Annotated in this window: 211 protein-coding genes, 3 tRNA genes, 8 pseudogenes and 1 other annotated feature (2 of these 223 cut by a window edge); of the genes and pseudogenes, 118 read left to right on the forward strand and 104 right to left on the reverse strand. The window is 68.6% G+C overall.

The window, feature by feature from the left end; genetic code table 11:
• From radA to ESD82_RS04155, 4 genes and pseudogenes are all read right to left on the reverse strand, one after another.
• Positions 1-265: pseudogene (gene radA, locus ESD82_RS04140) on the reverse strand (DNA repair protein RadA) (it extends 1,099 nt beyond the left edge of the window).
• A gap of 147 nt (positions 266-412) precedes the next feature.
• Positions 413-1,603: a UbiH/UbiF family hydroxylase gene (locus ESD82_RS04145; RefSeq protein ID WP_147428920.1), complete on the reverse strand. Its 1,191-nt coding sequence runs from the start codon at positions 1,601-1,603 to the stop codon at positions 413-415.
• A 42-nt stretch (positions 1,604-1,645) separates the two neighbouring features.
• On the reverse strand, positions 1,646-1,843 hold the full coding sequence (locus ESD82_RS04150) for a hypothetical protein (protein ID WP_024845281.1): 198 nt from the start codon (positions 1,841-1,843) through the stop codon (positions 1,646-1,648).
• 40 nt (positions 1,844-1,883) lie between these two features.
• Positions 1,884-2,570 carry a pyrimidine 5'-nucleotidase gene (locus ESD82_RS04155; RefSeq protein ID WP_024845280.1) on the reverse strand — a complete coding sequence of 229 codons (687 nt, stop codon included), beginning with the start codon at positions 2,568-2,570 and terminating at the stop codon, positions 1,884-1,886.
• A gap of 64 nt (positions 2,571-2,634) precedes the next feature.
• On the opposite strand from ESD82_RS04155, the gene ESD82_RS04160 reads away from it, so the two are divergent.
• From ESD82_RS04160 to ESD82_RS04170, 3 genes are read left to right on the forward strand one after another with little or no spacing between them, the layout of a single operon-like run.
• Complete coding sequence (locus ESD82_RS04160) at positions 2,635-3,270, forward strand: GntR family transcriptional regulator (protein ID WP_024845279.1); 636 nt, start codon at positions 2,635-2,637, stop codon at positions 3,268-3,270.
• Positions 3,270-3,893: a DNA-3-methyladenine glycosylase family protein gene (locus ESD82_RS04165; RefSeq protein WP_147428919.1), complete on the forward strand. Its 624-nt coding sequence runs from the start codon at positions 3,270-3,272 to the stop codon at positions 3,891-3,893. Before ESD82_RS04160 ends, ESD82_RS04165 begins: the two co-directional genes overlap by 1 nt.
• A gap of 11 nt (positions 3,894-3,904) precedes the next feature.
• Positions 3,905-4,564 (forward strand): alpha/beta hydrolase, encoded by a 660-nt coding sequence (locus tag ESD82_RS04170; protein ID WP_024845277.1) that lies wholly within the window; start codon positions 3,905-3,907, stop codon positions 4,562-4,564.
• Positions 4,565-4,765: 201 nt separating this feature from the next.
• On the opposite strand, the gene ESD82_RS04175 is transcribed toward ESD82_RS04170, so the two are convergent.
• Positions 4,766-5,200 carry a VOC family protein gene (locus ESD82_RS04175; protein ID WP_147428918.1) on the reverse strand — a complete coding sequence of 145 codons (435 nt, stop codon included), beginning with the start codon at positions 5,198-5,200 and terminating at the stop codon, positions 4,766-4,768.
• A 97-nt stretch (positions 5,201-5,297) separates the two neighbouring features.
• Between ESD82_RS04175 and ESD82_RS04180 the strand changes: the two genes are divergently transcribed.
• The 3 genes from ESD82_RS04180 (at position 5,298) to ESD82_RS04190 (ending at position 6,804) form a co-directional block, all read left to right on the forward strand.
• Positions 5,298-5,618, forward strand: a complete 321-nt coding sequence (locus ESD82_RS04180; RefSeq protein WP_147428917.1) for a DMT family transporter — start codon at positions 5,298-5,300, stop codon at positions 5,616-5,618.
• Between the two features lie 149 nt (positions 5,619-5,767).
• Positions 5,768-6,364, forward strand: a complete 597-nt coding sequence (locus ESD82_RS04185) for an HNH endonuclease (RefSeq protein ID WP_028711093.1) — start codon at positions 5,768-5,770, stop codon at positions 6,362-6,364.
• Positions 6,365-6,567: 203 nt separating this feature from the next.
• The gene (locus tag ESD82_RS04190; RefSeq protein ID WP_028711094.1) at positions 6,568-6,804 is read left to right on the forward strand and encodes a hypothetical protein; all 237 of its coding nucleotides are present in this window, start codon (positions 6,568-6,570) and stop codon (positions 6,802-6,804) included.
• 73 nt (positions 6,805-6,877) lie between these two features.
• On the opposite strand, the gene ESD82_RS21710 is transcribed toward ESD82_RS04190, so the two are convergent.
• Positions 6,878-7,042 carry a hypothetical protein gene (locus tag ESD82_RS21710; RefSeq protein ID WP_166435398.1) on the reverse strand — a complete coding sequence of 55 codons (165 nt, stop codon included), beginning with the start codon at positions 7,040-7,042 and terminating at the stop codon, positions 6,878-6,880.
• A 144-nt stretch (positions 7,043-7,186) separates the two neighbouring features.
• On the opposite strand from ESD82_RS21710, the gene ESD82_RS04195 reads away from it, so the two are divergent.
• On the forward strand, positions 7,187-8,269 hold the full coding sequence (locus ESD82_RS04195) for a PA0069 family radical SAM protein (protein ID WP_024845273.1): 1,083 nt from the start codon (positions 7,187-7,189) through the stop codon (positions 8,267-8,269).
• Here the strand turns inward: ESD82_RS04195 and bmt are convergent, their stop codons facing one another.
• Positions 8,270-9,229 (reverse strand): betaine--homocysteine S-methyltransferase, encoded by a 960-nt coding sequence (gene bmt / locus ESD82_RS04200; protein ID WP_024845272.1) that lies wholly within the window; start codon positions 9,227-9,229, stop codon positions 8,270-8,272.
• Positions 9,230-9,312: 83 nt separating this feature from the next.
• On the reverse strand, positions 9,313-10,332 hold the full coding sequence (trpS, locus tag ESD82_RS04205) for a tryptophan--tRNA ligase (RefSeq protein ID WP_147428916.1): 1,020 nt from the start codon (positions 10,330-10,332) through the stop codon (positions 9,313-9,315).
• Positions 10,333-10,439: 107 nt separating this feature from the next.
• Here trpS and ESD82_RS04210 point away from each other — a divergent pair, with 107 nt between their 5' ends.
• Positions 10,440-11,156: a rhomboid family intramembrane serine protease gene (locus ESD82_RS04210; RefSeq protein ID WP_244314450.1), complete on the forward strand. Its 717-nt coding sequence runs from the start codon at positions 10,440-10,442 to the stop codon at positions 11,154-11,156.
• Here ESD82_RS04210 and murJ read toward each other — a convergent pair.
• The 3 genes from murJ to ESD82_RS04225 are packed head-to-tail and all read right to left on the reverse strand — an operon-like array spanning position 11,147 to position 16,717.
• The gene (gene murJ / locus ESD82_RS04215; RefSeq protein WP_147428915.1) at positions 11,147-12,691 is read right to left on the reverse strand and encodes a murein biosynthesis integral membrane protein MurJ; all 1,545 of its coding nucleotides are present in this window, start codon (positions 12,689-12,691) and stop codon (positions 11,147-11,149) included. The genes ESD82_RS04210 and murJ overlap by 10 nt on opposite strands.
• Positions 12,692-12,701: 10 nt before the next feature.
• Positions 12,702-15,512 carry a [protein-PII] uridylyltransferase gene (locus ESD82_RS04220; protein ID WP_147428914.1) on the reverse strand — a complete coding sequence of 937 codons (2,811 nt, stop codon included), beginning with the start codon at positions 15,510-15,512 and terminating at the stop codon, positions 12,702-12,704.
• Positions 15,513-15,514: 2 nt separating this feature from the next.
• The gene (locus ESD82_RS04225; protein WP_024845267.1) at positions 15,515-16,717 is read right to left on the reverse strand and encodes a penicillin-binding protein activator; all 1,203 of its coding nucleotides are present in this window, start codon (positions 16,715-16,717) and stop codon (positions 15,515-15,517) included.
• 102 nt (positions 16,718-16,819) lie between these two features.
• On the opposite strand from ESD82_RS04225, the gene rsmI reads away from it, so the two are divergent.
• The 3 genes and pseudogenes from rsmI (at position 16,820) to ESD82_RS04240 (ending at position 19,555) form a co-directional block, all read left to right on the forward strand.
• Positions 16,820-17,728 (forward strand): 16S rRNA (cytidine(1402)-2'-O)-methyltransferase, encoded by a 909-nt coding sequence (gene rsmI, locus ESD82_RS04230; protein ID WP_024845266.1) that lies wholly within the window; start codon positions 16,820-16,822, stop codon positions 17,726-17,728.
• Positions 17,729-17,772: 44 nt separating this feature from the next.
• Entirely contained in the window at positions 17,773-18,138 is a 366-nt protein-coding gene (locus ESD82_RS04235) for a YraN family protein (protein WP_028711098.1), read from the forward strand.
• A gap of 151 nt (positions 18,139-18,289) precedes the next feature.
• A pseudogene (locus ESD82_RS04240) lies at positions 18,290-19,555 on the forward strand (IS3 family transposase).
• Positions 18,571-18,687 (forward strand) — a sequence feature (AL1L pseudoknot). Its footprint overlaps the pseudogene before it by 117 nt.
• Positions 19,556-20,107: 552 nt before the next feature.
• On the opposite strand, the gene ESD82_RS04245 reads toward ESD82_RS04240, so the two are convergent.
• Positions 20,108-20,182: transfer RNA gene (locus tag ESD82_RS04245), tRNA-Gln, on the reverse strand.
• A gap of 96 nt (positions 20,183-20,278) precedes the next feature.
• Between ESD82_RS04245 and ESD82_RS04250 the strand changes: the two genes are divergently transcribed.
• Complete coding sequence (locus tag ESD82_RS04250; RefSeq protein WP_024845661.1) at positions 20,279-21,487, forward strand: BaiN/RdsA family NAD(P)/FAD-dependent oxidoreductase; 1,209 nt, start codon at positions 20,279-20,281, stop codon at positions 21,485-21,487.
• On the opposite strand, the gene kdsA is transcribed toward ESD82_RS04250, so the two are convergent.
• From kdsA to ESD82_RS04265, 3 genes are read right to left on the reverse strand one after another with little or no spacing between them, the layout of a single operon-like run.
• Positions 21,488-22,321 (reverse strand): 3-deoxy-8-phosphooctulonate synthase, encoded by an 834-nt coding sequence (gene kdsA / locus ESD82_RS04255; RefSeq protein WP_024845662.1) that lies wholly within the window; start codon positions 22,319-22,321, stop codon positions 21,488-21,490.
• A complete protein-coding gene (locus ESD82_RS04260; RefSeq protein ID WP_024845663.1) occupies positions 22,318-24,072 on the reverse strand; it encodes a capsule biosynthesis protein in 1,755 nt (584 codons plus the stop codon). Before ESD82_RS04260 ends, kdsA begins: the two co-directional genes overlap by 4 nt.
• Positions 24,056-24,709, reverse strand: a complete 654-nt coding sequence (locus ESD82_RS04265; protein WP_024845664.1) for an ABC transporter ATP-binding protein — start codon at positions 24,707-24,709, stop codon at positions 24,056-24,058. The genes ESD82_RS04260 and ESD82_RS04265 overlap by 17 nt, the downstream gene beginning before the upstream one ends.
• 200 nt (positions 24,710-24,909) lie before the next feature.
• Here ESD82_RS04265 and ESD82_RS04270 point away from each other — a divergent pair, with 200 nt between their 5' ends.
• Both ESD82_RS04270 and ESD82_RS04275 read left to right on the forward strand, forming a co-directional pair.
• Positions 24,910-25,527 carry a uracil-DNA glycosylase family protein gene (locus ESD82_RS04270; RefSeq protein ID WP_036748250.1) on the forward strand — a complete coding sequence of 206 codons (618 nt, stop codon included), beginning with the start codon at positions 24,910-24,912 and terminating at the stop codon, positions 25,525-25,527.
• Positions 25,511-26,263: an SseB family protein gene (locus ESD82_RS04275; RefSeq protein WP_147428913.1), complete on the forward strand. Its 753-nt coding sequence runs from the start codon at positions 25,511-25,513 to the stop codon at positions 26,261-26,263. Before ESD82_RS04270 ends, ESD82_RS04275 begins: the two co-directional genes overlap by 17 nt.
• A 69-nt stretch (positions 26,264-26,332) precedes the next feature.
• Here ESD82_RS04275 and ESD82_RS04280 read toward each other — a convergent pair whose 3' ends face one another.
• The gene (locus tag ESD82_RS04280) at positions 26,333-26,893 is read right to left on the reverse strand and encodes a YcbK family protein (RefSeq protein ID WP_024845667.1); all 561 of its coding nucleotides are present in this window, start codon (positions 26,891-26,893) and stop codon (positions 26,333-26,335) included.
• Between the two features lie 333 nt (positions 26,894-27,226).
• On the opposite strand from ESD82_RS04280, the gene ESD82_RS04285 reads away from it, so the two are divergent.
• From ESD82_RS04285 to ESD82_RS04300, 4 genes are all read left to right on the forward strand, one after another.
• Positions 27,227-28,831, forward strand: a complete 1,605-nt coding sequence (locus tag ESD82_RS04285; RefSeq protein ID WP_147428912.1) for a L,D-transpeptidase family protein — start codon at positions 27,227-27,229, stop codon at positions 28,829-28,831.
• A 26-nt stretch (positions 28,832-28,857) separates the two neighbouring features.
• Positions 28,858-29,952 carry a UDP-3-O-(3-hydroxymyristoyl)glucosamine N-acyltransferase gene (locus ESD82_RS04290; RefSeq protein ID WP_024845669.1) on the forward strand — a complete coding sequence of 365 codons (1,095 nt, stop codon included), beginning with the start codon at positions 28,858-28,860 and terminating at the stop codon, positions 29,950-29,952.
• Positions 29,953-29,999: 47 nt separating this feature from the next.
• Entirely contained in the window at positions 30,000-30,260 is a 261-nt protein-coding gene (locus ESD82_RS04295; RefSeq protein WP_024845670.1) for an acyl carrier protein, read from the forward strand.
• 137 nt (positions 30,261-30,397) lie between these two features.
• A complete protein-coding gene (locus ESD82_RS04300; protein ID WP_024845671.1) occupies positions 30,398-31,606 on the forward strand; it encodes a beta-ketoacyl-[acyl-carrier-protein] synthase family protein in 1,209 nt (402 codons plus the stop codon).
• A gap of 91 nt (positions 31,607-31,697) precedes the next feature.
• On the opposite strand, the gene ESD82_RS04305 is transcribed toward ESD82_RS04300, so the two are convergent.
• The 4 genes from ESD82_RS04305 to ESD82_RS04320 all read right to left on the reverse strand — a co-directional run bounded on the left by ESD82_RS04305 (position 31,698) and on the right by ESD82_RS04320 (position 35,596).
• On the reverse strand, positions 31,698-32,924 hold the full coding sequence (locus tag ESD82_RS04305; protein ID WP_147428911.1) for an MFS transporter: 1,227 nt from the start codon (positions 32,922-32,924) through the stop codon (positions 31,698-31,700).
• An 8-nt stretch (positions 32,925-32,932) separates the two neighbouring features.
• The gene (eda, locus tag ESD82_RS04310) at positions 32,933-33,571 is read right to left on the reverse strand and encodes a bifunctional 4-hydroxy-2-oxoglutarate aldolase/2-dehydro-3-deoxy-phosphogluconate aldolase (RefSeq protein ID WP_024845673.1); all 639 of its coding nucleotides are present in this window, start codon (positions 33,569-33,571) and stop codon (positions 32,933-32,935) included.
• A gap of 184 nt (positions 33,572-33,755) precedes the next feature.
• Entirely contained in the window at positions 33,756-34,370 is a 615-nt protein-coding gene (locus tag ESD82_RS04315) for a DUF1190 domain-containing protein (RefSeq protein ID WP_024845674.1), read from the reverse strand.
• A gap of 2 nt (positions 34,371-34,372) precedes the next feature.
• On the reverse strand, positions 34,373-35,596 hold the full coding sequence (locus tag ESD82_RS04320) for a glutathionylspermidine synthase family protein (protein WP_024845675.1): 1,224 nt from the start codon (positions 35,594-35,596) through the stop codon (positions 34,373-34,375).
• A 225-nt stretch (positions 35,597-35,821) separates the two neighbouring features.
• Here ESD82_RS04320 and ESD82_RS04325 point away from each other — a divergent pair, with 225 nt between their 5' ends.
• The 5 genes from ESD82_RS04325 to ESD82_RS04345 all read left to right on the forward strand — a co-directional run bounded on the left by ESD82_RS04325 (position 35,822) and on the right by ESD82_RS04345 (position 41,067).
• On the forward strand, positions 35,822-37,420 hold the full coding sequence (locus ESD82_RS04325; protein WP_147428910.1) for an ABC transporter substrate-binding protein: 1,599 nt from the start codon (positions 35,822-35,824) through the stop codon (positions 37,418-37,420).
• An 81-nt stretch (positions 37,421-37,501) separates the two neighbouring features.
• Positions 37,502-38,512: an ABC transporter permease gene (locus tag ESD82_RS04330; RefSeq protein ID WP_244314500.1), complete on the forward strand. Its 1,011-nt coding sequence runs from the start codon at positions 37,502-37,504 to the stop codon at positions 38,510-38,512.
• Positions 38,509-39,414, forward strand: a complete 906-nt coding sequence (gene nikC, locus ESD82_RS04335) for a nickel transporter permease (RefSeq protein ID WP_024845678.1) — start codon at positions 38,509-38,511, stop codon at positions 39,412-39,414. The genes ESD82_RS04330 and nikC overlap by 4 nt, the downstream gene beginning before the upstream one ends.
• Complete coding sequence (locus ESD82_RS04340) at positions 39,411-40,265, forward strand: ABC transporter ATP-binding protein (protein ID WP_147428909.1); 855 nt, start codon at positions 39,411-39,413, stop codon at positions 40,263-40,265. Before nikC ends, ESD82_RS04340 begins: the two co-directional genes overlap by 4 nt.
• 46 nt (positions 40,266-40,311) lie before the next feature.
• Complete coding sequence (locus ESD82_RS04345; RefSeq protein WP_147428908.1) at positions 40,312-41,067, forward strand: ABC transporter ATP-binding protein; 756 nt, start codon at positions 40,312-40,314, stop codon at positions 41,065-41,067.
• Here the strand turns inward: ESD82_RS04345 and ESD82_RS04350 are convergent.
• Positions 41,064-41,771, reverse strand: a complete 708-nt coding sequence (locus tag ESD82_RS04350) for a VIT1/CCC1 transporter family protein (protein WP_024845681.1) — start codon at positions 41,769-41,771, stop codon at positions 41,064-41,066. The genes ESD82_RS04345 and ESD82_RS04350 overlap by 4 nt on opposite strands.
• Positions 41,772-41,892: 121 nt before the next feature.
• On the opposite strand from ESD82_RS04350, the gene ESD82_RS04355 reads away from it, so the two are divergent.
• Positions 41,893-43,338 (forward strand): aldehyde dehydrogenase family protein, encoded by a 1,446-nt coding sequence (locus ESD82_RS04355; RefSeq protein ID WP_024845682.1) that lies wholly within the window; start codon positions 41,893-41,895, stop codon positions 43,336-43,338.
• Positions 43,339-43,352: 14 nt separating this feature from the next.
• A complete protein-coding gene (locus tag ESD82_RS04360; RefSeq protein WP_024845683.1) occupies positions 43,353-44,096 on the forward strand; it encodes an SDR family oxidoreductase in 744 nt (247 codons plus the stop codon).
• On the opposite strand, the gene ESD82_RS04365 is transcribed toward ESD82_RS04360, so the two are convergent.
• The 5 genes from ESD82_RS04365 to ESD82_RS04385 form a co-directional block, all read right to left on the reverse strand.
• Positions 44,093-44,820 (reverse strand): IS5 family transposase gene (locus tag ESD82_RS04365; protein ID WP_151208809.1). Its coding sequence is split into 2 segments (ribosomal slippage): positions 44,093-44,506 and positions 44,509-44,820, totalling 726 coding nucleotides; the frame shifts between segments, so codons are not numbered across the junction. The genes ESD82_RS04360 and ESD82_RS04365 overlap by 4 nt on opposite strands.
• Before the next feature lie 88 nt (positions 44,821-44,908).
• Positions 44,909-45,754: a metal ABC transporter permease gene (locus ESD82_RS04370; protein ID WP_036747659.1), complete on the reverse strand. Its 846-nt coding sequence runs from the start codon at positions 45,752-45,754 to the stop codon at positions 44,909-44,911.
• On the reverse strand, positions 45,754-46,614 hold the full coding sequence (locus tag ESD82_RS04375) for a metal ABC transporter permease (protein ID WP_024844744.1): 861 nt from the start codon (positions 46,612-46,614) through the stop codon (positions 45,754-45,756). Before ESD82_RS04375 ends, ESD82_RS04370 begins: the two co-directional genes overlap by 1 nt.
• Positions 46,611-47,480 carry a manganese/iron ABC transporter ATP-binding protein gene (locus tag ESD82_RS04380; RefSeq protein WP_024844743.1) on the reverse strand — a complete coding sequence of 290 codons (870 nt, stop codon included), beginning with the start codon at positions 47,478-47,480 and terminating at the stop codon, positions 46,611-46,613. The genes ESD82_RS04375 and ESD82_RS04380 overlap by 4 nt, the downstream gene beginning before the upstream one ends.
• Complete coding sequence (locus ESD82_RS04385) at positions 47,473-48,378, reverse strand: metal ABC transporter substrate-binding protein (RefSeq protein WP_147428907.1); 906 nt, start codon at positions 48,376-48,378, stop codon at positions 47,473-47,475. Before ESD82_RS04385 ends, ESD82_RS04380 begins: the two co-directional genes overlap by 8 nt.
• A gap of 106 nt (positions 48,379-48,484) precedes the next feature.
• Between ESD82_RS04385 and ESD82_RS04390 the strand changes: the two genes are divergently transcribed.
• A complete protein-coding gene (locus ESD82_RS04390) occupies positions 48,485-48,907 on the forward strand; it encodes a Fur family transcriptional regulator (protein ID WP_024844741.1) in 423 nt (140 codons plus the stop codon).
• Positions 48,904-49,263: a YigZ family protein gene (locus ESD82_RS04395; RefSeq protein WP_208852026.1), complete on the forward strand. Its 360-nt coding sequence runs from the start codon at positions 48,904-48,906 to the stop codon at positions 49,261-49,263. Before ESD82_RS04390 ends, ESD82_RS04395 begins: the two co-directional genes overlap by 4 nt.
• Here ESD82_RS04395 and ESD82_RS04400 read toward each other — a convergent pair.
• The 3 genes from ESD82_RS04400 to pth are packed head-to-tail and all read right to left on the reverse strand — an operon-like array spanning position 49,260 to position 51,392.
• Positions 49,260-49,634 (reverse strand): DUF2237 family protein, encoded by a 375-nt coding sequence (locus ESD82_RS04400; RefSeq protein WP_147428906.1) that lies wholly within the window; start codon positions 49,632-49,634, stop codon positions 49,260-49,262. The two genes, ESD82_RS04395 and ESD82_RS04400, sit on opposite strands and share 4 nt — an antisense overlap.
• A 1-nt stretch (position 49,635) precedes the next feature.
• Positions 49,636-50,688 (reverse strand): DUF2332 domain-containing protein, encoded by a 1,053-nt coding sequence (locus ESD82_RS04405; protein ID WP_028709937.1) that lies wholly within the window; start codon positions 50,686-50,688, stop codon positions 49,636-49,638.
• Positions 50,685-51,392: an aminoacyl-tRNA hydrolase gene (gene pth / locus ESD82_RS04410; protein ID WP_147428905.1), complete on the reverse strand. Its 708-nt coding sequence runs from the start codon at positions 51,390-51,392 to the stop codon at positions 50,685-50,687. The genes ESD82_RS04405 and pth overlap by 4 nt, the downstream gene beginning before the upstream one ends.
• Positions 51,393-51,588: 196 nt before the next feature.
• Here pth and ESD82_RS04415 point away from each other — a divergent pair, with 196 nt between their 5' ends.
• The 5 genes from ESD82_RS04415 to ESD82_RS04435 all read left to right on the forward strand — a co-directional run bounded on the left by ESD82_RS04415 (position 51,589) and on the right by ESD82_RS04435 (position 55,671).
• Positions 51,589-52,218: an ATP-dependent Clp protease proteolytic subunit gene (locus tag ESD82_RS04415; RefSeq protein ID WP_147428904.1), complete on the forward strand. Its 630-nt coding sequence runs from the start codon at positions 51,589-51,591 to the stop codon at positions 52,216-52,218.
• Between the two features lie 183 nt (positions 52,219-52,401).
• On the forward strand, positions 52,402-53,667 hold the full coding sequence (gene clpX, locus ESD82_RS04420) for an ATP-dependent Clp protease ATP-binding subunit ClpX (RefSeq protein WP_024844735.1): 1,266 nt from the start codon (positions 52,402-52,404) through the stop codon (positions 53,665-53,667).
• A gap of 666 nt (positions 53,668-54,333) precedes the next feature.
• A complete protein-coding gene (locus ESD82_RS04425; RefSeq protein ID WP_024844734.1) occupies positions 54,334-54,708 on the forward strand; it encodes an NADH:ubiquinone oxidoreductase subunit NDUFA12 in 375 nt (124 codons plus the stop codon).
• 4 nt (positions 54,709-54,712) lie between these two features.
• A complete protein-coding gene (gene mlaD / locus ESD82_RS04430) occupies positions 54,713-55,180 on the forward strand; it encodes an outer membrane lipid asymmetry maintenance protein MlaD (RefSeq protein ID WP_024844733.1) in 468 nt (155 codons plus the stop codon).
• A complete protein-coding gene (locus ESD82_RS04435) occupies positions 55,177-55,671 on the forward strand; it encodes a DUF2155 domain-containing protein (RefSeq protein ID WP_024844732.1) in 495 nt (164 codons plus the stop codon). The genes mlaD and ESD82_RS04435 overlap by 4 nt, the downstream gene beginning before the upstream one ends.
• On the opposite strand, the gene aat is transcribed toward ESD82_RS04435, so the two are convergent.
• The 6 genes from aat to tkt form a co-directional block, all read right to left on the reverse strand.
• Positions 55,635-56,276, reverse strand: coding sequence for a leucyl/phenylalanyl-tRNA--protein transferase (aat, locus tag ESD82_RS04440; RefSeq protein ID WP_024844731.1), 642 nt, complete (start codon positions 56,274-56,276; stop codon positions 55,635-55,637). The genes ESD82_RS04435 and aat overlap by 37 nt on opposite strands.
• 35 nt (positions 56,277-56,311) lie before the next feature.
• Positions 56,312-57,664 (reverse strand): acetyl-CoA carboxylase biotin carboxylase subunit, encoded by a 1,353-nt coding sequence (gene accC, locus ESD82_RS04445; protein ID WP_028709938.1) that lies wholly within the window; start codon positions 57,662-57,664, stop codon positions 56,312-56,314.
• Positions 57,665-57,671: 7 nt separating this feature from the next.
• Positions 57,672-58,184, reverse strand: a complete 513-nt coding sequence (accB, locus tag ESD82_RS04450; RefSeq protein ID WP_147428903.1) for an acetyl-CoA carboxylase biotin carboxyl carrier protein — start codon at positions 58,182-58,184, stop codon at positions 57,672-57,674.
• Positions 58,185-58,287: 103 nt separating this feature from the next.
• The gene (locus tag ESD82_RS04455) at positions 58,288-59,184 is read right to left on the reverse strand and encodes a lysophospholipid acyltransferase family protein (protein WP_024844728.1); all 897 of its coding nucleotides are present in this window, start codon (positions 59,182-59,184) and stop codon (positions 58,288-58,290) included.
• Positions 59,181-60,116 (reverse strand): DMT family transporter, encoded by a 936-nt coding sequence (locus ESD82_RS04460; RefSeq protein ID WP_147428902.1) that lies wholly within the window; start codon positions 60,114-60,116, stop codon positions 59,181-59,183. Before ESD82_RS04460 ends, ESD82_RS04455 begins: the two co-directional genes overlap by 4 nt.
• A 216-nt stretch (positions 60,117-60,332) precedes the next feature.
• Positions 60,333-62,354, reverse strand: a complete 2,022-nt coding sequence (gene tkt / locus ESD82_RS04465; RefSeq protein WP_147428901.1) for a transketolase — start codon at positions 62,352-62,354, stop codon at positions 60,333-60,335.
• 94 nt (positions 62,355-62,448) lie between these two features.
• Between tkt and ESD82_RS04470 the strand changes: the two genes are divergently transcribed.
• Positions 62,449-64,413 (forward strand): hypothetical protein, encoded by a 1,965-nt coding sequence (locus tag ESD82_RS04470; protein WP_147428900.1) that lies wholly within the window; start codon positions 62,449-62,451, stop codon positions 64,411-64,413.
• 92 nt (positions 64,414-64,505) lie between these two features.
• Positions 64,506-65,996, forward strand: a complete 1,491-nt coding sequence (locus ESD82_RS04475; protein ID WP_147428899.1) for a nucleobase:cation symporter-2 family protein — start codon at positions 64,506-64,508, stop codon at positions 65,994-65,996.
• Here the strand turns inward: ESD82_RS04475 and ESD82_RS04480 are convergent.
• Genes ESD82_RS04480 through ESD82_RS04495 form a run of 4 tightly spaced genes read right to left on the reverse strand, consistent with a single transcriptional unit; the run spans position 65,990 to position 70,179 of the window.
• Positions 65,990-67,342, reverse strand: coding sequence for an HlyC/CorC family transporter (locus tag ESD82_RS04480; RefSeq protein WP_147428898.1), 1,353 nt, complete (start codon positions 67,340-67,342; stop codon positions 65,990-65,992). The genes ESD82_RS04475 and ESD82_RS04480 overlap by 7 nt on opposite strands.
• Positions 67,339-68,307, reverse strand: coding sequence for a tyrosine recombinase (locus ESD82_RS04485; RefSeq protein WP_147428897.1), 969 nt, complete (start codon positions 68,305-68,307; stop codon positions 67,339-67,341). Before ESD82_RS04485 ends, ESD82_RS04480 begins: the two co-directional genes overlap by 4 nt.
• Positions 68,304-69,926, reverse strand: coding sequence for a hypothetical protein (locus ESD82_RS04490; RefSeq protein WP_024844721.1), 1,623 nt, complete (start codon positions 69,924-69,926; stop codon positions 68,304-68,306). Before ESD82_RS04490 ends, ESD82_RS04485 begins: the two co-directional genes overlap by 4 nt.
• The gene (locus ESD82_RS04495; RefSeq protein ID WP_147428896.1) at positions 69,913-70,179 is read right to left on the reverse strand and encodes a hypothetical protein; all 267 of its coding nucleotides are present in this window, start codon (positions 70,177-70,179) and stop codon (positions 69,913-69,915) included. Before ESD82_RS04495 ends, ESD82_RS04490 begins: the two co-directional genes overlap by 14 nt.
• 130 nt (positions 70,180-70,309) lie before the next feature.
• Between ESD82_RS04495 and ESD82_RS04500 the strand changes: the two genes are divergently transcribed.
• Positions 70,310-70,846 (forward strand): shikimate kinase, encoded by a 537-nt coding sequence (locus ESD82_RS04500; protein ID WP_024844719.1) that lies wholly within the window; start codon positions 70,310-70,312, stop codon positions 70,844-70,846.
• Positions 70,843-71,946, forward strand: coding sequence for a 3-dehydroquinate synthase (gene aroB, locus ESD82_RS04505; protein WP_147428895.1), 1,104 nt, complete (start codon positions 70,843-70,845; stop codon positions 71,944-71,946). Before ESD82_RS04500 ends, aroB begins: the two co-directional genes overlap by 4 nt.
• Here the strand turns inward: aroB and mnhG are convergent.
• From mnhG to proS, 16 genes are all read right to left on the reverse strand, one after another.
• Positions 71,891-72,358, reverse strand: coding sequence for a monovalent cation/H(+) antiporter subunit G (gene mnhG, locus ESD82_RS04510; protein ID WP_244314451.1), 468 nt, complete (start codon positions 72,356-72,358; stop codon positions 71,891-71,893). The two genes, aroB and mnhG, sit on opposite strands and share 56 nt — an antisense overlap.
• Entirely contained in the window at positions 72,355-72,636 is a 282-nt protein-coding gene (locus tag ESD82_RS04515; RefSeq protein ID WP_024844716.1) for a K+/H+ antiporter subunit F, read from the reverse strand. Before ESD82_RS04515 ends, mnhG begins: the two co-directional genes overlap by 4 nt.
• Positions 72,633-73,121 (reverse strand): Na+/H+ antiporter subunit E, encoded by a 489-nt coding sequence (locus tag ESD82_RS04520; RefSeq protein WP_024844715.1) that lies wholly within the window; start codon positions 73,119-73,121, stop codon positions 72,633-72,635. Before ESD82_RS04520 ends, ESD82_RS04515 begins: the two co-directional genes overlap by 4 nt.
• The gene (locus tag ESD82_RS04525; protein WP_147429183.1) at positions 73,118-74,857 is read right to left on the reverse strand and encodes a monovalent cation/H+ antiporter subunit D; all 1,740 of its coding nucleotides are present in this window, start codon (positions 74,855-74,857) and stop codon (positions 73,118-73,120) included. The genes ESD82_RS04520 and ESD82_RS04525 overlap by 4 nt, the downstream gene beginning before the upstream one ends.
• Positions 74,857-75,201 carry a Na+/H+ antiporter subunit C gene (locus ESD82_RS04530; protein ID WP_024844713.1) on the reverse strand — a complete coding sequence of 115 codons (345 nt, stop codon included), beginning with the start codon at positions 75,199-75,201 and terminating at the stop codon, positions 74,857-74,859. Before ESD82_RS04530 ends, ESD82_RS04525 begins: the two co-directional genes overlap by 1 nt.
• Complete coding sequence (locus ESD82_RS04535; RefSeq protein ID WP_024844712.1) at positions 75,201-78,080, reverse strand: monovalent cation/H+ antiporter subunit A; 2,880 nt, start codon at positions 78,078-78,080, stop codon at positions 75,201-75,203. Before ESD82_RS04535 ends, ESD82_RS04530 begins: the two co-directional genes overlap by 1 nt.
• Before the next feature lie 146 nt (positions 78,081-78,226).
• The gene (locus ESD82_RS04540) at positions 78,227-79,453 is read right to left on the reverse strand and encodes a type III PLP-dependent enzyme (protein ID WP_244314452.1); all 1,227 of its coding nucleotides are present in this window, start codon (positions 79,451-79,453) and stop codon (positions 78,227-78,229) included.
• Positions 79,446-79,682 (reverse strand): acyl carrier protein, encoded by a 237-nt coding sequence (locus ESD82_RS04545; protein WP_024844710.1) that lies wholly within the window; start codon positions 79,680-79,682, stop codon positions 79,446-79,448. Before ESD82_RS04545 ends, ESD82_RS04540 begins: the two co-directional genes overlap by 8 nt.
• A gap of 19 nt (positions 79,683-79,701) precedes the next feature.
• The gene (locus ESD82_RS04550) at positions 79,702-81,273 is read right to left on the reverse strand and encodes an AMP-binding protein (protein ID WP_147428894.1); all 1,572 of its coding nucleotides are present in this window, start codon (positions 81,271-81,273) and stop codon (positions 79,702-79,704) included.
• Positions 81,266-81,802, reverse strand: coding sequence for a serine O-acetyltransferase (locus ESD82_RS04555; RefSeq protein ID WP_231486788.1), 537 nt, complete (start codon positions 81,800-81,802; stop codon positions 81,266-81,268). The genes ESD82_RS04550 and ESD82_RS04555 overlap by 8 nt, the downstream gene beginning before the upstream one ends.
• Before the next feature lie 100 nt (positions 81,803-81,902).
• Positions 81,903-82,955 carry a glycosyltransferase 61 family protein gene (locus tag ESD82_RS04560; RefSeq protein ID WP_028709941.1) on the reverse strand — a complete coding sequence of 351 codons (1,053 nt, stop codon included), beginning with the start codon at positions 82,953-82,955 and terminating at the stop codon, positions 81,903-81,905.
• 73 nt (positions 82,956-83,028) lie between these two features.
• On the reverse strand, positions 83,029-84,195 hold the full coding sequence (locus tag ESD82_RS04565) for an SGNH/GDSL hydrolase family protein (protein WP_147428893.1): 1,167 nt from the start codon (positions 84,193-84,195) through the stop codon (positions 83,029-83,031).
• Between the two features lie 68 nt (positions 84,196-84,263).
• A complete protein-coding gene (locus ESD82_RS04570; RefSeq protein WP_147428892.1) occupies positions 84,264-85,433 on the reverse strand; it encodes a DegT/DnrJ/EryC1/StrS family aminotransferase in 1,170 nt (389 codons plus the stop codon).
• Positions 85,430-86,353 (reverse strand): GDP-L-fucose synthase family protein, encoded by a 924-nt coding sequence (locus ESD82_RS04575; protein ID WP_147428891.1) that lies wholly within the window; start codon positions 86,351-86,353, stop codon positions 85,430-85,432. The genes ESD82_RS04570 and ESD82_RS04575 overlap by 4 nt, the downstream gene beginning before the upstream one ends.
• Entirely contained in the window at positions 86,354-87,478 is a 1,125-nt protein-coding gene (gene gmd / locus ESD82_RS04580) for a GDP-mannose 4,6-dehydratase (RefSeq protein ID WP_208852027.1), read from the reverse strand.
• A 202-nt stretch (positions 87,479-87,680) separates the two neighbouring features.
• A complete protein-coding gene (gene proS / locus ESD82_RS04585) occupies positions 87,681-89,033 on the reverse strand; it encodes a proline--tRNA ligase (RefSeq protein ID WP_024844703.1) in 1,353 nt (450 codons plus the stop codon).
• Positions 89,034-89,173: 140 nt separating this feature from the next.
• On the opposite strand from proS, the gene ESD82_RS04590 reads away from it, so the two are divergent.
• From ESD82_RS04590 to ppx, 4 genes are all read left to right on the forward strand, one after another.
• Positions 89,174-90,466 carry an AI-2E family transporter gene (locus tag ESD82_RS04590; protein WP_244314453.1) on the forward strand — a complete coding sequence of 431 codons (1,293 nt, stop codon included), beginning with the start codon at positions 89,174-89,176 and terminating at the stop codon, positions 90,464-90,466.
• A gap of 3 nt (positions 90,467-90,469) precedes the next feature.
• The gene (locus ESD82_RS04595; protein ID WP_147428889.1) at positions 90,470-91,159 is read left to right on the forward strand and encodes a P-loop NTPase family protein; all 690 of its coding nucleotides are present in this window, start codon (positions 90,470-90,472) and stop codon (positions 91,157-91,159) included.
• A gap of 30 nt (positions 91,160-91,189) precedes the next feature.
• Positions 91,190-93,355, forward strand: a complete 2,166-nt coding sequence (locus ESD82_RS04600; protein WP_147428888.1) for an RNA degradosome polyphosphate kinase — start codon at positions 91,190-91,192, stop codon at positions 93,353-93,355.
• A gap of 67 nt (positions 93,356-93,422) precedes the next feature.
• Positions 93,423-94,964 (forward strand): exopolyphosphatase, encoded by a 1,542-nt coding sequence (gene ppx / locus ESD82_RS04605; RefSeq protein ID WP_024844699.1) that lies wholly within the window; start codon positions 93,423-93,425, stop codon positions 94,962-94,964.
• A gap of 179 nt (positions 94,965-95,143) precedes the next feature.
• Here the strand turns inward: ppx and ESD82_RS04610 are convergent, their stop codons facing one another.
• Positions 95,144-96,193, reverse strand: coding sequence for a dipeptidase (locus ESD82_RS04610; protein WP_028709943.1), 1,050 nt, complete (start codon positions 96,191-96,193; stop codon positions 95,144-95,146).
• A 116-nt stretch (positions 96,194-96,309) separates the two neighbouring features.
• Here ESD82_RS04610 and ESD82_RS04615 point away from each other — a divergent pair, with 116 nt between their 5' ends.
• The 3 genes from ESD82_RS04615 (at position 96,310) to ESD82_RS04625 (ending at position 97,758) form a co-directional block, all read left to right on the forward strand.
• Positions 96,310-96,633, forward strand: coding sequence for an antibiotic biosynthesis monooxygenase family protein (locus ESD82_RS04615; RefSeq protein ID WP_147428887.1), 324 nt, complete (start codon positions 96,310-96,312; stop codon positions 96,631-96,633).
• Positions 96,634-96,735: 102 nt separating this feature from the next.
• Positions 96,736-97,371: a ParA family partition ATPase gene (gene parA / locus ESD82_RS04620; protein ID WP_024844696.1), complete on the forward strand. Its 636-nt coding sequence runs from the start codon at positions 96,736-96,738 to the stop codon at positions 97,369-97,371.
• Positions 97,372-97,470: 99 nt separating this feature from the next.
• Complete coding sequence (locus tag ESD82_RS04625; RefSeq protein ID WP_024844695.1) at positions 97,471-97,758, forward strand: hypothetical protein; 288 nt, start codon at positions 97,471-97,473, stop codon at positions 97,756-97,758.
• Between the two features lie 48 nt (positions 97,759-97,806).
• Here the strand turns inward: ESD82_RS04625 and uvrB are convergent, their stop codons facing one another.
• The gene (gene uvrB / locus ESD82_RS04630) at positions 97,807-99,993 is read right to left on the reverse strand and encodes an excinuclease ABC subunit UvrB (protein ID WP_024844694.1); all 2,187 of its coding nucleotides are present in this window, start codon (positions 99,991-99,993) and stop codon (positions 97,807-97,809) included.
• A gap of 187 nt (positions 99,994-100,180) precedes the next feature.
• Between uvrB and ESD82_RS04635 the strand changes: the two genes are divergently transcribed.
• Positions 100,181-100,492: an ETC complex I subunit gene (locus ESD82_RS04635; protein ID WP_024844693.1), complete on the forward strand. Its 312-nt coding sequence runs from the start codon at positions 100,181-100,183 to the stop codon at positions 100,490-100,492.
• A 68-nt stretch (positions 100,493-100,560) separates the two neighbouring features.
• Here the strand turns inward: ESD82_RS04635 and ESD82_RS04640 are convergent, their stop codons facing one another.
• Together ESD82_RS04640 and ESD82_RS21715 are read right to left on the reverse strand one after the other, a co-directional pair.
• Positions 100,561-101,724, reverse strand: coding sequence for an NnrS family protein (locus ESD82_RS04640; protein WP_147428886.1), 1,164 nt, complete (start codon positions 101,722-101,724; stop codon positions 100,561-100,563).
• 201 nt (positions 101,725-101,925) lie between these two features.
• A complete protein-coding gene (locus ESD82_RS21715; protein ID WP_167521693.1) occupies positions 101,926-102,099 on the reverse strand; it encodes a hypothetical protein in 174 nt (57 codons plus the stop codon).
• Positions 102,100-102,897: 798 nt separating this feature from the next.
• On the opposite strand from ESD82_RS21715, the gene ESD82_RS04645 reads away from it, so the two are divergent.
• The 6 genes from ESD82_RS04645 to ESD82_RS04665 all read left to right on the forward strand — a co-directional run bounded on the left by ESD82_RS04645 (position 102,898) and on the right by ESD82_RS04665 (position 107,467).
• Positions 102,898-103,449, forward strand: coding sequence for a thioredoxin family protein (locus ESD82_RS04645; protein WP_147428885.1), 552 nt, complete (start codon positions 102,898-102,900; stop codon positions 103,447-103,449).
• Complete coding sequence (gene gph, locus ESD82_RS04650) at positions 103,450-104,133, forward strand: phosphoglycolate phosphatase (RefSeq protein WP_024844749.1); 684 nt, start codon at positions 103,450-103,452, stop codon at positions 104,131-104,133.
• A 98-nt stretch (positions 104,134-104,231) separates the two neighbouring features.
• Positions 104,232-104,660: a TIGR01244 family sulfur transferase gene (locus tag ESD82_RS04655; RefSeq protein ID WP_147428884.1), complete on the forward strand. Its 429-nt coding sequence runs from the start codon at positions 104,232-104,234 to the stop codon at positions 104,658-104,660.
• Between the two features lie 42 nt (positions 104,661-104,702).
• Positions 104,703-104,837 (forward strand): hypothetical protein, encoded by a 135-nt coding sequence (locus ESD82_RS22420; protein WP_257154204.1) that lies wholly within the window; start codon positions 104,703-104,705, stop codon positions 104,835-104,837.
• A 77-nt stretch (positions 104,838-104,914) separates the two neighbouring features.
• A complete protein-coding gene (gene typA / locus ESD82_RS04660) occupies positions 104,915-106,735 on the forward strand; it encodes a translational GTPase TypA (RefSeq protein ID WP_147428883.1) in 1,821 nt (606 codons plus the stop codon).
• An 84-nt stretch (positions 106,736-106,819) separates the two neighbouring features.
• Positions 106,820-107,467 (forward strand): TetR/AcrR family transcriptional regulator, encoded by a 648-nt coding sequence (locus tag ESD82_RS04665; RefSeq protein WP_147428882.1) that lies wholly within the window; start codon positions 106,820-106,822, stop codon positions 107,465-107,467.
• Positions 107,468-107,484: 17 nt separating this feature from the next.
• On the opposite strand, the gene ESD82_RS04670 is transcribed toward ESD82_RS04665, so the two are convergent.
• Together ESD82_RS04670 and xseA are read right to left on the reverse strand one after the other, a co-directional pair.
• A complete protein-coding gene (locus ESD82_RS04670; RefSeq protein WP_058096312.1) occupies positions 107,485-107,808 on the reverse strand; it encodes a 2Fe-2S iron-sulfur cluster-binding protein in 324 nt (107 codons plus the stop codon).
• 111 nt (positions 107,809-107,919) lie between these two features.
• Complete coding sequence (gene xseA / locus ESD82_RS04675) at positions 107,920-109,479, reverse strand: exodeoxyribonuclease VII large subunit (RefSeq protein WP_147428881.1); 1,560 nt, start codon at positions 109,477-109,479, stop codon at positions 107,920-107,922.
• 108 nt (positions 109,480-109,587) lie between these two features.
• Between xseA and purD the strand changes: the two genes are divergently transcribed.
• Positions 109,588-110,850, forward strand: coding sequence for a phosphoribosylamine--glycine ligase (gene purD / locus ESD82_RS04680; protein ID WP_024844755.1), 1,263 nt, complete (start codon positions 109,588-109,590; stop codon positions 110,848-110,850).
• 337 nt (positions 110,851-111,187) lie between these two features.
• Entirely contained in the window at positions 111,188-112,750 is a 1,563-nt protein-coding gene (locus tag ESD82_RS04685) for a 2-isopropylmalate synthase (protein ID WP_147428880.1), read from the forward strand.
• Positions 112,751-112,775: 25 nt separating this feature from the next.
• On the opposite strand, the gene ESD82_RS04690 is transcribed toward ESD82_RS04685, so the two are convergent.
• Positions 112,776-113,600, reverse strand: a complete 825-nt coding sequence (locus ESD82_RS04690; protein ID WP_244314454.1) for a putative rhamnosyl transferase — start codon at positions 113,598-113,600, stop codon at positions 112,776-112,778.
• A 274-nt stretch (positions 113,601-113,874) separates the two neighbouring features.
• On the opposite strand from ESD82_RS04690, the gene ESD82_RS04695 reads away from it, so the two are divergent.
• The 9 genes from ESD82_RS04695 to ESD82_RS04735 all read left to right on the forward strand — a co-directional run bounded on the left by ESD82_RS04695 (position 113,875) and on the right by ESD82_RS04735 (position 123,693).
• Positions 113,875-114,909 (forward strand): rod shape-determining protein, encoded by a 1,035-nt coding sequence (locus tag ESD82_RS04695; RefSeq protein ID WP_024844758.1) that lies wholly within the window; start codon positions 113,875-113,877, stop codon positions 114,907-114,909.
• Positions 114,910-114,922: 13 nt separating this feature from the next.
• Complete coding sequence (gene mreC / locus ESD82_RS04700; RefSeq protein ID WP_024844759.1) at positions 114,923-115,867, forward strand: rod shape-determining protein MreC; 945 nt, start codon at positions 114,923-114,925, stop codon at positions 115,865-115,867.
• Positions 115,860-116,390: a rod shape-determining protein MreD gene (locus tag ESD82_RS04705; RefSeq protein WP_024844760.1), complete on the forward strand. Its 531-nt coding sequence runs from the start codon at positions 115,860-115,862 to the stop codon at positions 116,388-116,390. The genes mreC and ESD82_RS04705 overlap by 8 nt, the downstream gene beginning before the upstream one ends.
• Positions 116,391-116,393: 3 nt before the next feature.
• On the forward strand, positions 116,394-118,337 hold the full coding sequence (gene mrdA / locus ESD82_RS04710; RefSeq protein WP_147428878.1) for a penicillin-binding protein 2: 1,944 nt from the start codon (positions 116,394-116,396) through the stop codon (positions 118,335-118,337).
• Positions 118,338-118,340: 3 nt separating this feature from the next.
• On the forward strand, positions 118,341-119,483 hold the full coding sequence (gene rodA, locus ESD82_RS04715) for a rod shape-determining protein RodA (protein WP_024844762.1): 1,143 nt from the start codon (positions 118,341-118,343) through the stop codon (positions 119,481-119,483).
• Positions 119,461-120,408 (forward strand): 2-hydroxyacid dehydrogenase, encoded by a 948-nt coding sequence (locus ESD82_RS04720; RefSeq protein ID WP_231486796.1) that lies wholly within the window; start codon positions 119,461-119,463, stop codon positions 120,406-120,408. The genes rodA and ESD82_RS04720 overlap by 23 nt, the downstream gene beginning before the upstream one ends.
• A gap of 117 nt (positions 120,409-120,525) precedes the next feature.
• Complete coding sequence (locus tag ESD82_RS04725) at positions 120,526-121,959, forward strand: mannose-1-phosphate guanylyltransferase/mannose-6-phosphate isomerase (RefSeq protein ID WP_147428877.1); 1,434 nt, start codon at positions 120,526-120,528, stop codon at positions 121,957-121,959.
• 77 nt (positions 121,960-122,036) lie between these two features.
• Positions 122,037-123,035 (forward strand): ABC transporter substrate-binding protein, encoded by a 999-nt coding sequence (locus tag ESD82_RS04730; protein ID WP_244314455.1) that lies wholly within the window; start codon positions 122,037-122,039, stop codon positions 123,033-123,035.
• Positions 123,036-123,084: 49 nt separating this feature from the next.
• Entirely contained in the window at positions 123,085-123,693 is a 609-nt protein-coding gene (locus ESD82_RS04735; RefSeq protein WP_147428875.1) for a YitT family protein, read from the forward strand.
• Between the two features lie 168 nt (positions 123,694-123,861).
• Here the strand turns inward: ESD82_RS04735 and ESD82_RS04740 are convergent, their stop codons facing one another.
• Positions 123,862-124,206 (reverse strand): arsenate reductase family protein, encoded by a 345-nt coding sequence (locus tag ESD82_RS04740; RefSeq protein ID WP_036747688.1) that lies wholly within the window; start codon positions 124,204-124,206, stop codon positions 123,862-123,864.
• Between the two features lie 85 nt (positions 124,207-124,291).
• On the reverse strand, positions 124,292-125,587 hold the full coding sequence (locus tag ESD82_RS04745; RefSeq protein WP_147428874.1) for a DUF3422 family protein: 1,296 nt from the start codon (positions 125,585-125,587) through the stop codon (positions 124,292-124,294).
• 181 nt (positions 125,588-125,768) lie between these two features.
• Here ESD82_RS04745 and ESD82_RS04750 point away from each other — a divergent pair, with 181 nt between their 5' ends.
• Together ESD82_RS04750 and ESD82_RS04755 are read left to right on the forward strand one after the other, a co-directional pair.
• The gene (locus ESD82_RS04750; RefSeq protein WP_147428873.1) at positions 125,769-126,278 is read left to right on the forward strand and encodes a L,D-transpeptidase family protein; all 510 of its coding nucleotides are present in this window, start codon (positions 125,769-125,771) and stop codon (positions 126,276-126,278) included.
• 265 nt (positions 126,279-126,543) lie between these two features.
• Positions 126,544-126,813 (forward strand): hypothetical protein, encoded by a 270-nt coding sequence (locus ESD82_RS04755; protein WP_024844770.1) that lies wholly within the window; start codon positions 126,544-126,546, stop codon positions 126,811-126,813.
• Between the two features lie 102 nt (positions 126,814-126,915).
• Here ESD82_RS04755 and ESD82_RS04760 read toward each other — a convergent pair whose 3' ends face one another.
• Genes ESD82_RS04760 through gmk form a run of 3 tightly spaced genes read right to left on the reverse strand, consistent with a single transcriptional unit; the run spans position 126,916 to position 129,121 of the window.
• Positions 126,916-127,968, reverse strand: a complete 1,053-nt coding sequence (locus ESD82_RS04760; protein ID WP_147428872.1) for an ATP-binding protein — start codon at positions 127,966-127,968, stop codon at positions 126,916-126,918.
• Complete coding sequence (locus tag ESD82_RS04765; RefSeq protein ID WP_147428871.1) at positions 127,965-128,492, reverse strand: gamma carbonic anhydrase family protein; 528 nt, start codon at positions 128,490-128,492, stop codon at positions 127,965-127,967. The genes ESD82_RS04760 and ESD82_RS04765 overlap by 4 nt, the downstream gene beginning before the upstream one ends.
• Entirely contained in the window at positions 128,489-129,121 is a 633-nt protein-coding gene (gene gmk / locus ESD82_RS04770) for a guanylate kinase (RefSeq protein ID WP_024844773.1), read from the reverse strand. Before gmk ends, ESD82_RS04765 begins: the two co-directional genes overlap by 4 nt.
• 184 nt (positions 129,122-129,305) lie before the next feature.
• On the opposite strand from gmk, the gene ESD82_RS04775 reads away from it, so the two are divergent.
• Positions 129,306-130,082, forward strand: coding sequence for a PAS domain-containing protein (locus ESD82_RS04775; RefSeq protein ID WP_147428870.1), 777 nt, complete (start codon positions 129,306-129,308; stop codon positions 130,080-130,082).
• Between the two features lie 103 nt (positions 130,083-130,185).
• On the opposite strand, the gene ESD82_RS04780 is transcribed toward ESD82_RS04775, so the two are convergent.
• On the reverse strand, positions 130,186-131,595 hold the full coding sequence (locus tag ESD82_RS04780; protein ID WP_036747694.1) for a class II 3-deoxy-7-phosphoheptulonate synthase: 1,410 nt from the start codon (positions 131,593-131,595) through the stop codon (positions 130,186-130,188).
• A 118-nt stretch (positions 131,596-131,713) separates the two neighbouring features.
• Between ESD82_RS04780 and ESD82_RS04785 the strand changes: the two genes are divergently transcribed.
• The 6 genes from ESD82_RS04785 (at position 131,714) to ESD82_RS04810 (ending at position 138,076) form a co-directional block, all read left to right on the forward strand.
• The gene (locus tag ESD82_RS04785) at positions 131,714-132,715 is read left to right on the forward strand and encodes a GlxA family transcriptional regulator (protein WP_147428869.1); all 1,002 of its coding nucleotides are present in this window, start codon (positions 131,714-131,716) and stop codon (positions 132,713-132,715) included.
• Positions 132,716-132,838: 123 nt separating this feature from the next.
• Positions 132,839-134,023 (forward strand): ABC transporter substrate-binding protein, encoded by a 1,185-nt coding sequence (locus ESD82_RS04790; protein WP_024844777.1) that lies wholly within the window; start codon positions 132,839-132,841, stop codon positions 134,021-134,023.
• Positions 134,024-134,127: 104 nt separating this feature from the next.
• Positions 134,128-135,006: an ABC transporter ATP-binding protein gene (locus tag ESD82_RS04795; RefSeq protein WP_024844778.1), complete on the forward strand. Its 879-nt coding sequence runs from the start codon at positions 134,128-134,130 to the stop codon at positions 135,004-135,006.
• On the forward strand, positions 135,006-135,716 hold the full coding sequence (locus ESD82_RS04800) for an ABC transporter ATP-binding protein (protein ID WP_024844779.1): 711 nt from the start codon (positions 135,006-135,008) through the stop codon (positions 135,714-135,716). Before ESD82_RS04795 ends, ESD82_RS04800 begins: the two co-directional genes overlap by 1 nt.
• Positions 135,717-135,718: 2 nt before the next feature.
• Positions 135,719-136,720: a branched-chain amino acid ABC transporter permease gene (locus tag ESD82_RS04805; RefSeq protein WP_024844780.1), complete on the forward strand. Its 1,002-nt coding sequence runs from the start codon at positions 135,719-135,721 to the stop codon at positions 136,718-136,720.
• Between the two features lie 15 nt (positions 136,721-136,735).
• Positions 136,736-138,076 carry a branched-chain amino acid ABC transporter permease gene (locus ESD82_RS04810; RefSeq protein ID WP_147428868.1) on the forward strand — a complete coding sequence of 447 codons (1,341 nt, stop codon included), beginning with the start codon at positions 136,736-136,738 and terminating at the stop codon, positions 138,074-138,076.
• Between the two features lie 81 nt (positions 138,077-138,157).
• Here ESD82_RS04810 and purN read toward each other — a convergent pair whose 3' ends face one another.
• Together purN and purM are read right to left on the reverse strand one after the other, a co-directional pair.
• Entirely contained in the window at positions 138,158-138,754 is a 597-nt protein-coding gene (gene purN / locus ESD82_RS04815) for a phosphoribosylglycinamide formyltransferase (RefSeq protein WP_024844782.1), read from the reverse strand.
• Positions 138,751-139,800 carry a phosphoribosylformylglycinamidine cyclo-ligase gene (gene purM / locus ESD82_RS04820; protein WP_147428867.1) on the reverse strand — a complete coding sequence of 350 codons (1,050 nt, stop codon included), beginning with the start codon at positions 139,798-139,800 and terminating at the stop codon, positions 138,751-138,753. Before purM ends, purN begins: the two co-directional genes overlap by 4 nt.
• Positions 139,801-140,010: 210 nt before the next feature.
• On the opposite strand from purM, the gene ESD82_RS04825 reads away from it, so the two are divergent.
• Positions 140,011-141,594 (forward strand): SARP family transcriptional regulator, encoded by a 1,584-nt coding sequence (locus ESD82_RS04825; RefSeq protein WP_231486797.1) that lies wholly within the window; start codon positions 140,011-140,013, stop codon positions 141,592-141,594.
• 10 nt (positions 141,595-141,604) lie between these two features.
• Here the strand turns inward: ESD82_RS04825 and ESD82_RS04830 are convergent, their stop codons facing one another.
• The 3 genes from ESD82_RS04830 to bhcR all read right to left on the reverse strand — a co-directional run bounded on the left by ESD82_RS04830 (position 141,605) and on the right by bhcR (position 145,116).
• Positions 141,605-142,321: a pentapeptide repeat-containing protein gene (locus ESD82_RS04830; RefSeq protein WP_024844785.1), complete on the reverse strand. Its 717-nt coding sequence runs from the start codon at positions 142,319-142,321 to the stop codon at positions 141,605-141,607.
• An 88-nt stretch (positions 142,322-142,409) separates the two neighbouring features.
• On the reverse strand, positions 142,410-144,008 hold the full coding sequence (locus ESD82_RS04835) for a DUF6345 domain-containing protein (RefSeq protein WP_147428866.1): 1,599 nt from the start codon (positions 144,006-144,008) through the stop codon (positions 142,410-142,412).
• A 268-nt stretch (positions 144,009-144,276) separates the two neighbouring features.
• A complete protein-coding gene (gene bhcR / locus ESD82_RS04840; protein ID WP_147428865.1) occupies positions 144,277-145,116 on the reverse strand; it encodes an HTH-type transcriptional regulator BhcR in 840 nt (279 codons plus the stop codon).
• Positions 145,117-145,300: 184 nt separating this feature from the next.
• Here bhcR and bhcA point away from each other — a divergent pair, with 184 nt between their 5' ends.
• The 9 genes and pseudogenes from bhcA (at position 145,301) to ESD82_RS04885 (ending at position 154,983) form a co-directional block, all read left to right on the forward strand.
• Complete coding sequence (bhcA, locus tag ESD82_RS04845) at positions 145,301-146,491, forward strand: L-aspartate--glyoxylate aminotransferase BhcA (protein WP_147428864.1); 1,191 nt, start codon at positions 145,301-145,303, stop codon at positions 146,489-146,491.
• A gap of 2 nt (positions 146,492-146,493) precedes the next feature.
• Positions 146,494-147,453, forward strand: a complete 960-nt coding sequence (gene bhcB, locus ESD82_RS04850) for a beta-hydroxyaspartate dehydratase BhcB (protein WP_147428863.1) — start codon at positions 146,494-146,496, stop codon at positions 147,451-147,453.
• A 21-nt stretch (positions 147,454-147,474) separates the two neighbouring features.
• Positions 147,475-148,638: a 3-hydroxy-D-aspartate aldolase BhcC gene (gene bhcC, locus ESD82_RS04855; RefSeq protein WP_024844790.1), complete on the forward strand. Its 1,164-nt coding sequence runs from the start codon at positions 147,475-147,477 to the stop codon at positions 148,636-148,638.
• A complete protein-coding gene (gene bhcD / locus ESD82_RS04860) occupies positions 148,638-149,600 on the forward strand; it encodes an iminosuccinate reductase BhcD (protein WP_147428862.1) in 963 nt (320 codons plus the stop codon). Before bhcC ends, bhcD begins: the two co-directional genes overlap by 1 nt.
• 36 nt (positions 149,601-149,636) lie before the next feature.
• On the forward strand, positions 149,637-151,118 hold the full coding sequence (locus ESD82_RS04865; RefSeq protein ID WP_024844792.1) for a nucleobase:cation symporter-2 family protein: 1,482 nt from the start codon (positions 149,637-149,639) through the stop codon (positions 151,116-151,118).
• Positions 151,118-152,460: pseudogene (locus ESD82_RS04870) on the forward strand (8-oxoguanine deaminase). The gene ESD82_RS04865 and the pseudogene ESD82_RS04870 overlap by 1 nt, the downstream one beginning before the upstream one ends.
• Before the next feature lie 16 nt (positions 152,461-152,476).
• Complete coding sequence (gene uraH / locus ESD82_RS04875) at positions 152,477-152,827, forward strand: hydroxyisourate hydrolase (RefSeq protein WP_024844794.1); 351 nt, start codon at positions 152,477-152,479, stop codon at positions 152,825-152,827.
• A 204-nt stretch (positions 152,828-153,031) separates the two neighbouring features.
• Positions 153,032-154,279 (forward strand): urate hydroxylase PuuD, encoded by a 1,248-nt coding sequence (locus ESD82_RS04880; RefSeq protein ID WP_024844795.1) that lies wholly within the window; start codon positions 153,032-153,034, stop codon positions 154,277-154,279.
• 71 nt (positions 154,280-154,350) lie between these two features.
• Entirely contained in the window at positions 154,351-154,983 is a 633-nt protein-coding gene (locus tag ESD82_RS04885; RefSeq protein ID WP_147428861.1) for a LysE family translocator, read from the forward strand.
• 6 nt (positions 154,984-154,989) lie between these two features.
• On the opposite strand, the gene ESD82_RS04890 is transcribed toward ESD82_RS04885, so the two are convergent.
• Positions 154,990-155,886, reverse strand: a complete 897-nt coding sequence (locus ESD82_RS04890) for a LysR family transcriptional regulator (protein WP_024844797.1) — start codon at positions 155,884-155,886, stop codon at positions 154,990-154,992.
• 118 nt (positions 155,887-156,004) lie between these two features.
• On the opposite strand from ESD82_RS04890, the gene xdhA reads away from it, so the two are divergent.
• From xdhA to guaD, 4 genes and pseudogenes are all read left to right on the forward strand, one after another.
• The gene (gene xdhA / locus ESD82_RS04895; protein WP_147428860.1) at positions 156,005-157,450 is read left to right on the forward strand and encodes a xanthine dehydrogenase small subunit; all 1,446 of its coding nucleotides are present in this window, start codon (positions 156,005-156,007) and stop codon (positions 157,448-157,450) included.
• On the forward strand, positions 157,447-159,759 hold the full coding sequence (gene xdhB, locus ESD82_RS04900; RefSeq protein WP_147428859.1) for a xanthine dehydrogenase molybdopterin binding subunit: 2,313 nt from the start codon (positions 157,447-157,449) through the stop codon (positions 159,757-159,759). Before xdhA ends, xdhB begins: the two co-directional genes overlap by 4 nt.
• Positions 159,756-160,499 (forward strand): xanthine dehydrogenase accessory protein XdhC, encoded by a 744-nt coding sequence (gene xdhC, locus ESD82_RS04905; protein ID WP_024844800.1) that lies wholly within the window; start codon positions 159,756-159,758, stop codon positions 160,497-160,499. The genes xdhB and xdhC overlap by 4 nt, the downstream gene beginning before the upstream one ends.
• Positions 160,487-161,763 (forward strand): annotated as a pseudogene (gene guaD, locus ESD82_RS04910) (guanine deaminase). Before xdhC ends, guaD begins: the two are co-directional and overlap by 13 nt.
• 98 nt (positions 161,764-161,861) lie before the next feature.
• On the opposite strand, the gene ESD82_RS04915 reads toward guaD, so the two are convergent.
• Positions 161,862-162,428, reverse strand: a complete 567-nt coding sequence (locus ESD82_RS04915) for a hypothetical protein (RefSeq protein ID WP_147428857.1) — start codon at positions 162,426-162,428, stop codon at positions 161,862-161,864.
• A gap of 306 nt (positions 162,429-162,734) precedes the next feature.
• Here ESD82_RS04915 and ESD82_RS22555 point away from each other — a divergent pair, with 306 nt between their 5' ends.
• Together ESD82_RS22555 and ESD82_RS04925 are read left to right on the forward strand one after the other, a co-directional pair.
• Complete coding sequence (locus ESD82_RS22555; RefSeq protein ID WP_167521694.1) at positions 162,735-162,971, forward strand: HAD family hydrolase; 237 nt, start codon at positions 162,735-162,737, stop codon at positions 162,969-162,971.
• Entirely contained in the window at positions 162,968-163,231 is a 264-nt protein-coding gene (locus ESD82_RS04925; RefSeq protein ID WP_024845929.1) for a hypothetical protein, read from the forward strand. The genes ESD82_RS22555 and ESD82_RS04925 overlap by 4 nt, the downstream gene beginning before the upstream one ends.
• Before the next feature lie 252 nt (positions 163,232-163,483).
• Here ESD82_RS04925 and ESD82_RS04930 read toward each other — a convergent pair whose 3' ends face one another.
• Positions 163,484-164,173, reverse strand: a complete 690-nt coding sequence (locus ESD82_RS04930; protein ID WP_147428855.1) for a type 1 glutamine amidotransferase domain-containing protein — start codon at positions 164,171-164,173, stop codon at positions 163,484-163,486.
• An 11-nt stretch (positions 164,174-164,184) separates the two neighbouring features.
• Entirely contained in the window at positions 164,185-164,652 is a 468-nt protein-coding gene (locus ESD82_RS04935) for a beta/alpha barrel domain-containing protein (RefSeq protein WP_208852028.1), read from the reverse strand.
• Between the two features lie 79 nt (positions 164,653-164,731).
• Here ESD82_RS04935 and ESD82_RS04940 point away from each other — a divergent pair.
• Positions 164,732-165,489 (forward strand): IS5-like element IS1248A family transposase gene (locus ESD82_RS04940; RefSeq protein WP_114669439.1). Its coding sequence is split into 2 segments (ribosomal slippage): positions 164,732-165,053 and positions 165,053-165,489, totalling 759 coding nucleotides; the frame shifts between segments, so codons are not numbered across the junction.
• On the opposite strand, the gene ESD82_RS04945 is transcribed toward ESD82_RS04940, so the two are convergent.
• Together ESD82_RS04945 and ESD82_RS04950 are read right to left on the reverse strand one after the other, a co-directional pair.
• Complete coding sequence (locus ESD82_RS04945; RefSeq protein ID WP_147428854.1) at positions 165,477-166,244, reverse strand: DUF6538 domain-containing protein; 768 nt, start codon at positions 166,242-166,244, stop codon at positions 165,477-165,479. The genes ESD82_RS04940 and ESD82_RS04945 overlap by 13 nt on opposite strands.
• Before the next feature lie 92 nt (positions 166,245-166,336).
• Positions 166,337-166,410, reverse strand: a tRNA-Gly gene (locus tag ESD82_RS04950).
• Positions 166,411-166,596: 186 nt separating this feature from the next.
• Here ESD82_RS04950 and ESD82_RS04955 point away from each other — a divergent pair.
• The 16 genes and pseudogenes from ESD82_RS04955 (at position 166,597) to ESD82_RS05030 (ending at position 182,864) form a co-directional block, all read left to right on the forward strand.
• Complete coding sequence (locus ESD82_RS04955; RefSeq protein ID WP_147428853.1) at positions 166,597-166,935, forward strand: transposase; 339 nt, start codon at positions 166,597-166,599, stop codon at positions 166,933-166,935.
• Positions 166,936-167,125: 190 nt separating this feature from the next.
• Entirely contained in the window at positions 167,126-167,908 is a 783-nt protein-coding gene (locus tag ESD82_RS04960; protein WP_151208810.1) for a hypothetical protein, read from the forward strand.
• Positions 167,872-169,173, forward strand: coding sequence for an efflux RND transporter periplasmic adaptor subunit (locus tag ESD82_RS04965; RefSeq protein ID WP_024845214.1), 1,302 nt, complete (start codon positions 167,872-167,874; stop codon positions 169,171-169,173). Before ESD82_RS04960 ends, ESD82_RS04965 begins: the two co-directional genes overlap by 37 nt.
• A gap of 37 nt (positions 169,174-169,210) precedes the next feature.
• Positions 169,211-172,333 (forward strand): efflux RND transporter permease subunit, encoded by a 3,123-nt coding sequence (locus ESD82_RS04970; RefSeq protein ID WP_024845215.1) that lies wholly within the window; start codon positions 169,211-169,213, stop codon positions 172,331-172,333.
• Positions 172,334-172,477: 144 nt separating this feature from the next.
• Positions 172,478-173,881: a LapD/MoxY N-terminal periplasmic domain-containing protein gene (locus tag ESD82_RS04975; protein ID WP_147428852.1), complete on the forward strand. Its 1,404-nt coding sequence runs from the start codon at positions 172,478-172,480 to the stop codon at positions 173,879-173,881.
• The gene (locus tag ESD82_RS04980) at positions 173,878-174,555 is read left to right on the forward strand and encodes a response regulator transcription factor (RefSeq protein WP_024845217.1); all 678 of its coding nucleotides are present in this window, start codon (positions 173,878-173,880) and stop codon (positions 174,553-174,555) included. Before ESD82_RS04975 ends, ESD82_RS04980 begins: the two co-directional genes overlap by 4 nt.
• A 3-nt stretch (positions 174,556-174,558) precedes the next feature.
• Complete coding sequence (locus ESD82_RS04985) at positions 174,559-175,845, forward strand: helix-turn-helix transcriptional regulator (RefSeq protein WP_024845218.1); 1,287 nt, start codon at positions 174,559-174,561, stop codon at positions 175,843-175,845.
• Positions 175,846-175,951: 106 nt separating this feature from the next.
• Complete coding sequence (locus ESD82_RS04990; RefSeq protein WP_024845219.1) at positions 175,952-176,314, forward strand: response regulator transcription factor; 363 nt, start codon at positions 175,952-175,954, stop codon at positions 176,312-176,314.
• Between the two features lie 8 nt (positions 176,315-176,322).
• On the forward strand, positions 176,323-176,565 hold the full coding sequence (locus tag ESD82_RS04995) for a hypothetical protein (RefSeq protein WP_024845220.1): 243 nt from the start codon (positions 176,323-176,325) through the stop codon (positions 176,563-176,565).
• Positions 176,555-179,220 (forward strand): annotated as a pseudogene (locus ESD82_RS05000) (ATP-binding protein). Before ESD82_RS04995 ends, ESD82_RS05000 begins: the two are co-directional and overlap by 11 nt.
• 59 nt (positions 179,221-179,279) lie before the next feature.
• The gene (locus tag ESD82_RS05005; protein ID WP_147428850.1) at positions 179,280-180,449 is read left to right on the forward strand and encodes a FliM/FliN family flagellar motor switch protein; all 1,170 of its coding nucleotides are present in this window, start codon (positions 179,280-179,282) and stop codon (positions 180,447-180,449) included.
• Positions 180,450-180,631: 182 nt separating this feature from the next.
• Positions 180,632-180,850, forward strand: coding sequence for a translation initiation factor IF-1 (infA, locus tag ESD82_RS05010; protein ID WP_010397442.1), 219 nt, complete (start codon positions 180,632-180,634; stop codon positions 180,848-180,850).
• 26 nt (positions 180,851-180,876) lie between these two features.
• Positions 180,877-181,509 carry a Maf family protein gene (locus ESD82_RS05015; protein WP_244314457.1) on the forward strand — a complete coding sequence of 211 codons (633 nt, stop codon included), beginning with the start codon at positions 180,877-180,879 and terminating at the stop codon, positions 181,507-181,509.
• On the forward strand, positions 181,506-182,567 hold the full coding sequence (locus ESD82_RS05020) for a ribonuclease E/G (protein WP_024845224.1): 1,062 nt from the start codon (positions 181,506-181,508) through the stop codon (positions 182,565-182,567). The genes ESD82_RS05015 and ESD82_RS05020 overlap by 4 nt, the downstream gene beginning before the upstream one ends.
• A complete protein-coding gene (locus ESD82_RS05025; RefSeq protein ID WP_024845225.1) occupies positions 182,564-182,713 on the forward strand; it encodes a DNA gyrase inhibitor YacG in 150 nt (49 codons plus the stop codon). The genes ESD82_RS05020 and ESD82_RS05025 overlap by 4 nt, the downstream gene beginning before the upstream one ends.
• 75 nt (positions 182,714-182,788) lie before the next feature.
• Positions 182,789-182,864 (forward strand) — tRNA-Phe (locus ESD82_RS05030).
• Between the two features lies 1 nt (position 182,865).
• On the opposite strand, the gene ESD82_RS21720 is transcribed toward ESD82_RS05030, so the two are convergent.
• The 8 genes from ESD82_RS21720 to ESD82_RS05070 form a co-directional block, all read right to left on the reverse strand.
• Positions 182,866-183,024, reverse strand: coding sequence for a hypothetical protein (locus ESD82_RS21720; RefSeq protein ID WP_167521695.1), 159 nt, complete (start codon positions 183,022-183,024; stop codon positions 182,866-182,868).
• Positions 183,025-183,319: 295 nt separating this feature from the next.
• On the reverse strand, positions 183,320-183,622 hold the full coding sequence (locus ESD82_RS05040) for a single-stranded DNA-binding protein (protein ID WP_147428849.1): 303 nt from the start codon (positions 183,620-183,622) through the stop codon (positions 183,320-183,322).
• Positions 183,623-184,314: 692 nt separating this feature from the next.
• Entirely contained in the window at positions 184,315-185,241 is a 927-nt protein-coding gene (locus ESD82_RS05045) for a LysR family transcriptional regulator (protein ID WP_024845227.1), read from the reverse strand.
• A gap of 61 nt (positions 185,242-185,302) precedes the next feature.
• A complete protein-coding gene (locus ESD82_RS05050) occupies positions 185,303-186,124 on the reverse strand; it encodes a sugar phosphate isomerase/epimerase family protein (RefSeq protein ID WP_147428848.1) in 822 nt (273 codons plus the stop codon).
• A gap of 7 nt (positions 186,125-186,131) precedes the next feature.
• Positions 186,132-186,743 (reverse strand): NIPSNAP family protein, encoded by a 612-nt coding sequence (locus tag ESD82_RS05055; RefSeq protein ID WP_147428847.1) that lies wholly within the window; start codon positions 186,741-186,743, stop codon positions 186,132-186,134.
• Entirely contained in the window at positions 186,740-188,473 is a 1,734-nt protein-coding gene (locus tag ESD82_RS05060; protein ID WP_147428846.1) for an FAD-dependent oxidoreductase, read from the reverse strand. Before ESD82_RS05060 ends, ESD82_RS05055 begins: the two co-directional genes overlap by 4 nt.
• A gap of 38 nt (positions 188,474-188,511) precedes the next feature.
• Complete coding sequence (locus ESD82_RS05065; RefSeq protein ID WP_024845231.1) at positions 188,512-189,348, reverse strand: IclR family transcriptional regulator; 837 nt, start codon at positions 189,346-189,348, stop codon at positions 188,512-188,514.
• Complete coding sequence (locus ESD82_RS05070) at positions 189,345-190,439, reverse strand: Gfo/Idh/MocA family protein (RefSeq protein ID WP_167521696.1); 1,095 nt, start codon at positions 190,437-190,439, stop codon at positions 189,345-189,347. The genes ESD82_RS05065 and ESD82_RS05070 overlap by 4 nt, the downstream gene beginning before the upstream one ends.
• A gap of 258 nt (positions 190,440-190,697) precedes the next feature.
• Here ESD82_RS05070 and ESD82_RS05075 point away from each other — a divergent pair, with 258 nt between their 5' ends.
• The 6 genes from ESD82_RS05075 to ESD82_RS05100 all read left to right on the forward strand — a co-directional run bounded on the left by ESD82_RS05075 (position 190,698) and on the right by ESD82_RS05100 (position 196,181).
• Complete coding sequence (locus ESD82_RS05075; protein WP_024845233.1) at positions 190,698-191,513, forward strand: shikimate dehydrogenase family protein; 816 nt, start codon at positions 190,698-190,700, stop codon at positions 191,511-191,513.
• 145 nt (positions 191,514-191,658) lie between these two features.
• A complete protein-coding gene (locus ESD82_RS05080; RefSeq protein ID WP_024845234.1) occupies positions 191,659-192,783 on the forward strand; it encodes an ABC transporter substrate-binding protein in 1,125 nt (374 codons plus the stop codon).
• Between the two features lie 84 nt (positions 192,784-192,867).
• Positions 192,868-193,743 (forward strand): branched-chain amino acid ABC transporter permease, encoded by an 876-nt coding sequence (locus ESD82_RS05085; RefSeq protein ID WP_024845235.1) that lies wholly within the window; start codon positions 192,868-192,870, stop codon positions 193,741-193,743.
• On the forward strand, positions 193,740-194,714 hold the full coding sequence (locus ESD82_RS05090; protein ID WP_147428844.1) for a branched-chain amino acid ABC transporter permease: 975 nt from the start codon (positions 193,740-193,742) through the stop codon (positions 194,712-194,714). Before ESD82_RS05085 ends, ESD82_RS05090 begins: the two co-directional genes overlap by 4 nt.
• Entirely contained in the window at positions 194,711-195,457 is a 747-nt protein-coding gene (locus tag ESD82_RS05095; protein WP_024845237.1) for an ABC transporter ATP-binding protein, read from the forward strand. Before ESD82_RS05090 ends, ESD82_RS05095 begins: the two co-directional genes overlap by 4 nt.
• Position 195,458: 1 nt before the next feature.
• Complete coding sequence (locus tag ESD82_RS05100; protein ID WP_147428843.1) at positions 195,459-196,181, forward strand: ABC transporter ATP-binding protein; 723 nt, start codon at positions 195,459-195,461, stop codon at positions 196,179-196,181.
• 12 nt (positions 196,182-196,193) lie between these two features.
• Here ESD82_RS05100 and ESD82_RS05105 read toward each other — a convergent pair whose 3' ends face one another.
• The 4 genes from ESD82_RS05105 to ESD82_RS05120 all read right to left on the reverse strand — a co-directional run bounded on the left by ESD82_RS05105 (position 196,194) and on the right by ESD82_RS05120 (position 199,749).
• A complete protein-coding gene (locus tag ESD82_RS05105; RefSeq protein WP_147428842.1) occupies positions 196,194-196,394 on the reverse strand; it encodes a hypothetical protein in 201 nt (66 codons plus the stop codon).
• 148 nt (positions 196,395-196,542) lie between these two features.
• A complete protein-coding gene (locus tag ESD82_RS05110; RefSeq protein WP_147428841.1) occupies positions 196,543-197,295 on the reverse strand; it encodes an SDR family NAD(P)-dependent oxidoreductase in 753 nt (250 codons plus the stop codon).
• Positions 197,288-198,067 (reverse strand): SDR family NAD(P)-dependent oxidoreductase, encoded by a 780-nt coding sequence (locus ESD82_RS05115; protein WP_147428840.1) that lies wholly within the window; start codon positions 198,065-198,067, stop codon positions 197,288-197,290. Before ESD82_RS05115 ends, ESD82_RS05110 begins: the two co-directional genes overlap by 8 nt.
• A complete protein-coding gene (locus ESD82_RS05120) occupies positions 198,064-199,749 on the reverse strand; it encodes an FAD-dependent oxidoreductase (RefSeq protein ID WP_147428839.1) in 1,686 nt (561 codons plus the stop codon). Before ESD82_RS05120 ends, ESD82_RS05115 begins: the two co-directional genes overlap by 4 nt.
• Positions 199,750-199,863: 114 nt before the next feature.
• Here ESD82_RS05120 and ESD82_RS05125 point away from each other — a divergent pair, with 114 nt between their 5' ends.
• The 3 genes from ESD82_RS05125 (at position 199,864) to ESD82_RS05135 (ending at position 203,371) form a co-directional block, all read left to right on the forward strand.
• Positions 199,864-200,763 (forward strand): helix-turn-helix domain-containing protein, encoded by a 900-nt coding sequence (locus ESD82_RS05125; RefSeq protein WP_147428838.1) that lies wholly within the window; start codon positions 199,864-199,866, stop codon positions 200,761-200,763.
• Between the two features lie 75 nt (positions 200,764-200,838).
• Positions 200,839-201,399 (forward strand): NIPSNAP family protein, encoded by a 561-nt coding sequence (locus ESD82_RS05130; RefSeq protein WP_147428837.1) that lies wholly within the window; start codon positions 200,839-200,841, stop codon positions 201,397-201,399.
• Between the two features lie 91 nt (positions 201,400-201,490).
• Positions 201,491-203,371, forward strand: a complete 1,881-nt coding sequence (locus ESD82_RS05135) for a bifunctional sugar phosphate isomerase/epimerase/4-hydroxyphenylpyruvate dioxygenase family protein (protein ID WP_147428836.1) — start codon at positions 201,491-201,493, stop codon at positions 203,369-203,371.
• Here the strand turns inward: ESD82_RS05135 and ESD82_RS05140 are convergent.
• Positions 203,368-204,261 (reverse strand): NAD-dependent epimerase/dehydratase family protein, encoded by an 894-nt coding sequence (locus ESD82_RS05140; protein ID WP_147428835.1) that lies wholly within the window; start codon positions 204,259-204,261, stop codon positions 203,368-203,370. The two genes, ESD82_RS05135 and ESD82_RS05140, sit on opposite strands and share 4 nt — an antisense overlap.
• Positions 204,262-204,378: 117 nt before the next feature.
• Here ESD82_RS05140 and ESD82_RS05145 point away from each other — a divergent pair, with 117 nt between their 5' ends.
• From ESD82_RS05145 to ESD82_RS22425, 4 genes are all read left to right on the forward strand, one after another.
• Positions 204,379-206,064 (forward strand): FAD-binding protein, encoded by a 1,686-nt coding sequence (locus tag ESD82_RS05145; RefSeq protein ID WP_147428834.1) that lies wholly within the window; start codon positions 204,379-204,381, stop codon positions 206,062-206,064.
• Positions 206,065-206,312: 248 nt separating this feature from the next.
• On the forward strand, positions 206,313-207,701 hold the full coding sequence (locus ESD82_RS05150) for an MFS transporter (protein ID WP_147428833.1): 1,389 nt from the start codon (positions 206,313-206,315) through the stop codon (positions 207,699-207,701).
• Positions 207,702-207,763: 62 nt separating this feature from the next.
• Positions 207,764-208,597, forward strand: coding sequence for a shikimate dehydrogenase family protein (locus ESD82_RS05155; protein WP_147428832.1), 834 nt, complete (start codon positions 207,764-207,766; stop codon positions 208,595-208,597).
• A 27-nt stretch (positions 208,598-208,624) separates the two neighbouring features.
• The gene (locus ESD82_RS22425; RefSeq protein ID WP_276330387.1) at positions 208,625-208,750 is read left to right on the forward strand and encodes a hypothetical protein; all 126 of its coding nucleotides are present in this window, start codon (positions 208,625-208,627) and stop codon (positions 208,748-208,750) included.
• 81 nt (positions 208,751-208,831) lie between these two features.
• On the opposite strand, the pseudogene ESD82_RS05160 reads toward ESD82_RS22425, so the two are convergent.
• The 7 genes and pseudogenes from ESD82_RS05160 to pcaD form a co-directional block, all read right to left on the reverse strand.
• Positions 208,832-209,746 (reverse strand): annotated as a pseudogene (locus tag ESD82_RS05160) (IS630 family transposase); the annotation flags it as partial.
• Between the two features lie 87 nt (positions 209,747-209,833).
• Positions 209,834-211,147 (reverse strand): lyase family protein, encoded by a 1,314-nt coding sequence (locus ESD82_RS05165; protein WP_147428831.1) that lies wholly within the window; start codon positions 211,145-211,147, stop codon positions 209,834-209,836.
• A 102-nt stretch (positions 211,148-211,249) separates the two neighbouring features.
• Complete coding sequence (locus ESD82_RS05170) at positions 211,250-212,098, reverse strand: BKACE family enzyme (RefSeq protein ID WP_147428830.1); 849 nt, start codon at positions 212,096-212,098, stop codon at positions 211,250-211,252.
• 10 nt (positions 212,099-212,108) lie between these two features.
• Entirely contained in the window at positions 212,109-212,720 is a 612-nt protein-coding gene (pcaG, locus tag ESD82_RS05175; RefSeq protein WP_036748373.1) for a protocatechuate 3,4-dioxygenase subunit alpha, read from the reverse strand.
• Positions 212,720-213,457, reverse strand: coding sequence for a protocatechuate 3,4-dioxygenase subunit beta (gene pcaH / locus ESD82_RS05180; protein WP_024845854.1), 738 nt, complete (start codon positions 213,455-213,457; stop codon positions 212,720-212,722). Before pcaH ends, pcaG begins: the two co-directional genes overlap by 1 nt.
• On the reverse strand, positions 213,454-213,837 hold the full coding sequence (gene pcaC / locus ESD82_RS05185; protein ID WP_024845853.1) for a 4-carboxymuconolactone decarboxylase: 384 nt from the start codon (positions 213,835-213,837) through the stop codon (positions 213,454-213,456). Before pcaC ends, pcaH begins: the two co-directional genes overlap by 4 nt.
• Positions 213,834-214,610: a 3-oxoadipate enol-lactonase gene (pcaD, locus tag ESD82_RS05190; RefSeq protein WP_147428829.1), complete on the reverse strand. Its 777-nt coding sequence runs from the start codon at positions 214,608-214,610 to the stop codon at positions 213,834-213,836. The genes pcaC and pcaD overlap by 4 nt, the downstream gene beginning before the upstream one ends.
• A 67-nt stretch (positions 214,611-214,677) precedes the next feature.
• Here pcaD and ESD82_RS05195 point away from each other — a divergent pair, with 67 nt between their 5' ends.
• Positions 214,678-215,598 (forward strand): LysR substrate-binding domain-containing protein, encoded by a 921-nt coding sequence (locus ESD82_RS05195; RefSeq protein WP_147428828.1) that lies wholly within the window; start codon positions 214,678-214,680, stop codon positions 215,596-215,598.
• Between the two features lie 21 nt (positions 215,599-215,619).
• Here ESD82_RS05195 and ESD82_RS05200 read toward each other — a convergent pair whose 3' ends face one another.
• Positions 215,620-216,477, reverse strand: a complete 858-nt coding sequence (locus tag ESD82_RS05200) for a helix-turn-helix domain-containing protein (protein ID WP_147428827.1) — start codon at positions 216,475-216,477, stop codon at positions 215,620-215,622.
• A 93-nt stretch (positions 216,478-216,570) separates the two neighbouring features.
• On the opposite strand from ESD82_RS05200, the gene pobA reads away from it, so the two are divergent.
• Positions 216,571-217,740: a 4-hydroxybenzoate 3-monooxygenase gene (pobA, locus tag ESD82_RS05205; RefSeq protein ID WP_147428826.1), complete on the forward strand. Its 1,170-nt coding sequence runs from the start codon at positions 216,571-216,573 to the stop codon at positions 217,738-217,740.
• Here the strand turns inward: pobA and ESD82_RS22080 are convergent.
• The 4 genes and pseudogenes from ESD82_RS22080 to ESD82_RS05225 form a co-directional block, all read right to left on the reverse strand.
• Complete coding sequence (locus ESD82_RS22080) at positions 217,734-217,958, reverse strand: AmiS/UreI family transporter (RefSeq protein ID WP_244314458.1); 225 nt, start codon at positions 217,956-217,958, stop codon at positions 217,734-217,736. The genes pobA and ESD82_RS22080 overlap by 7 nt on opposite strands.
• 268 nt (positions 217,959-218,226) lie before the next feature.
• A pseudogene (locus tag ESD82_RS22085) lies at positions 218,227-218,343 on the reverse strand (acetamidase/formamidase family protein); the annotation flags it as partial.
• 149 nt (positions 218,344-218,492) lie between these two features.
• Positions 218,493-219,181 (reverse strand): annotated as a pseudogene (locus ESD82_RS05220) (IS5 family transposase); the annotation flags it as partial.
• A 406-nt stretch (positions 219,182-219,587) separates the two neighbouring features.
• A protein-coding gene (locus tag ESD82_RS05225) for a lytic murein transglycosylase (RefSeq protein ID WP_147428825.1) crosses the window boundary here: on the reverse strand, positions 219,588-220,243 show its 3' portion. The gene runs 619 nt beyond the window's last position; 656 of the gene's 1,275 nt are visible here — the last part of the coding sequence; its start codon lies beyond the right edge, outside the window — the gene reads right to left on this strand; the stop codon is at positions 219,588-219,590.

The following is a 220,243-nucleotide window of genomic DNA, read 5'->3' on the forward strand; positions in this document are numbered from 1 at the left end:
AGCCGGGAACCAGCCCGCCGCCCAGCACCCGGTCCAGTTCGGCGATACCCGAGGTGGCGCGCGGCGGCGGCGCCTCTTGCGTGGCGAGGCCGGAAAGCGGGATCGGCTTGCCCTTGAGCGTGCCGAGGCCGCGGCCCGGGCCCTGGGAAAGCGGCGCTTCCTCGATGATGGTGTTCCAGGCACCGCAGGCGTCGCAGCGGCCGGCCCATTTGCGATGGTTGGCGCCGCAGGCGGTGCAGGTGAAGGCGGTGATCGGTTTGGCCATGGCCGTTATCTGGCAGATTGCGCGGGCGCGCGCCAGCCGGGAAGGGCGCTGCCGGCGGCGCGGTCCCCTGGGTATTTGGGGAACGAAGAAGCCGGGTCGCGCCAGGCGGGCGCGGCCGGATGAGTGTTTGGGAACGGTGAAAGCGGCTCAGGTCACGCCCAGGCCGGCGCGCATCATGATGCGGCGCACCGGGGCGACGGCGTAGAGCCCGCCCAGGGCGGCAGCGCGCAGATCGCGCAGGGGACGCGCCGAGATCATGCTGGCGCGGTTCAGCGCGTCGATGCCGATCAGCCGCGCCAGCGCCTCGGGGCGGCGGCGGCGTTCATAGGCGGCGAGCGAGTCCGCACTGCCGGGATCGCCGGCCGAAAGCGCGATCAGGGCGCCGAGATCGGCAAGGCTCATATTCAGCCCCTGCGCGCCGATGGGCGGCACGACATGCGCCGCCTCGGCGATCAGCGCCGTGCGGGGACCGGTGAAGCGGTCGGCGATCTGGCTGATGATCGGCCATTCCGTCAGCCGCGTGGCCTGGGTCAGATGGCCCAGCACCCCGGCCGAGCGGCGGTTCAGCTCGGCCTCGAAATCCTCGGGCGGCAGGGCGCGCAGCCGGGCGGTTTCCGGGCCGCGCTCCATCCAGACCACGGCCGAGGAGGGCTTGCCGTCGCGATCGGGCAGGGGAACCAGGGTGAAGGGGCCGCCCGAGCGGTGGATCTCTGTCGAGACATTGTCGTGCGGGCGGTCATGGGTGACGGCGAAGGCCAGCGCCTTTTGCCCGTAGCGCAGCGTGCGGATGCCGATGCCGAGCGCCTCGCGGGTGGGCGAGTTGCGGCCGTCGGCGCCGATCACCAGCCTGGCCCGGATGCGGCTGCCATCGGTCAGGGTGGCCAGCGCCTCGCTGTCGCGCGCCACCAGCCCCGCGGTGCCGGTGCCGGGCAGGAAGCGGACGTTTTGCAGGCTGGCGAGCCGTGCTGAGATTTCCCGCTTGAGCAGCCAGTTCGGCAGGTTCCAGCCGAAGGGCTGGTCCGAGATCTCGGAGGCGTCGAAATCGCGGGTGAGCCGCGCCTGCGACAATTTCCCGCCCGCGTCGATGATGCGCATGACCTGGAGCGCGGTGGCATGCGGCGCGAGGCGGTCCCAGAGCCCGGCCGCCTGCAGCACCGCGATCGAGGGGTGCAGGAAGGCGGTGCTGCGCAGGTCCGAACCCTGGGCGCCTTCCTCGGTCACGGGCGGGGCGGGGTCCACGCAGGTCACGGAATGCCCGGCGCTGCCGAAGGCGGCCGCGGCGATCAGCCCGGCGATGCCGCCGCCGGAAACGAGGATCTCGGTATCGTCGATCTGCATGGTCTGGCGCCAGGGCTGGTGAGGGGGGCGGTGCGGGCCGGCCTAGAACCCGGCCGCATAGGCGGCGAGCATGGCGAACATCAGCACGGTCGCCGCAAGGGCGAGCATGCCGAGCGCCGGCAGGCCCCAGAGCAGGAGGCCGACAACCGCCAGCACGACGACCAGCAGCGCGAAGGTGAAAAGGAAGGTGGCGGTGCGCGCCTCGGCCTGCGCCTCGGCGGGGGTGAGTGGTTCGGACATGCGCGTTCCCTGTTTTTCTTGGGTTTCCTGTCGGCGAGGGTCAAATCTTAGCCAAGCTTGGGCTTGCGGCAAGCCCGCGCAGGAAGGCAGCCAGATCCCCGGTGCGGTGATGCACATGCGGGCCATGGTCGTGATCCTGGGCCAGTTCGTCGGGGCCGTGGCGGCCTGGACCGACCAGAATCGTCCGCATTCCAAGCGAATGCGGGATGGCGAGGTTCCGGGGGTCGTCCTCGAACATGGCGGCCTGGGCGGGGTCGAATCCCTCGGCGGCCTGGACTGCGGCATAAGCGCGCGGATCGGGCTTGGGGTGAAAATCCGCCTCCTCGACGCCATGGATGGCGTCGAAGACCATCAGCCCGCGATGTTCCAGCACCCGCGCCGCATAGGCGCTGTCGCCGTTGGTGTGCACGATCTTGCGGCCGGGCAGGGCGGCGATCAGCCCGGCCAGTTCCGGGTCGGGGGTCAGCACCGTGAAGTCGATGTCATGGACCTCGCGCAGATAGGGCAGCGGATCGACGCCATGCTCGGCCATCAGCCCGGCCAGGGTGGTGCCGTGGCTGCGCCAGTAATGGCTGCGCAGCCGGTTGGCCTCGGGTTCGGTCACGCGCAGCTCGCGCATGACGAAGGCGGTCATGCGCCGCTCGATCTGGGCGAAAAGCCTGACCTCGGGCGCATAAAGCGTGTTGTCCAGATCGAAGATCCAGGTGGTGACATGCCGAAAATCCATGGCCCCTGCCTAAACCCGCGGCATGGCGCTTGCAATCGCCGTTCCGAGCGCGGATCGTGCGGGCATGAAAGACGCCTATTCCCTGATCCTCTCTGCCATCGACAATGGCATCTATCGCCCCGGCGACAGGCTGGTCGAATCCGAGCTGGCCGAACGCTTCGGCGTCTCGCGCACCCCGGTCCGCGAGGCGCTGCAGCGGCTGGAGACCCAGTCCATGCTCAAGCGCGACGGGCGCAGCCTGATCGTCGCCACGCTGGACCACAACCAGCTGGCCGAGCTTTACACCGTGCGCGCCGAGCTTGAGGCGCTGGCGGCGCGGCTGGCCGCCCGCCACGCCACGCCCGAAGAGGTGCGCGTGCTGGCCGGCATGGTCGAGGACGACCGCGCCATCCTGGGCGATCCGCAGGCGCTGGCACGGGCGAATCGCCGCTTTCACCACCAGATCCACCTGGCCTCGCATAACCGCTACCTGGTGCAGCAGCTGGACCTGGTGCATCGCAGTATGGCCTTGATGGCGCGCACCAGCCTGGCGGCGCAGGGCCGCGACGTGGTCACGCTGGACGAGCATCAGGCCATCGTCGATGCCATCGCCGCCCATGACGGGGCGGCTGCCGAGCAGGCGCTGCGCCACCATATCTCGATGGCCTTCGAGACCCGGCTGAAGGAAGAGGCGCGGCTGGCAGAGGAGGACGAGGGCTGATGCGCGAGATCCGCGCCGCCGCCGATCTGGAGGAAGGCGCGGCGCATCTGATGCGCGCCTGCCCGGTCTGGGCGCGCGAATTGCCGGCGCTGCTGCCCCTGCCGCTGCGGCGCTGGCCCGAGGGCTTTCCGGCGATCCGCGATGCCGTCGTCTCGCAACAGATCTCGGCCCAGGCCGCGAGTGCCATCGGCGCGCGCATGGCCGCGGCCGGCCTGGCCGATGAGGCGGGGATCGCTGCGGCCGATGACGAGGCGCTGCGCGCCGTGGGCCTGTCGCGGCCGAAGATCCGCTATTTGCGCGGCATCGCCGTGGCGCAGCTCGATTGGGACGGCCTGCGGGTGCTGCCCGACGAGGAGGTGATCGCCCGGCTGACCGCGCTGCCGGGCATCGGGCGCTGGACCGCCGACATCTATCTGAAATTCGCGCTTGGCCGGGCGGATGCCTTTGCCGCGGGCGACCTGGCACTGGCCGAGGCGGCGCGGCTGCTCTACGCCCTGCCGGACCGGCCGCGCCCGGCGGCGCTGGCCGAACTGGCCGAGCCCTGGCGGCCCTGGCGGGCGGTTGCGGCGCGCGCCCTCTGGGCCTATTACCGGGTCGCAAAAGGGCGCGAGGGCGTCCGCTGAAGGGGGACGAGATGCCGCGCGAGTTGAAATCCGAACGCAAGGGCCCGCGCAAGGCCGATTCGGCGGTGGTCTTCCTGCACGGCTATGGCGCCGACGGGGCCGACCTGCTGGGCCTGGCCGACCCGCTGGCGCCGCATCTGCCCGGCACCGCCTTCTATGCCCCGAACGCGCCCGAACGCTGCGTGAACAATCCCATGGGCTATCAATGGTTTCCGATCCCCTGGATGGACGGTTCGTCCGAGGCGCAGGCCCAGGCCTCGGCCGCGCAATCCTTCCAGGACATCAATGCCTTCCTGGACAAGGTTCTGGCGGATGAGGGGCTGGGCGCGGATCGGCTGGCGCTGGTCGGCTTTTCGCAGGGCACGATGATGGCGCTGGCCGTCGCCCCGCAGCGCGACGAGGAGATCGCCGGGGTGGTGGGCTTTTCCGGCCGGCTGCTGGATGCCGAGAACCTGACGCCGGCGCGGGTCAAGCCGCCGGTGCTGCTGATCCATGGCGACCAGGATCCGGTCGTGCCCTTCGAAAGCATGGGCATCGCCGGCGAGGCGCTGCAAAAGGCCGGGTTCACCGTCTATGGCCATGTGATGAAGGGCACGGGGCACGGCATCTCGCCCGACGGGCTGTCGGTCGCGCTGGCCTTCCTGAAAGAGCGGTTTGCCGCCGGGTCATAGGGTTTTCGCCCGGTTTCGCACTTGCGAAACGGTCCGCAGCCCCTACCTTTGAAGTAAGGAGCCAAGGAGGACGCATATGACCCTGATCTGGATGACTGCAATCGCCCTGATTCCGGCCGGCATGGTTTCCCTGCGCCTTCTGGCGCCGCAGCCCGCCGCGGTGCGCGCCCGTCGCTGACCTTCCCGGCCGGCCCCGCGGGCTCACGCCCAGATCGCGGGGTCGGCGATCTCGATCGAGTTCCCGGCAGGATCGCGGAAATACAGCGAGCGGCCGCCCTGGGGCCAGGTGAAATCGGCCTCGATCCCTATTCCCGATGCTTCCAGATGCGCGCGCCAGGCGTCGAATGCGCCGGGCGCGGCGCCCATGCAGAAATGCCCCGGTCCCTTGCTGCCATGCGGCGGCACGGGCAGGCGGGCGCCGGGCTTGGGCGGCACCCGCGTTGCGCTGGCGCGAAACACCAGCAGCACCTGCGCCCCGCAGCGAAAGAAGACATGCCGGCCGGGCACGCGGGCAATTTCCTCCAGGCCGATGATGCCGGTCCAGAAACGGGCGGCCTCGTCCAGATCCTCGGCGTAGAGCGCGGATTCCAGCGTGCCGATCAGCTTGGGCGGGGTTGTGGGCGGCGGTGGCGTCATGCCGCCATCTTGCCAGCAATCGGGCTGCCGGGCCAGACCGGCTTGACCTTGGCCGCGCCGCGCGCCAGCCTGCCCCGGGGCAGGACAGGGACGCGGCATGGCGTGGATCTATCTGGGCGTGGCGGGGCTGCTCGAGGTGGTCTGGGCCTTCGCGATGAAGCAGTCCGAGGGCTTTAGCCGGCCCTGGCCCACCACGATCACCCTGGCCGCCATGGTGGCCAGCGTCTGGTTCCTGTCGCTGTCGATGAAGGTGCTGCCGCTGGGGACCGCCTATGTCATCTGGACCGGCATCGGCGCGGTCGGCACCTTCGTCCTGGGCGTGTTGCTGCTGGGCGAATCGGCCGACGCGCTGCGGCTTGTCGCCGCCGTGCTGATCGTCGCGGGGCTGGTGCTGATGAAGATCGCCTCGCCGCAGTAAAGCCGTCGCGGCGGGCCTTGTCACGCGCCTGTCACGCCGCCCGGCTATTTGTGCGCCAGGCATATATTCAGGGACTTGTCAGCCCGGAGCCGCGATATATAGTCGGTGCCATGTTCTGACCCGTCCCGGACAAGGCGAAGCGAGGGCCGATGCTGGACGACCATGGCGACTTTCGAACCCAATTCGTGCGCGAGCCATCCTTCTTGCGCCACCATCCTGCGCTGGTTCTAAATGCCGATTTCAGGCCGCTCAGCTATTATCCGCTGTCGCTATGGCCCTGGCAGGAAGCGGTGAAGGCGGTGTTCCTGGACCGGGTCCAGATCATCGCCGAATATGACGAGGTGGTGCGAAGCCAGCATCACGCGATACGCATCCCCTCGGTCGTCGTGCTGAAAGATTTCGTCAAACCCCAGAAGCGCGTGGCCTTCACGCGCTTCAATCTTTTTCTGCGGGACGAATTCTGCTGCCAGTATTGCGGCGCCAAGGGCGAGCTGACCTTCGACCATGTCGTGCCGCGCTCGCGCGGGGGCGTGACCAGCTGGGAGAATGTCGTCGCCGCCTGTTCGCCCTGCAACCTGAAGAAGGCCAACAAATCGCTGAAACATTCGGGGCTCAGGCTGCGCCGGCCGCCGCGCCGGCCAACGCCCGAAGAAATGCACGCCGTAGGCCGGCGCTTCCCGCCGAATCACCTGCATGAAAGCTGGATGGATTTCCTGTACTGGGATACGGAACTGCTTTCGGACTAGACGCCGCCGCGTCGGAACGCAGCGGATTTATTGCAGCGCCGGAGAATGCCGGTTAAAGAAGCGGTCAGGTTTGCGTGATGACATCAAGCCTGTGACGCGCCGATTCGCATTCGTCCGGCGCTGCGACCATCGTCCGCGCGCATGGCTGCCCGTAACTTGCGGCCATGCAGGGCGATCAACGAAAAGACAAGAAAGGATCTCGTATGTGGACACGTATTCAGACCGTGGTGGACGGCAACCCCGTTTCGGGTGACTGGACCATTTGCCGCAATGAGGAGCCGGTGGGGCGTATCTGTCACGATCCGAAACAGCCTGGCGTGGCCGCCTGGGCCTGGACGGTCCTGCACGATCCGAGTGCGAACGGGCGGGCATGGACGGAGGAGGCCGCGCTTTCCGCGGTCAAGGAAAACGCCGAGAAGCCAAGCGATGCAGCGGCGTAACGCCGCAGAAATGACGGAAAATGGCGCCAGCGGCGCCCTGTTTCCAGCCCGCCCGCCTGGTGCGGCGGGGTGACTAGCTTCGGTGATCGCGCGTCGTCAGATGCGCGATCGCCGCCGCAAGCAGCGCCAGGAACCCCAGCGCGAACAGCGGAATGCCGATGGCGCTTGCAGCCCAGATCGTCAGCCCGGCGGCCAGGATCACGGCAAGGATCAGGATCAGGAAATGCGGCAGCGGCATGGCATCCTCCGTTGCCTTCAATATGGCCCCGCCGGCGCGCGTCGAAAAGCCCCAGATCCGGCTTTGTGCGTTCCGCTGCCGATTCCGGCTGCGCTTTCGCGGCACGATCTGGAAAATGTTCGCGAAATGTTCTAGTCTGGCGGCATGCGCCTGCCACCCCGCAATCCCGACGAGATCCTGCGCGCCCGCGGCGCCGACTCGCGCCCTGCCGGACGCTTCGAGCCCTATCGAACCGAGCGCGAGGATGACGGCTGGGACATTCCCGAAGAGCAGGCCCTGCTGCGCACCGAGGTCACGCAGGAGCGGGCGCGTTCGATCATCGCCCGCAACAGCTCGCCCGACATCCCCTTCGACCGTTCGATCAACCCCTATCGCGGCTGCGAGCATGGCTGTATCTATTGCTTCGCCCGGCCCAGCCACGCCTATCTGGGCCTGTCGCCGGGCCTGGATTTCGAGACGCGGATCGTCGCCAAGCCCAACGCCCCCGAACTGCTGGAGGCCGAGATCGGCCGGCGCGGCTATGCCGTCGCGCCCATCGCCTTTGGCACCAATACCGATCCCTACCAGCCTGTCGAGGCCAGGCTGGGCATCATGCGCAGCTGCCTGCAGGTGCTGCACGACTGGAACCACCCGCTTAGCCTGGTGACGCGGGGCGCCACGGTGATGCGCGACGCTGATCTGCTCGGGGCGATGGCGGCCAAGGGGCAGGCGATGGTCTGCATTTCCCTGACCACGCTGGACGCGGATCTGGCGCGGCAGATGGAGCCGCGGGCGCCCGCGCCCTCGACCCGGCTGCGAATGATCCGGGTGCTTTCGGATGTCGGCGTGCCGGTGCGGGTCATGGTCGCGCCGATCATCCCGGTGCTGACCGAGCATGAGCTGGAGCGCATCATGCAGGCCGCCCGCGACGCCGGGGCGAGTGCTGCCGGCATGATCCCGATCCGCCTGCCGCTGGAGGTGGCGCCGCTGTTCCGCGACTGGCTGGAGCGGCACCATCCTGGCAAGGCCGCGCATGTCATGGCGCGCATCCAGGCGATGCGCGGCGGACGCGACAACGACCCGCGCTTCGGCAGCCGCATGCGCGGCGAGGGGCCCGAGGCCGACCTGCTGCACCAGCGTTTCCGCCTGGCCCGCAAGCGGCTGGGATTGCAGCGCGAATCCGAAGTGCTGGATTGCAGCCGCTTCGCCCCGCCGCCGCGGGCGGGGGACCAGCTGTCGCTGTTCTGACTACTCGCCCGGCCCCATCACCTGCGCGATGCGGGCCGAGATCCGCTCGGGCGAGGGGCGGGGGCCGCGCGGTGCGGCGACCAGCGCGTCGCGCATGGCGGCCAGATGCGCAGGCGTGGTGCCGCAGCAACCGCCGATGATGCGCACGCCCATGTCGCGCGCCAGCACGGCGAACTCGGCCATGACCTCGGGCGTCGCGTCATAGATCAGCCCGCCGTCCTGATAGCGCGGCACCCCGGCATTCGGTTTGGCGATCAGCGGGCGCTCGTTGCCCGAGGCGGCGAACCCGGCCACGGCCAGCAGCAGCTCGGCCGGGCCGGTGCCGCAATTCGCGCCATAGGCCAGGGGCGGATGCGGCAGCCGGTCGATCAGCGAGGCAAGCTGCGGCGGCGTCACCCCCATCATGCTGCGCCCGCCCGGCTCGAAGCTCATCATGCCGCACCAGGGCATGCCGACCGCCTGTGCGGCCTTGGCGGCGGCGCGCATTTCCTCGGCGGCGCTGATCGTCTCAATCCACAGCACGTCGGCGCCGCCCTCCTTCAGCGCCTGCGCCTGCTGGGTGAACATGGCGGTGGCATCGGCCTCGGTCAGCCGGCCCATCGGCGCCATGATCTCGCCGATCGGGCCGACCGAGCCGGCGACAACCACGGCGCGGCCGACCTCGGCCGCCGCTTCGCGCGCCAGCCGGGCGGCGGCGCGGTTCAGCGCGGCCACGCGGTCTTGCGCCTTGGCCAGCCGCAGCCGGCTGGCATTGGCACCGAAACTGTTGGTCAGGATGATGTCGGCGCCCGCGGCGATCATCTGCCGGTGCAGCACGCGCACCTGGTCGGGATGGGTCTCGCACCACAGGTCCGGCGCCTGGCCCGAAGCCAGCCCCATGTTGTAGAGATTGGTTCCGGTGGCCCCATCGGCCAGCAACCATGGGCGCTCGCCGAGCATCCTCGACAATTGATCAGGCATGGTTTTTCCCGTTTTGCGGCAGGATGGGGAATCATAGCCCATCCTGCCGGGAAGTCATTGCAACATTCGTGGACAGCCCGCGCTCAGCGCGAGCGGATCATGCCCATGATGTCCTTGGTGCGCTCGACGATCGGCTCGGCGATGGCCTGCGCCTGGCCGGCGCCATGGCCCAGGATGCGGTCGATCTCGGCCGGGTCGGCCATGAACTCGGTCATCCGCCGGGTGATCGGCGCCAGGGCCTCGACCGCGACCTCGGCCAGGGCCGGCTTGAAGGCGCCGAAGCCCTGGCCCTCGAACCGGGCCAGCACCTGGTCGCCGCTCTCGCCGGTCAGCGCGGCATAGATATTGACCAGGTTCTTGGCCTCGGGCCGGTCCTTCAGGCCGTCCATCGATCCCGGCAGCGGGTCGGCATCGGTGCGCGCCTTGCGGATCTTTTGCGCGATGGCATCGGCATCGTCGGTCAGGTTGATGCGGCTGGCATCCGAGGGATCGGATTTCGACATCTTCTTGGACCCGTCGCGCAGGGACATGACCCGCGTCGCCGCGCCCTCGATCATCGGCTCGGTGATCGGGAAGAAGTCCACGCCGTAATCGTGGTTGAACTTGGCGGCGATGTCGCGGGTCAGCTCCAGGTGCTGCTTCTGATCCTCGCCCACCGGGACGGCGGTGGCGTGATAGGCCAGGATGTCGGCGGCCATCAGCGACGGGTATGCCAGCAGGCCCAGGCTGGAGTTTTCGCTGTTCTTGCCGGCCTTGTCCTTGAACTGGGTCATCCGGTACATCCAGCCTACCCGCGCCACGGTGTTGAAAAGCCAGGCCAGTTCGGCATGCTGCGAAACCTGGCTCTGGTTGAACAGGATCGAGACCTCAGGATCGACGCCCGAGGCCATGAAGGCCGCCGCGACCTCGCGGGTGTTGTGCCTGAGCTTCTCGGGCTCCTGCCAGACGGTGATCGCATGCAGGTCCACGACGCAATAGATCGTCTCGGCTCCCTTGCCCTGATAGTCCGCAAAGCGTTTCAGCGCGCCCAGATAGTTGCCCAGCGTCAGCCCGCCCGAGGGCTGGATGCCGGAGAAGATGCGCTTGGCGAAGCTCGTGGTCATGGCACTACCTGCTTGGAAAATCCCGGTGGCTGGCTTACCTCTTGCCCCGTCCGGGCGCAACCGCCCGCAGGGTGACGGGTTGCGCAACAGCCCGCTGGAAAGGAGCCATGATGCGACCCGGTTACGATGAATCGCCCCTGAACCCCGTGCCCGCCGTGGTGTGGATGATCGCCCTGCCGATGATCGCCTGCGAGGCGGTGTTCGGCCTTGCGCAGATGGGGTTCATCGGCGGCAGCGGGCAGGGCGCCGGCCTTGCCATGCGCCAGATCGCGGTCGAGCGCACCGCCTATATCCCCGAATTCGTGCTGCGGCTGTGGCAGATGAAGGTGCTCCTGCTGGACCAGAGCTGGCGCATCCTGACCTATTCCTTCGTGCATCTGTCGCTGACCCATGCGCTGTTCGTCATCGTCTTCACGCTGGCGCTGGGAAACCTGATCGCGAACCAGTTCCGGCCTTGGGCGGTCGCGGCGCTGTTCTTCGGCTCGGCCGTCGGGGGCGCGCTGGTCTATACGCTGGCGGCGGGGCTTCTGCCGCAGTTCCGCTTCCAGGCGCTGATCGGCGGCTACCCGGCGGTCTACGGCTTCGTCGGCGCCTTCACCTTCCTGCTCTGGACCCGGCTGGGGCAGGAGAACGCGAACCGGCTGCGCGCCTTCACCCTGATCGGCATGCTGCTGGCCTTCCAGCTGGTCTTCGGCATCCTGTTCCAGGCCGGCAGCCTGACCTGGATCGCCGAGATCGCCGGCTTCTGCTGCGGTTTCCTTTTGTCCTTCGTGCTGGTGCCGGGCGGGATCGGGCGCGTGATGCGCCAGATCCGTCAGCGCTGACGCCGCAGGCCCGCGCGGAGGTCCGAGGGCCGGAACGCGCCCAGCACCAGCGCCGCCACGCCATAGGCCGCCATGCCGCCCAGGACCAGCGCGGCCAGCGCCAGATAGCGGGTGCCGGGCTGCTCCAGCGTATCGCCCAGGGCCAGCATCAGGCCCCAGATCACCGCGCCCATGACCGCGGATGCCGCGCAGATGCGGGGCAGGCGGTGGCGGAAGCGGTCGTCGAGCTCGGCCGCCTCGCCAAAGGCTTTCGTGCCGCGCCAGAGCTGCGCCGCCATGGTCCAGCCGGCGACGGTGGTGCCCCAGGCGGCGGCGGAAAAGCCGATGAAGGGCGCAAGCCCCAGCGCCACCACCGCGTTGACCACCATGGACCAGACAGCGAAGCGGAACGGGGTGCGCGTGTCCTCGCGGGCGAAATACAGCGGCTGCAGCACCTTTTGCAGAACAAAGGCCGGCAGGCCCAGGCCATAGATCGCCAGCGCCAGCGCGGTCGGACCGACATCGGCGGTCAGGAAGGCGCCGCGCCGGAACAGCACCGAGATCAGCGGATAGGCCGCGATCACCAGCGCCACCGCGGCCGGGACGGTCAGGAACAGCGCAAATTCGGCGGCGCGGTTATAGGCATGGCGGCCGCCGCCGGTATCGCCGTTCTTCAGCCGGCGCGAGATGTCGGGCAAGAGCACGATGCCGATGGCGATGCCGACGACGCCCAGCGGCAACTGATACAGCCGGTCGGCATTGGTCAGCCAGGCGATGCCGCGGTCGAAGAACGAGCCGACCTGGCGGCCGACCAGCAGGTTGACCTGCACCACGCCCCCGGCCAGCACCGCGGGTGCCGCCACCGCCAGCAGCCTGCGCATGTCCGGTGACAGCCGCGGCCGGCGCAGCCGCAGCGCAAAGCCCATGCGCTTTGCCGCCCACCAGACCGCGGCAAGCTGGGCGATGCCCGAGACCGGGGTGGACCAGGCCATCGCCAGCCCCATGTCCCAGCCCTGCCAGTCAGCCAGCAGCATGGCCGCGATCAGGATGAGGTTCATCAGCACCGGCGCGGCGGCCGCGGCCATGAAGCGCCCGCCCGCGTTCAGCAGCCCCGACAAGAGCGCCGTCAGCGAGATGAACAGGATATAGGGAAAGCAGATGCGGCCATAGATCACCGCCAGCTCGAAACGCTCGTCGCCCTGAAAGCCCGCCGCCTGCATCAGCACCAGCCAGGGCATCGCCAGATGCGCGACCAGCGACACGGCCAGCACCACCGAGAACAGGCCCGAGAAGGCCTCCTCGGCAAAGCCGCGCGGGTTCTCGCCGCTTTCCAGCCGCTTGGCGAACATCGGCACGAAGGCGGTGTTGAAGGCGCCCTCGGCGAAGAAGCGGCGGAACATGTTGGGCAGGGTGAAGGCGACGATATAGGCCTGCGCCACCGGGCCGGTGCCCAGATAGGCGGCAATCATCACGTCGCGCACGAAGCCCACCACGCGGCTGCCCAGAGTCCACGCCCCCACCGAGAGAAAGCCCCGGATTAGCCTGATCGGTTGCATCTTCTGTCCCTCAGAACGTCCCGCCCGGCGGGCGCTCGGCCCGTTCGGCGCGTTCGGTCCCTTCCTTGATCGCCTGGCGCAGCTTCTTTTCCAGCGACTCGCGGCGGCCCGGCTGGTGCAGCTTCAGCCCGAACATGTCCTTGACATAGAAAGTGTCCACCACCTGCGCGCCGAAGGTGGCGATCACGGCGCTGGCGATCTGGATGTGGTTGTCGGCCAGGGTCCGGGTCAGGTCGTAGAGCAGGCCGGGCCGGTCGCGGGTATCGACCTCGATCACCGTATAGACGTCGGAGGCCTCGTTGTCGAAGGTGACATGGGTCGGGAAGCGGAAGGCGGCCTCGCGCTTCTTGGGCTTGTCGCGGCCGGCCAGGGCCTCGCGCGCGACGATCTCGCCGCCCAGGGTGCGCTGGATCATGGTGCGCAGCCGCGGCAGGCGGTCGGCGGCATAGGGATGGCCGTCCGCGTCCTGCAGCCAGAACACCGCGGTCGCGAAACCGTCCTTGGTGGTATAGGTGCGCGCATCGACGATATTGGCGCCCACCAGCGCCAGCGCCCCGGCCATGCGCGAAAAAATGCCGGGATGGTCGGCCAGCACGAAGGCCGCCCGCGTCGCGTCGCGGTCGGTGTCGGGATGCAGGTCGGTGCGGATCTCGTCCTCGCCCAGATCCTTCAGCATCTCGGCAAAGACATATTGCGTCTCGGTCGGCAGGCCCGGCCAATAGTTGTCGTAATGCCGGCCCAGCTCGGCCTTGATCGCCTTGGGCTCCCAGCCCTTGGCGGTCAGCAGGTGGCGCAGCGACCGCTTGGCCTCGCCGATGCGCTTGTCGCGGTTCAGCTCCTCGAGGCCGTTTTCCAGCGCGCGCTTGGTCTCCTCGTGCAGCTTGCGCAGCAGCATCGCCTTCCAGTTGTTCCAGGTGCCGGGGCCGACGCCGCGGATGTCGCAGACGGTCAGCACCAAGAGCATGTCCAGCCGCTTGGTGGTCTTGACCGCCTTGGCGAAGTCGCGCAGCGTGCGCGGATCGGCGATGTCGCGCTTTTGCGCCACGTCCGACATCAGCAGGTGGTTGCGGATCAGCCATTCGATGGTCTCGATCTCGTCCGCCGGCAGGCCGAAGCGGGTGCAGATGCGCCGCGCCAGCCGGGCGCCCAGGATCGAGTGATCCTCGGCCCGGCCCTTGCCGATGTCATGCAGCAGCACCGCCAGGTAGATCACCCGCCGGTTCACCTTGCCCTTCATGATCTTGCTGACCACGGGCAGATCCTCGGCATCCTCGCCGCGCTCGATGGCAGCCAGCGCCGCGACGCATTGGATCAGGTGCTCGTCCACCGTGTAATGGTGATAGACGTTGAACTGCATCATCGCCACGACCGGGGCAAATTCCGGGATGAAGGCCGCCAGCACGCCCAATTCGTTCATCCGCCGCAGCGAGCGTTCCGGGTTGCCGTGCTTCAAGAGCAGGTCGAGGAAGATCCTGACCGCCTCGGGGTCCGAGCGCATGCGGTCGTCTATGCTGTCCAGGTTGGCCGTGACGGCGCGCATGGCGTCGGGGTGGATCAGGATGCCGGTCCGAAGCGCCTCTTCGAAAAGCCGCAGGATGTTCAGCGGGTCGGACAGGAACTGCCGCTCGTCGCCATAGGTCAGCCGCCCGCGGTCCATGCGGAAGCCGGCGCGGACGCGGCGGCGGCGCTGGAACAGGATGTTCATGATCGGCGCGCGATAGAGGTGGCGGGCCTCCAGCGCGACCAGGAAGACCCGCGTCAGTTCGCCCACGCGGGTGGCGTGCAGGAAATAGTCCTGCATGAAGATCTCGACCGCGCGCCGGCCGCCCAGGTCGCGATAGCCCATGCGGCGGGCGACCTCGACCTGCATGTCGAAGGTCAGCTGGTCCTGCGGCCGTCCGGCGATCAGGTGCAGGTGGCAGCGCACGGCCCAGAGAAAATCCTCGGCCTGCCAGAAGGTCAGATGCTCCTCGCGGGTGAAGAAGCCCAGGTCGACCAGCTCGACGGCGCGGTCGACCCGGTGGATGTATTTCGCGATCCAGTAGAGGGTCTGCAGGTCGCGCAAGCCGCCCTTACCCTCCTTGACGTTCGGTTCCAGCACGTAGCGCTGGCCGCCCTGGCGGCGGTGGCGCTCGGCACGCTCGGCCAGCTTGGCCTCGATGAACTGGGGAACGGTCTTGTCGAACAGCTCGGCCCAGAGCCGGTCGCGCAGGGTTTCGGCGGCGGCGGCATGGCCGCAGATCAGCCGGTGTTCCAGCAGGCTGGTGCGGATGGTGATGTCGCCCGCGCCCAGCCGCAGGCAATCGTCGATCGAGCGCGTGGACTGGCCGATCTTCAGCTTCAGATCCCACAACATGTAGAGCATGGATTCGACGACGCTCTCGGCCCAGCCGCTGACCTTCCACGGCGTCAGGAACAGCAGGTCGACGTCGGATTGCGGCGCCATTTCGGCCCGGCCATAGCCGCCGATGGCCAGCACGGCCAGCCGCTCGGCATCGGTCGGGTTGAGCAGGGGATGCAGGATGGTGGTGGCGACGTGATGGACGGCCGCCACCGTGGCATCGGTCAGGCTGGCGATGGCGCGCACCGTCTCGCGCGCGGCGCGGGGATGGGACATGAAGCCCGCCGCGATATCGCTCATGGCGGCGCTGCGGGCCTGGGCCAGGATGGCCACGGTGCGCGCGCGGATCTCGCGCGGCTCGGCGATGTCGCTCAGCGCCTCGGTCAGCGCCGGCAGGAAGCTTTCGGGGCTGAACATGGAATGCGCCCCAGGCAGGGCCGGGGCGCTTTGCGGCAGGCTGTCGGTGTCCTTGGCGCTCAAGATCAGAACCCGAAGCCGCCGAAGCTGCGCGGCGCGGGATCCAGCACCACCACCTGGCCGCCCCGCACGGTGGCCACGGCCAGCGCGCGCTCGTTGGTGCCGTCGCGCCGCAGGCGGAAGGCGCCCGAGACCCCGGCAAAGCCCGAGTTCTGCGTCAGGCCCGAGGTGGTCAGCGCGTTGGATTTGCCCGCCCGCACCAGCGCGGCGATGGCGGATACCCCGTCATAGGCCAGCGAACCCAGCTCATGCGGCGTCTCGCCATAGGCGGCGCGATAGCGCTGGTCGAACTGCGCCTTCATCGTGGTGTCGGGAATGGCGAACCAGCCGCCCTGCACGCCGCGCAGCTGCAGCCGGGCCGAGGGCTGGTCCCAGCGCGTCAGCCCCATCATCTGCACCGTGGCCGAGGTGACGCCGGCATCGGCCAGCCTGTCGGTCAGATAGGGCAGCACCGCGCCCTGGTTCGCGGTCAGGAACACCGCATCGACATTGCCCGAAAGCGCCGCCTGGGCGACGTTCGGGACGATACCGTCGATGCCGGACTGGGACAGGGGATGCACGGCGGTCCCGGCCAGGGTGGCGCCGTTCCGGCGGATCGCCCGCTCGATGGCGTGGGCGCCGACCTGGCCGGCCGTGTCGTCCTCGGCCACCATCAGGATGCGGCGCTTGCCGTTCCGGACCCCGTATTTCACCAGCCTGTCGGCCACGTTGTCGAAGGTGTTGCCCAGCACGAAGACATTGCCGCCGGCGATGTCGGTATTGTTCGAGAAGGACAGCACGTTCACGCCCTGCGGCGCCATGGCATTGCCGACCGCATTGGCGCTGTCGGCGAAAAGCGGACCCAGGATGATCTTGGCGCCCTCGGCCACGGCGCGGTTGGCCATGGCGACGGCGGTGCCCGGCTCGGAGCCCGCATCGTAGATGCGCAGGTCGATGGTGGCGCCGCGCGCATCGGCCGCCGCCATCTTCGCGGAATTGCTCAGCGAGCGCGCCAGCCAGTCCAGATCCGCGCTTCCCGTGCCGCCCGGCACCAGCAGCGCCACCTGCACCGGCTGCGAAGGATCGATGCTCGGGCCGGTCTGCGGGCCCGAGGCTCCCATCTCGATCGGCTGGCAGGCGGCAAGTGCCAGGGCGGAAAGGACAGCGCCGATGCGCGCGAGCGGGCGGCGCAGGTCGAAGGCGCCGCGGATCGTTTTCAGGACGGTCATGGCGTGATTCCCTGTTGGATCGAGGCTGGGGGTTTGATGGGGGCAGGTTATTGGCATATTCGGGACATGGCAACTTGCCCCGGCAGCACGAAAGGGACCGCGATGGAGGATGGCGCCAGCACAACCGGGACGGGCGCGCGGCCGCTTTCCCTGACCGTCTCGGCCGCCTCGCCCGAACCGGGGCTCTACCTGGTTGCGACCCCGATCGGCACAGCGCGCGACATCACCCTGCGCGCGCTCGACGTCCTGAACACCGCGGATGTCCTGGCGGCCGAGGATACGCGCAACCTGCGGCACCTGATGGATATTCACGGCATCCCGCTGCGCGGCCGGCGCATCATCGCCTATCACGACCACAATGCCGACCGGCAGCGTCCGGCGGTGCTTGCCGCCCTGGGCCAGGGACGGTCGGTGGCCTATGCCTCGGATGCCGGCACGCCGCTGGTCGCCGATCCCGGCTACCGGCTTGCGCGGGATGCCGCCGAGGCGGGCTTTGCGGTCCGGGCGCTGCCCGGCCCCTCGGCGGCCCTGGCGGCGCTGTCGGTCTCGGGCCTGCCCAGCGACCGGTTCCTGTTCGTGGGCTTTCCCCCGGCGGCAAGCGGAGCGCGGCGAAGCTGGGTCGAAAGCTGGCGCAAGGTCGATGCGACGGTGATCGTTTTCGAAAGCCCCAGGCGCGTTAAGCAACTGTTGGAGAATTTCTGCGAAACTGAGGCGAATCGGCATACGGTAATCTGCAGGGAACTGACGAAGAAATTCGAAGAGGTGATGCACGGCACGGCCGCAGAGCTGCTGGAACGGATCCCGGCCGAGGGGTTGCGCGGCGAAATCGTGGTGCTGTTCGGGCGCCCCGAGCCGGTCGTCGCCGACGAGGACAGTTTGCGCGCGGCCCTGGCGGGCCTGCTGGGCACGCTTCCGGTAAAGGAAGCAGCTGCGGAAGTGGCGTCCAGGTTCGGGCGTCCCCGGCGCGAAATCTATGCGCTGGCGCTTGAGATGAAGAAGGAGCGGGAATGAGGTTGGAACGGATTTCCGGCGGAACGCCGGTTTCTGCCCTGGGCATGAAGGCCCGGCAAGGTGCCGTCGCCTATTCCTCCGGCCGTTTCGCCGAGGAATCGGTGTCGCGAGAATATCGCCAGCGCGGTTATGAGGTCATGGCCGAACGCTGGCGCGGGCGCGGCGGCGAAATCGACCTGATCCTGCGCAAGGATGACGAATATGCCTTTGTGGAGGTCAAGAAGTCGCGTTTTCACGCCGGGGCGGCGGAACGGATCGGGACGCGGCAGATCGCGCGGATCTGCAATGCCGCGCTGGAATATTGTGGGCGCCTGCCTTCGGGACTGCTGACCGCGATGCGTTTCGATGCCGCCCTTGTCGATCAGTTCGGGCGCGTCGAGATCATCGAGAACGCCTTCGGCTCGAACTGAGCAACGCCTTTGCATCGTTGGTAAGCGGTACAAAGACCGGTGAAGACTGCCGTCCTCAAGCCGGTGGCGCTTGTCTCCGCACCCGAGCTGCGCCCCGGTGAACCGCGCCGGGTTTTCCGGAGGCTCCAACTCCTGAGTAGGATGGAGCATCATGAGCAAGACGACGACCAAGTTTTCCCCTGAAGTGCGCGAACGTGCGGTGCGGCTGGTTCTCGACAACGAGGCTCAGCATCCGTCGCGCTGGCAGGCGATCATGTCGATCGCGGCGAAGATCGGCTGCACCCCGCAGACGTTGAATGACTGGGTCAAGAAGACCGAGGTCGACAGCGGCAGGCGCGCGGGCATACCGACCGAGATGGCCGAGAAGATAAAGGCGCTGGAGCGGGAGAACCGGGAACTGCGCCAGGCGAACGAGATCCTGCGCAAGGCATCAGCGTATTTTGCGATGGCGGAGCTCGACCGCCGGTCGAAGTGATGGTGTCGTTCATTGACGCGCATCGGGATGCACACGGGGTCGAGCCGATCTGCAGCGTGCTGCCGATTGCCCCGTCCACCTATTACGATCATCTGGCGAAGCGGGCCGATCCCACGCGGCAGTCCGACCGGGCGCGCCGGGACGAGGCCTTGCGGCCAGAGATCCTGCGCGTGTTCGAGGAGAACTGGCGCGTCTACGGCGTGCGCAAGGTCTGGCGGCAGCTGGGCCGAGAAGGCTTCGATATTGCCCGATGCACGGTGGCAAGGCTGATGAAGGGCATGGGCGTTCAGGGGATTATTCGCGGCAAGCCGCACCGGACCACGATCCCGGACAAGAAGGCGCCATGCCCGCTGGACAAGGTCAACCGCCAGTTTCGCGTGCCTGCGCCGAACATGCTCTGGGGTCGTCCATTGTGGCGCCATTGGTCCGAGCCCAATGGACGACGACTTCACCTATGTCGCCACCTGGAAAGGCTTCGCTTACGTCGCGTTCGTCATCGATGCCTATGCCCGCAAGATTGTGGGCTGGCGCGTCAGCACTTCCGCCCATGCAGGGTTCGTGCTCGATGCCTTGGAGCAGGCCGTGCATGATCGGCGCCCGTCCAAGGGCATGGGGCTGGTCCACCATAGCGACCGCGGTTCGCAGTACCTGAGCATTCGCTACAGTGAGCGGCTGGCGGAAGCTGGCATCGAACCATCGGTGGGCAGCGTCGGCGACAGCTATGACAACGCCTTGGCCGAGACGATCAATGGCCTCTTCAAGGCTGAGGTTATCCACCGTCGCGGCCCGTGGCGCAGCTTCGAGGCTGTCGAATATGCCACGCTGGAATGGGTCGACTGGTTCAACAACCGCCGTCTGCTCGAACTGATCGGGAACATCCCGCCTTCGGAAGCAGAGGCCAACTTCTACGCCGCTCTGGAAACTGAAGACATGGCCGCGTAACTAACCCAAATCAGCCTCCGGAAAACCCGGCGCGGTTCATCCCGAGCGTGCGGAACAGATCTACCGGGCCAAAGCCTCCGGAGTGCTCAAAGCTGAAGTTCGAGCTATACACGAAAAACTCTTCGAAAAAGTTGAAGATGAGAATGAGAAGGCAATCGCACTTCTGATGGTGGTCGTGGGGTTATGGCTGACGGATCGTGTCTGGAGTTCCACGGCAGAATCCGATTCCCTTCGGCAGTCGCTGGGTCAGACCTACCGGCGGGAGTGTCAGGAAATGCTGTACGAGTTCTTGGTGGAGCAGGCTGGATAGGCTTCCCGTGCCTGAACCATGATGCAGTCTTTGCCCGAGGCTCCGACCGTCTCGGGCGACCTTGCATTTTATCTCGCCAGCAGCCCGACCCTGGGGCATCTCTTGGGGCATAACCCTCTCCGTCGCCCAACCGCCATGACGAAGCAGGTCGCGAGCCAATCTAAGCTATTCCGTCGAAAAGGTCCGGAAAGATCCCGTTCGTGAGAATAGAAAATATCATCTTCTTATTGACTTAGATGAATTGGCTGGGGCGGTAGGATTCGAACCTACGGTACACGGTACCAAAAACCGTTGCCTTACCACTTGGCCACGCCCCAACTTGTGGAGGCGTATCTAGCCAAGCCGACGGGGGGGTGCAAGAGGCAAAAAGGAAAAATCTTGTGGCTTTCGCGCCGGAGTTCTATGGGCCCGCCATGGAACAGGTTGATACAGTCATTCTTGGCGCCGGGGCGGCCGGGCTTTTCTGCGCCGGCTCGATCCTGGGGCAGGCGGACGAGCGGACGCAGCGGATCGTCGTGCTGGATCATGCCCGCGCACCGGGCGAGAAGATCCGCATCTCGGGCGGTGGACGGTGCAATTTCACCAATCTCGCGACCGGGCTCGATCGCTTCGTTTCGGGCAACCCGCGCTTTGCGGCATCGGCCCTGGCCGGCTTCACGCCGGCGGATTTTCTTGCCCTGGTCGAGCAGGCGGGCATCGCCTGGCACGAAAAGACGCTGGGGCAACTGTTTTGCGATGGCAGCGCGCGACAGATCATCGATATGCTGCTGCACCGGATGCGCGGTGCCGAATTGCGGCTTGGGATTGCCGTGGCGGGGGTAGAGCCGGCAGGTGGCGGCTTCGTCGTCGCCACCGCGCGGGGGCCGCTGGCGGCGCGGCGTGTGGTCGTGGCAACGGGCGGCAAATCGATTCCCAAGATGGGGGCGACGGGGATCGGATATGACATCGCCGCCCGTTTCGGGCTTGCGCTGGCCGAGCCAAGGGCCGGGCTGGTGCCGCTGACCTTCGCCCAGCAGGATCTGGACCTTTGCCGGCCGCTGGCCGGATTGTCGGTCGCGGCCGAGGTCAGCCATGGCGCGGGACGGCGGCGCACCCGCTTTCGCGACGGGCTGCTTTTTACCCATCGCGGGCTGTCGGGACCGGCGATCCTGCAAATTTCGAGCTTCTGGCGGCCGGGGGAGGAGATCGCCGTGGATCTGGCGCCGGATACGGATGTCGCGGCGGGCCTGCGAGAGATCCGCGGCCAGGGCGGGCGGCTGGGCGTGGGATCGGCCTTGTCGCGCTGGCTGCCCGCCCGGCTGGCCGAGGCGATCGCCGCCGAGGCGGGGCTGGCGGGCGCGCGGCTGGCCGACCAGGGCAATGCCGCGCTCGAGCGGCTGGGGGCGCGGGTGAATCGCTGGACCCTGCGCCCGGTCGGCAGCGAAGGCTGGCGCACGGCCGAGGTCACGGTGGGCGGCGTCGATACGCGTGCGCTCGATTCGCGGAGCATGCAGGTGAAATCCGTCCCCGGCCTTTACTTCATCGGCGAGGTGGTCGATGTCACCGGCTGGCTCGGCGGCTATAATTTCCAATGGGCCTGGGCCTCGGCCCATGCCGCGGCCCAGGCCATTGCGGCCGGCTGATCAGTCCATCACCGGATCGGATTTGGCCAGCGCGTCGAAGCGCATGAGCGAGGCGATCAGCGCCGGCATCCGCTCCAGCTGGATCATGTTCGGCCCGTCGGAGGGCGCGTTGTCGGGATCCTGATGCGTCTCGATGAAGACGCCGGCCACGCCCAGCGCCACCGCCGCCCGTGCCATGACCGGCGCGAATTCGCGCTGCCCGCCGGACGAGCCGCCCTGACCGCCCGGCTGCTGCACGGAATGGGTCGCATCCATGATCACCGGCCAGCCGGTCCGCGCCATGATCGGCAGGCTGCGCATGTCGGCGACCAGGGTGTTGTAGCCGAAGCTGACGCCGCGCTCGGTCAGCAGGATGCGCTTGTTCCCGGTCGAGGCGACCTTTTCGGCGACATTGGGCATGTCCCAGGGGGCCAGGAACTGACCCTTCTTGATGTTCACCGCCGCCGGTGTCTCGCCCGCCGCCAGCAGCAGGTCGGTCTGGCGCGACAGGAAGGCCGGGATCTGGATCACGTCCACCACCGAGCCGGCCAGCCGGGCCTGTTCGATGTCATGCACGTCGGTCAGCACCGGGCAGCCGATGCGCTTGCGCACCTCCTCGAGCATGCGCAGCCCCCCGTCGATGCCGATGCCGCGCCGGCCCCTGAGCGAGGTGCGGTTGGCCTTGTCGTAGCTGGCCTTGAAGACGAAGCCCGCCCCCGCCTTGGCGCAGGCCTCGGCCACGGTCTCGGCGATCATCAGCGCGTGATCGAGGGTTTCAAGCTGGCAAGGCCCGGCGATCAGCGCCAGGGGCCGATCGTTTCCGAAGGTGACATTGCCGATCTGGACATGATTCATGAGGATACCTGTTCGCGCAGGATCGAAGCGGTGAGCGAGAGCATCAGGTAGATGCCCGAAAACACCAGGAAGGCCACGATCGTGTTCTGGAAAGCCTTTGGATAGGTCGCCTCGTCCGGGGGCACCGGGGCGACGGAAAGCGAAAGATAGCGGACCTGCTTGTTGGCCTCGATCCGCGCAGTTTCCATCTGCGCGGCGGCATTGGCCAGCAGTTCCTGCCGGGTGGCAAGGTCGGATTCGGCGATGCGGATCTCGCCCGAGATGGTCGCCAGCGAGCCGCGGGCGGTATTGCCTTCGGTCAGTTGGCTGCGGGTCTGGTCCAGCATCTCCTCCAGCCGGCCGATGTCGCCCCTGACGCCCGCGACGCGGCTGGCATTGGGGCGCTGGTTGGAGAGCAGCTGACCCAGTTCCAGCTTCTTTTCGGCCAGCTGGCGCTCGAGATCGGCGATGCGGTTCATGATCACGCTGCCTTCGGCCGCAGGGTCCAGCACGCCCAGCCTTTGCTGCAGTTCCTGGACGCGGCGCTGCGCCAGCAGCACCTTGTTCTCGGCATCCTGATAGCTTTCGACCGAGCCCTTCATCTGGTCCTCGCGCAGCCGCGCGGTCATCTGGTCCACCTGTCCCTCGGCATATTTGATCAGCGCCATCGAAAATTCCTGGCTGAGCTCGGGATCGGGGGCGATCACCTCCATGTTGATCACGCCCTCGGTCGGATCGTAGCCGATCTTCACCAGGTTGCGATAGAGCCTGTAGGCCTGTTCGTTGGTCGCATCCGGCAACAGGCGCAGGATCGGGTCCATGGCCGGATCCTGGAAGGCCCGCTTGAAGCCCAGATCCCTGTCGAGCCGCAGCATCGCATCGCGCGAGGTCAGATAGCTTTGCACCGACACCGAATCGGTATTGGTGGCCATCTGCGTGCCGCCGAAAATCCCGCCGATCCCGCTCGAGCTTGATTGCTCGGCCTGCTGGATCTGGAATTGCGAGACGGTGGCGTAAAGCGGCGTGGCGACGAAGAAATAATACCAGCCCGCGATCAGCGTCGGCAGTCCGACAAAGGCCGCCAGGCGCGCAAACAGCATCAGAAGCTTGCGGCGCCTGCGCCGGGCGATGTCCTGCTGGATGCGGATGATCTCGGCCGCGCGCCGGTCCTCGGTCAGTTCCTCGCGCGAGGGCAGGTTGGGCGTGCCGGGGGGCAGGGGCGTGATCTCGGTCCCGCGCCGGCGGGGGCCGGAGCCATCCCCGCGCATCGGCACCGGCATGGTGGTGCCGGCCGCCGAGGCCGCCGCCTGGGCGCGCGCCCCTTCCTCGGACAGAATCTTGCTGACCGAGGCGCGGTGGAACGGGTCGATGCCGCGGTCGCGCAGCAGGACGACCGCCTCGTGATCCGACGCCGCCTCGATCTCATGCATGGCGGCGATGCGGCGCGCCATGCGCAGCTGGCGATCGGTCAGGTTCTCGGCTCGCACGGCGGCGATGCGCTCGGCCAACGGGGGCTGATCCGGCGCCGCCCCGTCCCTGGGCATATCGGCCGGCTGCGGCGCCGCGCCGGGAAAGCGCATGTCGCCGAAGCCGTCATCACCGGTGGCGAAAAGCTGCCCCATGTCCTGCGCAGCGGGCGGGGCTTCGGTGCGTTTCCTGATTTCGACCCTTGCCTTGCCCTTTTCTTCGGCCGCTGCGGGTTCCTGGCCGACGGCCAGCACCGATTCCTCGCGGCGGGTGCGATAGGCGCGCGCCTTAGGCGGTGTAGTCATAATATTGCTTCGCCTCTTCGAGGGTTTCAAAATGGTAGAGCTTGCCGTCGCGCAGGACAGCCGCGGAATTGCAGAACTTTTCAATGGTTTGCGCCTGGTGCGACACCACGACCACTGTCGCCGACCGAAGGCGTTCGTAAAGCACGGTCCCGGCCTTGCGGTTGAACTCCGGGTCGGTGGTGCTGGGCATGCCCTCGTCGATCAGGTAGATGTCGAATTCCAGCGCCAGCATCAGCGAAAAGGTGAAGCGCGCGCGCATGCCGGCACTGTAGGTGCCGACCGGCATGTCGAAATATTCGTCGATGTCGGTCAGCCAGCGGCAGAAGGCCTCGACGTAATCCGGGTCGAGCCCGTAGATGCGGGCAATGAAGCGCGCATTCTCATTGGCGCTGAGCGACGAGGTGATGCCGCCCATGAAGCCCAGCGGAAAGGACACCCGGCATTCGCTGCGGATCGTGCCCTCGTCGGGCTTTTCCAGCCCGCACATCATGTTGATGATCGTGGTCTTGCCGGTACCGTTGGGGGCCAGGATGCCCATCGACCGCCCCAGCTCGATCCGGAACGAGGCGCGGTCCAGGATCACCTTGCGTTGCATGCCGGTCCAGAACGACTTGGAAACATTGTCGAATTCGATCATCTGGCCGTCCTGATCCGCGCGCGGGCGCGGCATGGTAATGGTTACGACATACACAGTCCCGCCGCGCGCCGAATACCCCCGGCCGCGGCAGGCCGGACAATATGCCGGGCGGGTCGCGCTGTCCACCATGGCGATCAATGCTTTATATATCGTGAATGCCGACCCTTTTTTGCCATGGCCGGGGTACCTATCTGCCGGGCATGCCCGCCTTGCCCAGCCTCCTTCGCGAGATTTCCGCCTGCCGCCTCTGTGCGCCGCGCTTTGCGGTGACGGCGACCGCGCATAGCCCGCGCCCCGTCGCCTGGTTCCGCCCCGGCGCGCGCATCCTGGTCGTCGGCCAGGCGCCGGGCATGCGCGTGCATCTGGTCGGGCGGCCCTTTGCCGACCGCTCGGGCGACCGGCTGCGCGACTGGATGGGCCTGTCCGAAACCGAGTTCTATGACCGCTCGCGGATCGCCATCGTGCCGATGGCCTTCTGCTTTCCCGGCTATGACGCCAAGGGCGCCGACCTGCCGCCGCCGCCGATCTGCGCCCGGACCTGGCGCGCGCGCGTCATGGCCGAGCTGCGGCCGCAGCTGACGCTGCTGGTCGGCGGCCATGCGCAGCGTTGGCACCTGGGGGCCGCAGCGCGCGGCGGGGTGACGGCGACCGTCGCCGGCTGGCGCGATCATGCGCCGCACATCTTCCCCTTGCCTCATCCGTCCTGGCGCAATACCGCCTGGCTGCGGCGCAATCCCTGGTTCCAGGCCGAGTTGCTGCCGGAACTGCGCGCCGCCGTTGCCGCCCTGATGAGAGAAGCCGATGACCCCGCTGGATGAGCTTTGCCAGGTTCCCTTTCACGAGGCCGATGCGCCTGCCCGGTCGCGCATCCTGTCGCGCCTGGCCGATACCGAGCTTTTCGTGGCGCTGCTGGCCGAGCCGGCCGACGACCGCGCCGAATTGCGGCTGTTCGACTTGCCCGAGGGGCGCTTTGCCCTGGCTTGCGACCGCGAGGAGCGGCTGGCCGGTTTCGTCGGCGGCCCGGTTGCCTATCTCGCGCTGCCGGGCCGGGTGCTGGCCGCGGCCCTGGCCGAGGAGGGGCGGGGCCTGCTGGTCAATCCCGGCCATGCCTCGCAGCTGATGCTGGATGCGGGCGTGCTGGGCTGGCTGGTCGGGGCGCTTCAGGCGCGGCCCGGCATGGCGCCGGACGAGGCCGCGCGACGGCTGGGCGCGCCTTCGCCCGAGGCGGTGGCGCTGCTGGCCGAGCCCCTGGCGCAGCGGCTGGGCGATATGGCCGGGCTGGTCGGGCGGCTGGCGCTGGTCGCCGCCGAATGGCAGGACGGGCGGCAAGGCCATGCGTTGATCCTGGCCGGCGTCGATCCGGCGTATCAGGCCGCGGTGGCCAAGGCTTTGGCCGAGTTGCTGGCCTTCCTGCCCGAGCTGCCCGGCGGCGTGGATATCGGCTTTGCCGAGCCCGACCTGCCCACCGGGGCGCTGGTCATGGAACCCCCGCCGCCTGCGCCCGCGCCCGAACCGGTGCGGCGCGATCCCTCGGCACCGCCGCGGCTGCGCTGAAAAGGCAAACGAAAACCCGCCCAAAGGGGCGGGTCTTTGCGTGATCACCGAAAATTGATCGGCCGCGAGTCAGGCGCCCCAGTGGCGGATCGGGCCGCAATCCATATGGACGAAGTTCGAGCGCGAATATTTGCCGACCCCGCCAGCATTGCAGGCGGCCGCGGCCTTGTACATCTGCGAGACCGAGCGCGATTTCAGGCGCAGGTCCGCAGCCTTGCCCACCATGTGCAGCGAGTTCTTGGCCACGCCCGAGGACCGCGAGCGCAGCATGGCGTTGGTCTGGGGCGAGCGATAGCCCGACAGCATCATATAGGGTTCATTGGTTTGCAGCAGCCTGTGCGAGGCCGCGGCGATGTCGATCGTGCGCGGGTCGATTCCGATCGCCTGGCCGGTTCGCCAGTCGCGCATGAAGATGTTGATTTCATTCAGGGCATCCCGGATATACTTGCCTTCGACCCAGTAAACCGTGTCGATGCTTTCGCCCGTGCGCCCCGAATACATGCGAATGCGGCGGATGTCGCCGGCACCTCGCAGCAGACCGAAGGCATTGGCCATAACCGGCGCTGCTGCCACCGTGGTCGCCGCGAAGACGCCAAGGATGCCCCGACGCGAGAGAGATTCGAACGTCATGTCAGATCGCCTGTCCTGCTTTCGTTGTTCTTGCCGCCCGTTGAAACGGCGCGCTCCGGTTTAGCCGGAACCGGTTAAGACTATGTCACCAGCGCGCGAGCGGAGGGAAGCTTTTCGTTCCGCAGGCGGCGAAGTTCTGCCATTCTCGGCAAGAATCCGCCGAAATCCGTGTGATTCGGAACCAAAGCGAATGTTTCTGCGCCGCCGTGTTCACGCTGCATCAGTGATGCAACAAAAAACCTGCGTCGCTGGACCGGAATCCGCCCGGATGCGAAGATTTGCCACAGGTGTTGAAGGGAATGTCAGGTGCGCTCTTTCGGGCTGATTCGTGTGATGGTTGTTGCGGCCGTTCTGGCCATGCCGCGTGCCGCCGCCGGCCAGGCGCTGGATGCCGCGCCCATGGCCGCGCTTCCGGCGCCGAGGCTGAGCTTTTCCGAAACGGAAATGCAACTGGCTGAGCGGGTCGCCGACCATCCAGGCCTGGCCGATTTCTATGGCACCAACGGGCTGAAGCCGATCTTCGCGGGTGCCGAGGGGGCCCCGCGCCGGGCCGCGCTGATCGAGGCGCTGGGGCAGGCAGCCTCGCACGGGCTGCCTGCCGCGCGCTATCGCCAGGCCGCGTTGCGCCGGCTGGACGATGCGGGCGCCGATACGGTCGAGGGCGAGATCCGCTTTGCCCGCGCCTTTGCCGACTGGAGCCGCGACGTGACGGGCGGGATCCTCGATCCGCGCAGGGTCGAGCCCGGCATCAAGCGCGAGGTGCAGCGCCCGCGCACCGGCGACCTGCTGCGCGCCTTTGCCGCCGCCGACGATCCGGCGGCGATGCTGGCCACCCTGCCGCCCCAGGATCCGCGCTACGAGGCGCTGCGTCAGGCGCTGGCGCGGCAGTCGCAGCTGGTGGCCCCCGCCGATGCGCCGCCGGTGCCCGAGGGGCTGTGGCGCGAGGGGACCAGCGATCCCGCCGTCGCGGCGCTGCGCGTGCGCCTGGCCTCGGTCGGTTTCGCCGCGGCGCCCCAGGGCAGCCCGCTGACCTATGACGGGGCGCTGGCGCAGGCGGTCGCCGCCTATCAGCGGGCGGCGGGGCTGCCGGCGGATGGCGTGGCCGGGCCGCGCACGGTGGCGCGGCTGAACCGCGGCACCGGCCCCGAGTCCGAGGCGATCCTGGTCGCGCTGGAGCGCATGCGCTGGATGGCCGGCCATGACCTGAACGCCCGCCACGTCTGGGTGAACCTGCCCGAGTTCAACGCCCGCATCTACGAGAACGGCCGCGAGATCTTCGAGACCCGCGTGGTGATCGGCAAGGCCAACCGGGAATTCGAGACGCCCGAGTTCAGCGAGACAATGAAATACATGGTGGTCAACCCGCGCTGGAACGTGCCGCGCTCGATCACCGTCAAGGAATACCTGCCGCGGCTGCAGGCCAACCGCCATGCGGTCGGCCATCTCGACGTGGTGGATGGGGCGGGCAATGTCATCCCGCGCGACCGCATCGATTTCCGCAAGTATACGGCCAAGACCTTTCCCTACCGGATGCGGCAGAAACCCAGCGACGACAATGCGCTGGGGCAGGTCAAGTTCATGTTCCCCAATCCCTGGAACATCTATCTGCACGACACCCCGACCAAGCATCTGTTCAACCAGTCGAGCCGCGCCTATTCGCATGGCTGCATCCGCGTCGGCCGGCCCGTCGACCTAGCGCATGAGCTGCTGACGGGCCAGGTCGAAAACCCCGAGGCGGTGTTTGCCAAGGCGCTGAAATCCGGGCGCGAGACCTATCTGAACCTGCGCCCGCCGGTGCCGGTGCATCTGGTCTATTTCACCGCCTTCCCCGACGAGACCGGGCAGATCCGCCGCTTTCCCGACATCTATGGCCGCGATGCGCTGGTGCATGCGGCGCTGGTCAAGGCCGGGCTGGATTCCGCGGCCGCGGATGAATAGATGAACCCCAACCAAAGGGGAGCCGCATGACACTGACCATCGCCGAACTGGCCCGCGCACTTGATGCCCGTCTCTGGGGCGAGGGCAGCCTGATCGTCAACGGCGCGGCCGAGGCCGGCCAGGCGCGCGAGGACCAGATCGCCCTGGCGACCACGCCCGCCTATGCCGAGAAGCTGGCGCCGGGCGGCATGGCGCTCTTGGCCGAGGGGGCCGATCCCGAGGCGCTGGGGCTGCGCGCCGCCATCCTGGTCGGCCGCCCGCGACTGGCCATGGCCGGGCTGACCCGTGCCTTCGATCCCGGCCCCGGCATCGCGCCCGGCATCCATGCCAGCGCGGTAATCGACCCGACGGCCGAACTGCCCCAGGATGCCGCCATCGGCCCCTTCGTGGTCATCGGGGCGCGGGTGCGGATCGGGGCGGGGGCGCGCATCGCCTCGCATGTCTCGATCGGCGCGGATACGGTGATCGGCCGCGATGCGCTGATCCATGCCGGGGTGCGGATCGCCCATGGCGTGACCATCGGCGACCGGGTGATCCTGAACCCCGGCGTCTCGCTGGGCGCGGACGGGTTTTCCTTTGTCACGCCCGAGAAATCCGGCGTCGAGGAGATCCGGCAATCCCTGGGCGAGCGGTCCGAGATCCGCCAGCAGCACTGGACCCGCATCCATTCGCTGGGCGGGCTGGAGATCGGCGACGATGTCGAGATCGGCGCCAATTCCACCGTGGACCGCGGCACCATCCGCGCGACCCGCATCGGCCGCGGCACCAAGATCGACAACCTGGTGCAGGTCGGCCACAATTGCGTGGTGGGCGAGGATTGCCTGCTTTGCGGCCTGGTGGGCATCGCCGGCTCGGCCCGGATCGGCAATCGCGTGGTGCTGGGCGGGCAGGTCGGCGTCTCGGACAACATCTTCGTCGGCGACGACGTGATCGCGGGCGGCGCCACCAAGATATTCACCAACGCGCCGGCCGGCCGGGTGCTGCTGGGCAGCCCGGCGGTCAAGATGGAGACCCATGTCGAGGCGCAGAAGAACATCCGCCGCCTGCCACGGCTTTACGCGCAGGTGGCCGAGCTTCGCGAAACTGTTAAGAAACTGCTCGACAAGGGCGGCGTGGAATAGCATTCCCGCATGTAATCGCCCCTGACCGGGACAGAACGGAGGCCGAGATGACAGAAATCCGCGACCGCATCATCCAGATCATCGCAGAACAGGCGATGCTGGATCCTTCCGAACTGCAGCTCGAGATGTCGCCGCAAGAGATCGGCATCGACAGCCTGGGCCTGGTCGAATCCATCTTTGCCATCGAGGAAGCCTTCGACATCTCGGTGCCCTTCAACGCCAACGAGCCCGAGAAATCCGACTTCGACATCTCGAGCCTCGGCGCCATCATCGGCGCCGTGGAAAAGCTGGTTGCTGACAAGGCATGAACGCCAAGAGGGCCAAGGGCGACAAGACGCCCAAATCCGAACGCAAGCCCGGCAAGGTCAAGGGCAAGGTCAAGAACGCGACCAAGCTCGCCCGCACCATGCTGGGCCGCGTCATCATGGGGCGCCATGCCAACGGCATGCGCCGCGTCGCCATCACCGGCATGGGCACCATCAACGCGCTTGGCCGCGACGTGCCCTCGACGCTGGAGGCGATGCGCGAGGGGCGCTGCGGCATCGGCCCGCTGGAGTTCCGCGATGTCGAGCGGCTGGCGATCCGTATCGGCGGCCAGGTTCGCGACTGGGAGGCCGAGACCTATTTCAATCGCCAGCAGATCGTCCTCTATGACAAGTTCACCCAGTTCACCCTGCTGGCCGCGCGCGAGGCGGTGACGCAGTCCGGCCTGGTCTTCGAGGGCGAGCTGGGCCTGCGCGCGGGCGTGGTGCTGGGCACCGCCGCCGGCGGCATGACCACCTGGGACGAGAATTACCGCACCGTCTATGAAGAGGGGAAGAACCGCGTCCATCCCTTCGTCGTGCCCAAGCTGATGAACAACGCCGCCTGTTCGCATCTGAGCATGGAATACGGGCTGCTGGGCCCCAGCTTCACCGTGGCCACCGCCTGCGCCAGCTCCAACCACGCCATGGGCCTGGCCTTCAACATGGTGCGCTCGGGCGCCGCGACCGTCATGCTGACCGGCGGGTCCGAGGCGATGCTGTGCTTTGGCGGCGTCAAGGCCTGGGAGGGCTTGCGCGTCATGTCCAAGGATGCCTGCCGGCCGTTCTCGGCCACCCGCAATGGCATGGTGCAGGGCGAGGGGGCGGGGGTCTTCGTCTTCGAGGATTGGGAGCACGCGGTGGCGCGCGGCGCCGACATCCTGGCCGAGGTGGTGGGCTTTTCCATGTCGGCCGATGCGCAGGACATCGTCATGCCCTCGGCCATCGGCGCCGAGCGTACCATCACCGGCGCCATGCTGGACGCGCATATGCGCCCCGACGAGGTCGGCTATATCAACGCCCATGGTACCGGCACGGCCGCGAACGACAAGACGGAATGCGCGGCGGTGGCCCATGCCTTCGGCCATCATGCCGACCGGCTGATGATTTCCTCGACCAAGTCCATGCACGGCCACCTGATCGGCGGCACCGGCGCGGTCGAACTGCTGGCCTGCATCATGGCGCTGCGCGACGGCGTGATCGCGCCCACCATCGGCTACGAGGAGCCGGACCCGGAATGCGCGCTGGACGTGGTGCCGAACGAGGCGCGCGAGGCCAGGGTCGAGGCGGTTCTGTCCAACGCCTTCGCCTTCGGCGGGCTGAATGCGGTGATCGCGCTGCGCAAGGCGTGACGTCATTATGGCGTTGGGAAGCAGCAGCTTGCCATGGAAGGCTCCGGGCCTTCCTGGCTGAGTTTCAGACCTTTGCCGCGGCTTGGATGTATTACCGCGCCACCTCGCGCGGGCGCAGCATCAGCCACAAGAGCGCGCCACCGGCCAGCACCAGGAAGGGCAGCATGGCGAGGTTCACCGCGCTCCAGCCCGCCTGGGCCGAGCCGCCCATGCAGTTCATCAGCCCGCCCGAGGACAGCGAGGCCAGGAACACCCCGCCGAAGACCACGGCATCGTTCAAGCCCTGCACCCGCTCGCGCTCCTCGGGCCGATAGGCGCGGGTCAGCATGGCGGTGGCGCCGATATAGCCGAAGTTCCAGCCCAGTCCGAGCAGGATCATGGCGATGAAGAAATGCGCGAGATCGACGCCCGACAGCGCCACCGCCCCGGCACCGGCCAGGATCGCCAGACCGGCCATGACGATGCGGGTGGCACCGAAGCGGGCGATCAGGTGGCCGGTGAAGAACGAGGGCGCGAACATCGCCAGCACATGGCCAGAGACGATGTTGGCCGCATCCGCGGTGGCAAAGCCGCAGCCCACCACCGCCAGCGGCGCCGAGGTCATCACCAGGTTCATCAGCGCATAGGAGACCATGCCGCAGATCATCGCCACGGCGATCTGCGGCACGCGCAGAATCTCGCCCAGCGGCCGGCCCTGGGCATGGCCCCGGGCGGGGGCAGGCGGGCGCGGAATGTCGAGAAAGGCGAAAAGCACCGGCCCCAGCAGGTTCAGCCCGATGATCGCGGCATAGGTGGCCAGGAAGGGGATGGCGGTCACTTCCGCCGTCCAGCGCACCAGCAGCGGGCCGGTGAAGGCGGCGGCAAGCCCGCCCGCCAGCACCCAGGAGATGGCGCGCGACTGGAACTCGGGCGGGGCGCAATCGGTGGCGGCAAAGCGGAAGAAGCCCTGCGCCGCCATGTAGACCCCGGTAAAGAGCGCGCTGGCGGTGAACAGCCAGAAGCTGCCGCTGGCCAGGGCATAGGCGGCGATACCCGCCCCCAGCGCCGCCGAGCCGCAGGACAAGAGGAACCCCGCCCGCCGGCCGTGCCGGCGCATGAAGCCCGAGAGCGGCCGGGCGGAGAGCGCCGAGCCCAGGATCATCATCGACAGGGGCAGGGTGGCGATGCAGGGATTGGGGCTCAGCATCTGGCCGGCCAGCCCGCCGACGATGAAGATCATCGACATCTGCGCCCCGAGCAATGCCTGCGCCAGGAGCAGCACGACGACGTTGCGCCAGGCCCGGCGCATCGGGTCGGTCTCGGTCAGCGCCATGGCCATGCTGCGCCTCAGCGCAGGGCGCGCGCGTCGCGGGCGCGGGATTCGATCGCCGCCCAGTCGCCGGCGGCCAGCTCGGCATCGGGTGCGATCCAGCTGCCGCCGACGCAGACCACATTCGGCAGGGCCAGGTAGCCGGGGGCGTTCTGCAAGGTCACGCCGCCGGTCGGGCAGAAACTGACCTGCGGCAGCGGCCCGGCCAGGGATTTCAGCGATTTCGCCCCGCCCGCCGCCTCGGCCGGGAAGAATTTCAGCATGGAATAGCCCAGTTCCATCGCCCGCATCACCTCGGAGGCGGTGACGGCGCCGGGCAGGAGCGGCAGGCCGATATCCTCGCAGGCACGCGCCAGCCGCTCGGTCAGGCCGGGCGAGACGGCGAAGCTGGCGCCGGCATCCCTGGCCCGTTTCGCATCGTCCGGGGTCAGCACCGTGCCGGCGCCGACATGGCCGCCCGGCACTCTGGCCATCGCCCGGATGACGTCGAGCGCGGCGGGGGTGCGCAGCGTCACCTCGAGCACCGGCAGGCCGCCGGCCACCAGTGCCGTGGCCAGCCCCTCGGCGCGGCCGGCGTCGCCGACGACCAGGACAGGGATCACCGGGGCGAGTTCGCAAAGCGCGCGGGTCTTCTGGGACTGCTGTTCGGGGGTCATGGCGGGTCTCGTTCTTGCGGAAATCTCGCGGCAGGTTGCGCTTTTCCGCGCCGCTGCGCAAGGGTTCATGTTAGCGTTAACTTGACGCGGGCAGGCCGGCGAAAGGAAAAGGGGGCTGTCTGCCCCCTCTTGCGGCCGGTGGCCGCAATTCACCCCCGAGGATATTTGGGCAAGAAAGAAGCCGTCAGCCGCCGAGGCTGCTGCGCCCGCCCGAACGCGCGGTGGCCGAGGCGCCGAAGCCGCCGCGCTGGCTGACCTGGGCCGCCGACATCGGCGGCTTGCCGATGGTCGAGGGCGCGCGCTGGAAGGTCGCGGCCGGCACCTTGCCGGCGCCGCGGTTGCTGGCGAAGCTCTGGTCGCCCTTGGGCGTCGAATAGCGCCCGTCGGCCGTGTTCACCATCGGCTGCGAGAAGATGCCGCCGCCGCGCGACAGCATCGAGCCCATCATGTAGCCAACCAGCAGCGGCATGAAGGAAAAGCCGCCGCCCGAGCCCTGCGCCTGCTGGGCCGGGTCGCCGCCGCAATTGCCCAGGCCATGTTCCTGTTCGCACAGCTCCCTGGATTCGTAGCGCGGCGCGGTTTCCAGGAATTCCTGCTGGGCGGCGGCAAAGTTCTTGCGGCAGTCCTCTTCGGTGAACCACAGGGTTTCCTGCTTGCTGGCGGCGATGCAGCTTTCCAGGTCGGGAAAGCTTTGCGCATCCATGCGGTCGTCCTCGCAGCCGGCCAGCGCCAGGGTCGCGGTTCCGGCCAGCACCAGCGCGACATGGCGCGAGCGTTTGCGGGGGAGGCGTTCGGTCATGGTCAGCCCTCGATGAAATGCGGCTTGAAGCGCGACAGGTTGTGGGTGATGGGCGAGCGGTCCTCGCGCAGGCCGAGGCCGCAGCAGCTTTCGCCCACGATCCAGGCGCCGAGGACCGGGCGGAAGCCGCCGAAATCCGGCAGCCGGGCCAGGCCCTGCACGATCATCGGGTGATGCGAATAGCTGTCGTCGCCGGTGCGCGCCACCTCGCGGCCCGCCTCGCGGATCACCACCCCCGCGCCTTCGCGCGAGAAGATCGGCTTCAAGACATGGCCCTGGGCCAGCGTGTCGCGCGCCGCCTCGAAGGCCGGGGCCAGATCGGGGGCGGGACTGCCGCCCGCCATCGCTTCCTGCACGTCGGCCAGGAAGAAGGCGGGCAGCAGGTTCGGATGGCCGGGGAACATCTGCCACAGGAGCGGCAGGATGCCCTTGTTCGACAGCACCGCCTTCCAGGGCGGCTCGATGAAGCGGGTGCCCGAGGATTGCAGATGCGCGGCGAAATCGTCGCGCAGCATGTCCTCCCAGGGGTAGAGCTTGAAGAGCGTGCCGATGACGCGCGACTGGTCGTCGGCGAATTGCCCCTCCTCGGTCAGGCCGATCTGCGAAAGCGCGGTGAAATGCGCGCCCAGGCCAGCCTCGCGCGCGGCCCAGGCCAGGGTCTCGACGGTGGCGTAATCCTCGGGATTGTCGGGATCGGCGGTGAAATGCACCTCTTCGCCATCGGTGCAGATCTGGGTCCAGCGCGCCACGATCGCCTCGTGGATGCTGTTGAACTGGTCGGCATCCGCGTCGAGCACCCCGGCCGCCCGCTGCTGTTCGAACCAGAGCCATTGGAAGCTGGCGGATTCGTAGAGCGAGGTCGGCGTATCGGCATTGTATTCCAGCAGCTTCGCCGGGCCATGGCCGTCATAGGCCAGGTCCATGCGCCCGTAAAGCTCGGGCTCGCCCCGCGCCCAACTGGCCGCGACCAGATCCCAATGCGCGCGCGGGATGTCGAGCCGGGCCAGCCAGGCCTCGTCGCGGGTGGCGCGGTCCACCGCCTCGCGGCACATCGCATGCAGTTCCGTCGCCGGGGCCTCGATGTCCTCCTCGACCTGGCGCAGGGTGAAGCGATAGGCGCTGGTTTCGTCCCAATAGGGCTCGCCGCCCATGTCGGCGAAGCTGAAGCCCAGCTTCTCCGCCTCGTCGCGCCAGCCGGGTCGCTCGGGAAGGGTGCGTTTTTCCATGGTCTCTCCTTCCGCCCGAGATAGGACGGGGCGGCGGCCCGGCGCAAGCCTTGGGCGGCGATTTTCCTGGCCGGGGGCCCGGATGCATCGGCGTTGCCCCGCGCCGGGCGATGCGCCCGGCCATGTGCCCCGGCATGCGGGGCTTGCGGCAGGGACGGCTTCGCGCCAAGCTGCTACCATTCCAGCCCCGCGAGCGACGGGGCGCGACAACAGGGATGATCCGTCATGCAGAACCGTTTCCCGCTTCGCGCGCTCATGCTGGCCTCGGCCGTGACGCTGGCGCCTGCCTCAGCGACCTGGGCCGAGACCCCCGCCGATACGCTGGTGATCGCCCATCAGATCGACGACATCATCAGCCTGGACCCCGGCCAGAGCTTCGAGTTCTCGGGCCAGGACGTGGTCAGGAACCTCTATGACCGGCTGGTCGATATCGACCCGCTGGACCTGGCGGCGGGGATCAAGCCCAGCCTGGCCGAAAGCTGGGAAGTCAGCGAGGACGGCAAGACCATCACGCTGACCATGCGCGAGGGGGTGACGTTCCATTCCGGCAACCCGGTCCGGGCCGAGGACGCCGCCTGGTCGCTGCAACGCGCCGTCAAGCTGAACAAGTCGCCCGCCTTCATCCTCAACCAGTTCGGCTTCACCGCCGAGAACGTGGACGAGCGCGTGACCTTCGACGGCAACAGGCTGGTGCTGCAACTCGACCAGCCCTATGCGCAAAGCTACGTGCTGAACTGCCTGGCCTCGGAGGTCGGCTCGGTCGTGGACAAGGAAACCGTGATGGCCCATGCCGAGGGCGAGGATTTCGGCAATGCCTGGCTGTCCACCAACGATGCGGGCTCGGGGCCCTTCACCCTGGCCGCCTGGCGCCCGAACGAGGCGGTGCAGCTGACCGCCAATCCCGATTACTGGCAGGGCGCCCCGGCAATGGCGCGGGTGATCGTGCGCCATGTCCAGGAAAGCAGCGCCCAGCGGCTGCTGCTGGAGCAGGGCGACGTGGACGTGGCCCGCAACCTGACGCCGACCGATGTCGAGGGCATTGCCGGCAACGACAGGCTGAAGGTGATGGACGAGTTGCGCGGCCGCATCCTCTACATGGGGCTGAGCCAGAAGGATCCCCTGCTGTCCCGCCCCGAGATGGTCGAGGCGATGAAATACCTCATCGACTATGCGGGCATGGAATCGAGCTTCCTCAAGGGCCAGTGGAAGGTGCATCAGAATTTCCTGCCCGAGGGCTATCTGGGTGCCTCGGACGAGAACCCCTGGACCTATGACATCGAGAAGGCCCGCCAGATCCTGAGCGATGCCGGCATCACCTCGGGCACGGTCAAGACCGTCGTGCGCGACATTCGCGAATATGTCGACGCCGCCCAGACCTTGCAAGCCGCCATGGCGCAGGTCGGGCTGACGCTGGAGATCCAGCAGATGACCGGGGCGCAGGTGCTGGATGCCTATCGCGCGCGCCAGGTGCCGATCTTCATCGGCGAATGGGGGCCGGATTACGCCGATCCGCATACCAATGCCTCGACCTTCGCCCATAACCCGAACAATGCCGACGATGCCGGCCTGTCGCAGCTGGCATGGCGCAACAGCTGGGCGGTGCCCGACGAGATGAACCGCGCCGTCGAGGCCGCCACGCTGGAGGGCGACACCGACAAGCGCGTGCAGATGTACCTGGACATCCAGAAGCAATATCGCGAGATCGCGCCGATCATCCCGATGTTCCAGAAAATCGAGCAGGTGGCGATGCAGCAGAACGTCCAGAACTGGACCTCGGGCGGCTCGGTCAGCTCGGTTCTCTATCGCCAGGTGACGAAGGAATAAGGCGTGGCCCAGCCCGATCTGGTTGGTCAGCCGGGGCAGGGCGCCCCAACCCCGGCCGGCGGCAGAGCGCCACGCCGCACCATGCGGCTGGGCCGGCGGCTTGCCGGGCTGGGCTTGTCGCTGGTGCTGACGCTGCTCGGCCTTTTGCTCGTCACCTTCGTCATTGGCCGCGTCATGCCGATCGACCCGGTGCTGAAGGTGGTGGGCGAGCGCGCGACACAGGCGCAATATGACGCGGCCTTCCAGGCCATGGGACTGGACAAGCCGATCTGGCAGCAGTTCCTGCGCTACATGGCCGAGGTGCTGCAGGGCGATTTCGGCCGCTCGATCTCGACCGGGCATCCGGTGGCGCAGGACCTGCGGCGGGTGTTCCCGGCGACGGTCGAGCTGGCGACGCTGGGCACGCTGATCGGCGTCTGCGTGGGCGTGCCCTTGGGCGTGGTCGCCGCGGCGCGCCGGGGCGGCTGGATCGACCAGATCGCCCGCGTGGTGGCGCTGGTGGGCTATTCCATGCCGATCTTCTGGCTGGGGCTGATGGGGCTCTTGCTGTTCTACGGCATTCTCGGCTGGGTCGGCGGGCCGGGTCGGCAGGGCATCATATACGACGGCATGGTGCCGACGGTCACCGGGCTGATCCTGGTCGACAGCCTGGTCGCCGGCAACTGGGCCGCCTTCCGCGACGCCTTCAGCCATATCGTGCTGCCGGCCAGCCTGCTGGGCTATTTCAGCCTCGCCTATATCAGCCGCATGACCCGCAGCTTCATGCTGGAGCAGCTTTCGGCGGAATATGTCGTCACCGCCCGCGTCAAGGGCCTGTCCGAGCGCCGGGTGATCTGGGGCCATGCCTTCCGCAACATTCTGGTGCCGCTGATCACGGTGATCGCGCTCAGCTTCGGCTCGCTTCTGGAAGGGTCGGTGCTGACCGAGATCGTGTTCTCCTGGCCCGGCATCGGCCAATACATCACCAAGGCGCTGCTGGCAGGCGACATGAACGCGGTGCTGGGCGGCACGGTGGTCGTCGGCGCCTGCTTCGTGGCGCTGAACCTGCTGTCCGACATCCTCTACCGCCTGCTGGACCCGAGGGCGACATGACCGAGACGACACGCGCATGGCTTCTGTCCGATGCGCCGCAGACCCGGCGGCAGGCGCGGCTGGGGGCGATCTACCAGGGCTGGCTGACCTTTCGCGCCAACCGGCTGGCCATGGTCGGGCTGGCGATCCTGCTGGGGCTGCTGTTCGTCGCCGCCTTCGCGCCCTGGCTCTCGCCGCAGAACCCGTTCGCGCAGAATCTGGCCGAGCGGCTGAAGCCGCCTTCCGCGCAGCACTGGCTGGGCACGGACGCGCTGGGGCGGGACATCCTGTCGCGGCTGATCCACGGCTCGCGCGTGACGCTGTTCATCGTCGGCACGGTGGCGCTGATCGCGCCGGTGATCGGGCTTTTCGTCGGCACGGTGGCGGGTTTCGCCGGCGGCTGGGTCGATCAGGTGCTGATGCGCATCACCGACATCTTCCTGGCCTTTCCCAAGCTGATCCTGGCGCTGGCCTTCGTCGCCGCCCTCGGGCCCGGCATCGGCAATGCGGTGCTGGCGCTGGCCATCACCTCATGGCCGCCCTATGCGCGGCTGGCGCGGGCCGAGACGCTGACCATTCGCAATGCCGATTACATCGCCGCCGCCCGGCTGCAGGGCGCGGGACCGCTGCGGCTGCTGATCGGCCATATCTGGCCGCTCTGCGTCAGCTCGCTGATCGTGCGGGTGGCGCTGGACATGGCGGGGATCATCCTCTCCGCCGCCGGGCTGGGCTTTCTCGGCCTGGGCGCGCAGCCGCCGATGCCGGAATGGGGCGCGATGATCTCGGACGGGCGCGGCTATATCCTCGACTTCTGGTGGGTCGCGGCCATGCCCGGCATGGCGATCTTCGTCGTGTCGTTGGCCTTCAACCTGCTCGGCGACGGCTTGCGCGACGTGCTGGACCCCAAGGGGGGCCGGGAATGAGCCCGCTGCTTTCCGTCCGGGATCTGCGCGTCAGCTTCCCGACCCGCTCGGGCACCTTCCAGGCGGTGCGCGGCGTCAGCTTCGACCTTGGCCGCGAAAGGCTGGGCGTGGTCGGCGAAAGCGGCTCGGGCAAGACGATGACCGGCCGCGCCATCCTCGGCCTCGTGCGCCCGCCGGGGCGGGTCGAGGCCGAGCGCATGGCGCTTGGCGGGGAATCGATCCTGGACCTGCCGGAATCGCGGCTGCGCCGGCTGCGCGGCGCGCGCATCAGCATGGTGATGCAGGATCCCCGCTTCAGCCTGAACCCGGTGATGACCGTCGGCCGCCAGATCGTCGAGGGTTATCGGCTCCATACCGGCACCAGCCGCGCCCAGGCCCGCGACAAGGCGCTGGAGATGCTGGCCGCGGTGCAGATCCGCGACCCCGAGCGGGTGTTTCATGCCTATCCGCACGAGGTCTCGGGCGGCATGGGCCAGCGCATCATGATCGCGATGATGCTGGCCCCCGACCCCGAGATCCTGATCGCGGACGAGCCCACATCGGCGCTGGACGTCTCGGTCAGGAACGAGGTGCTGCGCATCCTCGACCGGCTGGTCCGGGAACGCGGCATGGGGCTGATCTTCATCAGCCACGACCTGAACCTGGTCGCGCAATTCTGCGACCGCGTCCTCATCATGTATGCCGGCCGCGTGGTCGAGGAACTGCCCGCCCGCGACCTGCATGCCGCGCGCCATCCCTATACGCAGGGCCTCCTGAACAGCCTGCCGCGCCTCGACCGGCCGGTCGAGCGGCTGGCGGTCCTGCAAAGGCAAGAGGGCTGGCGCGACGCCCCGCCGGCGGGAACCCCGTGATGCCGCTTCTTCGTTCCCCAAATACCCATCCGTCCCGGTGCCGCCCATGCTGACGGTCGAGGATCTGAACGTCTGGTTCGGCCATGCGCCCGAGCGCGTCGATGCGGTCGGATCCGCCAGCTTCGCCGTCGGGCCGGGCGAAAGCTTCGGCCTCGTCGGCGAAAGCGGCTCGGGCAAGTCCACCATCCTGCGCGCCGTCGCCGGGCTCATCGACAGCTGGTCGGGCCGCATCGCGGTCGCGGGCAGGCCGGTCGCCGGCAGCCGCCGCTCGCGCGGGTTCCACAAGACGGTGCAGATGGTGTTCCAGGATCCCTATGCCAGCCTGCATCCGCGCCATTCCGTCGACCGGGTGCTGTCGGAAACCCTGCACCTGCAGGGCATGGACCGGATCGACGCCCGCATTACCCGGCTTCTGGATCAGGTCGGGCTGGGGCAGGGCTTCCGCTTCCGCTATCCGCACCAGCTGTCCGGCGGCCAGCGCCAGCGCGTCGCCATCGCCCGCGCGCTTGCGGCCGAGCCCAGGCTGCTCTTGCTCGACGAACCGACCTCGGCGCTCGATGTCAGCGTGCAGGCCGAGATCCTGAACCTGCTCGCCGACATCCGGGCCGAGCGCGGGCTGAGCTATGTCCTGGTCAGCCACGACCTCGCGGTGGTGGCGCATATGTGCGACCAGCTGGCGGTGATGCGCGCCGGCCGCATCGTCGAGGAAATGGACGCCGCCAGCCTGCGCGCCGGCAGGGCGCAGGGCGATTACGCCCGCGCGCTGATCGCCGCCAGCGCCGGCTATGTCCGCGAAGCCTAGACCGCCACGCCGAAGATCGTGCCGATGCCGGCAGTGGCCGCCAGCGCCAGGGTGCCGCCCGCCATCACCCGCAACACCGCCCGGCCGGGCGGCGCGCCGCCGGCCCAGGCCCCCAGCGCCCCCAGCAGTCCCAGCGCGACCAGCACCGCGACCAGCACGCTGGCGACGACCTGGCCGCCGGGCGCCAGGATCGCTGCCAGCAGCGGCACCGCAGCCGCGATGCTGAAGGTGGCGGCCGAAGCCAGCGCCGCCTGCAAGGGATTGGCGTTCGAGGCCTCGCTGAGCCCCAGCTCGTCGCGCACATGCGCGGCCAGCGCGTCATGCTCGGTCACCTCGCGCGCCGCCTGCAGGGCGGTGCCGGGGCTCATGCCGCGCGATTCGTAGATGGCGGCCAGTTCGTGCAACTCGGCCTCGGGCATCTCGCGCAGGGCGGTGCGCTCGCGGGCGATGTCGGCGCGCTCGGTATCCGATTGCGAACTGACCGAGACATATTCGCCCATGGCCATGGACATCGCCCCGGCGACCAGCCCCGCCAGCCCGGCGATCAGGATCGCCTCGCGCCCCGGATCGGCGGCGGCGACCCCGGCGATCAGCGCGCCGGTCGAGACGATGCCGTCATTGGCCCCCAGCACCGAGGCCCGCAGCCAGCCCATGCGGTTCACATAATGCGGATCGTCGGGATGGGCGCTGGGTTGCTTGCTCATGGCTGGCCTCGGCTGCTGCGTCGCGGGCAGCTTAGCCGGCCGTGCCGGATTTGCCAGCCTTGCGTCCCGCGCCCGGCGCCGTCACGCTGCGCCCAGGCGAATCCCGCAGAACGGAGGTGACATGCGCGACGACCCGATCCTGCCGCCGGCGCGAAACCTGATCGGCGGCGCCTGGCTGCCGGCCGCCTCGGGGTGCGAGATGGCGATGATCTCGCCCATCGACGGCCGGCCTTTTGCCGCCATCGCCGATTCCGGTCCCAAGGATGTCGACGCGGCGATCCGCGCCGCCCGTGCCGCCTTCGAGGGCGACTGGGGCCGGCTGACCGCCGCCGAGCGCGGCCGGCTGATGCTGCGTCTGGCCCTGCGCATCGAGGCCGAGGCCGAGGCGCTTGCCCAGCTGGAAACCCGCGACAACGGCAAGCCCGTCGCCCAGTCGCGCGCCGACATGGCGGCGCTGGCGCGCTATTTCGAATATTATGGCGGCGCGGCCGACAAGCTGCATGGCGAGGTGATCCCGTTCCTGAACGGCTATGACGTGACGGCGCTGCGCGAGCCGCATGGCGTCACCGGCCATATCATTCCCTGGAACTATCCGGTGCAGATCTTCGGCCGCTCGGTCGGCGCGGCGCTGGCCATGGGCAATGCCACCGTGACCAAGCCGGCCGAGGATGCCTGCCTGACCATCCTGCGCATCGGCGAACTGGCGGCCGAGACCGGCTTTCCGCCCGGTGCCATCAACATCGTCACCGGGCGCGGCGAGGTCGCCGGGCGGGCGCTGTCCGAACATCCCGGCGTCGATTTCATCAGCTTCACCGGCTCGCCCCAGGTCGGCCAGGCCATCCAGATCGCCGCGGCGCGCAATCACATCCCCTGCACGCTGGAACTGGGCGGAAAGTCGCCGCAGATCGTCTTCGAGGATGCCGATCTCGAGGCCGCCGCGCCGGTGATCGTGGGCGCCATCGTGCAGAACGGCGGCCAGACCTGCTCGGCCGGATCGCGGGTGCTGATCCAGCGCGGCATCTGGGACCGGCTGACGGCAATGCTGGCCGAGCGTTTCCGCGCGGTCGAGGCCGGCCCGGCCGAGGGCGCGCTGCTGGGCCCGCTGATCTCGGCCCGGCAGAAGGCACGGGTCGAACGCTATGTCGCCGAGGCCGCAGCCCCGTTGATCGCGCGGGGCGGCGTGGCCGCGGATGCGTCCGCAGCCGGCTTCTATGTCGCGCCGGCGCTGTTCGGCCCGGTCGACCCCCAAAGCCCGCTGGCCCAGGAAGAGATCTTCGGCCCGGTGCTGGCCGCCATCCCCTTCGACACCGAGGCCGAGGCGGTGGCCATCGCCAACGGCACCGAATACGGGCTGGTCGCCGGCATCTGGACGCGCGACGGCGACCGGCAGGCGCGCCTGGCCCGCGCCATGCGCTGCGGGCAGGTCTTCATCAACGGCTATGGCGCCGGGGGCGGGATCGAGCTGCCCTTCGGCGGGGTTCGCAAATCCGGCCATGGGCGCGAAAAGGGCTTCGCCGCGCTTTACGAATTCTCGCGGCTGAAAACCGTGGTTCATCGTTTCGCATAACAGGGAGAGAGAGCATGCGGCTGCAAGGCAAGACGGCATTGGTGACGGGCGGCGCCTCGGGCTTCGGGCGCGGCATCGCCGAAACCTTCGCGCGCGAGGGCGCGCGGGTGGCGGTGCTGGACATCGACGGCGAAGGTGCGGCGGCGGTGGCCGCGGGCATCGACGGGCTCGCCATCCCCTGCGACGTGAGCCAGGGCGACCAGGTCCGGGCCGCGGTGGAGAAGGCGTGCGAAAGCTTCGGCAGCCTCGACATCGTGGTGAACAATGCCGGCTGGACCACGCCGAACGGTCCGCTGCTCGACACCGACGAGGCGGCGTTCCGCAAGATCTACGACATCAACGTGCTGTCGATCTTTCACATGACCCATGCCGTGCTGCCACATTGGCGGACGCGCGGGCAGGGCGTGATGATCAATGTCAGCTCGACCGCCGGCATAAGGCCGCGGCCGGGGCTGAGCTGGTACAATTCCTCGAAAGGCGCGGTGAACACCCTGACCCGCAGCCTGGCGGCGGAACTGGCGCCCGAGGGCATCCGCGTGAACGCCATCGCCCCGGTGATGGGCGAGACCGGGATGCTGGAGCGGTTCATGGGCTGCGAGGACACGCCCGAGAACCGCGCCCGCTTCCTTGCCACCATCCCGCTGGGCCGGCTGTCGCAGCCGCGCGACATCGCCAATGCGGCGCTTTACCTCGCCTCGGACGAGGCCGATTTCATCACCGGCGTCATCCTCGAGGTCGATGGCGGGCGGACGGTCTAATTCACCGACACATATCTCCGCAACCATATGCGGATGGAGGCGAGTTGTACGGATGCGAGGAAATTGCCGTCTCGCTTGTCGTATCGCGTTGCGATGAACCGGAAATGTTTGAGTTTGCCGAAGAACCGTTCGATCTGATTGCGGGCGCGGCAGAGAACCGGATCGAAGGGAGGAAAGCGTTTTCGGGTCGGTATGGGACGGATATTGGCCCGGGCACCCTGGCCGGCGAGCAGGATCCGGCCCGCGCCGATGGGCCCGACCATATCGTCCCCCGAGCGTCCGTCATGCGCCTGGCCTTCGGTCAGGTTCAGGCGGATCGGGCGGCCGCGGGCATCGACCACAGCGTGGATCTTCGCGGTCAGCCCACCGCGCGCGCGCCCCATGCAACGGGATCGCCCCCCTTTTTCGGGCGGTTCGCCCCATGCTGGTGAAGCCGGATCGAGGACGGGTCGATCATCTGAACTTTCCCGTCATAAGCCTCTGACACGGCTTGCAGAATGCGCGCCCAATGGCCCGCCTTGCGCCAGCGGCTGAAGCGGTTCACGCAAGCCGTAAAGGGGCCGTAGCGCGCTGGAATGTCCGCCCAGGGCGCCCCCGTCCGCAGCCGCCAGAAGATGCCGTTCAACACCCGCCGGTCATCCACCCGCTTCACGCCGCGCACCTTCGTTGGCAACAAAGGCCGGATCACCTCCCGCTCGAGATCCGTCAGATCGAAGCCTGCCATCCCACCTCCTCATGCATGTGCAGAAGTGAAGCACAACTCAGCCCGCACCGGAATCCCGTCTCCGGAATCCCGTCTATGGGTATGTGACCTAGGGCGCCCCTGACCGGTCCGCGCCCTGCGCCCGCCGCGTGGCAATGCTGCGCCACAGAAAGGCCAGCGTGAACAGCGCCGTCAGCACCAGCACGATGGTCGGTGCCGGGGCGCTGTTCAGCCAGAAGCTGGCCCAGACCCCGCTGACCGCCCCGAAGGCCGCGACCCCGACCGAGGTGGCCAGCATGGCGGGCAGCCGCCGCGTCATCAGGAAGGCCACGGCCCCCGGCGCGATCAGCAGCGCCACCGCCAGGATGATGCCGACCGCGCTGAGCATGGCGACCACCGTGGCCGAGATCATCGCCAGAAGCCCGTAGTTCAGCACATGCAGCGCCAGCCCCGAGACCCGCGCCTGCACCGGGTCGAAGGCCAGAAGCGCGAAGTCGCGCCATTTCAGCACCAGCACCAGCCCGACCACGGCCGAGATGCCGCCGGCCAGCCGCAGGTCCTCGGGACCGACGCCCAGCATGTTGCCGAACAGGATATGGTCCAGGTGCAGGTCGGTCCGGATCGCGGTGTAAAGCACCACCCCCAGACCGAACATGCCCGACATGACGACGCCCAGCACGGTGTCGGCCTTGACGCGGCTGTTGTCCTGGATCCAGCCGGTCAGGGCCGCGCAGCCCAGGCCGGCCAGGAAGGCGCCAAGGATCAGCGGCAGGCCCGCGACATAGGCCAGCACCACTCCGGGCAGCACGGCATGGCTGACCGCATCGCCCATCAGCGACCAGCCCTTGAGCACCAGAAAGCAGGACAAAAGCCCCGCCGGCAGCGCGATCATCAGCCCGATCAGCGCCGCATCGCGCATGAAGGGAAAACTCAGCGGCATCACCAACCAGTCCATCACGCGGCCTCCTTCAGCGCCTCGCGGGCGCGGCGGCGGGCGGCAAGCAGGCCGTGCTTGGGCGCCAGCAGGAAAGCGGCCAGGAAGATCAGCGTCTGCAGGCAGACGATCACCCCCCCGGTCGCGCCGTCGAGGAAGAACGAGACATAGGCGCCAATGGCCGAGGTGAGCGAGCCAATCGCCACCGAGATCAGGATCAGCCGCGGAAAGCGGTCGGTCAGCAGATAGGCGGTGGCCCCCGGCGTCACCACCAGCGCCACGACCAGGAAGGCGCCGACGGTCTGCATCGCCGCGACGGTCGAGGCCGAGAGCAGGGTGAAGAACAGCACCTTCAGCGCCTGCGGGTTCAGCCCGATGGTGCGGGCATGGCTTTCGTCGAAGAACACCACCATCAGGTCGCGCCATTTCGCCGCCAGCACCAGCGCCGAGATGCCGCCGATCAGCGCCAGCTGCAGCGTGTCGCCGGGGGTGATCGCCAGGATGTTGCCCATGGTGATGGTCTGCACGCTGACCGCCATCGGATTGAGCGAGACCATGAACAGCCCCAGCCCGAAGAAGCCGGTGAAGATCAGCCCGATGATCGCGTCCTCGCGCAGGCCCGTGCGCTTGTTCAGAAACAGCATGGTCAGCGCGGCAAGCCCCCCCGACAGGAAGGCCCCCAGCGCGAAGGGCAGGCCCAGCATATAGGCCCCGGCAACGCCCGGCACGATGGAATGCGACAGCGCGTCGCCGATCAGCGACCAGCCCTTGAGCATCAGATAGGCCGACAGGAAGGCGCAGACGCCGCCGACCAGCGCCGAGACCCAGATCGCGTCGGTCATGTAGCCGTATTCGAAGGGGACAAGCAGCGTGCGGATCATTTCGGCGCCGCCTCTTCTTCGCGGGCGCTGCGCTGCTTGTCGTCGTAAAAGACCAGCGGGCGCTCGTCGTCCGACAGCACGGTCAGCGCGCGCGGGTCGTCGTCCGCATGCAGGTGCCGCGCACCCAGCACGAAATGGCGCAGCACGCCGCCGAAGGCCAGGCGCAGGTTGTCGGGCGTAAAGACCTCGGCCGTCGGGCCATGGGCCAGCACGGTGTTCTTCACCAGCACCACCCGGTCGCAATATTCCGGCACCGAGCCCAGGTCGTGGGTCGAGACCAGCATGACCCGCCCCTCGTCCCGCATCTGCTGCAACAGCTCGATGATGGCGGATTCGGTCTTGACGTCCACGCCGGTAAAGGGCTCGTCGAGCAGGATCACCCAGGCGCCCTGCGCCAGGGCGCGGGCCAGGAAGACGCGCTTCTTCTGGCCGCCCGACAGCTCGCCGATCTGGCGGTGGCGGAAGTCCTGCATGTTCACCCGCGCCAGCGCCTCGTCCACGGCGCGGCGATCCTCGGGCCGGGCGCGGCGCAGAAAGCCCATATGGCCGTAGCGGCCCATCATCACCACGTCCTCGACCAGCACCGGAAAGGACCAATCCACCTCCTCGGCCTGCGGCACATAGGCGATCAGGTTCTGGCGCAGCGCCTGCGGCACGGTCAGGCCCAGCACCCGCACCTTGCCGGCCGCGGCCGGAACGAAGCCCATCAGCGCCTTGAACAGCGTGGATTTTCCCGAGCCGTTCACCCCCACCAGCGCCGTGACCGAGGCTTGCGGCACCGTGAAGCTGGCATCCCGCAGGGCGGTGAAGCCGTTGCGATAGGCCACCGTCAGGCCGGATACCTCGATGCCGGCGGCCTCATGCATTGCTCAGCGCCTCGACGATGGTTTCCGAGGTCACGCGCAGCAGGTCCAGATAGGTCGGCACCGGCCCGCCGGCCTCGGACAGGCTGTCGACGTAAAGCACGCCGCCATAGCGCGCTCCGGTTTCGGCCGCGATCTGCCGGGCCGGCCGGTCCGAGACGGTGCTTTCCGAAAACACCACCGGGATATTGTGCTGCTTGATCGCATCGACCACGCGCCGCACCTGCTGGGGCGTGCCCTGCGCATCGGCGTTGATCGGCCACAGGAACAGCTCGCGCAGGCCGAAATCCCGCGCCAGATAGGAAAACGCCCCTTCCGACGTGACCAGCCAGCGCCGTTCCTCGGGCAGGGCGCGGGCGGCGTCGCGCAGCGGGCCGATGGTCCGCGCGATCTCGCCCTTGTAGCGGCCGGCATTGGCGCGATAGCTGCCAGTGCCCGCGGGATCGGCCTTGGACAGCGCGGCGGCGATGTTGTCGACATAGACCAGCGCCGTGTCCAGCGCCATCCAGGCATGCGGGTTGGGCTTGCCGTCGTAATGCCCGCCCGAGATCGGCATCGGCTCGATCCCATCGGTCAGCGTAGCCGAGGGCAGGTCGCCCAGGTTGCGCAGGAACTGCTCGAACCACAGCTCCAGATTCAGCCCGTTGCGCAGGATCAGGCAGGCGTCGCGGGCGCCGATCAGGTCGCTGGGGGTGGGTTCGTAATTGTGGATCTCGGCCCCCGGCTTGGTGATCGAGACCACTTCGGCCCGGTCGCCCGCCACGTTGCGGGCCATGTCGGCGATGATGGTGAAGGTGGTCGCCACCTTGAACCTGCCGCCCTGCGCCAGCGCCGAGGCGGGAAGGATGGCGGGGGCGGCCAGTCCGGCAAGGGCCGTGGTCAGGAATGTTCTGCGCTTCATGATCCGATTCTTCTGCTTCGGGCCTCGTTTCTGCCGCCGTTATCTGCGAATGATTCTCAACTGTCAAGCCAGTTGCAATTTTTTCGCAACTGGGCCAGAAAACCGCATGGAGATCGAAACCCGTGCCGAAGCCTTCGAGGCCGCGCTGCGCCGTGCCGGCGTGCGCATCACCCGCCAGCGGGCCGCGCTGCTGCGCGTGCTTGCAGCGGCCGAGGACCATCCCGATGCCACCCAGCTGCACCAGCGTGCCATGGCGGCCGGGGCGGGGGTGTCGCTGGCGACGGTCTATCGCACGCTTTCCGCGCTGGAAGCGCAGGGCATGATCCAGAAGCTGGAATTCGAGGGCGAGCCGGCGCGGTTCGAGCCGGCCGACGGCCACCACCACGACCACATGATCGATGTCGAGACCGGCGAGGTGATGGAGTTCGTCAACGAGCGCATCGAGCGCCTGCAGGCCGAGATCGCCGCCGAGATGGGCTACGAGATCGTCCGGCACCGGCTGGAGCTTTACGTCCGGCGCCGGCGATGAGCCTGACGGTCTTTGACAAGATCATCTCGGACCGTGGCTCGCGCTATGCGGTGTCGGGCGGGCCGGCGCGGACCCGCGCCGAGGCCGAGGCGCTGCTGGCCGAGTTGAAGCGCAGCAAGCGTTTCGCCAAGGCCACGCATAACAGCTGGGCCGCGGCGCTGTCCGGCGAGGCGATGCGCGACGACGACGGCGAAAGCGGCGCCGGCCAGATCATCCTGCAGATGCTGGAACGCGCCGGGCTGACCGACCATGTGGTGATCGTGACGCGCTGGTATGGCGGCAAGCATCTGGGCGGTGACCGCTTTCGCCATGTCGTCGATGCCGTGCGGCACTATCTGGCGCAGGTGGGGCGCTAATCCTCGCCCTTCACGGCATGGGCGCGCAGCAGTTCCAGCGGCACGATCTCCAGCGTGCGGGCATGGGTGGCCTCCAGCACCACCTCGGGCGCGGCGAATTCCTGCGCCGCCTGCAGGAAGCGCGCGGCGCAGAGGCACCAGCGATCCCCCGGCTGCAGCCCCGGAAAGCGGAACTCGGGCCGCGGCGTGCTGAGATCGTTGCCCAGGTATTTCGACAAGGCCAGGAACTCGGCCGTCACGATGACGCAGACGGTATGGCGCCCGCGATCCTCGGGGCCGGTATTGCAGCAGCCGTCGCGGAAGAAGCCGGTCAGCGGCGCGGTCGAGCAGGTTTCCAGCTTGCCGCCAAGCACGTTGAGCGCGGGGTCCATGTCAGGTCTCCTTCGGCTGCCAGTCGATCCAGCGGGCATGGAAATCCGCCCGGCCGAGGCTCCATCGCCGCATCCCGCCGCCGGCCCAGAGCCGCAGGGCCAGCGCCGCACCTTCGCCGCCGTCGGCCTCCATCGACAGATGCGCCAAGGGCCGTTCGGGGCTGGCCTTGGCCCCGGCGTCCTGCAGCGCGGCCTCGATGCGCCCTCGCGTGGCGGCAGGGAAATATTGCGCCGCAACGGTGTGATAGACAAGCCTGCCATGAGGACAGGATTCGGCCAGCCGGGCCGGCAGCCAGTCGGCCGCGTCGCCGCGATCCACCCGCGGCGGATACCGCTCGGCCAGCGCCAGCGCCGCCTGCATCCGCTCCAGCCGCGCGCGCTGGTCCGGCCAGATATAGGACAGCAGCCGCAGCCCGTCCCGCGCCGGATCGAGCGGGTTCAGGTCCACCCCCCGCGCCGCGCCGGTCGCCAGCAGGGCATGGGCCGGGATCGTGCCGCGCCATTCCGGGCTCAACCAGACCTCGGGTTGGCGCTCTCCCAGAAAGGGCGGATCATGTTCCGTATTTGCAACAAGACTGTAGCGCGGAAAGTTCAGGTTGAGTCCAGCACTTGCGCCCAGTTCCAGCAGATCGAGGCGGCACCGGCCGAGCAAGCCGGCCAGGAACCGGCCCGCCGCGATCAGCACCGCAGCGCGGGCGACCTCGTTGGTCTGCGGCGCATGCTCGATCCATTCCAGGATGCGGGATTGATTATCCTGAATTGCCTGGGAAATGCTTCGGTGGAGCACTGCGTCATTGGCCTCGGCATAGGCCTGCGCCAGTTTCGGGTCGTCCCCGTTCAGCACCAGCGCGTGCAGCGCGCCGCAAAGCCGCAACGGCACCGAGTCGGCGCGGTAGCTGGGATCGCCGGGCCATGTCCGCACCCGCCGCGCCAGCGCATCGTCCCCGGCCTCAAGGATCGGCGCCAGTTGTTCGCAGATCCGCGCCGTCAGCGGCGAGCCAAGCGCGCGGCAGGCCTTGGCCTGCATCGCGAAGGCATCGCGCCAGGCCGTCACCGGAACCGCTCGGTCAGGGCCCTGAGCCGGTCCGACAGGCTGGGCGGCTCGGCCGCGGGATCGTTGGCGGGTTTCGCCGCGGGCCTGGCCGGCGACGCCTTGCCGGGAAGCTCCGGCCGCGTGCCGCTGTTGCGCGGCGGCGCCACCCGCGCCGCGACCGCGTTCATGAAACGCGCATCGTCGCCCGCGGCCAGCGCCGCCGCGCCGTCCGAGATGCCGCGCAGCAGGTCGTCCAGCCCGGCCTCTTCGGCCTTGGCGAAATCCGACAGCACATAGCCCGACACGCGGTTCTTGTCGCCGGGATGGCCGATGCCGATGCGCAGCCGGCGATAACCCTCGCCGATATGCTGGTGCAGCGAGCGCAGCCCGTTATGCCCGGCATGGCCGCCGCCGGTCTTCAGCCGCAGCTTGCCCGGCGCCAGGTCCAGCTCGTCATGCAGCACGGTCACGTCCTCGGGGCCGAGCTTCAGGTAGCGCATCGCCTCGCCGACCGACTGGCCGGACAGGTTCATGAAGGTCGCGGGCTTGAGCAGGGCGACGCGCTCCTCGCCCAGCCGGCCCTCGGCGATCTCGCCCTGGAACCGCGCGCGCCAGGGGGGGAAGCCGTGGTCGGCGGCGATGCGATCGACCGCCATGAAGCCCACATTGTGCCGGTTCGCGGCGTATTTCGCGCCCGGATTGCCCAGGCCGACGATCAGTTTCATGCGTTTCTCCGTCGCTCGGGCGCCAGATTACCGGCCCGGCCGGGCAGGGGCAAATTTTATCGCTCTCTTGTCCTCGCGGCCCGGCGTTACTAAGACTCTGTCAACCTTTCGCGTCTAAGAGCGGTCCGGCGCGACCGCAGCCTTGGGACGAATCGCGAAACGGGCAGGCCAGGCAGGGACAAAAGCAAGGACAGACATGCACGATCCGGCAGAATTCTACATGAACACGCTCGTCCCCATGGTCGTCGAACAGACCAGCCGGGGCGAACGTGCCTATGACATCTTCTCGCGCCTGCTGAAGGAAAGGATCATCTTCCTGTCCGGCCCGGTGCATGACGGCATGGCGACGCTGATCTCGGCGCAGCTCTTGTTCCTCGAGGCGGAAAACCCGACCAAGGACATCAGCATGTATATCAACAGCCCCGGCGGGCTGGTGACGGCGGGCCTGTCGATCTATGACACGATGCAATACATCAAGCCGCGCGTCTCGACGCTGGTGGTGGGGCAGGCGGCCTCGATGGGCTCGCTGCTGCTCTGCGCCGGCCAGCCGGGGTATCGCTTCTCGCTTCCGAACAGCCGCATCATGGTCCACCAGCCCTCGGGCGGCTTCCAGGGCCAGGCGACCGATATCCTGATCCATGCGCGCGAGACCGAAAAGCTCAAGCGGCGCCTGAACGAGATCTATGTCAAGCATACCGGCCGCACCCTGCAGGAGGTCGAGGAGGCGCTGGAACGCGACCGCTTCATGTCGCCCGAGGAAGCGAAGGAATGGGGCCTGATCGACGAGATCCTGACGGCGCGCGGCAAGGCCGAGCCGGGCCAGTGATCACGGCTGCGGGAAGCAGCCGGAGGCCGGCGTTTTGGGGCCGGGGCGGACGTTTTGGGGATTGTGACGGGCCGGGGGGGCTCGTAACATGATGGGCAACGCATGGCGTGGCCTGGCCACGTCCGAAACAGGCGGTCGTCCGGCGCTTTTGCCGGGCTTCCGGTGTTATACGAGGATGAACTGATGGCCAATCCGACCGGCGGCGACAGCAAGAACACGCTCTATTGCAGCTTCTGCGGCAAGAGCCAGCATGAGGTGCGCAAGCTGATTGCCGGTCCCACCGTGTTCATCTGCGATGAATGCGTCGAACTCTGCATGGACATCATCCGCGAGGAGACCAAGTCCTCGGCGCTGAAATCCGGCGACGGCGTGCCCACCCCGCGCGAGATCTGCAACGTGCTGGACGATTACGTGATCGGCCAGGAACATGCCAAGCGCGTGCTGTCGGTGGCCGTCCACAACCACTACAAGCGGCTGAACCACAGCTCCAAGACCGATATCGAGCTGGCCAAGTCGAACATCCTGCTGATCGGCCCGACCGGCTGCGGCAAGACGCTGCTGGCGCAGACCCTGGCGCGCATCCTGGACGTGCCCTTCACCATGGCCGACGCCACCACGCTGACCGAGGCCGGCTATGTCGGCGAGGATGTGGAAAACATCATCCTGAAGCTGCTGCAGGCCAGCGAATACAATGTCGAGCGGGCGCAGCGCGGCATCGTCTATATCGACGAGGTCGACAAGATCACCCGCAAGTCCGACAACCCCTCGATCACCCGCGACGTCTCGGGCGAGGGCGTGCAGCAGGCGCTTCTGAAGATCATGGAGGGCACGGTCGCCTCGGTGCCGCCGCAGGGCGGGCGCAAGCATCCGCAGCAGGAATTCCTGCAGGTGGACACGACCAATATCCTGTTCATCTGCGGCGGCGCCTTTGCCGGGCTGGACCGGATCATCGCGCAGCGCAACAAGGGCACGGCGATGGGCTTCGGCGCCAATGTCAAGGAAGACGACGACAAGGGCGTGGGCGAGCTGTTCAAGCAGCTCGAGCCCGAGGATCTGCTGAAATTCGGCCTGATCCCGGAATTCGTCGGCCGCCTGCCGGTCATCGCCACGCTGGGCGACCTGGACGAGGCGGCGCTGATCACCATCCTGACCCAGCCCAAGAACGCGCTGGTCAAGCAGTATCAGCGGCTCTTCGACCTGGAGGGCGTGAAGCTGACCTTCACCGAGGATGCGCTGACCGCCATCGCCCGCCGCGCCATCAAGCGCAAGACCGGCGCGCGCGGCTTGCGTTCGATCATGGAGGACATCCTGCTGGACACCATGTTCGACCTGCCCGGCATGAACAGCGTCGAGGAAGTGGTGGTCAACGAGGAGGCGGTGGATAATCCCGCGGCCAAGCCCCTGCTGATCCACACCGATTCGAAAAAGGAAACCGCGACGGCGGGCTAGGCCCGCATCGCCTGCAGGCTCGGCCGGCCGCACCGGCGCCGGTCGGTTCCGCGCCGCGACGGCGCGCGCGGCATGGTGCAGGCGGGCCTTGGGTGCCGCCTTTTTCGCCGGTTCCATCCGCGCGCGTCCAGCCACGCGGAACACGTCCCGGGCCAACGGGCCGCGACCGGCTTGCCGGCGCGCGGTTCCCGGCCGTGCTGGGATCGGCTTGCCCGGCTCGGGCTTCACCGGGCTCCCGGCCCGGCGCCGGTCCGCGACTGCCGCGCCGATCCTCCTTCACGATCTGCCGCGGACGCATCGCGGCAGATCCATTGCGGCCCGCAGCCTCGGCTGCCATCTCAAGACAAGGAACGGCCACACGCCATGCAGATGCATCTCTTCGGGATCTGCAGTTCATCGCCGGGCGGATTCATCCTCGACCCGCGCCACCAGATGCCCGGACCGGCCATCCGGTTTGGCACCGGCAGAAAGCGGCGGGCGGATCCTTCGCAGATGGCTCGGGGCGCTCGCGTCCCTGCCCATGCCAAGCGCCTCGATGGGCGGTCGGACGGCGCCACCGGCTGCGTCGATTTGCCCTGTCGGGGGCGTCGGGGACCAAGCCTCTCTGGACCTTCGCCGCAACTTGCGCCATATCTCCACCACACCCGATTGATGAGGTTCGCACCCATGTCGTTTCTGCTGCGCTTTCTGACCTGGTGGAACAGCCAGACCTTGAACACCCAGGTCTGGACCAAGCTTTACGGCGAAAAGGTCGGCGAGGACGATCAGGGCAATGTCTATTACCAGTCCGGCGGCGGCAAGCGGCGCTGGGTGATCTATAACGGCGAATCCGAGGCAAGCCGCATCTCGCCCGAATGGCACGGCTGGCTGCATCACACCTACAAGGAGCCGCCGACCGCGGCCCCTCTGCCGCACAAGCCCTGGGAAAAGCCGCATGAGCCAAACCTGACCGGCACGCCTGCCGCCTATCACCCGGCGGGCTCGCTCTATCGCGCGCAGCCGGTCGAGCGGCGCGACTACGACGCCTGGCAGCCCGAGTAGGCGCATGAACACCGCCGCCGAACGGGCCGAGCTCTGGGTTGGTGCGGCGGTTCTGGCCGTGGCGGCCGGGTTCCTGGCCTGGTCCACCGCCGGCGGCAGGCTGGGCGCGCAGCTGGCCGGCGGCTATGAGCTGCGCGCGGCCTTTCCGAACGTCGACGGCATCGAGGTCGGCACCGATGTCCGCGTCGCCGGCGTCCGGGTGGGGCGGGTGTCGGCGGTCCAGCTGAACCCGCAGACCTATTTCGCCGAGGCGCGTCTGCGCCTGCCCGACAGCATCCGCCTGCCCAGCGACAGCGCGGCGCTGATCCAGTCGGACGGGCTGCTGGGCGGCGCCTATATCGAATTGCAGCCGGGCGGCGCGCCCGACAACCTGGCACCCGGCGACGAGATCGAGGATGTGCAGGGCGCGGTCAGCCTGATCTCGCTGATGATGAAATTCGTGGATGCGCAAAGCACGGACGACAGCCCATGACCGACCTTCTGACCCGCGCCTGCCTGTGCCTGCTGCTGGCCGCCAGCCCCGTCCTCGCCCAGGAGGAGGAGCCGGCCGAGGACCAGCAGCTGATGATCGACCCGGCCTTCAGCGACGATCCCGATGCGGTGGTCCCCGTCGAGCCCTCGGCGGCCGAGCGCCAGCGCGCCGCCGAAGCCGCGCGCGGCCCCGAGACGGCGCGCGGCACCGGCGCGCAGCTGCGCGGGCTCGACAAGATCACCGGCCGGACCCAGGATTTCACCCTGGCCGTGGGCGAGTCGGTCGCCTTCGGCCGGCTTCAGCTCAGCCTGGCGGAATGCCGCTATCCGGCAGCGGACCCGACCTCGGATGCCTATGCCGAGCTAACGATCACCGACAGCCAGGCCAATGCGCGGCTGTTTGCGGGCTGGATGATCGCCTCGTCCCCGGCGCTTTCGGCGCTGGACGATCCGCGCTATGACGTCTGGGTGATTTCCTGCAACAGGGCCTGAGCGCCGGGCAGGGCACAGCCGGCAAAATCGGCGCGAACCCCGAGCGCGGCGGCAAGCCGGCGGCGGTATTCCGCGCGGGGAATGGCCTGGCCGCCCATCGAGGCGAGATGCGGGTTCGGATATTGGGTGTCCCACAGCACGAAGCCGCAGCGCGCCAGGTGCGATGACATCCAGATCAGCGCCGCCTTGGAGGCATTGCTGCGGCGCGAGAACATGCTTTCGGCAAAGAACGCCCCGCCCAGCGTCAGACCGAACATGCCGCCGATCAGCTCGTTGCCGGCCCGGACCTCCAGCGAATGCGCGTGGCCCATGCGGAACAGATCGCGGTAAAGCGCCATGAGCGGCGCGTTGATCCAGGTTTCCGCGCGATCGGCGCAGCCCTGGACCACACCGGTGAAATCGCGGTCCAGGGTCGCATGCCAGCCGCAATGGCGCAGCACGCGCCGCATCGAGCGCGAGACATGCACCCCGCCCACCGGCAGGATGCCGCGCAGCCCCGGCTCGAACCAGTAAAGCTGGGGGTCCGAGGCGGACTGCGCCATCGGAAACACCCCCTGGGCATAGGCGGCCAGCATCCGTTCGGCTGTCAGGCCCCCACCGCTCATGCAGGGGCCGCCGGTCGCGCCGCTTGCCGCATGGTTCAGGCGCTGACGGCCATCTCGGCCAGCCAGCGTTCCAGCCAGTGGATCGAGTAATCGCCGCGCTGGATGTCGGGATTTTCGATCAGCGCCCGGAACAGCGGCACGGTGGTGTCGATCCCGTCCACGATCAGCTCGCCCAGGGCGCGGTTCAGCCGCGCCAGCGCCTCGGGGCGGTCGCGGCCATGCACGATCAGCTTGCCGATCAGGCTGTCGTAATAGGGCGGGATGCGGTAGCCGTCATAGATCGCCGAATCCATCCGTACGCCCAGCCCCCCCGGCGCGTGATATTGCGAGATGGTGCCGGGCGAGGGGGTGAAGTTCGGCAGCTTTTCGGCATTGATCCGCACCTCGATGGCATGGCCGCGGATCTGCAGGTCTTCCTGGCGGAACTCCATCTCCTCGCCGGCGGCGACTAGGATCTGCTGGCGCACCAGATCGACGCCGAAGATCGCCTCGGTCACCGGATGCTCGACCTGCAGGCGGGTGTTCATCTCGATGAAATAGAACTCGCCCTCCTCGAACAGAAACTCGATGGTGCCGGCGCCGCGATAGCCGATCTTGGCCATGGCATTGGCGCAGATGCCGCCGATGCGGGCGCGCTGCTCGGCGGTGATGACCGGGCCGGGCGCTTCCTCGAACACCTTCTGGTGGCGGCGTTGCAGCGAACAGTCGCGCTCGCCCAGGTGAACGGCGCGGCCGCGGCCGTCGCCAAAGACCTGCACCTCGATATGGCGCGGCCGTTGCAGGTATTTCTCGATATAGACCTCGTCATTGCCGAAGGCCGCCTTGGCCTCGGCACGGGCGGTGCGGAAGGCGGTCTCCAGCGCGGCCTCGTCCTGGGCGACCTTCATGCCGCGCCCGCCACCGCCGGCGGTGGCCTTGATGATGACCGGATAGCCGATCTGCGCCGCCACCCGCTTGGCCGCGGCCACGTCCGCCACGCCGCCGTCCGAACCGGGCACCACCGGGATGCCCAGCGACTTCGCCGTCTCCTTGGCGGTGATCTTGTCGCCCATGATGCGGATATGCTCGGCCGAGGGGCCGATGAAGGTGATGCCGTGATCCTCGACCATCTGCACGAAGGCGGCGTTTTCCGACAGGAAGCCATAGCCGGGATGCACCGCCTGCGCGCCGGTGATCTCGCAGGCCGAGATGATGGCAGGCTGCGACAGGTAGCTGTCGGTCGAGGGCGGCGGGCCGATGCAGACGGATTCGTCGGCCATGCGCACATGCATCGCATCGGCATCGGCGGTGGAATGCACGGCGACCGAGGCGACGCCCATTTCGCGGCAGGCGCGGATCACGCGCAGCGCGATCTCGCCGCGGTTGGCGATCAGGATCTTGTCGAACATCCGCGCCTCACTCGACGACCATCAGGGGGGCGCCGAACTCGACCGGGCTGCCGTCGTCGACAAGGATGCGCTTGACCGTGCCCGAGCGGGGCGAGGGGATATGGTTCATCGTCTTCATCGCCTCGACGATCATCAGCGTCTCGCCTTCCTTGACCTGCTGGCCGATGGCGACGAAGGGCGTCGCGCCGGGCTCGGGCGCCAGATAGGCGGTGCCGACCATGGGCGAGGTCACGACGCCGGGCAGGCTGGCCGGATCCTCGCTGGCGGGGGCTGCAGCCGGGGCCGGGGCGGGCGCGGCGGCAGGGGCCATCGCCGCGGGGGCGGCAAAGGCGGCCGGCGCGGCCTGTTTCTGGTGCTTGGACAGGCTGACGGTCAGCCGGTCGTTTTCGTCATATTCGCGCTTGACGGTCAGTTCGGTCAATTCGTTGCGATCGAGCAGTTCGGCCAGGGCCTGAATGAAGGCGACATCGCCCTCGTGGTGGCGCTTGTCTTGACCAGCGTTTTTGGATTCGTCGCTCATGCCGTCCTCTGGATGTCGTTGTCGGGGCCCGCGTTCTGACTGCGCGGCGGATTTGGGCGTCCTTATAGACCGTCGGACAACCCGAGGGAAAGGGATTCGCCGCCTAGCCCCTGCGTTTCCAGCGCCGATGCACCCAGAACCACTGCTCCATATGGTCGCGGACCAGCCGCTCCAGATCGTCGTTCAGCGCCTGCATCATGGTCGGGGCGTCGCTGTGGGGGATGGGCGCGCCGACCTCGACGCGAAAGCTCAGCCCGTCGGGCTGGCGCACCCCGGCGATGGGCAGGATCAGCGCGTCATAGCGCAGCGCCAGTTCCGCCGGGGTCAGCACCGTCCTGGTCGGCAGGCCGAAGAAGCGCAGTTCGGCGCCGTGGTCGTCGAACTGGTCGAAGCCCAGGGACAGCCAGCCGCCGCCCTTGAGAAAGCGCAGCATGGCCGCAAGCCCGGCGCGGCCGCGCGGGAACATCGGTTCGGCGATGGCGCGCATGGCGGGGATGTAATGGCGGTTGAACGCCTCGTTGTTCATCGGCCGGTAGAGCGCGCCGACCGGCCAGCCGCGCCCCGCGAGCGCGGCGCGCATCGCGTCGTAATTGCCGAAATGCGCCACGGCCAGGATCACCGGCCGACCCGCCTGCGCCGCCTGTTCCAGCGCCGGCAGGCCCGGGCCGGTCAGCGGGTCCGCGGCATGGATGCGGTCGGTGAACTCGGCCCCGGAATAGATCTCGGCCAGTGAGCGGCCGGCATTCTCGGGCACCGCGCGGGTCAGGCGGCGGATCTCGGCCGCGGGCAGGTCCGGGCGCGCCATGGCCAGATTGGTGCGGATGCGCTGGCGCCAGCCGGCCAGGGGTCCGAGCAGATGGGCGAAGAACCAGCCCATCGCCGGCACCCGCCGCCGATAGGGCAGGATACGCGCCAGCCCCATGACAGCCAGGAAGGCGCCATTGGCGATGCGGTCGCGCAGCGGGGCGGGTTCCTGGGTCTCGGTGTCGGTCTCGGTCATTGCGGCCCCGTTCCGGCGGCCCGGTTCATCGCGCGAGCCTCGCGCATCCAGACATATAGGCCCGCAGCCACGATGATCAACGCGCCGATGAGGGTCCAGCGGTCCGGCAGGGTGCCCCAGATGAGCCAACCCCAGAGCCCGGCCCAGACCAGCCCGGTATAGCCGAAGGGGGCGATGGCCGCCGCCTCGGCCAGCGAGAATGCACGGATCAGCAGCGCCTGCGCCGCTGTGCCGAGCCCGCCGAGCAGCAGGAAGGCCCAGAGATCGCCGACCGGCCGCCAGACGAAGGGCACGGCAAGCGAGGAGAGGACCGTGCCGACCAGCGCCGACCACAGGATCGAGGTCGCGGTGGAATCGCTTCTCGCCACGCGGGTCAGGATGGCGCCGGCGGCATAGGTAAAGGCCGCGGCGAGCGCCAGCAGAGCGGCGGGATGGAAGACGCCGGCGCCGGGGCGGATGATGAGCATGGCGCCGCAGAAGGCGGCGAGGATGCCGAGGATGCGGCGGATGCCGATGGATTCGCCCAAAAAGACGGCCGCGCCCAGCGTGATCAGCACCGGGTTGAGGTCCATGATCGCGGTCGCCTCGGCCAGGCCGATGAATTGCAGCGCGCTGAAGAACAGCAGGCCCGAGCCGAATTGCGTCACGCCGCGGAAGAACTGCACCACCGGGCGCCGGGTGGCGAGGGCATGGCGCAGCCGCGGCGCGAAGATGACCGCGACGATGGCCAGGTTGGTGACGAAGCGCACCCAGACCACCTGCACCGGGTGGTAGAGCGTCGAGAGATGCTTGCCGGTGGCATCCATCAGCGTGAACAGGAAGATCGCCAGCAGCAAGAGCAGGATGCCGTGCAATTGCGTGGCGCGGCCCGGATCGCCGGCGGGGGCGAGGATCGGCGGCAGGGCGCCGGGGCTGGGTTCGGGCGGTGTCATGGCATGTCCCTCTTGTTTCCGCTTATGCCCGTGGGCGGCGGCGGGGTCCATGGGGGCGAAGCGGGTGCCTGCCTGCACCGTCGCATGAGTTTTTGGGGAAGGGTGAAAGGCAGCCGCGGCGGCTTTCCCGGAGCGCCGGGGCATGGGTATTTGGGGAACGAAGAAGCCGGCGGGATGGGAGGGGGCCGCGCCGGAGCGGGCGCGGCCCGGAAGTGCTTAGCCGAGCAGGCGGCGGGCCTCGGCGACGGTCGCCTCGGCGGTGATGCCGAACTCCTTGTAAAGCGTGGGTGCCGGGGCCGAGGCGCCGAAGCCGGTCATGCCGATGAAGCCGGAGGCTTCTTCGCGGCCGCGCTCGCCCAGCAGCAGCCAGTCCCAGGGCTGGCGCACGGCGGCCTCGATGGCGACGCGCACCGTGCCGGCGGGCAGGATCTGCCGGCGGTATTCGGCCTCCTGGTCGCGGAAGAGTTCCATCGACGGCACCGAGACGACGCGGGTCGGCACGCCTTCGGCCTCGAGCGTCTCGCGGGCGGTCACCGCGATCTCGACCTCGGAGCCCGAGGCCATCAGGATCACCCTGGGCGCGGCCGAGGCCTCGCGCAGAACATAGGCGCCCCTGGCCGAGAGGTTCTCGGCGCCCGCATCCTCGCGCAGCAGCGGCAGGTTCTGGCGCGACAGCGCCATGACCGTCGGCGTCGATTCGCTCGACAGCGCGATTTCCCACGCCTCGGCGGTCTCGATCAGGTCGCAGGGGCGCAGGGTCAGCGTGTTGGGCGTGGCGCGGCAGATCGCCAGATGCTCGACCGGCTGGTGGGTCGGGCCGTCCTCGCCCAGGCCGATGCTGTCATGGGTCATGACATAGGTCACCGGCAGGCCCATCAGCGCCGAAAGCCGCATGGCGCCGCGCGCGTAATCGGTGAAGCACATGAAGGTGCCGCCATAGGGGCGCAGGCCGCCATGCAGCCAGATGCCGTTCATCGCCGCCGCCATGCCATGTTCGCGGATGCCGTAGTGGATGTAACGGCCCTGGCGGTTTTCCGGCGTGAAGACGCCCAGATCCTTGGTCTTGGTGTTGTTCGAGCCGGTCAGGTCGGCCGAGCCGCCCAGCGTCTCGGGCAGTTCGGGGTTCACCACCTCCAGCACCATCTCGCTGGCCTTGCGGGTCGCGACCTTGGGCTTGCTGGCCAGCGCCTGTTCCTTGAGCGCCGCGATGGTGGGCGCCAGCCGGTCGCTGACGCCGCCCGAGATGCGGCGGGCGAACTCGTCGCGGTTCTCGGCCGCATCGACGCGGGCCGCCCAGGCCTCGCGCTCGGCCCGGCCGCGGGCGCCGATGGCGCGCCAGTCGGCCAGGATGTCCTCGGGCACGGTGAAGGCGGGCGCCTCCCAGCCGAGCGCCTCGCGCGCGGCGGCGATCTCGGCCGCGCCGAGCGCCGAGCCATGCACGCCCGAACTGTCCTGCTTGTTGGGCGCGCCGAAGCCGATGATGGTCCTGCAGGCGACCAGCACCGGGCGGTCGTCCTTGCCGCTGGCGGCATCGGCCAGCGCGCGCTCGATATCGGCGGGGTCGTGGCCGTCGCAGGAAAGCGTGCGCCAGCCCGAGGCTTCGAAGCGTTTCAGTTGGTCCGTCGAATCCGACAGCGACACCCGGCCGTCGATGGTGATGTCGTTATTGTCCCAAAGGACGATCAGGTTCTTCAGCTTCTGGTGGCCGGCCAGGCCGACGGCCTCTTGGCTGATGCCCTCCATCAGGCAGCCGTCGCCGGCGATGACCCAGGTCTTGTGGCTGCACAGCGCCTCGCCGAACTGGGCGCGCATCGCCTCTTCGGCGATGGCGAAGCCGACGGCGGTGGCGATGCCCTGGCCCAGCGGGCCGGTCGTCGTCTCGACGCCCTCGGCATGGCCGAATTCCGGATGGCCGGCGGTGATCGAGCCCCATTGCCGGAAATTGCGGATCTGGTCGATCGACATCTGCTCGTAGCCGGTCAGGTAGAGCAGCGAATAGATCAGCATCGAGCCGTGGCCCGCCGACAGAACGAAGCGGTCGCGGTCGAACCAGTTCGGCGCGGCCGCGTCGAATTTCAGGTGGTTGCGGAACAGGACCGTGGCGACGTCGGCCATGCCCATCGGCATGCCGGGATGGCCCGAGTTCGCGGCTTCGACGGCGTCCATGGAAAGGGCGCGGATCGCGGTGGCGAGGCGCCAGTGAGCGGGATCGGCCTTGCGGCGGGCGGCGATGTCCATATCGGGGTTTCCGTGCTGTTGTATGGCGGCACGTCCTGATAGGCAGGAGGGCGGGCGGTTGCAAGCCGCAAGGGGAGGGGGAGGGCGGTTTCGCATGACAAGGCACCATGCCATCATCGGTTTCCGGCAGGATCGGATCGGCGCGCGGCTGATCTGCCTGCTCAATGTGATGCGGATCGCACGCAAGTTCGGCGTGGCGGGGCGCTATCTGTGGCTGTCGCAGCCCGACGGGCCCTATCCCGAACTGGTCGATCCGCGCGATTTCCTGGACCCCGCCTTCGTCGCTGCGCATATCGACATCGTCGCGCGCGCGCCCGAGCGGTCGGAACTACGCAACCTGCCCGCCGCGGCGCCGGGCATGAACGGTGCCGGTTTCGCCCGCACACTGGCCGAGGGGCGGCGCTATGAATGCGACAGCATGTCCGAGATCATCCGCTTCATGGACGAATCCGAGGCCGAGGCGGCGGCCGGCCTGCGCGCCGCGGCCGAGGAACTGGTGCTGTCGCCGCGGCTGGCGCGGGCGCTGGCAGGGGCGCGACGCATCCTGGCCCGCGCCGGCGGCGGCCGGCCGCTGGCCATCCATGTCCGGCGCGGCGACATCCTGGACGGCGATCCCTGGTCCTATTCCTCCTGGGCGTCGAAATATGTGCCCGACGAGTTCTTTCGCGCCTTCGTCGCCGCGGTGGATGGGCCGGTGATCGCCTTTTCCGACACGCCCGCGGCGGTCGAGCATCTGCGCCAGGGCGATCCCCGCATCCTGCCGGCCCATGAGCTTCTGGACCCCGGCGCGCTGACCCCGGCCGAGCGCGACCTGCTGGAACTGCTGCTGATGGCCGGCTGCGAACAGGTGGGCGCGCCCAGCTACAGCGCCTTTTCGCGCGCCGCGGCGATGGTGGGGCAATGCCGGGTGGTGGCCCTGCCGGAGGCGCTGCCCGAGGATCTGGGCAACGCCGCCCATGCGGCGCTGCTGGAACGCGTGCTGTCGCGGCCGGAGAGTTTCTTTGCCCCCGGCGATCTGGCGCAAAGCGTGAGCTATGCCGCCGGTCATGCCAGGCGCTGCGGGCGGGCAGAAGACCTGGTCGAGGCGCTGGCCGGAAACCGGGCCTTGCTGGAGCGTTTTCCCTTTCTCTACCGCGAGCTTGCGATTGCTGCCTGGTCGGCCGGCCTTCGGCAGAAGGCGCGGCGCCTGGCCCGGCAGGGGCTGGAGGCGCCACTGATGCGCAATCGCGACAAGCCGCAATGCCGGCAGGTGCTGCTGGTGACGGGCGGGCAGGGCGGCAATGCGGACGGCGCCGGGCCCGGACCGGACGCGGCCTTGGTGGGCATGATCTTTGCCGGGCGCTCGGCCGAGGGACCGATCATGCCGGCGGTGGCGCATCGGCTGATGCATAACGGCGGGGCGGCGCGCCGGGCGCTTGGCTTTGCCCCCGAATTGCTGGCGACCTATGCCCAGCCCGACCCGGAACGCGGCAAGGGCCGGATCCTGCCGCTGTGGCTGCTGCGGATCGACTGGTCGGAGTTCATCCGCGATCCGGGGCCACAGCGCGAATTGCTGGTCTGGCCCGACCTGTGGCGCAAGCTGGGCCCCTGTGCCGAGGCGCTGGCGCCAATCGAGGCGGCGCTGGCCAGGGGCGAACGGCCGGAACCGGCCGACGGGGATGCGGCCTGGCTGGGGTTCTGCGCCTCGGTCCTGCGGCTGCATGGCCGGCTGAACCGGGCCTTCGCCTTGCTGCACTGGCTGGATGCGGCGCGGCCGGGACAGATGCTGACCCGCAAGCGGCTGGCCGATGCCTGTTTCGCCGCCGGCAATCGCAAGGCCGGCTGGCGCTGGCTGGATGCGGCGCTGGCGCTGGCGCCGGACCAGCCGCTGCTGCATCTTTCGGCCGCCCTGCGCGCCGCCGATGCGCAGGATGCCGCGCGGGCCGAGGCGCATCTGCGCGCCGCCCAGGCGGCCTGGCCGGAACTGGGCCTGCCCGAGACCCTGCGCCGCGCCCTGCACCGGCAGAGACAGGCGGCCGCGGCCGGGAATGCCGCGTCCTGCGCGGAGCGGGCCGGGTGATCACGTTATCGTCATAAAGGATTTGCCAAAACCCGGACGCCAGCGCAGTCTTGCGAAAACGCAAGCATGATCGGCAAGACAGGGGGCCCCTCATGGCAAGAACCGCGACATCCGCAGCCGATCCGGTCGACGAGATCCTGCCGCCGCTGCGGATGGCGACCCTGGGCCTGCAGCATGTCCTGGTCATGTATGCCGGCGCCGTGGCGGTGCCGCTGATCGTCGGCCGGGCGCTGAGGCTCTCGCCCGAGGACGTGGCCTTCCTGATCTCGGCCGACCTGTTCTGCTGCGGCATCGCCACCATCATCCAGTCGCTGGGCATGACGCGCTGGTTCGGCATCCAGCTGCCGGTGATGATGGGCGTAACCTTCGCCTCGGTCGGGCCGATGGTGGCCATGGCGAACGCCTATCCGGGGCCCGAGGGGGCGCGGATGATCTTCGGCGCCATCATCGGCGCGGGCATCGTGGCCATGCTCATCGCGCCTTTCGTCGGGCGGATGCTGAAGTTCTTTCCGCCGCTCGTCACCGGCACCATCATCCTGGTGATCGGCGTCACGCTGATGCGGGTGGGGATCAACTGGATCTTCGGCAACCCGGTCGGGCCGACGGCGCCCAAGGTGGTGGACCCGGTGGCGGTCGGCTGGCTGAACCAGCTGCGCGACCTGGCCGGGACCGGCGCCGTGCCGGCGCTGCCCGAGGGCTTTGCCCCCGCGCCCAGCGTGCAGAACCCGCTTTACGCCCAGCCGATCAATATCGCCATCTCGGGCGTGGTGCTGGCGGCGATCCTGCTGATTGCCCGCTTCGGCCGTGGCTTCGTCGCCAATATCGCGGTGCTTCTGGGCATGCTGATCGGCGCGGGCCTGACCATCCTGCTGGGCCAGATGACCTTCGAGAAAGTGGCCGAGGCGCATTGGTTCGGCATCGTCGCGCCCTTCCATTTCGGCATGCCGATCTTTGACCCGGTGCTGATCGTGACCATGGTGCTGGTGATGATCGTGGTGATGATCGAATCAACCGGCATGTTCCTGGCGCTGGGAGAGATGACCGGGCGCGAGGTCACGCCGCAGCGCCTGACCGCGGGCCTGCGCACCGATGGGCTGGGCACGCTGATCGGCGGCATCTTCAACACCTTCCCCTATACCTCCTTCAGCCAGAACGTCGGGCTTGTCGGCGTCACCGGGATCAAGAGCCGCTTCATCTGCGTCGCCGGAGGGCTGATCCTGATCCTGTTCGGGCTGGTGCCCAAGATGGGCGCGGCGGTGGAATCGCTGCCGACCCCGGTGCTGGGCGGCGCGGGGCTCGTCATGTTCGGCATGGTGGCGGCGACGGGTATCCGCATCCTGTCTACGGTGGATTTCGCCGGCAACCGCAACAACCTGTTCGTGGTGGCGGTAGCGCTCGGCTTCGGGATGATCCCGCTGATCGCCCCGGACTTCAAGCAATGGATGCCGCATGCCATCCACCCGCTGGTCGAATCGGGCATCCTGCTGGCGACCATCGCGGCGGTGGCGCTGAACGCCTTCTTCAACGGCACCGGCGGCAGCATCGAGGCGGCCAAGCGCGCCGCCGGCATGGCCGATCACTGATCGGCGGCGGGCTTGTCCGGCGGCGGCACCCCCAGCGGGCGGATACGCAGCCGGGTGATGCGGTTTTCCCGCCGCGCCAGCACCTCGAAACGGTAGCCGTGGAAGGAAAACACCTGGCCCGCCGCGGGGATCGACTGGGCCATGTGGATCACCAGCCCGGCCACCGTGTTGGCCTCGTCGTCGGGCAGGGACCAGTCCAGCGCCCGGTTCAGGTCGCGGATGGTCATCGCGCCGTCGACCAGGTAATCGCCCTGCGGGCCGGGCAGCAGCGATTGCACGGCATCCATGTCGTGTTCGTCGGTGATCTCGCCGACGATCTCCTCCAGGATGTCCTCGAGCGTGATCAGGCCGCGCAGGCTGCCATATTCGTCCACCACCAGCGCGAAATGCGTCCGCCGCCTGAGGAACTCGCGCAGCTGCTCGTCCAGCGGCGTGGTCTCGGGCACGAAATAGGGCGGCATGGCGGTGCTGAGCACGTCGAAATCGCGCAGCGCCTCGGGGCCGCTTTCCTGAAGCGCCCGGCGCACGCCGCGCAAGAGATCCTTGGCATGGATGACGCCGATAACGTTCTCGCGCTCGCCGCGATAGACGGGCAGGCGGGTATGGGGGCTTTTCAGCACCAGATCCAGCACCTCTTCGGCAGTCTGGCCGGCGTCGATCATCGCGATGCCCGAGCGGTGCAGCATCACTTCCTCGACCGAACGCTCGCCCAGGTCCAGCGCGCCCAGCAGCCGGTCGCGTTCCTCTTTCTGCACGGCACCGCTCGACTCGGCCACGGCCAGCGCATCGGCGATCTCGTCCTGCACGGAAAACACCGGGCCGGCGCTGCCGGCGCGGATGCCGAAAGGCGCCAGCAGGCCGCGCGCCGTCAGCCGCGCCGCCCAGACCACCGGCGCAAGGATACGGGCCAGCAGGGCCAGGGGGCGGGCGAGGCGGCCGGCCGTCTCCTCGGGGGCAAGGCGGGCCAGGCTGCGGGGCAGAACCTCGGCCAGCACCAGCATTGCCAGCGCCAGGACCAGCACCGCCAGCGCCGCCCCGCTCCAGCCCGACAAGCCCAGGCCAAGCGCCGCGGCAAGGCTGGCGGCCAGGATCTTGACCAGAGTGTTTCCGACAAGGATGGCGCCGTTCAGGTTTTCGCTGTCCTCCTTGGCCGCCAGCGCCTCGGCCGCCCGCCGGTCGCCCTTGTCGGCGCGGGCGCGCAGCTTGCTGCGGCTTGCCGCGGTCAGCGCCGTCTCGGCCCCGGCGAAGAGGGCCGAAAGCGCCAGAAGCAGCAGGATCGCCGCGCCGATCAGCCAGAAGGCCGGGTCATGGCCGGGGGTCGGGTCGGGAACAGCCGGCGGGATCATGGCTCTTTGTCGTCGCGATGGGCTTGGGCCAGCGGATGATGGTTCAGCACCAGATCGCGCATCCGCGTGTCAAGGACATGGGTATAGATCTCGGTCGTGCCCAGGTCGGCATGGCCCAGAAGCGTCTGGATCGCCCGCAGGTCGGCGCCGCCTTCCAGCAGATGCGTGGCAAAGGCGTGGCGGATCACATGCGGCGAGACGCGGGCCGGGTCGATGCCCGCCGCCAGCGCCAGCTGGCCCAGCAGGGCGTTCATCGCCTGGCGCGTCATGTGCCCCTCGCGCGAGGCGGCGGGAAACAGCCAGCGCGCGCCCTTGCCTGCGACCAGCCGGCCCAGCGGGCTTTCGGCGGGGGCATTGTCGCGGCGCCTGAGCCAGGCGGCCAGCGCCCGGCGGGCCGGATCGCTCAGCGGCACCATGCGCTCCTTGCCGCCCTTGCCGCGGATCAGCAGCAGCGCCGGGTCGCCCCGGCAGGCGCCCACGGGCAGCGAGACCAGTTCGCTCACCCGCATGCCGGTGGCATAGATCAGCTCGACCAGCGCCAGGTTGCGGACGCGCTCGGTCTCGTTGCGGCCGATGCGGGGCAGGGCGTCCAGCATGGCCTGCACCTCGGCCCGGTCCAGAACCTTGGGCAGGCGCTGCACCCGGCCCGGCCCGCTGATGCGGCCGGCGGGATCGTCCTCGCGCCAGCCTTCGTCCAGCGCGAAACGCATGATCTGGCGGATCGCCGACAGCCGCCGCGCCCGCGTCGCCCGCGCAAGGCCCTGGGCGTCGCAATAAGCCAGGTAATCCTCGATCCCCTCGCGCGGGACGGTCAGCAGGGTGCCGCCGCGCGTCGCCAGCCAGTCGACGAAATCGCGCAGGTCGCGGCCATAGGCCAGCAGCGTGTTGCGCGCCGCCCCCGCTTCGGCCGCCTGCGCGTCGAGAAAGGCCGAGATCCGGCCTCGGTCGTCAAGCCGGCCGCTCACGGCAGGCCGGAGCCCGGCGGGGGCGTCATCACCGGGGCCAGGATCAGCTCGACCGCCGCCTGGCGCGCGATTTCCTGCTGGCCCAGCACGCGCAGGACGCGCAGGCCCTGCGCCGCGCGCGGCAGGTCGCCGTCCAGACCGGCATCGACATCGGCGATGGCGGCCAGCAGCGCCTCGCCCCGCCGGTTGGCCAGGATCAGCTGCGCGGCGCCTTCCGGCAGGCTCCGCTCCGACGGACCCAGGAAAGCGGGGAAAAGCGCGGCCGCCCGCGGCTCGCCCTCGCCCGGCGGCGGGGCGCTTTCGGGCTCGCCCTCGGCAAAGCGCAGAAGCCACAGGTCGAAACCGGCGGCATCGGCGGGCGGGGCCTGCACCACCTGCGGCTGCGCGGCTTGCAGCGCCAGCCACAGCGCGATGCGGCCGGCGCGGCCATCCAGCCCCAGTGCGCCGACCTCGGCCCCGACCATATCGGCCAGCGCCGGGCCAAGCCCGGCCGCGACCATGGCGTCGAAGGCAGGCGGCAGGGCATGGCCCACCCCCGCCAGGTCGCGCATCAGCAGCGCATCGGCCAGGGCCTGCACGGCGCCGGCGCGGTCCCAGACCCCGCCCGAGGCGGCGGGCTTCTGCTCCAGATAGATCATGCGCAGCTGCGAGGCCGGGATCGCCCCGGCCCGCGCCAGCCGCTCGGCCGCGTCCAGCCGGGCCTTCCAGCCCTCGTTCTGGTCCAGGTCGGCCAGGGCGAAGGCCAGGGGCAGGCCGGACGAGGGCAGGGGCTGGCCGATCGCCTCGTGCAGGCGCAGCTCCAGCGGCGTGACCACGGCGGGCGGCACCAGTTCCTCGGCGCTGTCGGAATAGCCATCGTCCAGGTAATGCGCCAGAAGCGCCGCCATCTGCGGGTCGATCCGCCCCATGGCCTGCGCGCCGTGAAACACCAGCGCCGCAGCCGACCAGTCGCCGCCGAAGGCCAGGCAGAAGATGCGCGCCGGAAAGCTGGGCGCGACGCCGGGGGTGCGGTCCATGGTCTCGCAGGCCTGGGCCTCGTCGCCGGACAGGAGCGCGATGTCGAAAAGCCGCCGGAACCGCTCGGGGTCGCCGGGACCGGCGGCCTTGAGCAATTCCTTGGCGGCGCCAGTGGCACCCATATCCAGAAGCTTGTCCACGCGGGCCAGGAACAGCGCGCCTTCCTGTCCGGCCTCGGTCCGGGCCGGGCGCAGCTGCGCGGCCAGCAGCCGCCGCTCCAGCCGCCGCAGCGCCGGCAGGCGCGGGTTCGAGGCGCGGATCAGCCGCACCAGCACCGCCGCCTCGCTGTCGCCCCAGAGATCCGGAGGCAGGCCGGCCGCGCGCGGCGAAACCGTGCCCTTGCCGTCGGGATTGCCCTCGCCCAGCCGGGTCACGCCGACCGGCTCGACCGCGCCGGTGGGGGCAAGCTCGCGCCTGGCGCGCTGCCGCAGTTCGGGCGGGCGCGCGTCGCCGGGTCGCCAGGACGAGATGTTGTCGGGCTCGCGCACGCTGCCCGACAGCCAGTCGCTGGCCGAAAGCGGCGGCTTGGCCCCGGCCGGCAGGGCCAGCGCCAGCCCGGCCACCAGGGCGCAGGCCAGGCCGAGGCCGTCAGTCGAGGTCATTCTGCCCCGCCCCCGCATCCTCGGCCGTCGCAGCGGTCTGGGCGGCATCGCCGCCATCGGCGGCCGCGGTCGCCGCGGGGGCCGGTGCCGGCGCGGGCGCTGCGGCCGGGGCGGCTGTCTGCGCGCCCAGCTCCAGTTCGACCGGCATGCGCATCTCGCGCGGGTCCGAACTCATGTCGCCGAAATAGGCATAGCCGGCCAGGCCCGCCAGAATCAGGATGACCAGAACCACCACCACCTTCAAAAGCCGCATGAATTGCCCCTTCCGCCTCGATATGCTTGCAATGCCGGTCTGTCGCCGGTTCCCGTGAAATATATATGGCATTTCCCGAAAGATCACGCCATCAGTCTGTCCGGTTGAATGAGGCAGGGACCGGGTGTTGATGCGGCGTAACATCGTGCTGATCGGAATGATGGGGGCGGGCAAGACCGCGATCGGGGGCGAACTTGCGCGCCGGTTGCGCAGGCCCTTCTCGGATACCGATGCCGAGATCGAGCGCGCGGCGGCCATGACCATCCCGGAAATCTTTGCCCGCGACGGCGAGGAATTCTTTCGCGCCCGCGAATCGGAAGTGCTGGGCCGGGTGCTGGCCTCGGGGCCCGGCATCGTTTCGACCGGCGGCGGCGCCTGGCTGCGCCCCGAGAATCGCGCCCGCATCGGCGAAGACGGCGTCTCGGTCTGGCTCGACTGCGATCTGGAGACGCTCTGGCACCGGGTCCGGCACCGCCCGACGCGGCCGCTGCTGCAGACCCCCGACCCGCGCGGCACGCTGGAGCGGCTGCTGGCCGAGCGCGGCCCGGTCTATGCGCTGGCCGACATCCGCGTCCCCGCGCAGCGCGGCGACAGCATCGAACAGACGGCGGAGCGCGTGCTGGACGCGATCCGCGCACATGACCCCGCGATCCTGGAGGGCAGATGAGCATCGAGACCGTTCACGTTGACCTGGGCGCGCGTTCCTATGACGTGCGCATCGGCCAGGGCCTGCTTGGCCGGGCAGGCGAGGAGATCGTCGCGCTGGCCGGGCGCCGCCGCGTCGCCATCCTGACCGACGAGACGGTGGCGGCGCTGCACCTGCCGGCGCTGCGCGAGGCGCTGGCCCGGCAGGGGATCGAGGCGCCGGCCCTGGCCCTGCCCGCCGGCGAGGCCACGAAATGCTGGGCCGAGCTGGGCCGCGCCGTGGAATGGCTGCTGGCCCAGAAGGTCGAGCGCAAGGATCTGGTGATCGCGCTGGGTGGCGGGGTGATCGGCGACCTGGCCGGTTTCGCCGCCGCGATCCTGCGCCGCGGCCTGCGCTTCGTGCAGATCCCGACGACGCTTCTGGCGCAGGTGGACAGTTCGGTAGGCGGCAAGACCGGCATCAACAGCCCGCAGGGCAAGAACCTGATCGGCGCCTTTCACCAGCCGGCCTTGGTGCTGGCCGATATCGACGTGCTGACCACGCTGAGCCCGCGCGATTTCCGCGCCGGCTATGGCGAGGTGGCGAAATACGGGCTCTTGGGCGACGAGGGCTTCTTCGCATGGCTCGAGGCCAATGCCGCGGGGCTGGCAAGCGATCCGGCGCTGCGCCAGCGCGCCGTGCGCCATTCGGTGGCGATGAAGGCCGGCATCGTGCAGCGCGACGAGACCGAGCAGGGCGAGCGCGCGCTGCTGAACCTGGGCCATACCTTCGGCCATGCGCTGGAATCGTCCACCGGCTATTCCGACCGGCTGCTGCATGGCGAAGGCGTGGCCATCGGCTGCACCCTGGCCTTCGAGCTGTCCGCGCGGATGGGCCTGTGCAGCCAGGAGGCGCCGTCGCGGGTGGCGGCGCATTTCGCCGCCATGGGCCTGCCCTCGCGCATTGCCGACATTCCGGGCGAGCTGCCCGATGACGAGGCGCTGATCGGGCTGATGGCCCAGGACAAGAAAGTGCAGGACGGCAAGCTGCGCTTCGTCCTGGCGCGCGGCATCGGCCAGGCCTTCGTCACCGATGCGGTCGATCCCGCCTTGCTGCGGCAGGTGCTGGCGCAATCGCGCTAGGGTCGCGGATCCTCATCAACCCCCGCATCGGCCTCGATGTCGGGGGCGGCGGCTCGGTGCGGCGGCGGGGCGGCACCGGCTCGTCATGGCCCAGCTTGCGGTCGCGGTCGCGGCGCAGCGCCGCCCGGCCCAGCATCAGCAGCGTGATCGGGGTCGAGATCATGATGAAGATGCCGATCATCAGCTCATGCACCACCACGCGCCCCTCGCTCAGCGAGAACATCAGCATCGAGGCCAGGATGATCAGCAGCGTGCCATAGCTGTAGCCCAGCGTCGGCGCGTGCAGCCGCTGGTAGAAGCTTTTCAGCCGCACCAGGCCGACCCCGCCCAGCAGCGTCAGCGAGGCGCCGACGACCACGAACAGCGCGATAATGACGGCGGCCCAGGGCGGCAATTGCTCCAGATGCATCATTCGATCACCTCGCCCCGCATCAGGAACTTGGCGGCGCAGACCGTGGTGACAAAGCCCAGCACGGCGATGACCAGCGCGCCCTCGAAGAAGAAGACATTGCCGTTGCCCATGCCGATGACCAGAAACAGCAGCATGGCGATGGAATACATGGTGTCGAGCGCCAGAACGCGGTCCTGCGCACGCGGCCCGCGCAGCATGCGCCAGCAGGCCAGCGCCAGGGCCAGGATCAGGGCGATCTGGGCATAGCCCAGGGCAAATCGCAGCAACTCGGCCGTCATTCGAATATCTCCATGAGCAGCGCCTCGTAGCGGTCGCGGATCAGGCTTTGCCAGTCGTGGTCGCTGCGCAGGTCGAGGACATGCAGCAGCAGCCGGCCCTCCTCCAGGTCGAATTCGATCCAGGCGGTGCCGGGCGTGCCGGTCAGGATGATCGCCAGCACCGCCAGCGCATTGGGATCGCGCAGGCGCAGCGTCAATTCGACGAAGCCCGAATGGTACTTCGGATGGTCGGGGCCAAGGAGCAGCACCCGCGCCACCGCGATATTGGAGCGCAGGATGTCCAGCGCCACCACCGCCATCAGCCTTGGGATCGCCAGCCAGCGCCGGAAGACGGGCCTGGGCGGATGCAGGTGCTCGACCGACCAGCCCGCCCCCAGCGCGATCAGCGTGCCGAGCAGCAGGTGGCCCGGCGTGAAGGCGGTCAGGAACAGCCACATCAGCACCAGCACGGCTGAAAGCAGCGGATGGGGGACGAGCCGATTCATTGCGCCACCTCCTCTGGCCCATTCTCGTGCGTAGGCTCGGGCTCGGCAACGGGCTCGGGGGTAAGGCTTTGCACCGGTGCGGCGCGCACGTCCTGCGCCTCGGCCAGGACGGCATTGCGATAGACGCGGGGCTCGAGCAGCGCATCGGCCGTGGCGCTGGTATAGCCCAGCAGCGCATCCGAACGCACGGTCTGCAGGCCGATCATGCCCAGCAGCATGACCACCGGCACCACCTCCAGCGCCAGGATGCGCGGGGTCGGGCCTTCCTCGGCCCAGAAGCGGCGGATGCCGAAGCGCATCAGCGCGATCAGCGCCCCAAGGCCCGACAGGATCAGCATGGCGGCATAGGCCCACAGGATCACCGGCAGATGGCCCGAGGCGGGCAGGTTGTCCTGCACCGCACCGCGCAGGATGGCGAACTTGCCGACGAAGCCCGGCATGGGCGGCAGGCCGGCGATCATCGCCGCGACCAGACCGAAGCAGATCGCCATGGTCAGCCAGCTGACGGTGCGCTGGCTGGCGGGGGCGGTGGTGTCCTCGACCGTGCCCAGCCCCATCGGCGTCCAGCGTTCCGAAAGCGGGTCGAAGCCGTCGCCCTCGTCCGGGGCGTCGTCGTCGCCCTCGTCGTTGCGGCTGACCGGCTCGGCGATCAGGAAGAAGGCCGAGATGGCCGCGGTCGAGCCCACCATGTAGTAAAGCGCGCCGCCCAGCATCGAGCTGCCGCCCCCCGCCTGGGCAAAGCCGATCGCGGCCAGAACCGTCCCCGACGAGATGATCGCCAGATAGCCGCCCTTGCGCGCCAGTTCCGGCGTGCCCAGGATGCCGATCATGCCGAAGGCCATGGTCAGAACGCCGCCGATCATCAGCACCGAGGCGCCGAAGCCGGCCGAGGGCCCGGCATCCGGCCCCAGCACCAGCAGCGACAGCCGCAGGATGACATAGATGCCGACCTTGGTCATGATCGCCATGATCGCGGCGGCGGGCGGCGAGGCGGCGCCATAGGTCGGCGGCAGCCAGAAGCACAGCGGCCAGGCCGCCGCCTTGATCAGGAAGGCAAGCCCCAGGAAGGTCGCCGCGGCATGGAACAGCAGCCGCTCGGCATCGTCGAGCCAGTGCAGGGCCCGGGCGATATCGGCCATGTTCAGCGTGCCGGTGGTGCCATAGACCAGCGCAACGCCGATCAGGAAGAACAGCGAGGCCGCAAGGTTCACCGCCAGGTAATGCAGCCCGGCCTTGATCCGCTCGGGGCCCGAGCCATGCAGCATCAGCCCGTATGAGGCCGCGAGCATCACCTCGAAGAACACGAAGAGGTTGAACAGGTCGCCGGTCAGGAACGAGCCGTTGACCCCGGCCAGCAGGAACTGGAACATGCTGTGGTAATGCTGGCCCTTGCCGTGCCAGCCGGCGGCGGCATAGACCAGCGAGGGCGCGGCCAGAAGCGCGGTCAGCATCACCATCATCGCCGAAAGCCGGTCCAGCACCAGCACGATGCCGATGGGCACCGGCCAGTCGCCCAGGCGGTAAAGCCCGACGACCGTGCCGCCCTGCTCGGTCGCGGATTTGACGTCGGCCATCAGCTCGACCGAGGCCAGGAAGGTCAGCCCCACCGCCACCAGCCCGATGATCAGCTTGGTCTGCCGGCTGCGGTCGCTGTAAAACAGCATGAGCGCGCCGGCCACCAGCGGGATCAGGATCGGCGCGATCATCAGGTGGTCGGGCATGGCCGCATCGTTCATCATGGATGACGCTCCTTGCCGTCCACGTGGTCGGTGCCGGTGGCCCCGCGCGAGGCGATCATCAGCACCAGGAACAGCGCCGTGGTGGCGAAGCTGATGACGATGGCGGTCAGCACCAGCGCCTGCGGCACCGGGTCGGCATAGGCGGTCGGATCGACGAAGCCGCCCTTGGGCATGATCGGCGCGGCGCCGACGTAAAGCCGGCCCATGGCAAAGATGAACAGGTTGATGCCATAGGCCAGCAGGCATAGGCCGATGATGACCTGGTAGGAGCGCGGCCGCAGCAGCAGCCAGACGCCGGAGCCGACCAGGATGCCGATGGCAAGGGCAAGGATCAGTTCCATCAGCGCGGCTCCTCGGCGGTTTCCAGCGGCCGGGCGCGCGGGGCGACGCGCAGCGACTGGTGGGCAATGGCGATCAGCATCAGCACGATGGCGCCCAGAACGGTCGAGAACACGCCGAAATCGAACAGCATCGCGGTCGAGAAGGGCACCTTGCCGATGACCGGGAACTCGAGATACTGCGCATGCGCGCTGAGGAAGGGATAGCCGAAGATCCACGACCCGGCCCCGACCGCCGCCGAGATGGTCAGCCCCGCCGCCATCCAGCGCATCGGCAGCACGGTGATCCGCGCCTCGACCCAGCGCACATTGGCGGCGACATATTGCAAGAGCAGGCCCACGGCCAGGGTGACGCCGGCGGCGAACCCCCCGCCGGGCAGGTCGTGGCCGCGGAAGAACAGATAGGCCGACAGCGCGATGATCGGCGCGAACATCCATTGCATCAGCACCGAGGGCACGAAGAGATAGGCCTCCAGCGCCTGTTCCTCGGCATCGAGCTGCGGGCGCGGGCGTTCGACGCTTTCGGGCGCGGGCCGGAAGCGGCGCAGCAGCGCATAGACGGTCAGCCCGACGACGGCGAGGACGGTGATCTCGCCGAAGGTGTCGAAGGCGCGGAAATCCACCAGGATGACGTTGACGACATTGGTGCCGCCGCCCTCGACATAGGCATTGCGCAGGAACCAGTCGCCCAGCGAGGTGCCGGGCGGGGTCAGCAGCACCGCCAGCGCCAGCGCCGTCATGCCCGTGCCGCAGGCCAGCGCGATCAGCAGGTCGCGCGCGCGGCGCGAGCGGGCCGTGAGGTTGTTGTCGCCGGGGATCTCCTGGTCGCGCTTGGGCAGCCAGCGCAGGCCCAGCAGCAAAAGCGCGGTGGTGGCGATCTCGACCAGCAGCTGGGTCACGGCCAGGTCGGGGGCCGAGAGCCAGACGAAGGTCGCGCAGGTGACCAGGCCCGCGCCGCCCATCAGCACCAGCGCCGCGAAACGGTGATACTTGGCCTGCCAGGCGGCGCCGACGGCGCAGGTGCCGCCGACCAGCCACAGCAGGGCAAAAACCAGCTCGCTCGCGCCCAGTTCGGGCATGGGCACGTTCCAGTCCAGCCGGCGCAGCACGAACCAGGCCCCGGCCAGCGACAAAAGCACCATGGCACGCAATTGCGACTGCAGCCCGTTCGCCGACAGCACCCGCAGCGCAAAGCGCGGCAGCCGGATGGTAAAAACCTGCAGCAGCCAGTCGAAGCCGCGGGCAAAGTCCAGCCGGCGCATCACCCGCGTGCCGTCCTCGCCCGAATCGATCAGCCGGCGCGGCAGCAGGTAGATCAGCGCGCCCAGCGACATGGCGATCAGGCTCATGATCAGCGGCGGGCTGACGCCGTGCCAGATCTTCAGGCTGAAATGCGGCAGTTCCGGGCCGACCACGGCCATGCTGGCGGTCTGCAGCCAGGTGCCCAGCACCTGCTGCGGGAACATGCCGACCGCCAGGCAGATCGCCACCAGGATCGCCACCGGCAGGCGCATCAGCAGGGGCGGCTCATGCGGTTCCTGCGGCAGGTCGGTGGCGGGCGGGCCGAAGAACACCGTGACGATGAAGCGCAACGAATAGGCGGCGCTGAACGCCCCGGCCAGCACCGCGACATAGGGCGCGAAACTGTCCAGCGAGCCGCCGTTGTTCCAGACATAGGTCGCCTCGAAGAACATCTCCTTGGACAGGAAGCCGTTAAGCAGCGGCACCCCTGCCATGGCGCCCGAGGCGATGATCGCCAGCATCGCCGTGACCGGCATCACCCGCGCCAGGCCCGACAGGCGGCGCATGTCGCGGGTGCCGGTTTCGTGGTCGATAATGCCGGCGGCCATGAACAGCGAGGCCTTGAAGACGGCGTGGTTGACGATGTGGAACACCGCAGCGATCAGCGCAAAGGGACTGCCGATCCCGGCCAGCGCCGTGATCAGCCCCAGGTGGCTGATGGTGGAATAGGCCAGCAGCCCCTTGAGGTCATGGCGGAACAGCGCCACCACCGCCCCCAGGAGCAGCGTGGTCATGCCGATGCCGGTGACGATCTGGAACCAGGCATCCGTGCCCCCCAGCGCCGGGTGAAAGCGCAACAGCACGAAGACCCCGGCCTTCACCATGGTCGCCGAATGCAGATAGGCCGAGACCGGCGTCGGCGCCGCCATGGCGTTGGGCAGCCAGAAATGGAACGGGAATTGCGCCGATTTGGTGAAGGCGCCCAGCACGAACAGGATCAGCACCACGGGATAAAGCCGATGGCTGGTGATCTGCGGCCCGGCGGCCAGAACGGCGTCGAGGTCGTAGCTGCCGGCGATCTGGCCCAGCAGGATCATCGCCACCATCAGGCACAGCCCGCCCGAGGCGGTCACGATCAGCGACATCCGCGCCCCGTCGCGGGCGTCCTGCCGCTGGAACCAGTAGCCGATCAGCAGGAAGGACACGATGCTGGTCAGTTCCCAGAACACCACCAGCATGATGATGTTGCCCGACAGCAGCAGCCCCGACATGGCACCGGCAAAGGCCAGCAGGCTGGAATAGAGCCGCGGCACCGGGTCGTCGGGCGACATGTAATAGCGCGCGTAAAGGATCACGAGGAACCCGATTCCCGCCACCAGCACCATGAACAGCCAGGAAAACCCGTCGATGCGGAAGGTCAGGTCAAGCCCGATGGAGCTGACCCAGTGGAAGGTGCCGGTGATGTGCTGCCCCTCGGTCACGGCGGGGTAAAGCACGCCCAGGATCACCAGCGCGACGATCATCGTCAGCCCGGCCAGCCAGGCTTCGGCATTGCGCGCCCCGATGGGAAGTGTGGCCGCCAGGGCGGCCGACACGAATGGCGTCAGAACAAGCAAGAGCAACAGGTTCTGTTCGACCATCGTGTTCCTTTTCCGGTTCGGGCTGTGCGCAGATAATAGACGCGCAGGCGCGGAAAACACAACCGACCCGGTCGATAAAAACGACGCAAAAATCCAGGATCAGGAATATTTTATCGCACCGCCGCGCGAGGCGCCGCGCCGGGGCCTCAGCCGCCCCGGATTCGCGTCACGTCGCGCATCTGCCCGCCGGTCAGCAGCAGCTCAGCCGGCATGGGATGGCTGATGAAATGCAGCGGGCTGGCGGTCGGCCCATAGGCGCCGCAGGCATGGATGGCGATCAGGTCGCCTTCCTCCAGCCTGGGCAGGGCGACACCGCCGCCCAGCTTGTCGATCGAGGTGCAGAGCGGGCCGGAGATGTCCTGCCTTTCCTCGGGCCGGGCGCCGTCTTCGTCGCCGCCGACCCGGTGCATGACGTAATTGCGCCGCAGCACCATGCCGAAATTGCCCGAGGCGGCCAGGTTGGCGTTCAGCCCGCCGTCGCAGATGGCGATTCGGCTGCCGCGCGACTGCTTGACCGAGACGACGCGGGTCACGAACCAGCCCGCCGGCCCGACCAGGTAGCGGCCAAGCTCCAGCACCAGCCGGGTCGCGGAAAAGCGCGCGGCGAAGGCGTCGAGTTCGGGGCCGATCTCGGCGGCGATGGCGGCAAGGTCCAGCGCGCTGTCGCCGGGATGGTAGGGAATGCCCAGGCCGGCGCCGAAGATCAGCTTTTCCGGGCGCAGGTCCAGAGCCGCGCAGGTATCGGCAAACACCTGCATGAAGATGCGCCAGTTCTCGCAGATCGCCTCGGGTTTCAGGCATTGCGTGCCGGAATAGATGTGCAGCCCGATGATCTTCAGGTTCGGCAGGGCGGCGATCTGCGGCAGGATCTCGGCCGCCTCCTCGACATCGACGCCGAAGGGGCTGGGCCGGCCGGCCATCTGGTCGCCGAAGCCCTTGGGCACGCGCGCGGGCGCCAGGCGGACCAGAACCGGCTGCACGCGGCCCAGTTCGCCGGCGATGGCATCGGCCAGCCGCGCCTCGCGCAGGCTTTCCAGCACCAGCTCGCCCAGGCCCGCCTGGGTGGCGGCGCGCAACTCGGCATCGCGCTTGGCCGGGCCGGTGAAGCTGATCCGCTCCGCATCCCAGCCCGCCTCCTGCGCCAGCGCCAGCTCGCCGCCCGAGGAGATGTCAAGGCAGTCCAGCCGGCCCCGCATCCAGTCCAGCAGGGCCGGGTTCGGGTTGCTTTTCACCGCGAAGCTGACGGCGAACCAGCGCCCCAGATGCGCGCGCAGATGCGCCAGCCGTTCCTCGACCAGGTCGGTGGCATAGACATAGCAGGGCGTGCCGAAACGCGCCGCGGCCTCGGCCAGGTGGCGGTCGAGGTCAGTCAAGGGTCTGCACATAGGCCAGGATGGCATCGACCGTGTCGAAATTCTCCAGCGTCACGTCGCCCGGCTGCACCCGCAGCTCGGCCTTTTGCTCGACAAAGGAGATCAGCCCGACCATCGCCACCGAATCCAGCATCCCGGTCGAGAAAAGCTCGGTATCGCCATCGAGCGGCGTGTCGATGTTCAGTTCGCTGCGGATATAGCGGAGCAGATCGTCCTTGCTCAGGCTCATGGATCCAATGCCTTTCTGGTCAGTTATGCAATGCCGCACGGGCGGCGGAAATGATGGCCGGGCGGTCCAGCTTGCCGCTGGCGGTGCGCGGCATGGCGCCTGGCCAGGGATGGTAGTGCTGCGGACGCATGTAATGCGGCATGGCGCGGGCGCAATGCGCGGCCAGCGCGGTTTCGTCGGCCTGCGGCAGATAGGTCACCACCGCGTGAACCGCCTGGCCCAGGTCCGCATCCTCGACGCCGAAGGCCACCACGTCGGTCACAAGCCCGCTTTGCGAGATCGCATCCTCGACCTCGGTCGGCGACAGCCGGAAGCCCAGGGTCTTGATCATCTCGTCCATGCGGCTGACGAACCACAGGTCGCCATCCTCGTCGACGCGCACCAGATCGCCCGACCAGACCACCGGCTCGTCGCCCAGCAGATGCGCCAGTTCGGGGCAGGGGCGGATCTTCTGCGCCGTCACCTCGGGCTTTTCCCAATAGCCCATGCTGACCAGCGGGCCGGCATGGACCAGCTCGCCCTGTTCGCCGGGACCGGCCACGCCCTCGCCATGCTTGACGGCGAAGACCTGCGCGTTCGGGATCTGCCGGCCGATCGAGCCCATCTTGGCCGCGAATCTCTCGGGCGGCAGATAGGTCGAGCGGAAGGCCTCGGTCAGCCCATACATCAGGTAGATGTCGACGCCCGGAAATACCTGCGGCAGCAGCTCCAGGATGTTCGGGGGGATCTTGCCGCCGGTATTGGTGATGCGCCGCAGCGCCGGCAGGTCGGTCGGGCGATCCACCAGCAGCCGCACGATCTGGTTCCACAGGGGCGGCACGCCGGCGATCCCCGTCACCGATTCGGCCTGGGCCATGCGGATGATCTCGGCCGGCATGGTCAGCGGCTGGTGCACCACCGTCCCGCCCGTCAGCAGCATGGTGGTCAGCTGGTTCAGCCCGGCGTCGAAACTGTAGGGCAGCACCGACAGCAGCCGGTCGCTTTCGTCCAGCCCCAGATAGTCCGCGACCGAGATGGCGCCCACGCGGATGTTGCGATGGCTGAGCATCACCCCCTTGGGCGCGCCGGTCGAGCCCGAGGTGTAGATGATCATCGCCAAGCCGCGCGGGTCGGGTTCGTCGGGCGCGGAAGCCTGGTCGGCGGCAAGCGCCCCCCAGGGGTCCGCGCCCTGGACAAGGCCCTCGGCCTTGCCCTGAACAAGATAGGCCGTGCCCTCGGGCAAGGCATGTTCGCCCACCAGCGCCTCCAGGGCGTTGCGGGGCAGGATCGCCGCGCGCGCCCGGCTGTCGCGGGCGACATAGGCCAGCTGCGCGGGCGTCCAGCGGATGTTCACGTTGATGACCACGGCGCCCATCTTCCAGGCGCCGAACATGGCCGCGACCTCGTCTATGCCCTTGCGCAGATGCGCGATCACCCGGTCTCCGGGCCGGATGCCGCGCCGGACCAGCCAGTCGGCCACGCGCCCGGCCTCGGCCGCCAGTTCGGCATAGGTGACCGCGCGGCCCTGGTCCACCGCGGCGATCTTGTCGGCGCGGGCGGGCAGGTTGTCGGCCAGAAGGCGCCACATGCTGCGGTCGAAATCGTCACTCATCGGCGGGGGCCTTCTTTCTGGCGGCAAAGATCGGCAGGCTGGGATAGATCTTGGCGGGCGAGCCGATCACCACCGAATCCGGCGGCACATTGGTCGTCACCGCGGTATTGGCGCCGATCCGCACCCGGTCGCCGATGGTGATCGGGCCCAGCACGCAGGAATTGACGCCGATGAACACGTCGTCGCCGATCACCGGCGCGCCGGGGCCCATGTTGGTGCCGATGGTGACATTGTGCATCACCCCGCAGCGGTCGCCGATCACCACCTCGGGATGGATCGACAGCGAGCCCTCGGCATGGATGATGTGGAAATCCTTGCCCAGCCGCACCTGCGGCGGGATCCAGACCTTGGTCACGTTCAGGATCAGGATCTTCATCAGCGCATAGGGCTTGCCGGCCAGCCAGCGCAGCAGCGGGTTCTTCACCCCGATGGCCCAGCGGCCATAGCGATAGACGGCAAGCGAGACGAAGGCGGGCTCGGTCAGCGAACGGCCGTGTCGTCTGTAGTCATCCCGGAGAGTTTCGAACATCACCATGCACTTGCTTAATCACTTCGGCGGGAAATAAGGGTCGCCCGCCCCCATATTCCGATGTCTCGCGGCAAACTCAACCTGACTGTTAGGACGGGTTTCAGGGGTTTTGGGCCGCGATCAGGTCGAGCGTGCGCCGGATCTGGTCCCATTCCACCCGGTAGCCGCGGGCTGTGCCGGACCCCACCACCATCGCGTAATGCTGCTGCCAGCAATCCGTCAGCAGCTTGAGCGAGGTGGTCACCCGGTCCGCCGGCTGCAAGGTCAGCACCGTGCCGCCCGGCGCCATGGCGATGACGCCATGGGCCAATTGGCTGCCCTCGACCCCCGCCACGATCCGGGCCGCGCCCGCCGCCGCGGCCAGTTCGTCGGCATCCTGGCGGTCAATGTAGAGGGTGCGGAAACCGTATTCGGCCTCCAACCGCTCGGCGATCTCGGCCTCGTTCTCCAGGATGCGGGCATCGCCGCTGGCGCCGCGGAAGATGAAGACGCCGGGCAGGGGTTCCAGCGCCCGGCCCTGAAGGATCAGGGCGCGGTTGCGCTGCGCGCGGGCGCGGCGGTGGCTGTTGCTTTGCAGGTCGTCGAACAGGATCAGCTCGTCGAAATGCACGTCGCCGATGCGGCGCGGCGCCATGCCCAGCAATTCCTCGTAGCGCGCGATATGGCCGCCGCGCAGCGGCGCGGAGGTCACCGGCGCGCCCGTCTCCTCGGCCAGGCGATAGGCAAGGCAGTCGTTCAAGAGCCAGTTGCCGAACCAGCGGTTGCCGATCCAGCTTTCGTAAAGCGCGCCCGACAGGCTTTCGCGCGGCCGGGCATAGCTGAAGGGCGCGCGCTTGTGCGGGCGCAGGTGGCGCTCGGCCCCGCGCGCATGCAGCACGCCATCGACGAAATCCACGTCGCGGAAGCGATAGCCCATGGTGGGCGGCGTCTGCTCGGCCGGGTTGCCCTGCATCTGTTCCAGGATGTCGGGCAGGGCGCCGAACTCGGTGCGCGCGATATGCTCGATCTGGTCGGGCAGCCAGATGCCCGGCATGACCTCGACCACCTCGGCCGGAGAGATCTCCCATCGCTCGACGGCGGTGGCAAAGAAATCCGCGGGGCCCAGCCCGGCAAGGCGGCGCAGGCGGTTATGGGTCGGTCTGAGGGAATGCATGGCGGCTCGGCTGGCAGGGTCGGGTGGAGTTTGCGGGCGGGCGCCGGCGGGCGCAAGAGACAGAATGTGCAGTTCAGTTCGGATCCGGCCCCTTCAGCGCCGCGACCAGCGCCTGCGCGATCATCGCGTGATCCTCGGCCGAGGGGTGCCACAGGCAGGCGTTGCGCCGCGGATCGCCCAGCACGACCAGGCGGTTGGCCAGGCCCCGGCGATCCAGCAGTTCCGAGGCGGTCCGATGCGCCTCGACCAGTTCGGGCCCGTATTCGCCGAAGGCCAGCAGCACCAGGGTCGCGCCGGGGTTTTCCTGCGCGCGGGCGGCGGCGAAATCGGCCAGCGCCGGGCCGAACTCGTGGCGCAGCTGGCCCTTGTCGCTCCAGCGTTCGCCGGGGGCGAGTTCCGAGCCGAACACGTTCGAGCCCAGCCCGATGACCACCATATCCGCCTTGCGCTCCGGCAGGGGGGCCGCATCCGGCTGTCCCGGCAGGGCCAGGGGATAGAGCCGGTCCATGGTGCGGTCGGGCTCGGCGCTGCCGTAGTTGCGCAAGAGCCCGATGCCCGAGCGGGCGACGATGCGGTAATCCGCGCCCAGCGCCGCCGCGACCTGCGGGCCGAAGCCGCGGCTGGTATCGGTCGCGGCATAGATCTCCTCAGCCTCGCAATCGCGGCGGCTGGCGGTATTGGCAAAGCCGACGGTATCGGAATCGCCGATGAACTCGATCAGCCGCGGCGCCGGGTCGGGCGGCGGCAGCGCCTGGGCCGAATCGTCCAGGAAGAAGCCGCCGAACAGCGCCGGGCCGGCGGATTCACTGATCTTTTCGGCGCGGATCTCATGCCGGCCGGGGGCGAGGCCGCGGATATGCAGATCCTGCCGGCCGGGGCGCGAGACCTCGACCGCCTTGCCGTCCAGCGTCACCCGCCAGCGATTGACCGCATCGTCGAAGCGCAGCACGATCCCCGTGCCCTGAAACCGGGCCGAGGCGTGAAAGCCCGGCCATTCGTGGCGATAGCCCTGGCCCGCGGGGCCGGGGGCGGCGCGGCCGGTCGCCTGGGCGGGCAGGGCGGTCCATCCGGGTCGCGGCGGGCCGAGTTCCGCCTGGAATCCCGCATCCCCGGCCAGGCTCAGCGTCGGCACCGGCGTCGCCGGGCGCGGCGGTTCGGGCCAGACCAGGAAAGCGGTCCCCGCGACCAGGGCGGCGACCAGGACCGTCGCGCCGATCCGCCTTGTCCAGATTGCACCCATGACCGCCCACCCGAAACCCTGGCGCCGATCCTGATCAAGCCGGGCCGGCAAGTCCAGCACCCTGCCGGTCAGCCGCGAAATTCGGCAAGGATGCCGATCGCCTCGTGCATGTCATAAGGGTGATTGCCGATGAAGAAGCCGTTGCGGTCGATCTCCTCGGCATGGCTCATCGGCCCATGCAGGCTGTGATCCATCAGGCGCAGCACGGGATTTTGGGTGAAATTGCCGCTGACGATGGGCCGGGTCTCGAACCCGAGGGCGCCGAGCCGGGCCAGAATCCCGCGTCGCGTCAGGCCCGTTTCCGGCCGCAGCACCAGCGAAAATCCGAACCAGCTGCTTTTGCCGGTTTCGCGCTGGATGCGGAACAGCGGGTGGTCTGCCATCGCCTGCTGCCAGAGCGCGCCATTCGCGCGCCGCCCCTCGATCAGCCGCGGCAGCTTTTCCAGCTGCGCCCGGCCCAGGGCGCCCGACATCTCCAGCGGACGCAGGTTGTAGCCGGGCAGGACGAAGCGAAAGCTTTCCTCGAAGGGATCGTCGCTCTTCTCGCCGGTCACGCGGTTGAATTTCGGCAGGTCGCGCGTCCAGCCATGCGCCCGCAGCGCCAGCAGGATGTGGTAAAGTTCCTCGTCATCGGTGACGACCAGCCCCCCCTCCATGGTCGAGATGTGATGCGAGAAGAAGGTCGAAAACGTCCCCATCACCCCGAAGGTGCCGCATTGCCGGCCGCCGAAGGTGGCGCCCATCGATTCGCAATTATCCTCGATCAGCACGATATTGCGGGTGCCGATGAGGGCACGGATCGCGTCGAAATCATTGGGATTGCCCAGCAGGTTCACCGCCATGATCGCGCGGGTGCGGGGTCCAATCGCCCCGGCCAGCCCGGCAAGGTCGTAGTTCAGCGTCTCGCGGTCGATGTCGACGAATTTCAGGTGCAGCCCGTATTGGTGCAGCGGAAAGAAGGTGGTGGACCAGGAGACTGCCGGCACGATCACCTCGTCGCCCGGCATCAGCCGCAAGGCGGGGTTCTGCGTATGGCGCAGCGCCGCCGCCATGGCGAGATTGGCCGAGGAGCCCGAGTTCACCATCACCGCGTAACGGCTGCCGGTGAAACAGGCGAATTCTTCCTCGAAGGCCGCCACCTCGGGGCCCATGGAAAAGCGGTCCGAGTCGATCACCCGTTGCAAGGCGGCCCGTTCCGCCTCGTCCCAGCTGGAAGTGGCAAGGGGAAAGCCGCTCATGGCTGATGCTCCAGATACCAGGCATAGGTGGCGGCGATGCCCTCGCGCAGGCCGGTTTGCGGCGCCCAGCCCCATTCCGTCTGCCGCGCCACGGACAGGAGCTTGCGCCGCATGCCCACCGGCTTGCCCAGGTCGTGGACAAAACGGCCCTGCCAGCCGATCACCCCGGCCGCGATGCGGTAATAGTCGTCGATGGCATGATCCACGCCCGGCCCGATATTCATCACTGCCGGCACGGACGAGGGACCGGCCAGCGCCCGCAGGATCGCCTCGGCCAGGTCGCCCGCATGCATGAACTCGCGCCGGGCCGTGCCGTCGCCCCAGATCTCGACCGTCTCATGGCCCTCGACCCTGGCGCGGTGGATCTTGTGGATGATCGCCGGCAGGAGGTGCGACTGGCCTGGGTCGAACTTGTCGAAGGGGCCGTAGAGGTTGCAGGGTACCAGCGTGCGCCATTGCAGGCCGCGATCCTCGCGGCAGGCATGGTCCACCAGCCGCATCGCCATGATCTTGGCCAAGGCATAGCCCTCGTTGCTGGGCTCGAGCGGGCCGGTCAGGATCTGCTCCTCGGCCAGGCCGCAATGCAGGTCGCGCGGATAGACGCAGCTCGAACTCAGGTTGATCAGCACCGGGATACGCGCCTCGCGGCAGGCGGCGATCAGGTTCAGCCCGATGCGGGCGTTCTCGATCAGATACCGCATCGGCTCGGCCAGGTTGGCCTGGATGCCCCCGACCACGCCCGCGGCATGGACCACCGCATCGGGGCGATGCCGCGCCAGCCAGTCCCGCAGCGCGTCCGCGTCGCACAGGTCCAGCTCGGTGCGCGCGGGCGCCAGCACCTGCCAGGCGGCGATGCCGGGATGGGCGCGCAGGTTGCGCCCGACCATGCCATGCCCGCCGGTGATGAACAGCCGTGCCATCTATCGCGCCTCCTGCGCGACGGCCGGACCCAGCCCATGCCGCTTCAGCAACGCATTCTGCCGTGCCGCCCGCAGGTCGGCGGCGACCATCTCGGCGATCATCTCGCGCAAGCCGGTCCGGGGCCGCCAGCCCAGCCGCCGATGCGCCTTGGCGGCATCGCCCCGCAGGCTCGCCACCTCGGCCGGGCGGAAATACTTGGGATCGACCCGCATCACAACATCGCCCGGACGCAGGGCCGGCGCCCGGTCGCCCGCGACCGAGGCGACCAGGGCGACCTCATCCAAGCCCGTGCCGCGAAACTCCAGCGCGATGCCCAGCTCCTCGGCGGCCCAGGTCAGGAACTGGCGCACGGAATGCTGCTCGCCGGTGGCGATGACGTAATCGTCGGGCGCATCGCATTGCAGCATCAGCCATTGCATGCGCACATAGTCGCGGGCATGGCCCCAGTCGCGCAGCGCGTCCAGGTTGCCCAGGTACAGGCAACCCCCGACCCCCTGGGCAAGATTGGCCAGCCCGCGGGTGATCTTGCGGGTGACGAAGGTCTCGCCGCGGCGCGGGCTCTCGTGGTTGAACAGGATGCCGTTGCAGGCGAAAATCCCATAGGCCTCGCGATAGTTCACCGTGATCCAATAGGCATAGAGCTTGGCCACGGCATAGGGGCTGCGCGGGTGAAAGGGCGTGCGCTCGGTCTGCGGCACCTCGCGCACCAGCCCGTAAAGCTCGGAGCTCGACGCCTGGTAGAACCGCGTCACCCGCTCCAGCCCCAGGAAACGGATCGCCTCCAGCAGCCGCAGCGTCCCCAGCCCGTCAACGTCGGCCGTATATTCCGGCGCCTCGAAACTGACCGCGACATGGGATTGCGCACCCAGGTTATAGACCTCGTCCGGCCGCACCTCGGCCATGATCCGAGTCAGGTTCGAGGCATCGGACAGGTCGCCGTAATGCAGCAAGAAGCGCGGCGCGACCTCATGCGGATCCTGGAAGATTTGATCGACCCGCTGGGTGTTGAAGGAAGAGGACCGGCGCTTGATGCCATGCACCTCATAGCCCTTTTCCAGCAGGAACTCGGCCAGGTAGGAGCCATCCTGCCCCGTCACCCCGGTAATCAGCGCCTTCTTCACCATGAACCGCTCACTCTTGAACCACGAAACCGCGAAACCGTGAAACCATGCCGCCTGGCGCCGCGCGGAAGGGCAGGCGGCTTCTTCGTTCTCCAAATACCCACCCGGCCGCACCGCCCGAGCCGGGGGCGCCGCCTGCGCGCCGCCCCATGTTTCTGCATTGCCCAAATACCCGGGGCAACCGTACCGCCGGACGCGGCCGCGCCTATTTCGCGGCGTCGAAGACCGGCTGGTAGATTTCCTTCAGCCGCGCCACCGCCTCCTGCGGCGACAGCTCGACCGATTCGCCGCTGCGGCGCGAGGTCAGCTCGACCTTGTTCGCCGCCAGCCCGCGCGGGCCGACGGTGATGCGCCAGGGCAGGCCGATCAGGTCCATGGTGGCGAATTTCGCCCCCGCCCGCTCGTCGCGGTCGTCATAGAGCGGGTCCAGACCCTGCGCCTTGAGCTCGGCATAAAGCGCCTCGCAGGCACCGTCGGTCGAGGCGTCGCCCTGCTTGAGGTTGACGATCCCGGCATGGAAGGGCGTCACCCCCTCGGGCCAGATGATGCCCTTGTCGTCATGGCTGGCCTCGATGATGGCGCCCAGAAGGCGGCTGACGCCGATGCCGTGCGAGCCCATGTGCACCGGCACGCGCTGGCCGTCCGGGCCGACCACGGTGGCGCCCATCGGCTCGGAATACTTGGTGCCGAAATAGAAGATCTGCCCGACCTCGATGCCGCGCGCCTGGCGGCGGCGCTCCTCGGGGATCTGCTCGAACAGCGTCGCGTCATGGGTCTCGTCGGTACGGGCATAGCGGCTGGTGAACTCCTCCAGCACGGCCTGGCATTGCGCGACATCGTCGTAATCGATCTGGCGGTCGCCGAATTTCAGGTCGGTGATCTGGCTGTCGTAGAACACTTCCGACTCGCCGGTCTCGGCCAGCACCAGGAATTCATGGGTATAGTCGCCGCCGATCGGGCCGCCGTCGGCGCGCATCGGGATCGCCTGCAGCCCCATGCGCTCATAGGTGCGCAGGTAGCTGACCAGGTGCCGGTTATAGGCATGCAGCGCGTCTTCCTTGGTCAGGTCGAAATTGTAGCCGTCCTTCATCAGGAACTCGCGCCCGCGCATGACGCCGAAGCGGGGGCGGATCTCGTCGCGGAACTTCCACTGGATGTGATACAGCGTCAGCGGCAGATCCTTGTAGCTGTTCACGTGGCCGCGGAAGATGTCGGTGATCATCTCCTCGTTGGTGGGCCCGTAAAGCAGGTCGCGCTTGTGGCGGTCGCGGATGCGCAGCATCTCCTCGCCGTAATCGTCGTAGCGGCCGCTCTCGCGCCACAGGTCGGCGGGTTGCAGCGTCGGCATCAGCATGGCGACATGGCCGGCGCGGGCCTGTTCCTCGTGCACGATCTGCTCGATGCGGCGCAGCACCTTGAAGCCCAGAGGCAGCCAGGAATAGATGCCGGCCGCCTGCTGCTTGATCATGCCGGCACGCAGCATCAGCCGGTGGCTGACGATCTGGGCCTCTTTGGGGTCTTCCTTCAGGACGGGCATGAAATAGCGCGACAGACGCATGGCGAAATCCTCATGATGGCCGGCACGGGTTAGCGGATCGCGGATAGCGGGGCAACGCCCTTCCTTGCAAGCCGGGCCGCGACCGTCCACATAGGAACGCAAACGCGGGGACGGGAGCGACAAGACCCATGCAATTGCCGGTGCAGAAACAGATCCTCTATTGGGGCGGCGCGCTGGTCGTTCTGCTGCTGGCGCTCTGGGGGGTGGGCAATGCCGTCATGCCTTTCATCATGGGCGCGGCCGTGGCCTATCTCTTCGACCCGCTGGCCGACCGGCTCGAGCGGCTGGGCCTGTCGCGCACCGCCGCGGTCGTCATCCTCACGCTTTGCGGCCTGCTGCTCGTGGTGGCGCTGTTTCTGCTGCTGGTGCCGGTGCTGGTGCGCCAGACCACGGCGCTGATCGAGACCGCGCCCGAGATGTTCCAGCGCCTCCAGCTGTTCCTGATGACCCGGTTCCCCGAGATCTTCACCGAGGGCAGCCCGGTCAACAGCGCATTGTCCAACATGGGCCAGCAGATCAGCGAGCGGGGCGGGCAGCTGGTCAGCACCGTGCTGGGCTCGGTCATGGGCGTGGTCAGCATGGTCATGCTGATCGTGATCGTGCCGGTCGTCGCCTTCTACCTGCTGCTCGACTGGGACAACATGGTGGACCGGCTGGACGAGCTTCTGCCGCGCCAGCATGCCGGCACCATCCGCCACCTGGGACACGAGATCGACGCGGCGCTGTCGGGCTTCGTGCGCGGGCAGGGCATGGTGATCCTGATCCTGGGCACCTTCTATTCGGTCTGCCTGGGCCTGATCGGCCTGCCCTTCGGCATCGCCATCGGGGTCATCGCCGCCTCGCTGTCCTTCATTCCCTATGTCGGCGTGCTGGTCGGCGGCGCCACCGCCATCGGCGTGGCGCTGTTTTCCTTCTGGGGCGAGCCGGTCTGGATCGGCGCGGTCATCGCGGTCTTCGTCCTGGGCCAGATCGTCGAGGGCAACTACCTGCAACCCAAGATCGTCGGCGGCCATGTCGGGCTGCACCCGGTCTGGTTGATGCTGGCCCTGACGGTCTTCGGCACGCTGTTCGGCTTCGTCGGCCTGCTCATCGCGGTGCCGGCGGCGGCGGCGCTGGCGGTGCTGGTCCGCTTCGGCGTCGCCCGCTACAAGGAAAGCGCGCTCTATACCGGGCGCGAAGTGCCCTCGCCGCCGGCGCCGCCGACCATGGTCGAGCTGGTGCCGCGCGGCACGACCGAGCGGGCGCGCCAACTGGCGCAGATGTCGCGCGACGTGGCGGTGGCGCAGATCCATCGCGAGGAGCACCTGGCGCATCTGCTGGAGAAACACCAGCACCGCCAGCAGGCCGGCGAGATCCCCGATGCCGAGGGCCCGCCTTCGCCCTCCGAGCTTTGGACCGAGGCGCGCGACAGCCTGCGCGGCAAGGACGACTGAGCGGTGGCCAGACAATTGACCCTGGACCTGACGATGCCGCCGGCCTCGTCTCGCGACGATTTCCTGATCACCGCGGCCAATCGCGACGCGCTGGCCATGCTGGACGTGCCGGGCCGCTGGCCGCAGAGGCGGCTGCTGCTGATCGGCGGGCCGGGATCGGGCAAGTCGCATCTGGTCGGCTTCTGGGCGGCCGAGCATGGCGCGCATGTCAGCCATGGCTGGACCCTGGCTCCCGACAGCGTGGACGAACTGGTCCGCCCCGGCGCCGCGCTGGTCGTCGAGGACGCGCATGAGATCGGCGGCAATGCCACGGCCGAGCAGGGCCTGTTCCACCTGTGGAACCTGGCCGGGGCACGGCAGGCGCTGCTGCTGATCACCGCGCAGGCACCGCCGCGCGACTGGGGCGTGGCGCTGCCCGACCTGCGCTCGCGGCTCGAGACGGCGGCGCAGGCGATCCTGGGCCCGCCCGACGACGCGCTGCTGCCGGCGGTGCTGGTCAAGCTGTTCGCCGACCGCCAGATCCAGGTCGCGCCCGAGGTGGTGGACTGGCTGGCGCTGCGCATGGAGCGCGACCTTGACCTGGCCCGCCGCCTGGTCGCGGCCATCGACCGCGAATCGCTGGCCGACCGCCGCGCCATCACCCGGCGGCTGGCGGCCGAGCTTCTGGACAAGCTCACCCCTGCCGACGCATGATCGCCCCGCGTTTTCCCCAAGTTCCGTGACATGACCCAGGCCGATTTCCTGAAATCTCCCTTTCCCGCCCCGCGCGACCTGCCCGACGGCCCGCCCGAAGGGCCCGCGCGCTTCTTCAACCGCGAGATCAGCTGGCTCGCCTTCAACTGGCGCGTGCTGGACGAGGCGCGCAATCCGCGCGTGCCGCTGCTCGAACGGCTGCGCTTCCTGTCGATCTCGGCCACCAATCTCGACGAGTTCTACACCGTGCGCGTGGCCGGGCTGCGCGAGTTGGTGCGCGAGGGCAACACCACCCTGTCCGACGACGGGCTGACCGCGGCCGAGCAGCTGGCCCTGGTCAATGCCGATGCGCGCCGGCTGATGGGCGCGCAGCAGGCGGTCTGGAACGGCCTGCGCCGCGAGATGGAACAGGCCGACATCGCCATCCTGTCGCGCGGCCGCGTGACCCGCGCCGAGGAGGAGTTCCTGCGCCGGCATTTCATGGACCAGGTCTTTCCGGTGGTCTCGCCCCTGGCCATCGACCCGGCGCATCCCTTTCCCTTCATCCCGAACACCGGCTTTTCGCTGGCGCTGGAACTGGCACGGGAAAGCGACGGGCGGCAGATGCAGGCGCTGGTGCCCATTCCCCAGCAGATCGCCCGCTTCATCCCGCTGCCGGGCGGCAAGCGCTTCCTGCGGCTGGAAGACCTGCTGCTGATGCATCTGCCCAGCCTGTTCCCCGGCTATCGCGACATCGGCCATTGCGCCTTCCGCGTGCTGCGCGACAGCGACCTGGAGGTCGAGGAGGAGGCCGAGGACCTGGTGCGCGAATTCGAGACGGCGCTGAAGCGCCGCCGCCGCGGCTCGGTCATCCGGCTGAAGATCACCGCGGGCGCGCCCGACCGGCTGCGCCGGGTCATCATGCAGGAACTGAACGTCGATCCCGAGGAGGTGGTTGAGGTCGAGGGCCTTCTGGGCATGGCCGACCTGCGCGAACTGGTTCTGGACAGCCGCCGCGACCTGCAATGGCCCAGCTTCACCCCGCGCGTGCCGGAACGGGTGCAGGACCACCATGGCGACATGTTCGCGGCGATCCGGCAAAAGGACATGCTGCTGCACCACCCCTACGAGACCTTCGACATGGTGGTGCGCTTCCTGGCGCAGGCGGCGCGCGACCCGAACGTGCTGGCGATCAAGCAGACGCTTTACCGCACCTCGCGCGACAGCCCCATCGTCGACGCGCTCTGCGAGGCGGCCGAATCGGGCAAGTCGGTGACGGCGCTGGTCGAGCTGAAGGCACGTTTCGACGAGGCCGCCAACATCCGCCAGTCGCGGCGGCTGGAACGCTCGGGCGCGCATGTGGTCTATGGCTTCATGCAATACAAGACCCATGCCAAGATCAGCGCCGTGGTGCGGCGCGAAGGCGACCAGCTGGTGACCTATACCCATTTCGGCACCGGAAACTATCACCCGATCACCGCGCGGATCTATACCGACCTGTCGCTGTTCACCTGCGACCCGGCGCTGGGGCGGGACGCCTCCAAGGTGTTCAATTTCCTGTCCGGCTATGTCCAGCCCGAGGGGCTGGAAAACATCGCCATCTCGCCCATCGACCTCAAGGAGCGGCTGCTGGAGCTGATCGCGCGCGAGGCCGATTTCGCCCGCCGCGGCCGCCCGGCCGAGATCTGGGCCAAGATGAACAGCCTGATCGACAAGGACGTGATCGAGGCGCTTTACGCCGCAAGCCAAGCCGGGGTTCGGATCAACCTGGTGATCCGCGGCATCTGCGGGCTGCGTCCCGGCATCGCGGGCCTTTCGGACAACATCCGGGTGAAATCCATCGTCGGCCGCTTCCTGGAACATTCCCGCATCGTCTGCTTCGGCAACGGCTTCGGCCTGCCGTCCAAGCGCGCGCGGGTCTTCATCAGCTCGGCCGACTGGATGGGGCGCAACCTCAACCGCCGGGTCGAGGCGCTGGTGGAATGCTTCAACGAGACGGTGAAGGCCCAGATCACCAGCCAGGTCATGGCCGCCAACATGGCCGACGAGGCGCAAAGCTGGCTTCTGCAGCCCGACGGGCGCTATCTGCGCTATCTGCCGGCGGGGCGCGACGACCTGTTTTCCTGTCACAAGTTCTTCATGGAAAACCCTTCATTGTCGGGACGCGGCAGTGCGGGTGCCCGTGACGTTCCGGCTTTGATGCACTCGACGGATTGACGCGAAGGGGCCAATTGCCCCATCCAAGGCGCGCGCCCGGCGTGGTAACGGAATCGAGAGGAACCCGATGAACGGCATCCTGACCGCAAGCGGAGAAACCATCGAACCCTTCGGACGCTCGCTGTTCGAACGCGCCTCGGAACGGGCGCTGAGCCGGGTGGGCGTGGTCGATGTCGGCTCGAACTCGATCCGCATGGTGGTCTTCGACGGGGCGGCGCGCTCGCCGGCCTATTTCTACAACGAAAAGGTCATGGCCGGGCTGGGCTCGGGCCTGGCCACCACCGGGCGGCTGAACCCCGAAGGCGTGCGGCGCGGCATGGCAGCCCTGCGCCGCTTTGCGGTCCTGGCCGACAGCATGGGGATCAAGCCGCTGACCTGCGTCGCCACCGCCGCCGTGCGCGAGGCCGAGGACGGCCCCGCCTTCCACAAGGCGGTCGAGAAGGAGACCGGGCTGAAGCTCTGGGTCATCGACGGCGAGGAAGAGGCGCGGCTTTCCGCCCAGGGCGTTCTGCTGGGCTGGCCGGATGCCAAGGGGCTGGTCTGCGACATCGGCGGCAACTCGATGGAACTGGCCGAGGTCGAGAACGGCAAGGTCGGCCGCCGCATCTCGACGCCCCTGGGTCCGTTCCGGCTGCAACAGGTCAAGGGCGGCGCCTCGGGGCTGCGCGACCATATCCGCGAGACCATCGAGACGGCGGCCGAGCGGCTGGGCCGCGGGCATGAGCAGATCTACCTGGTCGGCGGTTCCTGGCGGGCCATCGCGCGGCTGGACATGGAGCGGGCGAAATACCCGATGACCGTGCTGCACGAATATCGCATGTCGCCCCAGGCCGTCGCCGACACGGTGAAATGGATCGGCGACCGGAGCGTGGCGGACATGCGGGCGATGACCGGCATCTCGCAAAGCCGGATGGAGCTGGTGCCGCTGGCCAGCCAGGTGCTGCGCCAGCTGGTGCAGAGCTTCAAGCCGAAATCGCTGGCCGTGTCCTCATACGGCATCCGCGAAGGGCTGCTTTACGAACAGATGCCGGCCGGGTTGCGCTCGCGCGATCCGCTGATCGAGGCGGCGCGCTTTGCCGAGCGGCAGATGGCGCGGATGCCGGGCTTCGGCAAGAAGCTCTACCAGTTCCTCGAGCCGCTGTTCGGCAACCTGCCGGCCGAGCGCGACCGGCTGGTCCGGGCGGCCTGCCTTCTGCACGACACCACATGGCGCACCCATCCCGATTATCGCGCCGACGCCTGTTTCGACAATGTGACGCGGGCCAACATGGCGGCGCTGTCGCATCCCGAGCGGGTCTTCCTGGGCCTGTCGCTGCTGCATCGCTACAAGAACAGCCGCGCCAATTCGCCCATGGCGCCGCTATTCGCGCTGCTGTCGGACAAGGAGATCCGCGAGGCCGAGGTGCTGGGCAAGGCGATGCGCTTCGGCGCCATGTTCTCGGTCAAGGATCCGGCCGAGGCGGGGACGCTGAAATTGCAGCGCAAGAAGAAGCTCCTGGAGCTGAAGCTGACCCGGACCGGGCGCGCGCTGATGGGCGAGGTGGCCGAGGCGCGGTTCCGCGCGCTGGCCGAGGCGCTGGAGGTCACGCCGGCCGTTACCGGAGGCTGAGGGGCGGGGATTCTCCCATAGCGGGAATCTTCTCTGAATAGACAACTTTACCGTGCAAAGCGGCCGTGGCATTTCCCCGCGCATGGGGGCGGCGATCCTTGTGCGTCTTTGCCGAGTGGTCCGGTTGCGGATCGCCGCCCCCGCGCCCCGCCGGTGCCCCCCGGCAGTCGGGGGTGCATTCAGCCGCCCCAGCTCCGCTCCAGCAGGTCCAGCCAGTTCCGCCAGGCGATCTTCTCGACCAGGTCGCGGCCATAGCCATGCGCCAGCATCGCCTGCACCAGGTTCGGCAGGGCCGCGGCATCGGCCAGATCCTCGGGCATGTCGGCGCCGTCGAAATCGGAACCCAGCGCCACCCCGTCCTCGCCCAGGAACGCAAGCAGGTGATCCAGGTGGCGCAGCATGACCTCGAACCCGTGCATCGGGTCGCGCCGGCCTTCGGGATGCAGGAAGCCCACGGCGAAGTTCAGCCCGACGAGGCCCCGCGATTCGGCGATGACCCGCAATTGCCGGTCGGTCAGGTTGCGCGAACTGGGCGCGACGGCATGGGCGCAGCTGTGGCTGGCGACCAGCGGCGCATCCGAGAGCCGCGCCACGTCGTCGAAACCCTTTTCGTTCAGATGCGACAGGTCCAGCATGATGCGCAGCCGGTTGCATGCGCGCACCAGATCCTTGCCCGCATCCGTCAGCCCCGGCCCGGTATCGGGCGATGAGGGAAAGGCGAAGGGCACGCCATGGCCGTAGCGCGTCGGCCGCGACCAGACCGGCCCCAGCGAGCGCAGCCCCATCGCATGCCAGACATGCAGCGCATCCAGGTCCGGGATCGGCTCGGCACCCTCGATATGCAGGATGGCGGCGATGCGGCCCCGGGCCATGGCCGCGCGGATCTCGGCCGCGGTCCGGCAGATCGCCAGCGTGCCGGTGCGCTCCATCGCCATCAGCTGCCCGGCCTGGGCCAGCGCATGGGGCAGGGCCTGGGCAGGCAGGACTTCGGGCGGCAGGGGCAGGGCGAAGGGCGGGTTCTTCTTGAGCATCGCCGCCAGCGCATCGTCCGGGCCGGGCGGCGAGGGCGTCCAGATCGCGAAGAAACCGCCGGCAAACCCGCCCGCCTTCATCCGCGGCAGGTCCAGATGGCCGCTGCCGTCGCCCTCCAGCCAGAGCCGGTCGCGGCCCGGTCCCGCAGCCACCATGCGCTGCAAGAAATCGTTGTGACCGTCGAAGACCGGAATCATGCTCATGTCCTTTCGCATTGCGCGCCGCCACCATGGCGCGGACGGAAAACCGCTGCAACCTTGCCCGCTTCGCCGTAAGCTGGGCCCAGAGCCAGCCAAGCAGGGAGCCAAGCACCATGACCCGCATCGACAAGGAATTCTCCGGCCAGACCGTGATCTGCACCTTCGAGGTGACGCCCGGCACCGCGCATGACGTGCTGGACGCGCTGAACGACGCCTATGACCAGGTGATCCGGCACCAGCCCGGCTATGTCTCGGGCGCGATCCACCTGAACGATGCCCAGACCCGGATCTGCACCTATTCGCAATGGCGCGACCGGCGCGACTACCAGGCCATGCTGCGCCACCCCGAGATGCGCCAGCGCAACCGCGCCATCCATGGCATGTGCCGCCATTTCGAGCCGGTGATGTACGAGGTGGTCGATACCTGGAAGACCTGATGCGGAAAGCCGATGCTGCGGCTGCGAAAAGCCGTGCATTGCGCAAGCTTAGCCCCTAGTCTGGCAGGAAACAGGCGGGCGATTGCCGGAACGGAGGGGCTCATGGCGGGACGCATCATCACGATTGCCCAGCAGAAGGGCGGCTCGGGCAAAACCACCATCGCGGTCAACCTGGCGGTGGCCCTGCGCGGGCGCGGCCATTCGGTCGCGCTGCTGGACACCGATCCGCAGGGCAGCATGGGGCGCTGGTTCCTGGAACGGCTGGAGCGGCGGGGCGAGGACGAGGCGCTGGAATTCACCACCTCCTCGGCCTGGGGCGCCAGCTACGAATCCGACAAGCTGAAGAAACGCTTCGATTTCGTCATCATCGACACGCCGCCCAAGATCGACAGCGACCTGCGCCCGGCGTTGCGGGTGGCCGACCTGGTGCTGGTCCCAGTGGCGACCAGCCATGTCGACCTTTGGGCGACCGAGGGCGTGCTGGACCTGGCCCGGCGCGAGAAATGCGACACGCTGATCGTGCTGAACCGCACCCGCTCGCATGCGCGCCTGACCGGAGAGGTGGCCGAGGGCGCCGCCGCGCTGGGGGCCGAGGTGGCGGCGGCGCAGCTTGCCAACCGCGTCGCCTATGCCGAGGCGTTGGGGCAGGGGCTGGGCGCGGGCGAGACCGCGCGCCACGCCACCGCCCGCGCCGAGGTCGATGCCCTGGCCGAGGAGGTGCTGGCCACCCTGCGCTGAACCGCGATTCGCGGAAATCCGCCGATCCGCCGGGGTCGGGGAAACCAACCGCCATTCCAGGGGTTAGGTCGGCAGCAAGTCCAGACTCATGAGGTCAAGATGAAACTCCCGCTTTCCCTTGCCGTTCTGGCAACTCCCCTTGCGCTGGCCGCCTGCACGCCCGAGGCGCCGCCGCCCCCGGAACCCGAAACCGTCTCGGTCGATCCCTGCGGAGCGGCGCGTTACAGCCACCTGATCGGCCAGACCTCGCCCACCATCTCGGTGCCCGAAGGGCAGATGTATCGCATTGCCCGCGAAGACCGGCCGATGACCATGGAGATGATCCAGGACCGGCTGACCTTCATCGTGGACAGCCGGGGCAAGCTGCTTTCGGTCAGTTGCAGCTGACCCGGACGCCGGGGGCGCGGCACCCCTGCCAAGCCCCGTTGCCGCGCGTCAGCTGCGCCGCCGCGACCGCTTGTTGCCGCCGCGCTGCCCGGCCCGCCCGGCGGTCGAGCGTCCCGAGGATTTGACCGCCGCCTCGGCCGCCTCCTCGATGGCGGATTGCCGGGCCAGCGGGTCGTCGGCCACGGCCAGTTCCACCGCCTCCAGCCGCTTGACCTCGTCGCGCAGCCGCGCGGCTTCCTCGAATTCCAGGTTCTCGGCCGCCTTGCGCATCTGCGCCCGCAGCGCGTCCAGATGCGCCGCCAGATTGGCGCCGACCAGCGGCTTCTCGATCCGCGTCGTGATGCGCGCCTGATCGGTATCGCCCTGCCACAGCCCGGCCAGCACGTCCTCGACATTCTTGCGCACGGTTTGCGGCGTGATCCCATGCGCCTCGTTATAGGCGATCTGCTTCTGGCGCCGGCGCTCGGTCTCGGCCATGGCGCGTTCCATGCTGCCGGTGATGCGGTCGGCATACATGATGACCCGGCCGTCGGCATTGCGCGCCGCCCGGCCGATGGTCTGGATCAGTGAGGTTTCCGAGCGCAGGAAGCCCTCCTTGTCGGCATCCAGGATCGCCACCAGCCCGCATTCCGGGATGTCCAGCCCCTCGCGCAAGAGGTTGATGCCGACCAGCACGTCAAAGGCCCCCAGCCGCAGGTCGCGCAGGATCTCGATGCGCTCGATGGTGTCGATATCGCTGTGCATGTAGCGCACGCGGATGCCCTGTTCGTGCAGATATTCGGTCAGATCCTCGGCCATGCGCTTGGTCAGGGTCGTGACCAAGGTGCGATAGCCCTGCGCCGCGACCTTGCGCACCTCGTCCAGAAGGTCGTCCACCTGCATCTCGACCGGGCGGATCTCGACCTGCGGGTCCAGCAGGCCGGTGGGGCGGATCACCTGCTCGGTAAAGACGCCGCCGGTCTGGTCCAGTTCCCATTGCGCGGGGGTGGCGCTGACAAAGACCGATTGCGGGCGCATGGCGTCCCATTCCTCGAATTTCAGCGGCCGGTTGTCCATGCAGCTGGGCAGGCGGAAGCCATGCTCGGCCAGGGTGAACTTGCGCCGGAAGTCGCCACGATACATGCCGCCGATCTGCGGCACCGAGACATGGGATTCGTCGGCAAAGACGATGGCATTATCCGGGATGAACTCGAACAGCGTCGGCGGCGGCTCGCCCGGCGCGCGGCCGGTCAGATAGCGGGAATAGTTCTCGATCCCGTTGCAAACACCAGTCGCTTCAAGCATTTCCAGGTCGAAGTTCGTGCGTTGCTCAAGCCGCTGCGCCTCCAGCAGCTTGCCCTCATCGGTCAATTGCTTCAACCGCACCTGAAGTTCGGCGCGTATCCCTTTGATGGCCTGTTGCAAGGTCGGGCGAGGGGTGACGTAATGGCTGTTGGCATAGATGCGGATCTGCTTGAAACTGTCGGTCCTGGCGCCGGTCAGCGGATCGAATTCGGTAATTGATTCAAGCTCGTTGCCGAAGAAGTCGAAGCGCCAGGCCCGGTCTTCCAGGTGGGCCGGCCAGACCTCGATCACATCGCCGCGCACCCGGAAGCCGCCGCGCTGGAAGGCGGCGTCGAGGCGCCGGTATTGCTGCGCCACCAGTTCGGCCAGGAACGCGCGCTGGTCGTAGCTTTCGCCGACCACCATGTCCTGGGTCATCGCCGAATAGGTCTCGACCGAGCCGATGCCGTAGATGCAGCTGACCGAGGCGACGATGATGACGTCGTCGCGCTCCAGCAGGGCGCGGGTGGCCGAATGGCGCATCCGGTCGATGGCCTCGTTGATCTGCGATTCCTTCTCGATATAGGTATCGCTGCGCGGGACATAGGCTTCGGGCTGGTAGTAGTCGTAATAGCTGACGAAATATTCCACGGCGTTTTCGGGGAAGAAGCCCTTGAACTCGCCGTATAATTGCGCAGCCAGCGTTTTGTTCGGGGCCAGGATGATGGCGGGTCGCTGGGTCGCCTCGATCACCTTGGCCATGGTGAAGGTCTTGCCGGTGCCGGTGGCGCCCAGCAGCACCTGGTCGCGCTCGCCCTCCTGGATGCCTTTTGCCAGTTCGGCGATGGCGGTGGGCTGGTCGCCGGCGGGCTGGAACTCGGAATGCATGACGAAGCGCCGGCCGCCTTCCAGCTTGGGCCGGCTCACCTCGGGAAAGCGCGCGACGGGGGCGTTGGTGTTGTTGTGGCCCATGGTTTCACCTTTGTTCCTGCCTGGGTCAATCTGGCGCATTCGCGCCCCAATGCAAGCCCGGCCGGGGAATATGCGCCATGCGGGGGCGGCAATCCGGCCGCGATGGCGGGAAATCGCGCCAGGGGCATCTTGATCGCCCGGCCGGCTTCGGGGATAAGGCGGGAAGCAAGAACAGAGGGTTCCCGCCATGCGCGTCCGCATCTACAAGCCCGCCCGCAACGCCATGCAATCCGGCACCGCCCGCACCAAGAACTGGGTGCTGGACTTTCCGCCCGCCGATCCGCGCGAGATCGACCCGCTGATGGGCTGGACCAGCAGCGACGACACCCAGAGCCAGGTCCGCCTGCGCTTCGAGACCCGCAAGCAGGCCGAGGATTACGCGCGCGAACATGGGCTGGATTACGAGGTGATCGAGCCCCATACCCGCGCCCCGAACATCCGCCCCCGCGGCTATGGCGAGAATTTCGCCCCCGACCGCCGCGCGCCCTGGACGCATTGAGCCAGGGCGGATCGGCGAGCCAGGGCGGATCGGCCGCCGCGGCTGCCGGACGGTCAGGAGCCGGGCGGTCAGGAGCGGCGGGACGCACTCAGCACCGGTCTGGGCACCGGTCCCAGCAGCGCGCGCCGGAAGTCCCACAGGAAAAGCGTCCATCCCGCCATCCAGCCCGCCGCTGAAAGATGCAGTAGCAGCGCCCATGCGTCCGCGCCGGCACAGCACATCAGCAGGCGCATCAGCACGGCCAGATTGACGAGGCCGAAGGCAAGGGCCAGCGGGCGCGATACCGCAAGCCGGCCTGCTTTGCGCGCCATGGCCGCCCGTCCCATGATCGCAAGCATCATCGTGCCCATGGCGCCCATGGTGATGGCGTGAATCGCCGTGGTCATGTCGAGCCCGGCCGAGGGTCGCTGCGACAGGCCCGCCAGGACCAGGCCCAGCGGCAGCCATAGCCAGGCCAGATGCAAAAGCAGCAGCGCCGGGTAGCGGCCGGCACGCCAGCTGCGCCACAGGACCATGCGGGCCAGTTGCAGGATGCCAGAACCGATCAGGAGCGGCCCGGCAAGCCCCGGGCGATCCAGCAGCAGCGCCGCCATGGCCAGAAGCAACCCCAGCAAGCCGGCGCCGGCAAGCCAGCGCGGCTCGGTCGGGGGCGGCCGGCCGGAGGACGCGGCCCAGTGCCGGGTGAATGCCGCAAGGGCGCGGCCACCCACCAGGCAGAGGAGCAGCGCGAACAACAGGGGCGCCATGTCCTGCGCAAGGCCTGCGGCAACGGGCCCCGGCCCGGCGATGGCCAGCGCCTCGACGCCGCCGAGGACCAGGGGCGCCAGCGCGAGCGGCAGCTTCCGCCAGACCCCGGCCCTTGCGGCCCGCCATGACAGCAGGCTGCCCAGAACGAGGAAATAGGCCGTCGCCGTCACAAGGCCGAAGGGTCCAGGCGGGCCAAGGGCGAAGGCCAGCCGCCCGGCAAGCCACAGCGCCACCATGACCGCGGTCGTGGCCGGCGCGACCCTGGGGCGGCCGGTCCATGCGGGCAATGCGGTCAGCAGATAGCCCCCGACGGCCGCACCGCCCATGCCGAACAGCAGTTCATGGCGATGCCAGGAGGGTGCATCGACGCCGATCCCGGGCGGAATCAGCCAGACCGATGGCACGAGAGCCGCCCAAAGGCCGGCCAGAAGAAACAGCGGGCGATGCGGCGCCAGCCACAGCCCATGGGTCAGAGAGCGAAGCATCGGTTTCCGGCAGTTGCCGCGAATGCCGCATAGCGCAGAAGAGCGCGGAGGTTGTCAACAGGCCGGCAGGGCGGCTTCCGCCCGCCAGCGGTCCCAGGCGCGCGCGATCCTTGGGTTTCAGCCGATCGAGGCCGCTGGCCGCCCGCCTGGCGTCGGGGATGCGCCTGACACGCCGGCAGAGCTTGCGTCGCTTCGCCTCGGCTATTCTGGGCATGGCATCTGCATCCGGCTCGGGGCAATCCGCAGCGGTTCGTCACCCAGCCGCGGCTCCAGGCCGCGCAGCTTGCGCAGATGCAGCAGGAACCGGTCTTGGAAAAACGCGGCGATCTCGTCGGGATCGAAGCCGCGGGTAAGCAGGAACGGGACGCGGGACATGCGGGGTTTCGGCCTGGCAAAGCCCGGCCGTGGATGGAGGTTCGATCCGGATCGGCTTGGGGCAGGGGGCTGGCCTGCCTGGCTGGAACAGTGCCGCGGTTGTTAGCGGGACGGGGTCCGATGCACACCATTACGCGCTGTGCGATGCACAGGTCCAGGAGATGACGTGATCTTTCGCCTGATACCGGGCAGCGCCATGCCTAGGATGAAAAGCTGTGCTTGCAGGGTGATTATGACGGGCATGGATGGCATTCCTCGCAGCATGATGGGACCGGGCGGGAAAGCTGGCGCTTCCCGGGGCATGGGATGGAAATTTCGGCTGACCTGTCTCCCGGCGAGATGCTCAGGTCGCCATGGCCGGGCTGGACCTGCGGACGAAGCGGCGTTGCCTGGGCTGCGTCAACAGGAAGAATCCGCCCGCGGCTGCCCAGAGGCCGCGCATCCGCGCGCTGATCGCCGGCACCGCAGCCCTAGGGCAACACACTGTATTCTAAATAAATATCCTTGGAGACAGCCCGCGAATAGCCATCGTTTGGCCGAAAATAGCCGCCGAAATGGCTCTCATCCGACCAATGTTCCGGTGATCGCGACTGGAAGCCGCCCGCGTTGGGTCGTTTAAATAGATAATCCGAATTATGTAAACAAAATTCCGCCTGAAGCAGGCGCGCCGGGCTGCGACTTATTAGCCATGGCGGGTACAGGCACTTTCTTTCCATCTTGCCGCATCATAGTCTGCTGGGTGAACCCCGCAATTTCGGCCGCCGCGAGTCAGGCGGCCTCGACCAGCAAGGAGAGCCCATGGCCGTTCGTCCTCCGGTTTGCGATTTCGGTGCCAAGGCGCCGGACTTCACGCTGCCTGATCCCGATGGCCGCATGGTCTCGTTTCGCGACATCGCCGGGACGCGCGGCACGCTGGTCATGTTCATCTGCAACCATTGCCCCTATGTGCAGGCCGTCATCGACCGCATTCGGCGCGACGCCGCCGAATTGCAGCAACTGGGCATCGGCGTCGTGGCGATCTCGGCCAACGACGTCGGCGAATATCCGCAGGATGGACCCGAGCAGATGAAGATCGAGGCCGAGAAGCACGGCTTCACCTTTCCTTATCTCTATGACGAAAGCCAGGACGTCGCGCGCGCCTATGGCGCCGAATGCACGCCGGATTTCTTCGGCTACAATGCCGCGGGCGAGTTGCAGTATCGTGGCCGACTGGACGCCTCGGGCCGCAATCCCGCCCCGCCGGATGCCCGGCGCGAGCTGTACGAGGCCATGGTGCAGATCGCCGAAACCGGGCAGGGCCCGCGCGACCAGGTGGCCTCGATGGGTTGCTCGATCAAATGGAAGGCGTGAATGAACATCTGCTTTGCCCCCTGCCCCGTGGTTTTCGATCTTGACGGCACATTGATCGACAGCGTGCCCGACATCCATGCCTGCGTGAACGCGGTATTGCGCCTGCATGGCGTGGCGCCCCTGACGCTGGATCAGGTTCGCGGCTTCGTCGGCGGCGGCGTCGACCTGCTGTGGCGGCGCGTCATCGGCACCACCGCGCTGCCGGTCGAGGCGCATCGCGACCTGGTTGCCTCGTTCATGACCCGCTATCACGACGCCACCGGCCTGACCCGGCTTTATCCCAATGTCGCCGAGGCGCTGGGGATCCTGGCCGATCGCGGCTATCCGCTGGGGCTTTGCACCAACAAGCCCCTGGGCCCGACGCGGGCGATCCTCGACCATTTCGGCATCGCGCAACTGTTCGGGGCCGTGGTGGGCGGCGATTCCCTGCCCCAGCGCAAGCCCGATCCGGCCCCCCTGCGCGCGGCTTTCGCCGGCCTGGGCGCCGATCCCCTGAATCCGCGCGGGGTCTATGTCGGCGACAGCGAATTCGACGAGGAATGCGCCAGCAACACCGGCGTCCCCTTCCTGCTGTTCACCCGCGGCTATCGCAAGACTCCGGTCGAGCAGATGACGCATCGCGGCACGTTCGACGATTTCGCTCGCCTGCCGCTGCTGGTCGAGGAAACCTCGGCGGTCGGCTAGGTTCATCCGGCATCGCGGCGCTTGACAGGACGGCAAAACGGAAGGAACCGTCGCCGCATGCCGCCATTCCGGCCCGACCGAAGCCCAAGGAGCTCCGCATGGACCTGCGACAACTGACCCCCGACCTTGCCGTGGCCGCCCAGATCCGCCCCGAGGATCTGCCAGCCTTGGCCGAGGCCGGCTTTCGCGTGCTGATCAACAACCGCCCCGACGAGGAGGTCGGCCCGGACGAGGGTGACGAGGCGATGCGCGCGGCGGCCGAGGCGGCGGGGATGGCATATCACTTCAACCCCTTCCCCCCCGGCCAGATCACGCCGCAGATGATCTCGGCCCAGGCCGAGGCGCTGGCCGCGCCCGGACCCAAGCTGGCCTATTGCCGGTCCGGCAACCGCTCGACCGTGCTCTGGGCGCTGGCCCGCGCCGGACAGGAACCGGTAGCGGATCTGCTTCAGACCGCGGCACGGGCGGGCTACGATCTTTCGGGTGTCCGACCGCTGATCGAATCACTGGCCCGACAGGATGTCTGATCGCCGTCGGCCGGGAACCTTGGCCGACGCGGCGGGTTTCCCATGCGACAGCCAGCGATCGGGCGGATCCCTTGCCCGGCCGGCCCAAGGGAGGAATCCGTCATGAACTCGATCATCTATCTTGTCGGCCTTGTCGTCGTAGTGCTGTTCATCCTGGGGCTTCTGGGCCTGCGCTGACATCCTGCCTGCGATTGGCGCTGGCCTTTCGCGCCCCTCTGCGTTACCGGGGGCGCAAATTCTGAAAAAGGCCCCCTATGGACATCCGCAATATCGCGATCATCGCCCATGTCGACCATGGCAAGACGACCCTGGTCGATCAGCTCTTGAAGCAATCGGGCAGTTTCCGCGAAAATCAGGCCGTGGCCGAGCGCGTGATGGACAGCAACGACATCGAGCGTGAGCGCGGCATCACCATCCTGGCCAAGGCGACCTCGGTCGAGTGGAAGGGAACCCGCATCAATATCGTCGACACCCCCGGCCACGCCGATTTCGGCGGCGAGGTGGAGCGCATCCTGTCGATGGTGGACGGCGTCTGCCTGCTGGTCGATGCCGCCGAAGGTCCGATGCCGCAGACCAAGTTCGTGACTTCCAAGGCGCTGGCCCTGGGGCTGCGGCCCATCGTGGTGCTGAACAAGGTGGATAAGCCCGCCGCCGATCCCGACAAGGCGCTGGATGAGGTGTTCGACCTGTTCGCCAACCTGGGCGCCAGCGACAAACAGCTTGATTTCCCGCATCTTTATGCCTCCGGCATCGGCGGCTGGGCCGACGAGACCCTGGAAGGGCCCAGGAAGGACATGACGGCGCTGTTCGATCTGGTGCTGCGCCATGTCGAGGCGCCGAAACAGATCGAGCGCCAGGACGAGCCCTTCCAGATGCTGGCGACCACGCTGGGCGCCGACCCGTTCATCGGCCGCATCCTGACCGGCCGGGTCGAGGCCGGCCGCGCCAAGGCCGGCGACACCATCAAGGCGCTGTCGCGCGACGGCGAGCGCATCGAGCAGTTCCGTGTCTCCAAGGTGCTGGCCTTCCGCGGCCTGAACCAGCAGCCGATCGACGAGGCGGTGGCGGGCGACATCGTCACCCTGGCCGGCATGTCCAAGGCTACCGTGGCCGATACGCTCTGCGCGCTCGAGGTGGACACGCCCCTGCCCGCCCAGCCCATCGATCCGCCGACGATCAGCGTCACCTTCGGCATCAACGACAGCCCGCTGGCGGGCCGCGACGGCAACAAGGTGCAGTCGCGGGTGATTCGCGAGCGGCTGATGAAAGAGGCCGAGACCAATGTCGCCATCAAGGTCGAGGACACGCCGGGCGGCGACGCCTTCATCGTCTCGGGCCGCGGCGAACTGCAGATGGGCGTGCTGATCGAGAACATGCGCCGCGAGGGATTCGAGCTGTCGATCTCGCGCCCGCGCGTCATCTTCCGCGAAGAGGACGGCCAGCGCCTCGAACCGATCGAGGAGGTCATCATCGACGTCGATGACGACTATACCGGCGTGGTGATCGAAAAGCTGACCGGCGACCGCAAGGGCGAGATGGTGGACATGCGCCCCGCCGGGACCGGCAAGACCCGCATCGTCGCCCATGTGCCCTCGCGCGGGCTGATCGGCTATCACGGCGAGTTCATGACCGACACCCGCGGCAACGGCGTGCTGAACCGCATCTTCCACGGCTGGGCGCCCTACAAGGGCGCGATCCAGGGCCGCCGCCAGGGCGTGCTGATTTCCATGGAGGACGGGGTTTCGGTGGCCTATGCGCTGTGGAACCTGGAAGAGCGCGGCAAGATGTTCATCGGCGCACAAGAGCAGGTCTATCAGGGCATGATCATCGGCGAGCATTCGCGCGACAACGACCTGGAAGTGAACCCGCTGAAGGGCAAGAAGCTGACCAACGTGCGTGCCTCGGGCACGGATGAGGCGGTGCGGCTGACCCCGCCGGTGCGCATGTCGCTGGAAGAGGCCATCGCCTATATCGACAATGACGAGCTGGTCGAGGTCACGCCCAAGAACATCCGCCTGCGCAAGCGTTACCTGGACCCGCACGAGCGCAAGCGCCAGTCCCGCGCCGAGGGTTGAGCTTCTTTCCGCCGCTTGGGATTACAGGCTTTCGCGGCGGAGAAACTCTGTTAGATTTGAAGCAAGTTGTCTCAGGAGCGGCTGATGGAAGGCCGGGGGAATATCTATCAAAGCTTGATCTTCGCCGCCCAGGAGCATCTGGAGGAAAGCGGCCGGCTGCCCTCTGACCTCGCCGAACTTGCCCCGCGCACCGCGGCGAGCGAGGAAGAGATCCGCAGCATGTTCAGTTCGATCGAGGAACTGCACGAGGGGCTGATCTATCACGCCGTCACCCTGCTCAACGATGCGCTGCGCGAGGGGGTGATCCAGGCCAATACCGCCGACCCGATCGAACAGATGCATTCGATCGCCCACAGCTATCTGGCTTGGGCCGAGGCGAATCCGACGCTGTTTCGGCTTCTGGTCGATAGGCTTTGCGGCCCGATCAAGCCCGGCAGCGCCTTGCATCGCTATACCAGCTCGATGCGCGACCTCTATCACCGCAAGCTGTCCGAGGCGCAGCGGCTCGGCATCCTGTCCCCGGACACCGACATCGACATCTCGACCATGATGCTGCATTGCCTGGTCAAGGGCGGCAACATGATGTTCCTGACGCGCAGCACCGATCCCTGGTTCGACGGCGATTCCCGCTCGACCCGCGAACTCGCCGAACGGATATTCGCCGAGTTCATGGGCAACCTGATCCGGGCCAATGCGCCCGCATCCGCGCCCGCCACCAGCGAAAAGGCCTGAGCGGGACGCGGCTGCGCTCAGATCTGGCGTTCGGGCAGGTTCACCACCAGCCCGTCGAGTTCCGGCGTCACCTTGATCTGGCAGGTCAGGCGCGAGCGCACCGGATCGGGCTGCCAGGCGAAGTCCAGCATGTCCTCTTCCATCGGATCCCTGGGCGGCAGCCGGTCCACCCATTCCGACGCCACATAGACATGGCAGGTCGAACAGGCGCAGGCGCCGCCGCAATCCGCATCGATGCCGGGTACGCCGTTGTCGCGCGCGCCCTCCATCACGGTCATGCCGGGTTTGACGTCGATTTCGTGGACGGTGCCGTTGTGCTCGATGTAAGTGATCTTGGCCATGGGTGCCTTCCTTGCGCTTCATGCCGCAGATAGGTCATCGCGCCGCAAGAGAAAAGCCCCGCCCGCGCGGCGGTTTTCCGCATCCTGCTGCGCGGCCCTGGGCCTGGCGCGCTAGAAAAGCGATTTCTGGCCCCGGGGCTCGCGCGGCTTGCGGGCGGGTTTTGCCGGGGGCGCGTCGGGGCGCGCCGTCAGTCGGCCGTCCAGGAACTCGATCTCGAAACGCGGGGCCTGCGCCGCCTCGGCCGCCTCGGTCAGCAGGCCCGCAGGACCATGCACGACGGCGAATCCGCGGCGCAGGGTCTCGCGATAGCCCAGCGTCTGGCGCAAGCGGTCCAGCCGCTCCAGCGCCTCGCGGCGGGGCGGCAGCATGCGCGCGGCGGCGGCGGCAAGCCTTGCAGCCATGCGCTCCAGCATGTCGCGGTCGCGGGCGGTCTGGCGCGCGGCATCGGCCAGCATCCGCGCGCGAGCCCGCTCCAATCGGCTGCCGAGCTCGGCCAGGCGCTCGGTCCGGCGCCGGCCCAGCCGCTCAAGGCAAAGCGGCAGCCGCTGCCCCTGCCCTTGCAACGCATCGCGCCGGCTGCGCAGCATGGTGCGCAGGGCCGACAGCGACAGCGGCAGCGCGTTCAGCCGGTCGCGGCGGGCGCGCACGAAACCGCGCAGCGCCGGCTCCAGCCGCTCGGCGAACAGGTCGAAACGTTGCCGGGCCGGGTCGGTCAGCGCCTGCGGCCGGCCAAGCGCGCGGCCCAGGTCGGCCAGCCGCTGGCGCCGGCGCTGGTTGCCCCCCTGGGCGGCGCGCATCATCCGGGCCCGGATCTCGGCCAGCCGGGCGGCCAGTTCGGCGCGCACCGGCACCGCCATCTCGGCCGCGGCGGTGGGCGTCGGCGCCCGGCGGTCCGCGGCGAAATCGATCAGCGTGGTATCGGTCTCGTGCCCCACGGCCGAGATCAGCGGAATCGCGCTGGCGGCGGCGGCACGGACCACGGCTTCCTCGTTGAAGCCCCAGAGATCCTCGAGGCTGCCGCCGCCGCGGGCGACGATGATCAGCTCGGGGCGCGGGATCGCCCCGCCCTGGGGCAGCGCGTTGAAGCCCTGGATCGCCGCGGCGACCTGCGGCGCGCAGCCCTCGCCCTGCACCGCCACCGGCCAGATCAGCACCCGCGTCGGAAAGCGGTCGCGCAGCCGGTGCAGGATGTCGCGGATCACCGCGCCCGAGGGCGAGGTCACGACGCCGATCACCCGCGGCAGATAGGGCAGCGGGCGCTTGCGCGATTCGTCGAACAGCCCTTCGGCCGCCAGCGCCTTGCGGCGCTTCTCCAGCATCATCATCAGCGCGCCGACGCCGGCGGGTTCGAGTTCCTCGACGATCAGCTGGTATTTCGACTGGCCGGGAAAGGTGGTCAGCCGGCCGGTGGCGATGACCTCGATCCCCTCCTCGGGGCGGGTCGAGAGGCGCGCGGCCTGCCCCTTCCAGGTCACGGCGGCGATCACAGCGCGGTCGTCCTTGAGGTCGAAGTAAAGGTGCCCGGACGAGGGGCGCGAGACGCGGCCGATCTCGCCGCGCACGCGGACGCGGCCGAACTCGCCCTCGAGCACGCGCTTCACCGCGCCCGAGATCTCGGAGACGGTGAATTCATGGGCGTTGCTGGCGGGCGTCTCTTCGAAAAGCTCCATGGCCCGGTTGTGGCGCGGGGCGCGGGCGGGATCAAGGGGTTTGGGGGATTGATCCGGCGCGGGGCAGTTCCTAGAAGTCGCCAGACATTCGCAAGGGGGCCTTTTCGCATGAACATCCTGATCCTCGGCAGCGGCGGGCGCGAACATGCGCTGGCCTGGGCGATCCGGCAGAATCCGAAATGCGACCGGCTGTTCGTCGCGCCGGGCAATGCCGGGATGGAGCCGCTGGCCCGGCTGGCGGAACTGGACATCCTGTCCGGCCCCGCCGTGATCGGCTTTTGCGAGGAGAACGCCATCGACCTGGTGGTGATCGGCCCCGAGGCGCCGCTGGCGGCCGGCGTCGCCGACGAATTGCGGGCGGCGGGGATCCTGGTCTTCGGCCCGTCCAGGGCGGCGGCGATGCTGGAGGCCTCGAAAAGCTTCACCAAGGCGGTCTGCGACGCCTGCGGCGCGCCGACCGCCGCCTGGGCGCGCTTCGATGCCGCCGAGCCGGCGCGGGCCTATATCCGCGCGCAGGGCGCGCCCATCGTCGTGAAGGCGGACGGGCTGGCCGCCGGCAAGGGCGTGACCGTCGCGATGACCGAGGCCGAGGCCGTCGCCGCCGTAGACGACGCCTTCGGCGGCGCCTTCGGCACGGCCGGGGCCGAGGTGGTGATCGAGGAGTTCATGGAGGGCGAGGAGGCGAGCTTCTTCGTCCTGTGCGACGGGACGGATTGTCTGCCGATCGGCACCGCCCAGGACCACAAGCGCGTGGGCGACGGCGATACCGGGCCGAATACCGGCGGCATGGGCGCCTATTCCCCGGCCCCGGTGCTGACCGAAGCCATCCAGGACCAGGTGATGGCCGAGATCGTGCGCCCCACCGTGGCCGAGATGGCGCGGCGCGGTACGCCGTTCCAGGGCGTGCTCTATGCTGGGCTGATGATCGAGGGCGGCCGGGCGCGGCTGGTGGAATACAATGTCCGCTTCGGCGACCCGGAATGCCAGGTGCTGATGATGCGGCTGGGCGCGCAGGCGCTGGACCTGATCCTGGCCTGCGCCGAGGGCCGGCTGGGCGAGATGGCGGTGAGCTGGGCCGACGACCACGCGCTCACCGTGGTGCTGGCCGCGAAGGGCTATCCCGGCGCCTATGAGAAGGGCAGCATGATCGGCGGGCTCGATGCGCTGCCCGAGGACAGTTTCCGCATGGTGTTTCACGCCGGAACCGCGCGGCGCGACGGGCAGATCGTCGCCACCGGCGGGCGCGTCCTGGCCGCGACCGGGCGCGGGGCGACGCTGGCCGAGGCGCATGCCCGCGCCTATGCGCTGGTCGACGGCATCGACTGGCCCGAGGGATTCTGCCGCCGCGACATCGGCTGGCGCGCGCTTTGAGACGCCGCGCCTGCGGCACGGGCGGATGGGTATTTGAAGAACGAAGAAGTCCCCGGGGCGGTGCGAGATGGCATCGCCCCGGCCGGTTCCAGGGCCGGGAAAAGTCCGGCGGGCGTATTTTTTGCCTTTTCAAGCCGGTGGCGCGGGTCTTATAGTCCGCGCCATGACTCGGATGCAGCAGATCATTGCCACGGCCCCGCACGCGCATGACGGCGCGCGCATTGCCGTGAACCACCGCGGTCTCCTTCTTCTTACGCTGCGCTGAGCGGGTCTCCGGGCCGCCGCTCAGTCAGGTTCGTGCCCGGACCCTATGCGAGCATGAAGAAGGATTCCCGACATGACCGATCCGAACCGCGTCCTGATCTTTGACACCACCCTGCGCGACGGCGAGCAATCGCCCGGCGCCACCATGACCCATAGCGAGAAGCTGGAAATCGCCCAGATGCTGGACGAGATGGGCGTGGACATCATCGAGGCGGGCTTTCCCATCGCCTCGGAGGGCGATTTCGCCGCCGTGAGCGAGATCGCGAAACAGGCGCAGAACGCCGTGATCTGCGGCCTGGCCCGCGCCCAGTTCCCCGATATCGACCGCTGCTGGGAGGCGGTGAAGCATGCGAAGCGCCCGCGCATCCATACCTTCATCGGCACCTCGCCGCTGCACCGGGCCATCCCGAACCTGGACATGGACCAGATGGCCGAGCGGATCGAGCAGACCGTGAGCCATGCCCGCAACCTGTGCGACGACGTGCAATGGTCGCCGATGGACGCCACCCGGACCGAGCACGACTATCTGTGCCGGGTGGTCGAGATCGCCATCCGCTGCGGCGCCACCACCATCAACATCCCCGACACCGTGGGCTATACCGCGCCGCGCGAATCGGCCGCGCTGATCCGCATGCTGCTGGAGCGGGTGCCGGGTGCCGACGGGGTGGTCTTCGCCACGCATTGCCACAACGACCTGGGCATGGCGACCGCCAATGCCCTGGCCGCCGTCGAGGCCGGCGCGCGCCAGGTCGAATGCACCATCAACGGGCTGGGCGAGCGGGCCGGCAACACCGCGCTGGAAGAGGTGGTGATGGCGCTGAAGGTGCGCCACGACATCATGCCCTATACGACCGGCATCGACACAACGAAGATCATGGGCATCTCGCGCCGGGTCAGCCAGGTCTCGGGCTTTCCGGTGCAGTTCAACAAGGCCATCGTCGGCAAGAACGCCTTCCTGCACGAATCCGGCATCCACCAGGACGGCGTGCTGAAGAATGTCGAGACCTTCGAGATCATGCGCCCCGCCGATATCGGCCTGAACGAGGCCAATATCGCCATGGGCAAGCATTCGGGCCGCGCCGCGCTGCGCTCGAAGCTGCGCGACCTGGGCTACGAGCTGGGCGACAACCAGCTGAGGGACATCTTCGTGCGCTTCAAGGCCCTGGCCGACCGCAAGAAGGAGATCTACGACGACGACCTGGTGGCGCTGATGCAGGACAGCGCCGCCAATACCGAGCACGATTACCTGCAGGTGAAGCACCTGCGCGTGGTCTGCGGCACGGACGGGCAGTCGGCCGACCTGACCATGACGGTCGGCGGCGAGGAAAAGACCGTCCATGCCACCGGCGACGGCCCGGTCGATGCCTGTTTCAACGCCGTCAAGGCGATCTGGCCGCATAAGGCGCGGCTGCAGCTCTACCAGGTCCATGCCGTGACCGAGGGCACCGATGCCCAGGCCACCGTCAGCGTGCGCATGGAGGAGGAAGGCCGCATCGCCACCGGCCAGGCCTCGGATACCGACACCATCCTGGCCAGCGTCAAGGCCTATGTGGGGGCGCTGAACCGGTTGAAGGTGCGCCGCGACATGGTCGGCGAAGGCGCCGATGCCAAGCAGGTCAGCATGTATTCGCACTGACCGCCGCGGGAAGTGACGGGGGCGGTCAGGCCGCCCCCTTGCGTTCCACGAAGCCCAGGTCGACGCCTTGCAGAAAGGGAAAGTCCTCGGCCAGTTCGCGCTGGAACTCGGCCGGGTCGAGTTGCTGGAACCATTTCGGGAACCTGGCAACGATGGTGGCGACGGAATCGCCTTCGTCCCAGCGGGTCTGCACATAGCCCAGGCCGTCCACGTCGGTGAAGGCCGGGAAATACCTGGGCAGCTGGAAGTGGTTATAGGCATAGATGCAGCGCCCCGGCCCGCGCATGCGCACCGCCGCCCCCGCGCCCAGGAAGGGCTGGTGCGCGCGCCAGTAGCTGATCGGCTCGCCCTCGTAGCTGCCCATGACCAGACCCTGCGGGTAGCTGATGGCAAAGGCCGGCAGGTCGGCGAAGCGCCGGGCATGGCGGCGGATGCGGGCGACGTGATGGCGGCTGAAGGCGTCGTCGTCATCGACCCGGAACTGGATCACCGGCCGGCCCGCCGCCTCGGCCGCCTCGCGCAGGGGCTCGCGCAACGCGTTCACCGTCTCGCGCCTGTCCGAGACGATCAGCCGGATCTGCGGCACGCCGGCGCACAGATCGCGCAGCCGGTCCAGCCAGGGACGCGGCATATCGGGCGAGGTCAGCAGCCAGAAGCGGAAATCCGCGTCGGTCTGGGCCTTGATCGAGGGCAGGCACAGCGCCTGGAAGGCGGCAAAGCGGCGCTCCAGCCGCTCGGGCGCGTAAAGCATGGCGCCGCGCTGCGCCAGACGCTCGGGCGCACCGGCCCCCTGCCCCGCGGTCCCGGCCCAGTCGCAGCGGCCCAGGAAGGAAAAACGGCAGATCCCCACGATAACGTCCTGCAAACCCTGCCCTTTCCTCGTCACCAAAACCGGCGGCAGCCTAGCAGCCCGTGCCGGCCGGTCAAGCGCGCGCGCCGCGCCTTGCGCGAAACAGGGGCGCGGCCCGGCGGGGCATCATTTTCCGGTTTCCCCGCGCCAAGGCTCGGCCTATATGTCCAGCACCTTCGACGGGGCGACTCGTCGGGGCAATCGGGCAATGGCCGCGCGCAAAAAGGGCGGCAGGAATGCCGTCTTGGCAGGGACGGCGGAAGGGGTAGTTCACATGGCCTTTGGCGGGTTGTTTTCCACCGATATCGCGATCGACCTGGGGACCGCGAACACGCTGATCTACGTCAAGGGCAAGGGCGTCATCCTGAACGAGCCCTCGGTCGTCGCCTATCACGTCAAGGACGGCAAGAAACAGGTGCTGGCGGTGGGCGAGGACGCCAAGCTGATGCTGGGCCGCACGCCGGGCAGCATCGAGGCGATCCGGCCGATGCGCGAGGGGGTCATCGCCGATTTCGACAGCGCCGAGGAAATGATCAAGCATTTCATCAAGAAGGTGTTCAAGCGCACCACCTTCTCGAAGCCCAAGGTCATCATCTGCGTGCCGCATGGCGCCACCCCGGTCGAGAAGCGCGCCATCCGCCAGTCGGTGCTTTCGGCCGGCGCGCGCCGCGCCGGGCTGATCGCCGAGCCGATCGCGGCCGCCATCGGCGCCGGCATGCCGATCACCGAGCCGACCGGCAGCATGGTCGTCGACATCGGCGGCGGCACCACCGAGGTTGCGGTGCTGTCGCTGGGCGACGTGGTCTATGCCCGCTCGGTCCGCATCGGCGGCGACCGGATGGATGACGCGCTGATCAACTACCTGCGCCGCAGCCACAACCTGCTGATCGGCGAATCGACGGCCGAGCGCATCAAGACCCAGATCGGCACCGCCCGCATGCCCGACGACGGGCGCGGCGCCGCGATCATGGTGCGCGGCCGCGACCTCTTGAACGGCATCCCGAAAGAGATGGAGATCACCCAGGCCATGGTCGCCGAGGCCCTGGCCGAGCCGGTGCAGCAGATCTGCGAATCGGTGATGGTGGCGCTGGAGGCGACGCCGCCCGACCTCGCCGCCGACATCGTGGACCGCGGCGTCATGCTGACCGGCGGCGGCGCCATGCTGGGCGAGCTGGACCTGGCGCTGCGCGAGCAGACCGGGCTGATGATCAGCCTGGCCGACCAGCCGATGAGCTGCGTGGCCCTGGGCACCGGCAAGGCCCTTGAATTCGAAAAGCAACTGCGCCACGTGATCGATTACGACAGCTGAGCGGGTTTGGCCCATGGCGCGCAAGGGCCCTGATTACGCGGCTCCGGTCCGCCGCATCCTGGTTTCGCTGCTGGTGCTGGTGCTGCTGGCGGTGTTCCTGTTCTGGCAGATCGACAGCCCGCGCGCCGAGCGCATGCGCGCCGCCTTCATCGACCGTTTCGTGCCCAGTTTCGACTGGGTGATGGCGCCGGTGACGAAGCTGTCGCGCATGGTCTCGGGTTTCCAGTCCTATGCCCGGCTCTACGAGCAGAACCAGGAATTGCGGCGCGAGCTGCAGAAGATGGCGGCCTGGAAAGAGGCGGCCGTGCAGCTGGAACAGGAAAACGCCAAGCTTCTGGCGCAGAACAATGTCAGGATCGACCCCGCGCTGACCTCGGTCTCGGGCGTGGTGCTGACCGACAGCGGCACGGCCTTTCGCCAGTCGGTGCTGCTGAACGTCGGCGCGCGCGACGGCATCCTGGACGGCTGGGCGACGATGGACGGGCTGGGGCTCGTGGGGCGCATCTCGGGCGTGGGGCAGACCACCAGCCGGGTCATGCTGCTGACCGATCCCTCCAGCCGCATCCCGGTGACGATCCTGCCCTCGGGCCAGCATGCGCTGCTGACCGGGGACAACACCGCCCTGCCGGCGCTGGACTTCATCGAAAGCCCGGAAAACCTGCGCCCCGGCGACCGGGTGATCAGCTCGGGCGACGGGGGGGTGTTCCCGCCGGGCCTGCCGGTCGGCCAGGTGGCGTTGGCCAGCGACGGCCGGCTGCGGGTGCGGTTGGCCGCCGATTATGGCCGGCTGGAATTCCTGCGCGTGCTGCGCAGCCACCCGGCCGAGCAGCTTTCCGATACCGGGCTGCTGATCCCACCGCCGCCGGCGGATTTCATCGGCCCGCCCCTGCCGCCCTTGGCCGACATGCAGGCGGCCGGCGAGAATTCCGAGGCCGCAGCCGGGGCCGGGGATGATTGATCCCGCCCGCCGCCGCCGGTTCCTGGGGCAGGCGCTGTTCGTGGCGCTGTTCCTGGCGATCCTGTTCTGGCGGCTTCTGCCGCTGGCGCCGGGCCGCATCGGTTGGCCGGGGCCGGACCTGGCGCTGTGCCTGGTGCTGGTCTGGGTGCTGCGCCGTCCCGAACAGGTGCCGGTCGCGACCATCGCCGCGCTGTTCCTGATCGAGGACATCCTGCTGATGCGCCCCATCGGCCTGGGCGCCGCCCTGGCCGTCATCGTCACCGAGGCCGCAAGAAAGCGCGAGCCGCATTGGCGCGAACTGCCTTTCATGGTTGAATGGCTGCGGGTGGCGACGCTCCTGGCGCTGATGATGGTGGCAAACCGCGTATTGCTGGCGGTATTTTTCCTGCCCCTTCCCCCGTTCGGGCAGGTGATCTTGCAATTCATCGCCACGATCGCCGCCTATCCGCTGGTCGCGGGCCTTGCCGGCTGGGCGCTTGGCCTGCCGCGCGGCCGCGCCGAACGAGACACGAGGCATCGCTGAGCCATGCGCAAATCGGAACGCGAAATCGCCGAAAGCAGCCGGCTCATCACCCGCCGGGTGCTGATGCTGGGGACGATCCAGGCGGCGGTGGTGTCGGTCCTGGGGCTGAAGCTGCGCTCGATGCAGGTGGAACATGCCGACGAATACCGGATGCTGTCGGACGGCAACTCGATCAAGATCCGGCTGCTGCCGCCGGCGCGCGGGCTGATCCTGGACCGCAACGGCACCATCATCGCCGGCAACGAACAGAACTATCGCGTCACCCTGACCCGCGAGGAGGCGGGCGATGTCTCGGCCGTGATCGCCCGGCTGCGCCACATTATCCCGATGAGCGACCGCCAGGCCGCCGAGATCCTGGCCGAGATCCACAGGCGCAGCGCCGTGACCCCGGTGCTGGTGGCCGACCGCCTGACCTGGGACGAGTTTTCCTCGATCGCGCTCAATGCCCCGGCCCTGCCCGGCGTGACGCCCGAGGCGGGGCTGTCGCGCAGCTATCCGCGCGCCGGCGATTTCGCGCATGTGCTGGGCTATGTCGGCCCGGTCTCGGATTACGACCTCTCGAAGATCGAGGATCCCGACCCGGTGCTGCGCCTGCCCGAGTTCCAGCTGGGCAAGGTCGGCATGGAGGCCAAGCTGGAAGAGGCGCTACGCGGCAAGGCCGGCTCGCGCCGGGTCGAGGTGAACAGCGCCGGGCGCGAGATGCGCGAGCTGTCGCGGCAAGAGGGGCAGCAGGGCGCCACGGTGCAGACCACGCTGGACGCGGGGTTGCAGAATTTCGCCACCCAGCGGCTGGGCAGCGAAAGCGCCGCGGCGGTGGTGATCGACGTGACCAACGGCGACATCCTGGCGATTTCCTCCTCGCCGGTCTTCGATCCGAACAAGTTCGTGCGCGGCATCTCGGGCCCGGACTATCGCGCGCTGATGGAACATGACCACCGCCCGCTGGCCGACAAGACGGTGCAGGGTGTCTATCCGCCCGGCTCGACCTTCAAGATGGTGACGCTGCTCGCAGGGCTCGAGGCCGGGGTCATCAACGCCGGTTCGCGCTTCTATTGCCCCGGCTATACCCAGGTCGCCGGGCGGCGCTTCCACTGCTGGAGCCGGGGCGGGCACGGCATGGTCGATGCGCTGCGCAGCCTCGAACATTCCTGCGACGTCTATTACTACGAACTGGCGCAGCGCGTCGGCATCGACCGCATCGCCGCCATGGCGCGCAAGCTGGGGATCGGCGTGCGCCACGACCTGCCCATGTCCGCCATTGCCGAGGGCATCGCGCCCGACCGGGCCTGGAAGAAGGCGCGCTACGACCAGGAATGGCAGGTGGGCGATTCGCTCAACGCCTCGATCGGCCAGGGCTATGTCCTGGCCTCGCCGTTGCAGCTGGCGGTGATGACGGCGCGGGTGGCGACGGGGCGCGCGGTGGCGCCGCGGCTGGTGCGCGCCATCGACGGCGTGGCCGAGCCGGTGCCGGAATGGCCGGAACTGGACATCAACCCGCTGAACCTGCGCACGGCGCGGGCGGGCATGGACGCGGTGATGAACGCGCCCCGCGGCACCGCCCGCCGCTCGCGCATCCTGGCGCCGGAATGGCAGATGGCCGGCAAGACCGGCACCAGCCAGGTGCGCAACATCACCGCCGCCGAACGCGCCCGCGGCGTGATCTCGAACGACCAGCTGCCCTGGAACCGGCGCGACCATGCGCTGTTCGTCTGCTTCGCGCCCTACGAGATGCCCCGCTATGCGGTCTCGGTCGTGGTCGAGCATGGCGGCGGCGGCGGTGCGGTGGCGGCCCCCATCGCCCGCGACATCCTGCTTTATGCGCTGGCGGACGGCCTGCCGCCGCTGACCGCTTATCCCGAATCCGAGCGCGCCAAGGTGCAGGAAATGTGGTCGCGCCTGAACCTGACCCCCTCGGCCCGCAAGGGCGAGGGACGCGCAAGGGCCTGAGCCATGAGCTATCTGGACTATCACGTCGCGCAGGTGCCGACCGGCTGGCGCAAGATCCTGTATCTGAACTGGCCCCTGGTCTTCCTGGTCACCGCGGTCAGCTGCATCGGCTTCCTGATGCTCTATTCCGTCTCGGGCGGCGACATCGACCGATGGGCCGGCCCGCAGATGGAACGCTTCGCCGTCGGCATGGTGCTGATGTTCGCGCTGGCCTTCGTGCCGATCTGGTTCTGGCGCTCGATCTCGGTGGCCTCCTACGTGATCTGCGTCGGCCTGCTGGTGCTGGTCGAGGTGATGGGCCATGTCGGCATGGGCGCGCAGCGCTGGCTGGTGCTGGGGCCGATCCGCATCCAGCCCTCGGAGCTGACCAAGGTCGCCTTCGTGCTGACGCTGGCGGCCTATTACGACTGGCTGCCGGTGGAAAAGGTCTCGCGCCCGTTCTGGGTGCTGGTGCCGGTGGTGCTGATCCTGCTGCCGACGGGGCTGGTGCTGATGCAGCCCGACCTGGGCACCTCGATCATGCTGATCGCAGGCGGCGGCATCGTCATGTTCGCAGCCGGCGTCAGCCTGTGGTATTTCGCCGGCGTCATCGCCATCGTCGTGGCCGGTATCACCGCGGTGATGGAAAGCCGCGGCACCGACTGGCAATTGCTGCACGACTACCAGTTCCGTCGCATCGACACCTTCCTCGACCCCGGATCGGACCCCTTGGGCGCGGGCTATAACATCGCCCAGGCGCAGATCGCGCTGGGATCTGGCGGCTGGTCGGGGCGCGGCTTCATGCAGGGCACGCAGTCGCGGCTGAACTTCCTGCCCGAGAAGCACACCGATTTCATCTTCACCTCGCTGGCCGAGGAATTCGGCTTTGTCGGCGCGGGATCGCTGCTGATGCTTTACGTGCTGATCCTGGGCTTCTGCCTGTATTCGGCGCTGACCAACCGCGACCGCTTCGCCAGCCTCATGACCATCGGCATCGCCGGGACGTTCTTCCTTTACTTTTCCATCAACATGGCGACGGTGATGGGCATGTTGCCGGCCAAGGGCTCGCCCCTGCCGCTGGTCAGTTACGGAGGAACCTCGCTGATGATCCTGCTGATGGCTTTCGGCATCGTGCAATCGGCCCATGTCCACCGGCCGCGGGGCTGAGGGGATGCGGGTGCTGTTCGCCGCCCCCGCACATCTGTGGGATGCCTGGTCCCCCGCCCTGCGCGCGGCCTGCCCCGAGATGGAGCTGTGCCGCGACGGCGATCCGGCGGGCTTCGACGCGCTGATCTATGCGCCCGGCTATCCCGAGAACGGGCAGGCGCTGGACTTCACCCCCTTCACCCGCGCCCGCGTGATCCAAAGCCTCTGGGCCGGGGTCGAGCGCATCGTGACCAATCCCACGCTGACCCAGCCGCTCTGCCGCATGGTCGATCCGGGGCTGGCGCAGGGCATGGTGGAATATTGCACCGGCTGGGCGCTGCGGACGCATCTGGGCATGGACCGCTTTGCCCAGGACGGCGCCTGGCGCAACCGGCTGACCCCGCCCCTGGCGCAGGGGCGCGGCGTGACGGTGCTGGGCATGGGCGAGCTGGGCCGGGCGGTGGCCTTGGCGCTGGCGGGGCTGGGCTTCCGCGTCGCCGGCTGGTCGCAATCGGGCCGCCCGGTGCCGGGGATCGAGGTGCTGGCGGGCGACGCCCTGCCCCAGGCCCTGGGCAGGGCCGAGATCCTGATCTGCCTGCTGCCCGACACGGCCGGGACGCGCAACCTGCTGGATGCCGAGCGGCTGGCCCTGCTGCCGCCGGGCGCGACGGTCATCAATGCCGGGCGCGGCACGCTAATCGACGAGGCGGCCCTGCTGGCGGCACTGGACCGCGGCCGGCCGGGCCATGCGGTTCTGGACGTATTCCGGCAGGAGCCGCTGCCGCCCGACCATCCGTTCTGGCGCCATCCCGGCGTCACCGTCACCCCCCATGTCGCGGCTGAGACACGGCCCGCCAGCGCCGCCCCGGTGGTGGCCGAGAACCTGCGCCGTGCCATGCAGGGCGCGCCGCTTCTGCACCTGGTGGACCGGGTGCGCGGCTATTGAGCGGCTGTTTCGGGCAGCAGGCCGGCAATCCTGCCGTTTTGCGCAACTTGCACGCGAAAGGAACCCGGCGGATAAGGGGGCCGAAGGTAACGGCCCAAGGCCGATGGAGCGATTTCGATGACGATCACCCCCGTTCTGCTGGCCGGCGGCTCCGGCACCCGGCTCTGGCCCGTCTCGCGCAAGAGCTTTCCCAAGCAATTCGCCCCGCTGGTCGGCGAGGAAAGCCTGTTCCAGGCCTCGGCCCGCCGCCTGTCGGGACCGCGCTACGGCGCGCCGCTGGTGATGACCAATGCGGATTTCCGCTTTATCGTCGCCGAACAGCTGGACCAGATCGGCATCGTGCCCTCGGCCATCCTGATCGAGCCCGCCGGCCGCAACACCGCCCCGGCGATCCTGGCCGCCGCGCTGGCCGCCGCCGAAAAAGACCCCGATGCGCTGCTGCTGGTCGCGCCTTCGGACCATGTCGTGCCGGATGCCGAGGCTTTCGGCCGCGCCGTTGATCTGGGCCTGCCCGCCGCGCGGGCCGGCCGCATCGTCACCTTCGGCATCACCCCCACCCGCCCCGAGACCGGCTATGGCTACATGGAGGCCGAGGGCGGGACCGACAGCGGCGGCGAAGCCCCGCTGGTGCTGAAACGCTTCGTCGAAAAGCCCGACGCGGCGAATGCGGCGCGGATGATCGCGCAGGGCAATTTCCTGTGGAACGCCGGCATCTTCCTCTTCGCCGCCCGCACCATGGTCGACGCCTTCAAGGCCCATGCGCCCGACTATCTTGCCCCCGTGCAGGCGGCGCTGACCGAGGCGCGCATGGATCTGGGCTTCCTGCGGCTTGCGCCCGAACCCTGGGACCGGCTGCCCGACCTGTCGGTGGATTATGCGGTGCTGGAGAAGGCCGACAACCTGTCGGTCGTGCGCTATTCGGGCCATTGGTCGGATCTTGGCGGCTGGGACGCGGTCTGGCGCGAGATCCAGGATGCCGCGCCGGCCGAACGCGGCGCCGTGACCGATGCCCGCTCGACCGCGATCGACTGCGACAACGTGCTGCTGCGCTCGCAGGACGAGGGGATCGAGGTGGTGGGCATCGGCCTGCAGGACGTGATGGTCGTGGCCACTGACGATGCCGTTCTGGTCGCCGGCATGGACCGCGCGCAGGAGGTGCGCAAGGCGGTCAGCGCGCTGAAGGCCAAGGGCGCGCGCCAGGCCGAGCATTTCCTGCGCGACCACCGCCCCTGGGGCTGGTTCGAGACGCTGGCGCTGGCCGACCGCTTCCAGGTCAAGCGCATCGTCGTCAATCCCGGCGCCGCGCTGTCGCTGCAATCGCATTTCCACCGCTCGGAGCATTGGATCGTGGTTTCCGGCACCGCGCGGGTGACGGTGGATGAAACCGTGACGCTGCTGACCGAAAACCAGTCGATCTATGTGCCGCTGGGCGCGGTTCACCGGCTGGAAAACCCCGGCAAGGTGCCGATGGTGCTGATCGAGGTGCAGACCGGCGCCTATCTGGGCGAGGATGACATCGTCCGCTACGAGGATGTCTATTCGCGCGGCTGACCCGCTCGCGGCATCGTGGGGCGCGCCGGCTTGCGGGGCCGGTGCCTGCCGTCTAACCATGGCCGGCGATGAAACGGATGACGAAAACCCCGATCGCGGCCGCATTGCTGCTGGTCCTTGCCGCGCTGACCGCGCGGGCCGAGGATCTGACCGTGCAGCTGAGCGGCGTGGCGCCGGCCGAATCCGCCGGCTATCTGGTCGCCGAGGCGCGCGGCTATTACGCCGAGGAAGGGCTGACCGTGCGGCTGCTGGCCGCGGATCAGGCGGCCCCGCCCTTCGAGACGCTGGCGCGGGGCGAGGCCGATCTGGCGGTCGCCTGGATGTCCACCGCGCTGGTCGCCCGCGAAAACGGCCTGCCCTTGGTCAATATCGCGCAGATCTTCGCCCGCCCCGCGCTGCGGCTGACCTGCCTGCGCGAGACGGGCGTGACAAGCGCCGCCGATCTGCGCGGCAAGACCATCGGCAGCCGGTTCGGCGGCACGGAATATCCGCTGCAGGCCTGGCTGAACCGGCTGGGACTGGTCGCCGACGGCAGCCTGTCCGGAGTCAGCCTGCTGGCGCAATGGTCGGGGGCCGAGATGCTGCGCCAGAAACAGGCCGCCTGCATCAGCACGCTCAGCCACGACCCGGTGCCGGGCGAGGGGCTGGTCGAACTCGATCCGCAGGACCAGGGCGCCGCGGTGCTGGAGGACGGGCTCTATGTCCTGGCCGGCGCCCTGACCGCCCCCGAGGCCGAGGCGCGGCTGGCCCGGTTCCTGCGCGCCAGCATGAAGGGCTGGCACGAGGCGGTCGCGGCGCCCGAGGACAGCGCCCGGTTGATTCTTGGTCCCGACCCTGATCCGGGCGCCTTGCAGCAGCAGGCCGGGATGCTGCGCGGCATCGCCGGGCTCCTGTCGGCCACCGGCGCGCTGGACGAGGCGGATTATCGCCGCACGGTCGAGACCCTGCGCGCCGGCGGCAGCCGCGCGGTGCTGCGCCGCGAGCCCGAGGGCGCCTTCACCGCCGCCGTCAGCGACCGCGCCGCGCCGCCCGAAGCCGCCGCCGCCGCAGACCGCGACGCCGCGCCGCTGCGCTGATCGCAATGCCCCCTTGCCGGCCCCGCCGGGCGCGGGCAAGAGGAGGCGCATGAGCGACGACACCCCTTCCCCACGCCACAGCCCCATCGAAGATGCGCAGGGCCTGGCCTATGGCAGTTTCATGGCCGCGGTCGGCGTGCTGCTGCTGACGCATCTGGGCTTTGTCACCGGCCAGACGGCGGGGCTGGCGATCCTGATCTCCTATGCGACGGGTTGGGGCTTCGCACCGGTCTTCTTCGTGGTGAACCTGCCGTTCTACTGGCTGGGCTATCGCCGGCTGGGGCTGGGCTTCATGCTGAAATCCTTCATCGCCGTCGCCACGATGTCAGCGCTGGTCGCCATCCTGCCGGCGGGGCTGCAATTCGGCCATGTCCACCCGGCGGTCGGGGCGCTGCTGGTGGGATTCCTGACCGGCTCGGCGCTGCTGGCGCTGTTCCGGCACGGCGCCTCGCTGGGCGGGGTCGGCATCGTGGCGCTGTATCTGCAGGACGCCACCGGCTTTCGCGCCGGCTGGACGCAGTTGATCTTCGACGCCTGCCTGTTCGCCTGTGCGCTGATGCTGCGCGACTGGCAGCTGGTGGCCTGGTCGTTCCTGGGCGCGCTGGTGCTGAACCTGGTGATCGCGATCAACCACCGCCGCGACCGCTATGTCGTCTAGGGGCGGCCGGGAAGGATCTTGAGCCCGTCCTGCGAAGGAGATGGTCCCCAAGCTGGCGCAATTCGGCCCGGACATTCGCGTTTTCCGGGCCGTTCCTGGCGAACGCCCCGGATTCCAGAGCCGGGTCGAGGCCCCACGCCGCTTTTCGGCAGCCGGCCAGGGGGCGACTCAGGCCGCCACCCCCAGCGCGCGCTTGACATTCGCGGTCCAGCCCAGCAGCCGCTTGTCGCCCTCGACGATCGCCGGCCGCTTCATCAGCGAGGGCTTGGCCGAAAGCATCTGCAAGGGCGTGCCGGCACGCTCGTCCTCGGACATGCCGCGCCAGGTCAGGCTGGCGCGGTTCACCAGCTTCTCGCCGAAATCGGTGATCATGCGCTGCCATTCGTCCTGGTCCAGCGGCGCCTTGGCCACGTCGCGGAACTCGACCTGCCAGCCCGCGGCCTGCAACTCGGCCTGCGCCTTCTGGCAGGTCGAGCAATGGGCAAGCCCATACATCTGAAGCCGCCCGGCCATCACGAACGGTCCTGGGCAGGCGGGGTGGAAAGGGATGATGGTGCCTGGATCATGCGGTTGCTCCTTCCTGGCGGTTGGTTGGGGGCTAATGGCCGGCGTCATGCAGCCGGGCGCGGATGCGCCGCATCCCCAGCCAGACGCCCAGCACCGCGACGGGGGTCAGGACCGCGACCAGCACCGCCTTGTCGATATGCAGCGCATGGGCCAGCGGGTAAAGCGCATAGCCCAGAAGGCCCACCGCGTAATAGCTGATCGCCACCACCGACAGCCCTTCGACCGTGTGCTGCAGCCGCAATTGCAGGTCGGCGCGCCGGTCCATGCGCTGCATCAGTTCCTGGTTCTGGGCGCTGCGCTGGACATCGACGCGGGTGCGCAGCAATTCGCCGGCGCGCTCGCTGCGGTCCAGCATGGCCGAGAGCCGCTTCTCGGCCGATTTCGCGGTGCGCATGGCGGGCAGATAGCGCCGCGCCATGAACTCGGTCAGCATCTGCCCGCCCAGGAAGCGCGATTCGCGCAGCGAGGCGATGCGGTCCATGACGATGGCCTCATAGGCCGCATTGGCGCCGAAGCGGAAGGCATGCTGGGTCGCGGCGCTTTCCAGCCGGGTCGAGACCGACAGCAGGTCTTGCAGCACCGCGTCGGCCGGACGGCTCTCGTCGCTCATGCCCTGGACGATGTCGCTGAGCTGCGGATCCAGCGCATTGAGCTGCCAGGTCAGGTCGCGCGCACGCCCCAGGCCCAGCATCGACATGGCGCGATAGGTCTCAAGGTCCAGCAGCCGCTGCACGATGCGGCCGATCCGGCCCGGCTGCGTGTTCGGCTTGACGAAAAGCGCAAAGCGCATCCAGCCGGCCGGGTCGATGCGGAAATCGCCGGCGACCACCGCCGCTTCCTCCAGCACCCAGACCGAGGCCATGCTGTCGGCCGCGAACCATTCCGACAGGCGCGGCAGGATCTCGGCCGGGTCGTCGGGCAGGATGTCGACCTGGATCATCACCGCCGCGACGCGCTTGCCGGGCGCCTGGTGCTGCCAATCCTCGGGAAAGATCGCCCCGGCGGAAGGATCGAAGGGCCGCGGCGGCAGGCCGGGCGCAAAGGCGGCATAGGTCACGAACTCGGTATGGCTTTCCCAGCGCAGCTGGTGGCGGCCAAGCTGCGCGGTGTAATGGCCCGCGCTGGTATCGGGGCGCGGCGCGCCGTGGCGGGCGCAAAGCTGGGCCAGATGCGCGACATCCCTGCCCCGGTCGCGGTTGGCGGCGTCCCGCGGCTCCTTGATGGCCAGATACACCGCCGTGCAGGGCGCCTGGAGCCGCGGCGAGGGCCGGGCGTGCAGTTCGTTGACCAGCGCATAGCGTTGGGGGTGTTCGTCTTCGTCGTTCATGGCCGCATGATTAGCCGCTGCCGCGTTTCTCGCAACAGGAAAGCCCAGCGATTCCGAGGCGCTGGCAAATCTGCCACGGGCCGGGCACGCCGCATCAGGATTTCGTGAAGCCAGGCTGCATTGCCCGGCCGGTCGCTGGGGGGCAAAATGGCCAAAACACCGGATCGAGGGGCAGGACAGGATGACGGGCTGGCTGGGACGTATCGTCGCATTGGGGCTTTTGCTTGGGTTGGCGGCCTGCGGCCCCAGCAAGTTCAAGAGCTATTCCGGCCCGCCCGTGACGCAGGTCGTGGTCAACAAGGGCGCGCGGCAGATGCTGCTGCTGAACGGCAACACGGTGCTGAAGGCCTATCGCATCGGGCTGGGCAACGAGCCCGTCGGCCACAAGCAGTTCGAGGGCGACGGCCGCACCCCCGAAGGGCTTTACTATATCGACCGCCGCAATCCCGACAGCCGCTATCACCTGTCCGTCGGTATCTCCTATCCCAATCCGCATGACTCGATGCAGGCCGCCGAGCTGGGCCGCAGCGCGGGCAGCGACATCTTCATCCACGGCCAGGGGCCGGAGGGCCGCGCCCTCTCCAGGCAGAGACCCGACTGGACCGCCGGCTGCATCGCCGTCACCGATGCCGAGATCGAGGATGTCTATGCCATGGTGCGCGACGGCACGCCGATCCTGATCACGCCCTGAGCATCCGCCAGCCCGAAGGCCCGGCCCGAAGACGGTACCGATTCGGCCCGCCATGGCAGCGCGTGGGCCCGGTGATGCTGCCGTTTCAAGGCCGGATCCGACCGTTTCCGGACAGGATCCGGCCCCTTTCGGCCGGGGGTCGAGCCGGCCGGCCGCCATACGCGCAAAGCTTGTATGGCAGACCTGTTCAAAAGGGCATATACTCATCGGCGGCGGCAAGGATTAACAATTTACATTAAAATGTTAACTCCAAGCTTCATCCCCCATGTACCTGCCCCCCATCATCCATGACGCCCTGATCGATTCGGCCGAAACCAAGGGCTACGTGCCCGGCGCCATCGAAAGCGTCATGCGCTTCGGCCCGCATTCCCGCTGGCGCGCGGGGGTGATTGCCGATTGTTCGGCCAAGCGGTCGCAGGCCCTGGCCACGCGCTGCGCGCTGCTGATCCCGCGCAAGGGCAGGCGCACGCTCAAGCTGGCGGTGCATCCCGCGCTGCCGGCCGATGTGATAAAGTCGATGCTGAACGCGATCTGAAGACCGATGCGCCCGCCCCATGGCAATGGACGCCGCGGGAGGATGCCGGCCGGCGAACCCGCGCCGACCTTGCCGGTGCCGAAGCTCAGCTGCCCCGCCGCTTCAGATCCGGCCGATCTGTTCGGGCAGGATGACGGTGAAGCGGCTGCCCTGCCCGCGCTCGCTTTCGATGCGCAGCCGGCCGCGATGCCGGTTCACGATATGCTTGACGATGGCCAGGCCCAGCCCGGTGCCGCCCTGCTCGCGCGAGCGATGCGTGTCGACGCGATAGAACCGCTCGGTCAGCCGCGGCAGGTGCTGGGGCTCGATCCCCTCTCCCTGGTCGGCGACGCAGACCGCCCAGGCCGGGCCGCGCAGCACCGGCTCATGCGCCAGCCGCTCCAGCGTCACCGTCACCACCCCGCCGGCGCCGCCGTATTTCACCGCATTCTCGACCAGGTTGTGAAACACCTGCACCAGCTGGTCGGCATCGCCGGGCACCGGCACCTTGCCGGCCGGTGCCTGCAACTCCAGCCGCACCCCGGCAGCGGTGGCCGCGGGCGCCAGCGTCGCCACCACGCTGCGCAAGAGCCCGGCCAGGTCCAGGTTCTGCGCCGGGCGGCGGCGCTCGTCCTGCTCGACCCGGCTCAGCGACAGAAGGTCGGCCACCAGCCGGTTCATCCGCCCCGCCTCGCGCTCCATGATGTCGAGGAAACGGTCGCGCGCGGCCGGATCGTTGCGGGCCGGGCCGCGCAAGGTCTCGATGAAACCCATCAGCGCGGTCAGCGGCGTCCGCAGCTCGTGGCTGACATTGGCGACGAAATCGCGGCGCATCTGCTCGGTTTCCTCGTCGCGCGAGCGGTCCACGATCGCCACCGCCGCGCCCAGCAGCCCCGGCGCCCGCAGGGCCGTGACCGTCACCTCGCAGAACACCCGCCGGTCGGCCGCGCCCAGGGTGACGGCCAGCTGCGCCCGCTCCTGCCCGGCCAGCACGGCATCCAGCGCGGCATTCACTTCGGGATGGCGCAGCACGGTGACAAAGGGCCGCCCGCCCGGCACCGCGCCCAAAAGCGCCTCGGCCGCCTCATTGGCGCCGATGATGCGCGCATGGCTGTCCACCGCCAGCATCGCCACCGGCACGCCGCGCAGCAGGGCGTGCAGCCGCTCTTCGATCATCCGCGCGCGACCTGCGCCAGCCCCTGGCGAAAGCGGGCGGCGTTGCGGTGATAGCCCTCGGCCGATTGCAGCAGCCGCGCGCGTGCTGCCTCGTCCAGTTCGCGCACCACCTTGCCCGGCGCCCCCATGACCAGCGAGCCGGGCGGGATCACCTTGTTCTCGGCGATCAGCGCCCCGGCGCCGATCAGCGAGCCGGCGCCGATCCGCGCCCCGTTCAGGATGATCGCGCCCATGCCGATCAGCGCGCCGTCCTCGATGGTGCAGCCGTGCAGGATGGCGCGGTGGCCGATGGTGCAGTTCGCGCCGATGCTCAGCGGATAGCCGATGTCGGTATGGCAGACCGTCAGATCCTGCACGTTCGAGTTGCGGCCGACGCGGATCTCCTCGTTGTCGCCGCGCAGCACGGCGCCGAACCAGACGCTGGCGCCCGGCTCCAGCACGATCCTGCCCATCAGCTGCGCATCCGGCGCCACCCAGGCATCGTCGGCGATTTGCGGCGCGATGCCGTCCAGTTCCCAGATCATGCGCTTTCCTCCTCCATGAGCGCGCGGACGAAGGGGCCCAGCCCCACCTGCCGGGCGCGGCGCATCCGCTCGGCCCGCAGGATGGTCTTGAGCGCCTCGGCGCTGCGGTCCAGGTCATCGTTGACGATGACATAGTCGTATTCCGCCCAATGGCTGATCTCGTCGCGGCTCTTGCGCATGCGCGCGGCGATCACCTCGGGCGCGTCCTGCTGGCGCCCGACCAGCCGCCGCTCGAGTTCGCGCAGGCTGGGCGGCAGCACGAAGATCGAGATCACATGTCCGCCCAGCGACGAGGCGCGGATCTGCTGGCCGCCCTGCCAGTCCACGTCGAACAGCGTGTCGCGCCCGGCGCGCATCGCCTCTTCGACCGGGCCGCGGGGGGTGCCGTAGAAATTGCCGAAGACCTCGGCATGTTCCAGCATCTCGCCTGCGGCGACCATGGCGCGGAACTGCTCGGGGCTGCGGAAATAGTAATGCTCGCCCTCGACCTCGCCGGGGCGCGGCTTGCGTGTCGTGGCCGAGACGGAAAAGCGCAGGCCGGGATCCCAGTCCATCAGCCGCCGCGCCAGCGTCGATTTCCCCGCCCCCGAGGGCGAGGACAGGATCACCAGAAGTCCGCTGCGCTCCATCCTTCTCCGCCTTGTTCCCCGCATTCCAGCGCCGCCTGAATGGCCCCGCCCGCCAGCAGGGTCAAGCCCGCACCGCGGGGCGACCTCTTAACCAGCGGTAAAGAATTCGCTCGGCAGCCGGAAGGGAAAGGTCTAGATTTGCGGCAAGGGCTGGTTTCGTGGGTGACAGGTAAGGCCGGGACGGATGGCGAACGACCACGGAGAGGACGGGGATTCCCCGCACGGAGCCGATTCGCCTCGGCCTCGGCCCGGCAAGCTGCTGCATCTGGCCGATTACGAACCCGTCCAGCTCGAGCGCATCTTGGGCGAATTGCGCGGCTACTGGGAAGGGCTACGCCATGGCCGCGCCATTCCCGACCGCGCCGATGTCGAGCCGCGCGGCATCCGCCGTTCGCTGGACTATGCCTTCATCCTGGAACGCATCGCGCCGGGTGCTGCCCGGTTCCGCTTGGCCGGGCGGCATCTTGTCGACCTGATGGGGATGGAGGTGCGGGGCATGCCGCTTTGCGCGTTTTTGCACACCAGTTCGCGGGGCCGGCTGTCGGACGTGCTGGAAAGCGTGTTCCGCGCCCCGCAGATCGCCGAGATCGCGCTGGCCTCGCCCGCCGGCTATGGCCGCCCGGCGCTAGAAGGGCGAATGCTGCTCTTGCCGCTGCGCTCGGACCTGGGGGACGTGACCCGGGCGCTTGGCTGCCTGGTCGCCGAGGGCCGGATCGGCGCGGCGCCGCGCCGCTTCGACCTGCTTTCGGACATTGTCTCCCCGGTCATTCCGGGCGCCAGGGTGCTGGAGCCCTCGCCCTCGCGGCCGGGATTTGCCGAACCGGCACCGCGCTGGAACGGCGCGCCGCCCGCCGATGCCGGCGCCCCCCTGCCCCGCGATGCCAGCCCCGAGGAACGCCGCGCGCGTTTCCGCCTGATCCGCAACGACAAGCCGCCAAGGCGGCCCGGCCCCCGTCCCTGATTCCCGGCCTGATCCCCGGATCGGGCATGGGCCGGCCCATGCGCGCATGAAAAAGGCGGCAGAGCCAAGGCCCGCCGCCCTTTTTTCCGATCATCGCCGGGGATCAGCCGGCCTTGGCCTGCTTGCTCGTGCCATTGATGCGGCGGTTGCGCAGTTCCTCGGCCACCAGGAAGGCCAGTTCCAGCGACTGGCTGGCGTTCAGCCGCGGATCGCAGGCGGTGTGATAGCGGTTCGACAGATCCTCGTCCGTGACCGCGCGCACGCCGCCGATGCATTCGGTGACATCCTGGCCGGTCATCTCGAAATGCACGCCGCCGGGGATGGTGCCCTCGGCGCGATGGACGGCGAAGAACTCGCGCACCTCGCGCAGCACCGAATCGAAGGGCCGGGTCTTGTAGCCCGAGGCCGACTTGATGGTGTTGCCATGCATCGGGTCGCAGGACCAGACGACGTTGGCGCCTTCCTCGCGCACCGCCTTGATCAGCCGCGGCAGGTGGTCGCCGACCGTGCCGGCGCCGAAGCGGGCGATCAGCGTCAGCCGGCCCGGCTCGTTTTCCGGGTTCAGCCGGGCAATCAGCGCCTTGAGGTCGCCCTCGCTGATCGAGGGGCCGCATTTCAGCCCGATCGGGTTCTGCACGCCGCGGCAGAATTCGACATGGGCGCCGTCGACCTGGCGGGTGCGATCGCCGATCCAGATCATGTGGCCCGAACCGGCGACCGGCAGGCCGGTGGTGGAATCGATCCGCGCCAGCGCCTCTTCGTATTCCAGCAGCAGGGCCTCGTGGCTGGTGTAGAAATCCACCTGGCCCAGCTCATGCGCGGTTTCCGAGGTCACGCCCGCCGCAGCCATGAAGGCCATGGCGTCGCTGATCCGGTCGGCGATATCGCGATAGCGCGCCGCTTCCTCGCCGCCGGTGAAATCGCTGATCCAGCTTTGCACCCGGTGGATGTCGGCATAGCCGCCGGTCGAGAAGGCGCGCAGCAGGTTCAGCGAGGCCGCGGCCTGGGTATAGGCCGCCAGCATGCGCTGCGGATCGGGAATGCGCGCCTCGGGGGTGAAGTCGAAGCCGTTGATGATGTCGCCGCGATAGCTGGGCAGCTCCTGCTCGCCCATCTTCTCGGTCGGGGCCGAGCGCGGCTTGGCGAACTGGCCCGCCATGCGGCCGACCTTGACCACCGGCAGCTGCGCGCCCCAGGTCAGAACCACGGCCATTTGCAGCATGACCTTGAAGGTGTCGCGAATGTTGTCGGCCGAAAATTCGGCAAAGCTTTCGGCGCAGTCGCCGCCCTGCAGCAGGAAGGCGCGGCCGGCCGCCACCTCGCCCAGCGAGGCTTTCAGCCGCCGCGCCTCGCCGGCAAAGACCAGCGGCGGGTATTTGGCCAGTTGCGCCTCGACGGCGGCGACGGCGGGCTGATCGGGATAGTCGGGCATCTGGACGCGCGGATAGGCGCGCCAGCCACGCTTGTCCCATGCCTTTGCCGGGGTCGCGGAACTGGAATTCGTCGGTGCCATGATCCTATCCTTCATGCATGCGCTGCCTGCCATATAGAGGGTGCAGGACCAAAGGAAAAGCCTTGCGCGCGGCGCGATTGCCTGCTGATCTGCCGCGAATTCCAGATGCGCGACCGACATGCCAGAGCTCGATCCAGCAGCCCCCCCCGTTCCTGGGCCCGATCCGGCCCCCGCGCTGCGCTATGTCTTCCTGTTGCTGGACCGTTTCACCATGGTCTCTTTCGCCGCCGCCATCGAGCCCTTGCGGCTGGCCAACCGGCTTTCCGGCCAGCCGCTTTACGAATGGCGGCTGATCGGGGAACAGGGCGAGACCGCGCTTTGCTCGAACGGGACGCGCATCCTGCTGGACGGCCCGCTCTCCGAGACCCGGCGCGGCGACACGGTGCTGGTCTGCGGCGGGCTGGACGTGGCGCGGGCGGCGACGCGGCCGGTGCTGGCCTGGCTCAGGCGCGAGGCGCGGCGCGGCACCCGCATCGGCGCGCTTTGCACCGGCGCCTGGGTGCTGGCCGAGGCCGGGCTTCTGGACGGTCGCCGTGCCACGATCCATTGGGAGAACCAGGACGGGTTCGCCGAGAAATTCCCCGATGTCACCCTGATCCGCACCGTCTTCGTCGAGGACGGCAACCGGCTGACCGCCGCCGGGGGCACCGCCGCCATCGACCTGATGCTGCGCCAGATCGCCCGCGACCACGGCGCGGAACTGGCCAATCGCGTGGCCGATCAGATGATCCACACCGCCATCCGCTCGGAGGAGGACCAGCAGCGCCTGTCCAGCCCGGCCCGGATCGGCGCGCGCCACCCCCGGCTGGCGCAGGTGCTGGCCCGGATGGAGGCCAATATCGAGGATCCCGTCAGCCCGGCCCGCCTGGCGGCCGAGGCGGGCCTGTCGCCGCGCCAGCTGGAACGGCTGTTCGCGCGCCATCTGGGCCGCTCGCCCAAGCGGCACTACATGGAACTGCGGCTGGAACGGGCGCGCCACCTGCTGCTGCAGACCCCGATGAGCGTGATGGAGATCGCCCTGGCCTGCGGCTTCGCCTCGGCGGCGCATTTCTCGAAATGCTATCGCGCGACCTATGGCTGTACCCCCTATCGCGAACGCGGCGCGGCCGGCGCGGGCTAGACGAACTTCCGCTGCGGCAAGTGCCGGATCTGCCGCTTTGTCCAGTCGCCAACATGCTTTTCTTTTCATTCGCGCGCTTATAACCTGTCAGACAGGACAATGTTCCACTCAGGGAGACGACTGATGAAAAAGCTTCTTCTGGCCAGCGCCGCCGGAGCCTTGCTTGCCGGTGCCGCCGGCGCCGAGGAAATCAAGATGGGCATTTCGCTGGGCCTGACCGGGCCCTTGGAATCGATCTCGCCGGCAATGCAGAAAGGCGCGGAACTGGCGATGAAGGAGGTCTCGGACAGCGGCAAGCTGCTGGACGGCTCGACCGTGACCCCGGTGGTCGCGGACAATACCTGCACCGACGCGGCCGCCTCGGTTGCGGCCGTCACCCGCCTGGTGACCGCCGACGGCGTCAAGGGCGTGATGGGCGGCATGTGCTCGGGCGAAACCATCGCCTCGCTCGAACAGGTCGGCGTGCCGCAGGGCGTGGTGATGATCTCGCCCTCGGCGACCTCGCCGGCGCTTTCGACCATCGACGACAAGGGCTTCTTCTTCCGCACCTCGCCCTCGGACGCGCGCCAGGGCGAAGTCATGGCCGATATCGTGCTGGAGCGCGGCATCAACAGCGTCGCCGTCACCTATACCAACAACGATTACGGCAAGGGCCTGGCCGACAGCTTCGCCGATGCCTACAAGGCCAAGGGCGGCACCGTGACCGTGGTCTCGGCCCATGACGACGGCAAGGCCGACTATTCGGCCGAAGTCGCGGCGCTTGCCGCCGCCGGCGGCGATGCGCTGGTCGTGGCGGGCTATGCCGACCAGGGCGGTTCGGGCGTCATCCAGGGCTCGCTCGACACCGGCGCCTTCGATACCTTCGTGCTGCCCGACGGCATGGTGAACAACGTGCTGGTCGAGAAGTTCGGCACCCAGCTGGAAACCTCGTTCGGCCAGAACCCCTCGGCCGAAGGCGAAGGGCAGGAAAAATTCGACGCGCTCGCCAAGGAAGCCGGCTTCGACGGCACCTCGGCCTATGCCGGCGAATCCTATGACGCCGCCGCGCTGATGCTGCTGGCCATGCAGGCCGCCCAGTCCTCGGACCCCAAGGTCTACAAGGACAAGGTGATGGAAGTCGCCAACGAGCCGGGCGAGAAGATCTATCCCGGCGAACTGGCCAAGGGGCTGGAACTGCTCGCGGCGGGCCAGGACATCGACTATGTCGGCGCCACCTCGGTCGAACTGATCGAGCCGGGCGAAAGCGCCGGCGTCTATCGCGAGGTCGACTTCAAGGGCGGCAAGCTGAACGTCGTAGGCTATCGCTAAGACACGCAGGTCGCGGAAAGGGTCCGGTCTCCGGACCCTTTTCACAATCAAGAACAATCCCGTAAGGGAAATTCTTCATGCAACGCATGAAGGTGGGGAGCACTATGATCCAGGTCCACGACCTGCATAAGCATTTCGGAGGCTTCCGCGCCGTCGATGGCGCCAGCCTGATGATCGAGACGGGCTCGATCACCGGATTGATCGGCCCGAATGGCGCCGGAAAATCCACTCTTTTCAACGTGATCGCCGGGGTTTTGAAACCGACCGCCGGCCGCGTGACCATGGCGGGCGAGGACATCACCGGCCTGCCGCCGCACGAGCTGTTCCACAAGGGGCTGCTGCGCACCTTCCAGCTGGCGCACGAGTTTTCCTCGATGACGGTACGCGAGAACCTGATGATGGTGCCCGGCAGCCAATGCGGCGAGACGCTGGTCAATACCTGGTTCCGCCGCGGCCGCATCCGCGAGGAGGAACGCGCGCTTCGCAAGAAGGCCGATGAAGTGCTTGAGTTCCTGACCATTTCCCATCTCGCCGACGAAAAGGCCGGCAACCTGTCCGGCGGGCAGAAGAAGCTGCTGGAACTGGGCCGCACCATGATGGTGGATGCCAAGATCGTCTTCCTGGACGAGGTCGGCGCCGGGGTGAACCGTACGCTGCTGGGCACCATCGGCGATGCCATCGTGCGGCTGAACAAGGAGCGCGGCTATACCTTCTGCGTGATCGAGCATGACATGGATTTCATCGGCCGGCTTTGCGACCCGGTGATCGTCATGGCGGCGGGCCAGGTGCTGGCCGAGGGCTCGGCCGACAGCATCATGAAGAACGAGGCGGTGATCGAGGCCTATCTGGGCACCGGCCTGAAGAACAAGGTCGCGGCCGAAGTGGCCGAGGAGGCCGCCTTCGGCGAAAGCCACGGCGCCCAGCCCGGCCTTGGCGCCGAGGCCGGCCGCGGCGGCGACGGCAAGCCAGCGGGGGAGATGTGATGGCAGAGCCCTATCTTTCCGCCACCGCCATGCGCGGCGGCTATGGCAAGGCCGACATCCTGAACGGCTGCACGCTTACCGTGGACAAGGGGCAGATCGCGGTGATCGTCGGCCCGAACGGCGCCGGCAAATCCACCGCAATGAAAGCCGTCTTCGGCATGCTGCACCTGCGCGAGGGCCAGGTCACGCTGGCCGGCGAGGACATCACCCATCTGACGCCGCAGGAGCGGGTGCGCAAGGGCATGGGCTTCGTGCCGCAGACCCACAACATCTTCCCGACCATGACGGTCGAGGAGAACCTGGAAATGGGCGCCTTCATCCGCGAGGATGATTACCGCGACACCATGGCCCAGGTCTATGAGCTGTTCCCCGCCGTGGCCGACAAGCGCAAGCAGAACGCGGGCGAGCTGTCGGGCGGCCAGCGCCAGCAGGTCGCCGTCGGCCGGGCGCTGATGACCAAGCCCAGCCTCTTGATGCTGGACGAGCCGACGGCGGGCGTCAGCCCCATCGTCATGGACGAACTGTTCGACCGTATCATCGAGGTCGCCCGCACCGGCATTTCCATCCTGATGGTCGAGCAGAACGCCCGGCAGGCGCTGGAGATCGCCGATATCGGCTATGTGCTGGTGCAGGGCGCCAACCGTTACACCGACAGCGGGCAGGCGCTTCTGGCCGATCCCGAGGTCCGCCGCACCTTCCTGGGGGGCTGAAGATGGACATGCTGAACGCCCTCGTGGCCATCCTGAACTTCGTGGTGATCCCCGCCGCCTCCTATGGCGCGCAGCTGGCGCTCGGCGCGCTGGGGGTGACGCTGATCTACGGCATCCTGCGCTTTTCCAACTTCGCCCATGGCGACACCATGGCCTTCGGCGCCGCGCTGGTGATCCTGATCACCTGGGGGCTGCAATCCATCGGCATCGGCCTGGGCCCGTTGCCGACCGCGCTGATCGCCCTGCCCGTCGGCATCGCGCTGACCGCAGTGTTCATCCTGGGCACCGACCGTGCGGTCTATCGCTTCTATCGCAGCAAGCGCTCGGCCCCGATCATCCTGGTCATGGCCTCGGTCGGGGTCATGTTCATCATGAACGGGCTGACCCGTCTGATCATCGGCGTGGACGAGATCCGCTTCGACGACGGCGCGCGCTTCCTGGTCAGCGTGCAGCAGTTCCGCGCCTGGACCGGGCTTTCCGAGGGGCTGTCGCTGCGCGTCAGCCAGGTGCTGACGCTGGTGGTGACGGCGCTGGCCTGCTGGGCGCTGTTCCGCTTCCTGAACCGCTCGCGCGCCGGCAAGGCGATGCGCGCCTATTCCGACAACGAGGATCTGGCGCTGCTTTCCGGCATCGATCCCGAGCGGGTGGTGCGCCTGACCTGGATCATCGCCACGGCGCTCGCCGTGACGGCGGGCACGCTTTACGGCCTAGACAAGTCCTTCAAGGTCTTCAACTATTTCCAGATCCTGCTGCCGATCTTTGCCGCCGCCATCGTGGGGGGGCTCGGCAATCCGCTGGGTGCGGTGGCCGGCGGCTTCATCGTCGCCTTCTCGGAGGTCGCCGTCACCTATCCCTGGCGCAAGATCGCCACCTATCTGGGCTTCGAGCCCCAGGGGCTGCTGCAACTGCTGTCCACCGAATACAAGTTCGCGGTCAGCTTCGTGATCCTGATCGTGGTCCTGCTGTTCCGGCCGACCGGCCTGTTCCGCGGCAAATCCGTCTGAGGAGGGCGTTTATCCATGTCGAATACACGTCAAGCCGAAGCGGTCAGCCCCTGGCGCGCGCCGGTGCTGTTCCTGATCCTGGCCGCGCTGTTCCTGGCCGAGGGCAGCTTTCGCAACGCGCTGTTCTCGGGCAGCTGGAACACAGCGCTGGCCATCCTGAACATGGGGCTGATCTCGGCCGTCATGGCGCTGGGTGTGAACATGCAATGGGGCTATGCGGGGCTGTTCAACGCCGGTGTCGTGGGCTTTTTGGCGCTTGGCGGGCTGGCGCCGGTGCTGGTCTCGACCGCGCCGGTGCAGGGCGCCTGGGCCGCGGGCGGGCCGCGGCTGATCCTGGCCCTGCTGGTGGGGCTGGGAACGCTGGTGCTGGCGGCGCAGGCCTGGAAGCGGGTCTCGGGGCTGATGCGGGTGCCGGCGCTGATCGTGGTGCTGGTGCTGGGCTTCGTGCTTTACCGCTGGCTGTTCGATCCGGCGGTGATGGCGATCGAGGCGAACAATTCCGCCCGCGCCGGCAATATCGGCGGGTTGGGCTGGCCGGTGCTGATGTCCTGGCCGGTCGGCGCGCTGTTCGCCGCCGCGGCCGCCTGGGGCGTGGGCAAGGTGGCGCTGGGGCTGCGCTCGGACTATCTGGCCATCGCCACGCTGGGCATCGGCGAGATCATCGTCGCGGTGATGCGCAACGAGGAATGGCTGTCGCGCGGGGTCAAGAACGTCTCGGGCATCCCGCGCCCGGTGCCCTATGAGCTGGACTTGCAGAACAGTCCCGATTTCGTGGCCCGCGCGGCCGAATGGGGGCTGAGCCCGGCCGTCGCCTCGGGGATCTGGGTCAAGCTGCTTTACGCGGGCCTGTTCGGCATCGTGCTGCTGGGGCTGATCCTGCTGGCAGAACTGGCGCTGAAATCGCCCTGGGGCCGGATGATGCGCGCCATCCGCGACAACGAGACCGCCGCCGAGGCCATGGGCAAGGACGTCACCCGCCGGCATTTGCAGATCTTCGTCATCGGCAGCGCGGTGATCGGCCTGGCCGGCGCGATGATGGTGACGCTGGACGGGCTCTTGTCGCCGAACAGCTTCAACCCCCTGCGCTATACCTTCCTGATCTGGGTGATGGTGATCGTCGGCGGCTCGGGCAACAACTGGGGCGCGGCGCTGGGAGCGATCCTGGTCTGGTTCCTGTGGATCAAGGCCGAGGTCTGGGGCCCCGAGCTGATGCGGCTGGTCACCGGGCCGCTGCCTGCGGGCGCCCTGCGCGACCACCTGCTGGGCAGCGCCCCGCATATGCGCTTCATCGCGCTGGGGGTGGTGCTGCTGCTGGTGTTGCGCTTTGCGCCACGGGGGCTGGTGCCCGAGAAATAGCGCGGCGCGGCCGCGGGGGCTTTGCCCCCGCACCCCCAGGGTATTTGGAAAACGGAGAAAGGCGCGGGCCTGCGCCTTTTTTCACGCTGCGGTGAGGGTGATCGGCGTCCGGTTGCCCTGCGCGAAGCGGCGCAGCACCGCGGGATAGAGCCGGTGTTCCTGGACCAGGACGCGGGCGGCCAGCGTCTCGGCCGTGTCGCCGGGCAGGACCGGCACCCGCGCCTGACCGAGGATCGGGCCGGCGTCGAGTTCGGGCGTGACCAGGTGGACGGTGGCGCCGGCCTCGGCATCGCCGGCATCGATGGCGCGCTGATGCGTATGCAGGCCGGGATATTTCGGCAGAAGCGAGGGGTGGATGTTCAGCATCCGGCCCTGGAAGCGCCGAACGAAATCCGGGGTGAGGATGCGCATGAAACCGGCGAGGCAAAGGATGTCGGGCTGCGCGGCCAGCAAGGGTTCCAGCAGCGCCGCCTCGAATGCGGCACGGTCGCCGCCGAAGGCGCGGTGGTCGATGGCGAACCTCGGCACGCCCATGGCCTCGGCCCGGGCGAGCCCGGCCGCCTGCGGGTCGTTCGAGCCGACGACGACCGGGCGGGCCGGGTGGCTGCCGGTCATCGATTCGACCAGCTTGACCATGTTCGAGCCGCCGCCCGAGATCAGGATGGCGACGCGCTTCACCGCAGCCGGCCGGAGTAGCGCACGCCCGCGCCGGGCCGGACATGGCCCAGGCGGACCACCGTTTCGCCCTCGGCCTTCAGCAGCGCCTCGAGCTCGGCGGCGCGCTCGGCAGCCACGGCCAGGATCATGCCGATGCCGCAATTGAAGGTCTTGAGCATCTCGGGCTCGGCGATCTCGCCCGCCTGGGCCAGCCAGTCGAAGACCGGCGGCAGGCTGAAGCTGTCGAGATCGACCTCGGCCCCCAGCCCCTGGGGCAGGACGCGCGGCAGGTTCTCGGTGATGCCGCCGCCGGTGATATGGGCCGCCGCATGCACGCCCCCGGCACGGATCGTGGCCAGGACGGGACGCACGTAAAGCCGGGTCGGAACCAGCAGCGCCTGGCCCAGCGTGCCCATGCCGAAGGGCGAAGGCGCGTTCCACTCCAGACCGGCATGGTCGGCCACCCGCCGCACCAGCGAGAAGCCGTTGGAATGCACCCCGTCCGAGGCGAGGCCCAAGAGAACGTCGCCATCCGCGACGCCTGCCGGCAAGGCAGTGCCGCGCTCCATCGCGCCGACGGCAAAGCCGGCGAGGTCGAAATCGCCGCGCGCATACATGCCCGGCATCTCGGCCGTCTCACCGCCGATCAGCGCGCAGCCCGAGCGGCGGCAGCCCTCGGCGATGCCGTTGACCACCCGCGCCGCCTCGTCGACCGACAGCTTGCCGGTGGCGAAATAGTCCAGGAAGAACAGCGGCTCGGCACCCTGGCAGACCAGGTCGTTCACGCACATCGCCACCAGGTCGATGCCCAGCCCGTCCAGCTCGCCCGTGTCGATGCCGATGCGCAGCTTGGTGCCGACCCCGTCGGTCGCGGCCACCAGCACCGGATCCTGGTAGCCGGCAGCACGCGGATCGAACAGCGCGCCGAAGCCGCCCAGCCCCTCCATCACGCCGGGGCGGCGGGTGGCGGCGGCGGCGGGCTTGATCCGCTCGACCAGTGCATTGCCCGCGTCGATATCCACTCCGGCCTCGGCATAGGACAGGCCGCTCTTGCGCTGCTCGGTCATCTTCGGGATCCCCTTTGCTTTGACGCCCCGATAGCGCAGGCGGGCCGCGCAGGCAATGTGCCCGCTGCGACCGGGAGCGGATTTGCCGCCGCTGCCGCCGATGCCATGCCGCGCGGCGGCTGTTGTCGGTGCCGGCCGCAGCGCATTATGATCAATATGCGACCATAACGAAGCCATGCGGCGAATCAAATGCCTGCCACGCTGAGTCTGATGGGATCCGTGCGCCTGCGCGGCGCCGATGGGGCGGATCTGACCCCCCGCAGCCAGAAGGCTCGTGGCGCGCTGGCGCTTTTGGGCACGGCACCGGACCTGCGCCTCAGCCGGGCGCGGTTGCAGGATCTGCTGTGGAGCGAGCGGGCCCGGCAGCGCGGCTCTGACAGCCTGCGGCAGATGCTGCGCGAATTGCGCGCCTCGCTGGGCGCCGAGAAGGGGCTTTTGCTGACCGGCGTCGGCTGGGTGGGGCTGGATCCCGAGCGGCTGCGCATCGACCTGACCCCGGTCTATGATGCCGGCGGCGCGCCGATCGAATTCGCCGCCGACATCGACGTACCCGACCCGGAATTCGAGACCTGGCTGCGCGACATGCGCCTGCGGCTGACGCCGGATTGCGACGGGCCCAGCATCCTGCAACGGCCCGCGCCGCCCCCACCTCCACCCCCGTCTCCCGCCGAGCCCCGCTGCGCCGCCGAGCCGGCCGCCGGCGATTACGTCGTGGCCCTGCAGCCGGTCGAAAGCAATGACGGCCGCGCCCATGTCATCGGCGAGATGATCCTGAACGAAGCCGCGGCCCGCGCTTGCGAGATGATCCCGGCGGTGCTGGATGACCGGCCCGACATGCGGGCGCCGAAGGCCGGCATCCAGATCAGCGCCATCTGCTATGCCGCGGGGACCGACTGCTCGCTGATGGTGGTGATGCGCGACCTTGCCACCGGCGCGCGCGGCTGGACGCGGCGCTTCACCATCCGCGCCGCCAACGAGACCGCGACCATGCGTCATGCGGTGGCGCAGATCGCGGTGGCCCTGCTCGACCGGGCGCGGCGGACCGCACCGCCGGCGCAGGGGCTGACCTTCCCGGTCTGGGACGTGTTCAGCTATTCCCGCGACCGCCTGGAATCGGCCGACCGCATCCTTGCCTCGCTGCCGCGGGAACGGCAGAGCGGCGTCGCCCTGGCGCTGCGCTCCTATCTGCGCAACACGCTGATCAGCGAGCGGCTGACCGAGGATCCGGCGCGCTGTTCGGACGAGGCCGAGGCCTTTGCGCGACAGGCGCGCGACCTGGCGCCCGCCAACCCCTCGGTGCTGGCGGTGGCTTCGCTTTCCGCCTCGTGGCGGCGGGATGCGGTGGGGGCGCTGGAACTGGCGCAGGCCGCCTGCCGCAACGATCCCGACAACGAGCTGGCCTGCCATGCGCTGTCGCAGGCGCTGACCGATGTCGGCCGCGATCTCGAGGCGCTGGAGGCGACCGAGCGCGGCGCCCGCGGCGCCCTGGCCGAACTGGGCCCGGCCTCGTGGCTGATGCGCCGGGCCGTGGTGCAGCTGCGGCTGGACCGGCTGGGCGATGCCGAGAACTCGGCCGCGGCCGCCTTTGCCTTTGCCCCGGACAACCGGCCCTCGCTGCGCTTCCTGGCGGCGCTGCGCTATCATCGCGGCGACATGGCGGGCGCCGCCGACGCGCTGCGCCACCTGCGCCGGATCGAGCCGGATTTCTCGCTGGAGCTGATGGCCGAACCGGATTACCCGGTCGCGCCGCTGCGCATGGCCAGGCTGATGGGGATCACCCGCTCGGGGCTGTAGGGCACGGATTTCAGGGCGAGACCAGCACCTCGACCGCGATGGGCGCCCCGCCCCGGCCCAGATCCAGTACCAGCCGGGCCCGGCCGGGGGCGATGGCGGAAAATGCCAGGACCAGCGGCGGACCCGCATCCGGCCGCGGCCGTTCGGGACCGGCAAGGATCGGGGCGCCTTGCAGCCGGGCCAGGCGGGGATCGCGCGCCGCCGCCTCGGACAGGCTGTTCAAATGCATCTCCAGCCGGTCGCCGCAGCGCAGGGCCACGGGGCCCGAGAGGTGATCCTCGTGCAGCACGCAGGTCATGGGCCGTTGCCGCAACGGATAGCGCAGCGGCGGCGCGCCCATCGCCATCGCCCGCTGCATGCTGTCGAGCCAGGCGCCGCGCAGCCGCGCCGCGGTCAGGTCTGCCCGGTCCAGCCGCGCCCCGGTCAGGTCGGCACGCTCCAGCACCGCGCCGCGCAGGTCGGCATCGGACAGGTCCGCCAGCCCCAGGCTGGCCCGCGACAGGTTGGCGTTGCGAAACCGCGCCCGCGCCGCGCGGGCCGACCACAGGCTTGCATCCGACAGCTGCGCGTCGGTCAGGTCGGCCTCGGTCAGGTCGGCATAGGACAGGTCGGCCCCCACCAGCGTCATGCCCGACAGATCCAGCCCGGCCAGGTCGGACCCGGCCAGGTGCAGGCGTCCCATCGTCGCGATGCGCCGGACGATCTCGGCGCGGGTATATTCCGCCATGCTCCCTCTCTCGGACAGTCCTCGCCAAGAGTGTGCGGCCAGTCAAGTGCCCGGAGGCGGCTGCCTCCGCCTCCGGGCTACCGGATCGTCAGTCACCCAGGTCAGACTGGATCCAGTAACGCTTGCGGAAGCCGCGCACGCATTCGATCTCGATGCCCTGGCGGGCGACGAGACGCGCGGTGTTGCTGCGGATTCCGTATCCGATTTCCGTGGTGCCCGGCAGGATGCGCAGGCTGAGCGGCGCCGCCCCGCGCGCGGCCAGGTCGCGTATCAGCCGCGCCGAATGCTGCGCCAGGATGCGGGTGATCGCCTGCGGCTCGGGCTCGGGCAGGCCCTCGGACCGGGCAGGCGGCGGCGGGTCGTCGGGCAGGCCGTGGCGATGGGCGCGCGGGGCCATGCGCTCGGCCACCCGGCGCAGGGTCGATTCGATGCGCAGCACGGTGCCGTCCGGCCGCATCGCCAGCCGCAGCGTGCCGGCATCCGGGGTCAGCACCGGGATGCCGTCGATCGCCTGGCGGAACTGCACGATGATCTCGTCCAGGCTTTCCGCCGGCGGCTCGTCCAGCCGGCGCAGGCTGGCCGTCGCCGAAAGCGCCAGCGAGACGCGGTCGAAGACCAGCTCGATCCCCGCCGGCAGAAAGCCGTATGACCGCAGCACGGACCGGGCGCGGCTGACCAGGGCGCGGCGCGGCGGCATCTCGCGCAGGCCGCCGCGTCCCGGCGCGCCGGGCTCCAGTTCCAGCAGGATATGCCCGTCCGGCCGGCGCTGGAAGCGCAGCGCCCCCCGGCCGGCCGAGACCGCGTCCTGCGCCTCAAGGCCCGCCAGCGCCGGTCCCAGCCCCAGCCGCGACAACACCGACCGGGCCAGGGCGCGATCCTCGGTCACCGGCACCAGCCGCACGGCGCCGAACTCGGCCGGCGGTTCGGTCAGCGCCGCTTCGCGCTGGTAAAGCGCCCGCGGCGCGTGCCAGCGCCAGGCCCAGCATTGCGTCCCGCCGCGCTGCGCCGCGAAGCGCCGCTCGCCGAACAGCATGGCCAGCGCCGCCTCGCGATCGGGCGCGCAGGCACAGGCGACCGGGCTTTGATCGGGCGCGATGTCCCAGGCGCTGTCCAGCCAGGACTGCGCAAAGGGCTTGCCCATCTGCCAATGGCGCCAGAAATTCGCGCCATAGCGGCCCGAATCCCAGCAGATCGAATCAAAGCCGAACAGCATCCGCAGCCCGTCATTGGCCCGCGCCCAGCTGTAAAGCGGGCTGAAGCCCCGCCCGACGCGCAGCGACTGGCTGGTGGACCAGAACAGATAGCGCAGGCTGTCCGTGCCCAGCCGCATGCGTTCCGAGGTCAGGCAGGCGTCGGCCCCGGTCCAGAGCGCCCCCATCGGCAGGTGGAACACCCCGTCATCCTCCATCCGGCCATGGCCGGCGTGATAGAACACCCGCACCGAATCCATGTCCCGGCCCGGCGCATGTTCCATCGCCTGCCGGTCGTAGATCCAGGATTTCACCGCAGCGTCCCGGCGCCAGAAATCCGGCGTGGCGAACCGGTCCACCACATCCAGGAACCCGCCCGCATCGCGATGCGCGGCATGCAGCGCCCCGGCGGCGCGATAGGTCTCGACGCTGCAGGCGCCATAGAGCCGGGGGGCGAGGCCGGGCATCTCGGCGGCTTCCGCAGGATCCGCCGCCACCTCCGTTTCCCGACCCGGCCGGGGGTGCAATTGCTGCATCCCATCGAAGCCGGAATCGGATCGGGAAACGAAATCTTCCATGCCGAAGCTCCTTGCAGGACACGCGCCGGATCTTTCGGACCCGGCAGGCGGACGCGGTCACAGGTTGCGTCGAAGCTAGGCCGGGCGGCGTGAACTGAACGTGAATCGATGATTAATGCACAAAAGGCCGGGAAATCCCGGCATTCTTCCCAGGAATGAAAGCCCTTCCGGGCCACAATTGGACGAATCAGCCGCTTTCGCCGGCGCGCGAAGCCGGCGCCATGCCCAGGGAAAGCTCGCGCGCGGCCTCGATCACCGCCTCGGACATGGCTTCGAGCCGCGCATCCGACATGCGCAGGCTCGGCCCCGAGACCGAGATCCCCGCCGCCGCCTCGCCCGCCAGGTCGAAGATCGGCGCGGCGATGCAGCGCATGCCGGGGGTGCGCTCCTCGTTGTCCAGAGCATAGCCGCGGGCACGGATGCGGGCCAGGTCGTCCAGAAGCGCCTGCGGGTCGGTCAGGGTCATCTCGGTGAACCGCTCCAGCCGCATCTCGCGGATCATGCGCTTCAGGTCCGCCGGCCGGGCATGGGCCAGCAGCGCCTTGCCGATCCCCGAGGCATGCAGCGCCGAGCGCGTGCCGGGCGGAAAGAAGGCGCGGATCGTCTCATGCGTCTCGGCCTGGCTCAGGAACAGCACCGCGTCGCCGTTCAGGATGCCCAGGTTCGCCGTCTCGCCCGTCACCTCCATCAGCCGGCGCAAGAGCGGCCGCGCCCGCTCGACCAGGCCCGAGCGGCGCATGAAGGCCGAGCCGTGGCGAAAGGCCGTGGGGCCCACATGCCAGGCCTGGGTCTGGCTGTCGCTTTCCGCGACCCCCCGTGCCGCCAGCGTCACCAGAACCCGGTGTACGGTCGAGGGCGCCATGTCCAGCCGCTGCGCGATCTCGGTCAGGGTCAACCCGCTGGAAACCGCGATCAGGTCGAGGATGTCCAGCGCCCGGTCCAGCGCCCGGATGCCGCCCGAATCCTCGGCGCCCAAACCGCCGGCACGGCCCCTCGGGCGGCCCCTTTTGCGGATCTGAACCGACATTCAATTTTTCCTTTCGACAACTTTTTTAATTTCTTGAAAATGACCCCTGGGCTTTGGAAAAGACCAACCAGCTGATTCAACGTCACTTTAAGCCATTTTTCCGCGATTGCGAAATATTTTTCAGAAAAATTGCATCAATGGACAGCAAAACGTAGCTTGGTCCACAAGCGCAGGAGGAATTGCCATGACCAGCCAGAACCCGATCTTCATCCCCGGCCCGACCAACATCCCCGAGGAGATGCGCAAGGCCGTCGACATGCCCACCATCGACCACCGCTCGCCGGTGTTCGGCCGGATGCTGCATCCGGCGCTTGAGGGCGTGAAGAAAGTCCTCAAGACCACGCAGGCGCAGGTTTTCCTGTTCCCCTCGACTGGCACCGGCGGCTGGGAAACCGCGATCACCAACACGCTGTCGCCCGGCGACAAGGTGCTGGCGGCGCGCAACGGCATGTTCAGCCATCGCTGGATCGACATGTGCCAGCGCCACGGGCTCGACGTCACCTTCGTCGAGACCCCCTGGGGCGAGGGCATCCCCGCCGACCGCTTCGAGGAAATCCTGACCGCCGACAAGGGCCACGAGATCCGCGTCGTGCTGGCCACGCATAACGAGACCGCGACCGGGGTGAAATCCGACATCGCCGCCGTCCGCCGCGCGCTGGACGCGGCCAAGCATCCGGCGCTGCTGTTTGTCGATGGCGTTTCCTCGATCGGCTCGATGGATTTCCGCATGGACGAATGGGGCGTCGACATCGCCGTCACCGGCTCGCAAAAGGGCTTCATGCTGCCGCCGGGCCTGGCCATCGTCGGCTTCTCGCCCAAGGCGATGGCGGCGGTCGAAAGCGCGCGCCTGCCGCGCACCTTCTTCGACATCCGCGACATGGCGACCGGCTATGCCCGCAACGGCTATCCCTACACGCCGCCGGTCGGGCTGATCAACGGGCTGAACCTCAGCTGCGAGCGGCTGCTGGCCGAGGGGCTGGAGAACGTCTTCGCCCGCCATCGCCGCATCGCCGGCGGCGTGCGCGCCGCTGTCGATGCCTGGGGGCTGAAGCTCTGCGCCGTCCGCCCCGAGCTTTACTCGGACAGCGTCAGTGCCATCCGCGTGCCCGAGGGCTTCGACGCCAACCTGATCGTCAGCCATGCGCTGGAGACCTATGACATGGCCTTCGGCACCGGCCTGGGCCAGGTCGCGGGCAAGGTGTTCCGCATCGGCCACCTGGGCAGCCTGACCGACGCCATGGCGCTGTCCGGCATCGCCACGGCCGAAATGGTGATGGCCGATCTGGGCCTGCCGATCCGGCTGGGCTCGGGCGTCGCCGCCGCGCAGGAACATTACCGCCAGACCACCGCCGCCGCGCAGAAGAAAGCCGCCTGAGGATGAAGGACGCCATGTATATCCCGACCTATGAGGACATGCTGGCCGCGCATGAGCGGATCAAGCCGCATATCCGCCGCACGCCGATCCGCAGCTCGGACTATCTGAACGAGTTGACCGGCGCGCAGCTGTTCTTCAAATGCGAGAATTTCCAGGAGCCGGGGGCCTTCAAGGTCCGCGGCGCCACCAATGCGGTCTTCGGCCTTGACGAGGCGCAGGCGGCCAAGGGCGTCGCCACGCACAGCTCGGGCAACCATGCCTCTTGCCTGTCCTATGCGGCGATGCTGCGCGGCATCCCCTGCAACGTGGTCATGCCGCGCACCGCGCCGCAGGCCAAGAAGGACACCGTGCGCCGCTATGGCGGCAAGATCACCGAATGCGAGCCCTCGACCTCTTCGCGCGAGGAGACCTTCGCCAAGGTGCAGGCCGAGACCGGCGGCGATTTCGTCCATCCCTATAACGATCCGCGCGTGATCGCCGGCCAGGGCACCTGCGCCAAGGAACTGATGGAACAGGTGGACGGGCTGGAAGCGGTCGTGGCCCCTATCGGCGGCGGCGGCATGATCTCGGGCACCTGCCTGACGCTTGCGACGCTGGCGCCCGAGGTCAAGGTGATCGCGGCCGAGCCCGAGCAGGCCGACGACGCCTATCGCAGCTTCAAGGCCGGCCACATCATCGCCGACGACGCGCCCAAGACCATCGCCGACGGGCTCCTGGTGCCGCTGAAGGATCTGACCTGGCATTTCGTCAAGAACCACGTCAGCGAAATCTACACCGCCTCGGATGCCGAGATCGTCGATGCGATGAAGCTGATCTGGAAGCACCTGCGCATCGTGATGGAGCCCAGCAGCGCCGTGCCGCTGGCCACCATCCTGAAGAACCCCGAAGCCTTCGCCGGCAAGCGTGTCGGCATCATCGTCACCGGCGGCAATGTCGATCTCGACAAGCTGCCGTGGAACTGAACCCGAATTGAGGAGAGTGCCATGAACGCGAAAACGGATTTCTCCGGCTACGAGGTCGGCTACGACATTCCCGCCCTGCCCGGCATGGACGAGAGCGAGATCCAGACGCCCTGCCTGATCCTCGACCTGGACGCGCTGGAGCGCAACGTCAGGAAGATGGGCGACTATGCCAAGGCCCACGGCATGCGCCACCGCAGCCACGGCAAGATGCACAAGTCGGTGGACGTGCAGAAGCTGCAGGAGTCGCTGGGCGGCGCCGTCGGCGTCTGCTGCCAGAAGGTCAGCGAGGCCGAGGTCTTTGCCCGCGGCGGCATCAAGGACGTGCTGGTCACCAACGAGGTGCGCGAGCCGGCCAAGATCGACCGCCTGGCCCGGCTGCCCAAGCTGGGCGCCACGGTGACGGTCTGCGTCGATGACCTGGCCAATATCGCCGACCTCTCGGCCGCCGCGCAGCGCCACGGCACCGAGCTCGGCATCTTCGTCGAGATCGATTGCGGCGCCGGCCGCTGCGGCGTGACCACCAAGGAAGCCGTGGTCGAGATCGCCAAGGCCGCCGATGCCGCCCCGAACCTGACCTTCAAGGGCATCCAGGCCTATCAGGGCGCCATGCAGCACATGGACAGCTTCGAGGACCGCAAGGCCAAACTGGACGCCGCCATCGCCCAGGTGAAGGAAGCCGTCGACGCGCTGGAGGCCGAGGGGCTCAAGCCCGAATTCGTCTCGGGCGGCGGCACGGGGTCCTATTATTTCGAAAGCAATTCGGGCGTTTACAACGAATTGCAATGCGGCAGCTACGCCTTCATGGATGCCGATTATGGCCGCATCCACGATGCCGAGGGCAAGCGCATCGACCAGGGCGAATGGGAGAACGCGCTGTTCATCCTGACCTCGGTGATGAGCCACGCCAAGCCGCATCTGGCGGTGGTCGATGCCGGCCTCAAGGCGCAGTCGGTCGATAGCGGCCTGCCCTTCGTCTATGGCCGCGACGACGTGAAATACATCAAGTGCAGCGACGAGCACGGCGTGGTCGAGGACAAGGACGGCGTCCTGAAGGTCAACGACAAGCTGCGGCTGGTGCCGGGCCATTGCGACCCGACCTGCAACGTCCATGACTGGTATGTCGGCGTGCGGAACGGCAAGGTCGAGACGGTCTGGCCGGTCTCGGCGCGCGGGAAGGGCTACTGATGCTCGTCGTCGCCGAAAAGGAAATCGCGGGTCTGATGACCCCCGAGGCGGCCTTCGAGGCCATCGAGGCGGTCTTCGCCTCGATGGCCCGGCGCAAGGCCTACAACTTTCCCGTGGTGCGCGAGGCCATCGGCCATGAGGACGCGCTCTACGGCTTCAAGGGCGGCTTCGACGCCTCGGCCCTGACGCTGGGGCTGAAGGCCGGCGGCTACTGGCCGAACAACCAGAAGCACAACCTGATCAACCACCAGTCCACCGTGTTCCTGTTCGACCCGGATACCGGCCGGGTCTCGGCGGCGGTGGGCGGCAACCTGCTGACGGCGCTGCGCACGGCGGCGGCCTCGGCCGTGTCGATCAAGTATCTGGCGCCCAAGGGCGCCAAGGTGCTGGGCATGATCGGCGCCGGCCACCAGTCCGCCTTCCAGATGCGGGCGGCGGCCAATGTGCACCGGTTCGAAAAGGTCATCGGCTGGAACCCGCATCCCGAGATGCTGTCGCGCCTTGCCGATACCGCGGCCGAACTGGGCCTGCCCTTCGAGGCGGTCGAGCTGGACCGGCTCGGGGCCGAGGCCGATGTGATCATCTCGATCACCTCGTCCTTCTCGCCCCTCTTGTTGAACGAGCATGTCAAGGGCCCGACGCATATCGCGGCCATGGGCACCGACACCAAGGGCAAGCAGGAACTGGACCCGGCGCTGGTCGCGCGCGCCCGGGTCTTCACCGACGAGGTCGCGCAGTCGGTCAGCATCGGCGAATGCCAGCACGCCATCGCCTCGGGCCTGATCCGCGAGGATCAGATCGGCGAACTCGGCGCCGTCGTCGCGGGCGACGATCCGGGCCGCGGGGATGCCGAGGTCACGATCTTCGACGGCACCGGCGTCGGGTTGCAGGATCTGGCGGTCGCGCAAAAAGTCCTCGAAATCGCAAAACAAGAAGGACTGGCGCAAGAAGTCGAGATTTAACGGATAACGTCCTGAAACTAGGGAGGTATAGGACGAATGCAAGCCATCGACACCAGCCCCGGCTTTGACCCGGTCGAGGAGCGCATCGCCGCGCCTCGACTGCTGGCCCTGGGCTTCCAGCATGTTCTGGTCATGTATGCCGGCGCCATCGCGGTGCCGCTGATCGTGGGCCGCGCCCTGCAGCTTTCGCCGCAGGACGTGGCCTTCCTGATTTCCGCCGACCTGTTCGTCTGCGGCATCGTCACCATCATCCAGAGCTTTGGCGCCACGCAATGGTTCGGCATCCGCCTGCCGGTGATGATGGGCGTGACCTTCGCCGCCGTCGGGCCGATGGTCGCCATCGCCTCGTCCAATCCGGGACAGGAGGGGGCGCGGATGATGTTCGGCGCCATCATGGCCGCCGGGCTCATCTCGATCTTCTTCGCGCCACTGGTCAGCCGGCTGTTGCGCTTTTTCCCCAGCGTCGTCACCGGCACGGTGATCCTGGTGATCGGCGTCAGCCTGATGCCGGTGGGCATCAACTGGATCTTCGGCCTGCCGGTCGGCCCGACCGCGCCGCAACTGGTCGATCCCGCCGCCCAGGCCTGGCTGGAGGCCGCCCGCACCGCCGGCGACGTCCCGGAAAGCGTCAAGCTGATGCCGACCGTGCCCAACCCGGAATACGCCTCGCTGTCGCGCATCCTGATCGGCATCACCGTGCTGGCCGCGATCCTGCTGATCGCCCGCTATGCCAGGGGCTTCGTCGCCAATATCGCAGTGCTGCTCGGCATCATCATCGGCGGGCTGCTGGCCGCGGCCATGGGCATGATGCATTTCGAGGGCATCGCCGAGGCCGCCTGGTTCGCCCCGATCAAGCCGCTGCATTTCGGCATGCCGATCTTTGACCCGGTGATGATCCTGACCATGCTTCTGGTCATGTTCGTGACCATGATCGAATCGACCGGCATGTTCCTGGCGCTTTCCGACATCTGCGGCCGCCGGATGACGCCCAAGGCGCTGTCGGCCGGGCTGCGCGTGGACGGGCTGGGCACCGCGATCGGCGGGCTGTTCAATACCTTCCCCTATACCTCCTTCAGCCAGAATGTCGGGCTGGTCGGCGTGACCGGCGTGCGCTCGCGCTTCGTCTGCGTGGCGGGCGGCGCGATCATGATCGTGCTGGGCTTGATCCCCAAGATGGGCGCGCTGGTCGAATCGCTGCCGACCACGGTGCTGGGCGGCGCGGGGCTGGTGATGTTCGGCATGGTCGCCGCGACCGGCATCCGCATCCTCTCGACGGTGGATTTCAAGGGCAACAAGCACAACCTGTTCATCGTCGCCGTCTCGCTGGGCCTCGGCATGGTGCCGATGATCGCGCCCGATTTCAACCAGTGGTTGCCGCATTCGCTGCACACGTTGATCCATTCCGGCATCCTGCTGGCCGCTGTGGCCGCAGTTCTGCTGAACTGGTTCTTCAACGGCGCCCCGCATGCCAGCGACGAGGAAATCGCCGCCGCAGCCCACGCCGCCGAGGCGCATTGATGACGAAACGCCTGCTCATCAGGGGCGCCGAAGTGGTGGTCACCATGGACGGCGCCCGGCGCGAGATCGCAGGCGGGGACATCCTGATCGACGGCGGGGTCATCTCCGCCGTCGGCCCGGGTCTTTCCGCCGAAGGCGCCGAGATCGTCGAGGCCGGGGGCTGCGTCGTCACCCCCGGCTTCGTTAACACCCATCACCACCTGTTCCAGACCCTGACCCGCGCCGTCCCGGCCGCGCAGGATGCGGCGCTGTTCGGCTGGCTGCGCACCCTCTATCCGATCTGGGGCCGCATGACCCCGAGGACATCCGGCTCTCCACCCGGATCGGCCTGGCCGAACTGGCGCTCTCGGGCTGCACCTGCTCCTCGGACCACCTCTACCTGTTCCCGAACGGGGCGCGGCTCGACGACAGCATCGAGGCGGCCGCGGAAATCGGCATCCGCTTCACCGCCACCCGCGGCGCCATGTCGATCGGCGAGTCCAAGGGCGGCCTGCCCCCCGACGCACTGGTCGAGGACGAGGCCGCGATCCTCAAGGACAGCGAGCGCCTGGTCGCGGCCTTCCACGATCCGAATCCCGGCGCCATGGTGCAGGTGGGTCTCGCCCCCTGCTCGCCCTTCTCGGTCAGCCGGGAACTCATGCGCGACGCGGCCATCCTCGCCCGCGAAAAGGGCGTGCGGCTGCACACCCACCTGGCGGAAAACGACGAGGACATCGCCTATTCGCTGGAAAACTTCGGCATGCTGCCCGGCGACTATGCCGAAAGCCTGGGCTGGACCGGTGAGGATGTCTGGCACGCCCATTGCGTGAAACTGTCGGAGAAGGAAATCGACCTCTTCGCCCGCACCGGCACCGGGGTCGCGCATTGTCCCTGCTCGAACGCGCGGCTTGCCTCGGGCATCGCCCCGGTGCGCCGGATGCGCGACGCGGGCGTGCCGGTGGGCTTGGGCGTCGACGGCTCGGCCAGCAACGATTGCAGCCATCTGGGGCTCGAGGCGCGCCAGGCCATGCTGGTCGCCCGCCTCAAGGACGGCCCCGCCGCCCTGGGCGCGCGCGAGGCGCTGGAGATCGCCACGCTCGGCGGCGCCCGGGTTCTGGGCCGCAGCGACATCGGCGCACTCGAGCCCGGCAAACGCGCCGACCTGGTCCTGTGGGACGTCTCGGAGCTGCCGGCCGCCGGAGAATGGGATCCGGTGGCGGCGCTGGTTTTTTGCGCCCCGATCCGCCCGCGCGCGGTCTATGTGGAAGGTCGCCTCGTGGTGCAGGATCACCGCCTGCTGACCGCCGATGCGAATCGCCTGAACGAACAGGCCCGCGCCGCCATTGCCCGGCTCGCAGATTGACAAGGAAAGGAAGACAATGCCCGGTTATCTGACCACCCATGTGCTCGACACCGCCAACGGCACGCCCGCGGAAGGAATGCGGATCGAACTCTACCGCCTCGACCCCGAGCGCCGGCTGATCGCCGAAACCGTCACCAACCACGACGGCCGCACCGACAGGCACATCCTGCCCGAGGCGGAATTCCAGACCGGCGAATACGAACTGGTCTTCCATGTCGGCGCCTGGCTCGACGCCCAGGGGCACCAGGCGGCCAAGCCCCGCTTCCTCGACCAGGTGCCCCTGCGCTTCGGCATGTCGGAACAGGACCATTACCACGTGCCGCTGCTGATTTCGCCCTACGGCTTCTCGACCTATCGCGGCAGCTGAAGCACCGGCGCTTTTCTCCGTTTTCCAAATACCCTGGGGGTGAAAGGCCCCTGGGGCCTGAGGGGGCAAAGCCCCCTCTTTTTCGTTTCCGCAGGACCCGGCAAAAGATTTTCAACGCATCGTTAAGACAGCAAGGGGAAATGCGTGAATACTCGCAACCCCGCGAAGCGGCTAGTCTTTCCCCAGCTAGACAGGAGACAGAACATGTCCGATTTCGCCGTCATGTGGGATTGGCTCGCCTTTGCCATCCGCTGGACGCATGTCGTCACCGCCATCTGCTGGATCGGCTCGTCCTTCTATTTCGTCGCCCTCGACCTGGGGTTGCGCAAGGTGCCCGGCCTGCCGCCCGGCGCGCATGGCGAGGAATGGCAGGTCCATGGCGGCGGCTTCTACCACATCCAGAAATACCTGGTCGCGCCCGAGCGGATGCCCGAGCATCTGATCTGGTTCAAATGGGAAAGCTACATGACCTGGATCTCGGGGGCGGCGCTCCTGATGGTCACCTATTGGGTCGGCTCCGAGCTGTTCCTGATCGACCCCGCCAAGATGGAGCTGGCGCCCTGGCAGGCCATCCTGATCTCGGCCGGCTCGCTGTCGATCGGCTGGCTGATCTATACCAACCTGTGCAAGTCCAGGCTGGGCGAGACCCCGACCCTGCTGATGCTGATCCTGTTCGTGCTGCTGATGGTCATGGGCTGGGCCTATAACCAGGTCTTCACCGGCCGCGCGGTCATGCTGCATCTGGGCGCCTTCACCGCCACGATCATGACGGCGAACGTGTTCTTCATCATCATGCCGAACCAGCGCATCGTCGTCGCCGACCTCAAGGCCGGGCGTCCCGCCGATCCGAAATACGGCAAGATCGCCAAGCTGCGCTCGACGCATAACAACTACCTGACCCTGCCGGTCGTCTTCCTGATGCTGTCGAACCACTATCCGCTGGCCTTCGCGACGGAATACAACTGGGTGATCGCCGGGCTGGTCTTCCTGATGGGCGTGACCATCCGCCACTTCTTCAACACCATGCATGCCGGCGGCGGCATGAAATGGTGGACCTGGGCGGTGACGACGATCCTGTTCATCATCGTCATGTGGCTTTCGACCGCGCCGATGTTCCGCCAGACGCTCGAGGAGGCCGAGGCGCGCGTCCTGACGCCTTCGCAGCAGGCGATGGTCGAGGCGCCCGGCTGGGAGGACGCCTATAACGCGGTGATGGGCCGCTGCTCGATGTGCCATGCCAGGGAGCCCTCTTACGAGGGCATCCACACCGCGCCCAAGGGCGTCTTGCTGGAAACCCCCGACGACATCACCCGCGCCGCGCGCGAGATCTTCATCCAGGCCGGCGTGACCGATGCCATGCCGCCCGCCAATGTCAGCTTCATGGAGCCGCAGGAACGCCAGGCGATCATCGACTGGTATCGCAGCCTGCCCAAGACCCTGGCGTCGAACTGAGACGGGGCGCTTGAGCCTGCCATACCGCCGCCCTATGCTCGGGGCGGCCTTGTCATGTCCAGGAGCGCCCCTTGCCCGCCACCGTCCAGCTTCTGGCCTTTGCCGCCATCGCGCTTGGCATGGTGCTCACGCCGGGACCGAACATGGTCTATCTGGTCTCGCGCGCGATCTGCCAGGGCCCGCGGGCGGGCCTGATCTCGCTGGCCGGCGTGGCATCCGGCTTCGTCTTCTACATGCTTTGCGCGGCCTTCGGCATCACTGCTCTCGTGCTGGCCGTGCCCTATGCCTATGACGCGCTGCGCATCGCCGGCGCGGGCTATCTACTGTGGTTGGCCTGGCAGGCGGTGCGGCCCGCGGGGCGCTCGGTCTTCCAGTTGCGCGACCTGCCACCGGACAGCCCGCGCCGGCTGTTCGCCATGGGTTTCCTCACCAACCTGCTGAACCCCAAGATCGCCGTAATGTACCTGTCGCTGCTGCCGCAATTCATCCGGCCCGAGGCGGGCAGCGTGCTGACGCAATCGCTGGCGCTCGGCACGGTGCAGATTGCCGTCAGCGTCAGCGTGAATGCGCTGATCGCGCTGGCGGCGGGCCAGATCGCCGTCATTCTGGCCAGACGCCCGGCATGGCTGCTGGTCCAGCGCGGGCTGATGGGCACGGTGCTGGCCGGGCTGGCCCTGCGCATGCTCACCGAGGCCCGGCGCTGAACCCGCTCAGGCAAACACCCCCCGCACCTCCCGCGCGATGAAATCGGCAAACAGCCGCACCTTGGGATCCTGCAGGCGGCGATGCGGCGTCAGCACGCCGAATTGCGAAGGGATCGGCGGGTAATCCGGCAGCACCTCGACCAGCCGGCCCGAGGCCAGATGCTCGGCCACCTCGTATCGCGGGCGGTTGACGATGCCCCTGCCCCCCAGCGCCCAGTTGCTCAGCACGTCGCCGTCATCGGCGTCGAACTTGCCGTTCACCAGCATTTTCTGCGGCCCCTCGGGGGTTTGCAGCACCCAGTAATATTCCGGGCTCCTCGGATAGCGCAGCAACAGGCAGTTATGCGCGGTCAGATCCTCGGGGCGCTCGGGGCGGCCGTGCTGCTCCAGGTAGTCGGGGGTCGCCACCAGCGCGCGCCGGCATTCCGCGATCCGCCGCCATTTCAGCGCCGAATCCTGCGGCTCGCCCAGGAAGAAGGCCAGGTCGATGCCGTCGGCGATGATGTCGACGTTGCGGTCCGACAGCCGCAGCCGCACCTCGACGCCGGGATACTCGTCGCAGAATTTCGGCACCAGGGGCGCGATCAGCCGCCGCCCCAGCCCCAGGGGCGCCGTCACCCGCAAGGCGCCATGCGGCATGCCGGAAAAGCCCGAGACCACCGCCTCGGCCTCGTCCAGCGTCTCGATCACCCGCCGGGCATTGTCGTAGAAGGCCCGCCCCACCTCGGTCGGCACCAGCTTGCGCGTGGTGCGGTTCAGAAGCCGCACCCCATAGCGCGTCTCCAGATCCTTGATCCGGTTCGAGGCGACGGCCGGCGACATGCGCAGGTCGCGCCCGCCGGCAGTGATCGAGCCCAGTTCGACCACCCGGACGAAGACCCGCAGACTTTCAAGATATGGCATGGATTCAACCCGCCTCTTTCAAGGAATCGCTGAAAGTCTTATGCTCAATCCGAGATTTCGCAAAGAGCAATTCGCATCTAGGCTTTTCCCATACCCAGCCATCCCGAGCGAGGACCGAATGGGCCACGAATTGCGCTTTCTTCTGAACAATACCGAGATCCGCCTGACCGAGGCGGGCTCGCGCGACACGCTGCTGGACTTCCTGCGGCTGAACCGCCGCCTGACCGGCACCAAGGAGGGCTGCGCCGAAGGCGATTGCGGCGCCTGCACGGTTCTGGTCGGCCGGCTGCATGAAGGCCGGCTGCATTACGAGCCGATCAACGCCTGCATCCGCTTCCTGGCGTCCTGCCACGGCTGCCATATCGTCACCGTCGAGCATCTGCGCGGCGCCGATGGCGGGCTGCACCCGGTCCAGGCCGCCATGGTCGAGCATCACGGCAGCCAATGCGGTTTCTGCACGCCGGGCTTCGTCATGGCGCTTTACGGGCTATGGATGCAGAACCCGCGCCCCGACATGCTGGCGATCGAGACCGCGCTGCAAGGCAATCTCTGCCGCTGCACCGGCTACGAGCCGATCGTGAAGGCCGCCTTCGCCGCCAGCGAGGCCGGCGGGCAGCACATGGACGCGCTGACCGTCGAGCGCGACCGCGTCGCCGCCGCCCTGCAAGCCATCCCGGCCGAGCGGGTCGAGGTCTCGCGCGGCGAGGACCGCGCCATCCTGCCGGCCGATGCCGCCGACCTGGCGCAGGTGCTGGCCGAGAACCCCAAGGCCACCATCGTCGCGGGCGCCACCGACGTGGGCCTGTGGGTGACGAAATTCCTGCGCGACATCTCTCCGGCCGTGTTCATCGGCCATCTGGCCGACCTCAAGCGGATCGAGATCGCCGAGGACCGGGTCACCATCGGCGCCGGCGTGACCTATACCGAGTTCGAGCCCTTCCTGCGCCAGCATTTCCCCGAGGCGGTGGATTACTGGCTGCGCATCGGCGGCTGGCAGGTCCGAAACGCCGGCACCATCGGCGGCAATGTCGCCAACGGCTCGCCCATCGGCGAGACGCCGCCCCTGCTGATCGCGCTGGGGGCCACGCTGCGGCTGCGCAGCGCCGGGGGCACCCGCGAATTGCCCATCGAGGATTACTTCATCGAATACGGCAAGCAGGACCGCCGCCCCGGCGAATTCGTCGAGGCGATCACCGTGCCGCTGAAGGGCGAGGCGAAGATCGCCGCCTACAAGGTCAGCAAGCGCCATCACGCCGACATCACCGCCTCGGCCGCCGCCTTCCGGGTGGAAACCGACGGCGCCACGATCATCGACGCCCGCGTCGCCTTCGGCGGCATGGCCGCGACGCCGAAACGCGCCCCCCAGGCCGAGGCGGCGCTGAAGGGCCAGCCCTTCACCGCCGAGACCTTCGAGGCCGCCGCGCGCGCGGTCGCGGGCGACTTCCAGCCGCTCAGCGATTGGCGGGCCAGCAAGGAATATCGCCAGCAACTCGCCGCCAACTTCTTCCGCCGCTTCTGGCTTGAACAGCAGGGCGCAGACCACCGCCTGAGGAGGGTCGAATGAAACAGGACGTTTTCGTCAAGGGCGCCGCCCATACCCCCATCATCCACGACTCGGCCGTGAAACATGTCACCGGCCAGGCCGATTACACCGACGACCTGCTGGAGCCGGTCGGCACGCTGTACGCCTATCTGGGCCTTTCCACCGTCGCGCATGGCCGCATCGTCTCGATGGATCTCGATGCAGTGCGCAAGGCCCCCGGCGTGCATCTGGTGCTGACCGCCGCGGACATTCCCGGCCATAACGACATCTCGCCCACCGGGCTGCACGACGAGCCGCTGCTGGCCGAGGACGAGGTGCAGTTCCATGGCCAGCCGATCTTTGCCGTGGTGGCCGAGACCCGCGACCAGGCCCGCCGCGCCTGCCAGCTGGCCCGCGTGGAATACGAGGAACTGCCCTTCGCCATCGACGCCATTTCGGCCCGCGACGCCGGGCTGGGCTATGTGACCAAGCCGCTGAAGCTCAAGCGCGGCGACATGGCCGAAATGGAGCGCGCGCCCCGCCGCATGTCCGGCCGGCTGACGGTCGGGGGGCAGGAGCATTTCTACCTGGAAAGCCAGATCGCCTTCTCGATCCCCGGCGAAGACGACGAGGTCACGGTCAACGTCTCGACCCAGCATCCCAGCGAGGTGCAGCACATGGTCGCCCATGTGCTGGGCGTGCCCTCGAACGCCGTGGTGGTGAACGTGCGCCGCATGGGCGGCGGCTTCGGCGGCAAGGAATCGCAGATGAACCCCTTCGCCTGCATCTCGGCGCTGGCGGCCAAGAAGCTCAAGCGCGCCGTCAAGCTGCGCCCCGACCGCGACGACGATTTCTCGATCACCGGCAAGCGCCACGATTTCGTCATCGACTACGAGGTGGGTTATGACGAGACCGGCAAGATCCACGCCGTCGACGCCGATTTCTACGCCCGCTGCGGCTTTTCCTCGGACCTCTCCGGGCCGGTGACCGACCGGGCGCTGTTCCATGCCGACAACGCCTATTACTACCCGGCGGTCGAGCTGCGCAGCCATCCGATGAAGACCAACACCTGCTCGAACACCGCCTTCCGCGGCTTCGGCGGCCCACAAGGGGTGGTCATGGCCGAGCGCATCGTCGAGGACATCGCCTATCAGCTCGGCCGCGACCCGCTGGAGATCCGCAAGCTGAACCTCTACCAGAACGGCCAGCTCACCCCCTATCACCAGGAGGTCGAGGACCAGATCCTGCCGCGCATCTTCGAGGAGCTGGAGGCCAGCAGCGACTACCACGCCCGCCGCCAGGCGGTGCTGGACTGGAACGCGCACGCCGAAAGCGAGGGCGGCGCGATCCGCAAGGGCATCGCCCTGACCCCGGTCAAGTTCGGCATCAGCTTCACCGCGACCTGGTACAACCAGGCCGGCGCGCTGATCCACATCTATTCCGACGGCTCGATCCACCTGAACCACGGCGGCACCGAGATGGGCCAGGGCCTGAACACCAAGGTCGCACAGGTGGTGGCCGAGGCGCTGGGGGTCAGCATCGACCGCATCAGGATCACCAAGACCACGACCGAGAAGGTGCCGAACACCTCGGCGACCGCGGCCTCGTCGGGCTCGGACCTGAACGGCATGGCGGCGCTGGACGCCTGCCGCCAGCTGATCGAGCGGCTGACCGCCTTCGCCGCCGAGGCCAAGGGCGTGCCGCCCGAACTGGTCAGCATCGGCGAGACGGTGCAGATCGGCCAGGAGGAAATGCCCTTCGCGGACTTCATCAAGACCGCCTATCTGGCGCGGATCCAGCTGTCGGCTGCGGGCTTCTACAAGACCCCCAAGATCCACTGGAACCGCGACACCGGGCAGGGCCGGCCGTTCTATTACTTCGCCTATGGCGCCGCCTGTTCCGAGGTCTCGGTCGACACGCTGACCGGCGAATACGTGATCGAGCGCGCCGACGTGCTGCACGACGTAGGCCGCAGCCTGAATCCCGCGCTCGACAAGGGCCAGGTCGAGGGCGCCTTCGTGCAGGGTACCGGCTGGCTGACCAGCGAGGAACTGTGGTGGGACCAGAAGGGCCGGCTGCGCACCCACGCGCCCTCGACCTACAAGATCCCGCTGGCCTCGGACCGGCCCAAGGTCTTCAACGTCGCGTTGGCCGACTGGTCGGTGAACCGCGAGGCGACGATCAAGCGGTCGAAAGCGGTGGGCGAGCCGCCCTTCATGCTGGGCATCTCGGTCTTCCAGGCGCTGAACATGGCGGTGGCGAGCTTCAACGGCTACCGCGAAAACCCGCGCATCGACGCCCCGGCCACCCCCGAGCGCGTGCTGATGGCCGTCGAGCGGCTGCGGCCATGATCCGGGTCGAGATCACCCGCACGCGCGGCTCCTCGCCGCGCGAGAAAGGGGCGGCGATGTTCGTCACCCCCGGCACGGTGCGGGGCACCATCGGCGGCGGCCAGCTGGAATACATGGCCATCGACCGCGCCCGGCAGATGCTGGCGCGCGGCGAGGCCGCCGCCCGCATGGACGTGCCCCTGGGCCCCGAGATCGGCCAATGCTGCGGCGGCCGGGTCGAGCTTGCCCTGACCCGCGTGGCCGAAGCCCCGGCCGGCCCCGAGCATCCGCAGGTGCTGATCTTCGGCGCCGGCCATGTCGGCCGGGCGCTCGCCAGGGCCCTGGCGCTCCTGCCGCTGCGCCCGGTCCTGATCGACCAGCGCGCAAGCGAACTGGCGCAAGCGACGGGCGAGACCCGCCTCACCCCCCTGCCCGAGGCCGAGATCCGCAAGGCCCCCTTCGGTACCAGCTACATCATCGTCACCCATGACCACGCGCTGGACTTCCTGCTGGCGGCCGAGGCGCTGCGCCGGATGGACGCACCCTATATCGGCATGATCGGCAGCCGGACGAAACTGGTGCAGTTCCGCCGCTTCGCCCGCGCCCAGGGGCTCGATACCGACCGGCTGACCTGTCCGATCGGCGCCGGCTGGTCGCGCGACAAGCGCCCCGAGGTCATCGCCGCCTTCACCGCCGCCGAAATCATCGGCCGCCTGACCGAAACCGTTTCACCGTTTGAAAAATACCCATGCGACAGCTGATCCGGGGGCGCACGCTCTCCTTCCACGCCGACCCCACCGAGACCGAGAACGCCTTCACCTATCACGAGGACGGCGCCATCATCACCGAGAACGGCAAGATCGCGGCCATCGGCGACTATGCCAGCCTGCGCGACCCCGCCCTGCCGGAGATCGACCACCGGCCGCACCTGATCCTGCCCGGCTTCATCGACACCCATATCCATTTCCCGCAGGTGCAGGTGATCGCCAGCTGGGGGGCGCAGCTGCTCGACTGGCTCAACACCTATACCTTCCCCGAGGAATCGCGTTTCGCCCAGCAGGGCCATGCGCCGCTGATGGCCGAGAGGTTCCTCGACCTGCTGCTTTCGCACGGCACCACCACCGCCGTCGCCTTCTGCTCGGTGCATCCGCAATCGGCCGAGGCGCTGTTCTCGGCCGCCGAGGCGCGGGGCATGGCGATGGTCGCCGGCAAGGTAATGATGGACCGCAATGCCCCGAGGCGGTGCTCGACACCCCGCAACAGGGCTATGACGACAGCAAGCGGCTGATCGAAACATGGCACGGCCGCGGCCGCCTGCGCTATGCCATCACCCCGCGCTTCGCCATCACCTCGACGCCCGAGCAGATGGAGATGACCGGGCAGCTGGTGCGCGAACATCCCGATTGTCATATCCAGACGCATCTGTCCGAGAACAGGGACGAGATCGCCTTCACCCTCAGCCTCTATCCGCAGGCGCGCGACTATCTCGACATCTACGAGACCTACGGGCTCTTGTCCGAGAAGCTGCTGCTCGGCCATTCCATCCACCTGGAACCGCGCGAGATCGCCCGCATGGCCGAGACCGGCTCGCGCGCGGTATTCTGCCCGACCTCGAACCTGTTCCTGGGCTCGGGCCTTTTCGACGAGGCGGGCCTGCGCGCTGCGGGCGTGGTCAGCGGCATCGCCACCGATGTCGGCGGCGGCACCAGCTACTCGATGCTGCAGACCCTGAACGAGGGCTACAAGATCCTGCAGTTGCGCGGCCAGAAGCTGCATCCCTATGCCGCCTTCCACTGGGTGACGCGCGGCAATGCCCTGGCGCTCGGCATGGCCGACCGCATCGGCACGCTCGACCCCGGCAGCGATGCCGACCTGGTGGTGCTCGACAGCCGCGCCACGCCCGCGATGGCGCTGCGCATGGACCGGGCCGAGACCCTGGCCGAGGAGTTGTTCATCCTGCAGATCCTGGGCGACGACCGCGCCATCGCCCAGACCTATGTCGCCGGGAAACCGATGCTCGGGTGAGGTGGGGACTGGTTGCTGCAAAAGAAAGGATAAGCGTGCGCAAGCGAAAGCAATAGCGTGCGCAAACCCGTCAAGCGGAATTTCTCCGGCAGCGCGGTTTACGCCAGCAGATCGGCGACGTGGCTGCGATCGTAGATACGCGCGCTGCCGCCCGCCGGGACGATCCCGCGCGCATCAAGGCGCTGCCGGAGGCTGTCCCAATCCATGCGCGCCTTGCCCCCCAGTGTGCGAAAACTGATGAAACGGTCGTGAAACGCCTGCCGATCGGTCGCCGTCAACCGCAAGTGATCGCCGCCACGCGGCCCCCGGATCCGACGAAAGGGCAAGCCCATCCGCCGGATGAACGTCGCCAGTTCGGCAGTGCGCAACCCTTCAGAGCTGGCGAAGACAGCCAGGGAAACCGCCTCGCCCTCCTGTCCGACATGGCCGAGATTGACCAGAACCGAGGCAAATCCGGATCGTTGCAGATACTTCCCCACCCGAGGCAAACGGCCATCCCGGATCCGTTCGATCACCTCGGGAACCGTCAACTGCAACCTTGATGCGGCCTCCGCCAGGCTGCACCAGTCGTGCATCGCGACATAGACCGGCATCGCGCCGACAAGCAGATCATCAATCAACCGCTGCGTCGCCAGCGGATCCCAGCGACCGTGGGGACTGGTCATCCTGATCGTGAAGCAGGCAATCGAGCAGGCCTTGACCCGCGAGTCCGGGCATCTGAGGGTCGAACATTTCGTCGAGGCCTGGGTGCACAGGACCGGCATCACCCCAGCAGCTTCGCCGTTTCTCCACCGGCAATACGCCGCAGCCTTTCCGCGTGATCGCATTTTCTGGTCACACCAGGATGCGTGAGGCGGTAGCCGCCTTGAGCGACCGCAAGACGAACCCGCCGTCGCCAGGATTGTTCAGCGGGTGAGGGCTGCACCTTCTCGGCCTTGGGGTGCGCCTTTGGTCGTTGCCTGGCATGGAAGGTGGGTGCGGTAAAACCCGAGAGGCGTTTTTTCGGATTCGTCTGCGAACGCCTGGGCATCAAACCAGCGGCGGTCATGATGGTGGGTGACAGCGCGACATCCGACATCCACGGCGCGCGGGCTGCGGGTCTGCAAGCCATCAGGATCTGTCGCGACGACAGCTTGCGCCAATCGGAGGACATCGCCAATCTTGAAGAGCCGATTTCGGCCTTTGCAGGCGACGGAGGCAGATCATGACGCAGTCGGACCACTCGGATGACCCATGCAACAGGCGCAAGCCGGCGGGCAAGCGGCAAGGCAAGCCGGGAGATGAGGCCCCCTTTGTCGAGCGAATGCGCCGGAAAGCCCTATCCCGTGCGCAAGACGAAGCGGATATGGCCAGCGGGCGCATCAGCAGGCAGCAGATGCAGCAGATCAACAGTGCCGGCCTTGGGCGCATCCTGCGCAATGCACGCATTGGCAGGCGTGGCCGCTCCGACGGGGACAAGAGGATGTGATTGGTCTTCGCGCCCGATGGAAGATGGCACGACCGATGAGTTCCCTTGGCGTTCCTCTATGGGCGTGGAACTGACCGGATCGTCCTCTCGATGTCGCAGAGGCAATTGCGGCGGTGCTTTACGAAGTTACTGGAACAATCTTCCGGCCACCCAGCAAAACGGCAAGGCAATGGCCTTTCTGTTTTCCAATGACCTGCTCCATCGCGACCTATGGACTGACCTCGGGCCCGCGCAGGATCATCCCGACCGCCGTCACGCCTTCAGCATCTTGACGACTTGACGTGCCGTGGCCTTGGCCGAAGCCGGGTTCTGTCCGGTCACCAGCCTGCCATCGGTCACGACATAGGGCACAAAGGGCAGCAGCGCCTTGCCATAGCGCGCGCCGCGCCGCTTCATCTCGGCCTCGGCATTGTAGGGCATGTGCTTCGCCACGCCAGCAAGGCTCTCCTCGGTCCAGGAAAAGCCGGTCAGGCGGCGGTCCTCGACCAGCAGACGGCCATCGGCCAGCCGGGTATTCAGCAGCCCGCAATAGCCGTGGCAGACTGCCGAGACGATCGCGCCACGCTCCCATATCCGCCGCGTGATGTCCTGCAAGCCGGTGCTGCCGGGGAAATCCCACATCACGCCATGGCCACCGGTGAAATAGATCGCATCATAGGCGTCGGCGTCGACCTCCTCCGGCGCGGCCGTCCGCTCCAGCAGCGCCATGCGCGCCGGATCGTTCAGCCAGGACCGGGCCGAGGCGTCGAGCAGCGGCCATTTCAGCGCCCGCGGCTCCAGCGGAGAAACCCCGCCGGCCGGGCTGACAATGTCCTGCCGATAGCCCTGGGCTGCGAACGCGTCCCAGGCATGGCTCAACTCCGACAGCCAGAGCCCGGTCTTGCGACCTGGATCGTCATAGTGACCGCGGTTGGTCACGACATGCAAAATGCGCTTGTGCATGCCCGATCCTCTCATGCGGCAGAGCGGCGTTGCAACCAGCTGCGATAGCGGCGGCTGCGGCGCGCCATGCGCAGCCGGTCGCGGACCAGCACCCAAGGCGCCCAGGCCTGCGGGCGCGGGCTGCGGCCGGCACCGAGGCGGCGCAGTTGCAGCTTGGTCAGCGCCATGGTGGCCAGGCCCGAAAGTGCGCGGTTCTTCCAGCGCACCATCGGCACATCGACCGCGGCCTCGCCCGCCTGCCAGCGGTTCGGCAGGTCCGGGGCATAGGCCAGCGCCTGCGCGAGGCCGACCATGGCCACGCCGGCGCGGTCGCCCTCGGGTGCCAGCGCGGCCTCGGCGGTGGCGCGGCGGCGGATGCCGCCCGTCACCATCACCGGCATGCGCGCCTCGGCCACGATGTCGCGGGCGAAATCGACGAAATAGGCCTCGCGGGCCAAGGTGCTTTGGCGGGTGCTGGCCTGTTGCGGCCGGCCGTGCATGGCCGGGCTTTCATAGGGTCAGGATGCATTGATTTTCAGTGTGCTACGTGATTCACGGCTCGGAAAACGGAGCGGTGACATGAGCGACCTGTACTGGCTGACCGACGAGCAGATGACCAAGCTTGCCCCTTTCTTCCCGAAGTCGCACGGCAAGCCACGCGTCGATGACAAGCGTGTTCTAAGCGGGATTATCTTCATCAATCGCAATGGTTTGCGCTGGCGAGATGCCCCCAGGGAGTATGGGCCGCACAAGACGCTCTACAGCCGGTGGAAGCGTTGGAGCGAGAAAGGCATTTTCGCCAGGATGATGATCGGGCTGGCCGCCGACCACGGCGAGGAAAAGACCGTGATGATCGACGCGACCTATCTGAAAGCGCACCGCACCGCGACCAGCTTGGCCGTGAAAAAGGGGGGCGTGGACGCCTCGTCGGCCGGACCAAGGGCGGCATGAACACGAAGCTGCATGCCATCTGTGACAGCCAGGGCCGACCGCTCGACCTGTTCGTCACCGCAGGGCAGGTCAGCGACTACATCGGGGCGCGGGCGTTGCTCAGCAGCCTCCCAAAGGTCGATTGGCTGCTCGGGGATCGCGGCTATGACGCCGACTGGTTCCGGGAAGCCTTGCAGGACAAGGGGATACGAGCCTGCATCCCCGGCCGAAAGCAGCGCAAGACACCGGTCAAATACGACAAGCGCCGATACAAGCGGCGCAACCGCATCGAGATCATGTTTGGCAGGCTCAAGGACTGGCGGCGCGTGGCAACCCGATACGACAGATGCCCGAAGGTCTTCCTCTCGGCCATCGCGCTCGCGGCAACCGTCATTTATTGGTTATGAATCCTGACCCTAATCTTGACAGGCTGCAAAGCCTCGGGGTTGCCCGCTGGTGGCGTGACAATGGGATCGGCAGGCTTGCCGCCATAGTTGCCTTGGTCCCGCTCCAGGGTGCGCTGTAGCGCCTCTATCTCGGCGCGCATGATCCGCTTTGCCAGGGTGGCGCGTTCCGCCGATCCCTCGGGCGCGGTCAGACTATGGCGATCAAGGTAAGCGTCTATCTCATGCTCAACCAGATGCGTCCGATTCTCGGTCAGGTCGGCGCGTAGGGCGTCCAGCTTGGCCTGCCGGGCGCTCTGGTCGAATGCCTGGGCATCCTTCATCACCAGCAGGTCAAGCGAGGCGTCCAGCACGGCCAGAGGGTCAGCAAGCGCGATCTGACCTGCCTGCGCCCTCTGCATCAGCTTGTCTTGCTCTACCTCGATAGCATCCACGCTCGGCAGGCGATCCCGTTTCGCTTCGTCCTCGGCCAATGCCGCCGTGTAGCGTTGCCAGACGGCACGGCCATAGTCGGCGGTCGTGATAGGACCGTTCGGGCCGGCCTGCCGGTCGCCGGCCGTGGATGCCTCGGCGGTGGCGATCTGGCGTTGAAGCATCGCCACGGCGGCGGGCAGCGCCTTCATGGCAGCACGACGTTCGCCACCTAGCGGCGTGACCAGTTCGGTTTTTCCGATGATCTGGCGAAGATGCGCCGGGACGGCGATGCGGGCATAGAATCGACCGTTCTTGACTTTCAAATGCCTGACCTGACCAGCCATCGCAGACCCCCCATTCTGGCACCAACTTTGGAACCAAAAGCGGCACAAACCCCAGCAATGCAAGGCTTTTATTGTGTTTGCTGGGGAAGCCGTGGAGCGGGTGAAGGGAATCGAACCCTCGTCTTCAGCTTGGGAAGCTGCGGCTCTACCATTGAGCTACACCCGCGAGGCCCGGATTGCTTACTGTCTCGAGCCGGCCGCCGCAAGGCCAATCTGCGCCCGGCGCTTCTTCGTTCCTCAAATACCCCATCGGTAACGCAGCCAGTCGAGGTGAGCTATCCGCCGAGAATCGGCCAGTGAGGCAAGCTGCGATCCGCCGTCTTCTGGTCTCCAGGGACGAGGGGATCGGACGATGCCGAAAGGCAGGAACCATGACGCGGGCTTCAAGGCTCGGGTGGCGCCGGAGGCCGCGAAGGGCGGGCGCATCGTGCCGGAGCTGGCCGCGGAATACCGCGTGCGCCCGACGATGATCCATCAATGGAAGAAGGCGCTGCTCGAAGGGGCGTCGGACATCTTCGAACGCGGCGGGAAGAAGGCTGGGATCGATGAGGCCACGATGCGGTCGCTGCACGCCCGGATCGGGAAGCCGGCCGGCGCCAACGCTTCCTGTCCGGAAAGCCCAGGCCCTGGACCGGCCAGTGATGAGGGATCGAAACCGCCACCGGTTCAAGGCCGATCCCGAACGCGATGATTGAACGCTCCCGTCCCGCGCTGTCGCTCGGGGCGCCATGCCGCCTGCTGTCGATCCCGCGGTCCTCGATCCCGCGGTCCGCGTCCTGTTGCGCAGCAAGGGACGAGACCGGGATGAACCTCGCCCCTATGCGGCTGATCGACCGGCAATTTCCGGAAACGCCCTGCTACGGCGTGCAGCAGATGCCGGCGTGCAGCAGATGACCCGGCCCCTGCACAACGAAGGCCATGCCGTGAACGTCACGCGCAGCCGGCGGCTGATGCGGCTCATGCGCTTGATGCCGATCCGCCGGAAACCCGCTGCCAGCAGGCCCGCGCCGGGGCGCAAGACCTATCCGCTGGGGGGGGCGCGGGTCGAGCAACCCGACCAGGTCGGGTGCGCCGGCATCGCCGATCTGCCGATGCGGCGGGGCTGCCTCTGCCCGGTCGCCGTCATGGACCGGTTCCCCCGCAAGCTGCTGGCCTGGCGCATCTCGAACACGCCGGCGGCGGATTTCTGCGTTGCGCACCCGCATCTCGATGGATGGCAGGGGCGCTGTCTCGACACCGTCTTCATCGAGCGCCTCCGGCGATCCCTGATGCATGAATGCGCCTACCCGCACGCCTGGGAGACCGGCGCGCAGGCCAGGGCCGGCGCCGGCAGGTGGATCGCCTTCTGCAGCCACCAGAGCGGCCTCGCGCCGCCCATGGCGGACAGCCGCCCGCCGCGGTCTGCGTCAACCAGAGCGAAACCGACCGGCAGAGCCGGAGAGCAGCTTAAATCACCCCAGAGCCCGCCCAATGATCGCGGAGTGGCTCAACGGGCCGCCCGCTGCCCCAAGCCTGCGGCCGGGTTTCGCCGGTGGCGCAACGTCGCGGACCGAAGCGGTTTCGGGATTGATCATCCCATGCGAAACTGTTCGTTATGCAACCGTCAGCAAATAGCCGGAGCAAACCGATGTTCGCGCTATCGCGCCGCATGGCGATTTCCGTGATCCTTCCGCTCGCGGCGGGGCTTTCTCCGATGGCCGTCCTGGCCCAGGATCCCTCGCAGATGCCGCCGCCGGCCGTGACCGTGGTCACGCTTCACGCCCAGGACGTGCCCTTGACCACCACCCTGCCCGGCCGCGTCACCGCCTCGGCCGAGGCCGAGGTGCGGCCCCAGGTCAACGGCATCGTCACCGAGCGGCTGTTCGAGGAAGGCAGCCATGTGAAGGTCGGCGACCCGCTGTTCCGCATCGACGCCACCACCTACCAGGCCACCGTCGCCCAGGCCGAGGCCGCCGTGGCCCAGGCCCGCGCCCAGGCCGAGGCGGCGCGCCGCGAGGCCGAGCGCGTGGGCGCCCTGCGCGACCGCCGCGTCGCCAGCGAAAGCACGACCGACAATGCCATCGCCGCCCGCGATTCGGCCGAGGCCGCGGTCAAAGTCGCCGAGGCGCAGCTGCAGACCGCCCGCATCGAACTGGAACGCACCACGATCCGCGCCGAGCTGGACGGCGAGATCGGCCTGGCGCAGACCAGCCAGGGCGCGCTGGTGACGGCCAGCCAGCCGACGCCGCTTGCCGTGATCCGCAAGCTCGACCCGGTGCATGTGGACGTGACGCAATCGGCCGCCGAACTGATCCGCTTCCGCCGCGAGATGGCGGCGCAATCCGCCGAGGGCCAGCCGGACCGCAAGGTGACGCTGCGCCTGGCCGACGGCACCGAATACGCCCAGGAAGGCCGGCTGACCGCGGCCGAGCCCTATGTGAACGAGACGACCGGCGTGGTGACGCTGCGCCTGGCCTTTGCCAATCCCGACCGCACCCTCTTGCCGGGCATGTATGTCCAGGCGGTGGTGCAGCAGGCCACGGCGCGCAACGTGATCCTTGCCCCGCAGGAAGGCGTCACCCGCGACCGCCGCGGCCAGCCCGTCGCGCTGGTGGTCAATGCCGACAATGCGGTCGAGCAGCGCCAGCTGACCATCCTTCAGGACATGGGCAATAGCTGGATCGTCAGCGCGGGGCTGCATGACGGCGACCGCATCGTGGTCGAGGGCCTGCAGAAGATCGGCCCCGGCATGACCGTGACGCCCGAGGAACGCCAGGCCGCCGCGCCCCAAGCCGCGGCAGGCGGGGCCGCCGAAGCGGCCGCGCCCGCAGCCGGCACCGGCGAACAGCCCGCGGGGCAATCCCCGCAAGAGCCCGCAGAGCAACCCGCCGCGGAAGCCGCGGGTGCAGAGACCGCAGCCGAGGCCGGCGCCGCACAGCCGACGAACTGACCCCGGACGCCGCGAGGGAACAGCACAGGAACCGCACATGGCCCGCTTTTTCATCGACCGTCCGGTCTTCGCCTGGGTGATCTCGATCCTGATCATGGGGCTCGGGCTTCTGTCGATCGCATCGCTGCCGGTGGCGCAATATCCGCAGATCGCGCCGCCCTCGGTGACGATCCGCGCCACCTATCCCGGCGCCTCGGCCGATACGGTCGCCAATACCGTCACCCAGATCATCGAGCAGCAGATGACCGGGCTGGACGGGCTGCGCTATTTCTCGTCCAGCTCGACCTCGGCCGGAACCTCGACCACGACGCTGACCTTCGAGACCGGCACCGATCCCGACATCGCCCAGGTTCAGGTGCAGAACAAGCTGGCGCAGGCCACCGCGCTTCTGCCCGAGCCGGTGCAGCGCCAGGGCATCACGGTCGAGAAATCCGCCTCGGGCTTCCTGATGGTCGTCGGCCTGACCTCGTCGGACGACCGCTATGAACAGGTGGACCTGGCCGATTACCTGATCTCGAACCTGGTCAACGACCTTTCGCGGGTCGATGGCGTGGGCTCGGTCCAGGTCTTCGGCGCGCAATATGCCATGCGCATCTGGCTGGACCCGTCGAAGCTGGCCGCCTATGAGCTGACGCCCTCGGACGTGGTGGCGGCGGTCTCGTCGGAAAACGCGCAGATCTCGGCCGGCTCCTTCGGCAGCCAGCCGGCGCCGCAGGGGCAGATGCTGAACGCCACCATCACCGCGCAATCGCTGCTCTCCACCCCCGAGGATTTCGAGCAGATCGTGCTGCGCGCGGAACAGGACGGCGGCCTGATTTTGCTGAAGGACGTGGCCCGCGTCGAGATCGGCGCCGAGGACTACATGACCAATGCCCGTTACAACGGCCAGCCGGCCTCGGGCATGGCGATCAGCCTGGCCTCGGGCGCGAACGCGCTGGACACGGCCGAGCGGGTCAAGGCGCGGATGGAGGAGTTCGCCCGCTTCTTCCCCGAGGGCATGGAATACGTCATCCCCTTCGACACCACGCCCTTCGTGCTGATCTCGATCGAAGAGGTGGTCAAGACGCTGATCGAGGCCATCGTGCTGGTGTTCTTCGTCATGCTGCTGTTCCTGCAGAACTGGCGCGCGACGCTGATCCCGACGCTGGCGGTGCCGGTGGTGCTGCTCGGTACCTTCGGCGTGCTGGCGGCGCTTGGCTTCACCATCAACACGCTGACCATGCTGGCCATGGTGCTGGCCATCGGCCTGCTGGTGGACGACGCCATCGTCGTGGTCGAGAACGTCGAGCGTATCATGGAAGAGGAAGGGCTGGAGCCGCGCGAGGCCACCCGCAAGTCCATGGGACAGATCACCGGGGCGCTGATCGGCATCGCGCTGGTCTTGTCGGCGGTCTTCGTGCCCATGGCCTTCTTCGGCGGCTCGACCGGAGTGATCTACAAGCAGTTCGCCATCACCATCGCCTCGGCCATGGGCCTGTCGGTGCTGGTGGCACTGACGCTGACGCCGGCGCTTTGCGCCACGCTGCTGAAGAACGAGCACGGCCACAAGACCCGCGGCTTCTTCGGCCTGTTCAACCGCGGCTTCGACCGCACCATCCATGGCTATGGCAATTCGGTGAACTGGCTGATCCGCCGGCCGCTGCGGATGATGCTGATCTATCTGTGCATCGGTGCGGCCATGGTCCTGCTGTTCCTGCGCACCCCCACCGGCTTTCTGCCCGACGAGGACCAGGGCATCATGTTCGTCCTGATCCAGGGCCCGACCGGCGCCACTTCCGAGCGCACGGATGCGGTGATCGACCAGATCCAGCATTATTTCGCCGAGAACGAATCCGCCAATGTCGAGTCCTTCTTTGGCGTCTCGGGCTTCAGCTTCGCCGGATCGGGGCAGAACATGGGCATCGCCTTCCTGCGACTCAAGGACTGGGACGAGCGGCCGGGTGCCGAGCAGTCGGTGCAGGCCATCGCCGGGCGGGCCTTTCCGGCGCTGATGGGCATCCGCGACGCCATGGCCTTCCCCATCGTGCCGCCCTCGGTGATCGAGCTGGGCAACGTCTCGGGCTTCGACTTCTACCTGCAGGCCCGCGCCGGCCAGGCGCATGAGCAATTGCTGGACGCGCGCAACCAGTTGCTGGGCATGTCCGGGCAGGACGGCCGCATCGCCTCGGCGCGACCGAACGGGCTGGAGGACGCGGCGCAATACAATCTCGACATCGACTGGCGCAAGGCGGGCGCCATGGGGGTCTCGGCCACCGATGTGGGCAGCCTGCTCTCGGTCGCCTGGGCCGGGCGCTATGTGAACGATTTCATCGACCGCGGAAGGATCAAGCGGGTCTATGTGCAGGGGGAATCCGAATCGCGCGCGCTGCCGACCGACATCGACAAGTGGCGGGTCAGGAACAGCTCGGGCGGGCTGGTGCCGTTTTCCAACTTCGCCGAGGGCCGCTGGAGCTATGGGCCGCAGGGCCTGGACCGCTATAACGGCGTGCCCGCCATGCAGATCCAGGGCAGCCCGGCGCCCGGCGTCTCGTCCGGGCAGGCCATGGCCGCGATCGAGGAACTGGCCGGGCAGCTGCCGGCCGGCTTCGACGTGGCCTGGACCGGGCTTTCGCTGGAAGAGCAGCAGGCCGGCAACCAGACCATGCTGCTTTACGGCCTGTCGCTGGCGGTGGTGTTCCTGTGCCTGGCCGCGCTTTACGAAAGCTGGTCGATCCCCTTCGCGGTGATGCTGGCCATGCCCATCGGCGTGCTGGGCGCGCTGGTCGGGGCCTGGCTGGGCGGCTTCGACAACGGCGTGTTCTTCCAGGTCGGCCTGCTGACGGTGATCGGCCTGACCGGCAAGAACGCCATCCTGATCGTCGAATTTGCCCGCGAGCAGGCCGAGCAGGGCAAGCCGCTTTACGAGGCGGTGGCCGAGGCGGCACGCCAGCGGTTCCGGCCGATCATCATGACCTCGGTCGCCTTCTCGCTGGGCGTGCTGCCGCTGGTGCTGTCCACGGGCGCCGGCGCCAACGGCCGCAACACCATCGGCGCCACGGTGCTGGGCGGCACGGTCTCGGCCACGGTGCTGGGCGTGCTGTTCGTGCCGCTGTTCTTCGTGCTGGTGCGGCGCGCGCTCGGCCGCCCCGAACCGGCCGAGCCCGCCGGCTCGCACGCCTGAGCCGGGCACCGCATCTCCAGGGGCCGGGACTGCATCCCGGCCCTTTCGCTTTGGCCCCTTCGCGGGACGCGCAGCCCGCTTGCCCCGCCCCGATCCGCATCCTAGTCTTTCCTTGGGGAGCCGCCGCAGGCGGCAGGGAGAGACATGGACGCAACCAGCCACATCGCGGCTGCCGATGACGCGCCGGCCCGGCACGGGCGGCCGCATGGCGTGGCGTTGCGGCTTCTGGCGCTTGGCGGCTCGGCCCTGGCCTGGCTTGCGATCTGCGCCGTCGTCGCCTCGGTGCTGGTCCTCAATGCCCGCGGCTCGGTCCGGGACGAGACCGGCTCGGCCTTCCGGCTGGCCAATGCCTTTGCCACGCTGCACCTGCCCACCGCCTTCGAGCGGCGCGACATGATGGAGCAGGCCGCCCGCATCGCCGCCGAAATCGAGGCGCAGCGGCACCTGTCCGCCGAGCTGCGCGACGCCTCGGGTCAGCCGGTCGCGCTGGCCCTGCCGCCGCGCCTGCCGCCCGGGCGGGTGCCGGAATGGTTCGCCGCGCTGATCCGCCCCGAGCCGCAGCGCGAGCTGATCGCCATCGCGCAATATCCCAATGTGCTGGGCGTGCTGGAGATCCGCAGCGATCCCCGCGACGAGATCGCCGAGGCCTGGGCCGACTTCCGGCTGATCCTGCCGCTGCTGGCCGCCATGGCGCTGGCGGCGATCGGCGTCACCATGGCCATCACGGCGCTGGTGCTGCGGCGGCTGGGGCTTCTTGGCGCGGCGCTGGACCGGATGCGGGCGGGCGATCTGGACCATCCCGCGCCGCAGACCGGGCTGGCGGAACTGGCGGCGCTGACCGATGGCGTGAACGCGCTGGCCGCACATCTGGCCGAGGAGCGGGCCGAGAACCGCCGCCTGCAAGGCCGGATGCTGACCCTGGCCGAGGCCGAGCGCGCCCGCATCGCCAGCGACCTGCATGACGGCATCGGCCCGCAGCTTTTCGCGCTGCAGGCGGCCGTGGGCCAGGCCGGCCGCGCCGCCGAAACCGCCCGCGATCCGGCCCTGTCCGAGGCGCTGGCCGCGGTCTCGCGCCACGCCCGGGCGATCCGGCAAAGCGCCCGCGCCGCCATCGACGACCTGCGTCTGGCCCCGGCCGAGGGCGCGAGCCTGGCCGAGATGCTGCAAGAGCTGCTGATCGAATTTGCCGAGATCGCGCCCGATACCGCCATGACGCTCGACTGCCCGCCCGACCTGCCCGAACCGGGCGAGGCCGGGCGGATCGCGCTTTACCGCTTCGTGCGCGAAAGCGTGCTGAATGCGCTGCGCCATGCCGCGCCGGCCAGGATCCGGGTCGAACTGGCGCGCGAGGACACGGGCATAACCGCGCAGGTCGCCGACGATGGCGGCCGCCCCCCGGCAGCAGAGCGCGCAGGGCTGGGCCAGACCGGGATGCGCGACCGCGCCGACGCTCTGGGCGGCCGCTACCGGCCGCCGCGGCGCGCGGGCGGCTGGACCCTGACCGAATGCCATCTGCCCTGCCCGACCGACCAAGGACCAGCCCGATGACCGCAACCGCCCTTGCCCCGCCCGACAAGCCCCTGCGCGTGCTGATCGTCGATGACCACCCGGTCGTCGCCGAGGGCTGGGAATGGATCACCCGCGGCCGGCTGGATTGCCAGGTGATCGCCGCGGCCACTCCCTCGCAGGGCTGGCGGGCCTGGCGGCGGCAGGCGCCGGACGTGATCGTCGTCGACCTGACCATGGGCGAAGCCAGGCTGGCCGGGCTGCGGCTGATCGAGCGTCTGCGCGCCGCGGGCGCGACCCAGCCGATCCTGGTCTTCACCATGCATCGCAGCCCGATCATCGCGCGGCGGGCGCTGCAGGCCGGCTGCAACGGCATCACCATGAAGGACTCGCCCTCGGAGGAGATCTGCGAGGCGCTGCGCGCGGTGGCGGACGGCGGTGATTACGTCCCGGCCGACCTGGCGCGCCGCATCGCCCTGCTGGAGCGGCCCGGCGCCACGCCGCCGCGCCCGCGCCTGACCCCGCGCGAGCTCGACATCCTGCGCGCCATCGCCGAGGGGCTCAGCTATCGCGAGATCGCCGAGCGGGCCAATATCAGCTACAAGACGGTGTCGAATGTCAGCCAGACCCTCAAGGACAAGCTGTCGGCGCAAAGCTTTGCCGACCTGGTCGTCAAGGCGATCCGTCACCTGGAGGAAACCCGCGACGGGATCTGAGCCATGCCACGTTCCTTGCCCCGCCATCCCGTCGCCCGCCCCCTGATCGGCACCCGCATCCGCGAGCGCCGCCTGTCGCTCGGCCGGCGCCAGACCGAGGTGGCGCGGCGGGCCGAGATCTCGGCCGCCTATCTGAACCTGATCGAGCATAACCGCCGCCCGGTCGGCGAGGAGCTGCTGTCGCGGCTGGCCGAGGCGCTGGAGATCGACGCGACCGAACTGGCCTCGGACCGCGAAGAGGCGCTGGTGGGCGCCCTGCGCGAGGCGGCGGCGCGCGCCGCCGACCAGCCCGGCGCCCCGGTCGAACTGGACCAGATCGCCGAGTTCGCCGCCCGCTTTCCCGGCTGGGCCTCGGCGCTGGCCGGGGCGGCGCGCCGCGCCGATGCGCTGGAGCGCCGGCTGATCGCGCTGTCGGACCGCATGACTCGCGACCCCTATCTGCTGGCGACGCTGCACGAGGTGCAATCGGCGGTCACGGCGCTGCGCTCGACCGCCTCGATCCTGGCCGAGACGCCCGAGATCGAGCCGGAATGGCGCGACCGCTTCCACGCCAACCTGGACAGCGACAGCCAGCGCCTGTCGCGCACCGCGCAGTCGCTGGTGGCCTATCTGGACAGTTTCGAGGACGAGGCGGTGCCGATGTCGCCGCAGGAGGAGGTCGAGGCCTGGATCGCCGCCGGCCAGCCCGAACCCGCGGATGCGGCGGAACTGGCCTCGGATGCAGCGCGGGCCATGGCGCAGGATCTCTTGGCGGCCCAGGCCCGCGACCGCGCCGCCCTGCCCGACGCGGCGCTGGCGGCGGCTGTGGAAGAGGCGGGCGAGGCGGCGGGCGATCCGGCGCTGATCGCCGCGCGGCTGGGGCGGCCGCTGGAGCTGGTGCTGCGCCGGCTGGGCATGCTGCGTCCCGGCCCCTGGGCGCAGGCCGGGCTGGTGGTCTGCGACGGCTCGGGCGCGACGCTGTTCCGCCTGGCCGCGCCGGGTTTCGAGCTGCCGCGTCCGGGCGAGGGCTGCGCGCTCTGGCCACTGTTCGAGGCGCTGGCCCAACCGCAGTTGCCGGTGGCACGGCTGATCGAGACCACGAACGGCAACCGCTTCGCCGCCTGGGCGGTGGCCGAGAGGCTGCTGCCGATGGGTTTCGGCGGCCCCGCGCTCAGCCGGGCGCAGATGCTGCTCCACCCCGCCCCCAGCCGCGACGGCCGCCCGGCGCTGGCGGTGGGCCCGGCCTGCCGCATTTGCCCGCGCCCGGCCTGCGCCGCCCGGCACGAGCCCTCGATCCTGGGGCCGGTCTGATCCGGAAGCGGCCTGATCCGGAAGCGGTCTGATCCGAAAGCAGCCTGGTTTTGACAACGCCCGCGCCCGCCGCCATGATCGCCGCGAATCTCCAGGAGGGTCGCCCGTGACCGCAAGTGTCGATGTGCTGCTGATCGAAGACGAACCCAGCATCGCCGAGGCGGTCCGCTTCATCCTGTCGCGCGAGGGCTGGCAATGCGAGCAATGGCCCGAGGGCAGCGACGCGCTTCAGCGCATCCGCGCGCTGGCGCCGCGGCTGGTCATCCTCGACGTGATGCTGCCCGGCCGCAGCGGCGCCGAGGTGCTGGCCGACCTGCGCGCCGATCCCGAGCTGCAGGCGCTGCCGGTGCTGCTGCTCAGCGCGCGCGGCATGGCGAACCTGCCCCAGGGCGCCGACCGGACGCTGGCCAAGCCCTTTGCCAATGCCGATCTGCGCGCCATGGTGCGCGAGCTTCTGGACGCGGGCTAGGGTCGCGCATGCGCCGGCTGTTTCTGGGCCGCGACGCCTATCGCAAGCGCCGGCTGGGCGATGCGGCCCGCGTCCTGCCGGTGCTGTTCGCGGTGCTGGTGGTGTTGCCGCCGATCTGGCTGCCGCAATATTTCAGCTACGGCCGCGGCGCGGTCTGGCTGGCGGCAAGCTGGGCGCTGACCATCGCCGCGACCGCCGCGCTGCATCGCGCCATCGGGCGCGCAAAGCCGGAGGACGAGGATGACGCCTGAAACCCTGGGCGCCGCCTCGGTCGTCTATGTCGCGCTGATGTTCCTTCTGGCCCATGCCGCCGACCGCGCCGCAGCCGCCGGCCGCTGGCGCTGGATGGACCGGCCGGTGATCTATACCCTGTCGCTCTCGGTCTATTGCTCGGCCTGGACCTTCTACGGCGCCGTCGGCTACGCCACCCGCTCGGGGCTGGAGTTCCTGACCATCTATCTTGGCCCCGGCATCGTCTTTGCCGGCGCCTGGTGGGGCCTCAGACGCCTGGTGCGGGTGGCGCGGCTGCATCGCGTGACCTCGATCGCCGACCTGATCTCCAGCCGCTTCGGCAAATCCGCCGCGCTCGCCGCGCTGGTGACGCTGATCGGCGTGTTGGCCTCGACCCCCTATATCGCGCTGCAACTGCAATCGGTCTCGATGGCGCTTTCGGCCTTTGCCAGCAGCGGCCATCCCCTGCCCGGCAATATCGCGCTGTGGGTGGCGGTCGGGCTGGCCGCCTTCGCCATCCTGTTCGGCACCCGCAACCTGGCCGCGAACGAGCGCCACCACGGCGTCGTCATCGCCATCGCGGTCGAGGCGGTGATCAAGCTTGCCGCCTTTCTCGCCGTCGGCGGCTATGTGCTGTGGGGCATGGCCGACGGGCCGGCCGACGTGCTGGCGCGCATCGACCGCATGGCCGTCTCGGCCGGGGGCGAGGGCTGGCAGATCCGGCCCGAACGCTGGTTCACCCTGATCGCCCTGTCGGGCGCCGCGGTCATGGTGCTGCCGCGCATGTTCCACGTCCTGGTGGTCGAGGCCAATGACGAGAGCCGCCTGCGCCAGGCCGGCTGGGCCTTTCCCGCCTATCTGGCCGCCATGTCCTTCCTGGTGCTGCCCATCGCCGTAGTCGGCATGGACCTGCTGCCCAAGGGCTCGAATCCCGACCTTTACGTCCTGGCCCTGCCCCTGTCGCAGGGGCGCGACACGCTGGCGGCGCTGGTGTTCCTGGGCGGCTTTTCCTCGGCCATGTCGATGGTGGTGGTCAGCGCCATCGCGCTGTCGACGATGATGGCGAATCACTGGCTCGTGCCCTTGTGGCTGTGGCTGCGCCAGACCGCGCTGTCCGAGCCGGCCCAGGCGCGCGAGGATCTGGGCACCTTGATGCTGAACGCGCGGCGGCTGGCCATCGTGGCGGTGATCGGCGCGGGCTGGCTTTACCACCGCACCACCGGCGGCACCACGGCGCTGGCCGCCATGGGCACGGTCGCCTTTTCCGGCATGGCGCAGGTGCTGCCCGCCATGGTCGCCGGGCTGGTCTGGCGCGGCGCGACCCGGCGCGGCGCCATCGCCGGCATCGTGGCCGGGGCGCTGATCTGGGGGCGGGCGATCTTCCTGCCGTCGCTGGGGCTGGCCGCGCCGCCGGCGTTTCCGGCCGGGATCGACGCCTTCGCCGGCGCGGTGCTGCTGGCGCTGGCGGTGAACCTGCTGCTTCTGGTGCTGATCTCGCTGGTGGATTTCCCCGAACCGACCGAGCGGTTGCAGGCGCTGTCCTTCGTCCATGCCATAGCCCCGATGCCTCCGCCAGCGAAACCGCCCCGGCGATCCAGGCCGAGGCGCTGCTGACGCTGGCCGGGCGGATCTGGGGCAACGACCACGCGCTCGAGGTGTTCCGCAAGGCCGCCGAGGGCCAGGGGAAATCCGGCTATCTGCCCGACCTGACGCCGCGCTTCCTGGCGGGTTTCGAGCGCCACCTGGCCGGCACGGTGGGCGCGGCAACCGCCTCGGCGCTGATGGCGCGGGTGGGCGGACGCGGCTCCGTTACCGTGGCCGAACTGATGGAGGTCGCGGGCGAGGCTAGCCGCGCGCGCGAAGACAACCGCCGGCTGGAACTGACCTCGGCCGAACTGGCCCGAACTGCCGCCATGCTGCGAGAAAGCAACGAGAAGCTGACCGTGCTTTCGGCGCAGAAGGACGCCTTCCTGGGCCAGATCAGCCATGAGTTGCGCACGCCCATGACCTCGATCCGCGCCTTTTCCGAGATCCTGATGGAGCCCGACCTGCCCGCCGCCGACCGCAGCCGCTTTGCCGGGATCATCCAAGACGAGGCCGGGCGCATGACCCGGCTGCTCGACGACCTGCTGGATCTTTCGGTGCTGGAATCGGGCCGGGCGCAACTGAAGCCCGGCATCGTCAACCTGCACGACCTGATCGAGCGCGCGCTGGCCGCGGGCGGCGCAAGCGCCGCGGGGCGCGATTTCGCCATCCGCCGCAACCCCGTGGCCGAGCATCTGCCGGTCATCACCGACCCCGACCGGCTGTTGCAGGTGCTGATCAACGTGATCTCGAACGCGCGGAAATATTGCGACGCCAGCGAGCCGGCGATCCGCATCGACGCCCGCCGCAGCCCCCAGGGGGGAACCGAGATCGACATCCACGACAACGGCTCGGGCATCCGCCCCGAGAACCGCGCGCTGATCTTCGAGAAATTCGCCCGGCTGGACGACCCCTCGCGCGCCGGCGGCGCCGGGCTGGGGCTGGCGATCTGCAAGGAAATCATGGGCTTCCTTGGCGGCTCGATCAGCTATCTGCCGGGCCAGGGCGGCGCCTGCTTTCGCATCGCGCTGCCGCCCCGGCCGCCGCGCCCACATCGCGGGACGGAAAATGCCGAAAATGCGACGGGTTAAACCTTTTCGCAACCGGTCCATGCCATCTTGCGCCAAAGCCAGCATCGATTCGGACCGCAATGGAAAGCGCAGCAAGGCAACAGTCGGACGACCCCGGACAGGCCGGGGCGGAACGGGACGGGTCCGCCGCCCCGGCGCCCGGCCAGGTCTTGCGCCGCCTGATCGCCGAACGCGACCGGGCCCGCGCGGCGGCCGGCCCTTCGGCCCGGCAGGTCGCGGAATTCCGGCTGGAACGTGCCGCCGCCACCGCCCTCGCCCGCGCGGCCGAGAAGCAATTGCACCTGCCGGTCTTCGTCGAAAAGGTGGAACGGTCGGGCATGGTGCTGGCCGAACTGCCCGAACTGCTGCCCGAGCGTGCCTTGCTGGCTGTGCTGGGGGGGCGGCGTGACGCGCTTGGCGTGGCCGCGCTTTGCCCCGGCCTTCTGGCCGCGCTGATCGAAATGCAGGCGATTGGGCGCGTCACCGCGCGCGCCGCGCCGCCGCGCAGGCCCACGCGGACGGATGCCGCGATCTCGGCCGATTTCGTGAACGCGCTGCTGGCCGAACTGGGCCGGGAATGCGCGTCGCAGCCGGGCTGCCCCGATTTCGGCGCCTTCCGCTATGCCACCTACCTGGACGATCCCCGCCCGCTGTCGCTGATGCTGGAGGATGGCGAAATGGCGCGGCTGGACTTTCGCTTCCGCCTGGGCAGCGGAGGGCAGCGCGACGGCCGGCTGATGATCGCCCTGCCCGTCGAGCCGGGAACGCTGGCCGATCCGCCGCTCGGCGCCGGAAACCCGGCGCGACTGCCCGCCCCATCCAAGGCCGCGCCTGCTCCGGCAACGCTGGCCGGGCCGATGCAGCAGGCGCCGGTGCGGCTGGCCGGCATTCTCTGTCGTCGCAAGCTGAGCCTGCATCAGCTGCGCAGCCTCACGCCCGGATCGCTGCTGCCCCTGCCCCAGAACGTGCTCGACGATGCCAGGGTGGAAACCGTGCACGGCCAGATTCTTGCGCGCGGACGGCTGGGCGAAAAGGACGGCTTCCATGCCATCCGCCTGCGCGGTACCGGCCAGGGCGTGGCGCCGGCGGCCCCTTTGCCTGTGCAGGACGGCTGGCGGGCGGAAAGCTTCGCCCCGCCGCCGGAGGGCGCAGCGCCCGCCGACCAGGCCGAATTGCCGCTGGCGGATCTTGACCATCCCGATGCCTTCCGCCTTGCCGAGCCGGTGCCGCCCCTGGTCAGGGCCGGATGAACCGCCGGCGCGCGCCCTGCCCGAATGCCGCAATCGCGCAACTTTTCCGCGAAATCCCGGCGCCGACAGGCCATCCGACCCAGGAAAGCCCGCCCAGGTCCAGATTCCCCTTGAAAAACCGCCCGTCTGGACGCATGTAGCTTGCGCCCGCCCAAGGCGCGGGTCATCCTACAGGAGAGAACATGGCCAAGGAAGAAATGCTCGAATTTCCCGGTGTCGTGAAGGAACTCCTGCCCAACGCGACATTCCGGGTCGAGCTAGAGAACGGCCATGAGATCATCGCGCATATGGCAGGAAAGATGCGCAAGAACCGCATCCGCGTCCTCGCCGGCGACAAGGTCCAGGTGGAAATGAACACCTATGACCTGACCAAGGGGCGGATCAATTACCGCTTCAAGTAAGCCCGCCGACCGTCCGGGAGCCTAGGATGACAGCGGTGCAAGATCTGCGGGATGCTGCCCAGTCCCCGCTGCAAAGCGCCGCCGCGCCGGCGCTGGTTCTCGGCTCGGCCAGTCCGCGCCGGCTGGAACTGCTGGCCCAGATCGGCATCGTGCCGGACAGGATCCTGCCGGCGGAAATCGACGAAGCCCCGCAGCGCGGGGAAAACCCCCGCGACTATGTGCGGCGCATGGCGCGCGAAAAGGCCGCGGCGCTTGCCGGTCACGCCGGAGACGCCGTTCTCTGCGCCGATACCGCCGTGGTGGCCGGGCGCAGGATCCTGGGAAAACCCGCCGATGCCGCCGAAGCGCGGCGCTTTCTGCAGCTGCTCTCGGGCCGCCGGCACCGGGTGCTGACCTCGGTCGCGCTGGCCCATGGCGGCCGGCTGCGCGAGCGGCTGGTGGAAACCGTCATCCGCTTCCGCCCCCTCACCGCCGCGCAGATCGACGCCTATCTCGCCACCGGCGAATGGCAGGGCAAGGCCGGCGCCTATGCCATCCAGGGCCATGCCTCGGCCTTTGCCATCTGGATGCAGGGTTCCTACAGCGGCGTCGTCGGCCTGCCGCTGGCCGAAACCGCGACGCTTCTGGCTGCCATCGGAATTCAAGGAAAAGCAACATGAAGGGACGCCAGATCGTCCTGGGACGGATTTTCGGCCGCGATGCGGCGGCGCTGATGCAGGACGGCAGGCTCGAGGATCTGATCGTCGATCCGTCCGGCGTCACCCCGCTTGCCCCCGGCGCGATCTGCCGCGCCAGGGTGGACCGGCTGGTCAAAGGCCAGGGCGGCGTCTTCCTGCGCCTGCCCGAAGGCGCACGCGGCTTCCTGCGCGACCGCTCGGGCCTGCGCGAAGGCCAGTCCCTGCTGGTTCAGGTCAGCGGCTGCGCCGAGGACGGCAAGGCGGTTCCGGTCTCGGCGCGGCTGAATTTCCGCGGCCGGCACGTGATCGTGACGCCCGGAGCGCCCGGCGTGAACGTCTCGCGCCGGATTCGCGACGGCGCGCTGCGCGACGGGCTGGCCGGCCTGGGCCTGTCCGCCCTGGACGGCCGGGAAGATGCGCCCGGCATCGTCTTCCGCTCCGCCGCAGCCACGGCCGGAGACGACGAGATCGCGACCGAGCTTGGGCAGCTTCTGGAACTGGCGCAAGCCGTCGCGGCCGATTGCGAAGGGGCGCCCGAGCTGCTGCTCGACGCGCCCGAGCCTGCCGAACAGGCATGGCAGGATTGGGCCGACCCGCCGCCCGACGCCGTCGAGGACGCGCCCGATGCCTTCGAGGCGAGCGGGGCCGAGGCGGCGGCGCTGCAATTGCTGCGCCCGCGCCTGGAACTGGGCGGCGGCGCCTGGGCCGAGATCGAGGCGCTGCGCGCGCTGGTCGCCATCGACGTCAATACCGGCGGCGACCATTCGCCGGCGGCTGGGCTCAAGGCAAACATCGCCCTGGCGCGCGACCTGTCGCGGCAATTGCGGCTGCGCGGTCTTGGCGGCCAGATCGTGGTGGATTTCGCGCCCATGCCCAAGCGCGACCGCGGCACGCTGGACCAGGTGCTGCGCGCCGCCTTCCGCCCCGACCCGGCCGAGACGGTGCTGATCGGCTGGACCGCGATGGGGCTTTACGAGATCAGCCGCAAGCGCGACCGCGTGCCGCTGTCGCGCCTCGCCCGGCCGGAGGACAAGGCATGAAATGCCCGATCTGCGGCAAGCCCGCCGCCGAGCGGTATCGCCCCTTCTGCTCGCGCCGCTGCGCGGATGTGGACCTGGCGCATTGGCTGCGCGGCGACTACCGCATTCCCGCCGAACCGGTTCCAGATAATGACGGGGAAGCGTGAAAAAGTTGTTTTTGGCTCTGGACAGCGGAGCGGCCCTGCCATAACAACGCGCCTGTCCGAAGCAAGACGCTCGGCGCCCGGATAGCTCAGTTGGTAGAGCAGCGGATTGAAAATCCGCGTGTCGGTGGTTCGAATCCGCCTCCGGGCACCATTCAACCCAATGAAAAGAGTTGTTTTTTCCGGCCGGATTCCTGGAGCATCTTTGGCATCTCGCCTTCGTGGCACAGCGACGGCACGAACGCCTGCAGCGTGACACGAATTTTTGCACGGCGTGACAGCAAGATTTGCAGCAGACGGGTTTTGCTGAACATCCCCATTCAAGGCCATATTCAGGGCGGCGCTTTCGGCCCGGCGGTGCGTCAACCCTCCTTCCCCCTCTCTCCCCGAAACTCGGTCACCAGCCCCCCATCAAGACGGTGACTGACCGACTTCGGATGCCATGTGCCTTTCAGTTCCGGCGCCGACCCTTCCAACTGGACCCTGGCGCCGCCCGGCAACGCTCGAACCCGGACATGGCGCAGGTGATTTTCATGGCCGCGCAGCCCGCACCTCGCAAGGCTGCTTCGGCGACGCGACATTCTGTCCGCAGAAACCGCGCATCAGGCATCAAACGGATAACGTTGAAAAAAGGCCGCGCCAACGGTGCTGGCCTTCCGAATCCTGCCGTTTCATGTAATGGATGCGGCCGCGGACCAGGCGTTTCATGCCGGTCTCGCAATAGTGCCGGATGGTCCAGCCCAGGCCGTTGAAGGCGACGATGCGGCGCCATTCCGCGTCCTCGACCTGATAGCCCTTCTCGTCGCGCACCGCCCGGCCTTCCGAACAGTGCAGGCGTGCGGTGACCGGCCCGAAGCGGGTGGTGTCGGTTCCGGCGCGGGTGTTACCGGCGAGGATGGCCATGTTCTGCATTGCAGGTCTTCATGGCTCGCAGGAGGAACCATTCCCCCGACGAGATCCGGCCGGGTCCATCGGGAGGCGCCTGCAACCGGCGCCCTCCGGGCGGCAGCTTGCCCGCAAGGCCCGGAGTGGGGCGGACAGCCGCACGCCCCGCGCGGCAATACGGTCCGGAGCCTTGGGGTTGCTGGTGAAAGCCGAACGGCGTTAGGGGATCGGGCAGGCAGAGGGATTGGGGCGTCCGGCCGAAGGGGTCGACGAGCGAGACAAGGGCACATCGACCCGCCGATGACGCTGCTGGCCGGGCCAAACGCCAGCATGGCCAGCAGAAAGCCGGCATATCGCATGGCAAAGCCGGGCCTTTGCGACCGCCGGCCTCTGACCGCACCAAAGAGCGGGATGACATGAGCCCCAGGCCAGGCTGGACGGGCGGAAACGCCGGACAGGGCAGCCGCAGGTGTCCGCCGGAATCCCCGTTCCGGCGGAGTCCACCAGACGGATCGTTGCGGCGTCGCAACCATACGGGCCTTGGAATCCGGCGCCGGAAACACGCTCTCGCAAGCGCAGCAGGCTCGTCAAAATCGACCCGGCCTCGGGCAGGTCGAGTTTCAGGCCGGCAACGATCGCGACCTCCAAGCCCTTGACGCCGGCCGCGCAGCCCTACCGAGAGAAACGGCAGCGGGGGTCGGATCGGATCCGGCCACCCGTCAGACCGCAGGCGCATCCCAGCTTTCCCGCGCCACCGCAGCGGCGAGTTCGCGGCGAAACCGGCCGACGGCGTATTCCGCAAAGCTGGAGAGCTGGCGATCCTTTTTCGTCACCACCCAGGCGGTAATACCGCCGGGCTCGGCCAATGGCCGGCGCACCACGCCGGGCATATAGACCTCGGCCACCGAAAATTCGTCGATCACCGCCACCCCCAGCCCGTGGCGCACCAGGCTGACCACCGTCTGCGCGAAGCGGCCGCGCATGGAATAGCGCGGCTCGATCCCCGCCTCTCGGAAGGGCTGGGCCAGGATCTCGCCATAGGGATCGGCCGGATCGACGCCGACAAAGGGCTCGCGCGCCAGGTCGTGGACCGAGATCGCCCGCTGCTCGGCCAGCCGGTGCCCCTCGGGGACGATGGCGACCAGCCGGCCATGCGCCAGCGGCGCGCTCGACAGCGCCGAATTGTCGATGGCCGAGCTCATCAGCACGAATTCGCCGCGCTCCAGCAGCAGATAGTCCGAGGTTTCCTCGATCTTCAGGATGTTCAGGTCGATGAACAGGTCGGGAAAGCGCGTGCGGATGCCGCGGATCGCCCGCGCCGCGATGAATTGCGCGATCGAGGGGGCCGAGGCGAAGGACAGCCGCACATCCTCGCCCTTGCGCAATGATGCGACGGCGGCGTTCAGATTCTCCATCTGGCGATGGACCTGATGCACCATCTCGAAGATCGCCGCCGCCTCGGTCGAGGGCACGAACAGCCCCGCCTTGCGCTCGAACAGGCGGATGTCCAGCGATTCCTCGGTATGCTTGACCAGCCGGGAAATGCCGGGGGCCGAGACGTTCAACAGTTTCGCGGCGCCCTGGATGGTGCCGGCCATCATCACGGCGCGGATCACCTCGACCTGGCGGAGAGTCAGTTCCTTCATGCGCCGATCCTAGCCGGGAACGCTGCGGATTTCTCGCGGAAATTCGCCGCGCCGATGCGGTTCAGGCCCGGCCCGCCGCACGCAGGATCGCCATGGTCGCGGCATGGGCCATGGCGGCGCGGCCAAGCGCATCGACCTTGGCGGCCAGGGCGCGATGCGGCACCTCGACGCTGACGGTGACGCCCTCGGGGATCGCCCGCGCCAGGCCGATCAGGTCGATGCCGCCCTGCCCCGGAAACAGCCGCTCGCCCCGCGCCACCCGGATCAGACCCTCGTCGCCGGGATCATAGGGCACGGCGCCGTCGCAGAACTGCACATAGTTCACCCGATGGCGCGGCAGCGCCGCGATCTGCGCCAGCGTGGTGGCCGAGCGGTCGTAATGCAGCGCATCGACCAGCACGCCGCCGTTCGGCCGGCCGGCATCCTCGACGATGCGCAGCGCCGCGGCCAGGTCGGGCACGGCGGTCCAGGGCATGAATTCCAGGTCCGCCGTCAGCCCGTGCGGTGCGGCCAGCGCGCAGAAGCGCGCGAAACTGTCGGTCAGCCGGCCAAGGTCCGCATCGTCGCCGGCGACGAGGACATGTTTCGCCCCCAGCGCCTCGCAACGGGCACAGAAGCGGGCGAAAACATCCCAGTCGTTTTCCGGCTTCAGACGGACGATCTCGACATCGCCGACCCGGATGCCGGTATCGTGCAGCGCCGCGCGCACCTCGGCCAGCAGCCGGTCGTCGGTCAGCAGCGGATAATCAGGCTCGGCCCCCGGCGCGGCGGGCAGGATGCGCAGCCCGACCATCTGGTATCCGGTGGCGGCGGCGATGCGGACGGCCTCGACCGGGCCGGCTTCGAATGTGGTCAGGAAGGCCAGCGATAGCGGATGCGTCATCACAGCCTCACTTGAGCGGAGAGAAGCCGAGCGGCAGCGCGATCTGGCTGGTCATGTCGGGCGACAACCAGTCCGGCCCGCCCTTGGGCGGCCATTTGCCGTCCGCGACCGATTTCGCCCGCGCCTCGCTGCGCGCGGCCAGGCTTTCATAGGGCCAGATCTGGGTCAGGCGCGGTTCGCCGTCCAGCCCGTACATGGCGACGGTCAGCTTCGAATAGGCCTCGCGCTCCGGCACCGCCGCGCGCCATTTCTCCATGGTGGGCAGGATGCCGTTCACCCTGGTCCTGTAGGTGCGGAACTCGTAGACCGGGCCGAAGCTGCCGGGCTGGACCGGCGGCAGGAAATCCAGCGCGCGATAGCTTTCCATCGACAGCCGCACCAGCTCATCGGCGCAGCCGAAGGGGTTGTCCGAGCGCAGGGCGCGCTCGCGTTCCTCATGAAGCTGCGCGAGGCTCTCGAAGGCGCGCAGCACAAAGACCCGGTTCAGCGTGCCGATATCGGTGCCCCAGGCGCCGCACAGCCGGCCCTGCCCCTGCGCCACCCAGGCCTCGATGCCCGGCGCGGCCTTGCCGGCGCCGAAGATCACCGTGTCGAGGGTGGCGAGTTCGTAATAGCTCATGACGTTTCCTCCTGTGAAAGCCCGGTCACGGGCAGGCCGGCCAGAACGCGGCCGGCGATATAGCCGAATGTCATGCCGGGCCCCAGCGTGATGCCGCCCGACGGGTAATGCCCGCCCATGACCGAGGCCATGTCGTTGCCCACGGCGTAAAGGCCGGGGATCGGCAGGCCGTCCCGGTCCAGCACCCGCGCCGCCGCATCGGTCCTGGCCCCGGCAAAGGTGCCGAGCGAGCCGGGCACGATCCTGACCGCGTAGAACGGCCCCCGCAGCAGCGGCCCCAGCGAAGGGTTCGGCCCATGCTCCGCATCGCCCTGCACGCGGTTGTAGAGGCTTTCGCCGCGCTGGAAGTCGGGATCCTCGCCGCGTTCGGCATGGGCATTGAAGCGGGCCACGGTCTCGGCCAGCGCCACGCCGGGAATGGCGCAGGCGCGGGCCAATTCCTCCAGCGTGCGGCCGCGCTTCAGATAGCCGCTGCGGATCGCCGGCCCCAGCGGGAATGGGAAGGGCTTGGACCAGCCCAGCCCCCAGCGGCGCTGCGCCTTGTGGTCGGCGATCAGCCAGCAATGCGGCGGCTCGCCCGGCGGCGTGGCGGCGATCAGCGCCCGCATGAAATCGTGATAGCTGTCGGCCTCGCTGACGAAGCGCCGGCCCTGCGGGGTCACGGCGATGATGCCGGGCTTGGCGCGTTCGACCAGATGCGGGAAATGCGCGGGCGGTCCGTCCCGGCGCGGCACCAGCGACACCGGCGCCAGCGCGACGTTCGAGGCCAGCTCGCCATCGACGGCAGCCCCCGCGCCCTCGGCCAGCCGCAGCCCGTCGCCGGTATTGGCCCGTGGCGCGGCCGAGAAATGCCCCGCCCCGCCGCCCGCCTGCGGCGCCAGCGCGTCGAGCCGCGCCGGATCATGCGGGAAGCCGCCGGTGGCCAGCACCACGCCGCGCCGCGCCTCGACCAGCAATGCGCCCCGCGGCGTCGAAAGCCGCGCACCCGCGACACGGCCGTCCTGCCGCTGCAGCGCCAGGACCGGCGCGCTGTCGAGCAGCGTGACCCCCTTGTCCAGCGCCGAACGCAGCAGCCGCGCCACCAGCGCATTGCCGTTGACCAGCTGCATGCCGCGCCGGTGCAGCGCCAGGTCGCGCAGATGCCGGGCGATCCGCCCCGTCGCGTAGAGCGCCGAGCGCGGGCTGCGGCTGGCGCGGAAGAAATGCCGCATGTCGGCGCCGCTGGCGATGCCCATGCCCCAAAGGCTCGCCACGTCCAGCGGCGGGCGCAGCTTGCCGATCCAGTCGCCCAGCTCGCGCCCGTCATAGGGCATGGCCGTGACCGAACGCCCGCCTTTCGCGGCGCCCGGAGTCTCGTGGAAATCCGGGACCGCATTGCCGTCGATCCAGCGCATCGCGGTATGGTCCTGAAAGAAGGCCACCATCTCGGGGCCGTTTTCCAGGAACACCTCCAGCCGCGGGTCGCTAGCGCGATTGCCCAGTTCGCTGCGCAGGTATTCACGGGGCGCTTCCGGCGGCTCGTCGATGCCGGCGGCGCGGGCCAAGGGATTGCGCGGGATCCACAACCAGCCCCCGGACCAGGCCGAGGTGCCGCCGAAAACCGGCGCCTTCTCGGCCAGCACCACGCGCAGGCCGAAATGCGCCGCCGTGACTGCAGCCGCCAGGCCCGAGGCCCCCGAGCCAATGACCAGCACATCGCAGGCCAGCCTGCGTTCGGATGAAGCTTCCATTCTCTCCTGCCCGTCAGGGGCGCGAGCCGGGAAAAAGCCTATGCGCTTTTCCGCCCGTCCTCGGCATCGGCGTCGATCGCCCTGACATTTGCCTGAAAATACTTGGTTCCCGCGGCGGCGGCGCCCAGTTCCCCGGCCGCGGCCTGAAGGCGCGGCGCCAGTTCCGCCATCCGCTCGGGCGTCATGCGCACCGCCGGACCGGCGATGGACAGGCAGCCCAGCACCGGCCCGTCGCCGTGATAGCGCACCGGCACCGCCATGGCCGCCATGCCGGCGATATAGCTGTCCACCGCCGTGGCATAGCCGCGCGCCCGCGCCTCGGCCAGCTGCTGCAGCAGCAGGGTGATGCTGGTCGGCGCGTTCGGCCCCATGCCCTCGGCCTGGCGCAGCAGGCCCTGCGCGCCGACGCACGCCAGCGCCTCGTCGTCGCTCATGCTGGCGAGCCAGGCCTTGCCTCCGGCCGAACTGGCAAGGTGCACGACCACGCCCTGCTCCTGCCCCGGATCGTAGCGCAAGCCGCGCGTCGCGCCCTGTGCCACCGCCACCCAGATCAGCCGCTCGCCGTCGATCACCGACAGCCGGATCAGCTCGCCGCTGTCGGCGGCCAGCTGGTCCAGCACCGGCTGGGCGACATCGGTGATGCCGGCGCGCCCCATGAAGCCCAGGCCCAGGGCCGGCAGCTTGATGGTCAGCGCGTAGTCGCCGCCCGCCTGCAGCTGCCGGACATAGCCCAGCCGCGCCAGTTCCTGCAGGGTACGGTGCACGCCGCTGGCCGGCTGTTCGGTCACCGCCGCGATGGTGGTGACCGGCAGGCCCATCGGGTGATCGACCAGAAGTTCGACGATGGCGAGGGCTTTTTCCAGAACGCTGCTCATGATCCTCTTCCGCTGTTGAAGGCGGTTTCAGGTTCGCGATTCAGCGCCGAAAGGTCAACCGCGACACGTTGCCCCGTCTCGGCCGCCGCGCGAATGGCGTCCAGCACGATCAGGTTGGCGGTGGCGTCGCGGGCCGAGACGCGCGGCGTCCCGCCATGGCGCACCAGATCGGCGAAATGCACCAGCTGCGCCTCATAGGGATCGCCGTGGCTGACGGGCAGCGGCCGGGGTTGCAGTTCCTGCGTCCAGTCCGGCGCGCCGGGCGGCTGCCACAGCAGCAGGTCGGGCAGCGACAGCCCCGCCCGGCTGCCGGCATAGTGATGCGCCGGGACGCGATGCGCCGGAAACCGCGCCATGTTCTCGCCCGCCGTCAGATCCCAGGCCCAAGGCCCGACCGCCGCGTCCGAGATGCACAGCGTCGCCAGCCCGCCCTCCGCAAAGCGCAGGCAGACCGCCGCCGTGTCCTCGACCGGGAAGCCGCGGCGGGCATGGCTGGCGATGGCCTGCACCTCGGCGATCTCGCCGAAGAAATGCCGCAGCAGGTCGATCTCGTGCACCAGGTTGATCAGCAGCGGCCCGCCCGCACCCTTGCTGCGCCGCCAGGGCGCCTGGAAATAATCGTCGGGCTTGGCCAGCGAGCAAGTCACGGTCGCCATGACCAGATCACCCAGCAGGCCGCCGCGGATCGCCCCATGCGCGGCGCGGATGATCGGATTGTGCCGGCGGTGATGGCCGACCAGCAGCGGCACCCCGGTCTCATCCGCCACCGCGATCAGCTGCCGCGCCGAATCGAGGCTTTCGGCCACCGGCTTTTCCAGCAGCACCGGGATGCCGGCGCGCAGCAACGCGGCCGAGACCGGCAGATGCGTCTCATTCGGCGTCGCCACGATGGCGGCCTGCGCCAGCCCCGAATCGATCAGCGCCGCCACGTCCGGCAGGCAGGCCACGCCCAGCGATTCGGCCAGCGCCCGGCCCGAGGGGGCGGGATCGACCAGCGCCGCCAGCCGCAGCCCCGACATGCGCGTCAGCGTATCGATATGCGTGCGCCCGATGACACCTGCGCCGATGACGACAACCCCGATCCGATCCATGGACACCCTCCTTCCGGCCTTCCCGGGCATCAAGTCAGAAATAAAATCGGAAGTCAATTTTAATATTGAATGATATTCCATTTTCTGCGATCTTCCGCTTCGAACCGGATGAGGTGCCGGAATCGCCCCCGCGGCGCAGAGGCGCGAAAATCCAATGTTCCGCCCCTATCGTCCATTTCCTGACGGCGGGGCGCGTGATTGTTTCAAGGCGCGGCCAGCCCCGGGGGCGCTGTCCGCAACAGGGAAAGAGGAACCAGCATGGCCCAACCGCTGCGCATCGACGGAGAGACGGCATTCTTCCCGATCATCGGCCATCCGATCGGGCAGGTGAAATCGCCGGCATCGCTCAGCCAGATCATGGCGGATCGCGGCCATAACGGCATGGTGGTGCCGATCCACGTCCTGCCCGAGGATCTGCCCGGCTGGCTGGCGCAGGCCGCGGCGGTCCAGAACTGTCCGGGTATCGTGGTGACGGTGCCGCACAAGGCGCCCTGCCTGGCCTTCTGCAGCCGCGTCACCGCGCGGGCGCAGGCCGCGGGCGCGGTGAACATCATGCTGCGCCGGGACGGGGGCTGGGTCGGCGACGCGACCGACGGGCAGGGCTACATGGACGGCATCGCCGCGCAGGGCTTCGACGTCGCCGGCAAGCCGGCGCTGCTGGTCGGGACCGGCGGCGCCGGCTCGGCCATCGCCTATGAGATCCTGGCGCGCGGCGCCTCGGAACTGGCGCTGCACGACATCGATGCGGCGCGGCGCGACGCGCTGATCGCCCGGCTGGACGCCGCCTTTCCCGGCCGGGTCCGCATCGGCGGCACCGATCCGCGCGGCTTTGCGCTGGTGGCGAACGCGACGCCGCTGGGCATGCGCGAAGGCGATCCGCTGCCGGTCGAGGCCGGGCTGCTGACCGCCGAGCAATTCGTCGCCGACGTGGTCACGCGACCGGCCATCCCGCCGCTGATCGCCGCCGCCCGCGCCACAGGCTGCGGCACGATGCCGGGCTCGGGCATGTTCGAGGCGCAGGCGGTGCTGCTGGCCGAACTGCTGATGGGGGTCCGGCAGATCGCGCTGGACTGAGCGGCGCAAGGGCGCTGCATAACCGCCCGATTATGTATCTTTGCGCGTTTTGCAATGTTCGCGTGGAACGCGACATGGCAGATTATGGAGAGGAAGAGGAGATCCCATGAAAAACAGGATCCGAACCAGGGAGGAAAGAAACGCAATGATCAGGACACTGACCGCAACCGCCGCCGCGCTGGCGCTGACCACCGTGCCGGCGCTGGCCGAGCTGAAGATCGGCTCGATCGTCGAGCTTTCCGGCCCCGGCGCCGCCGCCGGCACCAATTTCCGCGACGGCGTGCGGATGGGCTTCGAGGAGATCAACGCCGACGGCGGCGTGCTGGGCGAACCGGTCGCCATCACCGAATATGACAGCCAGACCGACCCGCAGGTCAGCCGCGCCATGGTGCAGAAGGCCATCGACGACGGGGTGGTGGCGATCACCGGCACGGTGTTCTCGTCCTCGACGGTGGTGAACATGCTGGTGGCGAAACAGGCCGGCATCCCGCAATTCACCGGCTCCGAGGCGCCCTCGATCACCGGGATGGGCAACCCCTACATCTTCCGCACCGCCTTCGGCTCGCAGAAGGGCGTGCCCAAGATGGCCAAATACATGGCCGAGGAAATGGGGGTGAAGAAGGTCGCCGTGGTCTGGGCCAACACCGAATTCGGCAAGGGCGGGCACGAATCCTTCCTGAAGGAGGCCGAGGCCCATGGCTTCGAGATCGTCGCCGACCTGCCCACCGAACAGGCGCAGACCGATTTCTCGGCCGATGTGGTCAAGCTGAAGGGCATCCAGGCCGACGCCGCCTTCGTCTACCTGACCGAGGAGGAAAGCGCCCGCTTCCTGCGCGAGGCCCGCAAGCAGGGCGTGACCCTGCCGCTGGTGGGCGAGACGACGCTGATCGGCCACAAGGTCATCGAGCTGGCCGGCGACGCCGCCAACGGCGCCATGGGCCATGTCGGCCTGACCCCCGACGCCAATATCCCGGCAATGACCGAGATGGTCGAGAAGTTCAAGGCCAAGTTCAACTACACGCCCGACCACAACGCCATCAAGGGCTACACGGCCGCCTATACCCTCAAATGCGTGGCCGAGATGGTGGGCGAGGCGGACAGCCAGGCCATCGCCGACAAGATGCACGGCCTGACGCTGACGGTGGCCGAATGCCCCGGCGTGCTGATGGACGTCAGCTGGGACGAGACCGGCGAGATGTCGCGCGAAAGCTTCTTCGTCGAGGTCCAGGACGGCAAGCAGGTGGTCAAGGCCATCCTGCCGCCGAACTGATCGGCCCGCACAGCACGCGAGGCAGGCTGGCACCGGCATTCCGCCGGCCTGCCCCCGTATCCGTCAACCTGACGTGAGGCTCTCATGGCCGAGTTAATCCAGATCCTGATCTCCGGCCTTGCCGCCGGTTCCATCTATGCCCTTGCCGCGGTGGGCTTCACCCTGCTGTGGCAGGCATCGCAGACCATCAACTTCGCGCAGGGCGAATTCGTCATGCTGCCGGCCTTCTTCGTGCTGGTCGGCATGGGGCTGGGGCTGCCGATGTGGCCCGCCATCGGCTTTGCGCTGCTGCTGTCGCTCTTGATCCTGGGCGTCGCCTTCAAGAAGCTGGTGGTCGAGCCGATGCTGCCGCATGGCACCTTGCCGCTGGTCATCGCCACCATCGCGCTTGGCCTGCTGATGAAGGAAAGCGTCAAGGAATTCTACGGCGCCACCGCCCAGCCCTTCCCGGCGATCTTTCCGCAGAAGGTCTATCACTTCGCCGGCGCCAGCGTCTCGGCGCAGGATATCGGCAACCTGATCGTCTCGATGCTGGCCATCGGCGGCTTGCAGTTGTTCTTGAACCGCACCCGCACCGGGCGCTGCATGCAGGCCAGCGCCCAGAACCCGGCCGTGGCCGAGATCCTGGGCGTCGATGTGAAGCGGATGGTGATGTATACCTTCCTGATCAACGCGGCACTGGCGACCATCGCCTCGGTGCTGATCTCGCCGATCTACCTGGCCAAGTTCTCGAATGGCGAGACGCTGGGCCTGGTGGCCTTCATCGCCGCCATCGTCGGCGGCTTCAACCAGATCCGCGGCGCGCTGGTGGGCGGGCTGCTGATCGGCGTGATCGACAATCTCTCGGCGGTCTATGTCTCGGCCGAATACCGCTCGGCCATGCCGCTGATCCTGCTCATCGCCATCATCCTGCTGCGCCCGCAGGGGCTGCTCGGCACCAAGGAGGGACGCGCCGTATGACCCGCACCCGCATCATCCTGATCGTCCTGGGCATCGCGGCGCTGGTCGCCGCGCCCATCGGCCAGGGCAATTACATCATCTATACGCTGACCTCGTGGCTGCTGTTCTCGATCTCGGCCATGGGGCTGAACCTGACGCTGGGCTATGCCGGGCAGGTCAGCCTGGCGCAGGCGGGCTTCATGGGCATCGGCGCCTATGTCACCGCGCTCTTGACGCTGGCGGGCGTGCCCTGGATCGCGGCGGCGCTGATCTCGATCTCCTCCTGCTTCGCGGTCGGGCTGCTGCTCGGCTGGCCGGCGCTGAGGGTGCAGCACCATTTCCTGGCCTTCGTGACGCTGGCGTTCAACACGCTGCTGTTCCTGGTGCTGCGCAACGAGGAAGAGATCACCGGCGGTTCCTTCGGGCTGGTCGGCATGCCGCGCCCCTCGGTTTTCGGCATCGCGACCGACAGCAACCTGAATTTCTACTATTTCGCGCTGGCCTGCTTCCTGGTCTCGGCCTTCGTGATGTGGTGGATCCTGCGCTCGCCCTGGGGCCGGGCCTTCAAGGCGCTGCGCGAGAACCCGATCCGCGCCGAAAGCCTGGGGCTGAAGATCCGCCGCCAGACGCTTCTGGCCTTCGCCATCGGCTCGGCCTTCGGGGGGCTGGCCGGGGCGCTGCAATCGCCGCTGGTGCAGTTCATCGAGCCGGGCAGCTTCGCGCTGATCCATTCGCTGAAGCTGCTTCTGATGGTGGTGGTGGGCGGCGCCGGCTTCTTCTTCGGCCCGATGCTGGGCGCGGCGGTGGTGATCCTGCTGCCGGAACTCTTGCGCTTTACCGAGGGCTATTACCTCATCATCTATTCAGCTCTGGTGATCGTGCTGATGGTGTTCTCGCCCCAGGGCCTGATCGGGCTGGGGCAGAAAATCTGGAACCAGTTCCGGCCCCGGCACGAGACGCGCCGCGACATGAAGAAGGGATTCCAGCTATGACGGCCTCCGTGCTTTCCGTCCGCAACATCTCGAAGCAGTTCGGCGGCATCCGCGCCGTGAACGATGTCAGCTTCGACGTCCAGAAGGGCGAGATCCTGGGCCTGATCGGGCCAAACGGCTCGGGCAAGTCGACGCTGTTCAACTGCATCCTGGGCCAGCTGCGCCCCAGCGCCGGCCATTGCCAGATCAACGGCCAGTCCACGGACGGCGTGCGGCCGGCCGACCTGTCGCTGATGGGGGTCGGCCGCACCTTCCAGCAGCTGTCGGTCTTTCCGCGCATGACGGTGCTCGACAACGTCATCCTGGCCGGACAGGAGCACGAGGGCTCGATGCTGAGCCGGCTTTTCGGCAAGTCCGACGCCGGCCTGACCGACAAGGCCGAGCAGCTGATCGAGTTCTTCAACCTGACCCCCTATCGCGACACCGAGGCGGGCTCGCTCTCCTACGGCCAGCAGAAGCTGGTCGATGCCGCGATGGCCTTCATGGCCGGGCCCGGCATCGTGCTGCTGGACGAGCCGGCGGGCGGGGTGAACCTGACCATGCTGGCGCATCTGAAAGAGCGGCTGATGACCTATAACCGCGAGCACGGCACCACCTTCGTGGTGATCGAGCACAACATGGAATTCGTCATGTCGCTTTGCACCCGCATCATCGTGCTGGCGCAAGGCGAGATCATCGCCGAAGGCTCGCCCGAGGAGATCCGGGCGAACCAGATGGTCATCGACGCCTATCTGGGGGGCTGACATGCTGGAACTCAAGGACGTCACCGGCGGCTATGGCCGCATCACCATCCTGAACGGCACCTCGTTCAGCATTCCCAAGGCATCGATCACCACGGTGATCGGGCCGAACGGCGCCGGGAAATCCACGGTGTTCAAGGCGATCTTCGGGCTGCTGAACATCCATTCCGGCCAGATCCTGCTGGAGGGCGAGGACGTGACCCGCAAGCGCCCGGCCGAGATGATCGCCCGCGGCGTCACCTATGTGCCGCAGGGCCGCAACGTGGTGCCGCAGCTGTCGGTGTTCCACAATCTCGAGCTGGGCGGCATCACCGCCCGCGACCAGTCCCGGGTCCGGCAACGGATGGAGCAGGTCATGGACCAGTTTCCCATGCTGCGCGAGCGCCGCGACCAGAAGGCCATCGAGCTGTCGGGCGGCCAGCAGAAGCAGCTGGAGATCGCCCGCGCCCTGCTGCTGGACCCCAAGCTGATCCTGATCGACGAGCCCTCGATCGGGCTGTCGCCCAATCTGGTGCAGGAGGTGTTCCAGACCCTGATCCGGCTGCGCGACCAGGGGGTGACGGTGCTGATGGTGGAACAGAACGCCAAGGCGGCGCTGGCCATGTCGGATTACGGGCTGGTGCTGGAACTGGGCCAGACGCGGATGTTCGACAGGGCCGACGCGCTGCTCAAGGATCCGCGCGTCGGCCAGCTGTTCCTGGGCGGCCATATCGAGGAGGCAGCCTGAGGCGCCGCCCCGTCAGATGCTGCGCTCGCGGCGCAGCGTCTGGCAGGACCAGCGGGCGATGCGCCAGTCGGGATGGGTCTCGACCCATTGCGCCAGCGCCGGCTGCGCGCCACGCATGCAGACCAGGGGCGTGACCTCGGTATAGATCAGGCTGTGTTCCCGGCAATCAGCCGGGGCGCCGCCCATGCAGGCGATGAAGACCAGTTCGATCATGGCAAGTCCCCGTCGAATCGGAGATGGCTCATGCCCGATTGTCGCGCCCTTCCGGCCCCAGGGCCATCGGAGGGGCCGGAAATCCGGCTTGGCGCAAGGCGCCTGCCCGTTCCTTGTGCAGCCGGCGCGCAAACCGGCGGGGCCGCGCTCAATCGGGGCGGCTCGCCTCGCCGAAATCGCCGAAGGCGGTCCAGCCGCCATCGACCGGCAGCACCGCCCCGGTGATGCCCGAGGCCGCGTCCGAGGCCAGGAAGGCCACCGCCGCCGCCACCTCGCGCGCCTCGATCAGCCGGCCCAGCGGCGTGCGGCGGCGGATGGCCGGCAGGTCGATCCGGCCCGCCTCGGCCAGCGTCCGGACCAGCGCGGTCTCGACGAAGGCCGGGGCGACGGCGTTCACGCGCAGCCCCTGCCCCGCCCATTCGCAGGCCATGGCCCGGGTCATCGCCACGATGCCGGCCTTGGCCGCGCCATAGGCATTGCGCCGCGGCAGGCCGGTCAGCCCGGCGATCGAGGACAGGTTCACCACCGCCCCGCGCCCGCGCGCCAGCATGCCGCGCGCCACCTGCCGCGTCATCAGGAAGGTTCCCGACAGATGCACGTCCAGCACCCGGCGAAAGGCGGTCAGATCCTGGTCCAGCGTCGGCAGGTGGCTGTCGCCGATGCCGGCATTGTTCACCAGGATGCCGAAAGGCGCGACGGCCGCCGCCGCTCGCGCCTGAACCTCGTCGGTGACGTCGCAGCGGATGCCGCGATGCCCCGCGCCCAGTTCCGCCGCCCGCAGCGCCACCTTGTCGCCGTCGAGATCGGCAATCGTGACCCGGCAGCCCTGCGCCGCAAGCGCCTGCGCGATGGCCCAGCCGATGCCCTCGGCCCCGCCGGTGACCAGCGCCTCGCTAGGCATAGCCCGGCCTCGGCACCAGCCCCATCAGGCTTTGCGACAAGCCGCCATCGACCACGATGTCCTGCCCGGTCACATAGGCCGCCCGGTCCGAGGCGAGATACAGCACCGCATCCGCCATGTCCTGCGGCGAGGCGATGCGGCGCAGCGGCACCATGGCCTCGCGCCGGACCTTGACCTCAGGATCGGCATAGAAGGCGGCGGACATCGGCGTCAGCACCAGCCCGGGGCTGACGCAGTTCGAGCGCAGGCCGCGCGGCCCCCATTCGGCGGCCAGTTGCCGCGACAGCATCGCCACCGCCGCCTTCGAGGCGGAATAGGCGCCGCTGGCCGGCTGCGGTTGGCTGGCGGCGATGCTGGCGACATGGACCAGTGCGCCGCGCCCGCGCCCTAACATGCCGCGCCCGAAAGCCTGCGCCGCGGTCAGGTAGCCGGTCAGGTTCACCGCCAGCATGGCCGACCAATCCTCGGGACTGACGCTCTCCAGCGCGCCGGGGCGCAGGATGGCGGCGCTGTTGACCAGCACGTCGGCGCCGCCCTCGGCCTCGACCCGCCCGGCGGCGGCAGCGACGCTGCCCGGATCGGCCAGATCGCAGGCCAGCGCCAAGGCGCCGCCGCCCAGCTGCTCGGCCAGCGGCCCGGAGCGGTCAAGATCGCGGTCCAGCAGGATCGCCCGCGCCCCTTCGGCGGCAAAGCTCCGCGCCAGCGCCTGCCCGATACCGCCGCCGGCACCGGTGATGACGACGGTCCTGCCTTCCAGTCCAAGCCAGCTCATGCTGCATCCTCCGTTGCGGCCGCGCGCCCGGCCAGATGGCGGCCGGTGATCCAGCCGAAGGTCATGGCCGGGCCCAGCGTGATGCCCGCGCCCGGATAGTTCCCGCCCATGATGCTGGCGCGGTCGTTGCCCACGGCATAGAGCCCCGCGATCGCCGCGCCCTGCCGGTCCAGCACCGCGCCCTCGACCGTGGTCCTGAGCCCGTCGAAAGTGCCCAGATCCCCCATTTCCATGCGCACGGCGTAGAACGGGCCGCGCTCGACCGGCGCCACGCAGGGGTTCGGCTTGTGCTCCGGATCGGCGAGATAGCGGTTGAAGCTGGTCTCGCCGCGGCGGAACTGCTCGTCCCGCCCCTCGCGCGCGCCGCGGTTATAGGCCGCGACCGTCGCCTCCAGCCCTGCCGGGTCGATGCCGCAGGCCCGCGCCAGACCGGCCAGCGTCCGGCCGCGCTTCAGATAGCCGCTGCGGGTCCAGAGCCATAGCGGCATCGGCGCCGGCTTGGCATGGCCAAGGCCGTATTTGCGGATCGTGCGATGGTCGCAGATCAGCCAGGCCGCGCCGTCGCCCGCGGCCATGGCCGCACCCACATCGTGATAGCTGTCGCTTTCGTTGACAAAGCGCCGCCCGTCGGACCGCACCGCGATCATGCCGGGCTTGTAGCGGTCCAGAAGATGCGGAAATACGCCCTTGCCCGGCACCAGGCTGACCGGCATCCAGGCGGCGGGCTGCGGGTATTCGGCCTCGAAGGCGCCGCCGACCGCCTCGCCCAGCCGGATGCCGTCGCCGGTATTGCCCGGGGGCACCGGCGAGTGATGCGCGCCCCCCGCCTTCAGATGGGCATAGATCCCGGCACGGCGGGCCAGGTCCTGCGCATAGCCGCCGCAGGCCAGCACCACGCCGCGTGCGGCCATGATGCTGCGCGGCTGCGCGCCGCCGACCTGCGCACCGGTAACGCGGCCGCCCTGCTTCAGCAGATGCAGCGCCGGGGTCTCGGTCAGGATCGGGATGCCGAGGTCGAAGCAGGTCTTGGCCAGCCGCGCCGCCAGGGCGTTGCCGCTGGTTACCTGCACGCCGCGGCCGTGGCGGACGACCTCGGCCGCATGGGCGGCCAGCCGCTTCGCGACATAGGCAAACGAGGTCAGCGAGCGGGTGGCGTTGAAGAAATGCCGGATGTCCGCGTTCGAGGAATTGAACATCATCCCCATGAAGGTGATGGTCGCCAAGGGCGGCCGCAGGCGGCGCAGGTTTTCCCCCAGCGCGCTGCTGTCATAGGGCGCCGCCAGCACCGAGCGGCCGACATCCACCCCGCCGGGCACGGTCGGGTGATAATCGGGGTAAAGCGTGGGGACGAACTTCACCTCGGTCTCGGCCTCGAACCAGTCCAGCATCTTCGGTCCGGCCTCCAGGAAGGCCTCGACCGCCTCGGGCTGGTGGAAATTGCCGGTCTCGGCCCGCAGATAGGCCCGCGCCGCCGCGCGCGTGTCATCCGGGTTCAGCGCCCGGCCGTGGCGGTTGCCGGGGATCCACAGCACGCCGCCCGAAAAGGCGGTGGTGCCGCCGAAGACCGGCTCCTTCTCGATCACGATCACCGACAGCCCGTGCTTTCTGGCGGTGATCGCCGTGGCCAGCCCGCCGGCGCCCGAGCCGATCACCAGCACGTCGCAATGCTCCTGCGCGCCCATTGGCTCCCTCCCTTTTTCGCTGCCTTCCTGCTACTGCGGGGGACATCGCGAACCAATGGACGCTGGCGCGCAATTCTTGCACTATTCGCAACCGACCGGGGGACGGAGGAACGCATGGGCGACAAGGCGGCGGGCGGCATCCCGCATTACTATCTCTATGGAGATCAGGAGGCGGATGTCGAACTGGACCTGCTTCATATCGAGCCGATCCGCGAGCGCAGCGGCCCGAACGATTGGAGGATTCGTCCGCATGCCCATCCCGATCACATGCAGGTGCTGCTGGTGAAATCGGGCGGCGGCGGCATCCGCATGGAGGACCGCCAGCTGCCGATCCCCGCCCCCGGCATCCTGGTGGTGCCGGCGGGCGTCGTACACCAGATCGACTTCGATCCCGGCACCGACGGGTTCGCGGTGACGGCGGCGCTTGGCTGCCTGCGCACGGCATCGGCCGGCGATCCGCGGCTGGCGACGGCGGCGGGCCGGCCGGCCGTCTATCCGCTGGCCGGGACCGGCCTCGACATTCCGGCGGTGATCGACACCTTTCACTGGCTGCACCGCGAATTCATCTGGTCGGCGCCGGGCCGGCGCACGGCGATCCTGGCGCAATACATGCGCATCCTGGTGGTGGTGCTGCGGCTGTCGATCGCGCATCAGGACGCCGGCACCGCCACGCCGGACCGCGACTACGACCTGCTGGTGCGCTATCGCGCGCTGCTCGAAGAGCATTTCCGCAGCCAGCGTTCGCTGGGCTTCTTTGCCGGCGAGCTGGCCGTCACCCCGGCGCGGCTGAACGCGGCCTGCAAGGCGCGCAGCGGCAAGACCGCATCCGAGCTGCTTTACGAGCGCATCGTGATCGAGGCCAAGCGTTATCTGGTCTATACCGAAAGCACGGTGGCACAGGTGGCGCATCTGACCGGCTTCGACGATCCGGCCTATTTCAACCGCTTCTTCACCCAGCGCGTCGGCATCTCGCCCGGCGCCTTCCGCAAGCAGGCCGCGCGATCCGAGGGCTGAGTCCAATCTTTCCGACGCGCGGTCCATTTCCGCGCGCCGCCGCCCACGCCAATCTGCGCGGCAGGAGGGACCGGCATGATCCATGAATGGCGCAGCTATCGGCTGAAACCCGGCGCGGCAGGCGATTACCTGGCCCTGCTGGCCGAACGCGGCCTGCCGCTGGTGACACGGCACCTGCCTCTGATGGGCTATTGGCTGGCCGAGACCGGGCCGCTGAACACCATCCATCACCTGTGGAGCTATGCCGACTGGACCGAACGCGAATCCCGCCGCGCCGCGCTGGCGCAGGAGGAAGGCTGGACCAGGGGTTTCATCCCCGCCGCCTTCGCGCTGGTCGATGCGCAGCAGAACCGTTTCCTGCGGCTCGACCGCGCCTCGCCGCGCTTCCATGCGGCGCTGGCGGGACGCTTGCGCGCCCATGCCGCGCCCGCCCCCGGCGCGGCGCTTTTCGCCGCCGATTGCGCCGCGCTGGTGATCGGCGCGGACCCGGCCGGGGCAGAGGCACTGTGGCAGCCGGTCTCGGGCGATGCGCGCGGTCCCGTCGCGCTGATGCCGCGCAGCGCCGAGCCGGTGCCGGCAGCGCCGCAGCCGGGACGGCATGTGATCCTGCGTCCGCTGGCCTTCTCGCCGCTTTGAATTAACGCAAGGTTAATCACAGCGCAGAATCGGCATTTGCCGTTACGCCGATTCTCTGCGACGCTTGGCGTATCAGGGAAAGGGGTGCGGAATGAAGACCTCGATTGCCACCGTGTCGATTTCGGGCAGCTTTACCGAGAAACTCACCGCGATCCAGCAGGCCGGATTCGACGGGATCGAGATCTTCGAGCAGGATTTCCTCGCCTCGGACTTCACCCCGGCCGAGGTCGGCCGCATGGTCCGCGACCATGGGCTGGAGATCACCCTGTTCCAGCCCTTCCGCGATTTCGAGGGCCTGCCCGAGCCCTTGCGCAGCCGCGCCTTCGCCCGGGCGCAGCGCAAGTTCGACCTGATGGCCGAGCTGGGCACCGACCTGGTGCTCGTCTGCTCCTCGACCCATCCCGAGGCGCTTGGCGGCATCGACCGCGCCGCCGCCGATTTCCGCGAACTGGGCGAGATCGCGGCAGAGCGCGGCATCCGCATCGGCTACGAGGCGCTGTGCTGGGGCCGGCATGTCAACGACCACCGCGACGCCTGGGAGATCGTGCGCCGCGCCGATCACCCGAATGTCGGCCTGATCCTCGACAGCTTCCACACACTCGGCCGCAAGCTCGACCCCGACAGCATCCGCCGCATTCCCGGCGACCGCATCTTCTTCGTGCAACTGGCCGATGCGCCGCTGATCGAGATGGACCTGCTCTATTGGTCGCGGCATTTCCGCAACATGCCGGGCGAGGGCGACCTGGACGTCGCCGACTTCACCCGCGCGGTCATGGCCACCGGCTATGACGGGCCGCTGAGTCTGGAAATCTTCAACGACCAGTTCCGCGCCGGCCTGCCGCGCCTGGTGGCCCGCGACGGCCATCGCAGCCTGGTGGCGCTGATGGACCGCGTGCGCCGGGCCGAGCCTTCGCTCTCCGTCGATCTGCCCGCCTTTCCCGCCCCGGCCCCGGTCGAGCGGGTGGAGTTCGTCGAATTCGCCACCTCGGTCGAGGATGCCGGGCCGCTGGAGACCCTGCTCGCCGCGGCCGGCTTCGAAAAGGCCGGGCGGCATCTCAGCAAGCAGGTGGCGCTGTGGCGGCAGGGCGGCGTCAACCTGCTGGTCAATGCCGAGCCCGGGGGCTACGCCCACAGCGCCTGGGTCACGCATGGCACCGGCGTGTCCGAAATCGGGCTGATGGTCCCCGACGCCCGCGCCGCCTTCGACCGCGCCCTGGCACTGGGGGCCGAGCCGCATGTCGCGCCCCATGCCGCGCAGGAGCTGGATATCCCCGGCATCCGCGGCGCCGGCAGCAACGTGATCCGCCTGCTGGACCGCCAGGGCGAGCTGGGCCGGATCTGGGAGGTGGATTTCGCCCTCGACGCCCCCGCGCCGCCGGGCGCCGGGCTTGCCGGCGTCGATCACCTGGGCCAGACCATGGCCTATGACGAAATGCTCAGCTGGTCGCTGTTCTACACCACCCTGTTCACGGCCCAAAAGGCGCCGATGGTCGATGTGGTCGATCCCGACGGGCTGGTGCGCAGCCAGGCCATCCAGGCCGGCGGGCTGCGCATCACCCTGAACGGCGCCGAGACGCGGCGCACCCTGGCCGGGCAGTTTCTGCACGAGACCTTCGGCTCCTCGGTCCAGCACCTCGCCTTCGCCAGCGACGACATCTTCGCCACCGCGGCCGAGATGGCGGCGCGCGGCTTCCCCTTCCTGCGCATCGGGGCGAATTACTACGACGATGTCGAGGCGCGCTTCGGGCTCGATCCGGATTTCACCGCCCGGCTGCGCGCCCATCACATCATGTATGACGAGGATGCCGGCGGGCAGTTCCTGCAATTCTACTCGACCGCCCTGCCCGGCGGCTTCTTCCTGGAGATCGTGCAGCGCCGCGGCGATTACGCCGGCTATGGCGCGCCGAACGCCCCGTTCCGCATCGCCGCGCAAAAGCGCACCCTGCGGCCCAAGGGCATGCCGAAAGCCTAGCCGCCCAGTTCCGCCAGCGTGCGGCGGATGCCCTCCTCGATCGGCGTGACCGGCTGCGCGCCCAGCCAGTCCGGCACCGGGTCCGAGGTCAGATCCGCCGGAATGCGCAGCGGCGGGCCGTCGATGGCGATGCCGTCCCAGCCGCTCTGCCGCGCCAGCTCGGCGGTGAAATCCGCCATCCCGCGCGTGTCGCCGGCCATGGTCAGCACCGTCGCGCCCTGCATCGGCCGCAGCATCGCCGCGGCCAGCAGCCGCGCCACGTCATCCACATGCACGAAGCCCACCCGGCCCGAGAAGCGGATCACCGCCGGCTCGCGCCGGACCGAGGCCGCCAGCGCGATGGACGGCCCGGCCGCGATGCCGCTGCTGATCCCCGGCCCGTAGACGATATAGGGCCGCAGCCCCAGGCTGGGCAGGCCGTGATCCGCGGCATGGACCCGCGCCAGCCCCTCGACCGCCAGCTTGGTCACGCCATAGACGGTCATCGGCCGCGGCAGCGTGGCGCTGTCCGGCCCGAACACCCCGGCGGTGCTGAGCCAGGCGACCGGCACCCGCAGCCGGCGCGCCAGTTCGAAGACATGCGCCGAGCCCAGCACATTGACCCGCACCGCCCGCGCCGGGTCGGCGGCGCAATCCACCGTCATCAGCCCGGCAAGATGCACGATGCCGTCGCAGCCCTCGCCGGCCCGCGCCAGCGAATCGGCATCGGTCACATCCCCCGCCGCCGCCTCGCAGCCCTTTGGCAGCACGGTGCGGCGGATCGCGGCTTCGAGGTCGAAAAGGCGCGGGACGATGCCCTGCGCCGCCAGCGCGGCCGCCACCCTCAGGCCGATGAAACCGGTGCCGCCGGTCAGAAGAATGCGGCGCGGCCGCCTTGTATCCTGTGTCATGCTGTCTCCTCCGGCCTACACTATATGGAATGATGTTCAATTATAAAAGCATCTTCCATTTTCATGCCAGCTGTGGCAAGTTCCGCCGCGCATCGGGGCAAAGAGGAGGGAGCGCGCATGACGGACATGGCTTTCGACGAAGAGGTCGATCTTCTGGTGATCGGCGCCGGCGCGGGCGGCATGACGGCGGCGCTGAGCGGCGCCATCGCCGGCCTGTCGGTGCTGCTTTGCGAAAAGACCGGCATGGTCGGTGGCACCACTGCCACCTCGGGCGGCACGACCTGGGTGCCGGGCACCGAGCTGAGCCACCGGGCCGGGGTGCCCGACAGCGCCGAGGACGCCGCCGCCTTCCTGCGCCATGTCGTCGGCAACCGCGGCGGCGATGCACGGCGCGAGGCGTTCCTGGCCGCCGGGGCCGAGGCCATCGCCGAGCTTGAACGCCATTCCGAGGTCCGCTTCGTCGCTGCCGCCGCGCATCCCGACTATCTGGACGGTCCCGGTTCGGCCTATGGTGGGCGCGCGCTCGCGCCGGTGGAATTCGACGGCCGGCTGCTCGGGGCCGAATTCGACCGGGTGCGGCCGCCGCGCGACGTGTTCATGGGGCTGGGCGGCATGATGGTCGGGCGCGGCGAGCTGGGGGCACTGCTTGCCCCCTTTGCCAGCACCGGCAACCTGACGACCGCGCTGAAGATCCTGCTGCGCTATGCCCGCGACCGGCTGGGCCATCGGCGCGGCACCCGGCTGCTGATGGGCAATGCGCTGGTGGCGCGGCTGTTTTTCAGCCTGCGCCGGCGCGAGGTGCCGATCTGGTTCGACAGCCCGCTGGCTGATCTCATCCGCGACGGGCAGGCGGTGATCGGCGCGGTGGTCGAGACCCCGCAGGGCCGGCGCCGCATCCGGGCGCGGCGCGGCGTGGTGCTGGCCACCGGCGGCATCGGCTGGAACCGCGCCCTGCGCGAGCGGCTGTTCCCGCCGCAGATCGCCCCCTTCTCGCAGGCGCCCGAGGGCAATAGCGGCGACGGCATCGCCCTCGCGGTCGAGCGCGCCGGCGCGGCGCTGGACGATGGCTGCGACAGCGCCGGGCTGTGGATGCCCTGCTCGCTGCTCGGCCGTCCGGACGGGTCGCAGGCAATCTGGCCGCATATCATCCTCGACCGCGCCAAGCCGGGGCTGATCGCCGTCGGCCGCGACGGCCGTCGCTTCGTGAACGAGGCCGGAAGCTATCACGATTTCTGCTTGGGCATGATCCGCGCCGGCCTGTCCGAGGCCTGGCTGGTGGTCGATTCCGGTTTCATCCGCCGCTACGGGCTGGGGCTGGTCCTGCCGGGCGGGCGCGGGTTGCGGCGGCTGCTGCGGCAGGGCTATCTGCGACGCGCAGGCAACCTTGACGCGTTGGCAGCCGCCATCGGGGTCGATGCGCAGGGGCTGGCCGAAAGCGTCCGGGCCAATAACCGCTTCGCGGAAACCGGTTCCGACGCCGATTTCGGCCGCGGCTCGACGGTGGTGAACCGCTTCAACGGCGATCCCGAGGTCAAGCCCAATCCCTGCCTGGGCCCGATCCGGCAGGCACCCTTCTATGCGCTGCGCGTGGTGCCGGTCGATCTGGCCGGCAGCGGCGGGCTCGACTGCAATGCCGATGCGCAGGTGCTGGACCGCGAGGGCCGGCCGATCCCCGGGCTTTACGCCTGCGGCAACGACGCCGCCTCGATCTTCCGCGGCACCTATCCGGGGCCCGGCACCACCATCGGCCCGGCCATGGTCTTCGGCTGGAAAATCGCCCGACAGTTGGCAGAGCAGGGCTGATTTTCCGCCCTTGCCGGAAAAACACCGGCCATCGGGCCATCGGGGCAATTTCGCCAGCGGCAGGCACGAAAATCAATCCCTTGCCCGGAATCGCCACGTCGTTCCAGCCGATCCCGGCGCCGATGAATTAACTTGATGTTAACATAAAGCGTTAAACGGTCTTTGACGTTATTCGCTTGTTTTGCGACCTTTTGCCACAGACCGCGCAATCAGAGGAGCTGGCGTGGTCAGCTTCAGGGAGGTTACCCATGACCGCTTCACTGGCCATCGCGCCCAAGGGCAGGCATCAATCCGGCAAGGCTGCGGCCAGCGGCTGGATCGGCTCTGCGCTGGAATATTACGACTTCTTCATCTACGCCACCGCCGCCTCGCTGGTGTTTCCGCAGATCTTCTTCCCGTCGGAAAACCCGCGCGTCGCCATCGTCGCCTCGCTGGCGACCTATGGCGTGGGCTATGTCGCCCGGCCGATCGGCGCCTTCGTGCTGGGCCATTGGGGCGACACCCATGGCCGCAAGAACGTGCTGATCCTGTGCATGTTCCTGATGGGCATCTCGACCCTGCTGGTCGGCCTTCTGCCGACCTATCAGCAGGTCGGCATCCTGGCCCCGATCCTTCTGGTGATCCTGCGGCTGGTGCAGGGCTTCGCCGTGGCGGGCGAGATCTCGGGCGCCAGCTCGATGATCATGGAACACGCGCCCTTCGGCCGGCGCGGCTTTTTCGCCAGCTTCACGCTGCAAGGTGTGCAGGCCGGCCAGATCCTGGCCGCCGCCGTCTTCCTGCCGCTGGCGCATTACATGCCCGACGAGGCCTTCAACAGCTGGGGCTGGCGCATCCCGTTCCTGCTGAGCTTCGTCGTCATCATCGCCGGCTGGATCATCCGCCGCGAGGTCGAGGAAACCCCCGCCTTCCGCCAGGAAGAGGCCGAGCACGCCACCCCGCGCTCGCCCGTCGTCGAGGCGATCCGCACCACCTGGCCGGACATGATCCGGGTGATCTGCATGGCGCTGATGAACACCATCCCGGTCGTCGCCACCGTCTTCGGCGCCGCCTATGCCGTGCAGGCCGCCTATGGCATCGGCTTCCACAAGGACGTCTATCTGTGGATCCCGGTCCTGGGCAATATCGTCGCCTGCCTGGCGATCCCGCTGGTCGGCAATCTGTCGGACCGCATCGGCCGCCGTCCGCCGATCATCGTCGGCGCGCTGGGATCGGGCCTCTTGGCCTTCGGCTATCTCTATGCGATCTCGATCCATTCGGTGCCGCTGGCGATCCTGATGTCGCTTCTGATGTGGGGCGTGGTCTATCAGGGCTATAACGCGGTCTTCCCCAGCTTCTACCCCGAGCTGTTCCCGACCCGGACCCGCGTGTCCTCGATGGCGATCTCGCAGAACATCGGCACCACGATCACCGCGCTCTTGCCTGCGCTCTTCGCCACCGTCGCCCCTCCCGGCTCGACCAATGTGCCGCTGATGGTGGGTTCGATCACCTTCGCCATCTGCTGCATCGCCGCCGCCGCGGCCTGGTCGGCGCGCGAGACCTACCGGGTCCGCATCGAGGATCTGGGCAAGCCGAATGCCGCACCGGTGACAAAGGCGGAATACGACCACCTGCGGACCGAGGCCGCCGCCAGCCGCTGAACTCCACCGCAAGGCCCCGGTCCATCCGGGGCCTTTCCCCCGAGCAGGAAAGGCAAGGCATCATGATCCGCGGAACCACCAGACTGATCGCGCATCTGGGCTATCCGACCACGACCTTCAAATCGCCGATGATCTACAACCCGTGGTTCCGGCGGCGCGGCATCGACGCCGTGGTGGTGCCGATGGGCTGCAAGCCCGAGGATTACCCCGATTTCCTGCGCCTGCTGTTCCGGCTGTCGAACATCCACGGCGCCCTGATCACCATGCCGCACAAGGTCAGCACGCTGGCGCTGGCCGACCGCGTCTCGGTCACCGCCCGCATCGCCGGCGCGGCAAACGGGCTGCGGCTGGCCGAGGACGGCGCGCTCGAGGCCGACATGTTCGACGGCGAGGGCTTCGTGCGCGGCGTGCTGGCCAAGGGCCAGGAGCTGCAGGGCCGTTCGGCGCTGGTCGTCGGCTGCGGCGGCGTCGGCTCGGCCATCGCCGCCTCGCTGGCCCGGGCGGGCGTGGCGCGGCTGGCGCTCTACGACCCGGCGGCCGCCAATGCCGAGGCGCTGGCCGGCCGTATCGCCGCCGCCTATCCCGGCATCGCGCTGGAGACCGGCGCGAACGACCCGGCGGGCTTCGACCTGGCGGTGAACGCCTCGCCCTTGGGCATGACCGAGGGCGACCCGCTGCCCATGGATCCCGAACGCCTCGACCCCGCCACCTTCGTCGGCGAGGTGGTGCTGAAATCCGAGATCACGCCCCTGCTTGCCGCCGCCCGCGCCCGCGGCTGCCGCTATCAGGTCGGCACCGACATGCTGTTCGAGCAGATCCCGGCCTATCTGGAGTTCTTCGGCTTCCCCAAGCCCAGCGTCGCGGAACTGCGCGAAAGCGCCGCGATCAGCTATTGACCGGCGGCGGCGCGAGGCCGGGCATCGATGCCCGTGCCCCGCGCCGCCATGGCCGGCTGGTTTCGTCCCGGCTGGGGCACCGGCCTTGCCTGCCCGGTCTCGGTCGAGGCGGACGCGCTGCGCATCCGCGCGGATCGCCGGGGCGCCGCCTAGATCCTGCCCATATCAAATCCAAGCATAGCCTGCGTTTTTGAGGTGGTTGGCGCACTCCTTTGCGGAGAAGCTGTCAGGTCATGTGCCGAGGCGTTTCCAGGCGGCTTCGACGGTGCGTTCGGCGGCGGAGCGCATGAGGGGCTTGGGCGCGACGAATATGAGGGGGCGAACGCCATGCGTTCGAGTGAGCCCCCGATCGTGTTCGATGGGGCTCAGATCCGGGCTGTATGGCGGGAGGAACAGCAGATGCGCGCCTGCCGCCCGCATGGCCTTTCGCACCGCGCCGCCCTTGTGGCTGCCGAGATCGTCCATGACCACCACGTCGCCCGGACGCAGGGTCGGAAAGAAGCACCGGCTCGACACAGGCGCGGAACAGATCCCCATTGATCGGGCCATCGATGACGCAGGGCGCGTCGATCCGCTCCATCCGCGGCGCCCCCACGAAGGTCATCCTGCGCCAGTGCCCCTGTGGCGCACGGCCCGGCAGGCGGGTGCCCCTCGGCCCCCGGCCGCGCCGCGGGGCCATGTTTGTCTGCACCCAGGTTTCCTCGATGAACACGAGCCGGCGCGGGTCGATCCTGTGCTGGTGCCGCCGCCAGCGGGCGCGGCGGCGGGCGATGTCGGGCCGTCCGGTCTCGGCGGCAAGGACGGCCTTTTTTTGAACGACACCCCCTCGGCATGGACGAAACGCCACAACGCGCCATAGCTGACCCTGACCCCGCGCGCGGCCAGCCCGGCCCGGAGCCGGCGCAGGGGCAGCGAGGGGTGTTCCGCAAGCCGGGCCAGCGCGTCGTCCCGTCCCGGCGCCATCACATCGCGCCGCTTACCGCCCATCGGACTGGCCTCGCAACTGCCTGTCGCGCGCCATCTCCGGGACCATTTCACAACGCTCGGCACGCTGAGGCCGAACATAGACGCAACCGCGCGCACCGTCTCTCCCTCAGCAACGCGCGCAACAACGCGTGTCCGAAGATCGCTGGACAAAGGTCTCGCCATGCATGCCGGCCTCCTTTCCCAGCAGCCATGTCGAAGCAGACCACCCCCGATCTGGGAACGCCCGATCCAGCCTGAAACGATCAGGCTTTAGGCGCCGGCAGCCTCGGCAAAGGCCCGCGCCTCGGCCGGGGCGGTGCCGAGCCCGCCGGCGGCGGAAAGGTCCAGATCCGGGAAGTCGCGGGCGACCAGCGCCGGCAGCGGCTGGCCGCCGGATTGCGCCTCGGCGCAGAGCGCCTTGATCCTGGCCTGCGCCTCGGGGCGCGGCATGTGGCGGGCCAGGGCGAAGGTGAAGGCCTCGGCATGGATCAGCCCGCTGCCGTCGTCGAGCCCGCGCGCCATGGCCTGCGCATCGGGTGCGATCCGCCCCGACAGGTCCAGCGCCAGCGCCAGCGCCCGGCCGGTCGAGATGCAGAGCTGCGGCAGGGTCAGCCATTCCACGAACCAGGCCGCGCCGTCGCGCTGCTGGCGGTGGATGCCGGCGCCCTGCAGCGCCGAGGCCAGCGCCGCCGCCTGCCGCGCCAGCGCCACCAGCACCGAGGGGCCGACCGGATTCTGCTTTTGCGGCATGGTCGAGGAACCGCCGGCGCCGGAGATGCGGATTTCGCCGATGCCGCTTTGCGCCATCAGGATCAGGTCCTCGCCCATCTTGCCCAGGCTGGCGCAGAGCCCCGCCATCCAGGCGGCGAAATTGCCGATGCGGTCGCGTTCGGCGTGCCAGCCGTGGCCGGGATCATGGAGGCCGAGCGCCGCGGCCAGGCCGGCGCGCACGGCGGGGCCCTCGGCGCCCATGGCCGAGAGCGTGCCCGCCGCGCCGCCCAGCGAAACGGTGGCCAGCTCCGGCGCCAGCGCCTGAAGCCGCGCGCGGTGGCGCAGCAGCGGACGGCCCCAGCCTGCGATCGCGGCACCGAATCCGGTCGGCGTCGCCGCCTGCCCGTAGGTCCGCGCCGCCATCGGCAGATCGGCATGCTCGCGGGCCAGCCGGCCGAGCGCGGCAGCCAGCCGGCCGAGCCTGTCGTCCCAGATCCCCGTCAGCCGGCGCAGCCGCAGCGCCTGACCGGTTTCCATGATATCCTGGCTGGTCGCGCCCCAATGCAAGTATTGCGCATGATCGGGCGCCTCCATGGCCTTGCGGAAGGCCGCGACCAGCCCCGGGACCGGCACGCCGTTGGTCGCGGTCTCGGCAGCCAGCGCGGCGGGGTCGATCTGCACCTCGCGCGCGGCGCGCTCGATGAAGGCGCCGGCGGTTTCGGGGATCAGGCCCAGCCGGGCCTGCGCGCGGGCCAGCGCGCCCTCGACCAGCAGCATGGCGCGGATCTCGGCGCTGTCGGCGAAGAGCGCGGCGGTCTCGTCATCCGAGAAGAGGCTGCGATAAAGGGCGCTGTCGGCGGCTGCGGCGGGCATCGGTCGGTCCTTTTGCAATGGCGGGACCGGGGGGCCGTCTGCCCCCGGACCCCCCGAGGATATTTGGACAAGAAAGAAGATGCGAGAGGCCGGCGGCAGGGCTCAGGCGGCAGGCTCAGGGGGGCGCAGGCCGAGGATCTGCCGGGCCTGGCGCCAGGTCGCCACCGGGCGGCGGTATTTCTCGCAAAGCGCCGCGGCGCGTTTCACCAGCGCGGCGTTGGAGGGGGCGAGCCTGTCGCGGTCGAGGCGGACATTGTCCTCGAGCCCGGTGCGGGCATGGCCGCCGGCAGAGATCGCCCAGTCGTTCAGCACGATCTGGTTCGGCCCGATGCCCGCCGCGCACCAGGGCGCATCGGCGCCGAAAAGGCGCTTCACCGTATGGACGTAATAGTCGAAGACCCCGCGGTCGGCGGGCATGGCGTTTTTCACCCCCATGACGAATTGCACATAGGGCCGGTCCTTGATCTGGCCCGCCTGCCACATCTGATGCGCCTTGAGGATATGGCTGAGGTCGAAAGCCTCGATTTCCGGTTTGATATCGTATTTCGCCATCTCGGCGGCCAGCCAGTCCACCAGGTCCGGCGGGTTCTCGTAGACCCGGGTCGGGAAATTGTTCGAACCGACCGAGAGCGAGGCCATGTCGGGGGCCAGCGGCAGCATGCCGCCGCGGGCGCGACCCGCCCCCGAGCGGCCGCCGGTCGAGAGCTGGACGATCATGCCGGGGCAATGCGTCTCGATCCCTTCCTTGAGCCGGGCGAAGCGTTCGGGGTCGGAACTCGGCCGGCCCTCGTCGTCGCGGACGTGGCAATGGGCGATCGTCGCGCCGGCCTCGAAGGCTTCCTGCGTCGATTCGACCTGCTCCTCGATGGTGATCGGCACCGCCGGGTTGTTGTCCTTGGTCGGCAGCGAGCCGGTGATGGCGACGCAGATGATGCAGGGGGTTGCGGTCATGGCCTTGCCCTCAGATGTCGAAGAAGACGGTTTCGTTCTCGCCCTGCAGCTTGAAGTCGAAGCCGTATTCGCCCGGTCCGGTCCGCTTCGCCATGAGCGTCTGGATGCGGGCCTTGTGCTCGATCCGGGCGAGGACCGGGCATTCGGCATTGGCCGCCTCCTCGTCCTCGAAGCAGATCCGGGTCTGGAGCCCGAGATTGATGCCGCGCGCCACCAGCCAGACATTGATATGCGGCGCCATCAGCCGGCCGTCCGGGAAGGGCACGCGGCCCGGCTTGACGGTTTCCAGCCGCCAGATGCCGGTGTCGAAATCCGCCGCGACCCGGGCCCAGCCGGTGACGTTCGGATCGGCGGCGCCGCGCGGGTCGTTGCCGGGATAGATGCCATCCGCATCGGCCTGCCAGGTTTCGAAAAGCGCATCGCGCAGGACCATGCCGGCGCCGTCGATGACGCGGCCGGTGATGATGATGCGCTCGCCCCGCGCGCCCTCGCGGATCGGCGAGAGGCCCAGATCCTGCGGATAGATGCCGGGATTGCCGAGCGCGTTCGGGGTCAGGCCGATATGGACATAGGGGCCGGCGGTCTGCGAGGGGGTTTCCTTGAGATAGTCCAGTCCCTGCATCACATCCCCTCCTTGCGGTTTTCGAAGAACGACTGGCGGCGGCCGCGCAGCACGATGTCGAACTTGTAGGCCAGGCAGTCCATCGGGATCGCCCGGTTCATGTCCAGGGGCGCCACCAGCGCCTGGATGGCGCGGTCCTGGCCGATGGTGTTGACGATCGGGCATTTCGCGATCAGCGGGTCGCCCTCGAAATACATCTGGGTGATCAGGCGCTGGCCGAAGCCGGTGCCGAAGACCGAGATGTGGATATGCATCGGCCGCCAGTTGTTGACATGGTTCGGCCAGGGATAGGCGCCCGGGCGGATGGTCAGGAATTCGTAGCTTCCATCCGGCCCGGTCAGCGTGCGCCCGCAGCCGCCGAAATTCGGATCCAGCGGCGCCAGGTAGCCGTCCTTCTTGTGGCGGTAGCGGCCGCCGGCATTGGCCTGCCAGATCTCGACCAGCACGTTCGGCACGCCGCGGCCGTTCTCGTCCAGCACCCGGCCGTGCATGATGATGCGTTCGCCGATGGCAGGCTGGCCGGTGAAGTTCATCACCAGGTTGTTGTCCAGCACCCCGATCATGTCATGGCCGAAGGCGGGGCCGGTTTCCTCGCTGAGCGTCGAGCCGAGCGCCACCAGCGCGCGATGCGGGGCGCGGGTCATCGAGGTCTTGTAGCCCGGCGTATAGGCCGGCGGGTGCCAGTCGCGGTCGCGGAAGAACAGCGGGCCGCGGTCGGTTGCATTGCTGAGGGTCATCGCTTGGCCGCCTCCATTTCGGCAAAGGTCTCCTTGGCGATCTTGATCGCGTGGTTGGCGCGCGGGACGCCGGCATAGATGGCGACATGCAGCAGCGCCTCGATCACGTCGCCGGGCGTGGCGCCGGTGTTGGCGGTGGCGCGGATATGCAGGGCCAGTTCGTGGTCGTTGCCCAGCCCCGCCAGCAGCGCGATGGTCAGCATCGAGCGCTCGCGCGGGCTGATCGTGTCGCGCGACCAGACCGCGCCCCAGGCGGATTCGGTGATCAGCCTCTGGAAGGGCTCGTCGAAATCGGTCTTGGCGGCCTCGGCGCGGGCGACATGGGCATCGCCCAGCACCCGGCGCCGGGTGGTCATGCCTTGGTCGTAACGGTCACTCATCGGGCGTGGTCCTGAAGGAAGGGGGCCAGCAGCGCGGCCCATGCGGCGGGGGTTTCGACGCAGGGCAGATGGCCGGCGCCGGGGATGACGTGGAAATCCGCGCCGGGGATCAGATCGGCGGTGCCGCGCACCAGATCCGGCGGCGAGGAGCCGTCCTGGTCCCCGGCGATCACCAGCGCGGGCAGGCGCAGGCTGGCGGCGGCTTCGGTCAGGTCGGCGGCGGCGATGGCCTCGCAGGCGGCGATGTAGCCCTGCGCGTCGCAGCGGGCCAGCATGTTGCGCCAGGGATGCAGCGCCGGCGTGGTGCGGAAGGGCGGTGCGAACCAGCGCTCCATCACCGCATCGGCGATGCTGGCGACGCCGCCGGCACGGACGGCGGCGATGCGGGCGGCCCAGATCTCGGGCGCGCCCATGCGGGGCGCCGTGTTCGACAGCACCAGCGCACGCAGCAGTTCGGGCCGGCGCGCGGCCAGCGCCTGGCCGATCATGCCGCCGATGGACAGGCCGACGAAGACCGCCGGTCCGCCGGTCGCCTCGATCAGCGCCGCGGCGTCCTCGGCCAGATCGGCGATCGAGACGGGGCCGCCGGAATCGGACAGGCCGTGGCCGCGCTTGTCGTAGCGAATGGCGCGGATGCCCGGCAGAAGCGGCAGCACCGCGTCCCAAAGCCGCAGGTCGGTGCCCAGGGAATTGGCGAAAACCACCGGCAACCCGTCCTCGGGCCCGTCGATCCGGTAATGCATCGCCCCCCAGGGTCGCATCAGAACTTGCATGGCAACTCCTCTCTCACCCATAATCTGCCACAGCCTGTTCCGGGCGAAAAATGCTAAATGAGCGATCATGTATAATCATTCCATTATGCATCCGGCGATCAAGCTGCGCCATATCCGCGCCTTTCTGGACATCGCGGCCGAGGGCGGGCTGTCCGCCGTCGCCCGCCGGCAAGGCATCACCCAGCCGGCGCTGTCGCGCACCCTGGCCGAGCTGGAGACGCTGCTGGGGCAGCGGCTGTTCCTGCGCCAGGGGCGGCGGCTGGTGCTGACCGAACAGGGCGCGCTGTTTCGCCACCATGCCGCCCAGGCCCTGCAGGCGCTGGAGGCAGGCGCGGCGGCGTTGCGGCCGGGGACCAGCGGCACGATCCGGGTCGGCGTGCTGCCCACGGTGGCGACGCGGTTCTTTCCGCAGGTGGTGCTGCGGCTGCGGCAGATCCTGCCCGAGGTGACGCTGGCGGTCGAGACCGGGCCGCATCACTACCTGATCCGCATGCTGCGCGCGGGCAGCATCGACCTGATGATCGGGCGCCTGCCCAGCCCCTCGGAAATGGCGGGGCTGAGCTTCGATCACCTTTACGAGGAGGACGTCGTGCTGGTGGCGCGCGCCGGTCATCCCGCGGCCGGCCGGCCGGCCGCCGAGGCGCTGCGCGAGGCGCCGCTGATCCTGCCGCCGGCGACGGCGCTGATCCGCGCCTCGGTCGATGCCTATCTGGTCTCGCTGGGGCTGGCCGGCGGCCGGCCGCTGGTCGAGACGGTGTCGCTGGCGCTGGGGCGGGGGATCTGCCTGGCCTCGGACAGCCTGTGGTTCATCTCGCGCGGGGTGGTGCTGGACGAGGTCGAGCGCGGCCTGCTGGTCGAATTCCCGACCGGTGCCAGGTTCCTGTCCGGCGCGGTCGGCATGACCCGCCGGCAGGCCGCCGCGACGCCGGGCCTTGCCACGCTGGAACAGGTGGCGCGCCAGATCGCCGGCCGGGCGGCGGGCGGCTGACGGCGCGATTGGTGCCAGCAGTCAGGCGACGGTCATGAAGGGCCGGCGATAGGCGCTTGGCGTCGTGCCGCGCAAAAGCCGGAACCGGCGCGAGAAATGCGCCGGGTCGTGAAAGCCCAGCCGATAGCCGATCTCGGCCACCGGCAGCTGGGTAAAGGCCAGCAGGCGGCAGGCCTCGGCCATCACCAGCCCCTCGATATGGCGCGAGGCGCTGACCCCCGTCGCCTCGCGGCACAGCCGGTTCAGATGGCCGGGCGTGATCGCCAGCGCGCGGGCATAGTCGCCGGGCCGCCAGCCCTCGGCCATATGCGCCGCGACCAGCGCCGCAAGCCGCTGCAGCCGCTGCGGGCTGCCGCCGACCGTCTCGGCCGAGGCCGCGCGGTCGAGTTCGCAGATCGCGGTCAGCAGGGCATGCGACAGCGCCGCCAGCAGCGGCCCGCGATAGGCGCCCTGGCCGGCGAAGGCGTCGGAGAGCTGGCCGATCAGCGTCAGCAGCCCCTCGTCCAGCGCGCCGAAGAACGGGCGCGACAGGTGCCGGCCGATCTCGGCCGAGGCGGCCTGCAAGCCGGCGGCGACGCTCAGCGGAAAGGACAGCACCAGGCCCTCGCTGCCCTTGCGGAAGCGGAAACCATGCACGACCAGCGCCGGCACGAACAGGAATTGCCCGTCATGCAGGCACGCGGCATCGCCGTCCAGCATCACCTGCGCCTCGCCCTGCCGCATGGCGAAGACCTGCATCATCTCGCGATGGCGATGCGGCGAGATCGCCCAGTCGTGCAGACGCGCCCGGTCCCAGATCCGCTCGCAATGGATCACGTCCGGAAAGGCGGCAGTCTCGCCGAACAGGTTGAAGACCGGGATGGGGCCGGGCACGCTCATGCACGATTCATACAAGTCTTTGCCGCCCGCGTCCATTCATCGCCGCCCGCCCGCCGCCTATGCTGCAAGTCAGGGAAACAAGCGGACATCGTCATGGACACTCAGGTCGTCATCATCGGCGGCGGGCCTTCGGGGCTGCTGCTGTCGCAGCTTCTGAACCGCGCCGGCATCGCCACGGTCATCCTGGAACGCGCCAGCCGCGAGCATGTGCTGTCGCGCATCCGCGCCGGCATCCTGGAATGGGGCAGCGTCGAGCTGCTGCGCGAGGCCGGGGTCGGCGCCCGCATGGATGCCGAGGGCATCGCGCATGACGGCGCCTGGCTCACCGATGCCGACCTGATGGTGCATGTCGATTTCAAGGCGCTGACCGGCAGGCAGGTCATGGTCTATGGTCAGACCGAGGTCACGCATGACCTTTACGACGCGCAGGACGCCATGGGCACCACCATCCTGCACGGCGTCGAGGATGTGCGCATCCTCGACCTCGACGGGCCGCAGGCGGCGGTCGAATACACGCAGGGCGGCCGGCGCCACCGCCTGAGCTGCGCCTATGTCGCGGGCTGCGACGGCTTTCACGGCGTCTCGCGCAGGACCATCCCCGAGGATCGGCGCCGCGAATTCGAGCGGGTCTATCCCTTCGGCTGGCTGGGCATCCTGTCGCGCACGCCGCCGGTCGCCGACGAGCTGATCTATGCCAATTCGCCGCATGGTTTCGCGCTGGCCTCGATGCGCAACCACAATCTCGTGCGCTATTACGTGCAGGTGCCGCTGAGCGACCGGGTCGAGGACTGGCCCGACGACCGCTTCTGGGCCGAGTTCCGCCGCCGCATCCCCGCCCAGGCCGCGGCGCGGCTGGTCACCGGCCCCTCGATCGAGAAATCCGTCGCGCCGCTGCGTAGCTTCGTCTCGGAGCCGCTGCGCTGGGGCCGGCTGTTCCTGGTGGGCGATGCCGCGCATATCGTGCCGCCGACCGGCGCCAAGGGGCTGAACCTGGCGGTGTCGGACGTGTTCTACCTGCATCAGGCGCTGATTGCGGCGCTGAAGCAGGGCGATCAGGCCGGGCTCGACACCTATTCCGACCGCGCGCTGGCGCGGATCTGGAAGGCGATGCGCTTCAGCTGGCAGATGACCATGATGCTGCACCGTTTCGACGGCGAGGACGGTTTCGCCGCGCAGATGCGCCGCGCCACGCTGGCACATCTGGCGGAATCCGAGACCGCGCGCCGCGAACTGGCCGAGAATTACGTGGGCCTGCCTTACTGACATGCATGGCCTGGGCTTGCAGCAAGGCGGTCCGACGAACGGTGCCCAGCATTGCCCCGCATCCAGCGCCGCAAGGGAGACCGCGCCTTCTTCTTGCACAGGCTGCAAACGCAGATCGGCAGGCGGTCGCGCTTGGTCAGGCCCGAGACCAGGTTGATCGCCACGATCTCGCGATCCTCGATCCGGCCCATGAGCCACAGCCCGCTGAGAAACTGCACCGCGCCCATATGGAACAATAGAAAGCAAGCGGCATGGACCTCTCTTTTGGTGGAGCCGTACGTGCCGAAAGCCGGGACGCGGGCGCGGGGCGCCGTCAGCCGGTCCTAGCGACCGAACCCCCCGTGACCTGGCGTTTCGGCCCGTCGCCGCCGGGCCGGATGTCGAAGTCGAGGATGCCGGTCGGGAGCGCCGGCGTCGCGCCGACAGGGGGATGTCCACGATGCCGGCGCTGCGGCTCTCGACCGGGACGGCGCCGAGGATCATGTAGCCCTGCTCGCCCGAACGGCCGAGCCTCCTCAGGTATTCCATGGCGTTGAAGCAGGCCCGGCGACAAGCGACATGCGCGTCGAGGTAATATTGCTCGCCCGTGCGTTCGTCGACCAAGATGCCCTCGAAGATCAGGGTATCGTCGAAATCCAGGTCGATGGGCTAAGGCCGAAAGATCGGGTTGATGACGCCGTATTTCGCCATGCCGCGGCTCTGCTGCACGAATCGGTTGATGGCCGGAGTGCCCCTTTCCCCGGACAGGCTTGTCCCACGGCTTGGGTGACGGATATGTCGAGGGCGGTGAATCCGTTCAGCACGGCAACCCGGGCCCGGAACTCTGCAGCTTGACGGTCGAAGTCCCGCGCTGTCAGTCGCTGACCCGGCAGCTTCACGCAATGCATCCGATCATCGGGAAAACAGTCCACTGGACCGTTTTCTGATCCTCCTTACATCTCTCGACACGGCTCAGGCGATGATAGCCGCGCCGTCGTCGCCAGATGGCCTTGCCGAAGCGTCTGGATGCACGCCGAGCCTTGCTGCGGATGATCGCTGCGGCTGTGTTCGTCACCCAGGGTTTGGCGTTCTTGCGGGGCGGCATGATCGCGGCGGCACCACGGGCGACGCTGGCATCATGGCACCTGCGCATGCCGAAGGCACCGTCGGCGGTGACGCTGGCGATATCCTGATCCGCAAGGATCGGGTCGAGAGGTTCTGGCAGCATCGGTGCGTCGCCGAGGTCGCTGCTGGTGCATTCTGCCGCCCGTATTTCCGGGGTTTTCTCGCCAATCCCCAAGCGGATCTTGCGCCGGACGCGCCGCTTGGGCCCGCCATGCTTGCGCGCGTTCCATTCCCCCTCGCCCCCGGCCGTGATGCCAATGCTGTCGATCGACAGGTGCAGCGGTCCCTGCGATCCGCGATAGGGAATGCCGACCTTCAGGCGCTTCCGGCGCCGCGATCTAAGCCGGGCGCGGCGGATCACTCTTCCGCGGGATGCCGGCGACCTTGCTACCGGCGACCGTCAAACGCGCCATAGCGACCGGCAAGATTCTGGCCGGGAACATGGATCATGCCAGGGCATCAGCCGTGTCCTTGCCCTTGGTGAACACCGGCTTGCGGCCTGTCGAATGGCTTGGCGCGAAGATCCGCAGGAAAACGATCCGCGCGGTTCGCAATACCCTCGCCAGGGCAAATACGGGACTCAAAGGCCGATGAGCCCGGCGCCAAAGCCGCAAGGGCGGGCACCCGGCCCGGGGCCCGCAATCGGGGCACCGATCAGCGCCCGCCTTCCCACGCGACCCGGCAGCAAGCAGGGAACCGATGCCGAGAAAGGCCGGGCGGCGCCGGCCCGGCCGCTTCACCCGTCAGCCGCGGCGCAGCTGCTCGAGCAACGCGGCCGACGGCTCGCCCGTCACCGGCAGCCCGCGCGAGGCCTGATAGGCGCGGATGGCGCTGATCGTGTTCGAGCCGACATTGCCGTCCACCCCCTGGGTGTCGAAGCCGCGGGCGGTCAGCAGGCGCTGCATCTCCTTGCGCTGCTCGATGCGCAGGCCGGGATGGTCGGCCGGCCAGGGATTGGCCAGTCCCGGATAGCCCTTGAGCCGGTCCGCCAGATGCGACACCGCCAGCGCATAGCTGTCGGCATTGTTGTAGCGCAGGATGGCGTGGAAGTTGCGGGTGATCAGGAAGGCCGCGCCCGAGGCACCGCCGGGCACGATCAGCTCGGTCGAGGTGCCGGCGGGCGGCAGCGGCCGCTGGTTGGCCTGGCGCACGCCCAGGGACTGCCATTCCGCGACGCTGCGCCGCTTGCCCTTGCCGGCCAGCGCGGTGTTGAAGCCGGGCGGCAGCGTGACCTCGACCGCCGCCGGGAGGCCGCGCTGCCAACCCGATTTCGCCAGGTAGTTCGCGGCCGAGGCCAGCGCGTCGGACGGGTCGTTCGACCAGATGTCGCGCCGGCCGTCGCCGGTGAAATCCACCGCGAAGGCAAGATAGGTGGTCGGAATGAACTGGGTATGCCCCA

The organism is Paracoccus pantotrophus (assembly GCF_008824185.1).
Lineage (GTDB): Bacteria > Pseudomonadota > Alphaproteobacteria > Rhodobacterales > Rhodobacteraceae > Paracoccus > Paracoccus pantotrophus.

Excerpts from the sequence above, each read along its gene's own strand:
- ESD82_RS21720 (WP_167521695.1), bottom strand. The coding sequence starts at position 183,024 with ATGTTCAGCAAAACCCGTCTGCTGCAAATCTTGCTGTCACGCCGTGCA.
- bmt (WP_024845272.1), bottom strand. The coding sequence starts at position 9,229 with ATGCCTGATCAATTGTCGAGGATGCTCGGCGAGCGCCCATGGTTGCTG.
- nikC (WP_024845678.1), top strand. The coding sequence starts at position 38,509 with ATGACCGAGACGACACGCGCATGGCTTCTGTCCGATGCGCCGCAGACC.
- ESD82_RS04425 (WP_024844734.1), top strand. The coding sequence starts at position 54,334 with ATGTCGTTTCTGCTGCGCTTTCTGACCTGGTGGAACAGCCAGACCTTG.
- ESD82_RS05040 (WP_147428849.1), bottom strand. The coding sequence starts at position 183,622 with ATGCAGAACATGGCCATCCTCGCCGGTAACACCCGCGCCGGAACCGAC.
- ESD82_RS04880 (WP_024844795.1), top strand. The coding sequence starts at position 153,032 with ATGTCCGATTTCGCCGTCATGTGGGATTGGCTCGCCTTTGCCATCCGC.
- ESD82_RS04565 (WP_147428893.1), bottom strand. The coding sequence starts at position 84,195 with ATGGGTGCAATCTGGACAAGGCGGATCGGCGCGACGGTCCTGGTCGCC.
- ESD82_RS05125 (WP_147428838.1), top strand. The coding sequence starts at position 199,864 with ATGGGCGACAAGGCGGCGGGCGGCATCCCGCATTACTATCTCTATGGA.
- ESD82_RS05195 (WP_147428828.1), top strand. The coding sequence starts at position 214,678 with ATGTATAATCATTCCATTATGCATCCGGCGATCAAGCTGCGCCATATC.
- ESD82_RS04520 (WP_024844715.1), bottom strand. The coding sequence starts at position 73,121 with ATGAATCGGCTCGTCCCCCATCCGCTGCTTTCAGCCGTGCTGGTGCTG.
- ESD82_RS05075 (WP_024845233.1), top strand. The coding sequence starts at position 190,698 with ATGGCCCAACCGCTGCGCATCGACGGAGAGACGGCATTCTTCCCGATC.
- ESD82_RS04290 (WP_024845669.1), top strand. The coding sequence starts at position 28,858 with ATGACACTGACCATCGCCGAACTGGCCCGCGCACTTGATGCCCGTCTC.
- xdhC (WP_024844800.1), top strand. The coding sequence starts at position 159,756 with ATGATCCGGGTCGAGATCACCCGCACGCGCGGCTCCTCGCCGCGCGAG.
- ESD82_RS04275 (WP_147428913.1), top strand. The coding sequence starts at position 25,511 with ATGACCCCGCTGGATGAGCTTTGCCAGGTTCCCTTTCACGAGGCCGAT.
- ESD82_RS04695 (WP_024844758.1), top strand. The coding sequence starts at position 113,875 with ATGGCCTTTGGCGGGTTGTTTTCCACCGATATCGCGATCGACCTGGGG.
- ESD82_RS05165 (WP_147428831.1), bottom strand. The coding sequence starts at position 211,147 with ATGCCCGCCGCAGCCGCCGACAGCGCCCTTTATCGCAGCCTCTTCTCG.
- aroB (WP_147428895.1), top strand. The coding sequence starts at position 70,843 with ATGAGCATCGAGACCGTTCACGTTGACCTGGGCGCGCGTTCCTATGAC.
- ESD82_RS04725 (WP_147428877.1), top strand. The coding sequence starts at position 120,526 with ATGACGATCACCCCCGTTCTGCTGGCCGGCGGCTCCGGCACCCGGCTC.
- ESD82_RS04530 (WP_024844713.1), bottom strand. The coding sequence starts at position 75,201 with ATGGAACTGATCCTTGCCCTTGCCATCGGCATCCTGGTCGGCTCCGGC.
- ESD82_RS04435 (WP_024844732.1), top strand. The coding sequence starts at position 55,177 with ATGACCGACCTTCTGACCCGCGCCTGCCTGTGCCTGCTGCTGGCCGCC.
- ESD82_RS04930 (WP_147428855.1), bottom strand. The coding sequence starts at position 164,173 with ATGCACAAGCGCATTTTGCATGTCGTGACCAACCGCGGTCACTATGAC.
- ESD82_RS04720 (WP_231486796.1), top strand. The coding sequence starts at position 119,461 with ATGTCCACCGGCCGCGGGGCTGAGGGGATGCGGGTGCTGTTCGCCGCC.
- bhcA (WP_147428864.1), top strand. The coding sequence starts at position 145,301 with ATGACCAGCCAGAACCCGATCTTCATCCCCGGCCCGACCAACATCCCC.
- ESD82_RS04210 (WP_244314450.1), top strand. The coding sequence starts at position 10,440 with ATGATGCGACCCGGTTACGATGAATCGCCCCTGAACCCCGTGCCCGCC.
- infA (WP_010397442.1), top strand. The coding sequence starts at position 180,632 with ATGGCCAAGGAAGAAATGCTCGAATTTCCCGGTGTCGTGAAGGAACTC.
- ESD82_RS04390 (WP_024844741.1), top strand. The coding sequence starts at position 48,485 with ATGGAGATCGAAACCCGTGCCGAAGCCTTCGAGGCCGCGCTGCGCCGT.
- ESD82_RS04780 (WP_036747694.1), bottom strand. The coding sequence starts at position 131,595 with ATGGCACCGACGAATTCCAGTTCCGCGACCCCGGCAAAGGCATGGGAC.
- ESD82_RS04570 (WP_147428892.1), bottom strand. The coding sequence starts at position 85,433 with ATGAGCGGCTTTCCCCTTGCCACTTCCAGCTGGGACGAGGCGGAACGG.
- ESD82_RS04705 (WP_024844760.1), top strand. The coding sequence starts at position 115,860 with ATGATTGATCCCGCCCGCCGCCGCCGGTTCCTGGGGCAGGCGCTGTTC.
- gph (WP_024844749.1), top strand. The coding sequence starts at position 103,450 with ATGAACATCTGCTTTGCCCCCTGCCCCGTGGTTTTCGATCTTGACGGC.
- ESD82_RS04145 (WP_147428920.1), bottom strand. The coding sequence starts at position 1,603 with ATGCAGATCGACGATACCGAGATCCTCGTTTCCGGCGGCGGCATCGCC.
- tkt (WP_147428901.1), bottom strand. The coding sequence starts at position 62,354 with ATGGACATCGCCGCCCGCCGCAAGGCCGATCCCGCTCACTGGCGCCTC.
- ESD82_RS04555 (WP_231486788.1), bottom strand. The coding sequence starts at position 81,802 with ATGTTCGAAACTCTCCGGGATGACTACAGACGACACGGCCGTTCGCTG.
- mlaD (WP_024844733.1), top strand. The coding sequence starts at position 54,713 with ATGAACACCGCCGCCGAACGGGCCGAGCTCTGGGTTGGTGCGGCGGTT.
- ESD82_RS04345 (WP_147428908.1), top strand. The coding sequence starts at position 40,312 with ATGCTGACGGTCGAGGATCTGAACGTCTGGTTCGGCCATGCGCCCGAG.
- trpS (WP_147428916.1), bottom strand. The coding sequence starts at position 10,332 with ATGACCACGAGCTTCGCCAAGCGCATCTTCTCCGGCATCCAGCCCTCG.
- ESD82_RS05130 (WP_147428837.1), top strand. The coding sequence starts at position 200,839 with ATGATCCATGAATGGCGCAGCTATCGGCTGAAACCCGGCGCGGCAGGC.
- ESD82_RS04415 (WP_147428904.1), top strand. The coding sequence starts at position 51,589 with ATGCACGATCCGGCAGAATTCTACATGAACACGCTCGTCCCCATGGTC.
- ESD82_RS04355 (WP_024845682.1), top strand. The coding sequence starts at position 41,893 with ATGCGCGACGACCCGATCCTGCCGCCGGCGCGAAACCTGATCGGCGGC.
- ESD82_RS05115 (WP_147428840.1), bottom strand. The coding sequence starts at position 198,067 with ATGAGCTGGCTTGGACTGGAAGGCAGGACCGTCGTCATCACCGGTGCC.
- ESD82_RS04995 (WP_024845220.1), top strand. The coding sequence starts at position 176,323 with ATGCGCCGGCTGTTTCTGGGCCGCGACGCCTATCGCAAGCGCCGGCTG.
- ESD82_RS04795 (WP_024844778.1), top strand. The coding sequence starts at position 134,128 with ATGATCCAGGTCCACGACCTGCATAAGCATTTCGGAGGCTTCCGCGCC.
- rodA (WP_024844762.1), top strand. The coding sequence starts at position 118,341 with ATGAGCTATCTGGACTATCACGTCGCGCAGGTGCCGACCGGCTGGCGC.
- ESD82_RS04955 (WP_147428853.1), top strand. The coding sequence starts at position 166,597 with ATGCCGAAAGGCAGGAACCATGACGCGGGCTTCAAGGCTCGGGTGGCG.
- ESD82_RS04225 (WP_024845267.1), bottom strand. The coding sequence starts at position 16,717 with ATGACCGTCCTGAAAACGATCCGCGGCGCCTTCGACCTGCGCCGCCCG.
- pcaD (WP_147428829.1), bottom strand. The coding sequence starts at position 214,610 with ATGCAAGTTCTGATGCGACCCTGGGGGGCGATGCATTACCGGATCGAC.
- ESD82_RS05070 (WP_167521696.1), bottom strand. The coding sequence starts at position 190,439 with ATGGATCGGATCGGGGTTGTCGTCATCGGCGCAGGTGTCATCGGGCGC.
- ESD82_RS04610 (WP_028709943.1), bottom strand. The coding sequence starts at position 96,193 with ATGATTCCGGTCTTCGACGGTCACAACGATTTCTTGCAGCGCATGGTG.
- gmk (WP_024844773.1), bottom strand. The coding sequence starts at position 129,121 with ATGGAGCGCAGCGGACTTCTGGTGATCCTGTCCTCGCCCTCGGGGGCG.
- uraH (WP_024844794.1), top strand. The coding sequence starts at position 152,477 with ATGCCCGGTTATCTGACCACCCATGTGCTCGACACCGCCAACGGCACG.
- eda (WP_024845673.1), bottom strand. The coding sequence starts at position 33,571 with ATGACCCCCGAACAGCAGTCCCAGAAGACCCGCGCGCTTTGCGAACTC.
- ESD82_RS04395 (WP_208852026.1), top strand. The coding sequence starts at position 48,904 with ATGAGCCTGACGGTCTTTGACAAGATCATCTCGGACCGTGGCTCGCGC.
- ESD82_RS04180 (WP_147428917.1), top strand. The coding sequence starts at position 5,298 with ATGGCGTGGATCTATCTGGGCGTGGCGGGGCTGCTCGAGGTGGTCTGG.
- ESD82_RS04250 (WP_024845661.1), top strand. The coding sequence starts at position 20,279 with ATGGAACAGGTTGATACAGTCATTCTTGGCGCCGGGGCGGCCGGGCTT.
- ESD82_RS05025 (WP_024845225.1), top strand. The coding sequence starts at position 182,564 with ATGAAATGCCCGATCTGCGGCAAGCCCGCCGCCGAGCGGTATCGCCCC.
- ESD82_RS04805 (WP_024844780.1), top strand. The coding sequence starts at position 135,719 with ATGGACATGCTGAACGCCCTCGTGGCCATCCTGAACTTCGTGGTGATC.
- kdsA (WP_024845662.1), bottom strand. The coding sequence starts at position 22,321 with ATGAATCATGTCCAGATCGGCAATGTCACCTTCGGAAACGATCGGCCC.
- ESD82_RS04965 (WP_024845214.1), top strand. The coding sequence starts at position 167,872 with ATGTTCGCGCTATCGCGCCGCATGGCGATTTCCGTGATCCTTCCGCTC.
- ESD82_RS05145 (WP_147428834.1), top strand. The coding sequence starts at position 204,379 with ATGACGGACATGGCTTTCGACGAAGAGGTCGATCTTCTGGTGATCGGC.
- gmd (WP_208852027.1), bottom strand. The coding sequence starts at position 87,478 with ATGGTGAAGAAGGCGCTGATTACCGGGGTGACGGGGCAGGATGGCTCC.
- bhcR (WP_147428865.1), bottom strand. The coding sequence starts at position 145,116 with ATGTCGGTTCAGATCCGCAAAAGGGGCCGCCCGAGGGGCCGTGCCGGC.
- ESD82_RS04740 (WP_036747688.1), bottom strand. The coding sequence starts at position 124,206 with ATGGCCGGGCGGCTTCAGATGTATGGGCTTGCCCATTGCTCGACCTGC.
- ESD82_RS05140 (WP_147428835.1), bottom strand. The coding sequence starts at position 204,261 with ATGACACAGGATACAAGGCGGCCGCGCCGCATTCTTCTGACCGGCGGC.
- ESD82_RS04190 (WP_028711094.1), top strand. The coding sequence starts at position 6,568 with ATGTGGACACGTATTCAGACCGTGGTGGACGGCAACCCCGTTTCGGGT.
- ESD82_RS04685 (WP_147428880.1), top strand. The coding sequence starts at position 111,188 with ATGACCGATCCGAACCGCGTCCTGATCTTTGACACCACCCTGCGCGAC.
- ESD82_RS04525 (WP_147429183.1), bottom strand. The coding sequence starts at position 74,857 with ATGAACGATGCGGCCATGCCCGACCACCTGATGATCGCGCCGATCCTG.
- ESD82_RS22420 (WP_257154204.1), top strand. The coding sequence starts at position 104,703 with ATGCGACAGCCAGCGATCGGGCGGATCCCTTGCCCGGCCGGCCCAAGG.
- ESD82_RS04785 (WP_147428869.1), top strand. The coding sequence starts at position 131,714 with ATGCCAGAGCTCGATCCAGCAGCCCCCCCCGTTCCTGGGCCCGATCCG.
- proS (WP_024844703.1), bottom strand. The coding sequence starts at position 89,033 with ATGCGTCTGTCGCGCTATTTCATGCCCGTCCTGAAGGAAGACCCCAAA.
- ESD82_RS04745 (WP_147428874.1), bottom strand. The coding sequence starts at position 125,587 with ATGAACGACGAAGACGAACACCCCCAACGCTATGCGCTGGTCAACGAA.
- ESD82_RS04970 (WP_024845215.1), top strand. The coding sequence starts at position 169,211 with ATGGCCCGCTTTTTCATCGACCGTCCGGTCTTCGCCTGGGTGATCTCG.
- bhcD (WP_147428862.1), top strand. The coding sequence starts at position 148,638 with ATGCTCGTCGTCGCCGAAAAGGAAATCGCGGGTCTGATGACCCCCGAG.
- purM (WP_147428867.1), bottom strand. The coding sequence starts at position 139,800 with ATGACCGAGCAGCGCAAGAGCGGCCTGTCCTATGCCGAGGCCGGAGTG.
- ESD82_RS04260 (WP_024845663.1), bottom strand. The coding sequence starts at position 24,072 with ATGACTACACCGCCTAAGGCGCGCGCCTATCGCACCCGCCGCGAGGAA.
- xdhA (WP_147428860.1), top strand. The coding sequence starts at position 156,005 with ATGGGCCACGAATTGCGCTTTCTTCTGAACAATACCGAGATCCGCCTG.
- ESD82_RS04270 (WP_036748250.1), top strand. The coding sequence starts at position 24,910 with ATGCCCGCCTTGCCCAGCCTCCTTCGCGAGATTTCCGCCTGCCGCCTC.
- ESD82_RS05095 (WP_024845237.1), top strand. The coding sequence starts at position 194,711 with ATGACGGCCTCCGTGCTTTCCGTCCGCAACATCTCGAAGCAGTTCGGC.
- ESD82_RS04615 (WP_147428887.1), top strand. The coding sequence starts at position 96,310 with ATGACCCGCATCGACAAGGAATTCTCCGGCCAGACCGTGATCTGCACC.
- ESD82_RS04790 (WP_024844777.1), top strand. The coding sequence starts at position 132,839 with ATGAAAAAGCTTCTTCTGGCCAGCGCCGCCGGAGCCTTGCTTGCCGGT.
- bhcB (WP_147428863.1), top strand. The coding sequence starts at position 146,494 with ATGAAGGACGCCATGTATATCCCGACCTATGAGGACATGCTGGCCGCG.
- ESD82_RS04980 (WP_024845217.1), top strand. The coding sequence starts at position 173,878 with ATGACCGCAACCGCCCTTGCCCCGCCCGACAAGCCCCTGCGCGTGCTG.
- ESD82_RS04150 (WP_024845281.1), bottom strand. The coding sequence starts at position 1,843 with ATGTCCGAACCACTCACCCCCGCCGAGGCGCAGGCCGAGGCGCGCACC.
- typA (WP_147428883.1), top strand. The coding sequence starts at position 104,915 with ATGGACATCCGCAATATCGCGATCATCGCCCATGTCGACCATGGCAAG.
- ESD82_RS04800 (WP_024844779.1), top strand. The coding sequence starts at position 135,006 with ATGGCAGAGCCCTATCTTTCCGCCACCGCCATGCGCGGCGGCTATGGC.
- ESD82_RS04545 (WP_024844710.1), bottom strand. The coding sequence starts at position 79,682 with ATGAGCCTGAGCAAGGACGATCTGCTCCGCTATATCCGCAGCGAACTG.
- pcaG (WP_036748373.1), bottom strand. The coding sequence starts at position 212,720 with ATGCAGGGACTGGACTATCTCAAGGAAACCCCCTCGCAGACCGCCGGC.
- aat (WP_024844731.1), bottom strand. The coding sequence starts at position 56,276 with ATGAGCGGTGGGGGCCTGACAGCCGAACGGATGCTGGCCGCCTATGCC.
- ESD82_RS05105 (WP_147428842.1), bottom strand. The coding sequence starts at position 196,394 with ATGATCGAACTGGTCTTCATCGCCTGCATGGGCGGCGCCCCGGCTGAT.
- ESD82_RS22425 (WP_276330387.1), top strand. The coding sequence starts at position 208,625 with ATGCCCGTGCCCCGCGCCGCCATGGCCGGCTGGTTTCGTCCCGGCTGG.
- ESD82_RS04490 (WP_024844721.1), bottom strand. The coding sequence starts at position 69,926 with ATGACCTCGACTGACGGCCTCGGCCTGGCCTGCGCCCTGGTGGCCGGG.
- ESD82_RS04350 (WP_024845681.1), bottom strand. The coding sequence starts at position 41,771 with ATGAGCAAGCAACCCAGCGCCCATCCCGACGATCCGCATTATGTGAAC.
- ESD82_RS04385 (WP_147428907.1), bottom strand. The coding sequence starts at position 48,378 with ATGAAGCGCAGAACATTCCTGACCACGGCCCTTGCCGGACTGGCCGCC.
- ESD82_RS04985 (WP_024845218.1), top strand. The coding sequence starts at position 174,559 with ATGCCACGTTCCTTGCCCCGCCATCCCGTCGCCCGCCCCCTGATCGGC.
- ESD82_RS04195 (WP_024845273.1), top strand. The coding sequence starts at position 7,187 with ATGCGCCTGCCACCCCGCAATCCCGACGAGATCCTGCGCGCCCGCGGC.
- ESD82_RS04380 (WP_024844743.1), bottom strand. The coding sequence starts at position 47,480 with ATGCATGAGGCCGCCGGCATCGAGGTATCCGGCCTGACGGTGGCCTAT.
- ESD82_RS04315 (WP_024845674.1), bottom strand. The coding sequence starts at position 34,370 with ATGACCGAACGCCTCCCCCGCAAACGCTCGCGCCATGTCGCGCTGGTG.
- ESD82_RS04575 (WP_147428891.1), bottom strand. The coding sequence starts at position 86,353 with ATGGCACGGCTGTTCATCACCGGCGGGCATGGCATGGTCGGGCGCAAC.
- ESD82_RS04170 (WP_024845277.1), top strand. The coding sequence starts at position 3,905 with ATGCCGCGCGAGTTGAAATCCGAACGCAAGGGCCCGCGCAAGGCCGAT.
- ESD82_RS21710 (WP_166435398.1), bottom strand. The coding sequence starts at position 7,042 with ATGCCGCTGCCGCATTTCCTGATCCTGATCCTTGCCGTGATCCTGGCC.
- ESD82_RS04655 (WP_147428884.1), top strand. The coding sequence starts at position 104,232 with ATGGACCTGCGACAACTGACCCCCGACCTTGCCGTGGCCGCCCAGATC.
- ESD82_RS05170 (WP_147428830.1), bottom strand. The coding sequence starts at position 212,098 with ATGACCGCAACCCCCTGCATCATCTGCGTCGCCATCACCGGCTCGCTG.
- ESD82_RS04775 (WP_147428870.1), top strand. The coding sequence starts at position 129,306 with ATGGCGAACGACCACGGAGAGGACGGGGATTCCCCGCACGGAGCCGAT.
- ESD82_RS04535 (WP_024844712.1), bottom strand. The coding sequence starts at position 78,080 with ATGGTCGAACAGAACCTGTTGCTCTTGCTTGTTCTGACGCCATTCGTG.
- accB (WP_147428903.1), bottom strand. The coding sequence starts at position 58,184 with ATGAGCGACGAATCCAAAAACGCTGGTCAAGACAAGCGCCACCACGAG.
- ESD82_RS04730 (WP_244314455.1), top strand. The coding sequence starts at position 122,037 with ATGACGAAAACCCCGATCGCGGCCGCATTGCTGCTGGTCCTTGCCGCG.
- clpX (WP_024844735.1), top strand. The coding sequence starts at position 52,402 with ATGGCCAATCCGACCGGCGGCGACAGCAAGAACACGCTCTATTGCAGC.
- ESD82_RS05135 (WP_147428836.1), top strand. The coding sequence starts at position 201,491 with ATGAAGACCTCGATTGCCACCGTGTCGATTTCGGGCAGCTTTACCGAG.
- ESD82_RS04760 (WP_147428872.1), bottom strand. The coding sequence starts at position 127,968 with ATGATCGAAGAGCGGCTGCACGCCCTGCTGCGCGGCGTGCCGGTGGCG.
- ESD82_RS05155 (WP_147428832.1), top strand. The coding sequence starts at position 207,764 with ATGATCCGCGGAACCACCAGACTGATCGCGCATCTGGGCTATCCGACC.
- ESD82_RS04370 (WP_036747659.1), bottom strand. The coding sequence starts at position 45,754 with ATGGACTGGTTGGTGATGCCGCTGAGTTTTCCCTTCATGCGCGATGCG.
- mrdA (WP_147428878.1), top strand. The coding sequence starts at position 116,394 with ATGCGCAAATCGGAACGCGAAATCGCCGAAAGCAGCCGGCTCATCACC.
- ESD82_RS05050 (WP_147428848.1), bottom strand. The coding sequence starts at position 186,124 with ATGACGCATCCGCTATCGCTGGCCTTCCTGACCACATTCGAAGCCGGC.
- ESD82_RS04175 (WP_147428918.1), bottom strand. The coding sequence starts at position 5,200 with ATGACGCCACCGCCGCCCACAACCCCGCCCAAGCTGATCGGCACGCTG.
- murJ (WP_147428915.1), bottom strand. The coding sequence starts at position 12,691 with ATGCAACCGATCAGGCTAATCCGGGGCTTTCTCTCGGTGGGGGCGTGG.
- ESD82_RS04890 (WP_024844797.1), bottom strand. The coding sequence starts at position 155,886 with ATGCCATATCTTGAAAGTCTGCGGGTCTTCGTCCGGGTGGTCGAACTG.
- ESD82_RS04600 (WP_147428888.1), top strand. The coding sequence starts at position 91,190 with ATGACCCAGGCCGATTTCCTGAAATCTCCCTTTCCCGCCCCGCGCGAC.
- ESD82_RS04475 (WP_147428899.1), top strand. The coding sequence starts at position 64,506 with ATGGCAAGAACCGCGACATCCGCAGCCGATCCGGTCGACGAGATCCTG.
- ESD82_RS04280 (WP_024845667.1), bottom strand. The coding sequence starts at position 26,893 with ATGACGTTCGAATCTCTCTCGCGTCGGGGCATCCTTGGCGTCTTCGCG.
- ESD82_RS04460 (WP_147428902.1), bottom strand. The coding sequence starts at position 60,116 with ATGACACCGCCCGAACCCAGCCCCGGCGCCCTGCCGCCGATCCTCGCC.
- rsmI (WP_024845266.1), top strand. The coding sequence starts at position 16,820 with ATGGAGGATGGCGCCAGCACAACCGGGACGGGCGCGCGGCCGCTTTCC.
- ESD82_RS04300 (WP_024845671.1), top strand. The coding sequence starts at position 30,398 with ATGCGCCGCGTCGCCATCACCGGCATGGGCACCATCAACGCGCTTGGC.
- ESD82_RS05085 (WP_024845235.1), top strand. The coding sequence starts at position 192,868 with ATGGCCGAGTTAATCCAGATCCTGATCTCCGGCCTTGCCGCCGGTTCC.
- ESD82_RS04550 (WP_147428894.1), bottom strand. The coding sequence starts at position 81,273 with ATGAGTGACGATTTCGACCGCAGCATGTGGCGCCTTCTGGCCGACAAC.
- ESD82_RS05020 (WP_024845224.1), top strand. The coding sequence starts at position 181,506 with ATGAAGGGACGCCAGATCGTCCTGGGACGGATTTTCGGCCGCGATGCG.
- ESD82_RS04165 (WP_147428919.1), top strand. The coding sequence starts at position 3,270 with ATGCGCGAGATCCGCGCCGCCGCCGATCTGGAGGAAGGCGCGGCGCAT.
- ESD82_RS04360 (WP_024845683.1), top strand. The coding sequence starts at position 43,353 with ATGCGGCTGCAAGGCAAGACGGCATTGGTGACGGGCGGCGCCTCGGGC.
- mnhG (WP_244314451.1), bottom strand. The coding sequence starts at position 72,358 with ATGATGCATCTGGAGCAATTGCCGCCCTGGGCCGCCGTCATTATCGCG.
- ESD82_RS04645 (WP_147428885.1), top strand. The coding sequence starts at position 102,898 with ATGGCCGTTCGTCCTCCGGTTTGCGATTTCGGTGCCAAGGCGCCGGAC.
- ESD82_RS05045 (WP_024845227.1), bottom strand. The coding sequence starts at position 185,241 with ATGAAGGAACTGACTCTCCGCCAGGTCGAGGTGATCCGCGCCGTGATG.
- ESD82_RS04265 (WP_024845664.1), bottom strand. The coding sequence starts at position 24,709 with ATGATCGAATTCGACAATGTTTCCAAGTCGTTCTGGACCGGCATGCAA.
- ESD82_RS04830 (WP_024844785.1), bottom strand. The coding sequence starts at position 142,321 with ATGGCGGAATATACCCGCGCCGAGATCGTCCGGCGCATCGCGACGATG.
- ESD82_RS04515 (WP_024844716.1), bottom strand. The coding sequence starts at position 72,636 with ATGACGGCCGAGTTGCTGCGATTTGCCCTGGGCTATGCCCAGATCGCC.
- ESD82_RS04155 (WP_024845280.1), bottom strand. The coding sequence starts at position 2,570 with ATGGATTTTCGGCATGTCACCACCTGGATCTTCGATCTGGACAACACG.
- xseA (WP_147428881.1), bottom strand. The coding sequence starts at position 109,479 with ATGGAGCTTTTCGAAGAGACGCCCGCCAGCAACGCCCATGAATTCACC.
- pcaH (WP_024845854.1), bottom strand. The coding sequence starts at position 213,457 with ATGACCCTCAGCAATGCAACCGACCGCGGCCCGCTGTTCTTCCGCGAC.
- ESD82_RS05015 (WP_244314457.1), top strand. The coding sequence starts at position 180,877 with ATGACAGCGGTGCAAGATCTGCGGGATGCTGCCCAGTCCCCGCTGCAA.
- ESD82_RS04935 (WP_208852028.1), bottom strand. The coding sequence starts at position 164,652 with ATGCACGGCCGGCCGCAACAGGCCAGCACCCGCCAAAGCACCTTGGCC.
- ESD82_RS04400 (WP_147428906.1), bottom strand. The coding sequence starts at position 49,634 with ATGGACCCCGCGCTCAACGTGCTTGGCGGCAAGCTGGAAACCTGCTCG.
- ESD82_RS04975 (WP_147428852.1), top strand. The coding sequence starts at position 172,478 with ATGGACGCAACCAGCCACATCGCGGCTGCCGATGACGCGCCGGCCCGG.
- ESD82_RS04665 (WP_147428882.1), top strand. The coding sequence starts at position 106,820 with ATGGAAGGCCGGGGGAATATCTATCAAAGCTTGATCTTCGCCGCCCAG.
- ESD82_RS04295 (WP_024845670.1), top strand. The coding sequence starts at position 30,000 with ATGACAGAAATCCGCGACCGCATCATCCAGATCATCGCAGAACAGGCG.
- ESD82_RS04185 (WP_028711093.1), top strand. The coding sequence starts at position 5,768 with ATGCTGGACGACCATGGCGACTTTCGAACCCAATTCGTGCGCGAGCCA.
- ESD82_RS04320 (WP_024845675.1), bottom strand. The coding sequence starts at position 35,596 with ATGGAAAAACGCACCCTTCCCGAGCGACCCGGCTGGCGCGACGAGGCG.
- ESD82_RS04635 (WP_024844693.1), top strand. The coding sequence starts at position 100,181 with ATGCGCGTCCGCATCTACAAGCCCGCCCGCAACGCCATGCAATCCGGC.
- ESD82_RS04825 (WP_231486797.1), top strand. The coding sequence starts at position 140,011 with ATGGGATCCGTGCGCCTGCGCGGCGCCGATGGGGCGGATCTGACCCCC.
- ESD82_RS05200 (WP_147428827.1), bottom strand. The coding sequence starts at position 216,477 with ATGAGCGTGCCCGGCCCCATCCCGGTCTTCAACCTGTTCGGCGAGACT.
- ESD82_RS04810 (WP_147428868.1), top strand. The coding sequence starts at position 136,736 with ATGTCGAATACACGTCAAGCCGAAGCGGTCAGCCCCTGGCGCGCGCCG.
- ESD82_RS05100 (WP_147428843.1), top strand. The coding sequence starts at position 195,459 with ATGCTGGAACTCAAGGACGTCACCGGCGGCTATGGCCGCATCACCATC.
- ESD82_RS21715 (WP_167521693.1), bottom strand. The coding sequence starts at position 102,099 with ATGTCCCGCGTCCCGTTCCTGCTTACCCGCGGCTTCGATCCCGACGAG.
- mreC (WP_024844759.1), top strand. The coding sequence starts at position 114,923 with ATGGCGCGCAAGGGCCCTGATTACGCGGCTCCGGTCCGCCGCATCCTG.
- ESD82_RS04455 (WP_024844728.1), bottom strand. The coding sequence starts at position 59,184 with ATGACCGAGACCGACACCGAGACCCAGGAACCCGCCCCGCTGCGCGAC.
- ESD82_RS04325 (WP_147428910.1), top strand. The coding sequence starts at position 35,822 with ATGCAGAACCGTTTCCCGCTTCGCGCGCTCATGCTGGCCTCGGCCGTG.
- ESD82_RS04755 (WP_024844770.1), top strand. The coding sequence starts at position 126,544 with ATGTACCTGCCCCCCATCATCCATGACGCCCTGATCGATTCGGCCGAA.
- ESD82_RS04480 (WP_147428898.1), bottom strand. The coding sequence starts at position 67,342 with ATGATCCCGCCGGCTGTTCCCGACCCGACCCCCGGCCATGACCCGGCC.
- ESD82_RS04945 (WP_147428854.1), bottom strand. The coding sequence starts at position 166,244 with ATGGCTGGTCAGGTCAGGCATTTGAAAGTCAAGAACGGTCGATTCTAT.
- ESD82_RS04375 (WP_024844744.1), bottom strand. The coding sequence starts at position 46,614 with ATGATCCGCACGCTGCTTGTCCCCTTCGAATACGGCTACATGACCGAC.
- ESD82_RS04925 (WP_024845929.1), top strand. The coding sequence starts at position 162,968 with ATGACGCAGTCGGACCACTCGGATGACCCATGCAACAGGCGCAAGCCG.
- pth (WP_147428905.1), bottom strand. The coding sequence starts at position 51,392 with ATGAAACTGATCGTCGGCCTGGGCAATCCGGGCGCGAAATACGCCGCG.
- bhcC (WP_024844790.1), top strand. The coding sequence starts at position 147,475 with ATGAACGCGAAAACGGATTTCTCCGGCTACGAGGTCGGCTACGACATT.
- ESD82_RS04625 (WP_024844695.1), top strand. The coding sequence starts at position 97,471 with ATGAAACTCCCGCTTTCCCTTGCCGTTCTGGCAACTCCCCTTGCGCTG.
- ESD82_RS04640 (WP_147428886.1), bottom strand. The coding sequence starts at position 101,724 with ATGCTTCGCTCTCTGACCCATGGGCTGTGGCTGGCGCCGCATCGCCCG.
- ESD82_RS05150 (WP_147428833.1), top strand. The coding sequence starts at position 206,313 with ATGACCGCTTCACTGGCCATCGCGCCCAAGGGCAGGCATCAATCCGGC.
- pobA (WP_147428826.1), top strand. The coding sequence starts at position 216,571 with ATGGACACTCAGGTCGTCATCATCGGCGGCGGGCCTTCGGGGCTGCTG.
- parA (WP_024844696.1), top strand. The coding sequence starts at position 96,736 with ATGGCGGGACGCATCATCACGATTGCCCAGCAGAAGGGCGGCTCGGGC.
- ESD82_RS05055 (WP_147428847.1), bottom strand. The coding sequence starts at position 186,743 with ATGAGCTATTACGAACTCGCCACCCTCGACACGGTGATCTTCGGCGCC.
- ESD82_RS05080 (WP_024845234.1), top strand. The coding sequence starts at position 191,659 with ATGATCAGGACACTGACCGCAACCGCCGCCGCGCTGGCGCTGACCACC.
- ESD82_RS04750 (WP_147428873.1), top strand. The coding sequence starts at position 125,769 with ATGACGGGCTGGCTGGGACGTATCGTCGCATTGGGGCTTTTGCTTGGG.
- ESD82_RS04495 (WP_147428896.1), bottom strand. The coding sequence starts at position 70,179 with ATGCGGCTTTTGAAGGTGGTGGTGGTTCTGGTCATCCTGATTCTGGCG.
- purD (WP_024844755.1), top strand. The coding sequence starts at position 109,588 with ATGAACATCCTGATCCTCGGCAGCGGCGGGCGCGAACATGCGCTGGCC.
- ESD82_RS04305 (WP_147428911.1), bottom strand. The coding sequence starts at position 32,924 with ATGGCCATGGCGCTGACCGAGACCGACCCGATGCGCCGGGCCTGGCGC.
- ESD82_RS04285 (WP_147428912.1), top strand. The coding sequence starts at position 27,227 with ATGGTTGTTGCGGCCGTTCTGGCCATGCCGCGTGCCGCCGCCGGCCAG.
- uvrB (WP_024844694.1), bottom strand. The coding sequence starts at position 99,993 with ATGGGCCACAACAACACCAACGCCCCCGTCGCGCGCTTTCCCGAGGTG.
- ESD82_RS05120 (WP_147428839.1), bottom strand. The coding sequence starts at position 199,749 with ATGGGCGCGCAGGAGCATTGCGACGTGCTGGTGATCGGCTCGGGCGCC.
- ESD82_RS04340 (WP_147428909.1), top strand. The coding sequence starts at position 39,411 with ATGAGCCCGCTGCTTTCCGTCCGGGATCTGCGCGTCAGCTTCCCGACC.
- ESD82_RS05060 (WP_147428846.1), bottom strand. The coding sequence starts at position 188,473 with ATGGAAGCTTCATCCGAACGCAGGCTGGCCTGCGATGTGCTGGTCATT.
- ESD82_RS04765 (WP_147428871.1), bottom strand. The coding sequence starts at position 128,492 with ATGATCTGGGAACTGGACGGCATCGCGCCGCAAATCGCCGACGATGCC.
- ESD82_RS04470 (WP_147428900.1), top strand. The coding sequence starts at position 62,449 with ATGACAAGGCACCATGCCATCATCGGTTTCCGGCAGGATCGGATCGGC.
- ESD82_RS04915 (WP_147428857.1), bottom strand. The coding sequence starts at position 162,428 with ATGACCAGTCCCCACGGTCGCTGGGATCCGCTGGCGACGCAGCGGTTG.
- ESD82_RS05090 (WP_147428844.1), top strand. The coding sequence starts at position 193,740 with ATGACCCGCACCCGCATCATCCTGATCGTCCTGGGCATCGCGGCGCTG.
- ESD82_RS04330 (WP_244314500.1), top strand. The coding sequence starts at position 37,502 with ATGCGGCTGGGCCGGCGGCTTGCCGGGCTGGGCTTGTCGCTGGTGCTG.
- accC (WP_028709938.1), bottom strand. The coding sequence starts at position 57,664 with ATGTTCGACAAGATCCTGATCGCCAACCGCGGCGAGATCGCGCTGCGC.
- ESD82_RS04865 (WP_024844792.1), top strand. The coding sequence starts at position 149,637 with ATGCAAGCCATCGACACCAGCCCCGGCTTTGACCCGGTCGAGGAGCGC.
- ESD82_RS04560 (WP_028709941.1), bottom strand. The coding sequence starts at position 82,955 with ATGCATTCCCTCAGACCGACCCATAACCGCCTGCGCCGCCTTGCCGGG.
- pcaC (WP_024845853.1), bottom strand. The coding sequence starts at position 213,837 with ATGAGTGACCGTTACGACCAAGGCATGACCACCCGGCGCCGGGTGCTG.
- ESD82_RS04735 (WP_147428875.1), top strand. The coding sequence starts at position 123,085 with ATGAGCGACGACACCCCTTCCCCACGCCACAGCCCCATCGAAGATGCG.
- ESD82_RS04235 (WP_028711098.1), top strand. The coding sequence starts at position 17,773 with ATGAAGGCCCGGCAAGGTGCCGTCGCCTATTCCTCCGGCCGTTTCGCC.
- xdhB (WP_147428859.1), top strand. The coding sequence starts at position 157,447 with ATGAAACAGGACGTTTTCGTCAAGGGCGCCGCCCATACCCCCATCATC.
- ESD82_RS04670 (WP_058096312.1), bottom strand. The coding sequence starts at position 107,808 with ATGGCCAAGATCACTTACATCGAGCACAACGGCACCGTCCACGAAATC.
- ESD82_RS05005 (WP_147428850.1), top strand. The coding sequence starts at position 179,280 with ATGGAAAGCGCAGCAAGGCAACAGTCGGACGACCCCGGACAGGCCGGG.
- ESD82_RS04500 (WP_024844719.1), top strand. The coding sequence starts at position 70,310 with ATGCGGCGTAACATCGTGCTGATCGGAATGATGGGGGCGGGCAAGACC.
- ESD82_RS04160 (WP_024845279.1), top strand. The coding sequence starts at position 2,635 with ATGAAAGACGCCTATTCCCTGATCCTCTCTGCCATCGACAATGGCATC.
- ppx (WP_024844699.1), top strand. The coding sequence starts at position 93,423 with ATGAACGGCATCCTGACCGCAAGCGGAGAAACCATCGAACCCTTCGGA.
- ESD82_RS05110 (WP_147428841.1), bottom strand. The coding sequence starts at position 197,295 with ATGCCTAGCGAGGCGCTGGTCACCGGCGGGGCCGAGGGCATCGGCTGG.
- ESD82_RS05065 (WP_024845231.1), bottom strand. The coding sequence starts at position 189,348 with ATGAGCAGCGTTCTGGAAAAAGCCCTCGCCATCGTCGAACTTCTGGTC.